Raw genomic sequence first — 230686 nt, 5'->3', positions numbered from 1 at the left:
TTCTTGTAAACGATTAATAGTTGCAATAGTTGCTTGTTGCTGAACATCAAAGGCAAATACATGTCCTTTATCGCCAACAAGATTGGCTAAAAAAAGAGTATCATGGCCGTTTCCTGCTGTTGCGTCAATTACAGTATCTCCATTTGTAACTGTTATTGCTAATAAGTTTTGTGCATATTGTATTACTCGTTGAAGTTTCATTATTTAGGCACTTCCGCTTTGTATTTTTTCCCTTGCCAACTTCCTCGACGCTCAAGCTCTGCATCAATTCCGTTTAAAACTTCCCATTTATTCACGCTCCACATTGGCCCAATCATTAAATCAATCGGTCCATCTCCGGTAATTCGATGAACAATCATTTCAGGTGGAATTACTTCTAATTGATCAGCCACTAGTTTAATATATTGGTCTTTCTCAAGGAATTCTAACATCCCTTTTTCATACTGTTTTACAAGGGGAGTCCCTTTTAGTAAATGAAGTAGATGAATTTTAATACCTTGTACATCTAATTTTGCTACTTCTCGTGCCGTATCCATCATCATGTCGTAGTCTTCAAGTGGTAGACCATTAATTATGTGTGTACAAACTCGAATGTTATGTCTACGTAGTTTTTCAACACCTTCTACGTATGTAGCGTAATCATGGGCGCGGTTAATTAGTTTTGCTGTTTTTTCATGAACTGTTTGGAGTCCAAGCTCAACCCAAAGATATGTTCTAGAATTTAAATCTGCTAAATATTCCACTACATCATCTGGTAAACAATCTGGTCGAGTAGCAATACTTAACCCCATTACCCCTTCACATGCAAGAGCAGCTTCAAATTTTTCCTTTAGAACTTCAAGTGGTGCATGGGTATTTGTGTAGGCTTGGAAATAAGCCATTGTTAAGCCGTTTTTCCATTTATGTTGCATTTTTTCCTTAATCTTTTCAAATTGAACAGGAATTGGGTCAACGCGGTCACCAGCAAAGTCGCCACTTCCGGCAGCACTACAAAATGTACATCCACCAAAAGCCACTGTACCGTCTCGGTTCGGACAATCAAAACCTGCATCTAGGGCAACTTTAAATACTTTTTGACCAAACTCATCTCGTAAATATCGATTCCATGTATAGTAACGTTTCCCATCAGATGGGAAAGGAAATTGTTGTTCAGACATATTATTTCACTCCTCTAACTGATTTTAACATGTGTTTTTGTAGAATGCATTTTAATATGTATGGTCAAATTCTCTTTTTCCACTAGATTGTTTCTCTTGAATTACATCATAAAGAAGAATAATATAATTCTTTGTTGCATCAATATGATGGAGGAATTGAGTATGCCAAGAAGTGTATGGCTATTAGTGCTCGGAACGTTTATTAATATAACAGGAAGTTCATTAATTTGGCCTTTAAATACAATTTACATGCATGAGCATTTAGAGCAATCGTTATCTGTAGCTGGATTTGTCCTCATGATCAATGCAGGCGCTACAATGTTCGGTAACTTAGTGGGTGGTTATTTTTTTGATAAATTCGGTGGTTATAAATCAATCATGTTTGGAATCTTTATTACCGTTATCTCGTTAATAGGAATAACAATTTGGCATGGTTGGCCACATTATGTTTGGTTTTTAACAATCATGGGATTTGGTAGTGGTATTGTTATTCCCGTTATGTTTGCTTTAGTTGGTTCAGTATGGCCAGAAGGTGGTAGGAAGGGTTTTAATGCAATTTACCTTGCTCAAAACTTAGGTGTTGCAGTTGGCCCAGCAGTAGGGGGCATTATTGCAGATACAAGTTTTGATTACTTATTTGTTTCAAACCTTGTTTTGTATATAGGCTTTTTTCTTTTAGCCAGTATTTCGTATCGTAATATGGTACCAAAAATGGAGAAAAATAAGGAAAAAGGTGTTGTTGTTGACCAAACATCGAATCGTGCAAGTATGTATTCTTTATTGATAATTAGTGGTGGCTTCTTATTAACATGGGTTGCTTATTCTCAATGGGCGTCCACCTTGTCAACTTATATCCAGCAGCAAGGGATTAGCTTAAAAGAGTATAGTTTACTTTGGACGATTAATGGACTATTAATTATCTTACTTCAACCAATTATTAGCCCAATTGTCCAAAAATACGAAAAACAAATAAAAGTTCAATTAATAATGGGAATTAGCATTATGATGATGTCATTTATCGTCATCATTTTTGCAGATAGTTTTAAAATTTTTGCAATTTCTATGATTATTTTAACCATTGGAGAAATATTCGTTTGGCCTGCCGTACCTACCATTGCCAATATGTTAGCTCCAGAAGGTAAGGGTGGTTCGTATCAAGGAATTGTTAATAGTATTGGTTCTATTGGTAGAATGATTGGTCCACTATTCGGTGGATTAATAGTCGATCTTTACAGTATGAACATATTAATCTTAATTTTGTGTATTATGTTTCTCATTGCTATTGTGCCGTGTATATTTTATGATAGCCCACTAAAAAGAGTTAGAAACTAAATGCGATTATTATAATCGTATGGAACTACTCAAGCCTTTTACTGTAGAATGGTATAGGTATATTTTAATGTAGGACTTGTATATTTTGAATATTTCCATTAAAATGAATGCATTAATGAATATGGACGACTATGAGAAGGAATAGTAGGTTTTGATGCTTTTTAGAGAGCTAGCGTTTGGTGCAAGCTAGTAAGTAGATAAATCGAACTCGCCTTGGAGTCAGTTTTAGTTCAATGCAACTAAAACCGTGAGCCGCGTTAAGGTTTGAGCTGAGTGATGTGTCACTAATTTGGGTGGTACCGCGGGAGTTTACAAATATCTCTCGTCCCTTCTATAGGAATGGGGCGAGTTTTTTTATTTTTTAAATATTTTGTTAATTTTTCCGGATATAGGATATTCTACTTAATAGAAAGCTTACCTAAAAAAGACAAAGCGGATGTCGCAGATTACATAGAAAATTAATAATAGTTTTATGAAAGAAATCTGGGCAAAAAATCAGCAAAGTGCGAAGTAAGTTCCTTCATGTCGCTTCACTACACGGACTTACCATATAAAGGAGGAAATACCATGAGTTTTAATCATCAACAAATCGAAAAGAAATGGCAACAATATTGGGCCGACCATAAATCATTTAAAACATTAAATGATACTTCAAAGCCAAAATTTTATGCATTGGACATGTTCCCTTATCCATCTGGTGCTGGTTTACATGTTGGACATCCTGAAGGTTATACAGCGACAGACATTTTATCACGCTTCAAACGTATGCAAGGTTATGATGTACTTCATCCAATGGGTTGGGATGCATTTGGTTTACCTGCTGAACAATACGCATTAGATACTGGAAATGACCCGGCAGAATTTACTGCAAAAAACATTGCCACATTTAAACGCCAAATTCAAGAATTAGGCTTTTCTTATGATTGGGATCGTGAAATTAATACAACAGATCCGGAATACTACAAATGGACACAATGGATTTTCATTCAATTATATAAAAAAGGCTTAGCTTATATCGACGAAGTAGCAGTAAACTGGTGTCCAGCACTTGGAACTGTACTAGCTAATGAAGAAGTAATCGACGGGAAATCAGAGCGTGGAGGCCACCCTGTAGAGCGCCGACCAATGAAACAATGGATGTTAAAAATTACGGCTTATGCAGATCGTTTAATTGATGACTTAGAAGAAGTAGATTGGCCAGAATCAATTAAAGAAATGCAGCGCAACTGGATTGGTCGTTCTGAAGGTGCTGAAGTGACATTTAAAGTAGATGGAACGGATGAATCTTTCAAAGTGTTTACAACTCGTCCAGATACATTATTTGGTGCAACATACTGTGTTCTTGCACCAGAACATAAATTAGTAACATCTATTACTACAGCTGAACAACAAACGGCAGTAGAAGCATATCTTGAAAAAGTGAAATTAAAATCAGACTTAGAACGTACGGATTTAGCTAAAGAAAAAACAGGTGTCTTTACAGGTGCTTATGCAATCAATCCAATTAACGGTGAAAAAATTCCTGTATGGATTGCGGACTATGTACTTGCAACTTACGGAACTGGTGCAATTATGGCAGTTCCAGCTCACGATGAACGTGACTATGAATTTGCCAAAGAATTTGGTTTAGAAATTAAACCAGTTCTTGAAGGTGGAGACATTGATAATGAAGCATTTACTGGTGATGGTCCTCATATTAATTCAGATTTCTTAAACGGTTTAGGAAAAGCGGAAGCTATCTCGAAAGCCATTGAATGGTTAGAGGAAAATGGTGTTGGCGAGAAGAAAATTTCTTATCGTTTACGTGATTGGTTATTCTCACGTCAACGTTATTGGGGCGAGCCTATCCCTGTGATTCATTGGGAAGATGGCACAATGACGACAGTTCCTGAAGAAGAACTTCCATTAGTGTTGCCAAAAACCTCAAATATTCGTCCTTCTGGTACGGGTGAATCCCCACTTGCGAATATTGAAGAATGGGTAAATGTAGTAGATCCAGTTACAGGTAAAAAAGGTCGCCGTGAAACAAATACAATGCCACAATGGGCTGGATCAAGCTGGTATTTCTTACGTTATATTGATCCTAATAATAGTGAAGCTCTAGCAGATCCCGAATTATTAAAACACTGGTTACCAGTGGATATTTATATTGGTGGGGCAGAGCATGCTGTACTGCACTTACTATACGCACGCTTCTGGCACAAAGTACTTTATGATCTAGGTGTTGTTCATACAAAAGAACCGTTCCAAAAATTATTCAACCAAGGAATGATTTTAGGTGAAGGTAATGAAAAAATGTCTAAATCAAAAGGAAATGTTGTAAACCCTGACGATATCGTAAGAAGTCACGGTGCTGATACATTACGACTTTACGAAATGTTTATGGGTCCACTAGATGCTTCTGTTGCATGGTCAACAAATGGTCTTGATGGGGCTCGCCGTTTCTTAGACCGTATTTGGCGCTTATTTACAACAGATGAAGGTACGTTAGCGGCGAAAGTACAAGACAGTTCTGATACAACACTTGAAAAGTCTTACCACCAAACAGTAAAAAAAGTAACAGAAGATTATGAACATCTTCGCTTTAATACTGCAATTTCACAGATGATGGTATTCATTAACGATTGTTATAAAGCGGAAGTGGTGCCAACTGAGTATGCTAAGGGCTTTGTAAAATTACTCGCTCCAATTGCTCCTCACGTTTCAGAAGAACTATGGGAAGTTTTAGGTAATAACGAAACTCTTTCCTATGAAGCTTGGCCAACATATGATGAATCAAAATTAGTGGATGACGAAATTGAAGTAATTGTCCAAGTAAACGGTAAATTGCGTTCTAAAGTAAGAATCGCTAAAGATGCTTCAAAAGAACAACTAGAACAACTCGCACAAGAAGATGAAAAAGTAAAGGAATTTACTGAAGGTAAACAGATTGTAAAAATTATCGCAGTTCCAGGAAAATTAGTGAATATTGTAGTAAAATAGTAAAATCTTTTGCTGCCTTAAAAGTGTGTAAAGCATCTTTTGAGGCAGTTTTTATTTTCAAATATTGCGAATGCTAAAGAAAAATCGGGTGAAAATAACTTATGTTATCTCACCCGATTTTTCTTATAATGATGGTAAAAAGTTTTGAGAAATCTTGTACTTCTCTAAACTTTGTTCTAGTGTCAATGTAGTATCTCCAGATAAGCTGAAAATAAATTGTTCTAATTGGTTGAATGTGAGATAGTAGATGCCAAGGTCTTGGTTGTTTGAAAGCACTGGCTCGTATTGATCACGTATGATATATACGGAATATGCATTGCAACAATTTAAAATGTTCGTAACTTCTGTTTCACTTGTACTTGCATCAACAATAAAAGGATAAAATTTTTCTGTTAAAAAGAACCCTTGAAGAAACTTTAAATAGTAGTGATGTTGGTACTTATAATCAATTAAGAACAAAATTGATTTTGTTGGTTGATGTTGTTCTTGTAGACTTAATAATTTTGCATCTAATAATGTGGTGATTTCTTTTGTAATTTTTTTATAGCGCGTTTCGGACATCTTTTGTTCTTTTAATAAAACATTTAATATTTGAAACGTCGGGATAAATAGTTTTGTAAACTGTTCATTTTCAGTAATAGCGTCAGATATTTTTAGGTAGGTTTTTTTCATACCCTCTATATTTTCATTAATAATTTCTTCATAGAACCGATTAAACAGTGAACTAATTGTATCTTTGTTATATTTAATCATTTTTTCAATTGTTAGTTGATAATTTATAGGTAATTCGATTAATTGATTGTTATCCAATCTTTTTACAAGTGGCAGTAATGGATATTGTTCATTTACTTCCTTTATAATTGCATAAGACTTATCTGAAAGCCGAACGATTGAATTTTCAGGATATATGCCTATAAACTCAACAAAACGTGACAGTAATTGTGGGTTGAATTTTTCCTCGTCCCTGAAAATGAAAGTGAGTGCATCTGCTGCACCGATTGCTTCTCTATAATATTTTTTCATTGTAATAGCGGAATAAACATCTATTAAATGAAGAACCTCAAGTTCTCGAGTCATTTCAGTACCAGTTAACCCATCAGGATAGCCTGAGCCATTATGATTTTCATGGTGGGATTTCGCTAAATAAGCAAGGTCGTATAAACCTAAACTCTCAAAAATATGAAATCCCTCAATTGTATGTTTTTTTATTATTCGATACTCATCGTGCGTAATTTTTGCATTTTTTTGCAAGATTGAAAGGGGAATATATAGATTTCCTATATCATGAAGCAAAAATCCGATTGCTTTATGGTTTAAACTTGGTATGCCTTCTTGTTTGGCAAAAAGAGTGGATAAAACAAAAACATCGATGGAGTGATAGTAAGTATAGGAATCCCACTTTTTTAAGTCGTTTAGTATGGATCTATATTTTTCATTTTGCATAATTTTTATAAATAGAGTTTTAATATATTCAATATCATCTGCGTTTTTTAATACATGACCGTATCTTTTTTCAATACTTAATTCTGCTAATACTGAAAAAAATTGTTCAGTAACATTTTCCGTAGATAGTTCAATAAGTTCAGTTTTATTTTGTTGTTGAAGTGAATTTTTTATATAAACATGTTCTACGTTGCGATTTTTTAATAAATTGATTACGCGGGAAGTAAGAAAATTGCCCTCTTTCATTAATAAGCGACCTTCCACAAAAAGATCTCTAGCTAAAACAACTCCTTCTGTTAATTCAAGTACATTTGCTTTTATCTCGATATCCTTCAATATTCACACCTCTTACCATAATTGCTAATTGAATGATAAATGATGAAGGTTAAGTTAAGATTAAATAATTAGAATTTTTTTACTCTTAAAAATAAAATGAGTATTATAAATTGCCGATGTATAGTAGAAATATGGCATTTCAAGAAAAATAATAATTATTATTGTCCTAACAATTTTTATCGGCAGTAGGAGTATTGGGTAAGAATTATCGATGGTTTTCTTCAAACCAGGAGAAAGTGGGGAAAAGGCTTATCTCTTCTTTAGGATGAGATAAGGAACAACAGTTTTACTTCCTATATTATTATATAAATATTATGAAAACTATTGACTTATAATGCTATAAACATTATTATGTATAGCAGATTACTAAGAATTAACAAAGCTGACTAGAAAACTAGAGGCCTCAATAAACTCCAGCAGATTACGTGCGCAAATTTAGTGAAAAAGCACGTGTCAGTGAAGATGAGTTTATTGAGGTTTTTTTAATAAAATACATATGTTTGTTGTTTATACAACTGAAGTCGTAAATGAAATTTAATAATTAGAACTGACGTTTGATTGAATATATAGTGAGTATTATTTTTCGAAAATTAGTAAAATAATTTTAAATACATAGTTGACCAATAAGAATTGTAAAGTTTATTATAGAACTAATATTTAGGTCGGTAAAAAATTGAACGCTAGATCTTGGGGGGACATCATGGGAAAAGTATATATTGTTGGCGCAGGCCCGGGAGACGTTGATTTAATAACAGTTAAAGGATTAAAGTGCATTCAACAGGCTGATGTTATTTTATATGACCGACTTGTTAATAAGGAATTGCTGGAATATGCAAAACCAAACGCTGAATTAATTTTTGTTGGAAAATTGCCAAAACTGCACGGAGTTATACAGGAGAGAATTCATCATTTACTCGTTCATTATGCAAACAATGGTAAGATTGTCACTCGACTTAAGGGAGGAGACCCTTTCGTATTTGGTCGAGGTGGAGAAGAAGCGGAAGTGCTTGCTAATGCAAATATTCCTTTTGAAGTTGTTCCTGGAATCTCATCAGGTATAGCTGCACCAGCATATGCAGGCATACCGGTTACACATCGGGATTTAGGTTCAAGTTTCGCCATTGTAACAGGACATATGAGAGAAGGGAAAGATGACTCCATTAACTGGAAAGGGTTAGCAGAATCCGTTGACACTCTTGCTATTTACATGGGTGTCGGAAACTTACAATATGTAACTGAACAACTAATAAAATATAAACGTAAACCGCAAACACCTATTGCACTTATCCATTGGGGGACGACAGCTCAACAAAAAACGATTGTTGGGACTTTGGAAACAATCGTGGAAATTGCAACAAAAGAAGAAATTAAAAATCCAAGTATGATTATTGTTGGGGAAGTCGTAAAAATGCGTGAGAAAATAGCTTGGTTTGAACAAACAGATGTTCAACAAAGCTTACTTCGGGAAGTCCCCGTTTGAAAAGGTAGGTAAAAAAATGAAAGCTGTATTATTTGTTGCCCATGGTACTCGTGTGAAGGCTGGTATTGATGAAGCGATTCAATTTATTGAAACAGTTAAGCCATTCATCAATGTGGATATTCAAGAATTATGCTTCCTTGAACTAGCTGAACCATTGATTAAGGATGGAATTGCTACATGTGTTGCAAAAGGCGCAACGAACATTTCAGTTATCCCCATTTTATTACTATCTGCTAATCATGCGAAAAAAGATATACCGCTTGAAATCCGTAATGCACAAAAGCTTTATCCATCTGTTTCAATTTCGTTAGGTAAACCATTCGGCATACATGAAAAACTAGTAAATAGTTTACATGAAAGAGTGATAGCCAAAAACACATTACGAGATAAAGATGTTGATATTTTGTTAATCGGTCGAGGAAGCAGTGACATACAAGTTCAAAATGATCTTCAAAGTATTGCAAAACTACTAAAACAAAAGTTTCAATATTCCAATGTTGATACATGTTTCTTATATGGTAATGGGCCATCTTTTGAGGAAGCATTACAACAAATTAATAATCGTAATAAGAAAGTATTTATTATTCCTTATATTTTATTTACGGGTTTATTAAAAATTGGAGTTCAAAAGAAAATTGCAAAGCTTGGGTTTTCAGAAGATCAGGTTGTTTTATGTGAGTGTTTAGGCTATGACAACAACGTGCGTGAAGTGTTAGTTGAAAGAGTAAAAGAAGCATTAGTTTCATAAAGGAGTGTTTAAATATGGATAAAGATAAGAAACAAGAAAATTTTGAGCAAGCGATTGAAAGCTTAAAGCAAATGATTAGTACGATGAATTATGGGTCAATTACGCTCATTGTCCAAGATAATCGCATCGTTCAAATCGAAAAAAATGAAAAAATTCGCTTAAAATAATTTACCAAAGAGGTGTACCAAGTGAAGTTAGAAGTCAATAATAGCCCTTTTAATGAAGAACAAGTAACAAAACTAAATGAAGTATTAGTAAGTCTAACATCCCAGCAAAAAATTTGGTTAACTGGTTACTTAAGTGCAACTTCAACATTTGAAGCAATTCAAGTGCCAGTAGAAACTGGGCAAAATGTAAGTTCTGCAATAGCTGTTCTACCTAAACAAGAAGCAACAAAACCAAAGAACATTACCATTTTATTTGCTTCACAAACAGGAACGGCACAAGGGCTAGCTAAAAAATATGGCGAGCAGTTAAAAGAACTAGGTTTCGATGTGAATGTCTCTTCAATGAGTGATTTTAAAACGAATAATTTAAAAAAGCTTGACCATCTTCTAGTTATTGCTAGTACGCATGGTGAAGGTGAGCCACCTGATAATGCAATTAGTTTCCACAGTTTTTTACAAGGAAAGCGTGCTCCAAAATTAGATCATGTTAAATTTGCAGTGTTGTCTTTAGGGGATAGCTCTTACGAATTCTTCTGCCAAACAGGTAAAGATTTTGATGCTCAATTAGAAAAACTTGGGGCAGAGCGTATCGTGGACCGTGTAGATTGTGATCTTGACTTCGATGAGCCGGCATCAAAATGGTTTGATTCAGTGAAAGCAAAATTACAGGAAGATGCAGTTGTTCAATCATTATCTGAAAAAGAGGCTGCGTCGACTGTATTAACAGTTCCAACAACTGAATATTCTCGCAAAAATCCTTTCCAAGCTGAAATTTTAGAGAAAATTAACCTAAATGGGGAAGGTTCAAATAAAGAAACAATCCATTTAGAAATTTCTTTAGAAGAGTCTGGCTTAACATATGAACCTGGAGATAGTTTAGCAATTATCCCAACAAATAATGAAAAGCTTGTTTCTGCTTTAATTTCATCATTAGGTTTCGATGCACAAAAACAAGTTACAGTTGGAGAAGAAACAATTTCGCTTGAGTCTGCATTAATTAATTTGCTTGAAATTACTGTACTATCAAAACCAGTAATGGAAAAAATTGCACAATATACTACAAATGATGAATTCCAACAGTTATTAAACAATAGAGATAACTTTAAACAATATATTTATGGCCGTGATTTACTAGATGTTGTCGAAACATTCGGTCCATTCAGTTGTGATGCACAACAATTCGTAGATACTTTACGAAAAATCCCAGCTCGTCAATATTCAATCTCAAGTAGTCAAACTGCTTATCCAGAAGAAGTGCATGTAACAATTGGTGCGGTACGTTATGAAGTGGATGGTCGCGAGCGTTTAGGCGTATGTTCTACTCAAGTAGCCGATCAATTAGAAGTTGGTGACAAAGTTCGAGTTTATGTCCAACATAGCCCGAATTTCAAATTACCATCTGATGAAACACCAATTATTATGGTTGGACCTGGTACAGGAGTTGCACCATTCCGTTCATTTATCCAAGAGCGTGAAGAGCGTGGGGCTGAAGGTAAATCATGGTTATTCTTTGGAGACCAACACTTTGTAACAGATTTCCTTTACCAAACTGAATGGCAAAGATGGGTAAAAGATGGCGTATTAACAAAACTAAATGTTGCGTTCTCTAGAGATCAAGAAGAAAAAGTATACGTTCAACACAAAATGCTTGCAAATGCTAAAGAACTTTACAATTGGTTACAAGAAGGAGCAGTAGTATACGTATGTGGCGATAAAAATCACATGGCTAAAGACGTACATGAGACTTTAATCAATATTATTGCTGAGCAGGGTAATCAATCGAAAGAACAAGCTGAAGAGTATTTAGCAACTTTACAAAAAGAGAAACGTTATCAACGAGACGTATACTAAGGGGGAAGTAAACATGGTAGAAAAAATTGTATTACCACCTCAAGATGGTAAACCTAGTGATGTGGAAGATATAAAAGCGGCGAGTAATTATTTGCGCGGTACATTAGTAGAATCAATGCAAGATGAATTAAGTGCTGGAATTTCAGATTGGGATAATCGTTTAATGAAGTTCCACGGTAGTTATTTACAAGATGACCGTGACCAACGTTTAGAGCGCGAACGTAAAAAATTAGAACCAGCTTATCAATTCATGGTACGTGTTCGTATGCCTGGTGGAGTTGCAACATCAAAACAATGGTTGAAACTTGATGAATTATCCGATAAGTATGGTAACGGTACTTTCAAAATTACGACACGTCAAACAATTCAGTTCCATGGAATTTTAAAATGGAATATGAAAAAACATATGCAAGAACTAAATAGTGTTTTATTTGATACAATTGCGGCATGTGGGGACGTAAACCGTAATGTAATGTGTAACGCAAATCCATTACAATCAAATTTACACAAAGAAGTTTTTGAGTTATCATCTAAAATCAGTGAACATTTATTACCACGTACAAATGCATACTATGAAATTTGGTTAGATAAAGAAAAAGTGGTGGATACACAAGAAGAGCAAGAGCCAATTTACGGTTCATTATACTTGCCACGTAAATTTAAAATCGGTATTGCAATTCCACCAGCAAACGATGTGGATGTGTTCTCGCAAGATATCGGTTTAATAGCTGTTTTAGAAAATGATGAATTAATTGGATTTAACGTGGCAATTGGCGGCGGTATGGGAATGACTCATGGCGATACTGCAACTTACCCACAATTAGCTCGTATCATTGGGTATACTCCTAAAGAAAAAGTAATCGATGTATGTGAGAAAATTATGACAGTACAACGCGACTATGGTAACCGTTCTGTTCGTAAAAATGCTCGTTTTAAATATACAGTTGATCGTTTAGGATTAGACAATGTAAAACAAGAAATTGAAAAGCGTTTAGGCTATGAATTTGAAGAAGCTAAGCCTTACCAATTCAATCACACAGGAGATCGTTATGGCTGGATCAAGGGTGAAGATGGAAAATACCATTTCACATTATTTATCCAAAATGGTCGTGTAGCAGATTTTGAAAACTATCCACTAAAAACGGCATTACGTGAAATTGCACAAGTTCATAAAGGTGAATTCCGTTTTACAGGAAACCAAAATGTTGTTATTGCAAACGTAGGGGCACGTGCTAAAAAAGCAATCGATGAAATTATCGAAAAGTATGATTTAACAAACAGTGTGAATTACTCTGCATTGCGTCGTAATTCAATCGCTTGTGTTGCCCTACCAACTTGTGGGTTAGCAATGGCTGAATCAGAAAGATATTTACCGTCTTTAATCGAAAAAATCGAAACATTATTAGATGAAAACGGCTTACGTGATCAAGACATTACGATTCGTATGTCAGGATGTCCAAATGGATGTTCCCGTGCAGCTATGGGTGAAATTGGCTTCATCGGTAAAGGTCCTGGTAAATACAATATGTATTTAGGTGCTAGTCACGCAGGCTATCGTTTAAATAAAATCTATAAAGAAAATATTGGTGAAGAAGAAATTTTAGCTTCTTTAAAACCAATTATTGAACATTACGCAAAAGAACGTTTTGTAGATGAATATTTCGGTGATTTTGTTATCCGTGCTGGTTACGTAGAAGCTGTAACAGACGGTCGTGAGTATCATAACAAAGTAACTGTATAATAAGTAAAAGAGGTTGCATGATTGCAACCTCTTTTCACGTAAAGTTAGGGTGATGATGATGTATCCTGTTATGTTGAATTTAGAAAATAAACGAATTGTAGTAGTAGGTGGTGGTCGAATTGCTACTAAGAAAATACTAAATTTGGTTGAACAGAAAGCAAAAATCATCGTTGTGAGTCCAACATTAACGGAAGAATTACAATCATTTGCGCAACAAAAGAAAATAGAATGGTATCCAAGGTATTTTGTAATTGAGGATGTTAAAGGGGCATTTTTAGTGTTTGCTGCAACAGATAATAGAGAGGTAAATGAACAAGTAAAAATAAGCTGTGCAAAAGATCAACTTGTGAACGTAATTGATGAACCGAGTGATAGTACTTTTTATAATATGGCTGTTTTTGAGCGTGGACTATTGAAAATTGCAATTTCAACAGAAGGAGCTAGTCCTTTTTTGGCGAAGCAAATTAAAGCAGAGTTGAAGGGTTTTTTTGATGATGGGTATGAAGAATATTTGAATTTTCTATTAGAAGCTAGAATAAAGATAAAAGAGTTGGTTCTGGATGAAGAAACTAAGAGGGCCTTGCTACTTGAATTGGTGAATGAGAAATACCGCAACAATGTAGAAGACCGTGAACAATTTTTTAAAGGATTTCGATGAATTTTCTAAATTTATGAGACGAAAAGCTAATGATAGATAATTTCAAGTCGAATAAAAATAACCGGGCATAACATTTACGCCCGGTTCACCTTATAAAGAGCCTGCACTCATACCAGCAATGCGTCCAGTAACAAGAGCACTTGTAATGTTATAGCCGCCAGTGTAACCGTGAATATCGAGAATTTCACCACAGAAGTATAATCCAGTTTTCATTTTTGAGGCCATTGTTTTTGGTTCGATTTCTTTTACAGATACACCGCCGCCAGTTACAAACGCCTTTTCTAAAGGAAGTGTTCCGTGTACATCCATCTCAAAACTTACTAATTCGCGAGCAAATGAACGGATTTTTTCTTGAGAAATTTCAGCAGCTACTTGTGAAGGATTAATATGTGCGCGCTCCATTAAAAATAATAGCCAACGTTCTGGGGCAATGCCTTTCCAACTATTTTTCAAAGCTTTTTTCGGGTCTTCTTTAATTAGTTTGTTTAAATATTGAAGACACGTTTCTTCATTAAATTCCGTCAAAGTGTGTATACGAATTCGAACAGGTGCCCCATTATTTTTTTTTCGTTCTTTTACGATAAATTGACTACAGCGCAAAATTGCAGGGCCACTTAAGCCGAAATGTGTAAAAAGCATGTCCATTTTATGAGTGACAATCGCTTTTCCTTTTTTATTTAAAACAGATACAGCGACATCACGTAAAGCTAATCCTTGCAACTCACGGGATTCAATAAATGATTCTTTTGATTTTACAGGGACTTCGGTTGGGTAAAGCTCCGTAACGGTATGACCAGCACGTTCTGCCCAAGGATACCCATCCCCAGTTGAACCTGTTTGAGGAACAGCTTTACCGCCAACAGCCACAACAACAGCTTTAGCTAGTAATTCGGTGCCGTCTTCTAGGCGAACACCTAATATCTTTTCATCATCCATTAATAACTTTGCGACAGATGTTTGTAAACGAATATCAACTTGGAGTCTTTTTAATTCTTTAACCAAGGCATCAACAACATCTTGAGCACGGTTTGACACAGGGAACATCCGGCCATGGTCTTCTTCTTTTAGTTTGACACCTAGTCCTTCAAAAAACTCAATGATATTTTCATTGTTATAAACAGTGAAAGGACTATATAAAAAACGACCATTTCCTGGAATATGCTTAATAATTTCGTCTACAGATAAGCGATTTGTGACGTTGCAGCGTCCGCCACCAGAAATTGCTAATTTTTTACCCAATTTATTGCTTTTTTCAATTAATAAAACTTTTTTCTTTTGTTCAGCAGCAGCAATCGCCGCCATTAAACCGGATGGACCTCCACCTATAACGATAACGTCTAACATATTTAATCTCACTTTCTAAATAATCATTTTCATAAAATGTTTCTATGTACACCATATTATACATAAATATGAAGAAACTATTTGAGTAAATTGTCTTTCAGATGTAAACTAACATGTAGATTCTTTTTCGAAACTCGAAGTCTTTAATTTTCGTCGACTATACTAAGTCGGCAATTATTTTTCTTATAAAACAAAAATACATAATTATCTCTACATTTTCATAAAGATTGGAATGTTTTTATGTCTTCATTGATGAAAGGAACTGCGATATTAACAATCGGATTGTTTCTCTCTAAAGTATTAGGTTTAATTTATCTGTTCCCATTCTATTCAATTGTTGGGAAAGAGAATATTGGATTATACCAATATGCCTATATTCCTTATAATATTATGCTCTCTGTGGCGATTTCAGGGCTGCCATTAGCGGTATCGAAATTTGTATCAAAATATAATTCCCTCGGTGATTATGAAGCTGGGAGGCGATTATTTAAATCTGGTGTATTAGTCATGGTTGTCACAGGTTTAATCTCCTTTATTATTTTAAATTTAATGGCAACTCCAATTGCAAGTGTTGTAATTAATGATAAAGAACAAATTTATAATGTAGAGCAAATTGCATCTGTTATACGTTGGGTAAGTTTTGCATTATTAGTTGTTCCTTTTATGAGTTTAGTAAGAGGATATTTCCAAGGGCATGATCATTACATGCCGACATCTGTATCCCAGTTAGTGGAACAAATTGTTCGGATTATTGTATTGCTAGGTGGCTCTTTTATTGTTGTGGTGCTTTTAAAGGGTACGCCAGAAACGGCAATTAAGTTTGCGGTATTTGCAGCATTTGTAGGAGCACTTGGTGGATTAGTTGTTCTTTATTATTATTGGAGAAAGTTAAAACCAGAATTTAATCATTTATTAGTTACTTCAGTGCCGACTGGAGATTTATCAACTAAAAATATTTACAAAGAAATTTTACAATATTCAATTCCAATTGTTTTTGTGGGACTTTCAAATCCACTATTTCAATTAGTGGATATGCTTACTTTCAATAGTGCGATGAATGAAATTGGGTTAGCGAAAGTAACAGATACGTATTTATCAATGTTAAATTTGTTAACCCATAAGATTGTCATCATCCCAGTTATGTTAGCAACAGGATTTTCAATGGCATTAATACCGACCATTACAAAATATTATACGCTTGGTGACTTTAATGGTCTTAAAGTTGCAATGAATAAAACGTATCAAGTTTTGTTGTTTATTACGATTCCGGCAAGTATTGGCATTATGATTTTAGCGCCTGATGTATACCATGTCCTATATGAACAAGATGAAATGGGTGCACTTGTATTAGCTCATTATGCGCCAGCTGCAATACTTTTTGCTTTGTTTTCTGTAACAGCTGCGATTTTACAGGGAATTGATTATCAAAAGTGGATTATTTTCAGTTTACTAACAGGATTATTAATAAAGCTTGTATTAAACGAACCACTTATCAAATTATTAGAAGTAGATGGAGCAATTTTAGCAACGGTGATTGGCTATATTGTTACAATTGTGATTAATATTCTTGTTATTCATAGAGTGCTTCAATATCGTTCGAAGTTAGTGTTTAGAAGAGTACTTTTAATTTGTATCTTAACCATTGTAATGGCGATTTCAGTTTTACTTGTGAATAAAGGATTATACCTCATTGCAGAGCCAACAAATAAAATGATTGCACTTGTTTATTTATTCATCTGTATCGTGGTAGGAGCAGCTGTTTATGGTTATGCTTCTTTCCGATTAGGTTTAGCACAAAAACTGTTAGGCGAAAGAATTTCTAAAATTGCCGGTAAGTTTGGGTTTAAGTAGGAGGTTTAAAGTTGCGGTTAGATAAATTATTAGCAAATATGGGGTTTGGATCTCGTAAAGAAGTAAAACAATTATTAAAGCAAAAAGCAGTAACGATTGATGGAGAAATAGTAAAAGATGCAAGCATTCATGTAAATACGGAAGTACAACAGGTGAGTGTATTTGGTGAAATTGTTCAATATACTGAATTTATTTATTTAATGATGAATAAACCTCCTGGAGTGATCTCAGCTACAGAAGACAGTTACGACCAGACAGTCATCGATTTACTAGATCCGCTTGCACAACACTTTAAACCTTTTCCTGTTGGACGTTTAGATAAAGATACAGAAGGATTATTACTAATTACAAATGACGGCCAGCTAGCGCATAATTTGCTTTCGCCTAAAAAGCATGTTCCAAAGACCTATTATGCTTTAATTGATGGGGAAGTAACAGAAGAGGACGTAGAAGCGTTTAAAATAGGTGTAGAATTAGATGATGGCTATGTAACGAAACCAGGAAAACTTGTTATATTAAAATCCGATAAAGAATCTGAAATTGAACTTACAATACAAGAAGGTAAATTTCATCAAGTTAAGCGGATGTTTGAATCTGTAGGAAAGAAAGTGACTTACTTGAAGAGATTGTCGATGGGGAGCTTAAAACTTGATGAAAGATTAGCTCTTGGTGAGTATCGTGAGTTAACGGAAGAAGAACTGGATCTTTTACAAGAAAACAATAAGAAAAAAGAATGACCCCGACGAAAGGTCATTCTTTTTTTATATGCGAATAAAGAAATTTGAAAAATCTAAGATGTCAATTTAACTTTTTTCTTCGTCGTTGTCCATTTACCTCGACTTGGACTAACTACCAAGTCGTTAAAGGCTAACACATTCAAATCTCTTTGAATGGTGCGAGGAGTGATGTTGAACTCTTCGACTAAATCCTGTGTAGACACTGTTCCCTTATCCAGGATAAACATGTACACGTCTTTAATACGATTAAGCATTCTGTCAGTAGTTGGTTTCATAAATGAACCACTCCTTCGATCTTAATTCTCATGGCAAAGACTAGCGGACGACTACATATAGAGGTGCTCTCAAAAGCTAATTAAATTGTTGCCTTGGACATCCCCTTTTTTTATAAAGTTTGTTGTCAATGTGTTACCTTGACAACGCAATTATATCAGTAAACTATTAATTTTTCCATAATTCTCAGTCAATTAATATAACTTTTACATAGAATTTTTTTAGTGGATGAAGTTATAGAAAATTCTGAACATTTTATAAGTAGTCGGGCCATCTTTATAGAGCATATGACATATCACCTCAAAATATGACTAAATTGCTTGTACTTTCTTTGAGAAAGAGTAAAATATTCGGTATTAATTAGTGAGGTGGTAGTTAATGGATTGGTTGAAGTTAGCACAATCTAGAGAAGAAGAGTTAATTCTTGAATTACAACAATTAATACAAATTGAGAGTGTACTAGATGAAGCAAATGCTACTAAAGATGCCCCATTTGGTCCAGGTCCATTAAAAGCTTTACAATATATGCTACAAAAAGGCGAAGAACTAGGATTTACAACAAAAAATGTAGATGAAGTTGCAGGACATATAGAGATGGGGCAAGGCGATGAATTGGTTGGTATACTATGTCATGTAGATGTAGTCCCAGCAGGAGATTCGTGGGTCTATCCGCCATTTAAAGGTGAAATAGTGGATGGTAAGCTATATGGTCGAGGGGCAATTGATGACAAAGGTCCGACAATTGCAGCATGGCTTGCAATGAAAATGATAAAAGATGAGCAAATTCCATTAAACAAACGAGTTCGTATGATTATTGGAACAGATGAAGAGAGTGGATTCCGTTGTGTGAATCATTACTTTAAAAATGAGGAAATGCCAAGTAACGGCTTTGCTCCTGATGCTGATTTTCCCCTTATCAATGCCGAAAAAGGGATTGCATTACTAGATTTTGAATTGAAGGAAAAGTTTAGCGAAAATGAACAATTAGTTGCTTTTCAATCAGGGCAACGTTCGAATATGGTACCTGATTTTGCAAAAGCAATTATTCAAAACGTCCAAGATGGGGTTGTGGATGATTTTGAGCAATTCCTAGAAAAAAATCTTATCCAAGGAACAATAAATAAAGAAGAGAATAAATATATTGTAACTGTTAAAGGGAAATCTGCTCATGCAATGGAGCCGGAAAAAGGAATTAATGCTGGGGTGCTCTTAGCAAAATTTTTAACACCTTATTTAAACACAACTGCTAGTAAACAGTTTGTTACGTTTATTGTAGAAGTGTTCGATGGCGATCACTATGGAACAACATTAAATTTAAATCACTTTGATGAAATGTCTGGTCAAACAACATTAAATCCGGGAGTTATTTTATTCCATCGTGAAAAGGGTGCTCGTATTCAAGTAAGTATGCGTTACTCGGTTACATATTCATTTGAAGAGAAGATTACAAAAGCTTCTCAACTTACTGCCGCTTTTGGATTTAGTCTTGATGTTGTTTCAAATTCAGCACCACATTATATTCCAGAAGAAGATTCACTTATCCAAACATTATTGTCTGTTTATCGAAAATATACAAATGACCATTCAAACCCATTATCAACTGGTGGTGGAACGTATGCGCGGGTAATGAAAAAAGGGGTTGCCTTTGGAATGCTCTTCCCGGGAGAACCTGATGTAGCGCATCAAGCAGACGAATATGTTGTCGTTGAGAACTTGATTAAGGCTGCAGCGATTTATGCCGAGGCAATCGTTGAGTTGGCAAAGTAACTAGAGTGGGAGTGAGTAACAATGGGATATTCTTTATGGAATGATAAAATTGTAAAAGATGATGAAATAGTAATTGATAAGGAAGACCGAGGTTATCAATTTGGGGATGGAGTTTACGAGGTAATTAAAGTTTATAATGGCGAAATGTTTACGGCAAAGGAACATATTGATCGCTTTTATGAAAGTGCAGAAAAGATCCATTTGACGATTCCGTATACAAAAGACAAATTACACATGTTATTACATGAATTAGTAGAAGCAAATGAGCTAAATACAGGTAATCTTTATTTTCAAATAACAAGAGGGACAGCTTCTCGAATCCACCATTTTCCTGGCGATACAGTTTTACCTGTTCTAACGGGCAATGTGAAAGAATCGCCTCGTCCCTTAGAAAATAAAGAAAAAGGTGTAAAAGCAACCTTTGTTGAAGATATTCGATGGTTACGCTGTGACATAAAATCGCTGAATCTATTAGGGGCTGTTTTAGCAAAACAACAGGCTCAAGAAAAAGGGTGTTATGAAGCCATTTTGCATCGTGGGGAAATCATTACAGAAGGTTCTTCTACAAATGTATTTGGTATTAAAGACGGTATATTATATACACACCCAATCGACAACTTCATTCTTAATGGCATTACACGTCGAGTAATCTTAACTTGTGCGAAGGAGATTCATTTACCAGTAAAAGAAGAGACATTCACAAAAGCTGAAATTTTACAAATGGATGAAGTTTTTGTATCTTCTACAACATCTGAGATTACACCTGTAATTGACATTGATGGTGTAAAAATTAATCATGCTGTCATTGGTGAATGGACACGTAAATTACAAACACAATTTGAAACAAAAATTCCAAATGATTTTCAAGTACTAGATATAATATAATTAAAATAGGTGGATTGTCGAAAACGGCTATCCACTATTTTTTTTTTACTTCCTCATGTAAAATTAAACTAACTGTAGTAGATAGGATAGGAGTGTTTTATTTGGCTCAATTAGTAAAACTTCAAGATTACATTTCAAGATATGAAACAGCATTAACAAGATATCCAACACAATTTGTTCGATTGAAACAAATTCAGTGGGAAAGAGTTAAAACTCAATGGATATCAGGAGAAGAACTTCCTGATTGGGAACATATAGAAACAGAAGCGGAAATTGAAGAGCCAAAAGAGCGTTTTACATTTTTGAAAAAATTAATGTTTAAAAGATCTGAAGCTGAGGAAGAAAATATTGAGGAAGTTGATGTGGAAAATGAGTTAATCGATAAAGATGAGGTCATCCCTGAAGATGAAACAACCACTTTATTTTTTGAGCCAAAAATCGTGTATCATCCTCAAACGTTAGAAGAATTAAAAGTGATGTTTTTAGATCAATTTTTCCATTTTCAAATTAAATGGGCAAGTTCAACTTTGCGGGAGAAATCTTATGTAGATCCAAAATTTTTACGAGATACATTGCTAAGAAATATACTTCAACAATTACCAGATAGTTATCTAATCTTTTATTATCCGATTATCAAAGTAAAAAAAGCACCTGTTGAATTAGATGTTGTCATTTTAACACCAACTGAATGTATTTGTATTACAGTGGTAGAACACGATAATATGGCTGTATATGTTGGAAACAGTGAACGCTTTTGGACAAAAAAAGTAGGAAAGATTGATAAAAAAATGCTTAATCCGCTAATTCAATTAAATCGAATGGAAGCTGTGGTTTCCCAAATTTTCACAGCTCATGAAGTGGACTTACCAATAAGAAAAGTATTACTTTCAAGAAATGGTTATTTTGATTATCCAGGTTCAATATATAATGTTCAGTTTATCGATAAAAGAGAATTTCCAAAATGGTTAATGCACCTGAAACGATCATCTTCTCCTATGAAGCGAATGCAAATGCATGCAGCTCAGGCAATTTTACACCAAGTTCAAACAACCTCATTTAACCGTGATATTTGGAATGTTGAAAATATAGAGGAGTAGTGGTGCGTGGAGTTACATTTTATCATCAATGAATTTGCCGGCAATGGAAAAGGGAAAATAGTTTGGCAAAAGTTAAGAAAGGAACTTAAATGTACCTATTCCTTCCATATTACAAAGTATAATGAACACGCAAAGGAAATCGCTCAACAGCTAAGTGAAGAAGCATCAGCAAATGGAGAAAATATTCTCATTATTGTTGTAGGTGGAGATGGTACCATTCATGGAGTGCTAAATGGAGTAATGGGTTTTCAAGATGTTTTCGTTGGTAATGTTGCGGCTGGTTCGGGCAATGATTTTTCCAGAGGTTATTTTTCATTTCAAACTGCCAAGCAAATTGAACAATTTATTTTGCAAAACGATTGTACATATAAAGAAATGGATAGTGGTGTTTTTAAAATAAATACTATCCAAAAATGTTTTATTAATAATGCTGGTATTGGTTTCGATGCCTTTGTAGCGAATCTTGCAAATCAATCCAAACTAAAAAAAGGATTGAATTCAGTAGGATTAGGAAAATTGAGTTATGTTTATTTTTTACTACATGGATTATTTAAGTTTAAGTTATTTGATTTAACCGTTTGTATAGAAGGTGTAGAAAAATCGTATAAAAATGTATGGTTTGTTACAATTTGCAACCAACCCTATTTTGGGGGAGGAATGAAAATTTCACCAAAATCAAAACCGGATGATGGATTGTTAGAAGTGATTCTTGTTCATAACTTATCTAGAATAAAGTTATTACTGTTATTTGTAACGGTATTTTTCGGAGCACATACCCGCTTAAAGGCAGTGGTTCAAACCAGTGCTGTAAATGTGAAGATAAGTGTTAAAGAACAAATTCTCTGCCATACTGACGGGGAAATAATCGATACTTCAACAAAAAACTCTTTAATAGAATTTGAGGTACAGCCAAAAAGTTGGAATTTAGCGAAAGAAAAGTAGCGATATTATGGAATTAGTAGATAATTAAGTTATAATATAAGAAATTTAATGGGCATGAACGTTTATCTACATCAGTTCAACCATCTTCAAATAAAATGAACAGCAAAGAAAAGAGGAACATGTAAGTGAGATTACGAAATAAACCTTGGGCAGAAGAATTTATCAATAGCCATCCAGAAATTATTATTCCAACCCCCGAAAACTATAAAGGCAAGTGGAATGAAGCTTTTGGAAATAATAACCCATTACATATTGAAGTAGGAACAGGGAAAGGTCAATTTGTTACTGGAATGGCACAAGCAAACCCTGAAATTAATTATATTGGAATTGAATTATATGATAGTGTCATCGTTAGTGCACTAGAAAAGGTAATAGCAGCTAACACACCGCCAAATCTACGTTTACTAAAAGTGAATGGAGCAGATTTGGCTAAGTACTTCACAAAAAATGATGTTAGTCGTGTTTATTTGAATTTCTCCGATCCTTGGCCAAAAACGCGCCATGCTAAACGTCGCTTGACTCATGAGGGATTTTTGAAATTGTATGAATCGATTTTAATTGATAATGGGGAAATTCACTTTAAAACAGATAATCGTGGTTTATTTGAATTCTCTCTAATAAGTATGTCTGAATATGGGATGCTGTTAAAATTTGTATCACTCAATTTACATGCAGATGAGCCTAAGGACAATATCATGACCGAATATGAAGAGAAGTTTTCCGCAAAAGGTCAACCGATATATAGGTTAGAATCTCAATTTATTTCAAAAGCATGACCAATTGTGTACTGTGCGATAATTTTATAAAAAGTCGCTAACATACAAAGTTTTAGGGAAAAGGGGAGAAATGAATGGATCAACTTCAATTTCACAATATGCAGTTAACATGGCTCAATGGGGGAGTCACTTCTTTAGATGGCGGAGCAATGTTTGGCGTAGTACCAAAACCACTTTGGTCAAGAAAATATCCCGTAAATGAAAAAAATCAAGTTGAATTAGCATGTGAACCAATTCTTATACAGTTTGAGGGAAAAAACTACTTAATCGATAGTGGAGTTGGGTTTAATAAGTTAACAGAAAAACAGCTTCGTAACTATGGAGTAACAGAAGAATCAACCGTTTTAGAGAGCTTACAAGAACTAGGGTTAAAAGCAGCGGATATTGATGTTGTTTTAATGACGCATATGCATTTTGATCATGCTAGTGGGTTAACTCATTGGGAAGGGGAAACACTTGTATCAACTTTCCCAAATGCGAAAATTTATACAACTGAAGTAGAGTGGAATGAAATGCGTAATCCGAATATCCGTTCGAAAAATACGTATTGGAAAGAAAATTGGGAACCAATCCAACATCAAGTCGAAACTTTTTCAGGTTCAATTACAATCACATCAGGAATTGAATTGATTCATACAGGTGGACATAGTGATGGACATGCAATTATTAAGTTAACTCAAAATGGGGAAACAATGCTTCATATGGCAGATATTATGGCTACCCATGCTCATCAAAATCCATTGTGGGTAATGGCGTATGATGATTATCCTATGACAAGTGTCTTTGCAAAAGAAAAAATTATGAAAGAAGCATTGGCAAATAGTTATAAATTTATTTTTTATCATGATGCATATTATCGTATGATTCAATGGACACCGGATGGAAAAGAAGTGCTTTCATCGTTAAAACGAACAAAAGAGACTAAAATTCCATATGAAGTGAAAGCATAAAAAAAGCGGGGTAAAGTTACTACTAACTTTATCCCGTTTTAAGTTTCCTAAATTTTATAAAGGACTATACAGATTACAATTTGTCCAGCTTTAAAGTAATTGTATTTTAAAAGATTCCCTTAAGATTTTACTAACTCCACAATTACACCAGACCTTGCGTCTGCAGCGAATTCAAAAGTCTCCAACTCTCCATCAATCACTCTCGAAATTCCGCCCCGATAAACCGGAATGGTCGAAATGCCATTATTAAAATCTTCAGGTTTCATAAAAATCCAAGAACCATCAATTGGAGTTTCTTTTTTAAATTCAAATTTTACATTGTTTAATACTTGATTAGCAGGTAAAAATGGTGAAATTCTTTCGGATGCTTCTTTAATAATGACTGCTGCAGCTAAACCTGTTGCTACACCAATTAAAAAATCTCGTAATTTCATATGCCATCCTCCTTTAAACTATCCCTTATTTTAACATCAAATATAGAAGAAGTCTTGTTATTCGTTACAACAACTAATTGGACTTAAGGTGGTTTTTTTAAGTTTTATATTACTAGTTTATAAAATTTAATAATTTAAAATTAGTGGATTTTTATATATAATAGAAATATGGTAAAAATACTCAATGGTAGCAAATTTTTGTAAAATAATATTACCTTGGATGATTTTTAGTTCAATCTTTCGACTACGGAAAAAGGGAGGGAGAACATTTGAATTATATAAAAGTTGTAATTGTTGAAGATGACCCTAAAATAGTAGAGATATTAACAGTATATTTGGAAAAAGAACAATATCGTGTATATACTGCCCTAAATGCTGTTGATGGAATTAATTTAATATCGAATATTCAGCCTGATGTATTATTACTTGATGTAAATTTACCTGATCAAAATGGCTTTGAACTTGCGAAAAAATACCGACTACAATCAGATGATGGTATTTTATTTTTTATTACAGGCGAAAAAGCGAAGGAGAAATTAATAAAAGGTTTTGAAGTCGGTTGTGATGATTATATTACTAAACCATTTGATCCAACAGAAGTGGTTGTTAGATTAAAAGCAAACTTAAGAAGATTAGAAAAAAATGACCCGAACATTATTAGAATCGGCAGTTTAGTAGTTAATTTTAAAGATGCAACGGTAACGAAAGATGGAAGTTTTCTTGCCCTATCAATAAAGGAAAAAATGCTGTTATTCTATATGATGAAAAATCCGAATCAAGTTCTAACAACTGAATTGTTGTACGACACAATCTGGGGTTATGACTCTATTTCAGACTTAAAAACGGTTACAGTTCATATTAGTACATTACGGAAAAAAATAGAAGAAAATCCGAATAAACCTCAATATATTAAAACTGTCCGTGGATTTGGGTACAAATTTGTCTATTAAATTTACTAGGTGGTGCATATGAAAAGAAATACCTTTGTTGCTTTTAGCTGTTTTCTCGGTTTATTATTTTTTTGTTTTCTACCAAATACGAATGTGTATGGAGCTACAATAAAAGCTACAAATGGAGTTTTAGATTTAAGTAATAGTAAAATTTCTAAGCATAAATTGTCTGGGCAATGGGAATTTTATTGGAATGAATTAATACCCCCTAAAGCCCTAAAAAAAAGGGTAAGTCCAAAGATTTATACACCAATTCCACACCAATGGAAAGATGTCATACATAACGGACAAAAACTATCTAGCTTTGGATATGCCACTTATCGACTACAAATTATTTTACCTGATAACGAAGTAGGAACTGTAAAGGCAATTTCTTTACCGAATATCGCCTCTAACTATAAAGTGTGGGTAAATGGAGAATTAATGGCTGAGGCAGGACAAGTTGGTGTAACTGAAAAAACTTCCATTCCAGCAAACTCTTCCATATTATTTTCATTTGTTCCTCATGAGAAAACAATAGAGCTCGTCTTACATGTTTCAAATTTTTCCCAAAGAAAAAGCGGGATATGGTCATATATAGAATTTGGTAATCAACAAGAAATTATAAATAAATCATTAAATTATTCTATAATCAATGGTTTTCTTGTAGGAAGTTTACTAATCATTGGTGTTTACCATTTCGTAATGTATTTGTTTAGAACGAAAGAAATACTCAATTTATTTTTTAGTATGACCTGTATTGCATTAGTATTTCGCATTCTCTTTTTAGAAGGAAATATGTCGAGTCTTGTTTTTCCAAACGCACCGTGGGAAATCAAACAAAAAGTTGAATATATAAGTTCATTTATTTCCATGACGTTTTTCAATTATTATTTGCATTATTTTTTAGGTTTCAAATTGCGGACCATTTATTTAAAAGGTGTTTGTATCTTCCACATTTTACTGAGTCTTTTTGTATTGTTAACACCAGGAAAGATTAGTACCTTAATATTACCTTACTATTCAGTTGTTCTGATTATTATTTTTTTCAATTTAGTATTGCTCTCTAGTTACGTATTGCGTACTAAAGATAGAACATATCAATTTAACTTTATTGCAATTTCAATATTTTTTATTTTTATTGTGAATGATGTTTTATATTATTTAAACTTTATTCAAAGTGTTGACTTAGTACCAATAGGATTATTACTATATATCTTTTTACAAGCGATTTTATTATCTATAAGAATTTCAAAATCGTTTAATCATGAAGAGCAATTAAAAGAAGAGTTAACGAAAATTAATAGTAACCTGGAAACAGAAGTGGAAAATCGTACAAAAGAAATTGTTCAAATAAATAATCAATTACAGCATGCTCTCAATGCCCGGCTCGATTTAATTAGTAGCATTTCACATGAAATGAGAAGTCCATTAACAACAATAAAAAGTTATACTAAAGGAATCATCGATGGAATTATTAATGACGAATATAAAAAACATTCAAAAACCATTTATGAAGAGACAATTTTTATGGAACGTATGCTAGATGATTTATTTGAATTATCTCTATTGGAGCTTGAACAGTATAAATTTTACTTTGAGCTAGTTGAACCAGTTCCCTATTTTAAGAAATTATTTCAGAAGTATCATTATGAAGTTACCCAATCAAAACTGGACTTTAAATTAGAAGTGAGAACGAATAAACAAGTTCAAATAAATATTGACACAATACGTATGGAACAAGTTTTTATTAACTTAATACGTAATGCATTAAAGAATACAAATGAAGGTAGTATTACTGTAGAAATCAATTGTGATTTTGATTTCGTATCTGTCTCTATTATTGATACAGGAGTAGGAATAGACCCACAAATGATTCCGGCGATATTTACAAAATTTATTAAAATGAATAATGAAAAAAATATGAAGAGTTCAGGAATTGGCTTATCTATTTGTAAAGAAATAGTAAAAACACATGGTGGGGAAATGAATGTGACAAGTTCCTTAGGTCATGGAAGTAATTTTACATTTACAATTCCAGCGATTCATACATTATCTTGTGAGGATAAACAAACTATTTTAGAACATGCTTAAAATAAAGTGCAAACAAAAAGATGGAAGAAAAATGTGGTAAAATAAGAGCGATTGAATTTAAAAACAGGGAGTGTTCTTGGTTGAATACTGAAACATTACAATTATTTAAAACTTTAACGGAATTACCCGGTGCTCCTGGTGATGAAACGAGTGTCCGCCAATTTATGCGCAGTGAACTCGAACGATATTCTGATGAAATCATTCAGGATAATTTAGGTGGCATCTTTGGGTTTAGAAAATCCGAAAATGACAATGCTCCCAAAATTTTAGTTGCAGGGCATATGGATGAAGTTTCATTTATGGTATCTAATATTACAGAAAACGGGATGACTAGATTCCAAACTTTAGGTGGTTGGTCAAACCAAGTATTACAAGCCCAAAGAGTGACTATTTATACAAAGTCCCGAGAAATTCCAGGAGTTATTGCATCAATCCCACCCCATTTACTAAGAGGCACAGATAAAAATAAACCTACAGATATAAAAGATATGCTCATTGATGTTGGGGCAGATAATAAACAAGATGCATTAGAGATGGGCATTAGACCTGGGCAATCCATCATTCCAATTTGTCCATTCACAATCATGGCAAATCCTAAAAAAATTATGGCAAAAGCTTGGGATAATCGGTATGGTTGTGGGTTAGCGATTGAACTACTAAAAGAACTGAAAGATGAAAAAGTGGTTAATCATTTATATTCAGGTGCCAATGTAATGGAAGAGGTTGGTTTACGTGGCGCTCAAGTTTCAGCAAATATGATTCAGCCAGATTTATTCTTTGCACTAGATGCCTCGGCAGCAAATGATACAACAGGTGATAAAACACAGTTTGGACAATTAGGAAAGGGTACGCTTTTACGTATTTATGATCCAACAATGGTAACACACAGAGGTTTACGTGAATTCGTCCTAGACACTGCCGAAACAAATAACATTCCATATCAATATTTTGTTTCACAAGGTGGAACAGATGCCGGAAGAGTTCATACGTTACAAAAAGGGATTCCAAGTACAGTTATTGGTATTTGCTCGCGTTATATTCATACAGCTGCTTCTATTATCCATGTAGATGATTATGCTGCTGCGAAAGAACTACTTGTAAAACTCATTAGAACTTTAGACCGAACAACAGTTGAAACCATAATAAACAACGCTTAAAATAAGTAAGTAAAAAGATGCCAAGAATAGATGGCATCTTTTTTCTTGGCAAAAACGTCTAATTAATACGTAAATTTATAATTTCGGAGTTGAAATTCATGAAAATCGCAATTGGAACTAGAAATAAGGCAAAAACAGCTGCTATTGTAAATGTAGTTAAGAAACATTTTGAAGATGTATCTTTTGAACAATTTTCTGTTGGATCAAACGTTTCTGAGCAACCATTTTCTAATGAAGAAACTCGCCAAGGAGCAATTAATCGCGCATTAAATACATTAAAAGTTGCTAATGCTGATTTGAACTTTGGGCTTGAAGGTGGAGTTTATGAAGTAGATGGGTTAATGTATTGTTGTAATTGGGGAGCAGTTGCCTTGCAAGATGGAACAGTTTTATCTTGCGCAGGCGCACAATTTGTATTGCCTGAAGAAATTGCTATTGAATTACGAGCAGGTAAAGAATTAGGTCCGGTAATGGATGAATATACAAAAGAAAAAGAGACACGTCATCATTCTGGGGCAATTGGTGTATTTACAGCTGGGTTAATAAATCGTACAGAAATGTTTGAACATATCGTCAAACTTCTTATCGGTCAATATCTGTGTTACAAAGAAAATATTTTATAGCCATATCTTAAAATTACGAGAAAGAGAGGATACATATGAAATTGAAATGGGTTCATGTAGCTATATTGATAATCGTTACATTGGTTTTAACTGGGTGCGGTAAAACTGTAGATGAACAAGTTGAACTGGGGATAACAAGTGCAGAAACTGTATTCAAAGATAATTCAAACAAACCAAATAAAACTATTGGAGAGATTCAGTTGTTTGTACCATCTGGCTATAGTGCGAAAGAGAGTGAAGATCTTAATAATTTAATACTAACAAAAGGAAAAGACCAGTATTTACTTTTCGTCAATGAATATGAAAAACAAGATAGCAAGTTACATTATGAACTATTGAAAAAAGATTCTTCTAAAAAAGTGATTAAAGAAGAAACAATAGAGTCAGATGGCGCTTTTGGCTTTGCTGCAGTTATTGAAGTTGATGAAGACCATTATGAGTTAATTACAAGCAGTGGCGGGGCTAAAATATCAACAATTTCTGAAGACAAAAAAATCGATGAAAAATTAGCAAATATGATGGCTATTACTCGTTCTGTTGAATTAATCGATTAATAAACATTCACTTAGGACAAACTAATCGACTAGTAAATCAAACTTTTGTACAATACATTAGGATAAATACTTTAATGATTACGGTTCACATATTGGTGAGCCGTTTATTTTTAAAATGGGGCTTCAATTCCTATAAAAGTGTAAAAGAGGAGTTAACAAATGAAATCAAAGCAACTAGTTGAACAGTTAAAATTGCGTCTTGGTACTGAACATTTTGAATATATATTTGATCAAGAAAAAGAGACTTTGCGTTTAAATCATAAGTTTTTAAATAGAGGAATGGAACTTGCATTATCGGATGTTTTAGCTAAATATCATACAATAAAAGAAAAGGCCATTGATGAAGTGGTTTATACGATTGGGCAAACTTTTGAAGCGATGGAGAAAGAACATAAAGAAGGATTTCATGATTTATCTCTCGTATATCCTGTTGTAAGATCCACTTCTTTTCCTTTAAAATCAAATGATGGACATCCTTTCATTACAACAAATCACACTGCTGAAACTCGTATTTTTTACGCCCTTGATTTAGGGACAACCTATCGCTTAATTGATGAATCGATGTTGGAAAAATTACAAGTTTCATCTAATCAAATTCGAGAAGCTGCCCGTTTTTCAGTTAGAAAATTACCAACTGACACGAAAAAAGATGAAGTAGCAGGAAATGTTTTTTATTTTATCAATCATAATGATGGATATGATGCTAGCCGAATATTAAATGAAACATTTCTAAAAGAGATGGAACAACAAATTGAAGGGGATATGACATTATCTGTTCCTCATCAAGATGTGTTAATTATTGGTGATATTCGAAATGAAGTAGGGTATGATGTATTAGCACAAATGACGATGCATTTCTTTACAGTAGGTACAGTGCCAATCACTTCATTATCTTTTGTATATGAAAAAGGCGAATTAGAGCCGATATTTATATTGGCCAAAAATAAAGTGAAAAAGGAGCAAGATGAAAAATGATTATAAGTTATAACAAACCACATGTTGGAGACGTATTACTAGTGCAACTAGCGTCAGAAAGTATTGTAAACACAGAAGTAGAAAAAGTTGGAGATGTTGCAATTTTAAAAGAAAAAGCAACAGGTGAAATCAAAGCGTTTAATTTGTTTAATGCAAGTAAGTATTTACAATTAGAGGTGCAAGGAAATGTTGAAGTAAGCCCTGAACTAGTTGAAAAATTAGAGGCGGCCATCAAAGAAAACGGCGCAACTATTTCACTAGATGTAGATTTCACACCGAAATTTGTTGTAGGCTATGTAGAAGAAAAAGAGAAACATCCAAATGCAGATAAACTTAGCATTTGTAAAGTCAATGTGGGAGATGAAGTTCTTCAAATCGTATGTGGCGCACCAAATGTTGAAGCTGGCCAGAAAGTAGTGGTTGCAAAAATTGGTGCTGTAATGCCTTCAGGGTTAGTTATTAAACATTCAGAATTACGAGGTGTTGCTTCAAGTGGAATGCTTTGCTCTGCAAAAGAGTTAGCGATTCCAAATGCGCCTTCTGCAAAAGGTATTTTAGTACTAAATTATGATGCAGAGGTTGGAGCACCATTTGAAATTCCTTCCACTCTTTAATTCGAAAATCTAGAGTGTCCTTGAAGTGTAGGACAACCTTTGTGGAACGAATAAAAATTAATACAAACTGTATACTTAAGTTTAAGGACGTCTAAAATTATTACTTTTAGACGTCCTTTATTCTTTTAACTAAATGTTGCACCATTGTTATAATATTGCAATGAATATGTGGTATGATTTTGATATACATTGAAATCTGTATAATTATGTATGGGTATTTTTATATTAATCTAAATATATTCACATAGAAAAAAATCTATTATATATCTCTTTATGGTTAAATTATCCTGACCTTATACATATAATAACTTTAGAATAAAAATGCTATGTTTGTAGAAGAGAGTGATATAAATTGAATTGGTTTAAAAAACAACTAAATAAACTATTTTTAAATGATAGAGAAGATGACGAAGAGTATTACGAAGATGAAATACATGAAGACACAGACCATTCGATTAAAACGAATGAAAAGATAGAGCATACCGAATCAAAACGTTCAAGTTTCCGTTTTCCTTTAATAGAAGATTATGAATTAGATGAGACTCCATTACAGAATGATTTTGGTCAAGAAGTAAATGAACCTCGAAATAATAAAAACATTACAGATTACTATTATCAAAAAAATGCTATATCCAAAGTCTATGATGTGGAAGTTTCAGGAATACGTGAATTACTAGAAAATCGCCAACGAAATAGTAATAAAGGAAAATCAACTCCAATTAACTATAATTCTACTATTCGAAGGGTTGAGAAAAAAGAGGAACCAATTAAGAGCGTGACAAAAAGGGTAAGTCCAGCATCTGAAATGAAAAAGGATAGTATTACTCCTTCTGTAAATAAAAGAAGATTTGTCCCAACCAATGTTCCATCACCAGTTCACGGGTTTAGAAAACCAAGTAATATTAATGAATTGTTAACAAAAAAACAAGAATCTGAACAAAAGCCAGCTGAATCAAATGATGAGGAAACAAAAAGTATTTCAGCTAATAATCAACAGCAACAAACAAATAATAAAATTCTTAAAGAAGTTCTTCAATCATCACAGGAAGTTGCAAGTACCGTGCAGATTGAATCTCAGACAGAAGGGCAAAAAACAGAACATGTTCAAACAAATGTAGTACTTCTTGAAGAACAACCAAAGCACCATACCATTATAGAGATTGTACAAGAACATGAAGAGCAAACTATTGAAAGTGTAGTAAAGCAACAAAGTGCACGGGAAATTTTAGAGGAACTTAAAGTGCAGAATAATCAACATATTGTTGGAAAAATTGAGCAAGTAAAGAGCGATGAAGAACACAAATATCAATCCGAACTTCCCGAGATGACTAAGGTTCAAATTGAGAAAAATGATCAACAAGCTGATCAACAGGAACAAATCGAAGTTGAACGGCAAGAAGTTACTGAGGAAATCCAAGTTCATCCTGAAATTACAGTTTCGGACAGGGTTGCAGAACTGCAAGCCCCAGCTAGTGAAATTTTCAAAAAGCCTATTTCAATTGAGATTGAAGATGTAGTCGACTCTAAGGAAAATGAAATCGAAATAATAGAGGAGTTTTACGAACAGGTTGAAGATTTCCCAATATTAGTTGAAGAAATTGAAACTAGTACTGAAAATGAGCAAAACGAAAATACGGCAAGCGATGATACCCATAAAAGTCATTCTACCGAAGATGGAGATAACAATAATTCTCAAAAAGAAATTACTGTTGAGCAAGATAAAGAGAAAAAGCGTGGTGCATTGCCGTTTAATGTCTTAATGTTGAAGTCTGACAAAGAAAAATACGCAGCAAAATTAGCACAAAAACAACCCATTCAACATAATGATGTAATTAAGGAATTATCTAGGCATTCAAATTCAATGAAAACTAATACAATTGAACAAATTAACCTACCGAACTCACATGTTATCTCAAGTTTACCAACTTCAGAGGTGAAAACAGAGCAGAACGAAGAAATCCAATCAGATTTACAATTAGCTATTAATAATGAAGAACAAAAAGATCGAAACGATGAAAATCAAAATGAACTCCCAGAACCTATTGAAGAGGTTGAGGAGAAAAAGCCAATAAAAATTTATGTGAAACCATCATTTGAATTTTTATCACCACCAGAGGAAAAAACAGAAGATCGGGATTGGATGGAATCTCAGGCAGATGTTTTAGTTGAAGCTTTATCCCATTTCCAAGTAACAGCACAAGTCGAATCGATTATGCAAGGCCCTGCTGTTACCCAATTTGAAATTACAGTTGGTCATGGAACTAAGGTTAGTAAAATACGGAATTTAGCAGATGATTTAAAACTAGCGTTGGCGGCAAAAGATATTCGAATTCAAGCGCCAATACCGGGGAAAAGTTCAATTGGTATTGAGATTCCAAATCGTATTTCACGAGCTGTCCGATTATCAGAAGTAACGAATAGTGAATCTTTTACCGAATCGGAATCGCCATTAGAAGCAGCATTAGGGCTTGATTTAACAGGTAAACCAGTAACCATTGATTTAAGAAAAATGCCTCATGGTCTAATCGCGGGTGCCACAGGTTCGGGTAAATCAGTATGTATTAATTCCATTTTAGTGAGTTTATTATATAAAGCGGCGCCTCACGAGTTAAAACTAATGTTAATTGACCCGAAAATGGTTGAACTTGCACCATTTAATCACATTCCACATTTAGTTAGTCCTGTTATAACAGATGTGAAAGCTGCAACTGCTGCATTAAAATGGGCCGTTGAAGAAATGGAAAGAAGATATCAATTATTTGCCCATGCTGGTGTTCGTGACCTTCCGCGATTTAATAAATTAGCAGAATCAAATGGTGATTATGGCCATAAGTTGCCTTATATTTTAATTGTGATAGATGAACTAGCTGATTTAATGATGATGTCCCCAGCAGATGTAGAAGAAGCAATATGCCGAATTGCGCAAAAGGCACGGGCTTGTGGGATTCATCTAATTGTTGCAACACAAAGACCATCTGTAGACGTTATAACGGGATTAATCAAATCAAATATTCCGACACGTATCGCCTTTGCGGTATCTTCACAAGTGGATTCACGTACGATACTAGATAATCAGGGTGCAGAACGTCTCCTTGGTAGAGGGGATATGTTGTATTTAGGTAACGGAATGAGTGCCCCAATTCGCTTGCAAGGGACTTTTGTTACGGATGACGAAATCGAAGAAATTATTGAACATGTACGTGCTCAAGGTGAACCAGATTATGTCTTTGAGCAGGATGAATTATTGAAAAAAACAGAAATGATTGAAGAACAAGATGAATTGTTTGAAGAGGTTTGCCGTTTTGTTTACGAACAGGGCACTGCATCTACTTCCTCGATTCAAAGAAAATATCATATTGGTTATAACCGAGCAGCTAGATTAATCGATTTGTTAGAAAGCCAGGGTTTTATATCTGAGCAAAGAGGAAGTAAACCGAGAGAAGTTTATATAACAGATACGGATTTATCAAATATGTTTGATTAATTTTCTTTCAAGTAAAAAGCATTATCATGAGGGGGAATTCCCTCTCATTTTTTTTCAGAAAATATTTAAATATTTTCGTGTATACCTACATTTAAAGTTTAATAAAAATAGTGCTATAATGGGGTAAGTTTTTATTAAATGGCACAAACTAACTATAATTACAATTAAAATTTTTTCATTGTGTAGTCTTACTTTATTCATTGGGACCTAAGTATCCCGGGAGGTTTTTTAATATGACATTTTATCATTTTACAGGTATAAAAGGTTCTGGTATGAGCTCACTTGCTCAAATTTTATTTGACTCAGGAGAGCAAGTTCAAGGGTCGGATGTAGAAACTTATTATTTCACAGAACAGCCCCTACGAGATCGAAACATAACAATCCTACCTTTTGATGCAAATAATATTCAAAATGGAATGACTGTAATTGCTGGTAACGCATTTGCAGACGAGCATCCTGAAATTGTACGTGCTAAAGAAATAGGTGCAGAAGTAATCCGTTATCATAAGTTTTTAGGGGACTATATTAAAAATTATACGTCTATCGCAATTACTGGTGCACATGGTAAAACTTCAACAACAGGTTTAATGAGTCATGTAATTGGAGGTTTTATGCCCACATCCTTCCTTATAGGAGATGGCACTGGTTCTGGTGAGGAAAATGCTTCTTACTTTGTCATGGAAGCATGTGAATATCGTCGTCACTTTTTAGCATACCATCCAGATTATGCAGTAATGACAAATATTGATTTTGACCATCCAGATTATTTTAAAGATGTAAATGATGTTTATTCTGCGTTTCAACAACTAGCTTTACAAGTGAAGAAAGCAATTATTGCATGTGGTGATGATGAACATTTACAAAAAATACAAGCAAATGTACCAGTTGTTTATTACGGGTTAGGTGTAAATAATGACTTTGCTGCTAGAAATGTTGAAAAGTCTACGGATGGTACAACATTTGAAGTGTATGTACGCAACGAATATTATGATAAATTTAAGATTCCACTTTATGGAGATCATGCTATTCTTAATTCTTTAGCAGTTATTTCTTTATGTCATTATGAAGGAATACCAGCAGATGTCATCCAAGAGCGTCTAAATACTTATACGGGTGTAAAAAGACGTTTTACAGAGACGAAAATTGGTAATAATGTTCTTGTTGATGATTATGCGCATCATCCGACAGAAATAAATGCAACAATTCAATCCGCACGCCAAAAATATCCTGATCGACAAATCGTGGCAATCTTCCAACCACATACATTTAGTCGTACCCAAGCTTTCATGCAACAATTTGCGGATAGTTTAAAAAAGGCAGATGCTATTTATTTATGCGAAATTTTTAGTTCGGCTCGGGAAAAACAGGGAGAATTAACAATCTCAGATTTGGCTAATCTAATTGAAGGTAGTAATGTTCTTCATGTAGAAAATATTGAAATGTTAAAAAAGCATAATAATGCTGTTTTCTTGTTTATGGGTGCAGGTGATGTTCATAAGTATCAAGAAGCATTTGAAGATATTTTGAAAAGTGGTGAAGAAACAGCTTAAACATTTCGTTTAGGCTGTTTTTTGTAAAATCCATTTTAACTTGTTGTTTTTCTTGTATATAACCGTAGTTTTCTTTGTAAAAAAGGATTTATTATTTTTTTGTCGAATAATACACTAAACGAGTCTCAGGAGGTTTACATCATGGAAATCATTTTATATGTTGCAGTATTAATAGCAGCAATCGGCTTTTTAGTCCTATGTATTAGTGTGGGAATGACTCTATTCTCCTTAAAAAATACGTTAAATAGTATTGCTGGGACAGTGGCAGGAATCGAAGGACAAATGGAAGGAATTACTCGTGAGACAACCTCTCTTCTTGCTAAAACCAATACATTGGCAGAAGATATTACTCAAAAATCAGAAAAACTAAATTCTGTTGTTGATGCAGTAAAAAATATCGGCACTTCAGTTACAGGTTTAAACAATTCAATTAATCAAATTACAACTTCTATTACAAAAGAAGTTAGTAAAAATGAAGAAAAGATAGCACAAGTAGTACAATGGAGTAATGTAGCTATAGAAATTGCCGAAAAGTGGAAGCAGCGAAAAGTAATAGATCAAGATGATGTGGATGAAGCAACAGAAAAAATAGTGAAAAACTCTTCAAAACGCAGTAAGTAAGAACGAATGGGGGATGGACAAATGAGCGGGGAAAAACCAAATTATAATGAAGTGAAAAATGAAGTTGTAACAAATTTACCTCAAGTGTATACAGGAAATAATGTTGATATTTATGAGGAGGAAACTTTGAATATGAAAGACTTTGTAATCGGTGCATTAGTTGGGGGGATTGTTGGGGCAGCAGCCGGCATGTTACTAGCACCAAAAACAGGTAGAGACTTACGAAATGATGTTGCAAGCCAAGCTGTCCAATTAAAAGATAAAAGTGTTGTCATTTCTTCTACAGCAAAAGAAAAAACAGTTCAGCTTTCAAATCAAATAAAAGAACAATCTACTCAATTAGTGGATAAAGTAAAAGCGAAATCTACAAAAGTACCTCCTGTATTTGATGATGGTACGGTTTCATACGAAGGGGAAGAGCCTTTGGAAAATGAAACTTATGAAGGTGTAGATATGGCAGAAATTGCACGACCTTCTTCAATTTAAAAAAAACGCAAGAATGTTGGTAGTACACCATCATCCTTGCGTTTTTGTTTTTTGGTTTACATTGAAGTCACTGGATACTCGGATAAGATGATTTCAAGCTTGTCTCCTCCAAATATTTCCTCATCAAAGGATGAAGCATTGCCATTTTTTAAAATAGTAAAATGCCCTTTAAAGTTTGTTGGCAGTTGCCAATTGGAATAGCGAAAAACATCTTGGAAAATCCAAGGTTGTGTATCTTTTTCAATAATTTGAATCGTAGTACCATTTTGAATGGTTGTTGTCGGCTGTACAACTGCTCCATTTACTAATACTTCTCTACAAACTTTCTTTAATTCTAAATGTTCATTTTGGAAAGTTACCATTATTTTTTCTTCTAGCAGCACATCCAATTTATTTGCAACTGCTTGAACAGTAGGGAGAGGTGAATCTTCAATCGTTAATGTATCCCCACTATGAATTGGATATTGTAATTTGCTTGGTTTTCCATTAATAAATAACTTTGCGCTAAATTCAGGTAAAAACATTGGTTGTCCATTAATATGAATGAAAAATGATTGTAATTTATGGAGTATGTCCAGTCGATTAATTGCTTTTAATAGTTCATCGATTGTTTCGACTGTTTCAATTTCAACATGATCTCGATCTTTTAGTTCTAAATCAAGTGGCGCATTTTCACCATTTACTTTCACTTTTGGTTCAACAATATACATTGTTCCTTGAATAGTCACAGTTTTTACAGAAGCACTATCTACAATATCGCGGACAGTTGCTTTTGCATCAACCCCATCAATGCCCTCAATTAGTGAAATATTGTCACCATGATGTATAAGGGTTTTCGTCGAAGCAGTCTCACCGTTAACAAGAATGGTCGCTGGCTGTCCATGTTCGCCAGGGATAAAAATATCTTGTCCGTTTACTGAAATTGAAATACCTTGTCCAGGTTTTCCGTAAAGTTGTTTTGCACGAATGTTCGCAGCTAAAAAAGCATCTGCAACTGTCATTTCTTTCATTTCAAAAAGACGAACAATTTGCTCGTTTACAATAACGGTCATATATTGAACGGGCGCTTTTTTAGCAGCAATTGCAATTCCAATTGGTGTAACAAGTTCTGGTGTTGCCGGAATGGATTCCTCTTTTGTTAAATTTTGAATTGCATCAATTCCTCGAACTGCTACACGATTAGAAGGTAGTGCTAATATGTCACAAAGTTCCGTTGTTAAATTCGGTGTTAAACTTCCTCCCCCAACTAACATAATGGCTTTAGGAGCTTCTTGATTATTTAATCTTAATATTTCATTGCCAATTGCTTCAGCTAAATTTCGAATAGCAGGTTTGATAGATTCTAATACTTCTTCTTTTGGGATAACTTGGTCAAATCCTAGAATGTCTTTAATACAAATCGTTTCATCCGTTGTAATTTGGCGCTTTGCTTTTTCTGCAATAGGGAAGTCTAATAAATAATGGTCACTTAACGCTTCTGTAATCTCATCACCAGCTGTAGGAACCATTCCATATGCAACAATCGTTCCTTGATCTGTGATGGCGATATCAGATGTTCCTGCACCAATATCAACTAAAGCAACATTTAACCTTCTCATTGTAGGAGGAATTAACACATTGATAGCTGCTATCGGTTCGAGTGTTAAAGCTTCCATTTCTAAATCTGCTCGTTTCAACGCGGCAAGTAAAGACTCCACAACCACTCGAGGTAAAAATGTCGCAATTACTTCGACGGTCGCCTCGTCACCTTGTTGATCTAGTAGATTTCCAATTTCTTCTCCATCTAATTTGTAATAAAGAACAGAATAACCAACACAATAATAATGACTCATTTTTGCGTCTTCTTTATTTTGAAGTAGTTTAGCTTGTGCTTGTTGAACTGCTTGTAATTCCAATCGACTAATATCTTCTTCTGTAAATATTGGACGATTTCGTATTTTAATTGTTACGCTAGCTTGTTCTGTTTTTAATGCTCTACCTGCTGCTGCGACACTTACTTTTGTTAATGGTCCGTGCTTTTCTTCAAGTTCAGATTTAATTTCTTTTATTAGTTCTGCAACATACAGAACATTATGTATTTGACCATCAACCATTGCACGTTCTTTATGTTCTTTCACAATAATGTCTGACACATGAAAATGGTCGTTTTGCTCTTCTATAATAATACCTACGACGGAACGAGTACCTATATCTAAAGCAAATAATTTCGAACACATTGTAACCGCTTCCTTTCAGAAAATAATAAAAATACTTTAGCGAGTTGAAGCGCTAAATTAAAAAAACGTGACATTCTGAAGTTTGTTGATTATAATAAAGTTATTATCTTAAAATGTATCACACATTTCAGCGTTCTGAAAGAGTCGGTACGAAGGAGAGGAGAAAAGGGAATGAGTGAGCAAAACTTAGAAGCGTTACGTAGTCAAATCGACGCATTAAACCTAGAAATTTTACGTTTAATTAATGAACGTGCAGAGGTAGTAAATGAAATCGGTAAAATCAAAGAAAAGCAAGGTGTTAACCGATATGATCCTCTTCGCGAACGCCATATGTTAAATTTATTGAGAGAGAATAACAAAGGTCCGTTAAATCAAATGACGGTTGATTATATTTTTAAACAAATCTTTAAAACAGCTTTAAAACAATTAGAAGCTGAGAAGAAAAAAGAACTTCTTGTATCACGTAAGAAAAAGTCAGAAGATACTGTAATTAATATAAATGGAGAACAAATTGGTGCAGGGACTCCTACATTTGTATTTGGTCCATGTTCAGTTGAATCTTATGAACAAGTTGCAGCTGTTGCCGCTTCTATTAAAGAAAAAGGTCAAAAATTAATTCGTGGTGGAGCATACAAACCACGTACATCTCCTTATGATTTCCAAGGGTTAGGTTTAGATGGACTTAAAATTTTAAAACAAATTTCTCAAGAATATGGTTTAGCAGTAGTTACTGAAATTGTTACACCTGCACATATCGAAGAAGCACTTGATTATGTTGATGTAATTCAAATTGGTGCACGTAATATGCAAAACTTCGAGTTACTAAAAGCTGTAGGTGAAACAAATAAACCAGTTTTATTAAAACGTGGTTTAGCAGCTACAATTGATGAGTTCATCCATGCAGCTGAATACATCATGTCAAAAGGTAATGAAAATATTATGCTATGTGAACGTGGTATTCGTACTTACGAAAAAGCAACACGTAATACATTAGACATTTCTGCTGTACCAATTTTAAAACAAGAAACGCATTTACCAGTATTTGTTGACGTAACTCACTCTACTGGACGTCGTGATTTATTATTGCCTTGTGCAAAAGCTGCAATTGCAATTGGTGCAGATGGTGTAATGGCAGAAGTACACCCAGATCCATCAGTAGCACTATCTGATTCACAACAACAAATGGATATTCCACAATTCAATGCTTTCTATGATGAAATTCAAAAATTCATGAAGCAATACGAGTTAAAAGCTTAATTTAAAAATCTTTACCGTGAACGCAAAGGTGTTGTATGATTCAACATCTTTGCGTTTTAATATTCGAGAGAATGAGAATCCTCTGAAATGGATGGTAATGATAAAAAGTCGAAAAATGTCGTTTTATTACTTGGTATTTAAATAAGACTTTATATTGAAAAAGAAACGAGAATTGTCGTATGATGAGTTTACAATATAAAAACAAGGAGGCGTATCCTTTGACTGTAACAATATATGATGTTGCACGCGAAGCAAACGTTTCAATGGCGACCGTATCACGTGTAGTAAATGGAAACCAAAACGTTAAACCTGCTACTAGAAAAAAAGTATTAGAAGTAATAGAACGTTTAGAATATCGACCAAACGCCGTTGCACGAGGTCTTGCAAGTAAAAAAACAACAACAGTCGGAGTAATTATTCCAGATATTTCGAATAATATTTATGCTGAAGCGGCACGTGGTATAGAGGATATCGCCACAATGTATCGATATAATATTATTTTAGCAAATTCTGACCAAAATGAAGAAAAAGAACTTACTCTCCTTGATACTATGTACGGAAAACAAGTAGATGGAATTGTCATGATGAGTGATGCTGTGACCCCAAAATTGCATCAATCAATGGATCATTCTCCGGTCCCAATTGTTCTAGCTGGTACAGTTGATGAATCCAATCAATTTGCCTCTGTAAATATTGATTATTTCCAAGCATCTTATGAAGCTGTACAAATGTTAATTGCTAATGGACATAAACGCATTGCATTTGTATCGGGTCCTCTCCATAACACCATCAATTCTAAATTTAAGTTAGAAGCTTATAAAAAAGCATTATCCGATGCAAGGTTAGAAATAGATGAGCAGTTAATTCTGCCAGAAGAGGGTTCATATGATAGTGGAATTGAAGCTTGGGAGACTGTCATGACTTTAGAGCAACCTCCGACAGCTTTTTTTGCCGGTAGTGATGAGTTAGCGATTGGTATTGTTCATGGGGCCCAAGATAACGGATATAAAGTACCTGAGGATATTGAGGTCATTAGTTTTGAAAACTCAAAATTAGCGAGAATGGTACGTCCACAGCTTACAAGTGTTGTGTTACCACTTTATGATATCGGTGCTGTAGCAATGCGATTGTTAACAAAAATTATGAACAAGGAAGAAATTGAAGACCAAGAAGTAATTATTCCTCATCGTATCGAAGTTAGAAAGTCAGTAAAAAAAAATGACTAAAATAAAAACTAGTGAAGAGATGCATTCTTCACTAGTTTATTTCGTTTATAGCACAATTCGAGCCTGAGCAAGCCGCCATTACTTTTCTAGTTGATAGCGTTTGAGCAAGTCTCGTCGCGCGTCTCTTATTTTCTTTCATTGCGAATAATATGTAATGCTTTTGTTAGCATTTGTGCATTTTTTTCTTCTATTTCTGCCTTTCTAGGGATGGGCTCGTATAATGGATTTGGGTCTTCCCATGTAGGGATAAAAGGTACTGGAGCTTCTTTCTGCCATTTTTCGAGCCAACTTTTTGGAAGCTCTCCAGTTGGATAAGGCAAATCATTCATTTCTGTCCAAATAAAGGACCAAGCACGAGGAACGACTCTCCAAATGTCATAACCCCCGCCTCCTACAGCGATCCATCTTCCATCACAATATTCGTGTGCAAGTTTATGCGCAAGTTTCGGAATTTCTCGGTAAATATTCATCGTTCCATATAAATGCGTTAACGGGTCGAAATAGTGGGCATCCGCACCATTTTGTGTAAATACAACATCAGGCTTAAAGAACTCAAAAACTTCCCGCATGGCTGTTTCATATACTTCCAAAAAGCTTTCATCCTCGGTAAATGCATCGAGTGGGAAATTAAAAGAAGTTCCGTATCCTTGACCATTTCCTCTTTCAGTAACATTTCCCGTGCCAGGAAATAAATATCGGCCTGTTTCGTGGATAGATAAAGTACAAACATCTGGATCATCATAGAAAGACCATTGAACACCGTCGCCATGATGTGCATCGGTATCTACATATAAAACACGAGCATTATACTTTTCTTGCATATATTTGATAGCTACACTGCTATCGTTGTAAATACAAAAACCTGAAGCTCTTCCGTGAAAACCGTGATGTAATCCACCACCTAAATTTAGAGCATGTCTGCTTTTTCCTTGCATTACATAATCAACTGCTTGTAAAGTACCGCCCACTAGCAGACTACTAGCTTCATGCATGTTTGGAAAAATCGGAGTATCTTCAGTACCTATTCCGTAATTTTCGCACTGTTGTGGAGTTAATAACCCGTGTCCTGCATTTTTTACAATCTCTATATATTTTTTATCATGGGCAAGGGCGATTTCTTCATCGGTTGCTATTCTTGCGGGAACAATATCGTCATCCGAAAGTGCATCGATTTTCTTAAGTAAATCCATTGTTAAAAGTAACCGTTTATGATTGAAAGGGTGTGAATCTGAGAATTTATAGCCGAGTTGTTCTGGTGAATAAATAAAAACTGCATTTTTACTCATTGTGTACTCCTGGAACATTTGGCCAAAGTACATCAAAACCTTGATTACGTAATTCGCCAATAATAGCAAGAGGATTTAATATTTGAACTCGGACTGATAAAATACGGCTATTTTCGTTTTTAGAATCAGGAAATATGAGAACGCTAAGCACATTTGCTTTATGTTCTTTGAAAATTTGTGTAATGTCTGATAACGTACCTGGTTTATCGGATACTCGAATGTCTATTTTAGATGAAGGTTTATGTGCTCCCGTTAATTCAATATAGGTATAAAGTAAATCGGTTGTTGTAATGATACCAATTAGTTCTCCTCCCGAAACGATAGGTAAACAGCTGATTTTCGTTTCATAAAAGGTAACGGCCACTTCTTCTACAAAATCTAATGGGTGACCGATAATTGGATTTTTGGTCATAATTTCTTCAATTGGTGTTTGGTGAATAGTTGAATTTGGTTCTTCCTTTAAACAAGAAGGAAGAGCATTTTTTACATCATGTTCTGTAATAATTCCAACAACAGTACCTTGTCCATCAACAATTGGAAGATGGCGAATTTTTTTCTCTCTCATTAATCGAACAGCATCGTTTACTGTGTTTGTTGGTGATAGTGAATAAACATGTCTATTCATAATTTCTTCAACGATCATTTCTATTTCCCCCTTAATTGAATAATTAGTACATGAAACGGTTTCTAAAACGCAAACGATCGAACCGTTCAATTGTATCATTATTCACTCGTTTACCGATACGTGCCATGAGACAGTTGGCAGGATGGGAGGTAATTTCAGGGTCATCTGTTGCGTAATACTCAAAACCTACAACTTGCATCATGCGCTCCATCATTTTTCGGTAGTCCCATACATTTAAACCTGTTCCTTTTAAATCCCAGTGCCAATAATATTCAGTTGTAATGACAAGATAATCTTCCATCTCGTCTCCCATAAAAGATACTTGTAACAGTTTTTTACCTACACCACTACCACGATAAGCAGGTATAACCTCAATTGCACCGAGTTCAATCATATTATCTATTCTATCTTCTGCCCATCGTTCAAGAGGATCGGGATATAAATATGTAACATAACCAACGATAGTTTGGTCGTTGCGAATAATTACAATCCGACCTTCTTCTAGTTTTGCAATCTCAATTAAAGCTTGTTTTTGTTGCACTGGTGGCCTAAATGCTACTAAATCATTGTGAAACTCATATTTTTCTAGTTGTTCAGGTGGTACTGGTCCTTCTACTTTTACTAACCCATGCCTCGTATCCATCTCTATACTATAAAAATTTTTAATATGTTTCATTCTCATTCGCTCCAAATGAATTTTATATAGTTTCATTATATTATATTTTATGTAAAAAAAAGCTACTTTTTACGAAAATTCCTTTAATTATTAAAAAATTAAAAATATTTTGCGTAAATTGTTTCTAATATTGTAAAATACAATTATGTTTAATTATTAACTGTTGTATAATAGTTAATGATTAATGTCTCGGGAACGTTTAGATAATAGAATGTACTTTTATACAACAGTTTAAAATCTATGCGGAATTGCCGAGTCGTATTTGATTTGAAGGGGGTAATTTTTATGGGGATGAAAATTACAGAGAGATTAGCGGTTGTTAACGGGGATCATCATTTAAAAAACTATGATGAAACAGCTGCAACATTCGACTGGAAAGAAACAGAAAAAGCATTTAGTTGGCATACTACGGGGAAGCTAAATGCAGCGTATGAAGCGATTGACCGTCATGCGGAATCACATCGTCAAGATCAAGTAGCTCTTTATTTTGATGATGGTAATCGAAAAGAGTCCTACACATTTGGACAAATGAAGGACTTTACTAATAAGGCAGCAAATGTTTTTAAACAGTATTCAACTTTAACAAAGGGAGATCGTTTATTTATATTTATGCCACGATCACCGGAACTTTATTTTTCACTATTAGGTGCTATCAAAATGGGCGTAATTGTTGGTCCATTATTTGAAGCATTTATGGAAGGTGCTGTATATGATCGACTTTCAGATAGTGAAGCAAAAGCAATTGTTACAACTCCAAGCTTGCTTAGCCGAGTTCCAGTTGAAAAGTTGCCGAAGTTAGAGAAAGTCTTCTTGGTAGGTGAAGGTATTGAAGAAAGCGATCAAATCATTGACTTCAATAACAAGTTAATAGAAGCTTCTACACAATTTGAGATTGAGTGGGTAGATCGTGAAGATGGAATGCTACTTCACTATACATCAGGTTCAACTGGTGCACCAAAAGGAGTTTTGCATGTTCATAATGCAATGATTCAACAATACCAAACTGCTAGATGGGTTCTGGATTTACAAGAAAATGATATTTACTGGTGTACAGCTGACCCAGGTTGGGTAACAGGTACAGCTTATGGTGTATTCGGACCATGGTTAAATGGTGTTACAAATCTTATTATCGGTGGGCGCTTTAGTCCACAAGCTTGGTATGGGGCGATTCAAGAATATGGTGTAACTATTTGGTATAGTGCTCCTACTGCTTTCCGTATGTTAATGGGAGCAGGAACAAGTTTCTTAGAGCAATTTGATTTATCTTCACTTCGCCATGTATTATCTGTTGGGGAACCATTAAACCCAGAAGTAATCCGTTGGGGAATGGATGAACTTGGACATCGTATTCATGACACATGGTGGATGACTGAAACTGGTGGACATATGATTTGTAACTATCCAACAATGGAAATTAAGCCAGGATCAATGGGGAAACCAGTTCCAGGTGTTTATGCGACAATTGTTGATGACGAAGGAAATGAAGTACCACCGTTTACAATGGGTAACTTAGCTATTCGAAAAGGTTGGCCAGCAATGATGCGCCAAATTTGGGGCAATCCTGCTCGTTACGAGTCTTACTTCTTAAAAGGTGAATGGTATGTTTCAGGTGACTCTGCATACATGGATGATGATGGCTACTTCTGGTTCCAAGGTCGTGTTGACGATGTTATTATGACTGCTGGAGAACGTGTAGGTCCATTTGAAGTAGAAAGTAAACTTCTTGAGCACCCAGATGTAATTGAAGCAGGGGTAATTGGGAAACCAGACCCTGTACGTGGTGAAATTATTAAAGCCTTTATTGCATTACGAGAAGGTGTTGAACCGACTGATGCATTAGCTGAAGAAATACGTAATTTTGTAAAAACAGGCTTAGCTGCACATGCTGCACCACGTGAAATTGAATTTAAAGAAAAACTTCCAAAAACGCGTAGTGGAAAAATTATGCGCCGAGTATTAAAAGCTTGGGAGTTAAACTTACCAACTGGTGACTTATCTACTATGGAAGATTAATAAATTACATCATAAATACTAATAATTTATTAATTACTATTAAAATATAAATAAATGGCTGTTAAAAAATTAATATTTATTCACTTGTCATAAAAGGACATTTATTTGCATATGTAAATAAGTGTCCTTTTTTAATTGTATTCCTCCAAAAACGCGGAGTATATAAAAATACAGTTGACTAAATATTTATACAGACTTATACTATCTTTATCTAAAATTAGGGGTGAGAGGATTGAAGGTTGGAATTATAGGAGCAACTGGATATGGCGGATTAGAACTAATTCGTTTTTTGCATAATCATCCAGAAGTTGAAAAAATTGAATTGTTTACATCGTCGGAGGAAGGGACTATCTTTTCGTCAAAGTTTGGCCATTTGTTGACAATTCATGACCAAGCTTTAAGGAAAATTGAAGCGGAAACATTATCGACTTTCGATGTTGTTTTCACGAGTACTCCTTCAGGGGTAACAAGTACATTACTCCCACCACTCGTAGGTGTAGGACCGAAATTAATTGATTTATCAGGCGATTATCGTATAAAAGATTTAAATGAATACGAAAAATGGTATAAAAACCCACCAGCTCCCCAAGAAATTGTAAACTTAAGTGTTTATGGTTTAACTGAATGGAATGCTGGGAATATAAAAACTGCGAATTTAATTGCAAATCCAGGTTGTTATCCGACAGCAGTCCTACTTTCGATTTTACCTTTAATAAAAGAACGGTTAATCGATCCACAACATTTAATTATTGATGCGAAAAGTGGAGTTTCTGGAGCAGGAAATAAACCTTCTCAATTAACACACTATAGTGAAATGAATGAGAATTTTGCAATTTATAAAGTAAACGAACATCAACATATTCCTGAAATAGAACAAGCAATCGAAATGTTTGCAGATGCTAGAACAACGATTAGCTTTAATACACATTTAGTACCGATGACCCGTGGAATTTTAGCCACAACTTATGCACCAGTTTTACCGGGTGTTACGAATCAACAACTAAATGATTGTTTACTAGAAACATATAAAAATCACCCATTTGTTCGTGTTGTCAGTGACGTTTCTTCACTTGGCACGAATCGAGTAAAAGGCTCTAATTACTGTGATATATTCGTAAAACTAGATGAGCGAACAAATCGAGCAACGATTGTAGGAGTTATTGATAATTTAGTAAAAGGTGCAGCAGGACAAGCAATCCAAAATATGAACGTACAATTCGATTTACCAGAAAAAACAGGTTTAGATGTAATTCCGTTATTTATATAAGGAGGAGAATATATGACAAATTTAATATATGAAGTTAGAAAACTTTCTAGTAAAAACATCGTATCACCAAAAGGATTTTCAGCTGCTGGTATTCACTGTGGCATCAAACATAAAAAGAAAGATTTAGCAATTTTAAAAAGTGATGTACCTGCGAGTGTTGCTGGTGTATTTACTACAAACGCAGTGCAAGCAGCTCCATTAAAAGTATCGAGAGAAGTAGTTTACAATACAGGGAAAATGCAAGCAATTATCGTGAATTCTGGTAATGCCAATGCTTGTACAGGTAAGCAAGGAATTGCAGATGCTTATGAAATGCAAAGATTAGCTGCAGAAAAATTAGGAATTGACCCTTCTTTAGTGGGTGTTGCATCGACAGGAGTAATTGGCGAAATTTTAAATATGGAACCAATTCGTAATGGAGTAGGACAGTTGAATTTAGGAAATAACCTAGAGGATGGGATTGATTTTGCACAAGCAATTTTAACAACTGATACGGTTATGAAAAATACAACTTACAGCACGATTATTGATGGGAAAGAAGTTGTTATCTCCGGAACGGCAAAAGGTTCTGGCATGATCGAACCAAACATGGCAACAATGCTTGGTTTTATTACAACAGATGCGAATATTGAATCTAGTGAACTACAAAAAGCATTATCTGAAATTACTGATTTAACATTCAATTCTATTACTGTTGATGGTGATACTTCTACTAATGATACAGTTCTTGTAATGGCAAATGGTCTTGCAGGAAATGAACCATTATCTCCAGCACATCCTGAATGGTCTAATTTCTATGGTACGTTAAAAGCAGTTGCAGAAGATTTAGCAAAGGCAATTGCAAGAGATGGAGAAGGTGCAACAAAATTAATCGAAGTAGAAGTAGAAGGTGCGGTTTCTGACGAAGAAGCTCGTAAAATTGCAAAAACTGTAGTAGGTTCACCTTTAGTGAAAACTGCTGTCTTTGGTTGTGATGCAAACTGGGGTCGTATTATTGCTGCAGTAGGGTATAGTGGTGCAACTGTAGATCCTGAAAAAATTACAATTAAAATCGGAAATGCTTTAATGGTTGAAAATGGTGAACCAGTTAAGTTTTCTGAAGATGAACTGATTAAAATATTAAAAGCCAATGAAGTTAAAATTCATGTGTCATTAGGTCAAGGCGATGGACACGGATTAGCATGGGGGTGTGATTTAACATATGACTACGTTCAAATCAACGCATCCTACCGCTCTTAAGAGAATTGTAATAAAACTTGGCGGTAGTACATTAGAAGGCTTAAATGAGGCCTTCTTTTCCAATTTTAAAAAATTGCAAGAACAAGGATATGAAATATTAATTACCCATGGTGGCGGCCCTGCCATTAACCGTGAATTAGAAAAGCAAAATGTCACATCTACCGCGATTAATGGAATTCGTGTAACAAGTGAAGATGCGATAGGGATTGTGCAATCAACATTAGTTGGAAAAGTGAATCCAGCACTTGTCCATGAATTAAATAAGGCGGGTATTAAAGCAATTGGTTTAAATGGTTTTGATGGGAACTTACTAGAAAGTGAATTTTTAGACAAAGAGACATATGGCTTTGTTGGGAAAATTAAAAAAGTAAATACAGATTTACTGAATGGTTTAATTGAACAAAAGATTGTCCCTGTTATTTCATGTATTGGTGCAACTGTAGATGGGCGGGCACTAAATATTAATGGAGATACAGTGGCTAGTGAAGTAGCATTAGCCATAAATGCTGAAAGTCTACTTCTTGTGACAGATGTTGCAGGAATTCGAATTGAAGGGGAATACCAACAAGAGGCATCAGAGGAGTTAATTAATCAATGGATTAACGACGGCCATATATATGGTGGTATGATTCCAAAAGTACAAGGAGCGCTACAAGTATTAAATGCTGGAATCCCTTCAGTGCAAATTGTAAATGATAGTTTAACAGGAACAACAATTCTATCGAAGGAGCTAGTCAAATGAGTGCACTTTTTAATAACTATGCAAGAAGACCAATTAGCATTGTTGAAGGAAATGGAACAGTTGTAAAAGATAGCAATGGCAAAAGCTACTTAGATTTCACAAGTGGAATTGCTGTATGCTGTTTAGGGCATAGTCATCCAGCCCTTGTAAATACAATCAAAGAACAAAGTGAAAAAATTTGGCACACAAGTAACCTTTTCGAAAGTCCAGGTCAAGAAGCTTTAGCAGCAAGTTTAGTGAAGGATAACCATTTATCATATGCCTTATTCTGTAACAGTGGTGCAGAGGCGAATGAAGCTGCAATAAAGTTAGCACGTAAACATACAGGTAAAAACCATATTATTACGTTTGTGAATTCATTCCACGGTCGTACTTTTGGCGCAATGAGTGCAACAGGTCAAGAAAAGATCCATAAAGGATTTGGACCATTAGTTGATAAATTTACGTACTTACCATTTAATGATGTTGAAGCGTTAAATAATGCAATTGACGATTCAGTTGCGGCAATTATGCTTGAAATTATTCAAGGTGAAGGTGGAGTAAATTCGGTAACGAGTGAATTTGCAGATGCAATTAATAAAATTTGTGAAGAACGTAACATTTTATTAATTGTGGATGAAGTACAAACAGGAATTGGACGTACTGGTACAAGATTTGCCTTTGAACAAACTTCTCTTAAACCAAATATTATTTCAATGGCAAAAGGACTTGGTGGGGGATTCCCGTTTGCAGGAATTTTAGCTACTGAAGAACTTTTTGAAACGTTTGGCCCTGGCTCTCATGGAACGACATTTGGAGGGAATCCACTCGGTGTGGCTGTTGCGCAAGCAGTAGTGGATATTGTATTCCAACAATCATTTCTAGATGAGGTTGTTGAAAAATCAACGTACTTAGTTGAGAGGTTAGAAAAAGCATTGCCAAGTGATCAATTTACGATTCGAGGAAAAGGCTTAATGCTCGGAATTGATTGTGGGCAGGATGTTTCACCATTTGTAGTGAAGGCGGAAGAAAAAGGATTATTGTTAGTTGCAGCTGGTCCACAAGTTCTTCGTTTATTGCCACCATTAAATGTAACAATAGAGGAAATTGACCAAGCTGTTGAAATTTTAGAAGAAGTGTTATTGTCCAAAGTGTTCGCGTAGATTAAAAAAACGCAGGAATGTTTGTTAATACAACATTCTTGCGTTTCTTTTTGTCACGATTACTCAGTTGGTTGTTCAGGATTAGGTGTTGGTTGATTCCCATCTGAACTATCATTTTCTTCGGGTTGTTCACCTTCATCATTTGGTATTTCAGGCGTTGTTGGTGTAGCGGTATTAGTAGAAATCGTATTAGAGTTAGCTGACTCTAATCCAGTAATATCAACTGCAACTATTGTAAAAGTACCATTGCTTGGAACCGTAATTTTACGTCCATCACCATCACGTAATGTATTAACTAATGTACGGCCATTTGTCACATCATATACCCGGTAACCAATGACATCATTAGAAGGAGATTTTGTCCAAGTAAGTGCGCTGCCTTGTAATGTTGCCGTTACTGCTTGGGGTGCACTACTATCTGCATTAAAGGTAGCAGTTGAAATCACCTTGCTAGATGGAACTAATTTTGAAGGGTCTCCACCTAATCGACCAAGTATTCTTTTCGCAAAGTCAGGATTAATGCCAACGCCGCCACCAGATATTACAAACTCTCTCGGTGTAGAGCTTAATGGTTGATAAGCTTTTCCGTTCACCATTACACTTTCTCCAGATGAAGATATTAAACTATCATCTGGTTGAGAAGGGACAAATACATTGCGATTGAATAAATCGGAACGGACAAATCCGGCATTGGAACAAGCAGTTGAAGGCGCTAGTCCAGAAATGCCACAGAATGATGCATTCACAACATTTTCAGGTTGTTTAAATCTTTCTTTTGTTCCAACTAGTTCTGGGTTCACATCATAAATTGAATTCATTAAGTTTGCCCAAAGCATATTGACACGGGTACTTGGTTGATAGTAAGTATTGTTAAATTGGTAAAGTGTTCTTGGCTGATCATAACCCATCCAAAGTCCTAGAGTTACGTTCGGGTTATATCCAACTAGCCAAACGTCTTTATATTCTTGCGTAGTTCCCGTTTTAGCAGCAAAATCAGAACCGAATTTTAACATACTTCTTGCTTTTGCCCCAGTACCATAGTCTAATACATCTCGAAGCATATCCGTTACGATATAAGACGTTTCTTTTGAAAATACTTGAACAGGCTCTGCTTTATGTTCATATACGATATTTCCATCTAAATCGACAATCTTTTCAATCATGTATGCATCGATAAATTGACCACTGTTTGCAAATGTTGCAAAGGCATTTGTATTTTCTTCAACAGTAGTACCATTTGTTAAACCACCAATAGCAGTAGCTAAATTTACATAATCACCTTCGCTTAATTTAGAGAATCCCATTTTTTCTAAGTAAGTAGCAGGTTGACGATCTAATATTGCATCATAGAGACGTAATGCTGTTAAGTTTTGAGAATATGCTAACGCTTCACGTGCTGGCATTAATCCTCTTTCTTCACTTTCAATATAGTTAGTAGGACTATAGCCATCATAACTACGTGTGAATTTTACATCGACAACAGGACTACCTGCACCAATTAAGCCATATTCAATTGCAGGGCCGTAAGCTAGTAGTGGTTTCATTGTGGAACCATTAGGTCGATATGCTTGTGTGGCATGATTCAGCTGTTCGATTTCAAAATCACGGCCACCTACAAAGCTTAAAATTTTCCCTGTTTTATTTTCAATGACGATACTTCCTACTTGCACTGGCATTTCGAGTGTTTTCTCTTCTTTTGTTTCAGGGTCTGTTATAGTCGTTGTGAATGTATGACCATAGTATTGAAAGTTTTCTGCTGCTTTTTGCATAGCATCATACATCTCTTTATCGATAGTCGAATAAATTCGATAACCACCTGAACGAACGTTACGATCTGCCAAAATTAAATACTTCTCTTTTAAGTTTTCTTCTTCTAAAAGACGCTTAGGATCAATTCCATCTTTTTCAGCTAAAATACCCGCAATTATTTCTTTTGCGCGACTTTCTAGCTCATAAGTAAGCCAAGGATAATTATCAGTAGCCTGTGACTCTGGTTCACGGAAATCCTGTGTAATATCATAATTTGAAGCTTCTTTATATTCTGCTTCTGTTATGTAACCAACTTCATACATTCTACTTAGAACGGTTTTCATTCGGTCAATACCTGGCTGTAACCCTTCCTTATCTTTTAAGACTCCCTTGTTTGTAAAAGGTGTATGGGCAAAAGGAGCTTGGGGAATACCAGCTATATAAGCAGCTTGTGGTAAAGTTAAATCTGCTGCTGAAACACCGAAGATACCTTGTGCAGCTGTTTCAACTCCAGCTATATTTTTCCCAGACGCATTACGACCATAAGGAATAATATTTAAGTAAGCTTCTAATATTTCTTCTTTTGTCATGAATTTTTCAAGACGGAATGCAAGCAATATTTCTCTAGCTTTACGCTCATACGAAACTTCATTTGTTAATATTTGGTTTTTAATTAATTGCTGTGTTAATGTTGATCCACCAGTTTGGGTTGATGAATTTGTAAAATCTTGTAAAAGACCGCGTAAAACAGCTTTTGGAACAATCCCGTTATGCTCCTCGAAATATTCATCCTCAGTTGCTAATACTGCATTTAATAACATTGGAGAAACCGCATCTAGTGTTGTTTCCCGACGTTCTAAATCTGTTCGAAGTTTCCCAATATATATTTCATTAGCAAAATAGATTTCACTTGTTTCTTCATAGCTGTATATCTGCTCTCTCATTTTATCGCCGGAGTAGAGAGGATCGTCTTTTACAAGTGAGGCAAAATAACCGGCACCAACTGCTCCTACGAATACTATTCCTATTAATAAACTAATTACAAAAATGAGTGTTAAGTTCCATAATACACTCCCAGTAATTCGTACTGTTCTTAAACGTTGTGAAGATTCTATTGTTTCAATTTTTTCATTGATTCGTTCGATGCGTTGTTTGAAAAGTTGTAACCACTCTTTCACTAAATCGACCTCCCTAAAATCTTGTTTATTATAACATAATTCGCTATTGTTCGAACATAGCTGTTGACAATGAAAAAGGAACAGGTAAAATATTCATTATAGTTTTTCAAGTGCTGAAAAGTTTGAAGTAGTGTTTTCATTTCCTGTATAGAGAGCTAGCGGTTGGTGGAAGCTAGACATAGTGTAAACATGAATTACGTTCTTGGAGCTTGAACGTTCTCGTCACGATAGGCGATTTCGAGTGGGAAAGTGAATTGCTTTCCAAGCTGGGTGGTACCGCGTTAACGTATATTTAACGTCCCTGCATGCAATAAAAATTGCGTGTAGGGGCTTTTTTTATTGCAACAGTGTATATGTATAAATTATTGATTTGTAAACCAAAGATAATGAAGGTAGGAGGAAATATCATGACAAACCAATTAATTGAAGATCTACAGTGGCGTGGATTGTTATATCAACAAACAGACGCTGAAGGAATGGAAAAGTTATTAAACGAGGAAAGCGTATCCCTTTATGTTGGAGTGGATCCAACAGCTGATTCAATGCATATTGGTCATATTGTCCCTTTATTAACATTACGTCGTTTCCAACAAGCAGGGCACCGTCCAGTACTTTTAGTGGGTGGAGCAACAGGCATGATTGGAGACCCTTCTGGAAGGTCTTCAGAACGTAATTTATTAACTACAGCACAAATTGAAAAAAATGTTGAAGGCTTAAAAGCGCAAATGGAACGTATTTTTGACTTTAGTGAAGGTGAAAATGGCGCGATATTAGTAAACAACTATGATTGGGTTGGAGAAATGAGCGTAATCGATTTTTTACGTGATTACGGTAAACTTGTAAACGTAAATTACTTACTTGCAAAGGATACAATTGCTTCTCGTCTAGAAACAGGTATTTCATTTACAGAATTTACTTATACAATTTTACAAGGTCTGGATTTTAACCACTTATATGACAACCACAATGTTCGTATTCAAGTTGGAGGTTCCGATCAATGGGGGAACATTACAACTGGTCTTGAAGTTATTCGTAAAACCCATGACGAAGAAGCAAAAGCTTTCGGCATTACGATTCCATTAGTAACAAAAGCAGATGGTACAAAATTTGGTAAAACTGCAGGTGGCGCGGTTTGGTTAGATGCAGAGAAAACATCGCCTTACGAGTTCTACCAATTCTGGATTAACACAGCTGACGCGGATGTAGTAAAATATTTAAAAATCTTTACTTTCTTATCTAGAGCAGAAATTGAAGAATTAGAAGTTGCTGTACAAGAAGAACCTCATTTACGTAAGGCACAAAAAACTTTAGCTTCAGAAATGACAAAGCTTATTCATGGTGAAGAGGGCTTACAACAAGCAGAACGTATTACAGCAGCGTTATTCTCAGGTGACTTAAAAGCACTTTCTGTCGATGAAATGAAAGTAGCTTTTGCTGGTGTGCCTTCTGTTGAAATTGGAAAAGAAGATAAAAACATTGTCGATTTAATTGTTGATGCAGGGATATCATCATCAAAACGTCAAGCACGTGAAGATGTAACAAATGGTGCCATTTCTATTAATGGTGAAAAAATTACAGATCTTGAATATACTGTAGATGCAAAAGATCGATTAGAGGATGCATTTGCAATCATCCGCCGTGGTAAGAAAAAATATCATATGGTGAAATTTATTTAATAGATATAGTTGGCTAATCCAAAATTTGGGTTAGCCTTTTGTCATTTTGAAATATAGTTACCACACCTCAAAAGTCCTTGATTTTTTTTATTTTTCCAAACAAAAGTATGACTTCATGACAATTTTTAGTAAAATATTAATATATAGAAATATTAATGAGGTGGAACTATGTCTTTTATTAACTGGGAATTAAAAGTTGCTGATAAAGAGATTTGGTGGAATACACTAAAAAATCAAGATGGATGGAAATTACAACAACATCAACTTACTTCACATTATCGAATCATTAGTCCGGAGAAAAAACGAAAAGCGTGGGGCCCAGATTATGATGACTTGCACGCTCAATTTATTCGCTTTTCATCTACTAGTGAAAGTGGAACGGCAGCTTCAGATTCACTGTCAATAACTGAAACAAAACAAGAAATATATGATGAATTAGAGCGTATTGCAGACTTAGCTGAAAGAGGCGCCATAACCCGTGATGAGCATCAACAATTGAAAGAAGGATTGTTAGTAAAGTTAAAAAGTTTAGGAGGTTGATTGGATGTCGTATAAATAAAATTCAGAGCTAAATGCAATGCTGCAAATACACCGTGGAGTTGGGGAAGGGTTAAATAGCGGTTTAGTTAATTACAGAACAAAAACAGATATTTATAGTGAATTAAATAGAATCGTTGAATTATTAGATTCTGGTGTTATAACTTCTCAGATGGCAGAAGAATTAATTGACATTCCAACAAAACAATTGGAAAAGCTTATTCAATCTAGTAATGAAAAAGAAGAATTATATAATGATTTTAAAGAGCTAGGTCAATTAGTAGAGGTAGGTATATTGCCTAAAGACGTCCACCAACGATTGACTCAACTAATTAAAGAACAGCTAATTATAATGCAAAAAAAAGATACGGAACCAAAAATGTTCGTAGTTGGAAGAACAAAATTTTTAGGACTCTTTTAATGAGGTGAGATATGAAAATAGGGTTAGTTTTCAACGGTGGAGGAGGAAAGGGTGCTTATCAAGTTGGTGTGATGAAAGCACTTTATGAGTTAAATATACATCATTATGTACAAGCAATTGCAGGCACTTCTGTTGGTGCTTTGAACGCAGCACTATTTTTAAATAATAGTATCGAAACGGCAGAAAAAGTATGGCAAACAATCAGCCCGGATAAAATACTCACTCTAAAAGGAACTGAACAAGCGAAAAAGCTCATGAATTTAGGTGTGAATTCTTCCTCGCCATTAATTGCAAGGTTATTAAAAGCAGAGGGATATGGTGTTTTTTCCCGTTCAGGTTTATTGGAAATTATCTATGAAAATATTAACCTACAAAAAATAAGTGATAAAAAAATTCCTTTCTATGCGACTTGTGTGAAATGGCCGACAATGGAGAAAACCTACTTTAAAGTGAATGGCTTAGCACCATTGAAAATTGAAAAGATTTTGCTTGCCACTTCTGCTATACCAGGTGTATTTCCATCTGTTGAAATTGATGGTGTACAATACGTAGATGGAGGTTTAAGCGATAATAGTCCGATTCAGCCTGTGTATGACGAAGGTTGTGATTTTATTTTTGTCATTTCTTTAAACCGCGATGATACGATTGAACAACAATTTCCAAATGCAAAAGTTATACAATTGGTACCAAAAGAAGCGCAAGGAGGATTTGTTTCAGGCACATTAGATTTTAAGGCGACAACAGCACAACGAAGAATGGTTGAAGGATACAATGATACGATGGAAATCATTGCTCCAACAATTCGAACAATGAAACGAGAAGCTAACCTGTTTAATTTGATGGAGAAATTTTCAGAAGAAGAGAAAATGTTTCAATTAAATCAAAAACAACAAACGGATCAATTTAACAAGGACATGTCTGATTTATTTGCACAATTAGAGAAGGGAAAATAATATGGATTTAACTATTGAACAACTAATTGAAAAGCAGACAAATAACTTAACAACACAAGGTGAACTGGCACTAAATACGTTTGAGGCTATGCATGCGATCTCTACAAGTGAAGCACGTTGGAGAGAATTAAAGGAACAAGGAAAGTTAAAAAGGGTATTCCGTTCGCTAACAGGAAAAAATCGCAAAATTGAGCAAGCGATGACTAGGGACTTTATTACGTTTCAACAGTGCGCACAACAATCTATTGAAAATTTAGCAGAACGACAATCTCTTACAATTGACTTGTTGTTGATGATAAAACATAGCCAAAATTTAATACAAACCGAAAATAATCGCAAGTTCAATGAGATTAACAAATTCTTAAAGGCATTTCTGTCAGATTCGCAAAGGAAAATGAATCAACTTTCAGAACGTATCGATTCATTGGAAGTGAACGTTCAAATGCTTACATGGAAAGCAACCCTTGAACGAATGACCTTTCGAAATAAATCTGTTTTTAATTTATCTAAGGTTGAACAAGGTATTTATCTATCAACTAGCTTTTATCGTATAAGTAAAGGGAAATGGAAAAATGAAGATATTTTATTGCTTGAAATGATTATGGATCATTTAGATGTGCGTGGTGAAGTGGAGTTTAGAGGTTGGGTTTCTAGCTTTCTAGGAGAACATTCTTTAATTAAGCATTATTTAGATTTTGTTCCTTCATATAACGTTGAAGGTCATCCCTATATAGAAGGTAATTTAATTTTTGCCTTGGTGAAGTATAACCAAGGTTTAATCAATAAAAGACAAGTATTAGAAACAGTACCGAGAAGTAAAGTGGAGATTAGGGATATTGTCTTTTATCTTATTAACGGACTAGCTGCATTGGAAACTGCATGTAAAAAAGAAGACATAGCACAACAAATCGGTTATGAAATGCTATTAGAGTCTGTGCATCCGGATGAACGAATTTATGTGCATAGTGTGTTAAGAAAGTATTTGAAACTTTCCATTGAACAATGTCGGGAATTGACAAAACAAGTACCCATATCATTAGGTATATTTGAAGACGAGCAACAACTTCTTCAGATGAAAGATGAACTAGAAAAACTAGATTGCGTTGTCGTAATTAATTAGGATACAGAAATAAAAAAAGCCTTGAAACCTTGAATTAACAAGATTTCTAAGGCTTTTATCATTTGAAAGAAGCAAATATTAACGAGAGTAGAACTCAACGATTAATGATTCGTTAATTTCAGCTGATAATTCAGAACGCTCTGGAAGACGTACAAATGTACCTTCTTTTTTGTCAGCGTCAAATGATAAATATTCTGGTACGAAGTTGTTTACTTCGATTGCTTCTGTTACTACAGCAAGGTTTTGTGATCTTTCACGAAGAGAGATTGTTTGACCTGGTTTTACGCTGTAAGAAGGAATGTCAACGCGTTTACCATCAACTAAAACGTGACCGTGGTTAACTAATTGACGAGCTCCACGACGAGTGCGAGCTAAACCTAAGCGGTAAACTAAGTTGTCAAGGCGAGTTTCAAGAAGGATCATGAAGTTTTCACCTAGTACCCCTCTCATTTTACCAGCTTTAACGAATACGTTTTTGAATTGACGTTCGCTCATACCATACATATGACGAAGTTTTTGTTTTTCTTGTAATTGTAAACCGTACTCAGATAATTTTTTGCGTTGGTTTGGACCGTGTTGACCTGGTGCATAAGGGCGTTTTTCTAATTCTTTACCTGTGCCGCTTAATGAAATACCAAGACGACGTGACACTTTCCAAGATGGACCTGTATAACGAGACATAGTTGTGTCTCCTCCTTTAAATTTGGTTTTTTTTGTTGTAAAACAAAAACCAGTTATACCCGAACTTGAATGCATTTTATTTTCATGTACCTTCGCCCTAGCAGCCGATAGGGTTACACAATACACCATCTAGTTTGATAGCATAAATGCTTGTCTTCTTTAGAGGAATAAAATACAAAGCAAGCATATATAACTGCTGCGTTCATTTTACACAAAAGTCATTGTATAATATTTCTCTATAAGGCGTCAAGAAATAATATCTTAAAGTAGTTGGAAAATGAAGTATAAAAATACTTTCTGCTATTAATATTACATAGACTTTATGCTATAGTAAAATGGATGATTTATTGACTTGTATTTAACCTACAATTTTATAGTCAATAAGGCATAAAAGGTGTATAATTTATTATAAGCTAATAGTAATTGATTTCGTAAGGAAAAGAAAAGGTGATTTCATGATTGAGCATCGGCAGACATTAATTAATATCAAGTCTGATTTGTTAAGTATATGTATCAGTTCTGTTGAAAAACAAGACAGTTATAATGAATATTCCACACTGTTACATAATTGCTTAAATGAACACTTTGATATTGATCAATGTTTTTTTCTTTTGTATGAAGGGGAAACATTAAAACCTTTTAACATAAATTCATCTGATCTGTTAAATGAAATTCCTTGGGATAACTTTGAATCATGGTTTGGACAGCAAAAATTAGTGGAAGTACCAGATGATTTACTTAAAACAAGTGAGTTTGAACAGCTTACCCATATGATGTTGTTAAAAGTTGGTCATTTTGATGTACATGGTGTCTTATTAGTTAAATCAACTCCTAGATGGTCTGCCTTTACACAATCTAAATATTTTGAAGATTTTGTCGATATTGTTTCGAAAGTGCTTCTAATGATTAGTAAGAATGTAGAAGTTCGCCACAATGAAAACCAATATCGTAAATTGTATAATATGACCGATTTATTTCATTCAACGATGGATATTGATTTAATTTTAGAGAATGTACTAATCACCATCCAGGAAAATTTCCGGAACTTTAATGTAGAGTTAATTTTATCAAATGACCAAGATCGCCACACGAGGATTCCAATTAAACCTTTTGACTATTTATCAGAAAGACCTTCAGCGATAGAAGCGTTCGTATCTGGCAAGATAACAACAGAACAAGCAGATGATTTAAATTGTAGTCTTTTGAACGCACCAATTAAGGGTAGACAGGCTATTTATGGGATACTACAAGTTAGTGCCCCCTATTCATATAGATTCACTTCAACGCAAAAAGAATTTATTAGAATGCTTGCCCACGCATCTGGTAATGCATTAGAAAATGCAAAGCTATATCATCAATCGCATCGGTTAATAAGCGATTTGCAACTAATTAATGAAACTTCTCATCGATTGAATATGAGGTTAGATATAAATGAAATGTTTATGTTTTTGCAAAAACAACTAATGAAATCGTTTCAGCCAATGGAGTTATGTTTTGTCCTAAAAGATAATGGTGATTACAAACTAACAGAAGCTTCAACGGACCTATTCAGATTAGATGAGGGAGCAATCTACATTGATCACGTGGGCAAGCATTTTGAAAAGAGTCAAGATCCTTTGTTTATCGCGGATTTTAGTCGTCTTATTTCAAAAGAAGTTCCATATAAATCTGTTATGGCAATTCCAATGATTGTCGAGCAACGGATTAACGGTTTCAGTATCGTGTTACATCGCGATTCTTATTTCTTCTCCTTTGATAGCTTTAAATTGATGCAATCTTTAATTCATCATTCATCATTAGCCATTGCCAATTCAATTTTAAGAAATCAATTGCAAGAAATGGTAGATCACGATCATTTAACAAAGTTGTATGCAAGAAACTACTTAGATAAATTTGTCGAGCATTCGTTGCAAAATGACGAATCAGGAATGTTTTTACTTATAGATATAGACAATTTTAAACGAATTAATGATACGTATGGTCATCAAACTGGAGATTTAATTCTAGTTCAGATTGGTGAACAATTGATAAAAACCCTTGATAATCGTGGAATTAGCGCGAGATGGGGCGGCGAAGAAATGGCTGTTTATGTAACGAATATCCATGATGATGAAGCGCTCCAATTATCTGAACAAATTGTGAAATCGATACCAGAAGCCACGAACCCTTCAGTAACCATTTCTGCAGGACTTGTAACATGGAATAAGAAAGCGAATGTTGAGTTTCAAAAAATCTTTTTACAAGCAGATACGGCACTGTATAACGCAAAAAATAACGGGAAAAATCAAGTTTGTCTTTTTGATGATTCAATGTTGTTCCAATCATAATAAACTTACTATGATATATGAGGAAATCCTCTTTATGCATAGTAAGTTTTTATTCTGTTAATTACAGAAAAAAGGCTTATCGTAAATAACGATAAGCCATACTGCTATAAATGGTTCATTAAAGTGGTAACGAAGAGCTCGAGTCCTTGACGATCTTCATCGCTGAAGCGACCTTTTATGGGGCTATCAATATCTAATACACCAATGACTTCGTTATTTTTAAAAATGGGTATAACTATTTCTGAATTAGATGCAGCATCACAAGCAATATGTCCGGGGAAAGCATGGACATCTTGAACGACAATTGTTTCTTCTTTAGAAACAGCTGTGCCGCAAACACCACGACCGATTGCGATTCTTACACAGGCTGGTAGACCTTGGAATGGCCCTAATACAAGTTCGCCTTCTTTCATTAAATAAAAACCAACCCAATTAATATTATCTAAAAATTGATTTAACAAGGCGGATGCATTACTTAAATTTGCGATTATATCTTTTTCTCCCTCTAGCAGTGCATTTAACTGTTGGGAAAGTGTTTTATACTGTGTTGAAACTGAACCATCATAATTTATTTTTGAAAACATAGTGACCTCCAAGTGTTACTTAAAAATTACGTTATAGTGCTGATGTAAATCATTTGCACAATGAGCATCTGAACCGAAAACAAGTGGTAATTCAATCGAACGAGCATAGTCAATTATATGCATTGGTGGATACGGTTCTTTACAAAAGGCTTTGCTCAAGCCAGCACTGTTTACATCGAGCTCATAATTTTTTTCTCCCATCATGTGTAAAATTTCTTTAATACGATTATCGTCCTCTATTTTTTCACCGTGAGCAAGTTGGAATTTATGTATTAGCGTTGGATGACCAATTCTTCTTGGTTTAAAGGGACCTAAGTTTGCTTCAATGGATTTAAGTACAGTATTATAATATAGGTTGTACATTGCATTGATACCACCAACTTTTTGAGCGAAGTCTAAATAAACTTCTTCGGAAAAATCGATACAAGTATATGAATCGTTAAATTTTAAGAAATGTACTGATAAAATCGCATCATCAAGCAAAGGGCCAACAATATCTAAAAGTGCACGGGTTTCTGTTTCGAAACTTTCGATATAGTCAATTTCTAAACCAATATTTATTGTAATATCCTTTGCATACAGTTCCTTTAAAATTTTCAGCTTTTCGATATATGTTGTTAAATCTTTTGGTTTCATGCCGCTATCCTTATCAGGAGTTGGGTCTATGAAATTTGTAGGAAGTGGTGCATGCTCAGTAAAAGTAATGTGTGTAAATTGATTTTTAATTGCTTTTTCGATATATAGTTCAAATGCATCACTCGTCCCATGGGGGCAAAAAGGTGAATGGATGTGACCATCTTTTTTCATATTTGGAACCTCCACATCATTAATAAAGTTTACTTTAACAAAAACCTTTATTTTTTTAAACAAAACCGTAAAAACATGGTATATTATAGTTACAAAATAGCAGGTGTAGTGATTTTGGAATAGGGGGCTTACGATGAAGTATATCATCATTGTCGTCATCGTACTATTAGCATTATTTATCGTAGGGTTATTAATCAGACGTAAACATAATGTTGTTATACAGCGACTTGAAAAAGAAAAAATGCAAATTCAGCATTATCCGATATTTGAGGAGCTAACAAAAGTAAAAGCATTAAACATGAATGGCCAAACTGAAGAAATGTTTGAACATTGGCGTAACATGTGGACAGAAGTAATCGATGTTCATGTAATTAAAATTGATTCTATGCTTTTTGATGCTGAAGAATACATAGATCGGTTCAAATTTAAAAAAGCTTCCATTATAGAACGTGAAATTGAAGAATTTATCGCAAAATGCGAAGAAAATAAAACAAAAATATTAAACGAATTAGATGAATTAATTGGAAGTGAAGAAAAAAATAGAATTGAAGTTGAACAATTAAAAGAACAATACCGTTCAGCACGTAAAACATTGCTAGCTCACCAACATTCTTTCGGACCAGCATTAACTGCTCTTGAAAAAAGAGTAGAGTTATTTACACCGAAATTTGAAGAGTATGATGCGCTAACAGTAGAGGGTAATTACTTACAAGCAAGAGAAATTGTATTAGCTTTATCAAATGAAGCGCAGGAATTGTTCCATTTATTAACTGAAGTTCCTAGCTTACTTTCTGAAATTCAAACTAAAATTCCAACCGCTATTCATGAACTTAAGAATGGTCAACGAGAAATGGAAGACCAAGCCTATTATCTTAGGCATTTAGAGTTAACGGAGTATTTAGAAAGCGTTGAAGCCGAACTAGTTACTTTGAAAGAAAAACTTGCAAACTTAGAAATTGATATCGTTGGTCCGCGCATCGAAGAAATTAACGATACAATTGATAATTACTATGACTTACTTGAAAAAGAAGTGATAGCCAAAAATTATGTGGACCGAAACTGTGAAAACACATTTAACATCTTAAGTGAAGTGGTACATGTAACGAGAGAAGTAGGGAATGAAGCTGTCTATGTACAAAATAGTTATCATTTATCAGACAAGGAAGCAGAAATTCCTAAAATTGGCTTAAAACAACTTGAAGTGATTCAAAAACGTTATGAATTACTTGTTACCCGAGTTCAGGAAGAAAAATCCGCATACTCTAGTTTGCAGCAGGAGCTAATCGATATTAGTAACGAAATTGAACGAATCAAAGAAGAACAAGAGCAGTTTTCAAATCGTTTGAAAAACTTACGCATTGATGAAAATAAAGCCCGAGCGCAACTTGAATCATTAAAACGACTATTGCAAGATACAGATCGACAATTGAATAAAGCAAATATCCCTGGTATTCCAGAAGAAATGGATGCACGACTTGAGGAAGCTGAGGAGCAATTATTTATCGTTATGCAAAGTCTTCAAGAAGTACCATTAAATATGCAGTTGGTTCATAGCAATTTACAAAATGCGAAACATTGTATACAAGAAGCAAATCGCCATGCCAATGAAATGATTGAAAATGTTATGCTTATTGAGCGTATGATTCAGTACGGTAATCGTTACCGGGCAACGAATCCAAAAGTACATCAATTATTACTAGAAGCTGAAGAAGCGTTCAATCAATACCGGTACATAAAAGCGTTAGAAGATGCAGCTGCTGCTGTTGAACTAGCAGAGCCTGGTGCAATTAAACGAATTGAAGAGCTTGTCCAAGAAGAAATATATGCAAAAAACTAGGGCAGGTAGTCGGGGATTGACATAAGCGTTATAATAAAATAAAGAAATAAGCCACCACACAAAAGTGTAGGTGGCTTTCTTATGGAAATGACATTATTATAATTTTTAGAATTTAATAGTGTTTGCTCAATCGAATCCATAGCATTTTCTAAAAGCATTTATAAGAAGGTAGGATAAAATGATATATTTAGATAATAGTGCAACAACTAAACCTTACAAAGAGGTATTAAATACATTTATACAAGTAAACGAATCTTTTTATGCAAATCCTGCTTCAATTCATGAGGCGGGTGTAGAGTCCAATACTTTGCTTGATCGAGCAAGAGCTCAAATAGCGAAAATTTTACGTACTGATGACCAACAAGTTCTTTTTACAGCAGGCGGAACAGAGTCGAATAACTTTGCCATATTTGGTATTTCAAAAGCAAATACCCACAAAGGAAAACATATTATTACAACTGAAATCGAACATGCTTCTGTTCTAGAATCCATTCGTGCTTTACAAGCAGATGGATATGAAGTTGACTACTTATCAGTCGATTCTGAAGGGATTATTTCGCTTCAAGAACTAAACGAAAAACTTCGAAAAGATACTGTTTTAGTAAGTATCATGCATGTGAATAATGAAATGGGAGCCATCCAACCAATTGAAGATGCAGCTAAAATTATCCATGCAAATAGTCGTGCAGCCTTTCATGTAGATGCTGTCCAAAGTTTTGGTAAGATGCCAGTGTTCTTTCAAGATAATGCTGGACCAGATATTATCTCCATCTCTGGACATAAAATTCATGGTTTAAAGGGATCTGGAGTTATCGCTTTTCGTAAAAAAATGAATATTGCGCCTCTTCTGTTAGGAGGAGGACAAGAATATGGCTTGCGCAGTGGTACGGTAGCTGTACCACAAGCAGTTGCCCTTGCAAAAGCAGCAAGAATGGCGGTAGAAAACTTAGGGCAATCAATGGAAAATTATAAAAAATGGAAAAGCGAACTATTTGATTTTTTATTGAGCTTTGGTAATTCCATACATCTACTTTCAACGTTAAATGGTGCTGCCCATATTTTGTCCTTTAGTGTTAAAGATTTAAAAGGAGAGATTTTAATTAACGCACTCCAAAAAAGAGGAATCATTGTCTCAACATCTAGTGCTTGCTCTTCTAAACAGAAAAAAACAAGCCATGTTGTACTTGCTTTAAACACACCACCAAATTTTGTGAATGGTGTTATCCGTTTAAGTTTTGGAGCGTTAACTACTGACAAAGATATTCAACAATTTAAAATAGCTTTCACCGAAGTGATGAAAGAACTAAAAGGAGAATAAGGAATGATTTGGAAGGAAATATTAATTCGTTATGGAGAACTTTCTACAAAAGGGCGCAATAAAAAGGATTTCATTAGCCGCTTACGTACGAATATCCGAAACACATTTAATGATATCGCTCCATTAAAAATTCAATCAGAGCGCGATCGTATGCACATTGAAATCGAAACTGAAGAACAATTTGAAATTTTAATGGAAAGAATGCCAACGATTTTTGGTATTCAATCTTTTAGTCCAGTTGCTTTTTGTGAAAAAGATATAGAATCAATGAAAAACCTCTCTTTATTAATTATGGACCAATTTAAAGAACAACAACTTACATTTAAAGTAGAAGTTCGACGCTCTGATAAATCATTCCCATTTGAATCCCATGAAATTCAACGTGAAATTGGTGGACATGTATTAAGAAATAATCCGAATATTTCTGTCCAAGTAAAAAAACCTGATGTAGAACTGCGCATTGAAGTAAGAAAAGATGCAATTTATATGATGGCACAAATTATTCAGGGTGCTGGGGGAATGCCAGTAGGATCAAACGGTAAATCTTTATTAATGCTTTCTGGAGGAATTGATAGTCCTGTAGCAGGATACTTATTAATGAAGCGTGGAGTTCGGTTAGAAGCAATCCATTTCTTTAGTCCACCGTATACAAGCGATCATTCATTACAAAAAGTAAAAGATTTAGCGAATGAGCTAACGAAATTTGGTGCAAATATTCGTCTTCATGTTATTCCTTTTACAGAAATTCAAACATTAATTCGTGACCGTGTACCTAGCAATACAATGATGACTTCTACACGTAGATTAATGATGCGCATTGCAGATAAAGTTCGAGAAGAAGTAGGGGCACTTGGAATCGTTACTGGGGAAAGCTTAGGACAAGTTGCTAGTCAAACGTTAGAAAGTTTAACAGCTATTAATGATGTTACAAATACACCGATTTTAAGACCGTTAATTGCCTTTGATAAATTAGAGATTATTCAAATCGCTGAACAAATCGGTACTTACGAAACGTCAATACAACCGTATGAGGATTGCTGTACAATCTTTACACCTGCAAATCCAAAGACGAAGCCAAAAGTTGAAAAAGTGAACTATTATGAAAGTTTCACGGAGTTTGACGAACTAATTGAACGTGCAGTGAAAAATCGAGAAATTTACCGATTCCCTGAGAAGAACGAAACGAAAGATAAGTTTGCTGATTTATTATAGTTAAAAAAGCCGGAAATACTTACCTCTAAATTTTTGTGTATTAAATAATCGATAGCGCACATTCTATATGCACAAGGAGGTGAGAGACATGGCAAACAACAACAGCGGTAACCGTAACAAGCTTGTAGTACCTGGTGCAGAACAAGCTTTAGACCAAATGAAATACGAAATCGCTCAAGAGTTTGGTGTTCAACTCGGACCTGAAGCGTCTTCTCGTGCAAACGGATCAGTCGGAGGAGAAATTACTAAACGCCTTGTGCAAATGGCTGAATCACAATTACGTGGTACAAATAGCCAACAATAATTTGTAAATAAAGGGCTGGTAGCTAAATGCTACTGGCCTTTTTCTTTTGTAGTTATCTTATCCCTTTTTTATTAGTTTTAACGGAAAATTATTATTCTTTTTTAAACAATTAATGAACTAATTTACCTAAAAAAGTCATTTTAGAGGAATATTTTGAAATTTTTAATCAGTATTATTATAATTAGTATAATGTATCATTTGATACAAAAAAGGGGGATACGAATGAAAAGAGAAGATTTATTAGCTCCTGAAGATTACAACATTGTAGATGAAATTGAAAAATATGCACAAAATGCAAAAAAGACAGCATTGATCGTTCATCATGTAAACGGGGAATTAGAAAAAGTCTCTTACACACAATTATTAAAAAAAGCAAATAAGATTGCGAATTTATTTGCGAATAACGGGCTCGGCAAAGGTGATGTCGTACTCATTATGGTCCCTCGCTCAGAAGAAGCATATGTTACATACATCGGAGCATTGAAAGCAGGATTAACGATTATTCCAAGTTCTGAGATGTTACGTGCAAAAGATATTGATTACCGCATTACTCATTCTCAAGCCAAAGCTATTATTGCTTTTGAAAATGAAATTAGTCAATTTGAAGATGTGAAACATTTAGATGGATTAAAGCTTTTTGTATTTGGTAAAGCAACTGAATCCTGGATATCTATTGATGAAAATTTAGATGGATTACCTGATACCTTTGATGATATCCAAACAAAAGAATCTGACATCGCCTTTCTATCGTACACAAGTGGTACAACAGGTAACCCAAAAGGTGTCGTTCATTCCCATGGTTGGGGTTATGCACACTTACGCACAACAGCACAGTACTGGCTTGGTGTAGGTGAGGATGATATAGTTTGGGCTACTGCTGCTCCTGGATGGCAAAAATGGATTTGGAGTCCGTTTTTAGCAGTATTAGGTAGCGGGGCAACTGCATTCGTTCATAAAGGGCAGTTCGATCCAAAAGTTTATTTACAATTACTTCAAGACAATAAGATAAATGTTTTATGTTGTACACCAACTGAATATCGCCTAATGGCAAAAGTGGATCAACTAGAACAGTATGATTTATCAAGTGTGAAAAGTGCAGTGTCAGCAGGAGAGCCGTTAAATAGTGAAGTGATTAACAAGTTTTTAGAAGTATTTTCATTGCAAGTTCGTGATGGTTATGGACAAACTGAAAACACTTTATTAGTTGGAACACTATTAGGTATGCAACCAAAACCAGGATCAATGGGTAAGCCAACTCCAGGAAATGTTGTCGACGTGATTAATGACCTTGGTGAACCTACAAAACCTGGTGAAGTAGGGGATATTGCTGTTCACTCTTCTACACCGGCGTTATTTAAAGGGTATTTAAAAGAGCCGGAAAGAACACAAATGCAATACCGTGGTGAGTGGTTCTTAACTGGTGACCGTGCATATAAAGATGAAGATGGTTATTTTTGGTTTGAAGGTCGAGGAGATGACATTATTGTTTCTTCAGGATATACGATTGGACCATTTGAAGTAGAAGATGCATTAGTCAAACACCCGGCAGTCAAAGAGTGTGCTGTTGTTGCAAGTCCTGATGAAATCCGAGGTAACATAGTAAAAGCTTTCGTTGTTTTACGTGATCCAGAATCATTAACAAATCCAAACCTTATTAAAGAACTTCAAGATCATGTAAAGAACATTACTGCTCCATATAAATATCCACGAGCAATTGAATTTATTGACGAACTTCCAAAAACATCTTCAGGGAAAATTCGTCGTATAGAATTACGCCAAAAAGAACTTAGTAAACAAACAGTGAATTAAGTATTTTAGTCATTATTTCCTAGGGAATAATGTCGTTTTTTGGAGAAGCGAAATGTAATTATTTCGTTTCTCCAATTTTTTTGTAAAACTTTAAGAAGAATTAAAATTTTTTTGAAACAATTGTACAACTTAAACGTATGTATGGATTGAGGAGGAATCAATGAGATGAACATGAAAAGATGGCTCGCTTTAGGGGCTGCTGTAGTATTATTAGTTTTTTCTATCGGATTAAATGCAGTGATGGCTATGTTTACAACAAATTTCTTTAGTGATTTTGATAGTCTTATGAGCACTGAACAGGAAGTTTCTGAAAATGTATTAGAACAAGGGGATTTTAATCAACGGATTGCATTACTATCGGTCGATGGGACGATACAAGACGTGGGCTCAAGTTCTGCATGGACTACAGTCGAATATGATCACCAAAACTTTTTAGCACAATTAGAAACGATTTTAAATGATGAAAGCGTACAAGCTATTGTTTTAGCTGTAGATTCACCTGGTGGTGGTGTAATTGAATCAGCTGAAATACATGAAAAACTTCTAGAAATAAAAGAAAAGAGAGAAATACCGATTTATGTATCTATGGGCTCAATGGCTGCTTCAGGAGGATATTATATATCTGCACCAGCAGATAAAATCTTTGCACACCGTGAAACATTAACGGGTTCAATTGGTGTAATTATGCAAAGTTATAATTTCTCAGAACTTGCTGATAAAGTTGGTATTAAATTTGAAACAATTAAGTCGGGTGCACATAAAGATATGTTTGGAGGCACAAGACCAACGACAGAAGAAGAAAAAGCAATGTTACAAGAAATGATAAATGATTCATATGAGGTATTCGTTGATGTGATTGAAGAAGGGCGAGGAATGTCAGAAGCACAAGTGAAAAAAGTTGCGGATGGGCGTGTTCTAGGTGGTACACAAGCAGTAAAGGCGGGGCTTGTTGACGAAATTGGTGGATTAGAAGACACAATCGCATCACTTCGGGCAGATTACGCATTAGAGGATGCAGAACTTTTTGAATATCAAACAAGTTTTGGTGATTTTACGTCATTACTTGGCATGAAGATTAGTTCATTGTTTGGTCCTTCTGCAGAAGAAAGAATGTTAACAAAACTAATGTCTAGTCATGATGCACCACGTATGATGTATTTATATGGTGAATTTTAAGGAGGGGAATTAGATGTCAGAATTTGAGAATCAAGAATTGTCTAACACAAATAATGAGATCGTTCCTGCTCCTTATAGGTATTCAACGGAAGAAATTGAACAGTATGAAGAAAAAACTGCTGGATTTTGGGTGAGATTTTGGGCATTTGCCATTGATTCATTAGTAGTAAGTGCAATCGTGGGTATATTGGTCAATCCAATTTTCCGATTATTTGGATGGAGTTTATCTGACTCAAATTGGTATGCACCAATAACAATTGTATCTGCAATCTTGTATTACGCTTACTTTGTATTAACGACAAAGTTCTGGAATCAAACCGTTGGAAAAATGATCTTTGGCTTAAAAGTAATAAGGGTCAATGGAGAAAAGCTTGACTGGATGACAGTATTGTTCCGGGAGATTGTAGGCCGTTTTATTAATAATACTATTAAAATTTTATATATCATCGTTGCTTTTATGCCAAAAAATAAAGGGCTAAATGATGTTATTGCCGATACCGTTGTTGTCCATGAAAGAGTCTATACAAAAAATAGAGTAATCGTTCAAACAAAAGTCGATTACGAAACAGAACAATCAATTTCAACAACATAATAAATTAACCATCTGTAAGTAGTTTTACAGGTGGTTTTTATTTTTCTATATTGATGTCTGACTTTTTGCTAAAAATAATGCATCGCTTTTCATTTCAAGCTTAGTTATTTGCAAATTTTGCAATACCTTTAGTAAGATTAGTTCAGAAAAGGAGGATGAGTTATGGTTCAAGTAACATTTATTAACAAACCTGTAACATTAATTGGAAATGAAGTTAAAGTGGGGGATCAAGCACCTGACTTTACAGTGTTAGCGAATGATATGTCACCAGTAACATTAAAAGATTCTGCTGGAAAAGTACGTTTAATTGCATCTGTACCGTCACTAGACACTGGAGTTTGTGATGCGGAAACTCGTCGATTCAATGAAGAGGTAGTTTCTTTAGGTGGCGAGGTAGCATTTTATACAGTTTCAGTAGATTTACCATTTGCACAAAAACGTTGGTGTGCAGCAGCGGGCATTGATGGTGTTCACACAGTTTCAGATTATCGTGATTTGTCATTTGGAGAAAGTTATGGCGTCCATATGAAAGAAAATCGTCTCCTTGCTCGTGCAGTATTCGTAATTGATAAAGAAGATACGATCACTTATGTTGAATATGTTTCTGAAGGTACAAGCCATCCAGATTATGAGGCTGCTATTAATGCTGTTAAAGAAGCATTAGCAAAATAATTTATTTTCGTTCCTTGTTTACTTGTTGTAATATAGAGTAATCAAGCATGAATAATATAGTTAAAATGTTCGCCCACTCTTATTTTGAGTGGGTTGTTCATTTCAAAAGGAGTCTATAATGGAAAAGTTTGAACAAATATTTTCGTATATTAATGAAAAAGCCGAAGAACATGAGAAAACAGAAAATATTAGTTTTTTAGATGGCGTATTGCAAGCTCTTGAGGATATTTTAGATGAAAAAGATTCTTGGATGGGTAATAACGCAACAAAAGAAGAAATACGTAAAGCCATTCAAATCGCGATATTAAAAGGTATGAGAAAAACTTCCCAACCAAATCATCAAATGACACCAGATACACTTGGTCTACTCGTTGGTTATTTTGTAGAGCAGTTTTTCGAAGAGCAATTAAAAACCAAACAAATCTCACTTTTAGACCCAGCAGTTGGAACAGGGAATTTAATGCTGACAGTAATGAATTTATTAAACGGAAAAGTTTCTGCTACGGGAATTGAGGTAGATGAGTTGTTAATTCGATTAGCAGCAGATACAGCCGAGCTTATTGAACAACCTGTAATGCTTTATCATCAAGATGCTTTGCAGAAAATGCTTGTTGATCCAGTAGATGCAGTAGTTTGTGATTTACCAGTTGGCTATTATCCTAATGAAGAGGTAGCGCTTGATTATGAATTATGTGCGCATGAAGGGCTAAGTTATGCTCACCATTTATTCATTGAGCAATCAGTAAACCATACAAAAGAAGGCGGGTATTTATTTTTCCTAATTCCTGCAAATCTTTTTGAGTCAGAGCAAGCGAAAGAACTACATAAATATTTAAAGAAACATACTTGGATTCAAGCTGTTATTCAACTTCCTGACAACCTGTTTGCATCAAAAGCCCATGAAAAAAGCATTTTAATATTACAGAAAAAAAGTGATGAACAAAGAGCTCCTCGTGAAGTTCTGTTGGCGAAAGTACCAAACATGTCTAACAAACAGGCACTTTCCATGTTTTTTGAAAAAGTACAAGTTTGGAAAAAGAATAAATAAATGAAAAAGCTAGTCGATTTGACTAGCTTTTTTCTTTGACGGCATGGTACAAATCCGATCAACAAGTGTGACGATTGGTTTTCGAGATAAAACAAATAAAATGCATGCAGCAAGAATAAATATTATCCAGTACTGTTTCGTTTCGTCGATATAGACTTTAATTGGCGAATCGTAAAAAATTCGTACTACAACCATATGTAACAGATAAATCGATATAGTTACGGCACCAATCGATGTATAAAATCTTCGTTTATTTGGAACGAGTGTTAAAAACATATAAGTTGTAATCGCCATTGCAATGTATGCAATAAATCGACCAAGCCAAGCCCATTCTAAAGGAACTGTAGTCATTTCAGCATATGGACGTTTCCCTAATAACCATACATGTTGTTCGATTGGAATAAAGTAATAGATTATAATAAAACCAAACATCGCTAGTAGGGTTCCAACAATTACATGAGTGCGTGTTTTTAATTTTAATAATTGTTCGGTCTTTAAATAGTAACCTACTAGGAAAAATGGAAAGAAGAAAAATGTTCGAGATAAACTTAAAATTTCACTAACAGATTCGTCATAACCGATAAGGATTGAAATAATTAAGGCAATAGGCAAACCAAACTTCATTTTCCCAAAAAAGAATAATAGAATATTCCATAAAATTAAGCTTAGTAAAAACCATAATGCCCACCTTGGAATAAATAAGCTAAATTCTATTGAATCATGGAAAATATAATAATAGTAAAAACTATAGAAAATTTGTAATAGTATATATGGTAATAATAATTTTTTAACAACCTTTAATAGGTAACCTGATTCGTATATTTTTTTCGCAAAGAATCCGGAAATTAAAGTGAATGCTGGCATATGAAAAGTATATATAAACATATAAATGCTACCCATTAAATGGTTATCATCTATAAACTTTGATAGAATATGCCCGACAATGACTAAGTAGATTAAAATTGCCCTAGCATTATCAAAATATGAAATTCTATTCATTGTATTGTTCCTTTTCTAACGCACATTATTAACTAAAACATAATTTTTGAGAAATCTCCATACAAAATAATTATCATGATTACATAATTCTTACATAAAAATAAAAAAACCAAAGAGAGTTCTTTGGTTTTTATTTTTAATTATAGTGTATCAGGTGTTCTAACAACTAGAACGTCACATTTTGAAGAACGTACAATTGCTTCTGAAACAGAACCGATTAGGAAACGTTCAACAGCGTTTAAACCAGTAGCTCCGCAGACAATAAGATCTGCATCTACAAGTTTAGAAAGTTCTTTTGTAATGATTGTTTTAGGAGAACCGTATTCGATAATTACGTTTACATCTTTTACGCCAGCTTCTTCAGCTTGTTTTTTATAGCCTGCTAATAATTCTTCAGAGAAACTTTGAGCGCGTTCTGCGATAGAACGATCGTAAGCTTCAATAGCAGCGAATGATCTAGTATCGATTACGTTAACTAAGTTTAGCTTTGCATCTTGGTTTCTTTTTGCTACTTCGATTGATTTTTTAAAAGCGAATTCTGCTTCTTTAGAACCGTCTACTGCTACTACGATACTTTTATAATGTGTCATCTAATATTCCCCCTTTGAAATATATCTCCATTATAGCAAATCATAAAATAAAGGAAATACTAATTAACAAAAATACGTAATGTTCACAAAAATTCCTTACAAAAGTGAGTAAAAAAGTAGAATGTAGTCTATTTCCAAAGAAACATTCATATATAGATTAATATATTTTTAGTTTTCGTAAATATTGCATTCCATTCTTTTCATTAATTGGTATAATAGTATAAAATTTGGTAATAAAACTACTAACAGCAAAGGAAAGTGATCAACGTTGAAAATTGGAGTACCAAAGGAAATAAAAAATAATGAATACCGAGTAGCAATGACGCCGGCTGGAGTTGTAACTTTAACAAGTGCTGGACATGAAGTTTTTATTGAAACTGGCGCGGGATTAGGCTCTTCTTTTACTGATGAGGATTATTTAAATGCTGGTGCGAAAATTGTTGAAACAGCAAGAGAAGCATGGAATCAGGATATGGTCATGAAAGTGAAGGAGCCAATTCAAAGCGAATACGAATATTTTAAAGAAGGTTTAATTTTATTCACATACTTGCATCTAGCTCCAGAATTTGAGTTGACACAAGCGTTACTTGATAATAAAGTAGTAGGAATTGCCTATGAAACTGTTCAATTACCTAACCGCTCATTACCTCTTCTAACACCAATGAGTGAAGTAGCAGGAAAAATGTCCGTACAAATTGGTGCACAATATTTAGAAAAGATGAATGGCGGTACGGGTATCCTTTTAGGTGGCGTGTCGGGTGTACAACGTGGAAAAGTAACGGTCATTGGTGGTGGTATGGCAGGGACAAACGCAGCTCGTGTTGCAATAGGCATGGGTGCGGATGTAACGATTTTAGATGTAAGTCCAGAACGTCTCCGTCAAATTGATGACATTTTTGGTCGTTCTGTTCAAACGTTAATGTCGAACCCGTATAATATTGCACAATCCGTCAAAGATTCTGATTTAGTGATTGGGTCGGTTTTAATTCCTGGTGCAAAGGCGCCTAAGTTAGTTACCGAGGAAATGGTAAAATCGATGCGACCTGGATCCGTCATCGTTGATATTGCAATTGACCAAGGTGGTAGTTTTGAAACAACAGACCGGGTTACAACCCATGACGATCCAATCTATATTAAACATGGCGTTGTTCACTACGCTGTTGCAAATATGCCGGGTGCGGTGCCGCGTACTTCTACAATTGCATTAACGAACAATACAGTACCTTATGCTTTACAAATTGCTTCTAAAGGATACAAAAAGGCTTGTATAGAAAATGAAGCTTTGAAAAAAGGTATCAATACTTTAGATGGGCATGTAGTTTACAAGGCAGTTGCCGAAGATCAGGGCCGCGAATATGTTCCTGTAGATACGTTATTATTATAGTAAAAAGCTGCTATGGATTGTTTCCATTAGCAGCTTCTATTTTATAAAATCATTAGTTCTTTCGGGAATTTTGTAAGAACTTCAACACCGTTCTCTGTTACAACGACATCATCTTCAATACGAACCCCTGTTACACCCTCTTTATAAATACCAGGTTCAATTGTAAAGACCATACCAGGTAATAATTGCATTTCATTTGATCCCGTGATAGAAGGGAACTCATGAACAGAAATTCCTAAACCATGTCCAAGGCGGTGGGTAAAGAACTCTCCATAACCAGCCTGTTCAATTGTGTCTCTTGCAATTTTATCTAAATCCATTGCACGAACTCCGGATTTAACAGCTTTAATTGCATTTTCATTAGCTGCAAGAACTGTATTGTAAACTAACTTTTGCTCCTCAGTTGGTTCCCCAAAAGCGACAGTTCGCGTAATGTCTGAACAATACCCTTCATAAATAACACCTAAATCAAAAAGTATCATATCTCCTTTTTGGATTTTGCGATTACCAGGTATTCCATGAGGTGAAGCCGTTTTTGGACCAGAAAGCACCATCGTTTCAAAAGACATATTGTAGCCTTTTTCTTTAACTGCATTTTCGATAGCAGTTAAGATTTCCATTTCCGTTTTACCTTCTGCGATTTCTTTACATCCTATTTCAACAGCGTAATCCGCTAGTTTTGCAGCATGTCGCATTTTTTCTAATTCAACTTCATCTTTTATTACGCGCATTTTGTTTATTCGATCATCACAACGGACAAAATTTGCCTGTGGATAAAATTGTTGCAATGCTTCAAGTCTCTCAACAGTTAAGTGAGCTTTTTCTATGGCAAAAGTAGAAATAGTTACTCCGCGCATCTTTATAGCATTCGATAAGATTTCCCAAGCATTATCTGTATCTAAGTGCCCGATTGTTTCAAAATTCCAACCTGAAGCTTTTGCATCGGGTACTTCCATTTTGGGACAAATTAATAATGGGTCCTGGTCCTTAAATACGACAACACCGAGCAGGCGTTCATGGGGATTACTTTTAAAATTTGAAAAATAGAAAACATTGTCAGGAGTTGTAATAAAAGCTACATCCATTTCATTTGCTTGTAAATAACTTTGTAATTTTTTTATTGCTGTCATATGGGTATCCTCCTAAAAAGTACAAAATAATGTTGATACTAGTAATAGTATAGCAAAAAGAAGGAAAAACACGTTATGTAAGAGAAGTTATTAAACATTACACGGCTATAGGAGGATTATTAATGGAAATATCATATCATGGACATTCAGTTGTAAAAATTAAAACAAATGGAAAGACCATACTCATTGATCCTTTTATCACTGGTAACCCTGCTACGGACCTAAAGGCAGAAGAAGAAAAGCCAGATGTCATTTTATTGACGCACGGACATAACGACCATGTTGGGGATACAATTGATTTAGCAAAAAAGCATAATTCATTTGTAGTTGCGCTGAATGAATTTGCTGTTTATTTACAAAAAATCGGTGTCAATGCTCATCCTATGGGTGTTGGGGGAGCATATGAATTCCCATTTGGAAAGGTGAAATATACTTTAGCTTTCCACGGTTCAACGTATGAAACTGGTGATGAAGTAATAAATGCGGGCAATCCGGGTGGCATTTTGTTCTACGCAGAAGGGTTAACAATTTACCATGCTGGAGATACTGCCTTATTTGGTGATATGAAGCTAATTGGAGACAGAAATAATATTGATGTTGCTTTCTTACCGATTGGTGATAATTTCACAATGGGTCCAGAAGATGCGGCATATGCAGTATCTTTATTAAAACCAAAAATTGTTGTTCCAATTCACTACAATACTTTCCCAATTATTAAGCAAGATCCTACTGTTTTCGCCCAATTAGTAGAGAAAAGTGATGTGCAAATATTAGAAGCTGGTGGGAAAGTTCAATTGTAAACTTAATTATAAGAGAAAGTTGCCATTAAAATAGGCTGCTTTCTCATTTTTTCTCTTTTTGCAAATATGCATATTATCTATACATAATTGAAATATGTTACACTAATGGCAAGGAAAGATAGATGGGATTAGGTGATAGCCATGTCAACAAAGCACGAGAAAATATTACAATATATCGAATCATTACCTGTTGGCGATAAAATTTCAGTTCGACAAATTGCAAAAGAAATGCAAGTTAGTGAAGGTACCGCATATCGTGCAATTAAAGAAGCTGAAAATCGCAGACTAGTAAGTTCCATCGAACGAGTTGGGACGATTCGTATTGAAAAAAAGAAAAAAGAAAATATTGAACGATTAACATTTGCTGAGATTGTAAACATTGTCGATGGACAAGTTCTCGGCGGTAAAGCAGGGTTACATAAAACATTAACTAAATTTGTTATTGGGGCAATGCAGCTTGATGATATGATGCGTTATACTGACGCAGGAAGTTTACTGATTGTCGGAAACCGTATAAAAGCACATCAGAACGCCTTAACAGCAGGGGCTGCAGTCTTAATTACAGGCGGATTTGATACGACAGAAGAAAATAAGCAGCTTGCTGATGAATTAGAACTACCAATTATTTCTTCTAGCTACGATACTTTTACCGTAGCAACAATGATTAATCGTGCAATTTATGACCAGTTAATTAAAAAGGATATTTTATTAATTGAGGATATTTATATTCCAATTGAAGAAACGGCGACATTAAGAAATACAGATACGACTGGTGAATTCCGAAACTTAAACATGCGAACTTCACATGGCGCTTTTCCGGTTGTCACGAATACAAATAAACTAGTAGGGATGATCACAGTAAAGGACGTCATTGGTAAAGAAGAGAATGAACCAATTGATAAAGTAATGACGAAAAATCCGATTTCGGCAACAATGAAAACGAGTGTTGCTTCTGCTGGGCACCGTATGATTTGGGAAGGAATAGATTTGCTTCCTGTTGTGGATGATGACGGAATACTTAAAGGCGTTATTAGCCGTCAAGATGTATTAAAAGCCTTACAACATGCCCAAAGACAGCCACAACACGGTGAAACAATTGATGACTTAGTTAAAAGTGAAATGAAAGTAATGGGCGAAGAAGATGTCGTCGTCGAATTTAAAGTAACACCTCAGATGACGAATCATTATGGTGCAATTTCTTACGGAGCTTTTACAACATTACTAGCAGAGGTTGGGGCATTTGCATTGAAACGAAAAAAACGTGGGGACGCTGTTGCTGAAAACATGACCATTTACTTTATTAAACCAATCCAAATGGAAAGTGTCTTAACGGTTATTCCACACATATTAGATATGAGTCGTAAATTTGTAAAAATGGACTTTGATATTTACAACGGTTCAACCCTTGTAGGTAAAGCGATGATGATGTTCCAGCTGTTGGAAAGATAATAATTAAAAGGGCTAATCCATATTCATTTGGACTAGCCTCATAATGATTATTTATTCAATTCAAACTCTTCTTTAACGAATCGACCTTCGTGGCGAACACGTTTATATTGAGCGTTTGCATACATCAAGCCGACTACCACGAAGACAGCACCTATTAAATATCCTACTAGGGTTGGGTAGATGATGCATGTATTAATCCCAAAGGCAATAATAAAACAGCCTAATGCAACACCAGCCTGCGCTTTATACCATTTTTTTCGAATTGGCAATACAGCACGGAATTGTCTTGTTTTGAAATAAAAATATGCTGCGAAAGCTACGATAATTAAGACGACGAAAATTATATTTAACATTATATTCAGACCTCCCAAAAAGCACTGATAATATTGTAACGATTTTTAAATAAAAATGCTAACAGATGAAATAAAAAATAGATTCCACAGGAGGAAAACTAGTTGAAACGACATATCATCGACACAATTGAACAGTATGACACAATAATTATCCATCGCCATGTTCGGCCAGATCCGGATGCATATGGGTCGCAATTTGGTTTAAAAAAATTATTGGAGGCGAATTACCCAAATAAGTCAATATACGCAGTTGGGGAACATGATCATTCTCTTACATTCATAGCGACTCCCGATTCCATAAATGATGAAATTTACCAAAATGCTTTAGTAATTGTAACAGATACTGCAAATACGGAACGAATTGATGATTCTAGATACAAGAATGGTGCATTTCTTATAAAAATAGACCATCATCCGAATGATGATCAATATGGAGATGCATTATGGGTAGATACGAATGCAAGTTCTTGCAGTGAAATGATTTATGAATTGTATGCTGAAGGGAAAGACTATAAAAATTGGATTTTACCTGATCTTGCTGCTCGTGCATTGTTTACAGGGATCGTAGGGGATACTGGGCGATTTTTATACCCAAGTGCTACAGTAAAAACTTTTGAAATTGCCGGTCAATTAATTCGTTACAATTTTGATCGAAATGAAGTTTTTAATAGTATGTATGAAAAAGAGGCAAATCTTTTACATTTACAAGGCTATATGTATGAAAACTTCCAAATGGATGAAAATGGGGCAGTTTACATAAAATTAACGAAAGAAATTTTAAATAAATTCCAAGTAACTTCGTCGGATACATCTTTGTTAGTTGGTTCATTTAGTAATATTAAAGGGGTTACTGCGTGGTTAATCTTTGTTGAGGAAGAAAACCAAATTCGTGTAAGATTGCGCTCAAAAGGTCCAATTATTAATCAACTTGCTAAAAAGTATAATGGAGGCGGACATCCACTTGCTTCAGGAGCAACCGTTTATTCATGGGAAGAAGCAGATCGTGCAATAGAAGATTTAAAGGAACTTTGTCGAGAATATAAATAAGATTGGGGATGAAGTTTTGTCAGTTGTATACCCACAAATACGAACAAGTGCTGACCTTTTAAAAAGTACCATTCGTATAGAAGAGCTCATTCCGTTTCTAAAAAATCAAGAGGCAAAAAGCTGTGCAATGGTTAATTCTACATTGTATGGGCTTTTGCCTTTTTGGCATAGCGTAAAACAAGCAGGGATTCATCCGGTAATAGGATTAAACATAAGAGTCCAGTTTACTAGTGAAACGAACTTGCCGATGGTTATTTATGCTAAAAATAATGAAGGTTATAAAAATTTATTGAAAATTAGTAGTAGTATTTCAATACGAGATGATCTATCTATCCCTTGGCGATGGCTTATGGCATATTCTAAAGGATGCATCGCAGTTGTTCCGATGATTTCTGAAAATGGAATATGGGTGCAAGAGTCAAACATATCGCTTCTTACTCAAGTAAAAAACGTTTTTAAAACGGATGTTTATTTCGGGATTTCTCGTAGTGGGGGGATAATCTCAACGAACGAAAACAAGGCAATTTACTTAAGTGAACATTTTAAAATCAATTGTATGGCAATACAAGAGTGCTTATTTTTACAACCAGAAGAGTATTTTCCATATCAAGTAGCTCAAGCGATTGAAACAGGGGTCAAACTGAGTGAATCAATACATAATGATGAAAAAAATCAATTTACCCCGACAAAATACAATTGGGAAGCATGGTTTCATGACAAAATGAATTGGCTTGAGCAAAGTGAAAAGGTATTGCTAAGCTGCCAGGTTGAGCTTATAAATCAAGGCCATTACATGCCGAAATATCCTCTTCCAGAAGGCAAAAATGCAGAAACTGAGTTAATGAAACTTGCTTACAAAGGATTACAAGAACGACTAAAAACAGATGCCCCAAGTGAAATTTATATGAATAGATTGAAATATGAGCTAAACATTATCCAAACGATGGGTTATGCTGACTATTTTCTAATTGTAGCTGATTTTATGAATTACGCTAGATCAGCAAACATTTTAACAGGGCCTGGACGTGGATCTTCCGCTAGTTCGCTTGTTGCTTTTTGTCTATACATTACACAAGTTGACCCAATACACTATGGTTTACTGTTTGAACGGTTCTTAAATCCAGAACGTATAACACTGCCGGATATCGATATTGATTTTGTTGATACAAAACGACAAGAGGTTATTCAATATGTAGCTGAAAAGTATGGCAAACAACATGTCGCACAAATTATTACCTTTGGGTCGTTATCAGCTAAAGCAGTTGCTCGTGATGTTGCTCGCATGTTTAACTTCGAAAGTGAAACGTTATCAATGATTTCTAGGTTAATTCCAAACAAAATCGGAATTACGTTGCAAGAAGCCTATAATACTTCGGAGCCATTTAGGAAATGGATTGAGTCTGAGGATATCCGCAAACGATGGTTTCTGGCGGCGAAAAAACTAGAAGGATTGCCAAGAAACGCTTCTACTCATGCTGCAGGCGTTGTATTAAGTCCCATTCCGCTAGTTGAAGTAGTACCAATTGAAAAGGGCCATGATGGAATATATTTAACTCAATGGCCTATGCAAGAAGTAGAACAAGTCGGATTGTTGAAAATGGACTTTTTAGGTCTACGGAATTTAACCATATTAGAAAATATTCGAAAATCTATTTATTACACGACTCGGAAATTAATTGATTTTAATAATATCCCGCTAGATGATGAAAAAACTTTTGAACTTCTTAAACGAGGAGACACTACTGGTATTTTCCAATTAGAATCAGATGGAATGAAAAATGCGTTAAGAGAAATCTCACCAACTCACTTTTTAGATATTGTGGCAGTAAATGCCCTTTACCGTCCTGGCCCAATGGAGTTTATTCCTGTTTATGCAAGAAGAAAAGCGAATAAAGAACCAGTTGTCATGCCACATCCTGTTCTTGAACCCATTTTAAATGAAACATATGGCGTGATTGTGTATCAAGAACAAATTATGCAAATTGCAAATGTGATGGCTGGATTTACAATAGGACAAGCAGATTTGTTAAGAAGAGCTGTCAGTAAAAAGAAACGAGAAGTGTTAGAAGAACAACAGTTAGCATTTGTTAATGGTTCTGTTGCAAAGGGATTCCCTGAACAAGTTGCAAAGGAAGTGTACGCGCTAATTGTACGATTTGCAGATTATGGTTTTCCAAAAAGTCATGCCGTTGCTTATAGTCTCATTTCCTATCAAATGGCTTATTTAAAAGCAAATTATCCTGCAAACTTTTATGCGGCATTAATGATCAATGCTACAGGGAATCAGGAAAAACTGTTCCAACTCATTTTAGAAGCGCGCGATAAAGGAATTGAAGTGTTAAGACCTTCTATAAGTAAGAGTAGCCGAATTTTTACTGTTGAAAAAGATTGTATACGATTTAGTCTCTCGGCGATTAAAGGACTCCCACACCCTTTCTTACAAAAGATATTAGAAATTCGTAAATCAAAATCAAAACCTTTTGAAGATCTGTTTGATTTAGCGGTAAGTTTAAGTGCCATCCATTTTAATCGGAAAGTAATGGAACCATTAATTAAATCTGGCGCATTGGATGATTTTCAGAAAGATCGTGCAACGTTATTAACCACTTTGGAAGCTGCAGAAAAACATGCAGAAATTGTAAGACCAACTGAAGAGAATGATTTGTTCACATCAGATAGTTTTGTATTTGGCAAACCAAAATATGTTGAAGCTTCGCCAATGCCAGAGAAAATAAAGCTGCAGTTTGAAAAAGAAGTGTTAGGTTTCTACTTATCTGAACATCCTGTTTCTTTGGAACGAAAAAAATGGAGTGATATGAATGAAACAATCAAATCAATAAAAAGTAGCACTCCTAATACGTATGTAAAGTTTGTTGCAATGGTTGAAGATATTCGCCAAATACGGACGAAAAAAGGAGAATTAATGGCGTTTATCCAAGTTCAAGATGAGTATGGTTCTATATCTACTACGCTGTTTCCTAAACAATATAATGAAGTAATAGGATGGATTCAAGTGGATCGAATTGTTTATATCGAAGGGGTATTTGAGGTAAGAAACGGAAACCCTCAACTAATAGTAAAAATAATGAAAAACCATCAATGAGCGAGAGAAGTTAATAAATAAACGTAAAAAACTGTGCATTTGTGCACAGTTTTTTCTTTACAAAGAGAATGTCATTATGTATGCTTATAAAAGTGGTCAGACCACTTTTTATTTAGTTGGAGTTTGAACGAAACATATTCAATAATTGATAAAAAACGTGAGTATCTTTTAGAAGTGAAATATCTACATTCTTACAACCAAGAAATGAAGGATTAACTAATTGGATGAAGAAATTATTATTAAGTGTATCTATCTGATTTGAGGGGGGCTTATGGATAAAAAACAGGAGAATAAAAAAATATTTTTAGAGATTGTACAGCAATTAAGAGAGTTAATTAAGCTTGAAAATATTCAACCTGGAGATAAGCTACCATCAGAAAGAGTTTTATCTGAAAGGCTTAATGTAGGTCGCTCGTCTGTTCGTGAAGCATTGCGTAGTTTAGAACTATTAGGGCTTATCGAAACAAGACACGGTGGAGGGACCTTTTTATCATCCTTTCAATCTCATCAATTAGTTGAAATCGTAGCCTCGTTTATTTTACAAGAAAATAAATCAATAGAAGATGTTCATACGACAAGAAAGATGCATGAAAAAGAAGCAATTCGAGTAATTTGTTCTAATGAGATATTAAGACAACTCCCAGTTTGGGAAAGCTTAATTTTTAGATTAGAAAATGATGAAGATGCTGTTCGTGACCATATTTTAAGAGAATTACTTATCGCTTCAGGCAATAGACTTGCATTAAAAATTTGGCTACAATTAGCCGCCTACAGTTCAAAACCGTTAAAAAAGTTAACGACCGAAGACGAGAAACCAATACTACAAAATCTATTAAAATCGTTACAAATAGGCAATGAAAAAGACACAATTGAAGCCTATGAACAATGGATGTTGTATTTAAAAAACACAGATTTTTGACCAATTTTAAAGGGGGAAAAGCAGTGGCAATAAGAAATCTATTATCGATTAACAAGAAGAAAAATAAAGGTGTCATTGTAGATCGTAATAAAGAGAACTCCTTTCCAGCTGATTTAATGACGAAGTGTCCTGAATGTAAAAAAATATATTTAACAAAAGAATTAGAAAGTAATTTAAAAGTATGTCCGAAATGCGACCACCATTATAAAATGACTGCTTGGGAACGAGTAGAAATTTTCTTAGATGAGGGTACATTCGAATCTTTTGACGAAAATCTACGAACATCAAATCCATTAAAATTTCCATCTTACCTAGATAAAATTGAAGTAGATTCTCAAAAGACAGGATTAAACGAAGCAGTACTGACAGGCATGGGAAGCTTAAAAGGGGAGCAAGTAGTCGTTGCCATTATGGACTCACACTTCCGTATGGGTTCGATGGGCTCTGTCGTAGGTGAAAAGATTACTAGAGCGATTGAAAAAGCGACAGAATACGAACTACCATTTATTATTTTTACAGCTAGTGGCGGCGCACGAATGCAGGAAGGTGTTATTTCTTTAATGCAGATGGCAAAAACAAGTGTTGCTCTTAAGCGTCATAGTGATCATAGTTTACTTTTCATTTCCATCATGACTCATCCAACTACGGGCGGTGTTTCTGCGAGCTTTGCATCCCTAGGAGATATTAATATTGCTGAACCACAAAGCTTAATCGGATTTGCGGGTCGTCGAGTGATTGAGCAAACTGTGCGTGAAAAGTTACCGGATGATTTCCAAACAGCAGAATTTTTACTTGCACATGGTCAATTAGATGCCATCTTCCACCGAAAAGATATGCGAGATAAAATCGCATCCATTGTAAAAATCCACCGTAAAGGAGGAATCGTACATGTCTAAAACTCTTGGATTTGAAGAACCCGTTGTAAAATTACGCGAAAAAATAGATGAGCTAAAAGAGATTGCAAACAATGCAGACGTTGATATGTCCGATGAAATTGAAACGTTAGAATCGAGACTACAACAGCTTGAGTCGAAAATCTATTCAAATATGGAGCCTTGGGATCGGGTGCAAGTAGCAAGACATCCAAGTAGACCGACTACATTAGATTATGTACAAGAACTGTTTACGGATTTTATCGAACTACATGGGGATCGTTATTATGGTGATGACGAAGCGATTGTAGGGGGAATCGCCTTTTTTGAAGGACAGCCAATTACAATCATTGGACATCAACGAGGAAAAACTACGAAAGAAAATATTCGACGTAATTTCGGAATGCCCCATCCAGAAGGCTACCGTAAAGCGTTACGTTTAATGAAACAAGCAGAAAAATTTAATCGACCAATTATTTGTTTTATTGATACAAAGGGAGCTTACCCAGGTAAAGCAGCAGAAGAGCGCGGACAAAGTGAAGCAATAGCAAAAAATTTGTTTGAAATGGCGGGTTTAAAAGTACCAGTAATTAGCGTTGTTATTGGTGAAGGAGGAAGCGGGGGAGCTTTGGCATTAGGTGTTGCCAATAAACTTTACATGCTAGAAAATTCTACTTACTCTGTTATATCTCCAGAAGGCGCAGCATCTATTTTATGGAAAGATGCATCTCTAGCAAAACAAGCAGCAGAGGCAATGAAAATTACAGCAGGTGACTTAAAACTAATGGACATTATTGATGACATCATTCCGGAAGTTGCAGGTGGTGCACATCGCGATGTTTTGGCACAATCAAAATCATTAAAAAAATTCCTTGGTTTAGCCCTTGATGAACTATCAACACTTTCTGAACGAGAATTAATTGAAAACCGTTATGATAAATTTAGAAAAATTGGGGAATATATAGAATTAGAAGATTAATAAATAACATGTAAGACACACCTCGGCTTTCTTAAAAGGCCGGGGTGAAGTTTATTTAAAATGCTTATTTTTTCTTAGAGTGAAGGAAAGTAATAATTTTGCCGTAAAAAACTGATTTCTAGGTAGTTTGCTAGCGGTTTTTGTAATTTTTATTTTCCTATATTCTAAAAAGTTCTTTGTCGTTTTTTTCTAATAAAGGTAAAATAATATCGGAATTATTTATTTTTTATTAGAATGGATATTATATTGTTGATAATTTGTAAAAGAACTATTGATTATTGAGTGGATTCATAACAATGTTTGGTTTTTATGTTAATGTTTATATATGGGTAGTTTAGGAGGTATGGACGATGAAGAAAATAGCTGTATTAACAAGTGGGGGAGATTCACCTGGAATGAATGCTGCTATTCGAGCAGTTGTTCGTAAAGCGAATTTTCATGGTGTTGAAGTGATGGGGATCAATCACGGATATGAGGGCTTTATTGAAGGGAGAATGGACTTATTAGATTTAGGCTCTGTTGGGGGAATTATTCAACGAGGGGGTACTAAATTATTTTCTTCACGTTGTCCACAATTTAAAGAAGATCAATTTCAATATCAAGGTATTGAAAAAATGAAAGAAGCTGGGGTAGAAGGACTTGTCGTTATTGGCGGTGATGGATCGTACCGTGGCGCAATGGAATTAACGAAAAAAGGATTTCCGTGTGTCGGCGTACCGGGAACAATTGATAATGATATCCCGGGTACTGAATATACAATTGGATTTGATACAGCTTTAAATACAGTGATAGAATCGATTGATAAAATCCGTGATACTGCAACAAGCCATGAAAACTCATTTATTGTTGAAGTAATGGGACGGGATGCAGGAGATATCGCATTATGGGCAGGACTTGCAGCTGGTGCTGAATCGATTTTAATACCAGAAGAAGCTTACGACATTGATGAAATCATTACGCGCATTAAACGTGGTGAAGCTCGTGGGAAGAAACATAGTATCATCATTGTTGCTGAAGGGGTTATGTCGGGTAGTGACTTAGCAAAGTTGCTAAAAGAAAAAGCGAACATTACTACAAGAGTATCTGTACTAGGACATATTCAGCGAGGTGGCTCACCATCTGCACGTGACCGAGTGTTAGGTGGGCGATTAGGTGCAAAAGCAGTTGAGGTTCTACTAGAAGGTCGCGGTGGACGTGCAGTAGGTATAAAAAATCACCAAGTTATTGATTATGATTTAGAAGAAGCATTTACTAAAAAACATAAAGCAGATTTAAGCTTATACACATTATCAAAAGAACTTTCAATTTAACTTTAGTTACGGAGAGAAAAATATGAGAAAAACAAAAATCGTATGTACAATAGGCCCAGCAAGTGAATCGCCAGAAATGTTAGAAAAGTTAATAAATGCGGGAATGAATGTTGCACGACTAAACTTTTCCCACGGAACACATGAAGAGCATGCAGTTCGAATTGCAACGATTCGTGATGTAGCCGAAAAATTAAACAAGACAATTGGTATTTTATTAGATACGAAAGGTCCAGAAATCCGTACACATACAATGGAAAACGGAGAATTACATCTTTCAGTAGGACAAGTAATCGATATATCTATGACAGAAGTGGTTGGGAATGAAAGTTGTTTTTCAGTGACGTATGATCAACTAATTGATGATGTAGAACAAAATGACAAAATTCTACTTGATGATGGGTTAATTGAACTTCGTGTTTTAGCAAAAGACACAGAAAAGGGATTAATTACTACGATTGTAGAGAATGCTGGTATATTAAAAAATAAAAAGGGTGTTAACGTACCAGGAGTATCTGTAAAATTACCAGGAATCACAGAAAAAGATGCTCAAGACATTTTATTTGGCATTGACCAAGGGGTAGACTTTATTGCAGCCTCCTTTGTACGTACAGCAAAAGATGTTTTAGAAATTCGCGAACTGTTAGAACAAAATGGCGGTGGCCATATTCAGATTATCCCAAAAATTGAAAACCAAGAAGGCGTAGATAATATTGATGAAATTATTCAAGTATCAGATGGCCTAATGGTTGCACGTGGTGATTTAGGGGTTGAAATTCCTGCAGAAGAAGTACCACTTGTACAAAAAACATTGATTAAAAAATGTAACCAAGTAGGTAAGCCAGTTATCACTGCAACACAAATGTTAGATTCTATGCAACGTAATCCTCGACCAACTCGTGCAGAAGCATCAGACGTTGCCAATGCAATTATCGACGGTACGGATGCAATTATGCTTTCTGGTGAAACTGCTGCAGGAAATTATCCTGAAGAATCTGTTCTCACGATGAACAAAATTGCAGTGCATACGGAAAATTCATTAGATTATCGTTCAATTGTCTCAACTCGTAGCCGAGAAAAAGGTACGACAATGACAGAAGCCCTTTCACAAGCAGTAGCATATACTTCTATTAATTTAGGTGTAAAAGCCGTTCTTGCACCAACTGCAAGTGGAACAACTGCAAAAATGATTGCTAAATATCGTCCGGGTGTTTCAATTATGGCTATTACCAACCTCCAAACTACAGCACAAAAATTAACGCTTGTTTGGGGAGTAATACCAATTGTTACACCAAAAGTTACGACAACAGATGAAATTTTAGAATTATCTGTTGATGAAGCATTAAAACATCAATATGTTGACCATGGTGATGTAGTAATTATCACAGCAGGTGTACCTGTTGGTGAGGCTGGTACAACGAATCTGATGAAGGTTCATGTTATAGGGGATTTACTAGCAAAAGGACAAGGGGTTGGAAAACTTTCTGTCGTTGGAAGAGCAGTGGTTGCCAAAAATGCTGAGGAAGCATCTGCCTATGATACAGATGGTTGTATTTTAGTTACAGTAAGTACTGATCGTGAAATGATGCCGATTATTGAGAATTGTACTGGAATTATTACCGAAGAAGGTGGACTAACAAGCCATGCAGCAGTTGTTGGTCTAAGCTTAGGAATTCCAGTTATTGTTGGAGTAAATGAAGCGACAACATTAATTCGACACGGTCAAGAAATTACGATGGACGCAGAAACAGGTGTTATTTATAAAGGACATGCTAGTGTTCTTTAATATAGAACTTTAAATAAAAATGGGAACGTCTCACAAAAAAATGTTTGGGATGTTCTCATTTTTTTAATAGAAAAATGAAACTTTTATCTTAAAAAACCGTATTTAATTATGAGAAATTAAGGGGGAGATTTTACTGCGGAAAATTCTAATTGGGCTGATATTAACAGGTTTACTAGAAATTACAATTTTTATATTAGCCGGTAAAACTATTGGTATCTTAAATACTTTATTTTTAATTGTCTTAACAAGCATAATCGGAATTGTTGTTGCAAAAAAACAAGGGATTGATTCAGTTCAAAATATGCGAATTAGCCTTTCAGATGGTACCCCACCAGGTGCTGCCATGATTGATACTTTTTTGATTTTTTTAGGCGGTACCTTGTTAGCGGTGCCAGGTTTTTTAACTGATATATTAGGATTTATGATGGTTTTCCCGTTTACAAGAAAATTGTTTAAACCTGCAATTTATAACTGGTTAAGAAAAAAATTAAAAAGCGGTCAAGTGTATATCTACAGGCAGTAGTAATGAACTACTATACCTGTAGATATTTTTTTTTAATTATTATAAAGCGAATTTTGTTTTAATTTTACGGCGATTAATAATAGAAAGGGGCTTAATAAAATCCCGTAAACACCAAATAATAAAATAGAGGCTGCACTAATAAAAAATGTATGAACTGTTCGTAAATGGAATGTTGAAGCCCATAAAAAACTTTCAGCAATTTGCCTTGTTATCTGGATAAATATATATAAAAGGATAACAGCAAAGGATAAAAACTTTTCACCAATAGCAAAGAAATAAATGGCTAATGGAATTAGAAAAAGGCCAATTCCGAAAAACGGGAGTGCATCTGCTAAGGAAATTAAAAATGATTTGTTGATTGGGTGTTCAAACCCTAATAAAGCAAGTCCACAACTTAACAAAAAGAAAGTGATAATAAATAATTGAAATTCCACATAAAGAAAATAACCAAAAAGACTCGTTGCTTTCGTAAAATAATGTTTCCATTCATCACGATATTGCTTCGGAACGTAGATAAAGAACCAATATCGATTTCTTCTCGATTCGAAAATTGAGAAAAAGAATGCGACGATGAAAATGAACACTTCAATAACATATGCTAGAAGATCTTGAAGAAAAGTTGCAATTCCCATTATGGCAGTGTCGATGAAAGATAATGATTTATTAAAGATAGTTTCTAATAATATGTGTTCTCCAGAATTTAGTATATTTAATTTTTCGACTTGAAGTTTAACTTCTGGATAAATAGATATAATACTTTGTATGGTTATATAGAATAAGGAATAGGTAGCTAAAAATATAAAAATTGATACAAGAATAGAACTTATGACATACGGTATTTTTAATTTGGTATGGCAAAAGTTAATTACAGGATAAAGAAAATAAGCTGCAAATAAAGCAAGAGAAACAGGTAAAATCAGCCACAAAATTATAAAATATACCATTAAAATTAGGAATTTCAGAGCTTTTTTAGAAGGGAAATTACTCATTTTGTTTGATTGCAAAATTGTCACCTCTGTTTTATGTAATTCAAATCTCGTTCGTATCTAATTATTCTCTTTTAAACTCTTTTTTTATTATCTATACAATTTTTTCTTCATTTCTATTAAATTCATTCACAAAGACGTCAAAATTTATTATAATAACCTATGTAAGCGATTTACTTATAGGTTCATATGAGCAGAACACTTTTTTGTGCGTCTTTCGTAAAAGAAAGAAAGCACTTACAATCTAAATCAATTTATGAGGGAGCGATTTTTTATGACAGCAACACGCGGTTTAGAAGGTATCGTAGCAGCAGAGTCAAAAATCAGTTCAATTATCGACGACACACTTACATATGTAGGTTACAACATTGATGATCTAACTGATAACGCTACATTCGAAGAGGTAGTTTACTTACTTTGGCATACACGTCTACCGAAAGAAGATGAACTAGCAGAGTTAACTAAACAATTAGCAGAAAATGCTGATGTACCTCAAGCGATTTTTGACCAATTTAAAACATACCCGTTAGACACAGTTCACCCAATGGCAGCTCTTCGTTCAGCTGTATCTTTATTAGGTGTATTTGACGAAGAAGCTGACGATATGTCTCCAGAAGCAAACTACCGTAAAGCAATTCGTCTACAAGCTAAAATTGCTACTGTAGTTACTGGTTTCTCTCGTATCCGTAGAGGTTTAGAACCAATTGCACCAAAACCTGAATTAGGATATGCAGCAAACTTCTTATATATGTTACACGGCAAAGAGCCAGAAGCAATTGAAATCGAAGCATTCAACAAAGCATTAGTTTTACATGCTGACCATGAATTAAACGCTTCTACTTTCACTGCTCGCGTATGTGTAGCAACACTTTCTGATGTTTATTCAGGTGTTACTGCAGCAATCGGAGCTCTTAAAGGACCACTTCACGGTGGAGCTAACGAGCAAGTAATGAAAATGTTATCTGAAATTGGTTCAATTGATAATGTTGAATCTTATATTCAAGGTAAATTAGATAACAAAGAAAAAATCATGGGCTTCGGTCACCGTGTATACCGTAAAGGCGACCCACGTGCTAAACATTTACGTGTAATGAGTGAGAAATTAACTAAATTAACTGGTAAACCAGAACTTTATGATATGTCAGTGAAAATCCACGACATGATCGTTGGCCAAAAAGGTCTTCCAGCAAACGTTGACTTCTTCTCAGCGTCTGTTTATGATTCATTAGGCATCGAACATGATTTATTTACTCCAATTTTTGCTGTATCTCGTACATCAGGTTGGGTAGCACACATCCTAGAACAATATGCTAATAATCGTTTAATTCGTCCTCGTGCAGAATATGTTGGACCTGGAATGCAAAAATATGTTCCAATTAATGAGCGATAATTTTTAAAAAATATGTTAGAATTGTCAAGGACTGTGTTTAATTAATAGCACAGTCCTAGACTTATGACTTTAGGAGGCAACTTAAATGACTAAAATTGTAGTAGAAAATGGCGTACTTCAAGTACCTAACAATCCAACAATTCCATTTATCGAAGGTGACGGAATTGGTCCAGATATTTGGGCTGCAGCATCTCGCGTAATTGATGCAGCTGTTGAAAAAGCTTACAACGGTGAAAAGAAAATTGAATGGTTAGAAGTACTTGCTGGTGAAAAAGCATTCAACCAAACTGGTGAATGGTTACCACAAGAAACTTTAGATAAAATCAACGAATATTTAATCGCAATCAAAGGTCCTCTTACTACTCCAATCGGTGGCGGTATCCGTTCCCTAAACGTTGCATTACGTCAAGAGCTTGACTTATATGTATGCTTACGTCCAGTTCGTCACTTCGATGGTGTTCCATCTCCAGTAAAACGTCCAGAAGATGTAGATATGGTAATCTTCCGTGAAAACACTGAAGATATTTATGCAGGTATCGAGTATGCTCAAGGTACTGATGAAGTTAAAAAATTAATTAACTTCTTAAAAGAAGAAATGGGCGTTAACAAAATTCGCTTCCCAGAAACTTCAGGTATCGGTATTAAACCAGTATCTGTAGAAGGTACTGAACGTTTAGTACGTTCTGCTATCGAATACGCTATTAAACATAACCGTCCATCAGTATCATTAGTTCACAAAGGTAACATTATGAAATTTACTGAAGGTGGATTCAAAAACTGGGGTTATGCATTAGCTGAACGTGAATACGGAGATAAAGTATTCACTTGGGATCAATATGACAGAATTAAAGAAGAACAAGGCGTTGAAGCTGCTAACAAAGCACAAGCTGATGCTGAAGCTGCTGGTAAAATCATCGTTAAAGATGTAATCGCTGATATCTTCTTACAACAAATTTTAACTCGTCCAAAAGAGTTCGATGTAGTAGCAACTATGAACTTAAATGGTGACTACATTTCTGATGCATTAGCTGCACAAGTTGGTGGTATTGGTATCGCTCCAGGAGCTAACATCAACTATGTAACTGGTCATGCTATTTTCGAAGCAACTCACGGTACTGCTCCAAAATATGCTGGACAAGATAAAGTTAACCCATCTTCAGTATTACTTTCAGGTGTGTTAATGCTTGAACATTTAGGTTGGCAAGAAGCTGCAGATTTAATTACTAAATCTGTAGAAAATACAATCTCATCTAAAGTTGTAACTTATGACTTCGCTCGTTTAATGGAAGGTGCAACTGAAGTTAAATGTTCTGAGTTCGCTAACGAGTTAATTAAAAACCTTTAATATTATAAATATTAAAATTTAATTAATTTTTATAAAAAATTTTGATTTACCACATATTAGTTGACTATCGTCAGTGAATAGGACAAAATAATATTGTCAAAAAAAGGAGAGGATTTTTGAATTCTCTCCTTTTTAGTTAAAAAAATTGATGATAGAAGGAGCTATTTATATGACATTGAAACGAAAAAAAATTTCAGTTATTGGTGCCGGCTTTACTGGTGCAACTGCAGCCTTTTTAGCAGCTCAAAAAGAACTTGGTGATGTTGTACTAGTCGACATTCCAGAAGCGGAAAATCCAACAAAAGGAAAAGCTCTAGATATGTGGGAAGCTGCTCCTGTTCAAGGTTTTGATTCGTATGTAAAAGGTACTTCAAATTATGAAGATACTGCTAATTCAGATGTAGTCATTATTACAGCTGGTGTTGCACGTAAACCTGGTATGAGCCGTGATGATTTAGTTCAAATCAACCAAAAAGTTATGAAATCTGTTTCTAGTCAAATAGCGAAATACTCTCCAAACTCTACGATTATTGTTTTAACAAATCCGGTAGATGCGATGACATACACGGTTTATAAAGAAACTGGTTTCCCAAAAAATCGTGTCATTGGTCAATCGGGGGTATTAGATACTGCTCGCTTCTGTGCATTTGTTGCAGAAGAATTAAATATTTCTGTGAAAGATATTAGAGGTTTTGTACTAGGTGGCCATGGTGATACAATGGTTCCTCTTACACGTTATTCATATGCAGGCGGAATTCCGCTTGAAAAATTAATTGCTCCAGAACGTTTAGAAGAAATTGTACAACGAACTCGTGTTGGTGGCGGTGAAATCGTAAACTTATTAGGAAATGGTTCTGCTTATTATGCTCCAGCAGCAGCTATTATCGAAATGGCCGAAGCAATTATCAAGGATCAAAAACGAGTATTACCTTCTATTGCTTATTTAGAAGGTGAATATGGCTACGACGGAATTTACCTAGGTGTTCCAACGCTACTTGGTGCTGATGGCGTTGAAAAAATCTTTGAGCTAGATTTAACAGAAAATGAAAAAGCAGCATTAGACGTTTCTGCACAAGCAGTACGTGATGTAATGACTGTTTTAGAATAGATGATAACAAAAATCGAGTGGGACTTAAACCTACTCGATTTTTTACTTTACTACTTTAACAATGAGGTCCTCAATGTCTAAGATTATTGTTATTTTCTGAAAAAATTGATACTATGAAAGTAATCTCAAAAATAAAGGGGTTGCAAAGTTGCTGCTTAGAAAGGGTATGAAAATTGGTAAGAAGATAAATGATATTGTAGTTGGCGAAAGGTTACAAATAACAGAAAAAATTGAAGATAAAGATCTATTATTATATTTAGGTTTAACAAACGATAGTAATCCACTTTACGTCCAGCACGATTATGCTGCTGAAACATCTTATAAAAAACCAATTGTCCCTACGATTATGTTAAATGGGATTATTACTTCTGCTATTTCCAAACATATGCCTGGACCTGGTTCTCATATTCGTGAACAACATTTAATCTACCTTGAACCAGTTTATCATTATGAAACAATTGAAATACTGTTCGAAGTACAACAAATAGATATGCATTTAAACATTGTTGAAATCTTAGTAAATGCTTATAAAAATAAAAATATCCCAGTAATTCAAGGAATCATTAAAGTTTTACCTCCCAACTAGGAAGTGGCAAACTGATTTGAAATGGGGGTTTCAAATCATCATTGGAGGTTTATTTATGTCAAAAACAATTTTAGTTGTGGAAGATGAAGTTTCAATCGCAACATTATTAAAATACAATCTAGAACGAGTAGGTTATGAAGTATTACTAGCCCATGATGGAAAACTTGGACTCGAAACTGCTATTGAACATACACCAGATTTAATTCTACTGGATTTAATGCTACCAACAATGGATGGTATGGAAGTTTGTAAGGAATTACGTAGTCAAAAATATAATATTCCAATTATTATGTTAACAGCTCGAGATGATGAGTTCGATAAAGTTCTTGGACTAGAACTGGGTGCCGATGACTATATGACAAAGCCGTTTAGTCCACGTGAAGTAATTGCAAGGGTTAAAGCAGTATTACGCCGATTCACATCCACTCCACCTATTGAAGCGGAACAAGATAAAACAGTTTATCAATATGGGAACTTACAAGTTTATCCGGAACGTTTTGAAGCTTTTTTAGATCAAGAACCATTGGAATTTACACCTAAAGAATTCGAATTGCTTGTTTATTTATTAGAGAACAAAAACCGCGTATTAACACGCGACCAGTTGTTAAGTGCAGTGTGGAACTATGACTTTGCTGGCGATACGCGAATTGTCGATGTTCATATAAGTCACTTAAGGGATAAAATTGAAGAGAATAGCCGCAAACCGAAATATATTAAAACGATTAGGGGAATCGGGTATAAATTCGAGGAGCCGAAAACGGTATGAAAGCATATAGTAACAGACTCTTTTTATTCTACATTATATTAACCGGCTCTATTTTAGCTGTCCTTGGCTTCGTCTTAGGCCAGCTTTTTCCTTTCTATATTGAAAATTACTTTTTAGAGAACAACATAAAAATAGATGAAGAACAATTAAACTTTTTCAAAAAACAATTTGCATTCATAATTAATTTACTACTGATTGTTGCATTTATTTTTATTTGTTTGATTACAAGTAGGTTAATAAAAAATTTATTGGACCCAATTGAAAATATTACGCAAACAGCACGGGAATTAACAAGGGGAAATTATCGTACTAGAGCTTATGCTGTAGGACCTGCAAGTATAGTTGACTTAAGAAACTCCATCAATTTGTTGGCAAGGAACTTACAGGAAATAGAAAAAATGCGAGAAATTGAAGATGAACGATTAAAAACTTTAATTGAGAATATGGGAAGCGCCCTTATAATGATTGACCGTGAAGCTACCGTATCAATTGTAAATCGTCAATTTTTAGAAGGATTTGAATTGCATTTAGATGAGGTACGAGGTAAAAATTTCTTAACCTTGGGATTGCCGGAAAAATTAGAGAAATTTATTGATCATGTTTTTTTAACAGAGCTACCTTATCGAAAACAAATTGAAATCATTGTGAATCACGAAATTCAATACAAACAAGTCTATGGTGCCCCTGTTGTTGGAGAGCATGGACGTTGGTTAGGTGTTGTGATTGTAATGCATGATATATCGGAATTAATCCGTCTAGAACAAATACGAAAAGACTTTGTTGCAAACGTATCCCATGAATTAAGAACACCAATTACATCAATTAAAGGATTTTCTGAGACTTTATTAGATGGTGCATTTAAAGACGAACAAATGCTTATTTCATTTTTAGATATTATTTATCTAGAAAGTAATCGACTTCAAATGTTGATTGAAGATTTACTTGAACTTTCCAGAATTGAACAACATGGTTTTTCGGTAAAAATTATGCCAACAAGTTTACAAGAAGTTTTAAATCGTGCAGTAGAGTTAACAATCCCTCGTTTAGCTGAGAAAAATATGCAGTTTCATGTAGATGTTGAACGTGATGTAATCGTTGCTGGTGACTTTAATCGCCTTATTCAAATATTTACAAATTTAATTACGAATGCAATTACGTATTCTCCTGAAAATACGACGATTACGTTACGAATACAAAAAAATGATCAATATGGCATTGTAGAAGTAGAAGATCAAGGAATCGGCATAGAAAAAAATGAAATTGCCCGGGTTTTTGAGCGTTTTTATCGTGTGGATAAAGCAAGAAGTCGTAATTCAGGTGGAACAGGTTTGGGTCTTGCGATCGTAAAGCATATTGTTGAAGCGCATCACGGTAAAATTCAAGTAGAAAGTACAGTGGGGATAGGGACTTGTATGAAAGTGTTAATTCCTCTACGGAAAAACGTGAATTAACAATTTCTTTACAATGTTGTTATGTAAACTTCATATTCTTCGATTAATCTTAAATCTAGAAACCCCCTGTTTCAGATTTAGTAATTTGCAAAAGAATGAGAATGTCTCACAATGAGTGAGGCATTTTCTTTTTACATAGGTTATGTTGTTAAGATAATAATATTTTTGTATTAAATGAAACTTTTTATTAATTTTTACGTAAATAAATTAATTAACAAGTCGAGGGGGATGAAGATGAGTGTAAAAAAGACATTGCTAATCGCAGGGATGTCGATTGTGGCTATATTTGCGTTAATAGCTGTTTTCACATCTTGGTACACTGTTGATGAATCGGAACAAGCAGTTGTGATTACATTTGGAAATGCAGATGAAACAATTACAGATTCAGGGTTACACTTTAAGTTACCATGGCCAATACAAAAAGTGGAAGTTCTATCAAAAGAGACGTACAGTTTACAATTTGGTTATGAACAAACTGAAGAAGGAGTCATAGAAACTTTTGATAATGAAACAAAGATGATTACAGGTGATGAAAATATTGTATTAACTGATCTTATAGTACAATGGAAAATAACAGACCCTGAAAAATATTTATTTAATGCAGAAAATCCTAAAGAGATTTTACATAACGCCACATCAAGTGCGATTCGTTCTATCATTGGTAGCTCAACCATTGATGAAGCTTTAACAGACGGAAAAGCTGAAATTGAAGCAAGTACTCGTGATTTACTTGTCAATTTAATTGAGAAATATGATATTGGAATAAGTATTTTAGGGGTTAAATTACAAGATGTTGAATTACCGAATGCTGAAGTTCGTGCAGCATTTACAGCAGTAACTGATGCTCGAGAAACGAAAAATACGAAAACGAATGAAGCGAGAAAATATGAAAACCAAAAATTAAGTGAAGCTCAAGGTGAAAAGGATGCAATTATTTCCCGTGCAGAGGGTGAAAAAGTAGCTCGTATTCAACAAGCAGAAGGGGAAGTTGCGGTATTTAAAAAGTTATATGAGCAATATGAGGGCAATAAAGAAATTACCCGCCAACGTTTAATTATTGAAACGTTAGAAACAGTTCTTCCAAATGCACAAATTTACATTATGAATGATGAAGGGGAAACGTTAAAATACTTACCTCTTCAACCGACAGCTAGTTCTTCTCCAAAACAAACTGAAGAATCTACTGAAGGGGGCAACAAACAATGAGTAACAATAACAATAACAATCAATTCGATGGTGATTTAGAGAAATTCATTAAAGCGCTTTTCGGGAACAAAAATAAAAAGGATAAAAATGTTGTTGATATTAAAGATGCAAAAGTTATAAAAGAAAAAAGTAAAAAGCCGATTAATGGTCGACAATTCGCGAAGTCTGCCATAATCTTTACTGCTATCTTTGCAGTGATTGTTATTCTTCTTGCAAATATTTATATTGTAAAAGAAAACGAATATCGTGTGGTACGTCAATTTGGGGAAGTGGTCAAATACGAAAATGAACCAGGGATTAACTTCAAAGTACCATTTATTCAAAGTGTTACAACATTACCGAAAAATTTGATGACGTATGATATGACTGAAGAAGAAATCAATACATTAGATAAAAAAAGAATCATTATTGATAATTATGCAGTTTGGCGTGTAACAGATCCAAAGGCACTAATTTCGAATGCTGGTACATTAGTTAATGCAGAGTCACGAATGGAAGAGTTTATTTATTCTGTAATCCGAACTGAGTTAGGTCAATTAAACTATGACGATATTATTAATGACGAAAATTCTTCACGTGGTAGTATTAATGACAAAGTAACCGAAAGAGTAAATGAATTATTAGGAGATGGGAATTTTGGTATCGAAGTAGTGGATGTGCGTATTCGTCGTACAGACTTACCAGAAGAAAATGAACAATCCGTATATACACGAATGATTTCTGAACGCGAATCGATTGCACAGAAATATTTATCTGAAGGGGATGCCGAGAAAAATCGTATCGAGGCACAAACCGATCGTAAAGTACAAGAATTAATTGCAACAGCTGAAAAAGAAGCTGCACTTATTCGAGCTGACGGGGAATCAGAAGCTGCGAAAATTTACAATCGAGAATTTTCCAAAGATCCAGAGTTTTATTCTTTATACCGTACTTTAGAATCTTATAAAAAGACAATTGGTGATGATACGATGATTATCCTTCCTTCTGATTCACCATACGCAAAAATATTATCAGGTTATCTTGAATAGCAATTTCATGACCATCTATCAGAGCGTTTTTAGTTCTGGTAGGTGGTTTTTATATAAGATAGAATTATGACATACAAGCTGCAAATCGAGGTTGCAGTTGTCTTTATTAGTGTGTGGCTTATAGTGGTAGTGTGCGATAACTCTACAAAATTGAATTTCACATAATTTACTACTTTCTATTATTATAATACTTGCTATAATAATATAGTAATTTTCTAATAGAAAAGAGGTAAAGCGATTGAATAACTTAAATAAATGGATTCAAAATGGACTTCTCGCTTTTATTATGACTTGTTCAATTACAGCTTTATTTACTCCAACTCCTTATACATGGACGAAATTTGAAATTTTTTATATACCAATCACATTTATTCCTTTATTCTTTTTAACACTTTTTGTCGCTGAAGAAGTACGCAATAGTTTTAAAAAAGTTTTTAAGTTTGATAAAAGGAAAGATCAACGCCCGATTTGGCAAGTCGGTGTAGGGATGATTTTTTATTTTGCACAAGTTGGATTTGTTGAAGTATTTGCACGTTCATTTATGACATATAATTTAGGTGGCATGCCATTATATTTAGTCATTTCCTTTTTAAATGCTTTTTTAATTACCGTTATTTATGAAGAAATATTTTATCCGAAAGAAAAACGTATTATAAAAAGGTAATAATATTGAATGAAAAACACGTATTGATCGTTTAACGATGGATACGTGTTTTATAATGGAAAAAAGTCGGTAATAAAGATAAAGTAAAATAGAGATTATTCGTTAAGTTTACGATTTACATAATAAAGGAGAATTTCAATGGCAAAAGAGAAATTATTATTATTAGATGGCAATAGTTTGGCCTATCGAGCATTTTTTGCATTGCCGCTACTGGCAAATGAGAGTGGCATTCATACAAATGCAGTATATGGGTTTACAACGATGCTTCAAAAAATATTAGAAGAAGAAAAACCGACAAAAATGCTCGTCGCGTTTGATGCGGGAAAAACAACATTCCGTCATGATACGTTTGATGAATACAAAGGTGGACGCCAAAAAACACCACCAGAATTGTCAGAGCAGTTCCCTTATTTGCGTAAATTAATTGATGCGTATCAAATTAAGCGATATGAAAAAGAACTTTACGAAGCAGACGATATTATTGGAACGTTAGCAAAACAAGCCCAAAGTCAACATATGGATGTTATTATCGTTTCAGGAGATAAAGACTTAACCCAATTAGCAACAGACCAAGTAAGTGTTTATATTACTAGAAAAGGTATGACAGATATCGAAAAATATACGCCTAGTCATATTGAAGAAAAGTATGGTTTAACACCAAATCAAATTATCGATATGAAAGGACTAATGGGCGATCCTTCTGATAATATTCCTGGCGTTCCGGGTGTAGGTGAAAAAACAGCGATTAAGCTACTTAAAGAATATGGCTCTGTAGAAGCGTTGTACGAACAAATTGATAGCATGAAGCAATCGAAAATGAAAGAGAAGCTTGTGGCGAATGAAGAACAAGCGAAAATGTCAAAAAAATTAGCAACAATTTTCACAGAAGCACCGATTGACATTACTTTGGAAGACTTAAATTATCCAGGGCCAAATGAAGATAACGTATTACAAGTGTGGCAGGAGCTTTCATTTAAATCATTAATTGAAAAAAGTGATTTCCAAGTAGAAGAGAAAGTTACGGCTGAATTAGCGTTTGAAATTGTACGTGACGTTACACCAGATATGTTAAAAGATGTAATGGCCATTCATGTTGAACTAGAAAACGAACATTATCATACTTGTCAAATTTTGGGCGTTGGATTTTCAGATGGTGAAACAAACTTTTATGTTTCCTTCGAAATATTTAGTAACAATGAAGTCATAAAAAACTGGCTTGAAGATGAAACGAAGAAAAAGTATATGTCTGATAGTAAAGCTGCACAAGCCATATTAAAACGTCTTGGAATTAATTTACGCGGAGTAGAGTTTGACATGTTGTTGGCATCATATATTGTAAACCCAGCTATTTCAGGAGATGATATTGCAACACTTGCAAGAGAATTTGGGTATGGTGATGTACAAGCAAATGAAACCATTTACGGAAAAGGTGCAAAGTGGACAGTTCCTGCAGAAAATGTATTAGCAGAACATGTAGCGAGAAAGGCATTTTCAATATGGTCGCTGCAACCAGTAGTAGAGGAAAAATTAAAAACAAATGAACAATTTGACCTTTATTATGATCTTGAACTTCCTCTTGCTGCGATTCTTGGCAGGATGGAAAGCGAAGGGATCAAAGTTAATATTGAAACTTTAGAAAAAATGGGTGAAGAGCTAGAGCAGAAAATCACTTCCTTAGAGAAAGAGATTTACGAATTAGCTGGCGAAAAGTTTAATATAAACTCACCAAAACAGCTCGGTGTCATTCTTTTTGAAAAATTAGGGTTGCCTACGATTAAGAAAACAAAAACAGGTTATTCCACTGCAGCTGATGTGCTAGAAAGACTACAATCCGAACATACCATCGTGAAGTATATTTTAGATTACCGTCAGTTGGCAAAGTTGAAGTCTACCTATATTGAAGGGTTAATCAAGGAAGTACATCGAGGTGATAGTAAAGTGCATACCCGCTTCCAACAAGCATTAACTGCAACGGGGCGTTTAAGTTCAACTGATCCTAACCTGCAAAACATTCCAATCCGATTGGAAGAAGGACGAAAAATACGTCAAGCTTTTGTACCATCGAATGAAGATTGGGTTTTATTTGCAGCAGACTATTCTCAAATTGAATTACGTGTTCTAGCCCATATGTCGAATGACGATAATTTAGTTGATGCATTTAAAAAAGGGATGGATATTCATACACGTACTGCAATGGATGTGTTCCATGTATCAGAAGATGAGGTAACGAGCAATATGCGTCGTGCTGCAAAAGCGGTAAACTTCGGAATTGTGTACGGTATAAGTGATTATGGATTATCTCAAAACTTAGATATTACTCGTAAAGAAGCGGGCGAGTTTATTGATAAATATTTACAAAGCTTCCCAGGTGTAAAAGACTATATGGATAATATTGTGCAGGAAGCGAAATTAAAAGGGTACGTAACAACTTTATTAAATCGTCGCAGATACTTACCTGATATCACAAGTAGAAACTTTAATCTACGTAGTTTTGCAGAACGTACTGCGATGAATACGCCTATTCAAGGAAGTGCTGCAGATATCATTAAACAAGCAATGATAAATATGGATGCTCGACTAAAAGAAGAAGGGCTCAAAACAAAATTATTATTACAAGTACACGATGAATTAATTTTTGAAGCACCACGAGATGAAATAGAAATTTTAGAACGAATTGTACCGGAAGTAATGGAAAACGCAATTAGCTTAAATGTTCCTTTAAAAGTGGATTTCTCATATGGTAGTACATGGTACGATGCAAAGTAAGGAAGTGGAGACATGCCTGAATTACCAGAAGTAGAAGGTGTTGTTCGGGCGTTAGTGCCTAAAGTAGAGGGAAAGACAATTGAAAAAGTTGAACTTTCCCAAACAATATATCATTCATGGGCTGAAGGAAAACAATGTATTGTTAAAACGATTGAACCGAATCTTTTTGAACAAGCCTTGCAAGGAATGACAATTTCTAAAATCACTCGCAGGTCCAAATACATTTATTTTCACCTTGAAAAAGATGATAATCAATATTTGTTTGTTAATCATTTAGGGATGACTGGTGCTTGGTTTGTTGTTCAAGACTTAAGTGAGATAACAGAAGAGAAATTCAGAAAGCATACCCATGGCGTGTTTTACTTAACATCTGGGGAACTGCTTGTTTATAGTGATATTCGTCGATTTGGAGAAATGCGGTTTATTGTGAAGGAAGAAGAACATCCACCGCTTATGCAAATGGCACCGGAACCTTTTGAACCGAATGCATGTTATTTTTTCCTCGAAAAGTGTGAACTTCCGAAATATCAAAACAAACCGATAAAAGAAGTGATTATGGACGGACAAGTCATTTCTGGCTGTGGAAACATTTACGCAACAGAATCTTTATTTAAAATGGGGATACATCCGGGGCGTAAAACAAATCGAATTAGTAAACAGAGAAAAATTGAATTGTTTGAAGTTATCCGCAATATTTTACAAGAAAGTATTGAGATGGGTGGGTCAACAATATCAGACTATCGGAACATTAACGGTGAAGCTGGTGGGATGCAGCACCGTCTAAAAATGTACGGAAAGAAAATTTGTCCTCAATGTGGAAATGATACAAAATCGATGGTCATTGGTGGACGTACTTCAGTGTATTGCCCTCAATGTCAACATTAAAAGGTGTGGGATTTTGGAATGATAATTGGATTAACTGGTAGTATCGCAAGTGGGAAGAGTACTGTAGCAAACATGTTAAAAGAATATGGTTTACCTATTGTTGATGCAGATTTAGTTGCCAGACAAGTAGTGGAACCAGGTACAGAAACATTACAAAAAATTGCGGATGCATTTGGTCAAGATGTTTTAACAGCTGACGGAGCAATGGATCGAGCAAAAGTTGGCTCCATCATTTTTCATGACGAATCTAAGCGAAAAGTGTTAAATGACATTATCCATCCAGCAATTAGATCCGAAATGTTGCGTCAACGTGATGAACATGTTGCAAACGGGGAAAAAACGGTCATTATGGATATCCCGTTGTTATTCGAAAGTAAACTACAGCATTACGTTGAAAAAATTCTTGTAGTGTCGGTTAGTGAAGAAACTCAATTGAAACGATTGATTGAACGAAATCAACTAAGTGATGAAGAAGCAAAAGCTCGAATAAGTTCGCAATTACCTCTATCAATAAAGGAACAAGGTGCAGATGCGGTAATTAATAATAATGGTTCCATAGAAGAAACTAAACAACAGCTTGATGACATCCTAAAAAATTGGAATGTACTATAACATTCCCCTTGAAATTACAAGGCATAACAAAAGTAATTTACCTCTACATTAAGCGTAGAGGTTTTTTCTTGTTGGAAAAATATAAAAATTCGTTTTTTAGATTACGCTTTTCACAGTACTGATGTATATTAGTATTTGTTGAATCGGAGCTTATCTAAGGTGTATTGCTCCTGACAGTAAAGATTATTTTCAGAAAATAAGAATTTTTATTTTGTCGAAAGAATATGTTCACCTTTTTCGTAAATGTGCTATACTATTTGGAGAGAACAGATAACATAATTAAAAGCATATACAGGAGGCTTTATAAATAATGACAGTTTCTATTGCAATAAATGGTTTTGGCCGAATTGGTCGCATGGTTTTCCGCCAAGCAATTGTTCAAGAGGATTTAAATATTGTAGCTATTAATGCAAGCTATCCAGCAGAAACTTTAGCTCATTTAATTAAGTATGACACAAATCACGGGAAATTTGATGGCACAGTTGAAACTACCGAAAACGCTTTAATTGTAAACGGTAAACGTGTCGAATTAATTAGCGAACGTGATCCACTTCAATTACCGTGGAAAGCATTAGGTGTAGACATCGTTATTGAAGCAACAGGTAAATTTAATGAACGTAGTAAGGCGGCAATGCACTTAGAAGCTGGTGCCAAAAAAGTAATTTTAACTGCCCCTGGTAAAAATGAAGATGTTACAGTTGTTATGGGTGTAAATGATGATTTACTAGATATTTCTAAGCACGAGGTTATTTCTAACGCATCTTGTACAACGAACTGTCTAGCTCCTGTAGCAAAAGTATTAAATGATTCATTTGGTATCGAAAATGGTTTAATGACAACAGTTCATGCCTATACAAATGACCAAAAAAATATTGATAACCCACATAAAGATTTACGCCGTGCTCGTGCATGTGCAGAGAGTATCATCCCAACATCAACTGGAGCTGCTAAAGCGTTATCATTAGTACTTCCAGAATTAAAAGGAAAACTACATGGTATGGCTTTACGTGTTCCAACTTCAAACGTATCTTTAGTTGACCTTGTAGTTGACTTACAAAAAGATGTGACTGTTGAGGAAGTAAATAATGCATTTAAAGCAGCGGCAGAAGGTCCTTTAAAAGGTATTTTAAACTTCTCAGTAGAACCATTAGTATCAACTGACTATAATACAACAACATATTCATCAACTATTGATGGATTACTAACAATGGTAATGGGTACAAGAAAAGTAAAAGTTTTAGCTTGGTATGACAATGAATGGGGTTACTCTGCACGCGTTGTAGATTTAACGAAGAAAATTGTTAAAGCTCTAGAAACTGTTACTGCATAACATTGTGAAATAGATATCAATTGTGTAAAAGGTAGGAGTAATTCCTGCCTTTTTTCTTATGGTTTTGAAGACCAGTGCAATCTGTAAGACCTATACTCTTTTCTTGTTTTGTAAATTGTATTAGAATGTTATTTTGCATAAAAAATAAGTGCCATTTTTATCGGGCAAATAGATTTGGTATAATGTGATTACGAAATTATGTTGAACGGAGAATATGTTATGAGATGTCCAGCTTGTCAATATAACGGTACACGTGTAGTTGACTCAAGACCAGTTGACGATAATAAAGAAATAAGAAGAAGAAGAGAATGTGAATCTTGCGCGTATCGTTTTACCACTTTCGAAAGAATTGAAGAAACCCCATTAATCGTCGTCAAAAAAGATGGCTCTAGAGAAGAGTTTAGCCGGGAGAAAGTGTTACGTGGGTTAATTCGTGCATGTGAGAAAAGACCTGTTCCATTGGAGACATTAGAAGCAATCGTACTTTCTATTGAAAAAAACTTAAGAAGAATCGGAAATTCAGAGGTACGTTCAGAAGACATCGGAGAAATGGTAATGGACTTGCTTGCAAAAGAGGATGAAGTAGCCTATGTTCGATTTGCTTCTGTTTACCGACAGTTTAAAGATATAAATGTCTTTATAGCTGAATTAAAAGAATTATTGCATCGTCAATCAGAAATAAAAAAATAATTTTTAGGAGGGGAAAAAATGGTTCATCTATATAAGGAATTACAGCCTGCGGATCATTTTGAAATAAGTCTCCCTCAATCACTTTCAACGCAGGAACGACAGCTTTTAACGCTGTTTTATCAACCTTTAACAGGACCTGAACCGATAAGTCTTTATTTAACTTTATGGGCAGAGGCTGAGGATGCTACGTCTAGCAGCATGAGTCATTATTATTTAATGAGTGTCTTAAATATGCCAATTGGCAAAATTTTTGAAGCTCGAATTGCACTTGAAGCAATCGGATTACTTCGAACTTTTCGCAAACAGGAAGAGGAGAACCGCTCATTTATTTATGAATTGATTCGACCACTGGATGCTTATACGTTTTTTCAAGATCCTTTATTATCAATGTTTTTATTTTCTAAAATTGGCGAACAAGCCTACCGTAAATTGCGTAAACGTTTTGTAAAATCAGTAACTACGAATGGATTTAAGGATGTGTCACGAACTTTTACCGATGTTTACAAGCCAGTTCATAGTAAAATAAACATGGAACAGATGGACAACCAGCCAACTTCGACGATTCCGTATCCATTTTATATGGAAGAATTTGATTTCAATCTATTGAAAAGTGGATTAAGCGAACAATTGGTGCCGTCCAAAACTTTAACTTTAGAAATACGTGAAGTAATAGCGAAGTTAGCATATCTTTATCGTTTTAACCCATTAGATATGCAACAGGTTGTCATTTTAGCGTTAGATGATGAAATGAATTTATCGAGAGAGCGACTAAAAAAAGCAGCAGCCGATGTTTATAAATTAACGATTTCGAATGAGCCGCCTCAATTGCAAAAATTCTTTTCTACTGAAATTGATGAAAACCGAATCGTTGAAAAAACAGTTAAATCTAAAGAAGAAGAAATGATCGAGTATTTCGAATCAACAAACCCAATTGAACATTTGCGTAATTTAAACAATGGTAAAGAACCAACAGATTATACAAAAGAACTTGTATCAAATCTGTTTATAAACCATGGAATGAATATCGGCGTTGTCAACGTGTTAATCGAATATGTTATGCTACAAACGGATAAAAAGCTGCCGAAAAATTTTGTGGAAACAATTGCTGATCACTGGAACCGTAAAAATATTAAAACTGCCAAGGAAGCAATGGCAATCGCGCGCTCAGAACACGATAAATTTAAGAAAATAAAGAATAAAGAATATATCCCTAAAGTTAGTGAAGTTGAACTAGAAAAACAAAATGTATCTAATACAAATACACGTACTGCAAAATATGAACGAACAATACCATATGAATTTTTAAAACAATTAAATAATGGTAGAGAACCTTTCCCTTATACTATCGAGTTAGCAGAAAGCCTAGTAAACAATTATTCAATGCCGATTGGGGTCGTAAATGTTTTAATGGAATATGCATTTGAGCAAACAGATGGGAAAGTGACACGAAGATTTGTTGAGACAATTGCTAGTAACTGGATGAAAATAGGGATTGATACAGCAGAAGACGCGTTAAATCAAATTGATAAAACAATTAAAAATAAAGAATTCTTACGGACGACAGGTTTTATCCCAACGATTACAAGGGAAACCATTAAAAAAGATATAACTGAAGTGGATGGAATTTATTATTTTTATGAAACGACACCACCATATGAATTTATGAAAGATTTGAATAATGGGAGCGAACCTTTTCCAACGAATGTTAAAATCGCAGAAGATCTCATCAATAAATTCGATTTGCCTCTAGGGGTTGTCAATGTGTTGAGTGAGTATGTGCTATCTAGACAAGGTGGAAAGTTTTCGAAACGCTATGTTGAAACGATTGCGAACACTTTGAGACAAGCAGGCATACAAACAGCAAAAGAAGCATTTGACTATTTATCAAAAACAAAAGAAGAACTAGAAATGAAGAGCAAGCTTGGATATGTTCCGCAAATAACACAGGAACAGATCCAATCTGCTGATAATGATGGAGAACATTATTATAGTGCTAAAACGCCTTATGAGTTTTTAAAACAGTTATCGAATGGTACCGAACCAAATGCCTCGAATGTGAAATTAGCAGAAAGCCTTGTGTTAAATAATGGCTTATCCATTGGGGTGGCAAACGTTTTAATTGAATATGTTTACAATATTAAATCAGGTCAATTGCCTAAAAAATATGTTGAAACGATTGCAAGTAACTGGATTCATCAAAATATCCGTACAGTACAACAAGCAAAAGCAGTTCTTCACAATAAAGAAGCGGCGAATGAAATGTTACGCAATGTTGGTTATGTTCCTACCATTACCGAAACTGAACTACAACAAATGATCGGTAATCGTGACATTGAAGAACAATTTAAGGAATACGAAATGACAACACCATACGAATTTTTGAAAAAGCTAAACCATGGTGTTGAACCATATGCGAACAATATTCAACTTGCAGAAAAGCTTGTACATCGTTATAAGCTTCCAGTTGGGGTTACCAATGTGTTGATAGAATATGTGTTAGAAATAAAAGATGGAAAATTACCAAGAGCATATGTTGAAACCATTGCTGATAGTTGGAGTCGTAAAAATTTCGTTACAGCAAAGGATGCTGCAGAACACGTGGCAATGGAAAAAGAAAACTATGCGAAACGTCAAGAGGAACAAGAAAACCGTCCTCGCAGTAAGTGGGGAAGGGTTGAACAAATACCAGATTGGTTTAAAGAACGAAATGAACAAATTCCATCTAATGATAGTAGCCAACAACCTGATTCCATTGATTTTGAAAAAGAACGGTTAAGAATCCTTGAAAAGCTTGGTAGAAAAGAATAGTAGGTGAGTACAATAGAACCAATAAAAAATGCATTAAATAAAGTGATCAATGTTCCTTCATTTCAACAACGTTATGAAGAAGTGAAAAAAAATATTTTATCTAATTCTGAAGTTCAAGATTTTCTGAAAGATCATCAAAACATCTTAACGGACGATGTAATCGAACGAAGTCTACCAGCATTGCAAGAATTCACAAGCCAAGCTCATCAATGTTGCGGTAGTGGTGGAACGGGTAGTTGCACAAACTATGTTAATGGATTTGTTCCTAAGTTACGTTTAGGAAACCAAATTATTGTCGTGGATTATGTACCATGCTCCCAAAGAGTAATCGAGGAAGAACAACGAGAAATTGAAAAAATGATCTCAAGCTTCCATATGCCAAAAGATGCGCTCACTGCAAGCATTTCTACTATGGATATTAATACACCTGGTCGAATCAAAATAGCCGATTTTGTAGCTGATTTTATTAACGAAATTAAGGAACAACAATCGGTCCCATCAAAAGGGTTATATATTCATGGGGGGTTTGGTGTAGGGAAATCTTTTATTCTGGGTGCAATTGCAAATGAATTAGCTTTAATGAAGGTACAAACAGTATTAATGTATGTTCCTGAATTTTTAAGAGAGCTAAAAGAATCGATTGATGACTCGACTATCAAACAGAAAATTGAGTATATTAAAAAAGCACCCGTACTAATGCTTGATGATTTTGGCGCAGAATCCATGACAAGCTGGGCACGTGATGAAATTTTCAGCACTATACTAAATTATCGAATGTCAGAAAAAAAGCCAATTTTCATTTCGTCTAACTTTAATTATGATCAATTGGAATATCATCTTGCTAATTCTCAGAAAGGTGATAATGAACCAATCAAAGCTGCGCGGATGATGGAACGCATAAAAAGTCTGACAATCCCTGTTCCCCTAGACGGTACAAATCGTCGTGGATAAATTTTTGTGTTCTTAGTTGCATTTAAAATCATTCGAGCGTATACTATCGTTATAATTTAAATACCATTGCTTTGATGAGGACAACAAGTTTGTGAAAACGACTTAAAGAGAAGGAAACCTTGGCTGGAAGTTTCCTAGTACGCACACAATCTTTACTACCTCGGAGCTTTAGCGGGGATAATCCGCTAACGTTAATCGGTACGTTAACCGACCTAGAGCTTCGTCTGAAAACTAGTGTTTCGGAAGGAAGAAGGGTGGAACCACGAGCATACGCGTCGTCCCTTTCATAGGGATGGCGCTTTTTATTTTGCTGTGATGCGAAATTTGACAATTTATGTGCGATTTTCGTGAGTTTATGTGCGGATTTCTGGAAGTTATGTGCGGTTTTCGCGAGTTTATGTGCGAATTTCGAGAAATTATGTGCGTTTCCATCTTCAAACCAAAGAAAAAGGAGAAATCATCATGTCAGAAGTAATTAAACTTTCATTTCCAGATGGCGCTGTAAAGGAGTTTCCACGTGGTACATCAACAGAAGATGTGGCAGCCTCCATTAGCCCAGGATTAAAAAAACAAGCTTTAGCTGGTAAATTAAACGGCGTACAAATTGACCTAAAAACACCAATCGAAGAAGACGGTGCGATCGAAATCATCACACCAAAATCTGATGAAGCATTAGAAATTTTACGTCACTCTACAGCTCACTTAACTGCTCAAGCTGTAAAACGTTTATTCCCAGATGTTAAATTAGGAATTGGTCCAGTAATCGAAGGCGGTTTCTACTACGATATCGATTCTCCAACACCAATTTCAGCAGATGACCTACCAAAGATTGAAAAAGAAATGAAAAAAATCATTTCTGAAAACATCGAAATTGAACGTAAAAATGTAAGCCGTCACGAAGCTCAAAAAATTTACGAGGAAATCGGTGACGAATATAAATTAGAATTACTTGAAGCAATTCCTGCTGATGAACAAGTGTCTATTTACTATCAAGGTGAATTTTTCGACCTTTGCCGTGGAATTCATGTACCATCTACAGGAAAACTAAAAGAATTCAAACTTTTATCGTTAGCAGGAGCATATTGGAGAGGAAACTCAGATAACAAAATGCTTCAACGTATTTACGGTACGGCTTTCTTCAATAAAGAAGAATTAAAACATCACCTTCAAATGTTAGAAGAAGCAAAAGAACGTGATCACCGTAAAATTGGGAAAGAGTTAGAGCTATTCACTTTATCTCAAACGGTTGGTCAAGGGTTACCACTTTGGTTACCAAATGGGGCAACAATTCGTCGTATTATTGAGCGCTACATTGTTGATAAAGAAGTGCGTCTTGGTTATAACCATGTGTATACTCCAGTGTTAGGTTCGAAAAAATTATACGAAACTTCTGGTCACTGGGATCACTACCAAGAAGATATGTTCCCACCAATGGAAATGGATAACGAAACATTAGTGCTTCGTCCAATGAACTGTCCACACCATATGATGGTTTATAAATCATCTATGCACTCTTATCGTCAATTACCAATCCGTATCGGTGAGTTAGGAACAATGCACCGTTATGAAAGTTCTGGTGGTTTATCTGGTTTACAACGTGTGCGCGGCATGACATTAAATGATGCTCACATTTTTGTTCGTCCAGATCAAATTAAAGATGAATTCAAACGTGTTGTTGAATTAATCCTTGATGTATATAAAGATTTCGACTTAAATGATTATAAATTCCGTTTATCCTATCGTGACCCACAAGATACAGAGAAATACTTTGATGATGATGCAATGTGGGAACGTGCACAAAGCATGTTAAAAGAAGCGATGGATGATTTAGGTTTAGACTACTATGAGGCTGAAGGTGAAGCTGCATTCTACGGTCCAAAACTTGACGTTCAAGTAAAAACAGCAATCGGTAAAGACGAGACATTATCAACTGTTCAACTTGACTTCTTATTACCAGAACGTTTTGACTTATCTTATGTAGGGGAAGACGGAAAACAACACCGACCAGTAGTTATTCACCGTGGTGTCGTATCTACAATGGAACGTTTCGTGGCGTTCTTAACTGAAGAATATAAAGGCGCCTTCCCAACTTGGTTAGCTCCAGTTCAAGTGGAAGTAATTCCTGTTTCAAATGAAGTTCATTACGAATACGCTCAAAAAGTGGTTGCTGAGCTTCGTGCTGCTGGCATTCGTGTTGAAATGGATGACCGTGAAGAAAAACTAGGTTACAAAATCCGTGAAGCACAAATGAAGAAAATTCCTTATATGCTTGTATTAGGTGATAAAGAATTAGAAGCTGAAGGTGTAAATGTACGCCGCTATGGATCTAAAGATTCAGAAACAGTTTCCCTTGCTGAATTTGTAGAAAAAATTACTGCTGAAGTTAGGAAATAAGTTGAAAAGCAAATAACTTTTCTACTTTGGCAAATAAGTTATAATATAAAGCAAATAGCATATACCCAAAGGCAAATAACTAACTCATAAGTGCAAATAAACAAAAAGTTAAAATGTTAGTTGACATTCATATTTTGTGGTGTTATGATTATTTAGGTTATGAATACAGTTTGTGGTTGAAGTAGAGGCTGCCCGCTTCTCACCTGAATTACGCATTTTGCAGTTAACAGGTATGACACGTTGAATTGACTACGCTGATTAGACGCGTATGTATATATAGCGGGCGGACATCTTCTGAATAATGTCCGTCCTTTTTTTATGGACATACTTAGAAAGTGTACCGTTCAACCGGGCTAGCTAAGCCTTAATCGTGTATTCGCGACAAATCTTGGAGGTGGATTCGTATTAGCAAAGACATGTATGTAAACGAAGGCATTCGCGCACGTGAACTTCGTGTAATCGACCATAATGGTGATCAGCTAGGAGTTAAATCTCGTAATGAAGCGTTAGAACTTGCCGCTCGTGCAAACTTGGATCTTGTCCTTGTGGCCCCTCAAGCTAAGCCACCAGTCGCTCGTGTTATGGACTATGGTAAGTTTAAGTTTGAACAGCAAAAGAAAGATCGTGAAATTCGCAAAAATCAAAAAGTCATCAACATGAAGGAAGTTCGTCTAAGTCCTACAATTGATGAACATGATTTCCAAACGAAATTACGTAATGCAATTAAATTCCTTGAAAAAGGCGATAAAGTTAAATGTTCTTTACGTTTTAAAGGACGTGCCATTACACATAAAGAAATTGGACAGCGCGTATTAGATCGTTTTGCTGAAGCTTGTGCTGAAGTATCTACGGTTGAACAAAAGCCAAAGATGGAAGGCAGAAGTATGTTCTTAGTTCTTCAACCAAAGAACGAGAAAAAGTAATATTGACGAATATTTAGGAGGAAATTCGAAATGCCAAAAATGAAAACTCACCGTGGCGCTGCGAAGCGTTTCAAAAAAACGGGCAAAGGAAAATTAAAATTTGACCGTGCTTACGGTAGCCACTTATTCGCTAACAAATCTACTAAACAAAAACGTCACTTACGTAAAGCAAAAGTTGCTACTTCAGGTGACTTCAAACGCATCAGATCTTTACTTACTTACATGAAATAATATTTTTTGTGTAATAGATGAACGTGATTAAATTAAACATTCGAAAGAATTGCAGGAGGTAATTGTTATGCCACGCGTAAAAGGCGGAACAGTAACGCGCAAGCGTCGTAAAAAAGTATTAAAATTAGCAAAAGGTTATTTTGGTTCAAAACATACATTATACAAAGTTGCTAACCAAGCAGTAATGAAATCAGGTCAATATGCATACCGTGACCGTCGTCAAAAGAAACGTGATTTCCGTAAATTATGGATCACTCGTATCAACGCTGCTGCTCGCATCAACGGTCTTTCTTACAGCCGTTTAATGCACGGTTTAAAAGTTGCTGGTATCGAAGTTAACCGTAAAATGTTAGCTGACTTAGCTGTAACTGACGCTCAAGCATTTGCTCAATTAGCAGATGCAGCAAAAAAAGCTGTCGCTAAATAATTAGTATACTTATACAAAGCTGGTAGGAGAACCTATCAGCTTTTTTGTCTATTATAGAGATATCATTTAGGGGGTTACTATGGATTTAGCTTTATTAGCCTATATTGCCGTAATGTCAATGATCTTATGTATATTCATGTACGTTGATAAATCACGAGCTAAAAATCATGAGTGGCGAATATCGGAAAAATCATTATTTACGTTAGCCATATTAGGTGGAGCTTGTGGTGGTGTTTTAGGAATGTACTTATTCCGTCACAAAACAAAACACAATTCATTTGCCTTTGGATTTCCGTTACTGGCTGCAATTCATATTTTTTTCATAGTGAGAATGTTATCGCAGTATTAACATGAAAAATGCGTGCTTTATAGGCACGCATCATGTTCCAATTATTAGGAATGTTTGTAAGTTGCTAAATTGTAATTAAGCTAAATGTTTTTTACCAGCCTCTATGGTTCCCACAACGCGAGCACTTACGTCTGTTCCCATTAAATCTGTCAGGACTAACAATTTCGATAGTACATTTGTGGCATCTACCACGTCTGTCATCTCTAGTGTCTCTTACACGATCGTGATCACGGTTTCTTCCTCTATCGAAATCACCCATTGCACGATTATTGTTGCATGAACGATGTCTTCTGTCGAAATCACCCATTACGCGATCATTGTCACGGCGATGTCCTCTGTCGAAATCACCCATTACGCGGTCATTGTCACGGCGATGTCCTCTGTCGAAATCACCCATTACGCGGTCATTGTCACGGCGATGTCTTCTGTCGAAATCACCCATCACGCGGTTATTGTCGCAACGTGAATCTCTTCTACAACCCATATTTCCCACCTCCTTTCTTTACTATTTATATGAACTCGATTCTTTGTTACTTGTACAAATAACCATTTTAATAAGAAAAACTATAAATTTTTCTATTAAGATTGCTAATAAAATAAAAAGGATTGTCTACAATGCATAGATCATGCAATGTTCGACAATCCTTAACTTGTTATTTCTCGTTTTTCATTAATTGTTCTATTGGATTTTTCCAGTTAATTTTAGCTGTTGGATAGTTCAATTGAATTTCCTTTTCTAAATATAAAAAGTCTTCTTTTGTAAGGCCGTGAAGCTTCATTGTATCGTGTACCCAAACAAAAATTGAAACTACTTCAAAAGCGTTTTCTGTTGTTCCTAAATATTTTTCGCCTTCAAATAGGGCACCTTTGTAAGAAATATAAAAGTTTTTTCGTACGTTTTTTACATCATCGTAAAAATAATATTCTCCTTTCTCATATGCTTCATCTAATTTTCGTTTAGGATCGGTTAAAAAACGTACACCTTTATAAAATAAATAAATGATAAGGGCAATGATAAGAAAGCGGATGATTAGAAGAGCCATAAAAGTCCCCCTTGTAAAGACATAGTACTTTCATTTACGATTAACTAGTAGATGAAGTTTCATTTTTTATGAAGAAATTGAGGGATTTACGATGGAATTTAAAGAACTTTTTGAAATGCAACGCCAACTCGATTCTTTTATCGAACAAACACAAAAGATTGATCGAGATGTGTTTAAAGAAAAAGGTCTGGCGTTAATGATTGAACTTGCGGAACTTGCTAATGAAACGAGATGTTTTAAATTTTGGAGCACGAAAGGCCCTTCTGAAAGGGAAGTTATTTTAGAAGAATTTGTTGATTCAATTCACTTTTTACTTTCTTTAGGAAATGAAAAAAGTTTATTTTTAGAATCTTGGCCTGAGATTAAAACAAAAGAAGATTTAACAAGTTGGTTTTTACAAACACAGGAAGTTATTATACAATTTATCCAACATCCAACAGAGGATACTTACCGTGGAGTTTGGAAATGTTATGGAGTGTTAGCTTACAACTTAGGTTTCACATTAGATGACATAATGGAAGCATATATTTCTAAGAACGAAAAAAACTATGAGCGTCAACGTTCTGGATATTAGGATTTGGGAGGGCAAGTAAATGGCTCAATTAGATGACACTTTAAAAATGTTAAAAGAATTAACAGATGCAAATGGTATTGCGGGAAATGAACGTGCACCTAGACAAGTCATGAAAAAATACATTGAACCTTTAGCAGACGAAATTGAGTACGATAACCTTGGTAGCTTAATTGCTAAAAAAGTTGGGGATGCAAACGGTCCAAAAATTATGATTGCAGGCCACCTTGATGAAATTGGGTTTATGGTCTCTCAAATCGATGAAAAAGGGTTTATTAAATTTCAAACAGTTGGTGGATGGTGGAGTCACGTTATGCTATCCCAACGCGTTACGATTACAACCCGTAAAGGTGAAGAAATTATTGGGGTAATCGGCTCTAAACCTCCTCACATATTGCCAGCAGAAGCTCGGAAAAAAGTTGTGGATATGAAGGAATTATTCATTGATATAGGAGCAACCTCAAAAGAAGAAGCAGCAGAATGGGGAATTCGCCCAGGGGATATGATTACACCGTATTTCGAATTTAATGTGATGAAAAATGAAAAACTGTTATTGGCGAAAGCATGGGATAACCGTATTGGGTGTGCAATTGCAATTGACGTGTTTAAAGAGTTAAAAAATAGCAAGCATCCAAATATTGTGTACGGCGTAGGAAATGTGCAGGAAGAAGTAGGCTTACGTGGTGCTAAAACGTCTACCTTTAAAATTCAACCAGATATCGGTTTTGCCCTAGATGTTGGAGTTGCAGGTGATACTCCAGGAATTACCCCAAAAGAATCCACATCAAAACTTGGAGACGGACCACAAATAATTATTTATGATGCGTCAATGGTTGGTCATAAAGGACTTCGAGACTTTGTTGTAGATATTGCAGAAGAACATAATATTCCATATCAATTCGATTCAACACCAGGTGGGGGAACTGACGCAGGTTCAATCCATTTAACAGCAAATGGAGTTCCCGCAATGGCAATTGGTCTAGCAACCCGTTATATCCATTCACATGCAGCCATCCTACATCGTGATGATTACGAAAATACAGTAAAGCTAATTGTAGAAGTCATCAAAAAGTTAGATCGCGAAACAGTAAATAAAATTGTGTTTGATTAATAATAGGATAAGGAAACATAAAAATTAACTAAAACATAATCAAGAATGCTGTTCGTTGCAACTATTCACATTTTCATCAGACGTGAACCTTTATAATCAGTGGGGGTTGAAGGCTTTCGTTGGATTAGTTCGTTAAGTATTCACCCCCACAATATATTTGTAGAGGTGTATAAATTGAAGAAAAAATATATAGGTGCCCTAGCAATAATGGTGGGGGTAGCAGGCTTTGTACAACCTATCCAAACTGAAGCGAATACAAGCAATAATATAAGCTTAACAAATAATAATAAGAAAGCTGACACAAAAGTAGTATCATCGGCATATACGGAAGCTGAACAAAGTGTCATAAATTTAAAAAACTTTCAATCTACATATTATGATGGATGGGTTTACTATTCAGCATATGAACCTGTAGCAGGTACGTTTAAACAAAGATTAGATGGATCTGAGAAAAAGAGATTATTTACTGCAACGGATTTTGTCATACATGATGGATGGATTTACTTCATACAAAAAACAAATTCAGGTAAAAGTTTAAATAGGATGAAGCTAGATGGAAAAGATATTGAACTTCTTGACTCTGGTAATGCTAGTAATTTAGTCTTAGATACTAAAGGAAATCTATTGTATTACAGTAATAAAGAGTCTAGTGGAGTAACTGTCAAAAAGTTAGATTTAAAGAATTTAAAAAAGAGCTATATCAATAAAAATATGTCAATTAATATCTATTCGATTCAATTAGTTGGAGATATATTATATTTTACAGATAATGCTGGATATGCTTATAAACTAAAGACGGACGGATCCGGATACGAGAAGCTTGTATTACCGGATGGAATAGTAGTTAAAAATGGTGGATTTTCAATGACTAAGGGAAGGACTTATAGATACCTTGCTGTCTATAATGGCTATATGTATTACTGTGGTGACGGAAATCTATATAAATATAATTATAGTACTAGAGAATTAAAACAAATATATATATCACCGACGAAAACTTATATTAATAAAAATGAGACTACTAGTGAAAAATTTTTAACAGATTTTATACTTAAAGGTGAAAAAATATATGCTGTCGTAGATTCCACTCATGTGAAAAATAACATCATTCAAAATAAGAATAAAGAAGTAATAGAAATGGATTTGAACGGAGAAAATCAAAAAATTATTAGTAAAGAAAAATATAAAGTTACATCAATGGTTAGTAGACATGGAATCACAATTTTGAATAATAGGTTATATTATAAGTTTGATGATAAGTTTTATGAACTTAAACGTTTTTAATTCGGAATGTATATATATGAAACTTTTGGGGAGAAAAAATTTTCTTCCTTTTTTTGTGTCTAAAACAGTCGAACGTGCATATAAGTAATAGTGGTGTATTTATCGATGCTCATTTTTAATCTTAATAACGAATATTTATAAGTATTTTTCATATTTTTCTCGATATTTAATGAATATTGTCTGTTTAGAAAAAGTTTAAATAAATCATAAAAATACACTTGATTTAATAAATATACATATGTATAATAAATTACATCATCAACGAAATAAGGGGCGTTAGTTAATGAAATTATTAGAAGAGGTTCAGTTAAAGCTAGTGTCAAGTTTGAAAGGAAAAGATCTACTGACACTGCTTGATTATACAAGTGAGGAAGTACAAGATTTAATTAAATTAGCAACACAATTAAAAACCATTACTAAAGCAGGTAGATGTCCTAGATTACTAGAAGGCAAAACTCTAGGAATGATCTTCGAAAAACATTCAACGCGTACACGTATTTCATTTGAAGTTGGAATGAATCAACTTGGTGGTAAAGCGATGTTTATGCATTCCCGAGATATGCAAATTGGCCGTGGTGAACCAATCTCAGATACAGGTCACGTTTTATCAGGATACTTAGATGCCATTATGATTCGTGCTAACTCTCATGAAATGGTTAAAGAATTAGCTGAACATGCTTCTATCCCAGTTATTAATGGTTTAACAGATATTTATCATCCGTGCCAAGCATTAGCTGACTTAGAAACTATCGCAGAAAATAAAGGCGAATTCAAAGGATTAAAAGTGGCTTACGTTGGTGATGGCAATAATGTGGCTCATTCATTAGTGGTAGCTTCTGCCCATGTTGGAATGGACATTGCAGTTGCAACTCCTGTAGGTTATGAAGCAAATCCAGAAATTATTGCGAAAGCCCAAGAAATCGCTAAAGCTAACGGAAGTATCGTGACAGTAACAACAGATCCAGTTGCAGCTGTGAAAAATGCCGATGTTGTTTATGCAGATGTCTGGACTAGTATGGGCCAAGAAGAAGAGTCTGCGAAGCGTTTAGAAGATTTCAAAGGTTATCAAATTAATGATGCTCTAGTAGCACATGCGAAATCTGACTACATGTTCTTACACTGTTTACCAGCTCACCGTGAAGAAGAAGTGGCAACATCAGTAATCGATGGACCAAATTCTTATATCTTCGAGCAGGCAGAGAACAGACTTCATGCACAAAAAGCGGTACTAATTTCTTTGCTTGCATAATTTAAGAAGAAAAATTTTTACCTCTGCACCGAAAGCTTCAGCGACAGGTGAAATTGAAATTTTTTATAAATGCACAAATAACTTCAGGGGAAGTAGATGTGTATTGCCGTGGAAAAGTATGCGGGTGGTGTACTTTTCCACTGGGATATAGATAGATCATGAACGGGGGACTCGCTGGGATTGATCTTGCGCGATGACAATTTCAAGATGGAAAGACTCATCGCTACATAGGAAAAGCAACCTGGGAGACGCTAGGTTGCTTTTTTAATGTTCATTATTAAGTTGTTTGTTTATCGCATATTTGTAAAAGTTTCTCAACTTTTTCTTCGATGATTTCTGGGGTTGTCTCTAATGAAAGGGCTAAATCTGCAAATAAAACTTTTTGAGTTGATAATAACAATTTACGATCGTACTCAGGAAATTTCTTTCCTTCTTGTTCAAGTTCGTATTTTTTTGTCATCAACGTATTAATAATTTTGGAAATTTCTTTACGGTTACCCTTTTTAATGATGCTTGAATAAATTTGTGTCCGTTGATTGTTTTTTTCAATCCATTCAATGCCAGGTAAAGTAAATAAGGTAAAGATTTCATTTGCTTGTTCCTTTGTCATCACTTCTAGCATTGAAATCGTTTTATTATCAATAGGGGCATTTATTTGTAGTTGAATATTATCGACAGGATGTAGGACATAATACGTTTTTGTCACACCAGAGAATGTCTTTTCTGTTATATCATCAATCTGGCATAAACCATGAGAAGAATAGATAATCGTATCACCAATCTTGAACATTTATTGTGCCTCCCAAACTGTATTTGTCAACTTAGTTGACTATTTTAATAGTACTCTATTTTCTGAAAAATGTCAACTTAGTTGACGTTATAATGCAATTTTTGTATACTAATTGACACATTTAAAACTTGGAGTGAAATTGATGAATTCACAATATGAATCTTTGGATTTATTTGATGTAATTAGCGAAAGACATAACATGATTCGAAAAGTTCTTGAGGAAAAGTGGAGTGAAATGAGCGACGTCTCCATATCGAATTCAGAATGGTATATTATGGCGAAGATTTATAAAAAACAACCAACCATTTCATCTATTACAAAAACTGTGCAAATTACACGTCAAGCTACTCATAAATTTATCAAAAAGCTTGAAGAAAAAGGATTAGTCAATGTTTTGAATGCAAATAACAAAAGAGATAAATGTATTGAGTTAACAGAACTTGGGGAAAGATGTGTAGAAAAATATAATTCAATCAAAAATGAATTATTAACTAAAATATCAAATCATATTGGAGAAAACGAGATCTCTATTCTGAAAGATTTAATGGCAAAAGATTGGGGATTGTAAAATGGCTGGCAATATGAATCGCATATTGCCAGTGTAAAGTTTTAGTTCATAAAGGTTTTAGATAGTTTTTCAGTAAAGGCTTGTTGTTCTTCGTCTGAAGATGCTTTCCACCATGCTTCTAAAAATACGCCTAATCCTGGGAGTAAATGTTCATCTCCACGGGAAATTGCGTCTTGCACAGTGTCGCGGAATTCTGTAGCACTATCACCCTGTACATTTTGTTTTATTGCGTCTCTAATTTGAAAGTTCATAAACAATCTCCTCCTCATTAAGTAGTTTGCCTGTACAAATGAAAACTATACGTAGTAAATAAATGAATAAAAAAAGGAGGGAACGTTCCCTCCAAACCAAATTATAATGACAGCATTCTATCTAAAGATAAAACTGCTTCTTTTGTAATTGCCTCATCTACTTTAATGACATTGCCTTCTTCACCATTTTCGATGATTTCTAATGCCCATAGAAGATGTGGGAGGTCGATTCGATTCATTGTTAAACAAGGACACATATTTTCATTTAATGAAATAATTGTTTTATCTGGATGTTCAGCAATGATTCGTTTCACTAAGTTCATCTCCGTACCGATTGCCCAGCTTGACCCAGCAGGAGCAGCATTAATCGTATCCACAATAAATTTTGTGGATCCATTCATATCTGATACTTCTACTACTTCGCGACAACATTCTGGGTGAACAATGATTGTCATCTCAGGATACTTTTCACGCACTTCACGCACATTTTCTACTGTAAAACCTTGGTGAACGGAGCAATGTCCTTTCCAAAGAATCACTTTAATATCTTCCACATTACCTTCAAACTCTAGCTTGCCAGTAATCGGGTTCCACACGGCCATTTGTTCTAGTGGAATACCTAACTCAAAAGCTGTATTACGTCCTAAATGTTGGTCGGGTAAGAAGAATAAACGTTCTTTTTGAGTAAATGCCCATTTCACCATTTTCTTTGCATTGGAAGATGTTACACAGGCACCACCATTACGCCCTGTGAAAGCTTTAATCGCTGCAGTTGAGTTTACATAAGTGAGTGGAATGATTGTATCGCCAAAGATTTCCTGTAGCTGAACCCAAGCTTCTTCCGTTTGATAAATGTCTGCCATGTCTGCCATTGAACAGCCTGCACGCATATCCGGTAAATATACGGTTTGTTTATCAGTTGTTAACATATCCGCAGTTTCGGCCATAAAATGAACGCCACAAAAAACGATATGTTCAGCTTTATTGTTTGCTGCAGCAACTTGTGCTAGTTGAAGAGAGTCCCCAATACTATCTGCAAACTGAACAACCTCATCTTTTTGATAATGATGACAAGGAATAAATAATTTTTCGCCTAATTTTCCTTTAATATCACGAATGCGGCTTTCCATTTCAGCAAGTTCCATTGTGCGGTATTTTTCTGGTAACATAACCTTATTATTTAATAGATTTGCAATCGCCACTTTACATTGCCCCCTTTAGTTTTACTAATGCACTAATATCCAAAGCTTTAACAGAGTGGGTAAGGGCCCCTAAAGAAATCCATTCAATACCAGTCTCTGCATAACTGCGTAAGTTTTCTAACGTGATTCCACCAGATGCTTCGGTTGTGATATGGGGTGGAACGAGTGATAACCATTCGGCAATTTCTAAAGGTGAGCGATTATCGAACATAATAATGTCTGCTCCAGCTTCTATTGCCATCAAAAGTTGTTGTTTCGTTTCAATTTCAACTTCTATTTTCACGGTATGACCAACTCTTGCTTTAGCAGTTTTTACTGCATTGGTAATACTACCGGCAAAGGAAATATGGTTATCTTTTAACATGATGCAATCATAAAGGCCGCTGCGATGGTTGAAAGCACCACCAGATCGAACGGCATATTTATCTAGCATTCGAAGACCTGGAATTGTTTTTCGAGTGTCACAAATCTTAGCGTTTGTTCCTTCTGTTAATTGGACGGCTCTAGAAGCATTTGTTGCAATTCCACTCATTCGTTGGATTAAATTTAAAACAACCCGTTCGCCAGTTAGTAAACTACGTAAATTTCCTTCGATAATTGCAATTTCATCACCTTTATTTAGTTTCTCGCCATCTTGTTTTAGAATCGTAGTTTTTAAAGATGAATCTAATAAAGAAAAACCAGTTTCAATAATTTCGGCTCCACAAAAAATTCCTTCTTCTTTTGCATAAAATGTGAAGGACCCCTGTTCAGTAGGTGAAAATAGCAATTCACTTGAAAGATCACCATCACCAATATCTTCATTAAAAAACTGCTTTAACATTGTTTGTAATTTGATTTTGTTCATAAAGCTCATCCTTCACATTTAATTTTCCTTTTTCAAATACTACCCATTTCTTTTTCCAATAGTCATCTTTCAGCGGGTAATCTTTGCGAATGTGGGCACCTCGAGATTCCTTTCGTGTTAGGGCAGAAGTCGCCACTAATGTTGAACTAATATGCATAAAGATTAGTTCAATTTTTTTTCGGGTTAACTTACTCAAATCAATGGTAAAGTACTGCTCATGAGTTGGTAATATCTTAACTAATCTATTTAAACCTTCACGATCTCTTAAGATTCCTGCATGCGCTAACATTTCATTTTGAACTGTATGAGCTGGTAGAAGTTCTAGAGAGTTTGTTCGTCTATTTGTTTGAATTTGTTGGAAGTTTTTTTGTTTCGTACCGTATTTTAAAAGGTTTTCGGCCATTAATCTTCCGAAAGTGATTCCTTCTAACAATGAGTTGCTTGCTAATCGGTTTGCTCCATGAACTCCGGTGCACGCTACTTCTCCAACTGCTAAAAGTCTTGGAATGCTTGTATGCCCGAAGCAATCTGCCACAACACCACCCATTAAAAAGTGGCTGCCAGGTGCGATGGGAATACGTTTATGACTAATTGAAATTCCATTTTCTTCACATAATTTTGTAATGGTCGGGAACTTTTTTTCAAAATCGACAATTTGTGAGATGTCGATGTATACTTCATTACCTTTTTCACGTTCTTTATACATTTCATAAGCTGTAATATGCCTTGGTGCTAAATCACCTAAAGGATGAACACCTTCCATAACTTTTCGGCCACTTTCATCAACAAAATAACCACCAGCTCCGCGCACTGCCTCCGAAACAAGACCCTTTGATTTGCCATCAATGTAAAGTAAACTAGGGTGGAACTGAACAAATTCCATATCGGCAATCTTTGCACCCGCTAAAAAGGCTAGAGCAATACCATCTCCATAACTATCTGAACAATTAGATGTACATGAATAGATAGCACCTGCACCACCAGTAGCTAAAATGACATACGAGGCAAAGTAGATTTTCTCATCTGCGTTAGCTTTTGTTTTAACGCCAATACATTCGCCTGAAGTGTTTAGTAACAGTTCGTAAGCAAGCTCATATTCATGAACAATAACATTTTGAGGTAGTTTTTCGATTAAATGATCGACTAACGCTTTTCCAGTTGCATCGCCGCCTGAGTGAATGATTCGTGGTTTACTATGTGCACCTTCAAGACCTAATGAAATACCGCCATCTTCTTTACGGTCAACAGAAAATTGATCATTGATAAGTTGTGTAATTGCATCTTTTCCTTTTTCAACTAACGCTTCTACATTTTCGGTTGAATGATGATGTTCTCCAGCATCTAATGTATCTTGTATGTGCAACGAGGTAAAGTCATCAGAACTTGTAACAGCTGCGATACCACCTTGCGCTTTGTAAGAACTACCATTTGTAATGTTTGCCTTTGTGACGATATGAACGTCAAATTTTTGTGATAAAACACGAGCTGCTTGAAGTGCGGCAATACCACTTCCAATAATGACGACATCAGTATCGATTTTCATAGAGTTCCCTTCTTTACAGTTGTCTTGACACTTATATTTACATAAAATGAAGTAGAAAACAAGCATTGATTTTACTACTATTCTTTTAAAAATTGCAGACTTTTCCTGCGATTTTTTATCGAAAATGAGGGATTATCACAATGATTTATTTAGATTATGCGGCAACAAGTCCAATGACAGAAGCTGCGATAGATGTCTATAGTCAAATGGCAAAAAAAGTGTATGGTAATACGTCTAGTTTGCACGATGCAGGAGGGAAAGCACATGTATTGTTAGAAGAAGCAAGGGCAATCGTTGCGGATAAAATGGGGGTAAATCGTGACGGGGTTGTTTTTACTGGCAGTGGAACAGAAGGCAACATATTAGCAATCCTTTCTCTTGCAAGGGGAGGAAAAGGAAAACATATTATCACTTCCGCTGCAGAACATACGAGTGTTCATGCTGCGATGAATACTTTGGAACGTGAAGGATTTGAAATTACAAAGCTATCATTTACTAGAGATGGTGTCATAGATTTAGCTGAATTGAGTCGCGCCATTCGTAAAGATACCGTGCTAATCTCGATTCAACATGTAAACTCAGAAATTGGATCGATTCAACCGGTTAAAGACATTGCAAATATCGCTAATGAACAAGGAATTCCATATCATGTAGATTGTGTTCAATCATTTTGTAAGCTTGATATTTCGCAGTTTTCACATAAAGTGGATAGTATTACAGTGTCTGCTCATAAAATTGGTGGACCAAAAGGATGCGGTGCTATTTATATAAATCCCCATAGAAGAATTGTACCTGTTTTTCCTGGGGTCACTCATGAAAAGGGAATTCGTGGTGGCACGGTGGATACCCCTGCAATCGTCGCGATGGCTACAGCTGTTGAACAGTACGCATATCATTTAGATAAGCATTGGAGATTACGTAAACAATTGAAGGAAGTAATTCGCGATTCGTCAGTTGAGTGGATTGAATCACATGATGCTCAGCAATTTCCTAGCATTTGTGGACTTTGCATCCCAAGAGTTGAAGGTCAATACGTCATGTTAAGTTTGAACGAAGAAAATATTTGCATTTCAACAGGGAGTGCATGTGACATCAATAGTGCATCAGGGACAAAAGCGATATTAGCGATGGGTAATAGTATATCGAAGGCACGTCAATTTTTCCGTATTTCTTTTGGAGAGGGAACTACTGAACAACATATTGAAAGGGTAGCAGTTCACCTTAAAAAATTAGCTTTGATATAAAATTTTTACATGGTTCCACTTTTCATGTAAAATTAGGCAAGAATGAAGTGAAAAGGCGGTAAACAAAGTTCATATGAAACGTATCGAATCAACTCAAAATTCATTAGTAAAGCATTGGAAAAAACTTGTTACAACTCGAAAAGAACGCGAAAAAACAGGAGAATTTCTTGTTGAAGGATTTCATTTAGTGGAAGAAGCGTTAAAAAATAAAGATCAAATTGTACAAATCATCGTACGTGAAGGTGTCGATTTACCATTATTATGGGATATCGACAATGTTATGATGGTGGAAGTAACGCAAACTGTTGCAAAGGAAATTGCTGAAACAGAAAACTCTCAAGGTGTATTTGCTCATTGTAAACAGCTAGAGATTTCTCATGAAGATCAGTTAAAATGGCGCAAATTATTACTTGTTGATGCAGTGCAAGACCCAGGTAATATTGGGACGATGATTCGTACAGCAGATGCTGCAGGTATTGATGCAGTGATTCTTGGAAAAGGCTGTGCAGACGCTTATAATCCAAAAACGTTACGCTCAAGTCAAGGCTCTCATTTCCACATTCCTGTTGTGCGCGGTGAGTTAGCAGATTGGATTGAAGACTTGCAGGATAATGGAGTGAAAGTTTATGGTACAGCACTTCAGGACGCAATTGAATATACTGAAATTGAGAAAACAGATAGCTTTGCATTAATCGTTGGCAATGAAGGTAGCGGAATTCATCCACAGTTACTAAGCCAAACAAATCAAAATGTTATCATTCCAATTCTAGGGCAAGCAGAGTCATTAAATGTTGCTGTTGCTACTGGAATACTTTTATACCAGCTAGTCCGTTCTTAAATTAGTTGAAAAAATTTGAGAGTTGACGTAAAATAATGAAGGATTTAGAAATTCATAATAAAAATGCGTTATGAGCGGGAAGAGTAGATTTTGTATAAGTGCATTTAGGGAGCATAAGCCATAGACTGCAAGCTTATGTATGTTACTTTAAATCGAAGTTCACCCCGCGAGCAGCTTCCGGGATCAGTTGTGAAAGGAAGGCCGGCTAAATTAGTCGTTATATTAATGAAGTGATTGCTTTTTGCAATAACTAGGGTGGTACCGCGATATATCCTCGTCCCTTTTTTAGGGGCGGGGTTTTTTGTTGTTTTATAAGATGAAGAGCAAATAACTTACTGCGAAAAGCAAATAGCCCCCGCTCAAAAGCAAATATCACACCTCGAAAAGCAAATATCTCTCTAAGGAGGAATAAAAGTGGAACAACAACTTAAGCAATTAGAACAAGAAGCATTAGCGAAAATTGAAGCTGCTTCCAATTTAAAAGAATTAAATGACGTTCGTGTTGCGTACTTAGGAAAAAAAGGTCCAATTACTGATTTATTAAAAGGCATGGGGAAATTATCTCCTGAAGAACGCCCTAAAATGGGGGCTTTAGTAAACACAGTTCGTGAAAACGTAACGAACCAACTTGAAGCGCGTATCACAATTTTGGAAGAACAAGCCATTCAAGAGCAACTTGAGAAAGAATCAATTGACGTAACATTGCCTGGTCGAAAAATTCGCACAGGAAACCGTCACCCATTAACTCGTGTTATTGAGGAAATTGAAGATTTATTCCTTTCGATGGGGTATGAAATCGCAGAAGGTCCTGAAGTAGAAAAAGACTATTATAACTTTGAAGCATTAAACCTTCCAAAGGGTCACCCTGCTCGTGATATGCAAGATACATTCTACATTACAGAAGAAACGCTTTTACGTACGCACACGTCACCAGTTCAAGCTCGTACAATGGAAGCAAAAAAAGGTGAACCAATTCGCATTATTTGTCCAGGGAAAGTATTCCGCCGTGACAATGATGATGCCACTCACTCACATCAATTTATGCAAATTGAAGGACTAGTAATTGGTGAAAACATTCGCATGAGTGATTTAAAAGGTACTCTTGATGCGTTAGCGAAAAGAATGTTTGGAGAAGAGCGTGAAATTCGTCTTCGCCCAAGTTTCTTCCCGTTTACAGAACCATCTGTAGAAGTGGACGTTTCTTGTCATAAATGTGGTGGTACAGGCTGTAACGTGTGTAAACAAACTGGCTGGATTGAAATTTTAGGAGCTGGTATGGTTCATCCAAACGTGCTTGAAATGGCTGGCTACGATTCGAAAAAACTATCTGGCTTTGCGTTTGGTATTGGTGCAGAACGTATTGCAATGTTGAAATATGGGGTGGATGATATTCGTCATTTCTATACAAATGACATTCGTTTCTTATCACAATTCCACCGAACAGAAGAGTAGGAGGGCCCAAAAATGTTAGTATCTTTAAATTGGTTAAAACAATATGTTGATATACATGGTTTCACAGCAGAAGAATTAGCTGAAAAAATTACACGCTCTGGGATTGAAGTGGATGCAGTAATTGACCGTTCTCAAGGCATGACAAATGTTGTGGTTGGTTACGTTGTTTCCAAAGAAAAACACCCAGATGCAGACAAATTAAACGTATGCCAGGTAGAAGTTGGTGAAGGGGATGTACGACAAATTATTTGTGGTGCCCCAAATGTTGATGCAGGACAAAAAGTAATCGTGGCTTTACCGGGTGCTCGTCTTCCAGGTGGCATTAAAATAAAAAAAGCGAAAATGCGTGGCCAAGAATCTAACGGGATGATTTGTTCGTTACAAGAATTAGGTGTTGAAGGTCGTGTAGTTCCAAAAGCATATGCAGATGGAATTTACGTGTTACCTGAAGATGCTGTTCCTGGTAGTGATGCACTAGAGCTTGTTGGCCTTCGTGATACAGTATTAGAACTTGGGTTAACGCCAAATCGTTCGGATGCATTATCGATGTTAGGTGTGGCATATGAAGTAGCTGCCATTTTATCTCGTGAAGTGAAGTTACCTGAAGTAAAATATGAAACAACTTATGAAAAAGCAGAAGATGTTTTAAACTTACGTGTAGAAGCGAAAGAAAATCCATTGTATGCTGCAAAAGTTGTGAAAAACGTGAAAATCGCACAATCACCACTTTGGTTACAACATTATTTAATGGCTGCAGGTGTTCGTCCACACAACAATGTAATCGATATTACAAACTATATTTTAATGGAATATGGTCAACCACTACATGCCTTTGATTATGACGCATTAAAAACGAAAGAAATTGTCGTTCGTCTAGCACATGAAGGAGAAAAAATTGTTACATTAGATGACCAAGAACGCAACTTAAAAGCACATAACCTTGTGATTACAAATGGCATAGAACCTGTTGCGATTGCCGGTGTAATGGGTGGTGCAAATTCAGAAGTAACGGAAAATACGACAACAGTTGTAATTGAATCTGCTTACTTCGAAGGATTGTCCGTTCGTCGTACATCAAAAGAGATTGGTTTACGTTCTGATGCATCTGCTCGTTTTGAAAAAGGAGTAGACCCGAACAGAGTCATTCCTGCTGCTGAACGTGCAGCTCAATTACTTGCAGAACTTGCAGGTGGCGAAGTATTAGAAGGAACAGTGTTAGTTGATGAGTTAGATAAAACTCCAGCACGTGTAGTGGTTTCACCAGATTTCATTAATGCACGACTTGGAATGAAAATTTCTTTAGAAGATATGTTATCGATTTTAAATCGTTTACAGTTTGATGTGGAAGCAGCAAATGGATTATTAATTATTGATGCGCCAACTCGTCGTCAAGATATTAAAATTGAAGAAGATATCGTTGAAGAAATTGCACGACTTTACGGATATGATGAAATTCCAATGACTTTACCAGAAGGAAATGATCAAGTTGGAGGATTAACACCTTACCAAGCGAAACGTCGAGTTGCACGTAACTTCTTAGAAGGTGCTGGTCTTTACCAAGCAGTTACTTACTCTTTAACATCAGAAGAGTTATCTCAAAAATATGCATTAAAAGCAGAGGAAACAACAAAATTACTAATGCCGATGAGTGAAGAACGTTCGACTTTACGTCAAAGCTTAGTTCCTCACTTATTAGAATCAGCAAGCTATAATGTAGCTCGTAATGCTGAATCTGTAGCACTTTACGAAATTGGCTCAGTATTTTTAGGCAAAACTGCTGAAGATCTTCCTTATGAAGAAGAACATGTTGCTGTTGTTGTTACTGGAAAATGGGTAGACAACGCATGGCTTGGTGAAAAAGTAAATGCTGATTTCTTCATTGTAAAAGGAATTTTAGAAGGCTTATTTGAAAAATTGGGATTACAAAATCGTATTTCTTATGCAAAGTCAACAGTTGATGGCTTACATCCTGGTCAAACAGCAGACATTTTCTTAGATGGAGAAAAGGTCGGTATTATTGGTGGGTTACATCCTGTGGAACGTAAAAATTTAGACTTGAAAGATACGTTTATTGCTGAATTAAACTTAAAAGCAATCTTAACTGCAACGGGTGAAGAGCTTGTTTACACTCCAGTTCCACGTTTCCCTGCTATGACTCGTGATATTGCATTAGAACTAGACCGCGCAGTACCAGCAGGAGAGATTATTGACATCATTCGTAAAGCTGGCACGAAACTGTTAAAAGGTGTAAATGTATTTGATGTATATGAAGGAGAGAAAATGGCTCCAGGTAAAAAATCTGTTGCCTTCTCATTAACATACTTTGATCCTGAACGTACATTAACAGATGAAGAAGTTGTAAATGCTCATGAAAAAGTGTTAAAAGCTCTAGTTGAAACTGGCGCAGAAGTACGATAATACAGTATCCACGTTCCTAAATTAGGGGCGTGGATTTTTTTGTCGTCTATTTCGGTAACATTTAGTTTAATATGAAACTATTTCCATATATAATCGTATAAGAAATAGAAAAGGAGGAATAGTATGAAGAAAAAAGTGTTATCTTCAGTTTTAGTAGCTTCACTCTTTGCGCTACCTTTATCCGCAGTTGCCAACACTTCTGCTAACTCGATAGATAAAGAGATTGCTACCGCGTCAACAAATCAAAGCTCTTGGGTTTCAACAAAGGCATTTCTTGAACAAGCTGTCACAAAACTAACATATCAGCACGGTTCAGATTTTATGCGAAAAGAAGTTCTTCGTAATTTAACTACAGGTATAGAGCTGCAAAATATTGATGGTGTTATTACGCAAGAACAAATTGCAGCGGTATTATTGAATAAATTAGGCAAGAAAAAAGAAGGCCAAAGTTTTAGAGCAACGGCTAATAAGTTAGGTCTTTTTGAAGGTGTACCAAATAATCGCATTACGGTGACGGAAAGTGAATTAGAGACGATTTTTAGTAATTACAGCAAGGTAGAAAATAAAAATGTAGATAATACAGGGGTGCAACAAATCTCTGTAGAAGACTTCATGAAAAATCCTGGTAACTTAGGCTATCAGTTATCTCCGGATGGAAACTATATTTCTTACGCTGCGGCCTGGGAAAATCGTTTAAATATTTTTGTAAAAGAAATGAATAGTGATTCAGAACCAGTACGTGTGACGAATTTAACAGATCGCGATATTGCTGGATTCATTTGGAAAGACGATACGATTTTATATTTAAAAGATAATGGTGGCGACGAAAACTACCATATCTATACAACAACGTTTAATGGTGGAGAAGAGAAAGACTTAACGCCTTATGAAAATGTTGTCGCTTATCCATTAGATATGTTAAAAGATGCAAAAGATGAAATTTTAATTATGATGAACAAAGAAGACGCTACAGTGTTCGATGTTTATAAATTAAATGTCAAAACTGGGGAAACAAAACTAGTTGCGAAAAATCCAGGGAATATTCAATCATGGTTATCTGATAGCAATGGACAAGTTCGTATGGCTGTTGCATCGGACGGTGTAGCAGGTGCTGTTCTATACCGCGATTCAGAAAAAGATGAGTTTAAACCATTCATCACAATTGAATCAGGTGATACGGTTACACCTATTGCTTTCTCTCAAGACAATCAATCTATTTATATGCTATCCAATAAAGGTCGCGACAAAATTGAGTTAGTTCAATACGATTTACAAGGTAAAGAGAAAGTCATTTTATCAAATCCAAATGTGGACATCAGTAACGCAATTTATAGCTCAGCAAAAGACAAAATTCTATTTGCGGTTTATTTAACGGATAAAGGTCATTACGAGTTTTTAGATAGCGATTTTGAAAAAGTATTTAAGAAAATTCAAAACAAACTCGGTGTAAGTGAAAGTGAATTCGGAATTGGTGACTACAACAAAGATATGACAAAATTCATCGTAAACGTAACGAGTGACAAAGTTTACGGTAAATATTATTACTATGACTCTACAACTGATAACTTAACGGAATTAGCAACATTAAGTTCTTGGTTAGATCCTAATGTCATGGCTGATATGCACTCTATTTCATATAAAGCTCGTGATGGACTAACAATTCATGGATATTTAACATTACCAAAAAATAAAGTGGCGGAGAATCTTCCATTAATCGTTATTCCTCATGGTGGACCATGGGCTAGGGATGCTTGGGGCTTTAACCCAGAAGTTCAGTTGCTAGCAAACCGTGGCTATGCTGTGTTACAAGTTAACTTCCGCTCATCTACAGGTTATGGACGAGCATTTTTAGAGGCTGGGAATAAACAATGGGGCTTAGCAATCCAAGACGATATTACAGATGGCGTACAATGGGCAATTGACCAAGGCATTGCAGATCCTGAGAAAATCGGTATTTATGGAGCATCATTTGGTGGTTATGCAACATTAGCTGGTATCACATTTACGCCAGATCTTTATGCTGCTGCAGTAGACTATGTTGGAGTTTCAAACATCTTTACATTACTTGATACAATTCCTCCTTACTGGGAAACAATGCGCCAACAGTTATATGAGCGCGTAGGACACCCAGAAGAAGATAAAGAATTATTAACAAAAGTATCACCAGTATTCCATGCAGATAAAATTAAAACACCATTGTTTGTTGCTCAAGGTGCAAATGACCCTCGTGTAAATAAACAAGAGTCAGACCAAATTGTAGAAGCATTACGTGCACGCGGTGTAGACGTTGAATATATGGTAAAAGACAATGAAGGTCACGGCTTCATGAACGAAGAAAACCGTATTGAATTTTACAATGCAATGGTTAACTTCTTTGATAAACATTTAAAATGATGACTAAACGCTAGGGATGTCCATTAAGGGCGTCCCTTTTTTCATTGATGAAAAACTAACAATCTTCGGAATATTCGTGATAACATAGTTATAAGAAGTTTAGGAGGTTATCATTATGAATATATTAGTTCAAGGTGCCGGTGCGCTAGGTGTATATTTTGGTGGTAGAATATTAGAAGCTGGAAATAATGTTTCCTACTTTGTGAGAGAACGACGCGCGGCTCAATTAGAAAAAGAGGGCATTGTCATTAAGAGTCCTGAGGGGGATTTTACGAGTAAGGATTTTCATATTTATACTTCTCCTGAAAGTGTCGAAAATATTGATTTAATTATTTTGGCAATAAAAGGCTATCATTTACAACAAGCAATCCCACAAATTCAAACGATTGTAGAAAAAACAGGCGCTTTCGTATTACCATTGCTAAACGGTGTTGAACAACTAGATTTACTACAAAACGCGGTTGGAAAAGAAAAAGTTATCGGCGGTTTTGCAGGGATTATTGCAACATTAAATGAACAAGGACATGTTATTCACTCCAATAATAGTAGTGCCGTTCGATTCGGAGCACTTCATGAAGCGCAACAAGACATTTGTGAAAAGCTAGAAGAAATCGGCCGTGCTGTCAAAACAAAAATTTTACGGGAACAAGACATTTTAAAGCATATGTGGAAAAAGTACATATTTATTACGTCTTTCTCCGGTATTACTTCAGCGACCCAACTTCCATCTGGCTATATTGCAGAAAATGTAGCGACATTAGCAGTTGCACAGAACATTGTTTATGAAATGAGTATGCTTGCTAAAAAAGAAGGGATTTCATTGGCAGATGAGGAAATTGAAACGATGGCAAATAATATCAAGATTTTGCATCCAGAAGCTACCTCGTCTATGCACCAAGATATGCGAAAAGGGTTGCCACTTGAAGTAGAGCATTTACAAGGTGGGGCGTTGAGATTTGCAGCCAAACATGGGGTGGAGGTACCTGTTATTCAAACAATCTATGGTATTTTAAAGCCTTATGAAAATGGTAAATTAAAATAAAGGAAAAAGAATGTATGACTAGCTTTAAGTCGTATGTTCTTTTTCTTTTTCAACTGAAATGAATCCCAATAATCCACCAAACCATCCTGCGCTAGTGTGAAGGAGTGCGAAGGTATAAAAATTTATATAAATGCTATAGGTTTGATTATTTATCTTAGGAAAATTCGTTGTGGGATTTAAATTATTTTTATAATCAACAAAATAATAGGCTAGAATTCCAATGAATAGAACACCACCAACTAAACTAAGTATTTTCGACAGCACTTTTGCTTTTCTAGACAATTCAAGGAAATAGCGGAATGTGATAAACATGCTGAGTAAGAGAAATGGAATGACAAATATAACACCTATAAACCCGAAATTTCCATCTGATTTTGCACTAAATAAATTACCTGTTATCAAAAATCCGAGTAACGATATTCCTAAACTTATGAGCCAACTAAGTCGTAGCATATGGATCTTCCTTTCACTTCAAACAATCGAACTCTACTAACTTTATTACAATTTTTCTATACAGTAAAATCTTTTATTTAATATAATAAGTGAATTTCTATATAATTTAAGGGTAAGTATTTCATAACAAAGGGGAAATGACGATGTTACAAAAAGAAGAAACAGTACTTGTCTTAATTGATATTCAGGGAAAGCTAGCTCAAATTGTCGACAATAGTGAAGCTGTTATTAGTAATATTGCAAAAATGACAGAAGGCGTCAAATTATTGGGATTACCGGTACTTTGGTTAGAGCAATATCCTAAAGGTCTTGGCCCAACTGTTGAACAAATTTCACAGCACTTAACAGATCAACAGCCAATCGAGAAAATTACTTTTAGTGCGTATGACACAGAGGAATTTGTGCAGCAATTAGAAGCAACGGGACGTAAAAAAGTATTGCTAGCAGGTATTGAAACCCATATTTGTGTATATCAAACGGCAGCACACTTACTTGCTAATGGCTATGAAGTTGAAGTATTAGCGGATTGTGTTTCTTCACGAACAGCAGAAAATTCTGCAATTGGTTTACAAAAAATGGTGCAACTTGGTGCGAAAGTGACAAATGTCGAAATGGCTCTATTTGAAATGCTTCAAATCGCAAAAGGGGATACATTTAAGGCGATTAGTAAACTTGTAAAATAAAATAATAGAATAGTAAAACCGTATTATCACTAGTTTCTGAGCCGATAGTACGGTTTTTTTATGTTTATATATTATGTTACTAATGCATAGACATAGATTACCAATAAAAAAGGGGGAATGAAATGTTAGCTACTTGGACCTGGGTGATTACGATTTTTCTAAGTCTTTTCTTTATTGGTATGTCATTGCGATTCCGCAAAAAGTCGAGTGAAAGTTTTTTACAGTTCGCCATTGCTGGGGGAACCTTGCCATTTTTCTTAATATTATTCACTGATATTGCAACAATTATGGGAGTAGGGAACTTCGTAGGACATTCATCAAAGGGATTCGAAGCAGGTGTTGCCAATATCCCATTTATTATTGGTGAGCAAGGGTCAAAAATATTATTTGCCCTTCTTTTTGCAGGATTTGCAGCAAGATTCACTTATAAAAGTATTGCAGAACTATTAAATGATCTTATTCTAAGGGATAAAGTTTCTCGAGCAATTGTAGGTATATTGACATCTGCCATTATGATTGCATGGATTGGTGGGCAAGCAAAGGGAATGGGAGCATTATTTTCCGTTTTTACTGGAGCCGACCCATTACCACTCATTTTCTTCTTCTCTACTGTATTTATTATTTATACAACGGTTGGTGGAATGTTATCAGTTGTATGGACCGATTTTGTTCAAGGGGTATTATTATTAGCGTTAGCCGTTTGGTTTTATATTAAGGTGTATGCAAAAGTCGATTTTAGCTATTCAAAGTTACAAACGATGTTAGCTGATGTGGGTGCAAGTCATTTGACGGAGCTAAGTATTTCAGGGTGGGAAGTATTAAATTTATTCATTACAGGATGTTTTGGTATTTTAGCAGCTCAAGTTTATTGGCAAAGAAGTTTTGCCGCAGAGAATCCAAAAGCAGCAAGCAGAGCAATGCTTTACAGTGGATTTGTAGCCATCATCTTTACAATTTTAGCCTCTGTTTCAGGAATGATTGTAAAAGCAATTAATCCAGATGTAGAAGCAGGAAACGCAATTTCTTGGCTCATCTTAAACGAAATGACACAGTTAGTTGCTCTATTATTCTTCATATTAATCTTCTTAGCAGCAATCTCAAGTGCCTCCTCTCAATTACATTCAGCAGCGATTGTTATTGTGAACGACCTCATCATTCCATTTTCTAAAGAGATAAAAGATCAAAAATTAATTGTCATTTCAAAATGGTTAGTCGTTTTAGTGGGGATTTTCTCCATTTTAGCTGCAATTTACTCTGAATCAATTATCAGCTTATTCTCCTTTGCATATACGATGACAGGTGGAGGGGTTGTACCTGTATTAATTATCGGGCTTTTATGGAAAAAACGAAAAACAGAAAAATTTGAAATGGGCTCGCAAAACAGTAAAGTCTCTGTTTGGGGAGGACGTATCGGACTTTTATCTGGTGCTATAGTTTCGGTAGTATTTGGGATTCTATGGGGTGTATTCGTCTCTGCCATATTAACAATCATTGTGTCTTTACTACTTCCAAATAGAACGAATCGTATTGAACATGCATAAGATAGGCTAAAACCCTGGTTTTGAATTTGGAGGTATTGGCGTTGAAGCAAAAGGTCATCGTCATTGGAGCAGGAATTATTGGAACTTCAGTCGCTTATTATTTATCCCAAAAAGATGTAAATGTGGTTCTTATCGATGCAAATGATATTGCTGCTGGTACGTCTGGAGCATGTGATAAAGCGATAATGCTTCAATCGAAAAAATCCGGACCAAATTTACAATTCGCGATGAAAAGTGCGGAAATGTACAAGGATTTAGAAGAAGAGTTGGAGCAAGATTTAGAGTATGAAAACGGTGGCGGAATGATATTAATCAATAACGAAGTGGAACTAAATGTACTTCGTGAACGTGTTGAAAATCAAAGAGAAGCTGGTTTGAACGTGACAATCATTTGTGGTGATGAGGCGAGGAAAATAAATCCTCAACTGTCGCCCAAAATAATAGCTGCTACATGGTGTGAACAAGATGCAGAAATCAATCCATTAAAAACATCCTTTGCATTTGCAAAAGCTGCTTCTAATAGAAGTATGACTATGCATTTGAATTGTAGGGTACTGAATTTGATTGAAGACAATGGTCGTGTTATTGGAGTAAAAACTACGAACGGCGACATTTATGCAGATAACGTTGTACTTTGTTGCGGTGTTTGGGTGAATAATTTGCTAAAGTCACTTCAATTAGAAGTACCAATTATACCGCGAAAAGGAGTTATTTTAGTTACCGAGAAAATACCAAAATTATTAAATTGTAATATTTTAGGTGGTTCATATATCGTATCTAAACTTCAAGAAGCAAGCGTTGAAAAAAACCCTTTTGGAATAGGTCTATCAATGGGTCAAACGAAAAGTGGAAATCTATTAATAGGTGGATCGAGAGAGTTTGCTAGTTTTGACACTTCCATTAGTAGCTTCGTTCTTACAGCAGTTGCTAATAAAGCAACCGAAGCTTTTCCATGTTTAAAAAATACGAATTTAATCCGTTCCTTTGTTGGATTCAGACCGTTTACTCCTGATAATTTACCAATTCTAGGTGAAGTTCCTACTGTTCGTGGGTTATATATTGCTGCGGGCCATGAAGGAGATGGCGTTGCACTAGCTCCTATCACTGGTCATATAATTGCTGAAGTAGTGACCGGCCAAACAGTGGATATGGACTTAACACCATTTCACATGAATCGTTTTTTACAGAGTTTTACCTATTAGGTTAAATTCAAAATTGTGAGGGGTCACGATGGTTAAAAACGTGAAGCAGAAAGAAATCCGGTTTAATTTTAATGGAAAAGAAATAAAGGGGCATGAAGGTCAGCCAATTGCAGCAGCATTATTTGATAATGGCATTCGGGCAATCCGGTATTGTGATGTTACAGGTGAACTAAGAGGAATCTATTGCGGAATTGGTCATTGTTTTGAATGTAGGGCAACGGTAAATGGCATTTCGGGTATACGCACATGTTTAACCCCTATAGAGGAAAATATGAATGTTGCAAGTAATCTTACAGGTGTGCAGTATGATGAAGAGTGATGTTGTTATCGTAGGTGCAGGACCCGCAGGATTAGTTGCCTCCATTGAACTTGCTTCAAAAGGTTTACAAGTAGTAGTCGTGGATGAGTATTATCGATCTGGTGGCCGATTGTTAGGTCAATTATATAAAGATAGAAGAAAAAAACAAGTTTGGGCTGGAAAAATTATTGCTAACGATCTAGTTGAAAAAGCAAAGTCATTGGGTGTGAAATTTCTATTTGAAACAGCAGTATGGAAGATTGAAAATAAAACGGTCTTTATTTCAAATGAAAAGATAAAACAGATTCATACAAAAACAATCCTACTTGCGACAGGAGCAATCGAAAAAGCATTGCCATTACCAGGGTGGCAAAAAGTGGGAGTGGTCACTGCAGGAGCTGCGCAAACCTTTACGAATCTACACAATGTGAAAATTGGTAAAAATGTAATTTTCGTTGGAATTGACCCACTCTCTATTTCGGTTGCGATTGAAATGAAACATGCAGGGGTAAATGTGCTAGGTTTATTTCTGCCAGCCCCTTCGATGTTAAATCAAAAAAGTAATCCAAAAGAGGTGCTAGAATCTATTGCATCAGCATCAGGGATGGCAACAAATCCAATTTACCGTTTTGGTGGAAAACTTGTTCATGGACTTTATACAAAACTATTACTAAAATTTTTGAAATTTAATCTATTAAAAATAAATGGGATACCAATCTATATTAGAAAAGCAGTAACGGAAATAAACGGCCGCGCTGAGGTTGAAAGTGTTAATGTAAAGAATATTTCCATTGATGGAGAACTAATCGGTGATGGAAAAAACTTACTAGTAGATACAGTTTGCCTTTCAGGAGGATTGTTACCACTTATTGATTTATCGCAATTAGCAAGTTGTGTCATTGTAGATATTCCTGAATTAGGTGGTTTTGTTCCATTGCATAGTCCATACTTGAAAACTACAGTAGAAGGAATTTATGTAGCAGGAAATATCACTGGAATTGAAGGGGCTCAAGTATCGATGGCTCAAGGAAAACTTGCTGCATGGAGTATTTTGAAAGAATTTAAACTTGTGAGCGAAAAAGATTTGTTACAAGCTATAAAGGATGTAGAACAAGCGAGAAGCCTTTCACCGATTACATTTCTTCCAAATATTCATAGAGGAAGACAAATTATGAATGAAAAGTGGGCGGATTATAAAAATACAATAGGTGAAAGTTTCGATGGATAACACATTAATTTGCCGTTGTGAAGGGGTATGTCTAGGTGCAATTCTAAAGGCGATAGATGAGTGTAGCACGAGTGTTCAAGGAATTAAAAAAAGGACCCGCGTAGGAATGGGTTATTGTCAAGGAAGAACATGCCAACCTATTTTGAGGGACATATTACGAGAATTAATTGGTCAAAGTGAGTTAGCGCAAACGCAAAAATCACAAGCCCCTGTACGACCGATACCATTGGGGAAACTATAGAAAAAGAGAATGGCGATTTTTCTGCTATTCTCTTTTTTCGTTGTTATTTTCTTTTTTTCTCAAGTAACTTGCGTGCTTTTTCAGTATTTGCGAAATGCCATTTTGTCATAGAACGTAGCGTATCTTCTCCGTGTTTTAACCAGATGTTAGCCGCCATTTCATCTACTTTTCCACTTGCGCCTTTTTGTAAATCAATCCCAACAATTTTCCCTAGTTGATTCATTTCTCTTAAAAAGGCATAACGAGCTAAAATGGAGGCAGCTGCAACTGCTGTATGTAGTTGTTCAGCCTTTGTTGAAAATAAAACATTTTCACGAACAATTTCTTTTTCATTTTTTATATGGTTATAGTAAATATTTCGTTCAGCAAATTGGTCGATTAATATATAGTCTGGCTTGTCAGGAGCAATTTTCGTTAACACATTCTTTAACGCCTGATTATGCAGCATTGCTTTTATTTTGCCTTGGGAATAACCTTTAGCTTGTAGTTGATTATATTTATCGTTACGTAATGTTAAAATGCTGTGGGTACAAACCGCCATAATATCCGGGGCCATTCTTGTCATAAGGGCATCATTTAACATTTTTGAATCTTTTACACCTAATTCATAAATTAATTCAATTTTATCTTTTGGTACATAAACTGCAGCAACAGTTACCGGACCAAAGTAATCCCCAGTACCAGTTTCATCCGATCCGATTACAGACATCGCTGCAAAGTTTTCTGGAAGTTTGTCTCCTTTTGCATTAATTCCATTTGGAGTGGTGTTTTGCACAGGATCTTTTGCTTTTACCTCACCCCATCGACTTGCTTCTCTTTTTGCCCCAATTCCTTGGAACATCACTTTACCCGATTTGTACATTGTAATTGCAGTATCTGGAAGTTTGGCTGCAAAAATTACCCCCGGTGCATTTCGTTCTACAATAGAGGTTGCGTAGTAAGCTTTTATTTCGTTTTGAATTTCTGGTGAAAGTTGTAACACAATATTCGACATAAGTTCGTCCCTTTCTACGTTGGATGTTCACATCAAAATAAGTTTCATGGTATGATATGTATTATAAATTTTCCAAATATATTCTAATTTGATAGAAATAATGTAAGATAACGATATAAAAAGTTTGTAAGCTCTATAAACTTGCTTTTAAAATAAGGAAGTTATACTTGTTACATACGTTTTCGGGAGGTATTATTTTGGTTGATCAGGAACAAGTGAAAAATCGAATAACCGTGGAAATTTACGGTCATTCTTATAAAATGGTAGGAACTGAATCGACTGGCCATATGAGATTAGTTGCATCCATAGTGGACGATAAAATGAAAGAAATACATATACATAATCCTTCTTTAGATAGTTCCAAGTTAGCAGTACTTACAGCTGTTAATACAGTTCACGAACTATTAAAATTAAAAGAGCAGGTTGAACAGCTTGAAGAACAATTGAAAAAATTAAAGGGTTGAAATCAATGTTAGATATTATCTTAATTATTATATTTGTTGCTAGTTTACTTGTTGGATTGAAACGCGGCTTTATTGTGCAGGCAATTCACTTATCAAGTTTTTTTATCGCGCTTCTAGTTGCCTATATCTATTATAAACCATTAGCAGAAAAATTTGTTTTATGGGTTCCTTACCCGGGATTTACAGAAGATCCTTCCATGACGTTAATTTTAGATACGTTAGATGTTGATCAAACGTTTTACCGTATTATTGCTTTTGCAGTAATTTTCTTTGTTGTAAAACTTGCCCTTCAAATTTTAGCTTCTGTTTTTGATTTTTTAAAGTATTTTCCTATACTAAACTCAGTGAATCGAGTTTTAGGTGCGGCCCTTTGCTTTGTAGAGTTTTATTTTATTTTGTTTATTGCCATGTATGTGTTAGCATTAATTCCAATTACATCTGTTCAAAATTTAATGGGCAGCTCAATCATTGCAAATCTGATGTTAGAACATACACCGATTCTAACTAAAATGGTACAAAATTGGTGGTATATCTATAAACAGTAGAGGTTAGGAAATGTCCCAAAAAGACTTTTGGGGCATTTCCTTTTTCGCGAATGGAAATGGAACGGAGGATTGTTATGAATAAAAAAATTGTTATAAAAACATTAGAAAAAATTGCACTTCTATTAGAACTTCAAGGTGAAAACCCGTTTAAAATATCAGCTTTTCGAAAAGCAGCCAATGCTCTTGAACTCGATGAACGAAGCTTAGCTGAAATTGAAGATATTACAGCGATTAAAGGTATTGGAAAAGGTACGGCTGCAGTGATTCATGAGCTAATTGAAAAAGGAGAATCCTCACAGTTACGTGAACTTGAAGAGGCAGTGCCTAAGGGGTTAATTCCTCTATTGAAGTTGCCTGGACTAGGTGGGAAGAAACTTGCCAAACTTTATAGCGAACTTGGCATTGATAGTGCTGAAAAATTGAAAGAAGCTTGTGAAACCCACGCTATTCAAAAACTTGCGGGGTTTGGTCCGAAATCGGAAGAAAAAATCCTAAAAGAACTAGAGCATTTCGGCGAACGCAAAGAACGTCTACCGATTTGGTATTTGCAAACGGTTGTCGTTGATATCCATAATACATTGTTAGAAATTACAGAAATTCAAAAATTTTCAGTAGCCGGTAGTTTCCGTCGAGTAAGTGAAATGAGTAAAGATATTGACTTTATTGTAGCCACTGCACAGCCTGATAAAGTGAAAGAACAATTACTTGAGAAGTTAACGATTAAAGAAGTAATTGCAGCAGGGGATACAAAAGTGTCTGTCATTATAGACGGGGAAGACCAGGTAAGTGTAGATTTCCGATTAGTTGCGGAAAAAGAATTTGCAACAGCTCTTCATCATTTCACGGGTTCAAAGGATCACAACGTTCGAATGCGTCAATTAGCAAAAGAACAAGGAAAGAAAATTAGTGAATACGGTGTTGAACAACCTGATGGAACAATTTTAACTTTTGATTCAGAGGAACAGTTCTTTGCTCACTTTGATTTGCCATTCATCCCGCCAACAGTAAGGGAATCCGGTAAAGAACTCGAAAGATTAAATGAACTAGATGATCTTGTTACTTTAGAATCAATTATCTCTGATTTACACATGCATACAACATGGTCTGATGGTGCCCATACTGTTCGTGAAATGGGTGAAGCTTTAATAAGTCGTGGTTACACACATGGCGTGATTACGGACCATTCTCAATATTTAAAAGTGGCAAATGGATTAACTCCTGAAAGATTGAGAAAACAGCGTCTAGAAATTTTCGAGTTTAATGAAACACACCCAAACTTTACCCTTTATGCAGGTACAGAAATGGACATTTTACCAGATGCAACGCTAGATTATGATGATGATGTGATGAAAGAACTGGATTTTGTTATAGCATCAATCCATTCAAGTTTCTCTCAACCACAAGAAAAGATTATGGAAAGATTGTATAATGCAATTCAAAATCCGTATGTGCACATGATTGCTCATCCAACAGGGCGCATTATTGGGCAACGTGAAGGTTATAATCCTGATATACCGCAATTAATCAAGTGGGCAAGTGAGTACGGAAAAATTTTAGAACTCAATGCGAACCCTTTCCGTTTAGATTTATGTATCGAACATCTTGTGATGGCAATGGAGCTAAATGTGCCAATTGCGATAAATACAGATGCTCATGCCATTGAACAACTTTTATTTATGGGCATTGGTACGAAATATGCACAAAAAGCATGGCTGTTGAAAGATTTAGTTGTAAATACATGGTCAAAAGAACAATTTGAAACTTTTATACGAAAAAACAAGTAAAGAATGATGTAAAGAAGAATGAGGAGGTGTTCGGGAGTGATCGCAGAACGAGCATTGAAAACATTAGAATATGATAAAGTACGGGAACAAGTAGCGGGTTTCTGTACATCTTCATTAGGTAAAAGTGCAATAGAACAATTAATTCCCGAAACAGAATTTGCAAAAGTTGTGGAGCTTTTAGAAGAAATGGATGAAGGACTTTCCATTTTACGCGTTAAAGGCAATGTACCAATGGGTGGGATTTTTGATGTACGTCCACATGCAAAACGTGCCCAAATTGGTGGGATGTTGAGTCCTATTGAATTAATGGAGATTGCAAGTACCATTCGTGCAAGCCGTATCCTACGCAATTTTATTGAAGATATTCAAGAAGAAGGGGACATTCAAATCCCTCATTTTATTGAAAGAAAAGAACAGTTACCAGTACTAACCGCATTGCAGCATGAAATAAACGATTGTATCGATGACAATGGGACAGTTTTAGATTCGGCTAGTACAACATTACGGTCCATTCGCCAATCATTACGTTCAGAAGAATCAAAGGTACGTCAAAAGTTAGAAAGTTTAACGCGCGGTTCCAATGCATCAAAAATGCTTTCGGATGCCATCGTTACGATTCGTAATGATCGTTTTGTAATTCCAGTAAAACAGGAATACCGCGCTCATTACGGTGGGATTGTCCATGATCAATCTTCTTCCGGACAGACCCTTTTTATTGAACCAGAATCTGTTGTGCAAGCAAATAATGAAATTGGCCGATTAAAAATTAAAGAAAAAGTTGAAATTGAACGAATCTTAACGGCACTATCTATAAAGGTGCAAGAGGTAAGTCACGATTTATTTATACTTGTACAAATTTTAGGTGATATTGATGTCATTTTAGCTAAAGGCAAATATGGGCAAGCAAATAAATGTACAAAACCTAATATAAATGAAAAAGGATATATAAGACTTGTTCGAGCAAGACATCCACTTATTTCAATTGAGGAAGCAGTTCCAAATACAATTGAATTCGGTAGGGATATTACTGCAATTGTTATTACTGGTCCAAATACTGGGGGTAAAACGGTTACATTAAAAACAGTGGGACTTTGTACATTAATGGCGCAGGCTGGTTTACCTGTTCCTGCACTAGATGGTTCAGAATTAGCTGTATTTGACCAATTATTTGCAGATATTGGAGACGAGCAATCGATTGAACAATCATTATCAACATTCTCGTCACATATGGTAAACATTGTTGATATTTTAAGTAAATTTGATTCCAAATCTCTTGTATTATTTGATGAGCTTGGAGCTGGTACCGATCCACAAGAAGGTGCAGCTTTAGCAATTTCAATTTTAGATGAAGTAGTAGGTCGTGGCGCTAGAGTGATGGCAACTACCCATTATCCTGAATTAAAAGCATATGGATATAATCGTCCTGGAGTTGTGAATGCCAGCGTAGAATTTGATGTGGAGACGTTAAGTCCAACTTACCGTTTACTAATAGGTGTTCCTGGTCGATCCAATGCATTTGAAATTTCAAAGCGCTTGGGATTAAAAGAATCGATTATTAATCAAGCAAAATCGTTCACTGGTTCTGACCGACATGAAGTTGAAGCAATGATTGCCTCCCTTGAAGAAAGTAGACGTCGTTCTGAACGAGAGGCAGAAGAAGCGCACCTATTACTTGAAGAAGCGCGTGATTTACATGAAGAACTGGCTGAACGACTAAAAACGTTTGATGATAAGAAAGAGAGTCTAGAGAAAAAAGCAAAAGACAAAGCTCGTAAGTTAGTGGATCAAGCAAAAGAAGAGGCAGCAAAGATTATTGCAGAACTACGCGAAATGCGTGAAAATGCAAACAAAGCCGTGAAAGAACATGAATTAATTGATGCGAAAAAACGACTTGAAGAAGCTGCACCAATCGAAAACCCAGTATTGAAAAAACAAGCCCAAATTAGAGAACGTGAGCAAAATTTAAAAGTTGGCGATGAAGTAAAAGTCATTAGCTATGGTCAAAAAGGTACGTTACTTGAGAAAGTATCAGATAAAGAATGGGTCGTACAGATCGGTATTTTAAAAATGAAATTAGAAGAATCAGATTTACAATACGTTAAACCTGAAAAAGAAAAACAAACTGTTGCTATGACAAATGTGAAAAATCGTAATTCTTATGTAAAATTAGAATTAGATTTACGTGGGGAACGCTATGAAGACGCCATCCTGCGAACAGAAAAATATATAGATGATGCACTACTTGCGAACTATCCTCGCGTTTCCATCATTCACGGAAAAGGAACAGGTGCATTAAGACAAGGCATTCAAAGCTACCTAAAAGGACATAAACGTGTGAAGTCATTCCGCTATGGTGAAGCCGGTGAAGGTGGATTTGGCGTCACTGTAGTTGATTTGAAATAAAGAACAACTTTAGGTGGAGGAAACCAACCTCCATCTAAAACTTAAAATTAGGGGATGACAATATGCTAGGTACGAGTTTTTGGCACCACCCTTTAGTAGAAACTGCCGGGTACTTTAGTGTTGTAGTACTATGTTTAGTTGTTTCAATGGTTTTATTTGAAATCGTTACAAAATATAAAAACTGGGATGAAATCAAAAAAGGAAACATTGCCGTGGCTCTTGCTACTGGAGGTAAAATACTAGGAATTTGTAATATATTTAGATATTCCATTGAACGTCATTCGAGCTTACTTGAAATGGTGGGTTGGGGATTCTTTGGATTTGTTTTACTAATCTTTGCGTATCTTTTATTTGAGTTTTTAACACCACGCTTCAACGTAGATGAGGAAATAGCAAAAGATAATCGCTCAGTTGGCTTTATTTCGTTTACTATTTCGCTCGGATTATCATTTGTCATTGGAGCTAGCATTTTGTAGGAGGACAAATGGAGAAATTAGCAAAAATATTAATAGTTGTCTGTATTTTATTTTTAATTGTAGGTATTTATTATTTGTTTACTATATAAATTGGTTGAGACTAGTAGATTCAAACGAAGGATCTACTAGTTTTTTTGTTGTGCAGAAAGTTAAGTTATTATCTTATTATAATATTTTTCGAAAAACTGCCCATGGAATTATTATTTTCAACTCTACAATAATACTATTAAAATGAGAAGATTGTTGCACTTTCTAGCAAATTATTGAATGTTTTATAAAAATAGTTTGAAAGAATTTTCTTTTTCAATTATAATAATTGTAAGAAAATTAAAAAATTTGAATAAAGAGGAGGATTTTCATGACTGATAAAGTGTGGCTTTCACAATATCCAGAAGAAATTCCTCATAGTTTAACCTATGAGGATATCCCGGTTCAGAGCTTATTGACAAGGGGATATGAGAAATACCCGAATAAAATTTCTGTTCATTTTATGGGGAGAGATTTAACTTTTAAGGAAGTGTATGAATCCTCATTAAAATTTGCAAATTATTTGAGGCGACTTGGCGTAGAAAAAGGTGATCGTGTTGCCATCATGTTACCGAACTGTCCGCAAGCAGTGATCGCATATTACGGTGTTTTATACGCTGGTGGCATTGTTGTTCAAACTAACCCACTTTATACGGAGCGAGAATTACAATATCAGATGGAAGATTCCGGTGCAAAGGTGATTTTAGCTTTAGATATTCTATATCCGAGAATAACAAAAGTGTTAAAAAGAACAAAAATTGAAAACGTTATCATTACGGCTGTTAAAGATTATTTACCTTTCCCTAAAAATTTAATTTATCCATTCATTCAAAAAAGGCAATATGGTTTTAGTGTAAAAGTAGAACATAAAGGTATAACGCATTTATTTACTGAAATAATGCGTACTCAAGAGGCAACACCAATTAACGTGCCTTTTAACTCCGAAGAAGATATCGCCTTGCTTCAATATACAGGAGGAACGACAGGATCGCCTAAAGGGGTTATGTTAACTCATAGAAATTTAGTTGCCAATACAAAAATGTGTGATGCATGGATGTATAAATGTAAAGATGGAGAAGAAGTCTTTTTAGGAGTGTTACCATTCTTCCATGTATATGGTATGACGACTGTTCTAATTTTATCTGTCATGAAATATGGCAAGATGGTGCTTTTACCAAAGTTCGATATTGAACAAACGTTAAAAACAATTGATAAACACAAACCAACATTATTCCCTGGTGCGCCGACAATGTACATTGGATTATTGAATCATCCGGACATTGGAAAGTATGACTTATCATCCATTAAAGCGTGTTTAAGTGGGTCTGCTCCATTACCAGTTGAAGTACAAGAAAAATTTGAGGCCATTACTGGCGGAAAGTTAGTTGAAGGTTATGGATTAACGGAAACTTCACCAGTAACACATGTTAACTTTATTTGGGGTAATCGCGTGAAAGGGTCAATTGGTGTACCTTGGCCAGATACTGATGCAGTTATTCTTCGTTCGAGTGATGGAACAATTTTACCTCCAGGGGAAATTGGGGAAATTGCAATTAAAGGTCCCCAAGTGATGAAAGGGTATTGGAATCGACCAGAAGATACAGCAATGACTTTTGTTGATGGTTGGTTCTTAACTGGCGATTTAGGTTATATGGATGACGATGGCTATTTCTATGTAGTAGATCGTAAAAAAGACATGATTATTGCTGGTGGTTTTAATATTTATCCGCGTGAAGTGGAAGAAGTATTATATGAACATGATGCAATACAAGAATGTGTTGTAGCAGGTATTCCCGATCCATATCGTGGGGAGACTGTAAAAGCTTATATTGTCTTAAAAGAAGGAAAATCAGTAACGGAAGCAGAATTAAATAAATATTGCCGTCAAAATTTAGCTGCCTTTAAGGTACCAAGATATTATGAATTCCGAAAAGAGTTACCAAAGACAGCTGTCGGAAAAATTTTAAGACGAACATTAGTTGAAGAAGAAAAACAAAAAAACTTAGAATTACAAGCGAAATAGGTTATGGAAATATTGACAGAAAGTTGAATAAATTATAATATGAAAACATGAATGAATCGTCATTCATGTTTTCATATTTTTTTGGTGGTGAGCAACATGAAGCGTGATAAACCGAAGTACAAACAAATTATTGATGCCGCCGTTATTGCGATTGCAGAAAATGGCTACCATCAAGCACAAGTTTCAAAAATAGCAAAACAAGCGGGAATCGCAGACGGTACAATCTATTTATATTTCAAAAATAAGGAAGATATATTAATCTCGGTTTTTGAAGAAAAAATGGGTGTATTTATTGAGAATTTACAAGAAATTATTAAAAATGGTGAATCCTCAACTGAAAAACTCTCACGTATGATTGAGAATCATTTTACAGTATTAGCAAATGACCGCCACCTTGCAACAGTTACACAATTAGAATTAAGACAATCAAGCAAAGAATTACGTTTAAAGATTAACTCCGTATTAAAAGAGTATTTAAAATTACTAGATGAAATATTAATTGAAGGCATGGTAAATGGGGAGTTCAATCCAAACATGGATGTCAGAATTGCTCGACAAATGGTATTCGGAACAATTGATGAAACCATTACTACTTGGGTAATGAATGAATATCGCTACGATCTAATTACCACTGCTCCAAAAGTAACGCAGTTGTTATTAAATGGAATAAAAAACTAAAGGGTGTGGGAGAATGGAATTTCTACGTTGGAAGGTGGAAGATGCAGTTGCAATTGCTACAATACAACGACCACCTGCAAATGCACTATCAAGGGGATTAATACTAGAAGTAAATGAATTGTTAAAGACGATAGAACACGACAATTCAGTTCGTGTTATTGTTCTACATGGTGAAGGGCGCTTCTTTTCTGCAGGAGCAGACATTAAAGAATTTACAGAAGTTGCTTCAGGAGTAGAATTTTCTAAACTAGCGAGCAGTGGACAACAGGTTTTTGAGCGATTAGAAACCTTTTCAAAGCCAGTTATCGCAGCAATCCATGGTGCCGCATTAGGCGGTGGATTGGAACTTGCGATGGGTTGTCATATGCGCTTTGTTGCAGAAGATGCAAAACTTGGTCTGCCTGAATTGCAGCTCGGTATCATACCTGGTTTTGCTGGAACACAACGTTTACCACGCTATGTTGGAATTGCAAAAGCTGCAGAAATGCTTTTCACAAGTGAACCAATTACTGGTATTGAAGCCGTACAATGGGGGTTAGCAAATAAAGCTTACCCTGTAGACGAATTGCTTCCAAAAACGATAGAGATTGCTAAAAAAATTGCTCTAAAGAGTCCAATTGCATTAAAAACGGCAATTCAAATGTTGCAATATAGTAAATCTGAATCGTTCCATGAAGGTGTAAAGGCTGAGGCACAAAGTTTTGGTACTGTGTTTGAGTCTGAAGATGCCAAAGAAGGAATTCAAGCATTTATTGAAAAAAGACAACCATCCTTTAAAGGGAATTAATTTGATAATTGGAGGTCAGTGATTATGAACATTTTTGTATTAGTGAAACGTACATTCGACACAGAAGAAAAAATCGTCATTCAAAATGGCAAAATTCAAGAAGATGGTGCTGAATTCATTATTAACCCATACGATGAGTATGCGATTGAAGAAGCTATTCAAGTACGCGATGCAAAGGGTGGCAAAGTAGTTGTTGTCACAATTGGCGGAGAAGATGCAGAGAAACAATTAAGAACTGCATTGGCAATGGGTGCTGACGAAGCAGTGCTAATTAATACAGAAGATGATTTAGACGAACTAGACCAAGGTGCAGCAGCTTACATTCTAGCAGAATATTTAAAAGATAAAGATGCTGATTTGATTTTAGCAGGAAACGTAGCAATAGATGGTGGAACAGGTCAAGTTGGCCCACGAGTTGCAGATCTACTAGGCATCAACTATGTTACAACAATCACAAAATTAGAAATCGATGGAACGAACGTGAAGATTGTCCGTGATATCGAAGGCGATTCAGAAATTATTGAAACGTCTCTACCATTACTAGTAACAGCTCAACAAGGATTAAATGAGCCACGTTACCCATCCTTACCAGGGATTATGAAGGCAAAGAAAAAGCCTTTAGCAGAGCTTGAACTAGACGATCTTGATATCGATGAAGATGATGTGGAGTTAAAAATCGAAACAGTAGAGATTTTCCTACCACCACAAAAGTCTGCTGGGCGTATTTTAGAAGGAGAATTATCTGCGCAAGTAAAAGAGCTTGTTAACTTACTTCATTCCGAAGCAAAAGTAGTCTAATAGGATAACGATTAAGGGTAACGGAGGGATTTATATATGGCAAAGAAAGTTTTAGTGTTAGGCGAAGTACGTGATGGGGCTTTACGAAATGTTTCTTTTGAAGCAATTGCAGCAGCAAAGAAAATTGCAGATGGCGGCGAAGTTGTAGGCGCTCTAATTGGCGATCAAGTCGCTCAACTTGCTGGGAACTTAATAGAATATGGGGCAGACCGTGTTGTCGTAGTACAACATCCTCATTTAAAATCATATACGTCTGATGGTTATAGCCAAGCAGTACTTGCAATTAATGATCAAGTGAAACCAGACGCGATTGTTCTTGGTCATACTTCTTTAGGAAAAGATTTATCACCAAAAATTGCTTCAAGACTACAAAGCGGATTAATTTCCGATGTAACAGAAATTGAATGTACTGGTGATGATGCATTATTCATCCGCCCAATCTATTCTGGTAAAGCATTTGAAAAAGTAAAAATTAAAGATGGAGTCGTTTTTGTAACGATTCGCCCAAATAACATCGCACCGATTGAACAAGATTCAAACCGTGCTGGTGAAGTTGTAGAATTATCAGTCGACATTCAAAATTTACGTACAATCATTAAAGAAGTAGTACGTAAAGCATCAACAGGTGTGGACTTATCAGAAGCAAAAGTAATTGTTGCAGGTGGACGTGGTGTGAAATCTGAAGACGGTTTTGAACCATTAAAAGAACTTGCAAACTTACTTGGTGGAGCAGTTGGTGCTTCACGTGGAGCTTGTGATGCAGAATACTGTGACTACTCACTTCAAATTGGTCAAACTGGGAAAGTAGTAACGCCTGACCTTTATATTGCAGCGGGGATTTCTGGAGCAATCCAACATTTAGCTGGTATGTCCAACTCAAAAGTAATCGTTGCAATTAATAAAGACCCAGAAGCAAATATTTTCAAAGTGGCTGACTATGGAATTGTTGGAGACTTATTCGAAGTTATACCATTATTGATTGAAGAATTTAAAGCTTTAAAAATAAATTCATAATGTATAAGAATCTGCAATTTTTTTAAGAATTGCAGATTTTTTCTATGGTTGTTATAAGTAATAAAGAATCCTAAAATCGCCATAATACATACAGTAAGCAAAATATTATTTCTTCTTTGGAAAATCATGCTATACTACATTTGATGTTAGATTAAGGAGGCTATTTATATGGCAATTACACACGCAACAGATCAAGATTTCGCTCAACAAATCGAAAAAGGTTTAGTTTTAGTAGACTTCTGGGCTACATGGTGTGGACCTTGTAAAATGATTGCACCAGTTTTAGAAGAACTTGATAGTGAAATGGGAGATCAAGTAAAAATCGTCAAATTAGACGTTGATAATAACCAAGCAACAGCTGCAGAATATCAAGTAATGTCAATTCCAACTTTATTATTATTTAAAGATGGTCAACAAGTTGGAAAAACTGTTGGATTCCAACCAAAAGAAGCATTAGCTGAGTTCATTAACAACTATAAATAATTCGACTTTTCAAACTGAGTACATATTGTGCTCAGTTTTTTTATTATTTGCTTTTGCGCTGGATTTATTTGCTTATAAGCGAAAGATATTTGCTTTTTACGCCAATTTATTTGCTTTATCTTTTATAATAAAGATATCGAAAAGTTAAAGGTGATATGTATGAATGAAAACATTCAAAATAAATTAGCAATATTACCAGATGAGCCTGGTTGTTATTTAATGAAAGATCGTCAAGGAACGATTATTTATGTTGGGAAGGCCAAAATATTAAAAAACCGTGTTCGTTCTTACTTTACCGGTACTCATGATGGCAAGACCCAACGATTAGTTAGTGAAATTGAGGACTTTGAATATATCGTCACTTCAAGTAATTTAGAGGCGTTAATTTTAGAATTAAACTTAATCAAACTGCATGACCCCAAATACAATATCATGCTTAAGGATGATAAAACGTATCCTTATATCAAAATAACAAATGAAAAGTATCCGCGCATCTTAACAACTCGGAAAGTGAAAAAGGATAAGGCGAAATATTTTGGTCCGTATCCAAATGCGTTTGCTGCTAATGAAACGAGAAAATTGTTAGATCGAATCTATCCTCTTCGTAAATGTGCAAAACTCCCTGACCGAGTATGTTTGTATTACCATCTCGGACAATGTTTAGCTCCTTGTGTAAAGGAAATAGAGCCAAAAGTTTATGATGAGATGATTGAAGAAATTTCTAAATTTTTAAGTGGCGGCTATGAAGAAGTTAAAGAAAATTTAGAAAAGAAAATGTTAGAAGCTGCTGAAAGTCTGGAATTTGAACGGGCAAAAGAATATCGTGATCAAATCGCTCATATCGAAACAATTATGCAAAAACAAAAAATCGTTTCAAAGGATTTATCAAACCGGGATGTGTTTGGTTTTGCTGTAGAAAAAGGCTGGATGTGTGTTCAAGTCTTCTTTGTCCGACAAGGGAAACTAATCGAAAGAGATGTTTCGATTTTCCCGATACACCAAGATCCAGATGAAGAGTTTTTAACTTTTATTGGACGTTTTTACGATATACCTGAACATATCAAACCTAAAGAAATGTTTATTCCAAATAATATTGACGAAACCATTTTAGAAAAATTGTTGGACATTAAAGTGGTCATTCCTAAACGTGGGCAGAAAAAGGATTTAGTTGATTTAGCTATGAAAAATGCACAAATTGCTCTACATGAAAAATTCCAACTAATTGAACGTCAAGAAGAGCGTACTGTCGGAGCATGTGAGGAACTGGGTGAGGCCATGAATATTGCATCACCACTTCGAATTGAAGCCTTTGATAATAGCCACATGCATGGAGCCGATGCAGTATCAGCCATGGTTGTATTTATTGACGGGAAACCTGCTAAAAAGGAATATAGAAAATATAAACTTCGAGAAGCGGCAAAACATGATGATTATGGTGCCATGCAGGAAGTGATTCGACGTAGATACACAAGAGTTCTAAAAGAAAATTTACCTTTACCTGATTTAATTATCATTGACGGTGGTAAAGGACAAATGGAAGTGGCTCGGGAGGTAGTAGAAGATGAACTCGGACTCTACATACCAATTGCTGGATTAGCGAAAGATGAAAAACATAATACATCCCAGTTATTATTCGGCGATCCACCTGTTCCGATTGAAATGAAACGAACTAGTGACGGCTTTTATTTACTACAAAGAATTCAGGATGAAGTGCATCGTTTTGCCATTACGTTTTTGCGTCAACAACATCAAACGAATGCAATTCAATCGGTCCTTGATCAAATAGAGGGTATTGGTCCAAAAAGAAAGCAACAATTATTAAAGCATTTTGGTTCAATTAAAAAAATAAAAGAATCCACGGTTGAAGAATTAATGGAAGCACAAATTCCGAGTAATACAGCGCAAGCAATCTACCAGTATTTCCATAAAGATACATTGCCAAAGGAATAATTGTATGATATTGTAAGCACATGAAAATTTAATAGAATGGTAGAGGTGCAAGGTTCAATAGTAACTTGTTGAAGGAAGAACAATTCCAATGAAGACTTGCGAAAGGGTAACTTGCCGAAGCGGTGAACAAATTGTTCGGTTTACTTGCTGGTTTTGCATTGAATAAATGTAAGATTGTCAGAATCAAACGTGATTCTGGAGGGCTATCTCAGTTCATATACTTTCTTGCATGATGTATGGTGGGGCAGCTTTTCACGATTCGTGAGAGGTTGCCCTTTTTTATAGATAACCTGGTAAAAAGGAGAGGGTAGAAATGGTCAGCATCGTAATAAAAATTGATAGCTCCTCACTATCATCAACTGAAAAAATTGAACAAATTGCAAAACGCATTATTGATGAAAAGAAAAGAGGGCGCAATGTTATCGTTGTCGTTCCAAATAGGGAGTTATTAGAAGATAAAAATCTTCAAATCGCAAGTCTCCTTTCAGACAAACCATCAAAACGAGAGTTGCATGTGATTGAATCGACTAACGCCCAAATTGCTAGTAGCCTTTTAGCCATCGCGATACAGAAAAAAGGATTTAAAGCCATTTCATTAACAGGTTGGCAGGCTGGTATTGAAACTATTGAAAACAATGAAAGCGTTCTTATAAACAATATCAATAAAGAACGAATCATTGATCGACTTAAAAAAGGAGAAATCGTCATTGTTGCTGGGTCACAAGGCGTTGATGAAAAGAATAATATTTTAACTCTTGGTGATGGCGGGGCTGATACAACTGCAGTAGCAATTGGAGTTGCCTTAAATGCCGAGCACATTGAAATTTTTACAGTACAAAACGGAATTTATACAGCGGATCCAACAGTAGTTGAAGGTGCAAGGAGACTAAAACAAATTACCTATGATGAGATGTTAGAATTAGCTCATTTAGGTTCACAGACTGTACATCCAAGAGCAGTTGAACTTGCAAAAATTTATGAATTACCATTAGTCGTTCGTTCAAGTACAGAAACTCAAGGTACATTGATAAAAGGAGAGGTTGACATGGAAAAAAACCTAGTTGTTCGTGGAGTTGCATATGAAGCAGAAATTATTCGTTTAACAGTGGGATACGATTCATATGAACATTCTTCTTTAGCGAGTATTTTTTCAACTCTTGCCAATAACAATATCGATGTCGACATTATTGTACAAGCAGTAATTGACGGTGTAAAACCAACTGTGTCCTTCTCTATCGATAAAGAAGATTTTGCAGAGGCAATTAAAGTACTTGAGAAAAATAAAGCAAATTTAGGATTTAGCTTTGCAGATTTTGAAGTAGGGCTATCAAAGGTATCCATTGTTGGGGCTGGTATGGTTTCGAATCCTGGAGTTGCCGCTCGCATGTTTGATCGCTTACGTAAGGAAAACATCTTAGTTAAAATGGTGAGCACTTCAGAGATTAAAGTATCTGTTGTAGTGCCACAGGATGATATGGTTAAAGCAGCAAATGCCTTACACGATGAGTTTAATTTAGTTGAGGAAATTGTAAAATAATGAACTTAAAAAAAGGTGTTTCCGATTTTGGAAACACCTTTTCTATATATAATGGAAGAAATTAATTATTGCCCTAGTTTTTCCTTATGGTCCCATTTTACAGTAAACATAATTTGGTGTTGTTTTTCTCTTTTTTCATCATAGCATTCTGTAATACAGCCTTGGATTGTTTGGATTTGTTCAGCTATAAATCCAGCTTCTAGACGAAATGTCCGATTTTCAATATTTAATAAATGTGCTTCGTTTGTTAAAGTAAGAATGTACCCATCTTTTTCTTCTTTCTCAACCATGAGAGTACCCCAACCAGCATCTTGAAAGAACGAAATAATGAGTTGAAGATCCGTACATGGAAACTTTCTAGCTAAATCTTTTCCAGCCCAGTAGAGGACATCTTTTTCATGTTTTCCCAAGATAGTAGGAAGTATGTAGTCTCTTATTAGTTCATATCCGAATGCAGGAACAGTTTTGTCGTGAAGTGATGTCATCTAAAATTCCTTCTTTCATGAATTTAATTATTTTTCTATGTGATATAGAAAATAAAGGTATTTTTCAGAAAATTAAGCTCCGTAATAGCAAATTTCTTCTTTTTTAGGTAGATTAAAAAATTCCAAGTAACCTTGACGGTGTTGGTTTCTGAGAGTACAATGGACATGTCATAATATTGTACCATGATGAAATACGCAGTCAATGTAAGAACGTTTACAAAATCGTGACTTTATTGGCTACAGTATTTAAAGTACTAAGGGGGGTAACAGTCTTGTCGAAAAATCGAGAGTTTTACTGGCGACGCTTACATTCTCTACTAGGTATTATTCCTGTAGGTCTGTTCTTAGTGTTCCACTTATCGCTGAACTTCACTGCTACTGCTGGTGAAGAATCTTACAACAATGCAACAGGAATGATGGAATTAGTTCCACATTGGCTATTGTTAATTGTTGAATGGGTAGTAATCTACATACCAATCTTATTCCATGGTCTGTATGGTATTTTTATCGCCTTTACTGCCACACATAACGTGAAACGCTTTGGTACATTCCGTAACTGGATGTTTGCAATTCAACGTTTCACAGGAGTATTCCTTGTAATTTTCATCGCTTGGCACATCTTCCAAACTCGTATTCAAAAAGCGCTTGGTGCTGAAGTTGAATTCAGTATGATGGAAGAAATCGTTGCTAATCCATGGATGTTAGCATTCTACATCGTGGGTATTTTATCAGCTACTTTCCACTTATCAAATGGTATTTGGTCATTCCTAGTAAGCTGGGGTATTACTCAATCATCAAAATCACAAAAAATCGCTTCATATGTTACAATGGTATTCTTCGTACTATTAAGTATCGTTGGAGTTGCTGCAATTCTAGCATTCGTGTAATTACAAAATAGAACATCAGATAGTTCTTAGCAAAAATGAGGAGTGAGGAATAATCATGGCGAAAAGCAAAATCATCGTCGTAGGTGGCGGTTTAGCCGGCTTAATGGCTACGATGAAAGCTGCTGAAGAAGGCACTGAAGTTGAATTATTCTCATTAGTACCCGTTAAACGTTCACACTCTGTATGTGCGCAAGGCGGTATTAATGGTGCTGTAAATACAAAAGGTGAAGGGGATTCTCCATGGATCCACTTTGATGATACTGTTTATGGTGGGGACTTCTTAGCGAACCAACCACCAGTAAAAGCAATGTGTGATGCCGCTCCTGGTATCATCCATTTATTTGACCGTATGGGAGTTATGTTCAACCGTACTCCAGAAGGTTTAATTGACTTCCGTCGTTTCGGTGGTACATTAATGCACCGTACAGCATTCTCTGGTGCAACAACTGGTCAACAATTACTATACGCACTTGATGAGCAAGTTCGTCGTTATGAAGTTGATGGTTTAGTAACGAAATACGAACACTGGGAGTTCCTTGGCGTTGTTTTAGACGACGAAGGTCACTGCCGTGGTATCGTAGCTCAAGATATGCAAACTGAAGAAATCCAATCTTTCCGTTCTGATGCTGTAATTATGGCAACAGGTGGTCCTGGTATTATCTTTGGTAAATCTACAAACTCAATTATTAACACTGGTTCTGCAGCATCTATTGTTTACCAACAAGGTGCTACATATTCAAACGGTGAAATGATTCAAATTCACCCAACAGCGATTCCTGGAGACGACAAAAACCGTCTAATGTCAGAATCTGCTCGTGGTGAAGGTGGACGAGTTTGGACTTATAAAGACGGTAAGCCATGGTACTTCTTAGAAGAAAAATACCCAGCTTACGGAAACTTAGTACCTCGTGACATCGCAACACGTGAAATTTTTGACGTTTGTGTAAATCAAAAATTAGGTGTTAACGGTGAGAACGTAGTATACCTTGACCTTTCTCATAAAGATCCACATGAATTAGATATTAAATTAGGTGGTATCATCGAAATCTATGAAAAATTCGTAGGTGATGACCCACGTAAATTACCAATGAAAATCTTCCCAGCAGTTCACTACTCAATGGGGGGATTATGGGTAGATTATGACCAAATGACAGAAATTCCTGGTCTATTTGCAGCTGGTGAATGTGATTACTCACAACATGGTGCAAACCGTCTTGGAGCTAACTCATTATTATCTGCAATCTACGGTGGTAGCGTAGCAGGTCCAAACGCAGTGAAATATGTAAAAGGCTTAAAGAAACGTGCTGAAGATCTTCCACAATCTCTATTCGATGCTCGCGTTAAAGAAGAGCAAGAAAAATGGGATGCAATTCTTAAAATGGATGGAACTGAAAACGCATACTTACTGCACAAAGAACTTGGTGAATTGATGACTGATAACGTAACAGTTGTACGTTACAACGATCGTCTTGAAGCTACTTATAACAAACTAACTGAAATGTTACAACGTTGGGAAAACATCAATATCAACGACACGCAAAAATGGAGTAACCAAGGTGCTCACTTTACTCGTCAGTTGAAAAATATGTTATACCTTGCACGTGTTATTACTAAGGGTGCACTTTTACGTAACGAATCTCGTGGAGCTCACTACAAACCGGATTTCCCTGAGCGTGACGATGAAAACTTCTTAAAAACAACAATGGCTAAATTCAACCCTGTAACAGGCGAACCTGAAATTAGCTACCAAGAAGTAGACGTTTCACTTATTCCTCCACGTAAACGTGACTACTCTTCAAATTAATAAGGAGGTCATTAATCATGACAACAGCCGTAGAAACTACTGGCAGAACGGTTAAACTCGAAATTCAACGTCAAGACAATGCAAACGGTTCTACACGTTGGGAAAAATTCGAAGTACCGTACCGTCCTGGTATGAACGTTATCTCAGCATTAATGTTTATTCAACAAAACCCTGTCACAGCTGAAGGTCAAAAAACTTCACCTGTAACTTGGGATATGAACTGTCTTGAAGAAGTATGTGGAGCTTGTTCAATGGTTATTAATGGTCGTCCACGTCAATCATGTTCTACATTAATCGATCAATTAGAACAACCAATTCGTCTTGAGCCAATGAGAACTTTCCCAGTGGTACGTGACTTACAAGTTGACCGTAGCCGTATGTTCAACGCACTTAAAAAAGTAAAAGCATGGGTTCCAATCGACGGAAGTTACGATTTAGGCGAAGGTCCACGTTTACCAGAGCGCAAACGTCAATGGGCTTACGAATTATCTAAATGTATGACTTGTGGTGTATGTATGGAAGCGTGTCCAAACGTGTCTGAAAAATCTTCATTCATCGGACCAGCACCATTATCACAAGTACGTCTATTCAACACACATCCAACAGGTGCTATGAATAAGGACGAGCGTTTAGAAGCAATTATGGGCGATGGTGGCCTTGCAAACTGTGGTAACTCTCAAAACTGTGTTGCTGCATGTCCAAAAGGTATTCCATTAACTACTTCAATTGCATCACTTAACCGTTCAACTACTGTACAAATGTTCCGTAACTTCTTCGGTTCAGATCATATGGTTGACTAATATATTGATATAATTTTAGTTCTTCAATATTTTAGGGTATCTAAGTCATTTAATAAGACTTTTAGATACCCTTTTTTTATTGTTTGCATAATATAGATAGAAGTCACAAAGGGATTATTACCAATCGAATTGATTATGTCCAAAAAGATGGGTCACATTGTCTTTGCTTTCGAAAACTATAACACTTCTGATATAATACAATGAACCATTATTCATTTTTAATGGGCTAAGGAGATTATTGGGAGGGGTTATTGAATGAGAGCAAATTATATTCAAGATTTGAAAACATGGGTAGAAGAATTTGAATTTTTTACTGAAGTAAAGGTTAGATTTTCTGAAACAGATATGTTTGGACATTTGAACAATACGGTACCATTTGCTTATTTTGAATTTGCCCGTATTGAATATTTAAAACATCTCGGTTTCATGACGAATTGGACGACAGAAGAAATAACGAAAATTCCAGTTGTGGCTAATTTACAATGTGATTATTTAAAACAAGTGTACTTCGATGAAACTCTTCGAATCTATGTAAAGGCGGCTCATATTGGAACTACCTCAATCGATCTTCACTATTTAGCAAAAAATGAAAATGACGAAATCTGTTTTACTGGTAGGGGAACAGTTGTTCAGATTGATAAACTTACTGGTAAAGCAACACCTTGGAATGAAAAAGAAAAACAGATATTGCATGGGAAATAGTGAAAATGCCCTCACAGCCTTTCATCTCTTGACATACTTTACATAGAAGAGGAGATAGGAGGGTGTTGCCTTATGAATAGCCCGCAGCATCGTTCACTTTTGACGAAAAGAGAACGGGAAATATTCCAGTTATTAATACTTGATTATTCCACGAAAGATATTTCGCAAAAGTTGGGCATAAGCGAAAAAACGGTGCGTAATCATATTTCAAACACGATTCAAAAACTGGGCGTATCCAGCAGATCACAAGCATTAATCGAATTATTAAGGCTAGATGAATTATCGCTACATTGAATGGATGCTTGCTATTTCATAAAAAACACTTCAAAATAGAATTAACACCAAAAAGCAGAAGTCTGTTATAATATATAATTCGGATTATGCTATACAAGGATTGATTCTTGAGGAGTGAATGCACTAAATGAGTGATATTGAAAAGCATAGCAATGAAACAGTAGCTTTTTTAGAAAAAGAACTTCGTTATACATCACATTTGATAAAACAAAAAGGACGAGAAATTTTAAGTGATTTTACGATTACACCTCCACAATTTATCGCGCTACAATGGTTACACGAATCGGGCGATATGACAATTGGGGAATTATCGAATAAAATGTATTTAGCTTTCAGTACGACAACAGATTTAGTTGATCGTATGGAAAAAAATGAATTAGTTGTGCGTATTCGGGATGAACAAGACCGTCGTGTGGTACACATTCATTTGTTAAAAGAAGGCGAACGAATAATTGAGGAAGTAATTAAAAAACGACAAAATTACCTCCACGAATTATTAGTGGATTTTGATAAAGAAGAAGTTGAAACATTATCAAAATTATTACACAAACTACATTTACAAATGGAAGAGGATTGAGGCGGTTTTAGTGAATGCCCCGATAGGCGTTATTGATTCAGGTGTTGGCGGATTAACAGTCGCTAAACAAATAATAAAAGTTTTACCAAAGGAAACTATTTATTATATTGGTGATACTGCAAGGTGTCCTTATGGGCCAAGAAATCGACAGGAAGTATTAAAATTTACATGGCAAATGGCGAACGCATTAGTGAAAATGAACATTAAAATGTTAGTCATCGCATGTAATACAGCAACGGCAGTAGCATTAGAAAGTTTACAAAAACACTTGTCGATTCCTGTTATCGGTGTAATCAATGCTGGTGCACGTGCTGCAGAGAAAAAAACAAAGAAAAACGAAATTGTTGTTCTTGCAACAGAAGGAACAATTAAAAGTGGAGCATATGAAAGTGCACTGCTTTCTTTAAGTACGAAGGCGAAAATAATTCCTCTTGCATGTCCAACATTCGTTCCATTAGTAGAGAGTGGAGAATATGAGGGACAATTTGCATTCGACCTTGTAGCAAAAGGATTAAAACCGCTCAAAGATAAAAAGTTTGATACAGTGATTTTAGGTTGTACACATTATCCAATCATCCAACATCATATTGAGAAGGTAGTAGGACCAGATGTTTTTGTCCTCTCTTCAGCTGAAGAAACAGCAAAAGAAGTGAAAGAGCTACTAGCCTATGAGCAAAAATTAAACACGAGTATGGATGAACCGCATCACATTTTCTATGCAACTGGTTCTGTTCCGATATTCCGAACAATTGCAAAAAACTGGCTATCAAAAAATGATTTGGATATTCGACGTATAAAACTATAATGTGCAGGTATTCAAACAAGAAAATCGTTTGAATACCTGTTTTTACATTTAAACTATTATGTGAATGCTAGAATCATGTAGTAAGTGACTTCAAAGCTGCTTTTCGAATGAACGTGGTACGAAAAAATTTTTTATGATAAGATTGACGCGAGTAACAAGGAGGACTTTTATGACAAGACATGATGGACGAGCGATCGAACAATTAAGACCAATACAACTGGAAACAAATTATTTAATGCATCCTGAAGGCTCTGTATTAATTGAAGTAGGGAATACAAAAGTAATTTGTACAGCAACAATCGAAGACAGAGTACCTGGCTTTTTAAGAGGGCAGGGAAAAGGATGGATTACAGCAGAGTATTCAATGCTACCTAGAGCAACGGCAGAACGTACTCAACGCGATGCATCACGTGGTAAAATTAACGGCCGTACAATGGAAATTCAGCGTTTAATTGGACGAGCTTTACGTGCAATAGTTGATTTAGAAGCATTAGGTGAAAAAACAGTTTGGATTGATTGTGACGTTATCCAAGCTGACGGTGGAACACGCACAGCATCAATTACAGGTGCCTTTGTTGCGTTAACACAAGCCTTAGCAAAATACAATGAAGTAAAACCTTTTGCAAAGTTCCCAATTGTAGACTTTTTAGCCGCAACGAGTGTTGGCATTCTCGAAGAAATTGGCGCAGTTGTCGATTTAAACTATGTAGAAGATGTGGCAGCGGCAGTTGATATGAACCTTGTCATGACAGGTGAGGGGCGTTTTGTAGAAATTCAAGGCACTGGGGAAGAAGCAACATTTTCACGTGATGAGTTAAACACATTGCTATCTTTAGGAGAGAACGGCATTCAGGAGCTTATTGCAATCCAAAAGGAAGTGCTTGGAGAAGCAGCAAATCTTGTCCGTTCTATGAAGGAGGAAGCTTAAATGAAACAAGTAGTAATTGCAACAAAAAACAAAGGAAAAGCAAAAGATTTTGAAGCATTATTTACTCCTCTAGGTTATGAAGTAGTAACAATGTTTGACGTTGCACCAGACATGGAAATTGAAGAAACAGGAACAACTTTTGAAGAAAATGCTGAATTAAAGGCAGAAACGTTAGCAAATGCACTTGGTACACTTGTTATTGCCGATGATAGTGGACTAGCGATTGATGCATTAGGAGGTAAACCTGGCGTTTATTCAGCCCGTTATGCAGGAGACCATGACGATGAAGCGAATATTGTAAAGGTACTCGAAAACATGCAAGATGTACCGGATGAAAAGCGTACAGCCCGTTTTTGTTGTGCTCTAGCCATTGCAGGACCAAATATGAAAACATATACTGTATTTGGAACATGTGAAGGCGTAATCCTACATGAGAAAAGAGGAACAAACGGATTTGGTTACGATCCAATTTTCTTCGTACCAGAGCTAGGTCGATCAATGGCAGAGTTATCTCCAGAAGAAAAAGGAGCGATTTCACACCGAGGCAATGCAATTCGTAAGTTAGCCGATCAGTTGCCAACTTTATTGAAATAATCACTTTTTGTAAATGTTTAAAAGGGGGGGATGGGTGTTGAAACTTTTAGTCATGAGTGATACCCATGGAGATGCAGAAGTAATCAAACGTGTGCGTGATCAGCATATGAATGTGGATGCAATCATACACTGTGGCGACAGTGAATTACCTTTTGATCATCCGTATTTAGCCGAAGTAAAAAAAGTACGCGGCAATTGCGATCGTGATTCAAGATTCCCAGAAGAAGAACTGTTTGAAATCAATGGATTAAACATTTTTGTAGCTCACGGGCATTTGCTAAACGTAAAATCAACAACAATGAATTTATTATATCGCTCAAAAGAACTCGGAGCAGATGCAGCCTTTTTCGGTCATTCACATGTCTTAGGTGCTGAGCTTGTCGATAATATTTTATTTGTGAATCCAGGTAGCCTACTGAAGCCCCGAGGAATTAGCGATAAAAGTTATGTGGTAGTAGGTTTTGAATCAGGAAAGTGGACCGTAACTGGGTATACAGATAGTGGTAATGAGTTATTTACAAAAGTGTTCGAACTTGAAGAATAAAAGCCTAAAAAACATAAGAAAATTTTTCTTAAAATGTTATTTAAGTTGTTGACATTTCATTTAGGTTTGATATAATTAATATTGTCCTTAAGGAAATCACTCCTTAAGTGATAATGTCTCAGTAGCTCAGCTGGATAGAGCATACGCCTTCTAAGCGTACGGTCGGGGGTTCGAATCCCTCCTGGGACGTAAATAAGGGAACTAATTTCCCGCGATTTTTCAACCTTTTATATCATAAAGTGAAACGGTCAGTATAACGGTCATGTAAGAAATTACACTGTTTTTTGACTTTAATCACTTATGGTATAGGAGGTTTTAGTCGTGACTAAAAGAAAAGGTGTTTTAGATATTGGTGTTGATGTAAGGAAAATGATTGAAGAACTTCCTTCCGCGCATTCTGTTTCCACTAAAGAGGAGATATTGCATTCGGAGGTAGTTTCTACTTCTCCTCTAATCTTAAATGCTTTAGACGTGATTACAAGGCAAATGAGGGTAAGTGGGTATAGAGAAAGAACTATCAATGACTATATGCACCATGTTCAACATTTTCAAAGTGTAACAGGTGTCCAGTTTGTTTCTGATATTACAACTAATACTATATACAAGTGGTTAGATGGTATGAATGTGAGTAATCAAACTAAACTTACACGCTTAAAATGTTTGAAGGCTTTTCTATCTCGTTGTTTCGATAATCGTTGGGTTGAAATAAAGTTTTGGAAAACAATAAATATTAAGGTAGATCAAATGGTAAAAGAAGGAGCAACAGAAAGGGAAATTAATACTCTGTTATCTGTGTTAGACTTAACTAATTTTGTTCAGTTAAGGGACGCTACAGCCATGCTTATGATGTTTAAAACTGGTATTAGGATTAATACACTGGTTCAGCTTGAAGAACGTCATATCGACTTTAAAAACAATGTTTTAAATCTTGAAGGTAGTCTAATGAAAAATCATCAGCAGATTAAATTACCTTTTGATGAAATGTTAAAGAAACTGTTAGAAGTACTAATTCAACAAAATGCAGTTATTCGTAGAGAGTATGGAAAAGAGAATAGTTTATTATTCATTACTAAATTCGGTGACATTATAGCAACTTCACAAACACATAACAACATTCAAAAACGCTTAAATATGTATTCCAAGATGTACGGTTTAAAAAATATAAATCCCCATGCACTAAGAAGAGGATTTGCTAAATCATTATTAGATAAAGGAGCAAATGTTGCGGTAATATCTAAAGCGTTGGGACATAGTGATATTTCAGTAACTACTAAGTACCTTCATTTAGACGTTGAAGAAGTTGCTAATAGTTTACGGTCTTTCTTATAACTAATAACTACGGAAAATTTTTAATCAGTTTTAGTCTTTGATTTATGGTTTGACTATAACTATCTTATACTTATTATTTTTATATTTACTTATGCGTAAATTTTACACTAGGGGTAGGGAATTTTTTTCTCTAGGTGTAGAGAATAATTTACCCTACTTCTCACTATTTGAAAAGTAGGGTACACTTTTATTAATTAACAGTTTTACCACCTAAACGGATTTTGGGTTTAGATTTAGAGGATGGAGCGCCATTCCATTCTCTATTACGTTTAAAGGTAACTGTATTTCTTTTATTTTCCGCTAATTTAGCGGATTTTTTCTTTTTGGGAATAAATCCTACTTCTATACCTAAAGTCTTTTCAAAGTGTATTGAAACCTCATTATAAGCTACGTGAAATGCTTTGGTTGAATCTTTACTTGCTTCATCTTTAATACATTCAATTAGAATTGAAGAAGTGTTTTCTTTGTTTAACGGTTTTACTAGCAACTCTACTGCTTTATCCGTTTTCACATTTTTTATACTGTTTTCAACCGTATATATTGCTTCACTTAGAATGAGAAAAGGATTTTTAGTTAAATCATTGAGAATATAAGTATTAAAGTCTTTTTCATTTCCTCGGATATTTACTTTTTTACGTATAAAACCTTTGACTACCAATTCATTGATAGCCTTATCGACAGTTTTTGTTGTAACTCTAGATTGTTTAGCTAAAACTGACCTTGAAACATCCCATTTCCCATTATCGCCAAACCATGTAAGTAAAATAGTGAAAACTGCATATACATTATTATTACTAAAGAATAGACAACGTGAAATCGGTTGAGGAATTGTTAGGAAGTAATGATTGTTTATAGAATTACAATTTTCGAAAAGTGCTCTAACTGGTTCAATGAATTTTTCATTGAACTGCTTTTTATTTACTTCTCTTTTTATCATCATAAAAGTTCCTTTCATTTTAGTATTTCCCTATATGAAAGGCTCTAAACTCTGCTATAATACAACTGCTTTATGTTCAGTAATAGGGAATATAAAACCGCTCATGCTGAGGTAAAGTGCTAATTTATGGAGCGGTGTATAGTAGTGATGCCGTACCTAAGAAAAAGTACCATACCGTTTTAAATGTGTAGGTAGGCTATGCTGATATTTTGGGGTGACTTAAAGAATTTAGCGTTATTGATCTATCTTTCCGTATATACACTTTAACTTTAGTACATATTGTTCTAATGCTTTCCGCACTAGTTCTCCCCTTGTAGTATCTAGTTCTTCCGCTACATAATCCAAGTAGTTGATGTCGTTTTGTGATAAGTATACGGAAAACTTCCGCTTATTGAACTGTTTCAAAGAAAAAGCCTTCCATATTGCCTACTAAATTAGTAAACTCTTTCACTACTCGAACAAGTTCTGTACTATCGTTATAATCCCTAGCTTGTTCTACCGCTAAAGCATAATCCTTTTTTATTTCCTTCTGCTCTAATTGTGAGAAGTGCTGAAACTCTTTTTCCGCTAATTTACTACCCCAGTTGTTTAAATTAGTGATTAAGACTTGTGTATTCATAATTCATTTCCTCCTTGTTTTTAGACTTTGTAAAAGTAACTATTTTCCGCGCGGTCATTTCTTTAGAGAGTTTTTCTCGAATTGCTAGTTCGACAAATTTACTCATTGACATTTTATGTTTTTCAGCAAATGCTCTTACTTCTTCTTTTGAACTTTTAGGGATACTAGAAGTAATTCTTGCGCGGTTTTTTGCATTTTTCATGTTAAGCACTTCCTTTCTTTTTATTAATTCTTTTACCTATTAACTTCGGTTTTGAAGGTGTACCATTTTCCGTTAAATAGTCTGTAATTAATAATCTAATAACGGCAGACATTGAAGCACCTTTTTTTTGCAACATTTGGTTAAAATCATCTTTTAGTTGTTTTGGTAGATTTATATACATACCTACCGTTTGCTCTTTATGCACCATATTTCACCCCTTTCTAATATAGAATTTAATATACTTATATATCGAAGTATTGCACATTCTTAAAAGGAAAACAAGGAATATAATGTTTGGGAAACCTTGATACAGCGCGGTTTTAGTTGGTAAAACGAGATGCTATAAGGGCAAATTTTTATACCATAAAACCTAAAAATTTTTCACGTAGAAAATAGCTAGGAAACAGGTATTTGAAGATTAAAAGGGGTTTAACGGTGGGGTAGGGAAATACAAAAGAGGATAGTAAACACTATCCCCTAAAATAATTATAAATCAAATACTTCTTGTTTATATCTCTTTCCATCCTTATAAATAATAATATCAAACGTATTTTCTTTTTCTAGAATCGCTTGTCCGCGTCCTTTTTGAGTGTATGCAATATGTGCTTCTGCAATTGTATTTTCTGATGTATAGGAATCAACATTCGGTAAGTAGAAATCTATAAATAGAGAATCATATTTATTATTTTCTAAATTTTCAAGTGTATGAAGTTCTTTAACAATATTCTTTAATGTTGACATATCTAAAAATTTCTCATCAATTTTAATTTTATATAAAATAGAATTATCATATATTGGTTCAGTGGTAATTACATCATAACGAATTAAATCCGCAATTAATTGTTCGTTTTTAATAGCTTTTTTACTTTCATAAGCTGTCCTATATTCTTCTGCTAATTTCTCTGCATTTTTAGGCATTTCTTCAACCCTACCATTTTTCAAGCTCCAGTAATCTCCTATTGAATTATAATCGTGTAAGAGTGCAGATACTGTAATTAAATCTCCCTTAGTATAACCGTTTTCCTCTAGGTAATCGGCAATATCAAATTCAAAATCTATAACTAATTCCGGTAGACCTTCTTCTTTTAATTTTAATTCATTAAATAAGCTATTAATAAGTGAGATTTCACCCGTCCATTTTATGTATTGACCTTTATGCTCTTCTAAAATTTTTTCATATTTAGAATCAAACTCTTCATCGTTTAATTCTAAGATAGACATATCAGTGTATGTAGTATCAATAAAATTTCTTTCTTCCTCTATTACTTTTTCTAAATCGGATTTACAACCGCTTAAAATAATTAAACAAATGGCTATTAAAGCGAGTAGAAAAGTTTTTTTCTTCATAAACATAACCCCTCATTCTGAAATGATATATATGTATATAAATTTTACCATAATTGGTGTGTAATTGTATTCTTTGTTTTAGTTGGTAAAAGCAATTAGATTTTGCTTTTTCTTTTAACTAATATCATATATAATTGTAAATAGCAGAAAACGGTCTAAGTTCTAAAAGTGACCGTTGTACTTATCGTAGACTAAACATTGATACGGTAGGGAAATGCGCGGTATATAAAGTATTAGTTCTAAGCGTACGGTCGGGGGTTCGAATCCCTCCTGGGACGTAATTAGGTTCAGATAGTACAAGTTTGAACCAGCTTAAAATCGCTTCAAACCCTTTAAAGTTAAGGGTTTGAAGCGATTTTCCTTTTTTTGAGAATTGTTAGAAAACGAAAAGTTTCTACACAAATTCTACACATACCATACATTGTAAATGCTGTGCGTGGCTTGAAAAAGCTGATTATGCCTGAGTTATGCATGCTTTTACACTTTTACTCTATTAGGGTATGACTTTGGAATAATTATTTTAATATTTGTTGAAACGCATAAGCAGACGGTCTAGAAGTGAAGTAATACAACTTTAATTGGCCATCTGCTTTTACTTTATCGTATGGATGAAACGAGCTAAAATCAATGGTGTAATTTTAGTTATCGCTTCATTATATTAAATTTTTTAAAAAAATTTTTTTAAATCCATTTCCTTTGGACGGAAGTTATCAGAGCAAGCAATATTCCATATTTATTTTGTTAACCACTAACGATTCCTCGCAACTACTGGAGGGCTCCCATGTTATTTTCAATGGATCATATAAAAATAGAATATTATTTGTGTGCCGACCTTCGTTTAAGATTAGTCCATAAAAGCGAACAATTACGCAAGCTCATCACGTATATCGAGCCCTGTAAATTGCTGAGTCTGAAGTGCAACCATTTGTAGCACCAATTATTCTATTATTCCATTACTGGCAACACTTGTAATAAGAAAAGGCGTTACATATATTGTAGGAACTTCAGCAGGGCGTGTAGTTAAAATAGCTTCTCATGCTGCAGACCAAGCTGTAGATCGTAAAATTACTGGAAAAATGATAGTTGACGCTTTGACTAAAGGTACGAAATATGTAGATGGGTGGAGTCGTGAACGTATTGCTTGGGATCAGAACGCTACAGTAGGTCAAAAAACTGCTGTATTATTGAGACCAAATACAGATTTAATCGATACAGTATACCCTGAAACCCATCAGAAAACTAAATGGATTAAAAGTACTTGGCAGTATGTTGGAGATATTGATTGATCATAAAAGTTCTTTTCGGGGAAATGTTTAATTAATATAGTCATTTTCCTGAAAATTCATAAAGTAATACAGCAATCCATGGTATTATTACTGTGGATTGTTGTATTTTATCTACTTACTCATAAAAAAGGGTGATTTATTAATGGCTAAATTAAAAGAGTACAGTTATCAACCTAATTGTGAAGTTGAAATAAATTTAAAATTAGTTAATGATCAGAGTGTAAAATTTCAAATTCATCTCCGATATGGTAAATCTTTCCCTGTTATTCATTCGGAAATAGCTTGTTTAAAAAGAGATTTTTTAAAATTATTAGATGATTTAAAACACATTGATAGTAATCATCTAAGTATGCTAGAGTTTCATGATCCGGGGTTGTATATTTATCATGTTCCACAATATGGCCCTTATTATTACCCTGGTTTCGGTTTTCTTCATATACCCGAAGAGGAAAGAGAGGAAAGAGATTCTTTTTTTAGATTAATTTTTGTGTTAGATGCAAGTTTGGTAAATGATAACAGTGCATCAGAATGCGGTCCTGCGTTATGCCTAAGAGTAAAAATGGAACAAATTAATGAATTTGTAGAAAGCTTAAAATTGGAGTTAAATAGTTTTTGAACTTATAAAGAATCACCCTTATTATTAAACACTCATGCAACTTTTTGGAAAAGATTAGTCTATCTTAATTACTTGTATATCAAGGGTTCTCTTTTTATTTTATCTAGAGCTAAGCTAAGATTAGTGATTGGGTCTTGTTTTTTCTTGGTTAAAAGAATCAAAGCCGGTGGAATTTTACAACGAGTAAAATATCACCGGCTTTTCATTTTCAGTGCTGAGTTTTGTTTTAGCTTCTTTAATTCTTGTGTACCATTGTATCAACAAGAGGAATTATTACCACCACAGCTACAACAGCTACAACTGTAAGGGCTTGTAAAATACCCACCGCAACTTGATCAAACATCATATCTCTCCTATTCTCTCTCTAATTTAATATTCCTTACATTCTATTAATTATCCATCATCCTATGGAAAAGTCAAATAGAAATAGTACAAATCAATCATTTTTGCACTTTCTTTTTGGTAAGGATAGCAAGAAATATATTTGAGATAGAAATGATGTGTGTTTATACAACTATAGTAAGACTTCTCTCATTTGTTATCATCCCGATTTGTTAAAATTCGGCTCCATTTCCCGTCCCTCTAAAAGCTATTTTCCTCTAGTATCAATTTTTCTATAGAACGTAATTCTCTTAATGTCCAATGGGCCAATGTTATTCGCTTTGATTTGTTTTAACCTTATACCTATAAAGTTGGGATCTTACATCAGGCCTTCATCTTTCAAAGTGTGCATTTTAATATAGTAAATAATTTTATAATTTTCATATAACCATGCCTCTTTTTGATAATCTTTAACCTGTATAAATTAACAATTATTTAATTAGGAAGTATTCAAAAATCACGCCATTATTACTTGAGAATTGATCTACTTTTCATATTGGAAGTATTAAGAAAAGGTTTGTTGATTCAGGATTTTTTTAATTCCAAAAAATTCATTCAAAAGTATGAATTTATTTCCAAATAATTTCAGTATAATGAAATCGTGACAAAATTAGATAAGGATGTGTTATGTGAGGAATGGACTTTATTTAGCATATATAGGTGCTATTACAAATGCATTAATTGTTGGCTTATCTTTTTTATTTACAAAAACAGCTGTGACTGAATCGAGCCCACTAGATACATTAGCGTTCCGTTTCACCATTGCTTTTTTGACAGTTTCTTTATTAATTTTACTAAAAGTTGTAAAAGTAGATATAAGGATAAAAGAGTATTATAAATTACTACCGTTAACCATCCTTTATCCGACGTTCTTTTTCAGTTTTCAAGCATTTGGATTACAATCTGTCCCTTCTTCAGAGGCGGGGATCCTTTTTGCAACGATACCGATTATTACGACCATTATGGCATCCGTTTTTTTAAAAGAGCGTACATCAATAGGACAGAAAATTTCTATTTTCATATCCGTTTTTGGTGTTATTTACATCTATATGATGAAAGGTAGTTCTGTTTCCTTTTCCAGTTGGTCAGGTATCTTATTACTATTGATTTCGTGTTTGTCATTGTCCGGGTATACAGTTCTAACACGGTCTTTAATAAAGTCGTTTAAGCCTTTAGAAATTACCTTTTTTATGCTAGGAATTGGGTTCATCTTTTTTAATGTTGCTTCACTAGTAACCCATATTTCAAATCAAACTTTACAATCTATGTTTACTCCTTGGACAAACTTAAATTTCGTATTTTCGATTTTATTTCTTGGAATTCTCGCTTCTTTTGTCACGTCATTGTTATCAAACTTTATATTATCGAAAATTTCAGCTTCACAAATGAGTGTGTTTTCCAATATGTCTACGGTAGTCTCGATTATTGCGGGGGCAATCATATTAAATGAGGAGATATTTATTTACCATATAATCGGATCTGCTCTTATTATTGCCGGGGTCATTGGAACGAACTTTTTAAAGGATGTCCGTTTTTTCCAAAAAGGGACTTCTGTAGATAAAAAACCTTTATGAAAAGTTTAAAAACAATTTTTGATGCTAAGGGAGAATAGTTTATGGTTCATTATATTTGTGAGACGTGTGGGGTACAGTATGAGCGTACAAATGAGGTACCTAGTTACTGTGTTATTTGTACAGAAGAAAGACAATATGTAAGTTCAATGGGTCAAAGTTGGACTACCTTAAGTCAAATGGTGGAATCAGGTATCTATAAAAATAGTATTAACTTAGAAGAAGAGGGGTTGCATAGTATTAATACGACCCCGAGTTTTGGTATTGGCCAGACAGCGTATCTTGTACAAGACAAAGGTTATAATGTGTTGTGGGATTGTATAACATTCCTAGACCCACATACGATTGAAAAAATCAAAGAATTAGGTGGAATCGATGCCATTGCGTTATCACATCCACATTATTATTCTAGTCAAGTTGAATGGGCAGAAGCTTTCAATGCGCCAATTTATATTCATGAAGATGATAAAGAATGGGTAACGAGACAAAGTGATAACATCATTTTCTGGTCTGGTGAGTCATTAGAATTACAAGAAGGTATCGTTCTTCATCGCTTGGGAGGCCATTATAAAGGCGCTACAATTTTAGAGTGGCAAAATGGTCATGCACAAAAAGGGATTTTACTTACTGGAGATATTGTTCGGGTTGTGGCAGATCGTCAATGGGTATCTTTTATGTATAGTTATGCTAATTTTATCCCTTTACCAAGTTCAACTGTCGAAAGAATCTTAAATGATATAAGGAATATTGAGTTTAGTCGATTGTATGATGCTTTTCATCGCATAATCAAAGAAGAGGCAAAACAAAGAGTCATAGAATCAGGAGAAAGATATATAAAAGCTCTTGATGGGACCTTATTTAATACGTAATAAATTAAATGGAGGCTTCAAATTTCTAGTTATTAGGATTTGAAGCTTTTTATTTTATGAAGGGAATTCTCCTAGTTTTATCAAATAATTAATTATCGCCACATAAAAAGGAGATATACGATGGAACCAATCTTGAATTATAAAGTACGTGAACTACATATTGATTTATTGTTTTTGGAAGAGTTTTACTCATCAGAAGTTTTTTATAAATGGTTTTTAACTAAAACTATAGGATTAAATCATTGTATTGGGAAAGTAGTACGCACAGACCATTCCGTATTTGAACTTGAGCGGGAATCGGATTTAGAAATCGCTTTTGAAGGTGAAAAGGGAGAAATGTTATTTTTAATTGAAAATAAAATAAATGCAAACTTCCAAAAAAAACAGGCAGAAGACTATACAAAACGTGCTGCAGAGTATGTTCGACGTGGAAAATGCGCGGAATGTTACACGGTTTTGTTTGCTCCTCAGGAATACATTGAGCGTTATCAGGCTATACATAAATTTCACTATTACATAACGTTTGAACAAGTAATCGAATTTTATAGCCAGCAAAGTGATTTAGGTCAACGTGCAGCTTATAAAATAAATGTGCTCCGTAAAGGTATAGAAAAATACAAATCCAGTGGTGTAAGAAGCGGTAATGGGGGAGAATATGTCCCAACAGAAGTCAATCAGGGAATTACGAACTTTTGGTTAAATTATTGGAAAGATGTGACGAGCCGGTACCCTGAGTTAACAATGCCGAAGCCAGGAGAAAAAGGGCCTGCCGCGACATTTATCGGCTTAGGAAAAAGTGCATTACCTAAAGACGTATTTATCTATCACAAGTTTGTTCATGGAGCGGTTGACATACAAGTTGAAAAGTTAAAGGAAAAAGCGGAAGACTTTATTTTAGCATTCAAAGATTATGTTGAGGAGGATATGGTCATTCAACGGGCAGGTAAAGCGGCTGTAGTCATTAGAATGCCAATTACTCCGATAAATCCGCATCTATTTTATGATGAAGTTCAACCAACTGTATTTGAGGCCCAAGACAAAGCAAAGAAATTGTTCGATTGGTTTCAAAAGCATCGAGTGATTTGGAATCAGTTTCAAAACCGCATGAATAGATGATTATTAATTGCACTCTCAACTGAGGGTGCTTTTTCAATTGCACTCATTAATGACATAAACGTTTTAGAAAATAATATTACCTAAACAAAAAACTCTTTTACAATAATTCTTAAGTTTGATAAACTATTCCCAACCATAATTGTATAAATTAGGTAAAAATAATACAAGGAGGATTATTAATTTGAAATTTAGTAAAGAAAAATCAAGTTTGTTCCTTTTCTTATCTCTCATTTTTATTTTTTTACTTACTCAGGAAAGTTTTTCAAAAAAAGTTTATGCAAGTGATTATATTGAAGCTACATTAATAGAAGATGTAAATGTATATGTAGATTTAAATACAAATAGTGAAGTAATAAAAACTTTGCCTAAGGGAATGAAGGTTCAAACGTGGGGATCTGGTAGTGAATGGACAAGAGTTAAACTTGACGATGTACCTCACTTTGCTTTTGGAAATGTGGAGACAAAATTTTTAAAGTTTCCTGTCACAACACCAGTAGAACAAACTCATACGAATGATTGGATAATGGATGAGGAGCAGGAAATAACTGGAAATGAAGAAGTCATTCAACCTGTACCACAAAAAGAACCAGCCAAAAAGTATCCAACCAAGTCTTCATATCGTATTGAATATACAACGAATGATTATACGGACACGTATGCCGAAGCCTATACAGCTAAAGTAGATACTAAAGTATATTCTGCACTCGATACGAAAAGCAAAGTAGTAGGGACCTTTAAAAAAGGGGAAACGCTGCATGCTGGTAGGGAGAATGATGATTTTGTGTATCATAAGGTCATTGCCTTCCAAAAGGATCCAAAGTTTATCCATTTAAGAAATGAAGATTGGGATGTTTACGGTTTTGTTCTTCGTAAAGATATAGCAACTCATTACGTTTTCAAAACGCCAAAAGGGAAAAATTACAACTACAACTATTCTCAAGCTTTTGCAAATTATAGAACGATTTATCCTCGATACCGTTCAGCAGATGCAAGTGGTGGTCTATTACATGATCCAATTTATGATTTACTCCCTGTCGGAACAAAAGTACTACCTTCTCCAGTAACGGCAGGTTCAATAGTGAAGCCGAAATATGGGTTAGGGGCAAGTACTATCAAACATATCCCATCGAAAGGCTCTGCAAAAGCGGATGGATGGGTTGGAGCGACCGTGAAAAGTAAATACAACTTAGATTGGAAGAAAACTGTAAATATTTTAACAAGAGAAGTAGGTTTTAGTGTAGATGATTATGATTGGCAAGTTTCGTACCCTGTTGCATCAAATCTAGGCATTCATTTTGTGGATCATGGTTCTAGCGGGCCTGAATACAAACATGGTCAAGAGTATCGAGCGCGTATTGGTTTGACGGCATATAGGACTAATTTAAAAGAAGAATATCGAAAAATACATAAGTTAAGGGAAATGTTGAAATATTTTGTTGGTTCTTACAAAGAAGCAGATAAAATCATAAATGTGTATAAGAAAAATGGTGAAAAAGAAAATTATGATGTAACAATTAAGGCAAATGGATATAAAGTATCGATTGGTTCAGATAGATTTATTAATTGGATAAAAATTTACCACAAATAAAAAACTGTATGGATAATTTTTATCAGTTAATAATAAACGGATAAATTCATTAAAGGAGTATTATCCATGTCCTTTTACCAATCCTTTGCATCCTACTATGATCGGATTTTTCCGTTAAATCCAGTTGCTTTGAACTTTGTTGCAAATCATTTTCAAAAAGGGGAATCAATCCTAGATATTGGGGCAGGAACAGGGAATATGGCCATCGCATTAGCAAACGAGGGGTATAATGTATCAGCATCCGAGCCAGATCAAGAAATGGTAGAATGGATTCGTTCAAAAGCAAAAGAGAGCCGTTTAGCTATCTACACTCAAACCATGCTAGAAATAAATCTAATCAACGGTTCTTTTGATGGCATCCTTTGTATTGGCAACACGTTACCTCATTTGCAAAATTTAAAGGAAATTGAAGACTTTTTAGAGAAGTGTATTAATAAACTAAATCCCGGTGGAAAATTGATTCTTCAACTTGTTAATTATGACCAAGTTTTATCAAATGATAACTTTTCGTTTCCTGTCATTGAAAAAGAAGATTTCACATTCACACGCAATTATATGAAAAAAGAGGATCATATTCTTTTTACTACAAAGTTAAAGGGTGAGGATTTGGAAACTGAAAATACGATTGCTCTATTTCCAGTTACATCAAAACAATTAATTACGATTATTAATAAACTACACTTTGAAAATGTAGAGATAATGGGAAGTTTTAAAGGTGAACAATATTCTGTGGATTCAAAGGCAATGATTATTGTAGCTAGGAAAGGTCAATAACGATTTAAGCTCAGAATTACTCTGAGCTTATTTTTATAATAATACCAAAAAGCACATCGGACTTAATTGTAAATAAGTGCGAATTATAGGTATTTTCACGGAAGTTTTCACATAATTTTGGTTAAGTCGTATATCGAGAGCGCAAATTTTAATGTTCTAACCTTTGTTCAAGTAGTTGTATACGCTTTTCGAGTTCTTCCATTTTTTCTTGTAAGAGTTTGTTTTGATTAATCAATAAATCGTAAGTAGTGTTGGAAGTTGAAACTGACTCTGTTTTACTTTTTCTCTCCGCATTCGCATTATCTCTATTCGTGATGATGATTTCAAATGGTTTACTGAAGATTTCTTCTGTAACATTACCAATCATTTCTTCATAATGTGTTTCTAACCAATCTCTCGCAAAAGAATTAGGGGCATAAATAGTCAAAGTATTAGAGTTGAGTTCAGCTACTGTAGGTTTGAACCATGTTTCGAAACTTGGCTTTGAAATTTTTTCGCTTATCTTTTGTAAGACGATCTCCCAAGAAAATTCCATCATAAAGCAACTCCTTAAATGTTATCCAACTCATTTTACAACATATCCATATTCATATTGCAACCAATCTAAATTCAAATATTTGTACCTCTATAAGGTTTTCTGTAAAATTAAACGAATTCCACTATTTGTAATGTTAACACTATCGTTAAATGGCTAATGATAGTTTAAGGAATTGTTTACGGGTATTCAAAATATCTTCGAGTAAAGGATGATACGATGAAATGGGATACTCCAGAAAAATTAAAATCATTACTATACGAGCTTGTACGTTGGGAAAGTCAAACATTAACAAAAGGTGAACAGGAATTTTCACAAAAGCTGTATGCAAAATTTCAATTATTGCCTTATTTCAATTCCAATCCTCACTATTTACAAACCGTTGATGTTGAAGGTGGAAGACAGGTACTTTCTGCCATGTATAAGCATCCGAACGCCAAAAAGACAGTTGTACTTATTAGCCATTTCGACACGGTCCAAATTGAAGAATATGGTGCTCTTATGCCGCTTGCGACGGAGCCTGAAATGATTACACAAGCATTTCAAGAAGCGAAATGGATGCTAAATGAGCAGGCACAAAACGATCTGAAAACGGGTGATTACTTGTTCGGTCGTGGAGTAATGGATATGAAAATTGGTCTTGCCCTTCATATGCAAGTTTTAGAACGAGCAATAGAAGAAGAGTGGGCGTTAAATTTACTGTTAGTTACCGTACCGGACGAAGAAGTAAGTTCAGCTGGTATGCGTGTTGCAGTAAAACATATTGGGGAAGTTGCAGAACAACACGATTTAGATATTTGTCTATTTTTGAATAGTGAACCATCCTTTTCTCAAGGGCCCTATGATACAAAGGAATATATTTATACAGGTTCAATAGGTAAGGTAATGCCGGCAGCGTTATTTTATGGAAAGGAAACCCATGTTGGTGAACCGTTAAAGGGCATCAGTGCACCCTTTATGAGCGCCTATTTGGAAATAGAAATGGAATGGAACGATACTTTCTGTGAAACAGTTTATGGTGAAACGACTCCGCTTCCTGTCGCTTTAAAATTACAGGATTTAAAAGATCAATATTCTACACAAACGCCATATCGAGCAGTAGCGATGTACAATGTCTTCTTAATGAAAAGAAGTGCATCTGAAATATTCAATATGTTTGAAAATGTAACGAAAAAGGCCATGGAGAAGTGCCAAGCGCGGTATGATGAAGTTTGTGCAAAAATGAAAATTAGTCCAATCGGTGAGATACGAACGATTCGATATAGTGAACTTCTAGAGTATGCGACAAAAAAATTAGGCAAATCCCACGTGGAGCAGCTAATTGAAGGAGTAATAGCTCTTCCAAATTTAGATGAGCGTGACCAATCGTTCTATATTGCAGATAAATTGATGATTCAATGTCAGGAGTTAGCTCCAGCAGTCGTGGTGTTATTTGTACCACCATTTTATCCAGCTGTGAATTCAAGTGATCATCCGCTAGCGAAAAAAGCGATTGAAGTAGTTTTAAAGGCTTCACAACAGTATGATATTCCATTACAACAAGTACATTATTTTAATGGAATATGTGATTTGAGTTATTGTCAGCTAATGGATAATAATGGTTGGAAAGCGTATGAAGAAAATACACCAGTATGGAACCGAACTTACGATATACCTTTTGAGCATATTGCAAAATTTAATGCACCCGTAATGAACTTAGGGCCATATGGTAAAGACGCACATCAAGTATCAGAGCGTTTGCATATAAAAAGCGGCTTTTATGAAATGCCAGATTTAATACATCAGTTACTACGTTTTGTTGAAATTGAATAAATTGGAAAAAGTATGAACCCTTTCCTCTTCTTATTCGTTTAATAGAGGTAAGAGGTGAGTATATGAAATTTTGGTTTGGCGGGGGAATCGTATTCCTTTTAATATTAGGAAGCGGATATTCTTGGCTCGGTGAAAAAATTGAGAATGGCAAAACACCAGTTGCAGATGGTTCTAATGATTATTTAATTATTTTAGGTGCTAAAATTAAGCCAAACGGAAATCCTTCACTTTCGTTACAAAACCGATTAGATGTTGCGGTGGAATATTTGCAAACTCATAAGCATGTTCAAGTTATTGTTTCAGGAGGACAGGGAATCGATGAACCAGCAACAGAAGCATCCGTTATGGCACAATATTTAATTGATGCGGGGATTGACCCATTAAGAATACAATTGGAAGAAAAATCAACTTCTACTTATGAGAATTTACTATTTTCAAAAGACTATTTACCAGAAGGAGTTAATCACATTACGATTGTTTCCAATGACTACCATTTAGCAAGGGCGAAATTTCTAGCCGATGTTGTTGGTTTAAAAGCAGATGTGTTAGCAGCAAAAACGCCTCGAAGCGTGGCTGCAAAATCCCATATCCGGGAACGTTTAGCTTTATTAAAAACTTATATTGTAGGCAAATAAAAAATCTTCCTTTTTCTTTATATAAGAATTAGGAAGATTTTATTCATTTATTTAGAAATTACATTCTTAACATCTTCAATTAGTTCAATGCAAGCCTCTTTTGTTGTTGCCCATGAAGTAACAAAACGGATGGCAATTTTATCTTCTACTTCTCCCCAAATTTCAAAATCATACAGTTCTTTTAATTCTTCAATTTCTTCTTTACTTAAAATAGGGAAGATTTGATTCGTTGGAGATTCGCTTAATAAAGGAACGCCTAATGATTTTAGTTCATGACTTAGAAAATGAGCTAGTTCGTTTTCATGTTTTCCCATCTCAAAATAAAGATTATCTTGAAACGCTCGTTCAAACTGTATTCCGATTGCAAAGCCTTTCGCAAGCATTGCTGTTCTATTTTTAATATGATAACGGAAATATGGTTTTAATTGCTCGTTAAACAGCACAATGGCTTCACCGCTCATCATTCCGATTTTCGTTCCACCGACATACATCACATCGCAAAGATCTTTTAACATATGGAACTCGACATCACTTGCGGCTAGTCCACTTGATAGACGCGCACCATCAATAAATAAGTAAAGGTTGTTTTCCTTACAGCATTCATATAAAGCTTTTAGTTCAGCAACACTATATACTGTTCCAACTTCAGTTGATTGGGATACATAAACGACTCCGATTTTCACCATATGCTCATCGGTGTGATATGTAAGTGCATTGATGATATCAGTAGGTGATAATTTTCCATCTTGCCCAGCAACCGTATATACTTTGTGTCCTGTTCCTTCGATAGCACCTGTTTCATGAACATTAATATGTCCAGATTCACAACTTAATACCGCTTCATAAGGACGTAAAATATGCGAGATGATTGTAGCATTTGCTTGCGTTCCACCTGTTACAAAGTGAATATCACAATTGTTGCTTTGTAACTTTTCTTGTATAAGTCGTTTCGCATTTTCAGTATGTATATCTAGACCGTACCCAATATTTTGTTCGTTTTGAGCAGCTATAAGGGCGGATAAAATTTCAGGATGGCATAACTCACTATAATCATTTCGAAAACTATATTTCATAATTTTTACCTCATTTTCTCTATATATGTATTTCATAGTATATCACCATAATTTTTAACTGAATACTCTTATGACCGTTTGATTTTAAAGAAACATAAATTTTTCTAAAGTAACCAAACTAACAGCAAAGAGGGAGGAATCCGCATTGGCACAAGCAAAATTAAATAGTAAAGTGATGTCTATTTTGGAAGAAAAAATTAAGCTGATTCACACAGAAGAAGGTGCCATCTATTTAGTAGGGCCGGTACAATTACCAGTTAATTTATACGGTGAAACAGTTACGTTTCATTGGTATTGTTGGTTAAATTGTGAAGAAGTAACGGAGGATTTTGAAAGGATTATTGATAAGCTATCATCAGTAAATTTAGCAGAAATGCAGCAATCGAGCGTACTTGCTTACGGCGACTTTGAAAATGGTGATGATGCAATTATTCGTATGCATTCTATTTGCCATACAGGTGATATTTTTGGTAGTAAACGTTGTGATTGTGGTTACCAATTAAAAGAATCGATGAAAATGATTGTAGAACATGGCACAGGTGCATTGTTCTATTTAGCAAATCATGAGGGAAGAGGGATTGGATTATTCAGTAAAGCATTGGCTTATATTTTGCAAGAAAACGGCTACGATACCGTAGATGCAAACCATATGCTTGGATTCGTCAACGATTCCAGAAATTATGATGATGCGATTCGTGTATTACATGCATTAAGAGAGAAACCAGTGACATTAATTACAAACAACCCAAAAAAGATAGAAGCATTGCAAGCATCCGGTTTACCTGTAGCTGGGAGAAAGCAGTTATGGGGAGATGTTTCTGAATACAATAAAAATTACTTGGAAACAAAAATTAACCGTTCAGGACATTTAAATGAAGATGGAACATGTTGTAATGATTAATTGAAAAAGCCCTTTCCAAATAAGAGAGGGCTTTATAAAGAGAATTATTAAAAAAAGAAATTCTTTAAATGAATGGCTCTCGAGAACACTCTTGCATCTCTCCCCATTTTGCTATAGGGGTTGATATATGGATATAAGCAATATTGAAAAAGTTCATCGCAATATTTTTTATCTCCATAGTATAAGTAACATTCATCATGGTACATGCAACAAGTATCTACTGGGTTCGTTGGTGCTCCAGGTCCACTGCAACCAGGCCCACAATAACGGTAACCAGGATAACAAAAACCTAACTTCAATCGGGCCATCTTAACACCTCTATTTACCGTAATTATTATTATAAAATATGTAAAAATAGAGAGAGGAAAAGGGCAAATAGATTAGTTGAAAGTTGAAAGTAGGATCTATTTATTTGATAGAATCGTAATGATTAGTCACATCCCCCTCCACCATCGCTTCCTCCACTGTCCGAACTGCTAGTGTCAAAAGACCAAAACGAATCGGATGAACCAGAATCAGCACTACTTTTTCTTCTCTTCTTACGTCTCCATTCTTTTTCACGTTCACGAGGTGTCATCTTCATCCATTTGAAAAAATAAATTACGTTACTAATGAAACGAACGATTAGTAAGATGACGAAGTAACTCATTAATATGAAAAATATAACTGCTATGAAGTTCCCGATTAGTTCACCCATACGTTCACCTCGATTTTTATTCTATTGTAACAATTTTCAATATATGGTTTCTAATGTTGAAGGAACTAAAAGAGTAAGAGGGAGAAAATGACTACTTTGGGGCAAAAAAAGAAGAGCACGAAAATGTGCTCTTCTAAACTAACGACGATGCTCGACAAGGTCAATTGCACCTAACACAATATGTGCTAAGCCGAATCCGAAAATGGTGTTTGCTAACATTTTGTTAGATCCACTTTTTTGTTTCATTGCGTATCCAGCGGCGGTAACAGCTGACCCTAATACAGTAGGGATTAAGCCTTCACGAAAATTATTCATTACAAATCCCTCCACATCGTTGTTATAGTGTTTTTAACACCGCTCTTATTATTTGTAAGAATGCTTTTAATATACAATGATAGTCTTTATAAAGGATTTGTTGTCTAATGCTTAAAAATCGAATATGATTTGTTTAATAAGAGGAGGATGATTATGGTAAATAATTATAAAAATATCGTCGTTGCGATTGATTTTTCGGAACAATCAATCAAGGCATTTGAACGTGCTGTTGAAATCGCTAAAAATAATGGGGCAACATTACAATTAGTAAATGTAATTGATACAAAATCATTTGGTTCCATTGCTGCCTATGATTTAAAATACGCGGATCAATTAAAAAGAGATAGAACTGAAAAGATTGAAGAATTAAAAAAGAAAGCACAATCTTTAGGTGTTGAAAATGTAGAAACAAAAGTAGAGTCAGGTTCACCAAAAGAAATTTTAACTCAATTACTAGATACTCAACTAATCATTTGTGGTGCTACGGGTGTGAACCAAGTTGAAAAGATGATTATTGGTTCAGTTGCGGAAAGAATTGTTCGTTTAGCGAAATGTGATGTATTAATTGTTCGATAAAAGTAAATTATCACCTTTTAATGTAGAGTTTGTTCTATCATTAGAAGGTGTTTTTATTTTGCAAAAAAGTATAATAATTATAATGATTGTAACGAAAAAGGGTAAGAAAGCAACTTTTTCAATATATTAATGAGTAGTAATTAATTGGTAATTAAATATAATTTTAAAACATTAATTTTATAATAAATATAAACATTAACTTTATTGTTTAATAATAAAGTAACTAAAAAATGTGCGTAATTTTCTTTGTTATGTAATTTTTTTCTCGTCAAATATCATTGTAGATAAAGTGTTGTTAATGTTTGTATAAGCTTAGAAATGTGAAATGATTTTATGATTATATTATTTTATAATAGTCGATTTTAATTTTCAGAATAATGAGTTTGAGATTGGTTTTTCCCTTTTAGATAATTATTTTCTGTTTCTTGTAGAAAAAATCTGCTTTATAAAAATAACTTTTTTCGTAAAAACTATTGATTTTCATATTTTCCAAATGTTATCTTAATAAAGTAGTTGTCACAACTTATTCACAGTTAGAAAGAAAGAGGGTAAAAGAGAAATTATGAAAAAAAATCGATGGTTAATTGCACTTTCGGCGATTGCAATCCACCTGTCGATTGGCGGGGCTTACGCTTATAGTGTATATAAACTGCCAATTGTTACTGAGATGGGTTGGAGTGAAACAAATGTAACTGTGGCATTCACGATTATGATGGGGCTAGCTGGTTTTGCAGCAGCGCTTTTTGGTAGTTTAGTAGAAAAATTAGGACCTAGAAAATCAGCAATGGTTGCAGCTGTTCTATTTGGAGCAGGACAAGCAGGTGCTGGAGTAGCAATTTTAATGGATTCTGTTGTACTTTATTGGTTAACATATGGACTTCTTAGTGGTTTAGGTATGGGTATCGGTTATATCGCACCTGTATCAACATTAGTTAAGTGGTTCCCGGATCGTCGTGGTTTAGCAACAGGTATGGCTGTTTTAGGATTTGGATCTGGAGCATTAATCACTGCACCAGTCGCAGCGAACTTAATGGAAGGTGTAGGAATTTCGACTACATACTTTATTTTAGGAGCTTCATACTTTGTTTTAATGATTTTAGGGGCATCATATATTGCGCCTCCTGTACAAGGTTATATGCCAGAAGGAATGAAAAATGCAGCTACAGCTGGTAAAACAAAAGTGAAACAAGATTTAGCGCAAATGACAGCTCGAGAAGCAGTGAAAACTAAGTACTTCTGGATGCTTTGGTCAATGCATTTAGTGAATGTTACAGCTGGTATTATGATGATTTCTGTTGCTTCACCAATGGCACAGGAAATTGTAGGATTATCGGTTGCAGGTGCTGCTGCGATGGTTGGATTAATGGGAATGTTTAATGGTGGGGGACGCCTTATTTGGGCAGCAGTTTCTGACTATATTGGTCGTCCAAATATTTTCGTTATCTTTTTCGTTATTCAAGTTATTACATTTGCAGTATTACCATTCACAACAAACGTATTATTATTCCAAGTTTTCATCTTCCTAGTAGTTAGTTGTTATGGTGGTGGTTTCTCGAATTTACCAGCCTATGCGAGTGATTTATTCGGTACGAAACAGCTTGGTGTAATTCATGGTTATTTATTAACAACATGGTCACTAGGTGGAATTTTTGGCCCAATCTTAGTAAACACAGTAAAAAATATGACAAATAGCTATATCCCTGTATTCTATATTTTTACAGGTCTAATTGCAGTATCTCTTTTAATTTCACTATTGCTTCGATCTGAAGTGAATAAAAAGAAAAAACAAATCGAAAAAGACAAAAAAGAAAAAGTTGGAGATCTCTCAACTACATATTAATAAGACAAAAAAGGACCGAATAGTAGTCATTGGCAGATGGCTATTATTCGGTTTTATAATGTTAAGAAAGAAATTAGTGTGGCTCATTGTTATATAACAATGGAATCGATTCTATTTAAATGTAATACAGATGTGATTGTTCGTCAACTTGAATGTATCAATTTTGCAAAAATTCATGTTAAAACAGAATTTTTGTGTATTAGAAAAAGTAAAAGAGAGTAAAAATCTATTCCTCATATATCATCTTCTTCGTCATACCACCATCTATAGTAAGATTAATCCCTGTTACGAAATCATTTCGTTCATCAGTTAAATAAAAGCATGCTTTCGCAATATCTATAGGCTTGCCTACTCGATTAGAAAAGTGTTGTTCATGATCGATGGGACGCAGATCTTCGTAATTCCCTGTTTCAATCCACCCCGGAGAAATACAATTAACTCGAATATGATCTTGGGAGAATGAGCTAGCTAAAGCGTGAGTAAGGGAAATGATACCTCCTTTAGTGGCAGCATATGTTTCTGTATTTGGTTCCGACATAAAAGCTCTCGTGGAAGCCATCGATACAATCGCCCCACCATTCTCATTTAACCGCATAAATTTAGCCGCTTCCCGTGAACATAAAAAAACACTTCGTAAATTCGTATTAATGACATCATCCCAGATAGTAATATCAAGATCATAAGGCGAGATAGGTGTAAAGACGCCAGCATTATTAATTAAAATATCTATTGTATTATAGTGCTCCACGGTTGTTTTCATAAGATTGTTAATGTCAGCTTCTTTACGAACATCCGTTTTTATAAAAGTAGTTGTGAATCCTTGTTCAACTAAATTAGCATTAACAACTTCTCCTAATTGTTCATTTAAGTCCGCTAATACAACTTTCGCCCCCGCTTTTGCATATTGGGTAGCCACCTCTTTTCCAATTCCTTGTGCTGCACCAGTGACAATGACCACTTTATTTTGAAACATATTTGACCTCCTAAGTTCATGCTTGGTAATAATTTATATAAAACTTTGTGAATTTACAAATTTAAGCATTTGTAATAAAAAGTACACATAAATTTTACATCTACTGTAAATTACTTCAATAAATTACCTTTATAATGATAAGTAAGTAATCCTAAAGGGGGTAATTAATTGAGAAATAAAGTGATTTTCTTTGAAGTGCAAGGTGGAAATGATAAAGGTGAAGACGGTTATCGCAAAGATACAATGCCAATGGTGAACGCACTAAAAGAACGGGGCGTGGAGGCAGAAGTAATATTTTATAACAAAGCTCGTGAAGAAGAGATTTATAACTATGTTTCAACGAATGGTATTGCCTATGTATCTCGTATTAATCCTGGTAACTTAAAAGAAGAAGAATGTTACTTTAATATGCTACGACGTCTTTGTGATGAAGGTGTTATCGGAATGCCTCACCCTGATGCAATGATTGGGTACGGGTCAAAGGATGTTCTTGTCAAATTGACATCAACAACATTAGTACCAGATGATACATATGCTTATTACAATATGAATGAGTTTAAACATCAATTTCCAAAATCTTTAGCATATGGAGAACGGGTATTAAAACAAAATCGTGGGTCAACAGGGGAAGGAATATGGCGTGTTCAGTTAGTGGATTCGTTAAATGGGGAAGAAGAAGCGCCATTAGATGCACATATTAAATGTACGGAAGCTAAAGACAACCATGTTGAGTTTTGGAGACTTGGTGAGTTCATCAATTATTGTGAACAATATATTGTCGGCGATAACGGTATGATTGTGGACATGCGATTCTTACCTCGAATTAAAGAGGGGGAAATACGTTTATTTATGCTACGAGATAAACCATTTTATGTTGTTCACAAAAAACCTGCTGAAACGGAAGATGCCTTTAGTGCGACACTTTTTTCAGGGGCAGAGTACCGTTACGATACGCCTGAGCAATGGTCAAATCTTGTTCAAAGTTTTTTAAATCAACTGCCAGAAGTGCGTACTTTACTAGGAAATTATGATCTTCCACTCATTTGGACGGCAGACTTTATACTAGATACAAATGAAGCTGGAGAAGATGAATATATTTTAGGTGAAATGAACTGTTCGTGTGTAGGGTTTACTTCTCAATTAGAACTTGCTCATGATGTTGCAGAAGAAATAATTGCAGCAATTAAAGAAAAAACACTTACGGTATCATAATAATCATTTTAGGGGAGGAAGTTTTAACTAAACTTTTTCCTTTTTTTATGATGACATTCTTTATAATATAGTAATATTGGTTTATTTCACAAATAGAGGTGTTTCATGAAGAATGGGAAAAGTGTACGACATTATGATTTCGATTGGATTAAAGTAATCGCAACGTTGGGGGTATTTTTGTATCACTGTTCTATGTTTTTTAATCCGTTTCCTTGGCATGTCAAAAATAATGTTATAGAAACAAGTGGAATATTCGTATTTTCATTGTTTTTAGGTGTATGGCTTATGCCTTTATTTTTTACTATCTCAGGGATTAGTACGACATATTCATTAAACAATCGAAGTACATCAAATTTTATAAAAGAGCGGCTTGTTCGATTAGGGATACCTTTGATTTTCGGGGTATTTATTTTATCTCCACCTCAAGTTTATATTGAACGTATTACAAATCATCAATTTACTGGGTCATTATTGGATTTTCTTCCCCATTACTTTGAAGGGTTGTATTTAGACATTGGTGGTAGTGGAAATTTTGCTTTTTCTGGTCTGCATCTTTGGTATTTACTTGTGTTGCTTGTTTTTTCATTTATTTCAATGCCGTTGTTTAAAGTATTTTCACGGGGACACAAGTTTAGAAAGTGTTATTTTTTTATACTTCCATCACTTCTATTTTTCTCAGGTGTTATTAACACGATGGGGCTAGGTGGCTGGGATATTGTATTTTATTTCATAATTTTCATATATGGATATTACTTTTTCTCGAGTTCAGAATTTAAACCTGCATTAAAGTCTGCGTATAAGTTATTTTTGCCATTAGCTATCATAACTTCAATTATTTATATTGTCTGGTTTATGATGGTTCTACCTAAACCAAATTCAATACAAGATATCATTTTTTATGGTGTGAAAACGATTAATTGTTGGAGCTGGTTATTAGTAATCTTTTATTTGGCAAATAAGTATCTATCATTTTCAAATAACTTTTTGAAGTATACAAGTGAAGCATCAATGCCTTTTTATGTTCTACACCAACCGATTATTGTTGCTATCGGTTATTTTATTTATGATCTGTCTTGGCCTATTGCGCTAAAAGCATTTGTTTTAATTACGACTTCTTTTGCAATGATTATGTTTATGTACCATTTTGTTATTAAAAATATTAAGATACTACGGATTTTATTTGGAATAAAGGGATAGAAAAAAGGATAGAAGACTTAAACCTGTCTCCTATCCTTTTGATTATCTTTCGTCTTGTGGACTTACATGTAATGGAGGAGGAACTAACCAACCTCTTGCTTTATTTAATCTTAATAACTTTGCACCAAGTTGAGCTTTTGCCATATGGAATTGACCATACATGTAGGCAATATCTTCTCGAGTTGACATCCCCATCGCAGTGCTACATGCAACTAGGCCAGCTGCTACATCTGCTGATAGTTTTGCACTAATTTCTGGGTCCATAAACTTTGCTCCAACTGGAATGTCGTCACGTCTTGCATTTGGGCGTTCAGGTGGTGCAGGAGGTAGGCCAACTCCATTCACTTTTAATATATCCTTCAATTTTTTATTTTCTTCTTCAATACCCGCCAAAGCCTCTTCTATTATTTTTGATAACTCCTGATCCCCAGTATGGTTATAAAGTGTCTGATAGGCAGCAATCATACCGTTGTTTGATAACACATGTGACCAAATTGCAAACACTTCGCCATAATGCATTGGCTCTTCTTTTGGATTTCTACTCAAAATACCCATCTAAATCACTCCTCGTTTTGTTTTAAATCACAAAACTAGCCTAGACAAGTTTTAAATTATTATACATTAGGTAGTAGTGACAATTCTTTGAAGGGAAATGAAGAGAAATAGAGAAAATATATATCATTGTCATAAATTTGGGAGGCTGTTATGAAAAAAATATTAGTGTTAGGTGGAACACGTTTTTTTGGTAAAAGGCTTGTCGAAGTTTTAATAGAAGAAGGATTTAATATTACCATTGCAACGCGCGGAATTACTCCGCATCTATTTGGTGACAGAGTGCAACAAATCATTGTAGATCGTACTGATACAGAAACATTTAAAGAGATATTTGAAAATACTTCTTGGGATATTGTCTTTGATAATATTTGTTATTCCCCAAATGAAGCGTTAGCTGCTTGTGAAGTTTTTAAAGGGAAAACAAAGAAGTACATATTCACTTCTACATTGAGTGTCTATGATGAAATATTAGGGAAAGAGCTAACAGAAGAAGATTTTAATCCTTATACCTATAATATTCGCTATGGTAATAGTCAAGATTTTTCATACGGCGAAGGAAAGAGGTTAGCTGAGGCAGTATTTTTCCAACAAGCATCTTTTCCTGTTGTAGCTGTTCGTTTTCCAATTGTTTTAGGATTGGATGATTATACAAGACGTTTACATGATCATATTGAACGTGTGATCAAAGGAGAGCCAATTCATTTTATAAGTATGAATGCACGAATGTCCTTTATTTCATCCGAGGATGCGGCGAAATTTTTAAAATTTGCCCTTCTTTCAGATATTGAAGGTCCATTTAATGTTACTTCATCGGGTACTGTATCGATGCAAGAGTTAATGGGACTAATCGAAAAGGCAGTTGGAAAACAAGCAAAAATAGTAGTGGGTAAGGATAATGAAAGAACTTCGCCATTCTCGTTACCGGATGATTGGTATATGTCGCAAGAGAAGTCGATTAAAGCAGGATTTACATGCGAACCATTAAACGATTGGTTGCCAACATTAATTAATGAGATTACTAAACAGTGTAAATAATTTACAAGGCTTGAAGACAAAAAATTCTTCAAGCCTTTTGTGTTTGAAATGATGTAACTTATTCTTCAGTATTTTAAAAAACCCCGATTAAAAATGCATTTTGAAGGAAAATACTTGGATATCTTAGTACATTATTGCAAGGGAAAGGCAAAAGTTTTAACATAAAGTGCTTAATGATTACCCAACTTTCGAAACAATAGTATTGTTCAGTTGTTCGATAACAGGTAAAATAAATAATACTATGGAAATATTTTGTAGACATCCGGGAGTGAGAAGTTTTGAAAAGAAAACTAAAAAAATATACAACATTCGATAATGTCGTAATATTTCCTGGGACGGTTGAAAGATTAATCAAAAAAGCACATGAATATGTTGAAAGTTATCAATATCATTTAGCGAATAATAGCTTTGAGGAAGCTTTAAAGTATAGTGAAGGGGACGAATTTACTTTAAGCGTATATGCATATTCATTATATGAAACAAAATCTTTTGAAAAAGCAAAGGAAATCTGTGAACGACTATTAAGTATAGGTCCTACAATGTATTTAGAAATAATGGAATTATATTTAACCGTTTGTATGCAGCTAAAACAATATAAACAAGTAGAACAAATTATATCTTCTCTTTTGGAAGAAGGCGCAATACCAAAGGCGCAAATTGAAAAATTCCAACGATTAAAAGACTTAAATGCAAATATCGCTGGAAATAAAGAAAAGCAAGATGACATTTCTACTGATGGGCAAAATGAAATAGATTCTGATGCATTTTCAATAGATAACTTTATGTCACTATTACCGAGTGAACAGCTAAATAAAGTGCATGAATTAACTACAACAAATATCCGTCCAATTGTATCGTATTTAAAATCGATTATTGAACATGAAAAAACCCATCCGTTTATTAAAAGTATCATCTTAATCTTACTAGTTGAACAAGAAGTAAATATAGAGCTAAATATAAGTAAGTTCAATTTAAAAAGAGTTGTAAATCCAAGTACATTAGAATTACCGACCAAATTACCACAATTTATCAATGTATCTAAAATGATTGGTGACAAATTGCAAAAGGAGCCGTCTACCCTTGAAATGGTGGAATATTTAATTGCGAAACATGCAATTGTAACCTACCCATTTGAATGGTTGGAGTATGAAGATGAAGATGTAGCACTGGCATATATAGACTTTGTGCGGACAATGTTTGGAAGTGTTCAAGAGATGGATTACGATCTTGTCGAATTTTTGCAAATGCTCGAAAAGCTTACAGAACTACAAGAAGTATGAAAAAAGTTGAAACTATTGGAGACTATGTTATACTAAAATGGTTGTCAAAATCGTATAAACGAGTAGTTTGTCTAACAATTGTAAACTATTTTTGGAGGTATTATAAATGTCAGCAAAATGGGAAAAACAAGAAGGTAACATTGGTACTTTAACAATTGAAGTACCAGCTGAAGAAGTAAATAAAGCATTAGATAAAGCTTTTGCTAAAGTTGTAAAAACAATTAACGTACCAGGTTTCCGTAAAGGGAAAATGCCTCGTCCATTATTTGAAAAACGTTTTGGCGTTGAAGCACTTTACCAAGATGCATTAGAAATTTTAGTTCCAGATGCGTACTCAAACGCAATCGACGAAGCTGGTATCACTCCAGTAGATTACCCAGAAATCGATGGAACTGAAAACTTTGCTAAAGGTCAAAACTTCACTTTTACTGCAAAAGTAACTGTTAAACCTGAACCGAAACTTGGTGAGTATAAAGGTTTAGAAGTGAAAAAAGCATCTGTTGAAGTAACTGATGAAGAAGTAGAAGCTCAAATTCAAGAGCAATTAGCTCGTAAAGCAGAATTAGAAATTAAAGAAGATGAAGCAATTGTTGAAGGCGACACTGCTGTAATCGACTTTGAAGGCTTCCAAGATGGAGTAGCATTTGAAGGTGGTAAGGGCGAAGATTATCCACTTGAAATAGGTTCAGGTTCATTTATCCCTGGATTTGAAGAGCAATTAGTAGGTGTTAAAGCTGGAGAATCTAAAGATGTAGTTGTAACATTCCCAGAAGAATACCATGCAGCAGAATTAGCGGGTAAAGAAGCTACTTTCAAAGTAACTGTTAAAGAAGTTAAAACAAAAGTATTACCAGAATTAAACGATGAATTCGCTAAAGAAATCGACCCAGAAGTTGAATCGTTAGAAGCATTACGTACAAAACTTAAAGAGCAAGCTGCAGAACAAAAGAAAGCTGATGCAGAGGCAGCATTACGTGATGAGTTAGTGGAAAAAGCTTCTGAAAATGCAGAAATTGATATTCCAGAATCAATGATCCATAACGAAATTCACCGTATGATCGATGAGTTTGCTCAACGTTTACAAATGCAAGGTATGTCTTTAGATCTTTACTACCAATTCTCTGGCCAAAATGAAGATGCTCTTCATGAACAAATGCGTCCAGAAGCTGAAAACCGCGTACGTGTTTCTTTAACTTTAGAAGCAATCGGTAAAGCAGAAAACATTGAAGTAACAGAAGAAGACGTAAATGCTGAACTAGAAAAAATGGCTGGTCAATTCGGTATGAATAAAGATCAAATCATTACAGCTCTAGGCGGAAACACTGAAATTCTTGAAAATGATATTCGTACACAAAAAACAGTAGAATTTTTAGTTGAAAACGCTAAAATTACTGAATAATCTCTAGTACAATAAAAATACTAGTAGAATTTTGAAATAATGTTACAATAATTTCATGTAAAACAAGGTACGGCGTTTTACCGTGCCTTGTTTTAACATACTAATACATAAAGATAAATTGCTTATAATAATTATATTATGAGCAAACTCGAAACAATCTATTTGATTAAGGCTTAAGAATCTTGTAAGATTGTTGCTTGAATAGGGGTGAAGCAAATTGTTCAAATTTAATGATGAAAAAGGCAATTTAAAGTGCTCTTTCTGTGGAAAACCGCAAGAACAAGTACGTAAATTAGTAGCTGGACCAGGTGTTTACATTTGTGACGAATGTATCGAGCTTTGTTCTGAAATCGTAGTTGAAGAACTTGGAGTTGAAGAAGAAATCGATTTCCAAGATATTCCGAAACCAAAAGAAATATTATCAATTTTAGATGAGTATGTTATTGGACAAGAGCGCGCCAAAAAAGCTTTAGCCGTTGCTGTGTACAATCACTATAAGCGTATTAATTCGAACAGTAAAATAGATGATGTAGAGTTAGCTAAATCAAATATCGTTTTAATTGGGCCAACAGGTAGTGGTAAAACATTACTAGCCCAAACATTAGCACGTATTTTGAATGTGCCATTTGCAATTGCCGATGCGACATCTCTAACAGAAGCTGGTTATGTTGGTGAAGATGTAGAGAACATCTTATTAAAACTAATTCAAGCAGCAGATTATGATATCGAACGTGCTGAAAAAGGGATTATCTACATTGATGAGATTGACAAAGTAGCACGTAAATCAGAAAATCCTTCAATCACTCGTGATGTATCAGGCGAAGGTGTACAACAAGCATTACTTAAAATTCTTGAAGGTACAGTAGCAAGCGTACCTCCACAAGGTGGCCGTAAGCACCCGCACCAAGAATTTTTACAAATCGATACAACGAATATCTTATTTATTGTTGGTGGAGCATTTGATGGCATTGAACAAATTATTAAACGTCGTCAAGGCCGAAAAGTAATCGGTTTCGGTTCAAACCCAGCAAAACAAGAAGATGACAATGTATCATTATTATCTCAATTAATACCTGAAGATTTACTAAAATTCGGTTTAATCCCAGAATTTATTGGCCGTTTACCAGTTTTAGCATCTTTAGAGCAATTAAATGAAGATGCATTAGTTCGAATTTTAACGGAACCTAAAAATGCTTTAGTAAAACAATACCAAAAAATGCTAGAGCTTGATAAAGTGGAGTTAGAATTTGAAGAAGATGCATTAAAAGCGATTGCAAAAGAAGCCATCGAACGAAAAACAGGTGCACGTGGTTTACGTTCAATCATTGAGTCTACGATGTTAGATATGATGTATGAACTACCTTCTCGCGACGATATTGTGAAATGTGTTGTAACAGAAGAAACAATCACTGAAAAAGCGACACCTAAATTAATTCTTTCAGATGGTACTGAATTGAATAAAAAAGGCAAAAAAACTTCAGCATAAATAGCTTAAGTTCAGCGTTGAATAAAACAGTAATGAGCTGACTTCGAACATGCGTTAATCCGCTAGGTCGTAAGTCAGTTTTTTTTCAAATTTCGTCATTACCAAGATTTACATACAAATATTATTTTTTTCTTTACATAATAAATAGTAGTACCATTATTTTTAATTCAATAATATTTACAAAATGAAATTTGCAAAAATTACTATGATTATGTAAGTGAAATGTTTTGTTTTTATCACATACTATAGACGCGGGTTAATACGGAAAATCTGGATGGAGGTGAACGCCCGCATGAGCAATACGAAAACAAATATCCCTTTGTTACCTTTACGTGGCTTATTAGTATACCCTTCAATGGTTTTACATATTGATGTTGGTAGAGCTCGATCTGTCGCTGCATTAGAGCACGCAATGATGAACGAAAATTTAATTTTTTTAGCAACACAAAAGGACTTACGTGTAGAACAACCTAAAAAAGATGAACTATATTCAATCGGTACGTTAGTGAATGTAAAACAAATGCTAAAATTACCGAATGGCACTTTACGAATTTTAGTTGAAGGTATTAGCCGAGCAAAAATTACGAAATATACGGAAGAAAAAGATTTCACAGTAGTAGATTTGGAACTACATGAAGATGAAACAGATAAAGATGTTGAAATTGAAGCTTTAATGCGTACACTAATAAGTTATTTTGAGAAGTATGCAAAGTCTTCAAATAAAATTACAACAGAAACAATTGATTCTGTTGTGGACATTGATGAACCAGGACGTTTAGCCGATATTATCGCTTCCCATTTACCTTTTAAAGTTGCTGAGAAACAAGAAGTATTAAGTATATTTAATATTAAAAAACGTTTAGATCATTTAATTATTCGACTTCATGATGAACAAGAAGTACTAAATCTTGAAAAGAAAATTAACTCCAAAGTGAAGCAAGCAATGGAGCGTACTCAAAAAGAGTATTATTTGCGTGAACAAATGAAAGCGATTCAAGCTGAGCTAGGGGATAGAGAAGGTAAAACTGGCGAAGTTGCTGATTTGCGTAAACGTATTGATGAAGCAGGAATGCCTGAATCAGTTCAAAAGGCAGCGTTGAAAGAGTTAGATCGCTATGAAAAGTTACCAGCAGCAAGTGCTGAAAGTGGTGTAATTCGAAATTATATAGAATGGCTGATTACCATTCCGTGGACAAAATCTACAACAGACCGACTTGATATTCACCATGCGGAGGAAATCTTAAATCGAGATCATGATGGTCTTGAAAAAGTGAAAGAACGTATTTTAGAATATCTATCTGTTCGTCAACTAATGAACTCAGTGCGCGGTCCAATTCTTTGCCTTGTTGGTCCTCCAGGTGTTGGTAAAACTTCATTAGCACGTTCAGTTGCTGAAAGTTTAGATCGTAACTTTGTTCGTGTTTCATTAGGTGGGGTTCGAGATGAATCCGAAATACGTGGTCACCGTCGTACGTATGTAGGAGCTATGCCTGGTCGTATTATTCAAGGAATGAAAAAGGCAGGCACAATTAATCCAGTATTCCTGTTAGATGAGATTGATAAAATGTCGAATGATTTCCGTGGGGATCCATCTGCTGCAATGTTAGAAGTATTAGACCCTGAACAAAACAATTCATTTAGTGATCACTATATCGAAGAACCTTACGACTTATCACAAGTGATGTTTTTAGCAACAGCTAATGATTTAAGCACTATTCCAGGACCGTTACTTGACCGTATGGAAGTTATCACAATTCCGGGTTATACAGAAATTGAAAAAACTTTAATTACAAAAAATCATTTAATTCCTAAGCAGATTGAAGAAAATGGATTAAAGAAATCTCAACTTGTCATTAAAGACGAAGCAATTATCGATTTAATTCGTTATTATACACGTGAAGCTGGGGTACGTAACTTACAACGTCAAATTGCTGCTTTATGTCGTAAAGCTGCAAAAATCATTGTTTCCGGTGAGAAAAAACGAGTTACGGTGAATACAAAAGTATTAGAAGAAATGCTTGGAAAACACCGTTACCATTACGGTCAAGCGGAAACAGAAAACCAAGTGGGTGTTGCAACTGGTTTAGCGTACACGACTGTAGGTGGAGATACATTACAAATTGAAGTGTCATTAACACCAGGTAAAGGAAAACTAATGCTTACAGGTAAACTTGGAGATGTTATGAAAGAATCTGCTCAAACTGCATTGTCATATGTACGTTCACTATCAGACAAATTAGCAATTGATTCTGATTTCTTTGAGCAAAACGATATTCATATTCACGTTCCAGAAGGTGCTGTACCGAAAGATGGTCCTTCAGCAGGGATTACGATGATGACAGCATTAGTGTCAGCAATTTCGAATAAACCAATTAAACGTGAAATTGGTATGACGGGTGAAATTACATTACGCGGAAGAGTGTTACCAATCGGTGGCTTAAAAGAAAAATCTTTAGGAGCTCACCGTGCAGGATTAACAACCATTATTATTCCGAAAGATAATGAAAAGGATATAGATGACATTCCAGAAAGTATTCGCGATCAGCTTACTTTCAAACCGGTGTCATCGGCAGAAGAAGTGCTAAAACTAGCACTTGTTGGAGGTTTTGAATAATGAAAGTCCACAACGTAGAAATGGTCATCAGTGCTGTCAGACCGGAACAATACCCAGAAGATGGGCTGCCTGAGTTTGCTTTAGCGGGAAGATCGAATGTAGGGAAATCATCATTTATTAATAAAATGATTGGTCGGAAATCGATGGCTAGAATTTCATCTAAACCAGGAAAAACACAAACATTGAATTTTTATAAAATTGAAGAACAATTATTTTTTGTGGACGTTCCGGGATATGGCTATGCAAAAGTGTCAAAAAGTGAACGCGAAGCTTGGGGTAAGATGATTGAAAAATATATAACAGCGCGTAAAGAGTTACGTGCTGTTATCCTTATTGTTGATTTGCGACACTCACCAACAAATGATGATATCATGATGTACGATTTCTTAAAGTACTATAATATCCCTAGTATTGTGATTGCAACGAAGGCAGATAAAATTCCAAAAGGTAAACTAGACAAGCATAAAAAAATTGTAAAAGAAACATTACAAATGGATAAAAATGACCCACTTGTTGTCTTTTCATCTGAAACGGGTCATGGCTTTGAGCAGGCTTGGGCTGAAATTGAAAAACGCATGTGATACATTTCTACATAATAAGTTCAAGAAAAGATGGTTTATTAATTCTTGCTTTTTTAGGCAGTTTTAATAAATCATCTTTTTTTGTTATACTTTAAGGGGTGGAAATTTTGGGTGAAATGTGGATTATGGTTAATTTCTTCCGATAATTACTTTAGGTGGATAATCTCTCATTAAATCTACCAAATATAATAGGAGGTTTATCATTTGGCAAAAAAGTCATTATACATACTAGTTGTACTCTTTAGTTTTATAATTGCTTCTTTACCTTATGCACAAAAGGCAGAGGCAGCGACTACATTCAAAGGAACGTTTGTGAATGTAACATATGATGAAACTGAGCTAAAAGACGGAACAGTTGAAAAGAAACTAAGTAAAATTACATTAAAAAATAGTGCAGGAAAAACGACAACTTTAAATATAGACGATCATACCTATTTATACATTAATAACACCGTTACAAAAATTGAAGGCTTCAAGAGAGGTATGAAGGTAGAGGCAAAAGTAAATTTAAGAAAAGTAACAGAACTACGCGGAACTTCAGAAGTTGAAGAGGGAGAAATTGTTCCTAAAAGTAAACAAAAATCAGGAATTGTAACGAAAATTGACCCAAATGGAATGTTCATTGTTGTAAAACTAGACCAAGGCAATGAAACAACTTTTACCGTAAATCGAAATACAGATTTTCGTAAAGGGAAAGATACTGTAGATTTGAGTACGCTTTATGAAGGGGATCGTGTTCACCTAAAATTTTCAACGGCAACAACATCAGTTTTAGCAGAAGTGGAAATCGTCGCAACGGGCATTATTATCGAAAATTTATATAAAGCAGAATTTCAAACTGTGAATGCTTCTGCAAATAAAATGACAGTTAAAAATGCACAACCTTTTGTAAACTGGTTATTTGGCACACGAAATAGTACAAGTCTTAGTACTTTTGAATTTGCTAAAAATGCACCAATTTATGCTGGCAATAAAAAAATAACAAAAAATGAGTTGAAAAACTATCGTACAAGCGATGTGTACTTTGTAACAGTTGAGAAGTTTGGAAAAGAAATTGTACAAAAAATTATGGTATTAGAAAACTATGAACGCACTTATTATGAACCGATGACAGCAGTGAATACAACATCGAAGTTTATACGCTTAAAAGATGCTGGGAAAATTAATTTCCATGAAGGGACAATTCTTGTACGCCACGGCCGTTTAGTAGAACCATCTACTTTAGTAGCATACGGCACTGCCTTTGTCGTAACAGATGGATTGACGAAAACGAACTTTGCTCAAGTTATCAATATTACAAATGATAGCTTCATGGCACCAAATTTAAATACACAGAACTTATATTTTGGACAATTATGGGATGTTGACGGGTACAATTTAGAATTAAGGAATTTGTATAATTTGAAAAACCATATTTGGACTGAAATAAAATCAACAGAATTCGCCTTTAGTAATAGTACACACGCGGAAGAAAACTATGGTGGTTCTACATTAAGAGTTATTCCAAATATGGATCTAGAATGGAAAATTCCAGACTACGGATATTTCTATGTAAAAGACGGTCATATTCAAGCAATTCACTTTATTACTTCAAAAGAGTGGGTTGGAGAAGTGGTTTCTACAGGACGAGTACAAAGTGTAGATACAACCACTGATAATGAGAAAGTCACATTGAAAAATGTTAGTCGCTGGATGAATAAAGCTTGGTCTGAAATGGGCTCGATGCCGAATGTAAGTATTAACAAAGCATTAATTATCCGGGATGGGAAAGTCATTGAACCAAAAGATATTAAAGCAAACGACAGAGCTGTATTGATTACAACAAACACTATCAATGGCCATGTTCTTTTACTGAACGAAGAATAATTTTGAGGGGCATGTGGAGAACAAGACAACCTTCACATGCTCTTTCCATAATGAAGGGAAGTTACAAATGCAAAAAAAAATAACGTTTATGACATTAATCACAATACTGATGCTTTCTATGATAAGTGTTCCTAATTTTGCACAAGCAAAGGCATTAGATGTAAACGGTGGTATACAAAACGAGTATACATATGAAGAACTTGTATTTATTACAGGAAAACCAATAAAATTTTCAGGTAATAGTAAAAACATAAAAATCGACGAAAAAGTTAATGAAAAAAAAGGCGAGCTAACAGAAAGCTATAAATTAACGTTAACAGGTCAAAATGGTGAGAAATTAACACGTAGTTACACGTATGTTTCAAAAGTAACGAATTATGATCAAATCGGGCAAAGTACAGCGAATGGTGAAGTAATTTCCAAAAGTGCAAAGGAAACAATCCAAGTTGGAGATGTAAAGTACGAATTATCAGACTACCAATTTACGAAAGGTACAGTAACTGATAAACGTCCAGCATCTGATTATTACTCAGGAAATGCATTAGCTCGAAAAACATATACAACAAAAGCTGATCCTAAAAAGGGAATAAAAGCCCAAACAATTACGGTTGAAGTGAATAATCAAAACGTTGGTTATGAAAACTTCTGGGGTGGAACAGATACACAAATTACGGAATACCAAATTACATATGATAATGGTTCTGTTGGCTATGTGAAAAATCGATTATCTTCAACAAAATCCCGTGTATTAAATTATGAAGAAAATCCAGCATCTTTAGGTAGCTTTTACGGTGGCTATTCTGTAATTAGCAATGCCAATTCTGTTTCTGAATATACTTACGATCTTCCAAGCTACGGAAAAGGAAAGATGAATCTAAACGCTGAACATACGCCAAGAATTGAAAGATTGATTGTACCAAAATTCCGAGATCTTTCTTCACACTGGGCAAAGGATGAAATCGAAAAGTTATATTCTTTAGGAATTTTAGATGAACAATCGAATTTCTTCTCACCGAATGCGAAAATGCAACGTTATGATTTTGCCATTGCGATTGGAAAAGCAGTAGATTTACGTGTATTAGAAGATAATAAAAGAAATAAAAAGACCCAAACAGCAAGTATCTTTAAAGACGTGAAACGAACTGCCAAAAACTATAATTATCTTGTTTCAGCGGTAGAAAAGGGCATTATTACAGGTACAACAAAAACAACTTTTGATCCAGAAGGGTATTTAACTCGCCAACAAGCAGCAGCAATTCTTATTCGTGCTCTTGGATTAGAAACGAAAGCACCAGACCCAAGTTATAAAACTAGTTATAGAGACGATGCGCAAATTTATGATTATGCTCGAGATGCTGTCTATGTAGTGACGGAATTAGGCTTAATGACAGGGGACACAACAACAGGAAGATTTAATCCGAAAAATCACTTAACTCGTGCTCAAGCAGCAGCGATTATTGTAAGATTCCTAGAATATTTAGAAAACGACCTGCAACAAAATTATCGTGATGACATACTCTTCTTCGACTAAGGGGTGATGGGTAAATGAAAAAACTTTTCGTCTTATTACTATGTGTTGTTCTATCGTGTTCAAGTCTTTTTCCAAGTGTTACAGAAGCAGCACAGGTGAGTGACGTGAAAACAACCGATTCAAAATATAAGGCTATTAAATGGGCAGTAGATAACAAGATTATTTCAACAAACGCGGGGAACAAGTTTTCTCCAAATGCCAATGTTACGGAATACCAATTATTACGTGCCATCGCAAAGCTAGATCCGAACTATTATTCTAGTTCATATTCAGAAGATGAGGTTTACTCCTACTATAGCGATCTAAATGTGCCTTTAAAATGGAATGGTAATGTTACACGCGGCCAATTTGCTAAATTGGTTGCAGCTTTAAATGGGATGGATTTATCAACGGTTGAGGCCGTTCAATATTTATATATGAACGAAATTACAAATGGTACGTCGGGAAAGAAAACATACGATGACTATAAACCGTACAATGACCTTACGCGCGGAGAACTAGCGGTATTTTTACATCGCATAGACAGTAATAACATACTATCTTATGAGGGTTTACAAAAAAGTGCAACAGGGCGAGACGATGACAAAGTAACACTACCACCGAATTTTGCTAGTAGTGGTACGGTGACACTTAAACCGCCATCAAATACAGGTGGAACAGCAACACAACCGCCTAGTAGCGGTAATCCATATACAAACACAGTATCTCAAAGTGAAGCTGTAACGATAAAAAGTGATTCAGTAATTATTGCAAATGGCTATGACTCTTCATTAATTACTATTGAATTGAAGGACAAATACGGAAATGAGATTCCTTATGAAGAAACATTGACGTATAAAGTGACTTCTAAACAGAATACAGATTTAGGAAAAAGTCCGATTAACCAACAAACTGGTTCAACATTCATAGTATCTGATGGTGGAGAACTTAATTTCTATGTTGAAGGGAAAAAAAGTACAACAACTTTAACTGATAAGATTACTTTAGAATTACAGAATAATAGCAATTCCAAATTTGATCATATTAGAAAAATTGAAATCCCAATTACGTATGAACCGAGACCTGAAGTTCGTATTGAATACGAATATTTCGATCCGAATCAAAAGGATTGGGATTGGGGGGATGCGGAAAAAGGACCTGAGCCTATTCAAGTAACACCGCCTAGTGAAAACCTATTTGGAGATTATAAAGTCGTTGGTATAGATAAAAATAAAAAAATATTTATCGGTCGTAACATAAGAACTTTTGAGTTAAAAGAAATTAGCTATAATATAGAAAATAATTTTCAATTAAATACATTTGTACATGTAAATATTAGTGATATATTTCCCCCATACTTAGAAATCCCAGGTTATTTTGAAACTGGTCATACTATAACAATGGAATTGTTTGAAAATACAATAGAGGGATATATTTATTCTGATTTTAATAGTTTGTACGTAAATTACTCGATATTAAGTAATAATAAACCAAATTTTATAGTTTCCCAACAATCTAATTACCTTACCGTTAGGATGGAGAATGTTCTTAAATTAATAGATGTGCTTCCTAATAATATAACAATTAATTCTTATGACAGTGTTAAAGTTGTTAAAGGTATTTATGATAATTTACCAAATTATGAAAAGCTTTTATTAATGAGTGATAAAACATATGCAGATAGAATGCAGAAATTAATTGATGCTAATTTCTTAGTAGATCAATTAAAACAAGAGCAAGAAAAAAATCCTCCTGTAGATCCTAATGCTAAACACTACTCAAAGATTACAATCTCGATGATTGAAAAAGGTGGGAGTACCGCCACATCTTTCTCAGGTGAAGCAGTTGTAGAATTTAATGGAGAAACGCGTACGGTTAAATTTACAAATGGGATAGCCACATTAGAATCAGATTCTAATCTCGCTTATGGGGAATCAGAAGTATCAATTCAGATTTTAAGTTCATCTGTTACTAATAGTAGCGATAAGAATACTTTTGCTAATCTTTTAGATAAACCAATTACTAAAACCGTTTTTACAAATCCTGTTTTTTCTGATAACCGATGTGAACGTGATGTAGAAGTTGGGTTTGTAGTGGATCAATCTGGTTCGATGTTAAAAGTTGATCCTGAAAACTATGTTGGTGCTAAAACGAAACAGCTAATCAAACAATTAAATGAGAACTCAAATGTTGCAGTACGTTTTAATACTTCAGGTACATTAGAAGATAGAGGCGATGCACCAACAGTAACTGATGAAAAACCACCAATATATCAAGATAAAACAATCCAAGGTGGAACAAGCATTGCAAAAGGTTTAGAAAAAACTTATATAAATTTCTCAGGGGATAATCTCCCAAGATATGTAGTATTATTATCGGATGGGAAATCTTCACAAAATCAAATTAACCAAATTATTAAAGATGCAAAAGATAAAAATGTTACTATTCATACTGTGTTAGTAGGAAAACAAAGTAAAAGTAGTATTACATTAATGCAACAAATTTCGGATGGTACTGGTGGACAATTCTTCTATATTGAAGACGTTTTAGACCTACATGGTATTTATCAAAAAATCATTGACGCTATTCTTTGTGGAACGACAGTATCTACAGATGTTTGTCCAATTGATAATGCCTTTGATGAAGCAGTTGTGAAAATACGTTATCCGGATTTGATGATGCATGCAACAACTAACCCGGTTTGTAGAAACGTTGATAAGGTTTCTGTTCGTTTCTCATCTAAGCATGGCCAGTATCAATATGATTTAATTGATCGAGGACAAGGTGTGTTCAGAGCGAATCATCCTGCACAAATGCACCAAACCTATGATTTAATTTTAGATGTTGAATTTTTGGCTTATGATGTAAATGGCAACTTAGTTGGTAAGAAAACTGTACAAGCTGATTACTTAAAGTAAAATCAGAAGGTGACTCAATAAGTCGTTAGAAAAGACTTATATCGAGACACCTTCTTTATTTTTGTATTCTTTAATGAAAGCTAAAATATTTCGAATTATAATGTCACTTTATAGTAAAAATAAATATTAATAGGTAGTTTATTTATGTCGCATCATGTATTACAATATAAATATGTATATGAAATACTACTTTAAATTCGACAACTAAGTGAATTCCATTGAAACTGATTTAAATATTTGTTAGACTTACTTTAGAATAATTCTAATTTAGAAATTCGTTATAACATATTCATATTTAAAGTTTGGTTTATGCATTCTTTGTGTTAGAATAGAATTTATGAAATAGAACGTGTGAGGTGTAAAGTTCATGCATACACTTGTAGTAGGCTTGAATTATAAAACTGCGCCAGTCGAAATTCGAGAAAAATTATCGTTTATTGAGAACGAACTACCGAATGCCATGGCGGCGTTGAAAAAAGAAAAAAGCATATTAGAGGATGTCATTGTATCAACATGTAATCGAACTGAAATATATGCTGTTGTAGATCAATTAAATACAGGTCGTTATTATATTAAGCAATTTTTATCTAAATGGTTTAATATTCCAGTCGATCAATTTGATACACATCTTTATATCCGTGAAGATGACGATTCTCTACATCATTTATTCCGTGTTACAGCGGGTATCGATTCGATGGTATTAGGTGAAACTCAAATACTTGGACAAGTAAAGAAAAGCTTTTTAGAAGCCCAAGAAGTTGGGACAACAGGTACAATTTATAACCAATTATTTAAACAAGCCGTTACTTTTGCAAAACGGGCACATAGTGAAACAACAATCAATGAAAACGCAGTATCCGTTTCCTATGCAGCAGTAGAATTAGCGAAAAAGATCTTTGGTTCTTTAAAACATAAACATGTTGCAATATTGGGCGCTGGAAAAATGGGAGAGCTTGCAATTCAAAACCTATACGGCAGTGGCGTAGGAAAAGTAACTGTTGTGAACCGTACTTTTGAAAAAGCAAAACATCTTGCATCGAAATTTAAAGGTGATGCAAAATCTATGCAGGAATTACAATGCGTATTACTTGAAGCAGATATTCTCATTAGTTCAACAGGTTCAACAGATTACGTAATTGACTTTGAGCTAATGCAATTTGTTGAACGTTTACGCAAAGGAAAACCATTATTTATGGTTGATATTGCCGTTCCACGTGACTTAGATCCACGCATTGGTGATTTACCGAATGTTTTCTTATATGACATTGATGATTTGCAAGGAATTGTAGAAGCAAATTTAGCTGAGCGTGAACAAGCTGCAAGACAAATTACCGATATGATTGGACAAGAAGTAATTCAATTTAAAGATTGGTTTGCTACATTAGGCGTTGTTCCGGTTATTTCTGCATTGCGCAAAAAAGCAAACAAAATTCAGCAAGAAACAATGACTAGTATTGAAAACAAAATGCCAAATTTAACTGAACGTGAACGTAAAATTTTAAACAAACATACGAAATCGATTATTAACCAATTATTAAAGGAACCGATTTTACAAGCTAAGGAATTGGCAAACTCACCAAAAGCAAGCCAACAGCTCCAATTGTTCCAACAAATATTTGGAATTGAAGAAGATGTACAAGTTGAGGTTCAACAACAAAACCAAGATATTGTACAAGCAGTAAGTTCCCAAAATGGGGCAATTTTAAATACAAAATTGTCATATTAGAAGAAAGAATGTGAGGCGTTTTCGTATCTGTATGGTAAACTATAGATACGTAAAACGCTTATTATTTTGGGATTTTACATAATTTTTACTAGTATTTTTAATATTTGGTATTACAGTAGTAAAAGTTGTTAAAGATAAAGAAGGGTTGCTACATGACACAAATAGTGATGGCTAGACTTTATGAAATAATGGTTGTCCTATATGCAATCGGGATTGTTTGTTATTTTGTCGATTTTTTCTATAAACAAGTCAAAGTACGTCGAATAGCCTTTTGGTTTATTTCCGTCGTTTGGATATTACAAACTTCTTTCTTCTTGTTAAACATTTTGGTAACAAGGCGATTTCCAATTCTTTCATTATCTGAGGGAATTTATTTTTATGCGTGGTTATTAGTAACGATTTCCATTATCTTACACTGTATTGTTCGAGTAGATTTACCTGTGTTTTTCATTAATGTTTTAGGGTTTATCTTTGTAACAATTCATTTATTTGCCCCAGATCGGGTAAGACATCCTTTAGTGGAATCGTTAGAATCAGAAATGCTCTTTATTCACATTTCTTTTGCTATTTTATCTTATGCAGCTTTCACCCTGTCCTTTGTTTTTTCTATATTGTATTTAATTTTGTACAATATTTTAAAAAAGAAAAAGTTTTCAAAAATGTGGTCACGATTACCAAACTTACATCAAATGAGTCAATGGATGACGTATTCTATATTAATTGGGATACCCATTATTTTTATCAGCTTACTGTTAGGGTTAGAGTGGGCTTTTTTAAAACTAGAAGGTCTATCCATATTTGATATGAAAATAGTAGGTTCTTTTGTCATTATGATTATTTACTTAATCGTTTTAGTACTACATCGAAGTGGCAAATTAACGGGATTGAATTTTGCATGGGCTCAAATATATACATTTTTACTCGTTGTTATTAATTTCTTCTTAGGAAGCAAACTTTCCAACTTCCACATTTGGTATTAGCAGAAAGGTAGGATTTACATTGCGTAAAATCATCGTAGGATCAAGAAAAAGTAAATTAGCATTAACACAAACAAATTGGTTTATTAACGAACTAAAAAATGCTGGTGCTCCTTTTGAATTTGAAGTAAAAGAGATTGTCACAAAAGGGGACCGTATTTTAGACGTTCAATTATCTAAAGTTGGTGGAAAAGGGTTATTCGTAAAAGAAATCGAACAAGCTCTTTACGATAAAGAAATCGACTTTGCTGTTCACTCTATGAAGGACATGCCTGCAGTACTTCCAGAAGGTTTAGTAATCGGTTGTATTCCACCACGTGAAGATGCTCGCGATGCATTTATCTCGAAAAATCATGTGAAGTTTGTAGACCTACCTAAAGGTGCAATTGTAGGGACAAGCTCTTTAAGACGTAGTGCGCAACTTTTACAAGCAAGACCTGATCTTGAAATTAAATGGATTCGTGGAAACGTTGATACACGTTTAGCAAAATTACAAGATGAAGATTTTGATGCGATTATTTTAGCGGCAGCAGGCTTAAAACGACTTGGTTGGAATGATGATGTTGTGACAGAATATTTAGATGTTGACCTTTGTTTACCAGCTGTAGCTCAAGGGACTTTAGGAATTGAATGCCGTGCTGATGATGAAGAATTATTAGCAGAGCTTGCAAAAATTACAGATCAAACAACTTGGAATGAAGCCCATGCAGAACGTGCATTTTTAGCTGCTATGGATGGAGGATGCCAAGTTCCGATTGCTGGGTACGCTACGACAAATGGGGAAGAACTCACATTAACAGGATTAGTAGCTGCACCTGATGCAACTGTTATTTATAAAGAAACAATTAAAGGAACAAACCCACAAGAAGTAGGGAAAGAGTTAGCGAAGATTTTAACAGAGCAAGGAGCCTTTGATTTAATTCAAAAAGTGAAGGCTGAGGAAAATGCGTAATCTCCCTTTAAGAGGAATTACGGTTGTTGTAACAGGTACTAAAATAACAACAACGATCCTTTCAAAAGTACAATCATTAGGTGGAGAGGCGCATGCTTGTCCACTTATTGATACGAAAGAAATTATTGAACCATATGATTATATTCAACTTCAAATGGCCAGAAACCTTGATTGGCTTATTTTTACTAGTCAAAATGCTGTGAAAGCTTTTTTGAATAAAACAAAGCAAAATAAGATGGAACCAATTGAGTTTAAAGGGAAGATTGCTGCTGTTGGTAAAAAAACCACACAATTACTTGAGCAAAATGGTTTTAATGTAGATTTCATGCCTTCTATATATAGTGCAGATGTTTTTGTAAAAGAATTCCCCGTTATATCAGGTGAGAACCCGCGATGTATGTTCATAAGGGGAAAAAAGGCAAAGGATACACTTAAAAAAGGATTACCTTTTCGTATTAAAGAATGGAATGTGTATGAGACAGTTGAAAACATTGCCATGGTGGAACCACTCATCCATCTAATTCAAACAGTTGAAAAGCCTATCGTTATTTTTGCAAGTCCATCCGCAGTAGATGTTTATGCAAAACACGTTGCACCGATTATCGAGTCGTCGAAAGTAGACCTTGCAGCAATTGGCCATATTACGGAGTCTGCGATACATCACTATGGAATGGACGTTACATATAAACCAAAAACTTATACAATGGAATCTGTTATTGAAGAAATAGTAAAGAAAGAGGATGCGAATTTATGACACAATTAAACTTTAAAAGACATCGCCGTTTACGCTCATCAGCAACAATGCGATCAATGGTAAAAGAAACTTACCTGCACAAAGAAGACTTAATTTACCCTATTTTCGTTATGGATGGGGAAAATATTAAAAACCCTGTAAAATCAATGCCAGGTGTATTCCAATTCTCTTTAGACAAATTAGGTGAAGAAATTGATGAAGTTGTTTCTTTAGGAATTCCTTCCGTTATCTTATTTGGTATTCCTGCCGAAAAAGATGCTGTTGGAACAGGTGCTTTCCACGATCACGGTATTGTACAAGAAGCAACACGATTCATTAAAGAACGTCACCCTGAGTTACTTGTGATTGCTGACACTTGTCTTTGCGAATTTACAGATCATGGCCATTGTGGTGTAGTTGAAGGAGAGAAAATTTTAAACGATCCTTCATTAGATGTTTTAGCGCGTACTGCAGTTTCTCAAGCAAAAGCTGGTGCTGATATTATCGCTCCATCAAATATGATGGATGGTTTCGTTGCAGCAATTCGTGTTGCACTAGATGAAGCAGGCTTTGAAGATGTTCCAATTATGTCATATGCAGTAAAATACGCTTCTGGCTACTATGGACCATTCCGTGAAGCTGCTGAAGGCGCTCCTAAGTTTGGTGACAGAAAAACATACCAAATGGATCCTGCTAACCGTCTAGAGGCATTCCGTGAAGCTGAGTCAGACATTGAAGAAGGAGCAGATTTCTTAATCGTGAAACCAGCTTTATCTTATTTAGATATCATCCGTGATGTTCGTAACAACTATCATTTACCTATCGTTGCTTATAACGTATCTGGTGAGTATGCGATGATTAAAGCTGCTGCACAAAATGGTTGGATTGAAGAAAAACCGGTTGTACTAGAAACTTTACTTGGTATGAAACGTGCAGGTGCAGATTTAATATTAACTTACCATGCAAAAGACGTTGCTCGTTGGTTGGAGGAAAAATAATATGAATCGTTATGACAAGTCCATTCAAGCATTTTCAGAAAGCATTCACTTAATGCCTGGTGGGGTGAATAGCCCTGTTCGTGCATTTAAATCTGTAAACGCAGACCCAATTTTTATGGAATCCGGTTCTGGTGCAATTATTAAAGATATTGACGGAAACGAATACATCGATTATGTATTAAGCTGGGGACCACTTATTTTAGGTCATTCTCATCCCGAAGTTGTAAAAGCCATTCAAGAACAAGTAGCAAAAGGCTCTTCATTTGGTGCACCAACTTTACTGGAAACGAAACTGGCACAAATCATTATTGATCGTGTCCCATCTATTGAAATGGTTCGTTTTGTTTCATCTGGTACAGAAGCAACGATGGCAGCGTTACGACTAGCACGCGGGGTTACTGGTCGAGATATTATTTTAAAATTTGAAGGTTCCTACCATGGTCATGGGGATTCTTTATTAATAAAAGCAGGTTCTGGTGTAGCCACACTTGGTTTACCTGATAGCCCAGGGGTTCCAGCAGATATAGCGAAAAATACAATGACCGTTGCATATAACGATTTAGAAGCTGTTCAAACGGTATTTGAGACATTTGGCGACAAAATCGCGGGTGTTATTGTTGAACCTGTTGCCGGAAATATGGGAGTTGTCCCACCAAAGCCAGGTTTCTTAGAAGGGTTACGTGCAGTTACAGAACAATATGGAGCGTTACTAATCTTTGATGAAGTAATGACAGGTTTCCGTGTTGATTATACTTGTGCTCAAGGATACTTCGGAATCAATCCAGACTTAACTTGCTTAGGTAAAGTTGTAGGTGGAGGCCTTCCTGTAGGTGCTTTTGCTGGTAAACGTGAAATTATGGAACATATCGCACCAGCTGGACCAGTGTATCAAGCAGGAACATTATCAGGAAACCCTCTTGCTATGACAGCTGGTATTGAAACTTTATCTCGTTTAACACCTGAAAGCTATGAATATTTCAAAAAGCTTGGGGATCAATTAGAAGCAGGTATTCGTGAAGCAGCAACGAAGTATAATATTCCTCATACTGTAAATCGTGCAGGTTCAATGATTGGTTTATTCTTAACGAATGAAGAGGTTGTTGATTTTGAAACTGCTAAAACATCAGATTTAACGCTTTTTGCGGAGTACTTTAAATTAATGGCAGAAGAAGGAGTATACTTACCACCATCTCAATTTGAAGGTTTATTCATTTCTACTGCTCATACAGAAGAGCATATTGCAAAAACAGTGGATGCTTTCCATAAAGTATTTGCGAAATTAGCTCGATAATTTAATATGTTAAGGGATCAACTAAAACAGTTGGTCCCTTTTTATTTTACTAAGCAGAACCGGGCGCCTCGTGCTTTTCTTGGTATACTTCAAAGTTTCGCGCATATGGTAGATACGGGAGGGATATCATATGCAAAATATTAATTGGGATATGATGACACAATTTGTTTTTCCAGAACAACTAGGCTTAGTTGAAGAAGTGATTTCGTGCAATATCATACCTCGTTGGCAGCAAATCGAAACAGAAGATTCTATTCAACTACATGGAATCTATCATATTACGGCAGTTGCTCGGTTTAACCCTAATGAAATACCACAATATAGTGAAGGTACGTTAATAGAAGAGTTAGAGTTTGACGGAAATAATGGGTATTTTGAATATGCACTGCCTTTAAATGTGGATTTACCCCGGGAGAAAGTTGCTCCAACTAACAAACCGGAATTAGAAATCGATAATATTCAATTTTTAGTTTATGATGGTTGCAGCTGTACTTTTAAGTGGGAGGTTAATTGCTCTTTTGAAGAACCAGTACAAGGGGCTTTATTTAATTATGAGCCGACAGAAGAGCCTCCAATTATTAATTATCGAACTGAGGAACCACAACAAGAAATAAAGGAAATCCGTTTTGGTCATGATGCCATTTTCCCTGAGGAGCCAAACTTTGGTGATTTCCCCGTACTTAATGTAACAGAGACGAATGAAGATGGACAGACTATAGAAGAAGTAGCTCCAGCAAGAAATGAAGAGTACGCTACACCACAGGAAGTAGTACCAGAAGAAACTTTAGCTCCAGAACAAAATATGGTGCCGCTTGAAGATATAGCTCCCGCACAACAAGTTGAACCAATAGAAGAAATTCCAGTACAACAAGTAACCCCAATACAAAATGTAGCCCCGGCAAGTCAAGAAGTTCCAGTGGATGAAGTGATACCAATACAACCTGTTGACATGCAGGATGATACACCAACCCTTGATAACAAAACTAGTAATACAGCTATCCGAGAAGTCCATTTGGAAACGTGGAATGATAGTAGTAGCAGTGGTTTAGATCTAGCAACAGATGTTGTAGTCAATCAAGGCACAATTATTCAAGATATTGATGAAAAGCAAAGTAATTCACAAATTGAAGAACCACAAAAGAAAGAGAAAATTATTCACTCCAATCAATATTTCCCTACAGATGCAGACGACTTTTATAATGAGCTCAAGGAATCTTACACAATCTTAAATATTTCAAATAAAATCCGTCACGAATAGATAACAAAGACCAGCAAGGATTAATAAAAAAATAATGTCACCTGTCGTTGGGATAATGATCGTTCGTAATGCTTGGAATACAGTAATCGGAATAATGATTTGCTTACAAAAAAATCTAGTTTTCCTTAGCCATGGAGGCAATAAATAGGGGTTATAGCTTCTACCTTTGAAGCTCTTTTTTTTCAATTTGTTCACACACCTTTCGTGATATTCGTTGTAACTTGAAAACAGTTGTTGTAATATTATACAATGTATACAGTACCGATTTGGTTCCCTATTCTATGTGTAGGGAAAGGCAATAAGGTTGAATCCTGTTACCAAGATAGCTTTTTCAAGTGCAATTGAATAGTTGATGCTATGAATAGGAAGAGTAAAATGAATTTTACATGCAATAGAGAGGAAACGGTAGCTGAAAAGTTTCTGCATGTAAACATTTGAAGGTAGCCTAGGAGCAGCTTTTGTGAACGATAGTAGCAAAATGCCGGTATAACCGTTACCCTAATAAGTGCCAAGTTCTCTTAAATAGTTCTTGTTTTATTTAAGTTAATTTGGAATAAAGGTGGTACCGCGAATTTAATACAAACTCCTTCGTCCTTTTTTGACGAAAGGAGTTTTTTTGTTTTTAAAATTGGAGAATATTCTCTGGAGTTAGAACAGTGTCTAGCTCCAGCGCCCAAACCCCTCGTGTCGCTTCAATCCCTTCCTACGTGTGCTAGCACACTTGTCAGGGCTTTCCAGCGCACTTCGGGGCTAAATGAGGGCGCTTTCGCTTTCAATTATAAGGAGGAAAACAATCATGTCAGAACAACAAAACATTTCGATGCCAACGAAATACGATCCACAAAATATTGAAGCTGGTCGTTATGAATGGTGGCTACAAGGCAAGTATTTTGAAGCACAACCTGAAAGTGGAAAACAACCATATTCCATCGTCATTCCACCGCCAAACGTTACAGGAAAATTACACCTAGGTCATGCTTGGGATACAACACTACAAGATATTCTTGTTCGTATGAAACGTATGCAAGGTTATGACGCACTCTGGCTACCTGGTATGGACCACGCTGGTATTGCAACACAAGCAAAAGTTGAAGCAAAACTTCGTGAAGAAGGTGTAACTCGTTATGACCTTGGCCGTGAAAAATTCCTAGAAAAAACTTGGGAATGGAAAGATGAATATGCAGGTCATATTCGTGAACAATGGGCTAAGTTAGGTTTAGGGCTAGACTATACTCGTGAGCGTTTCACTCTTGATGAAGGTTTATCTGACGCAGTAAAAGAAGTTTTCGTAAAATTATACGAAAAAGGTTTAATCTATCGTGGAGAACGTATTATTAACTGGGACCCTGCTGCAAAAACGGCTTTATCTGATATCGAAGTCATCCATAAAGAAGTAGAAGGTGCGTTCTACCATATGGAATATCCATTAGCTGATGGCTCTGGAAAATTACGTGTTGCCACGACACGTCCTGAAACAATGTTAGGTGACTCTGGGGTAGCAGTACACCCTGAAGATGAACGTTATAAACATTTGATTGGAAAAACAGTAATCCTGCCAATCGTAGGTCGCGAAATCCCAATCGTAGCAGATGATTATGTAGATATGGAATTCGGTACAGGTGTGGTAAAAATGACGCCAGCACATGACCCGAACGACTTTGAAGTTGGTAATCGTCACAACTTAGAACGCATCTTAGTTATGAACGAAGATGGGACGATGAATGACTTAGCAGGTAAATATGCTGGAATGGATCGTTTTGAATGCCGTAAACAAATTGTAAAAGACTTACAAGATGCTGGTGTTCTTGTTGAAATTGAACCACATACACATCAAGTAGGACATTCAGAGCGTTCTGGTGCAGTGGTAGAGCCTTATCTTTCAGCACAATGGTTCGTTAAAATGGGACCTTTAGCTGAAGCAGCATTAGATATACAAAAAAATGAAGACGAAAAAGTAAACTTTGTACCAAATCGTTTTGAAAACACGTACAAACGTTGGATGGAAAATATCCATGATTGGTGTATTTCTCGTCAATTATGGTGGGGTCATCAAATTCCGGCTTGGTACCATAACGAAACTGGCGAAATTTATGTTGGTAAAAATGCTCCAGAAGATAGCGAAAACTGGACACAAGATGAAGACGTTCTTGATACTTGGTTCTCATCTGCATTATGGCCATTTTCTACGATGGGCTGGCCTGACACTGCAAACGAAGAATTTAAACGTTACTACCCAACGAACACATTAGTAACAGGTTATGACATCATCTTCTTCTGGGTAAGCCGAATGATTTTCCAAGGTAAAGAATTCACAGGCGTACGTCCATTTAAAGATGTTTTAATCCACGGTTTAGTTCGTGACGGTGAAGGTCGTAAAATGAGTAAATCCCTTGGTAATGGGGTAGACCCAATGGAAGTTATTGCGCAATACGGAGCTGACTCTCTGCGCTACTTCTTAGCAACGGGTTCATCACCAGGGCAAGATTTACGTTATACAACAGAAAAAGTAGAAGCCGTTTGGAACTTTGCCAATAAAATTTGGAATGCATCCCGCTTTGCATTAATGAATATGGAAGGTTTAACATTTGATGAAATCGATTTAACAGGCAATTTAAATGTTGCGGATAAATGGATATTAACTCGTTTAAATGAAACAATCGCACGTGTAACAGACCTTGCAGAACGTTACGAATTTGGTGAAGTTGGTCGTGAATTATATAACTTCATCTGGGACGATTTCTGTTCATGGTACATTGAAATGGCGAAACTTCCTCTATATGGTGAAGATGATCGTGCAAAGAAAACGACGCGTTCAATATTAGCATATGTATTAGATCAAACAATGCGCCTATTACATCCATTCATGCCATTCATTACTGAAGAAATTTGGCAACACCTGCCACACGAAGGCGAGTCGATCACAGTTGCAGCATGGCCAACAGTGAAAGAAGAATTTAATTTTGCCGAGGAAGCTACAAGCATGAAACTACTCATGGACATTATACGTTCAGTGCGTAACATTCGTGCAGAAGTAAATACGCCAATGAGTAAAAAAGTTCCATTATTTATTGCAGCAAAGGACGCAGAAACAGCGAACATTTTAGAAGTGAACCGTGCGTACATTGAAAAATTCTGTAATCCAGAAAATTTAAGTATTGGAGTAAACTTAGAAGCTCCAAGCCAATCAATGTCAGCGGTAGTAACAGGAGCTGAGTTATTTTTACCATTAGCTGGATTAATCAACTTAGATGAAGAGATTGCTCGTCTTGAAAAAGAATTAGAAAAATGGGCAAAAGAAGTGAAGTTAGTATCTGGTAAGCTTTCAAATGAAAGATTCGTTTCAAAAGCACCAGAAGAACTTGTAGCTAAAGAGCGTGAAAAATTAGCGGACTATCAAGAAAAACATGAAGCAGTTGAAAAACGTTTAGCAGAGTTACGAAATATGTAATAAAATTTGAGGAGAAGTAATTAGAAACTCTAATTACTTTTCCTTATTTTCGTATTGGGAGGTGAATCGTTTGATTAAAAGGACAACGATAGAAAATGAAATGAATCAATTATTTGTCTATGAACAAAAGCAAAATTCTTTTACCTTTTCAAAAAGTTCTTATAAAGGTATAAAGGAAATTTTAATCATAGTTAAAGATACCCAAAATAAAGCAAGAGCAAAGTTTTGGGCGAAAAAGCTACATAAAATTTATAATGTGCATGTTTTAGCAGTTACCGTATTTCATTCTCAAAAAATTGAGTCTTATATTAAGAAAAACAACATTTCTTCCGTTATTGTAGTGGATATAGAAGCAATCAATAATGGGATTGTCATTTCTACAGAGAGTGATAGTTTGTTTTCTTTTTTATCACAATCGCTTTCAATCAATAATCAACAGCAATTTAGGTTAAATAAGGAAGATGTAAAAAAATATAGGACAAGCCGTTTCACATCCTTATTTAAAATTGGCGAAATAAAAAGTTTTCATCGTTTTTTTACCTTTTTCACTTCATATATTTACTTTCACTCTAAATTATCCTTAGATTACAAGGAAAGTAAGATATATAGTGTTAGTGAGAAAAGTGTAGGACAGAATATTCCTTATAATCGGGTTGAGCTGCATTCTTCGGTATTAGAACAATTGAATTTACAAGAGAATGATTATGTGATTATCAATAATCCATTGAATAGTAAATTTGCAATTGGGTGTGTTAAAAGCTCAATGAAACCAAAGCATGATGAAATTATTTTGAGTCTATCGATTAAGAATAAATTAGAATTATCTTTACCATCAACAATCGTTTTTCATCCATTAAAGAAAATTGTTAGTTCGAAAATTCAAATTCAAGCGGTAAAAATGATTGCGGATGGAAGTATTACCGTTTCTGATGATATTTTTCAATTGGTAAACGAAATGGGCACATCTCATTTTGAAATTGTGAACCGAGCAACTTCTGCATCAATCGATTTGGAGCGCTCCAAAATTATATTAGATAGTACTTTAGCTGATGGTACAATTAGAATGAGTTACTTGCAGCGGGAATTTTTAAATTTTGAACATCCACCTGATACGTTGCCAACTTATTATTACCAATCATTTCGCAGTACTCCTGGTTTAGAAAAGGAGCAATTGGAGTTTTTAGAAGAGCATTATAAAGATAATAAAGTGCACAAAATTGATACATATGAAGAGAAATTAAAAGTAAAAAACATTCTTCAAAAAGTGGGATACAATCGTGCGGTAATTTATCCACTGCCGGAGAAACGAAGAAAGAAGAAATTAAATCTTATTCAAAAAACGTTTCAGCTCTTCTTAAAGTGGGCAATTCGACCGTCAACGCTAAAATTAAAAGTCATCCGTCCTTACAGTACAGACGAATCGAGTAATATTGTTCGCGTGTCAAAAAGTGTTATGAGTGTATTGGGGATTGCTGAAAATGATTTAATAACATTACATTATCGAGGGCGTTCTATTACGGTCCCCGTCCTTGAGCTCGCTTCAACCCAATTAATTAAAGAAACAAATATCATTACAAATGAGAGTAGCATTAACATTTCCATTGGTATTCCCGCACATTTAAGAGATAAGTTAGGAATTAAACAAATTGGTAAGATTTGTGATGTTGAGAGGGATCTCTTCTTTTTATTTAGAAAAAGTTTACATACTCAATTTTTACCGATACTTGCAACGATTTTCGCAATTACCCAGCTTAAGATTGACTATTGGTGGATTAAAATTGCCATGATGCTAATTATTGTCCCTTTATCTAGTTATCTTACGTTATCAGCAGTGCGTGAAAAAATACCGAAACTTTAGGAGAGAACTATGGATCTCATTGAACAACTAAAACATATGGAAAAAGCATATAAAGAGGAAAATTTCCCAGAATCTTCTACATTTGAACTTATTAAAGGGGAGCTACCGGTTATTTTGTCTAGTCCTCACAGTGTCACACATTTTCGAGAGGGCAAGCTAAAACAAGGAGAATTTATGACGGGTGCCATCGTAAAAGTTTTACAAAAAAAGTTAAATTGTTTTGCGATTACGAAAACGAAAAATGATTTCTCTGATCCGAATTACGATGATATTCACCCTTATAAAGAAGCTGTTAAAGAAATCGTAACTGAACATCATCTACGGTTCTTGATGGATTTGCATATTATGTCTAGCAAACGACCGAACGCCATTGAAATCGGAACAGGTGTAGGTAAAAATGTTTTTCATAATACAAAATACGAGGGTATCATTAAAGAATCCTTTGAAAGCAAAAGTATCGCACCAGTGATTATAGACGAGCTCTTTACTGGTGGATTTAAAAATACAGTTTGTTCTGATGTCTCTAAATCTGTTGGGATACCTTGCATTCAAATAGAGATAAATTGGAGATTACTGGATTTAGCAACGGAGAATCATCAAGTTCAAAAAGTTTTAGATTCTCTTACAACTAGTATTATGAAAATCTTAAAAGAACAGTGAAATTAGAAGCTCATCAAAACCTAAAAATGGATTTGATGAGCTTTTACAATTTTTAAGTTCGCGTATTATTAATATACGAAATTAATAAATGGGGTAAATTCACATCATATAAATGATAAAACGACCTAGCGCCAACAGGGTCTTCCATTTCATTTAGATAGAAAACATTGTTGCTTTTAATAAAATCAATTCCAATATAGTCGCTTTTAAGTTCGTGGACAATTTTCTTAAGATAACATTTTAATTCTTCTGGTATATGAAAATGTTCAATGGTTCCCCCTAAAGTGTAATTGGATTTGAAACTTTCTTTACCAGTTCTTAAAACAGAGCCGAGAATTTGTTCACCCAGCATCCAAATTCGAATATCCTGATTATTTGAAGGCATAAAGGGTTGAATGATAGATGAATTTTTCCCAAATAAATTTATGTAATGGTTTACCTCTTGTAAGGAATGACAAAGAGCAACCTCTTGCCCACCATGCCCTTCTACGGATTTTACGACAACAGGAAAAGTTAAGGAATCAGGTAGTGTGTCCCAAGTTGGAATACATGGGATGTTCAACTTTTTCGCAAATTGATAAGTGAGCCATTTATTATTTGCTAATTTATTTACGTAGTGGTTATTAAAAACTTTAATGTTTTGTTGTTCAAAATAAAGGGCGAGTTCATCATTTCGTGTACGGTTCCAAACAAAATCTACATTGGTAAGGTCTTGTATATTAAACTCATGTTCAAATTTTAACGTTAAGTCAATACGTTGTGCACGAGCTTCATGGATTAGTTCATTGATAAATGTAAGATTTTTATTTGCATCTTCTTCGGTGTAAAACAGCCATCCAACCGTCATAGTGCAAGTTTCCTTAAAATATATTGTGTTAATTTCTCGCCAACATTTACACCCGTAACATTATAAATATTTCGAATATGAGCTGCTGCATTTACTTCACAAACAATTGGTTGTTCATTTTCGCCAAATAGTAAGTCTACACCGGCATATTCTGCTCCTAAGACCAAAGCAGCTTGTTTAGCAATTTTTATTTGTTCTTCCGTAAGTTCGATACGCTCTGCTTTACCGCCATTTGTTATATTTGCGCGGAAATCAGTTTCAGAGTGTCGATACATAGCAGCGACTACTTCATCCCCAACAATGTTTACCCGTATGTCACGTCCTGTGCTCGATGCGATAAATTCTTGGAACACAAAATCTACACCGCTTAGTTCTTTTACTTTCTCATAAAATTGTTGTTCTGTTTCAATTAAATAAACTTTCATTCCAAATGAGCCGTGTGCTTCTTTAATGATCATCGGCAATTTTAATTGCTCGATTACTTTCTCAAAATAACCTGTTTGTGTTATAGAGAAATTTCTATAAACTTTCGGTGCAATAATTGTTTTTGGGATTGGTATGTTTCCTTGAGATAATTTTAAATATTGCTTTGCCTTATTATCACAAATTTCGATAATGTCCGGGTCATTAAAAACAGGTATGCCTTGTTGTTTTAAAAATTGGCCTAATAAAATGTCTTTATCTAAAAAAATCACAAAATCAGGTCGGTTTACTAATTCTGTTTGCAAATCCATTAGAACATCACAATTTTTTAAAACAATCGGTTCCACATCATATTTTTTTACGGCTTCAGCCATTAAATTTGCTTGGTCAACAAATTTTTCTGATATAAGACTTCCATTATAAATAATCCAACAGTTTGTCATAAGAACCTCCTCGTGTTTAGTTTAACACTCTAATAAAGTATTTGATAATGTTATAATTGAACGAATCTTAATAAAAATTTAAAGGGTGTATTATGTTGATCGTTGGATTGGAAAAGTATAAAAATATATGGAATTTAAGTAGTAGTGATCAAATAAAACCTGGATTAGACGCTATTAAAGATGCATTAAAATTGTTAGGTAACCCACAAGATAAACTTTCTGTCGTACATATTGCAGGGACGAATGGAAAGGGCTCTACCTTAACTTTTATTGAACAAATCGCACGCTGCCATGGATTAACTGTTGGGAAGTTTATGTCACCTTGTATTGTTGACGTACATGACCAAATTCAAGCGAATGGTGAACAAATTATAGAGAGCGAATTAGATCAACTCTTTGAACAAATGAAGGGTGCTGGATTAAGTGGCAAACTAACAGATTTTGAGCTCTTAACATGCGCGGCTTTTCTTTATTTTGCTTATAAAAAAGTGGACCTAGTATTACTTGAAACGGGGATGGGTGGGCGAGATGATTGTACGAATGTCGTGACTCCAATCGTCTCTGTAATTACAAGTATTGCATTGGAGCATACCAAATTTTTAGGACCCGATATCTCGAGTATCGCTAGTCACAAGGCAGGTATTATTAAAGAACGAAAGCCAGTAGTGGTGGGCCCATTACCTGCTGAAGCTATGATAGTTATTGAAAAGGAAGCTAGTGATAAAAATGCTCGACTTGTTGTTTTAGGAGATCAAATTCACATAATTCCTTCAACTACAGGAGATTTCTATAAAAATGAAATGAATGGTCTTGAAATTTCTCACTTAGTTCGAACTCTACCGGGCAACCATCAAGCAGAAAACTTGGCTTTAGCAATAACAGCTTTCTTAGAAGTGGCAAAACATTTTGCGATTTCTATTGATGTTGAAAAAGTTAAGGAAGGCGTGCTTCATTCTACATTGCAGGGAAGGTTTGAGCAGGTTTTCCCAAATGTTTATTTTGATGGAGCTCATAATCCTGCCAGTGCCCAAATGTTAGTTAATACAATTAAACAGCAATTTCCAGATGAACAAATTCGTTTTGTTATTGGGATGTTAGCCGATAAAGACGTACGTACCGTATTAACCATTTTAGAGACAGTAAGTGATGAATTTTATTTTGTTGATTTTTCAAACTCCCGAGCAATGAATGCCGAGGAAATGATGAACCTATCAAAGGCTGCGTTGAAAACTGAGGTAAAAGATAGCAAATCATTTCTAAATCATTGTATTAATTTACCGGGTAAAACGATTGTTACAGGTTCCCTTTATTTATTAACGGATTTACGGCAGAGATTTTAGAAAATGAATGATTGAAAACAATTAAATATGCAAATAGTGATAAGGAATAATGTTGGAAAATATCGTTTATTAGAACTATTTGCGAAATATTTTTTAAGCGAGACGACATTAGTTTCGCTTTTTTTTGTTCTTTTTTTGATACGGTTAAAATGAGGTGAAGCGAATGAAATTTCCAAATGTTATAGGAAAAAGAGATCTAATTCATGCAGCAATTATCGGGTCGGTTTCAGGCTTAGCAGGTGTTTTGTTTTTTATATTATTGCTTAGTTCCATGGATCCTAAAGAACAACAACAAGTATCAAATCAACCTGAGGAAGAAGTAATACCTGTACAATCAACAGAAGAACCAATTGTAGACAAAACGGCAGTGGAATTTTTCGCAAACCAACATGGTGTATTCTCAAGTCATAAATCAGCTTTGGATTTTATCGCTGGTTACGCCTCATTAAATACGAGTGCTATCGTTGAAATAGATGGTAATTTTTATGTTTGGTCCACTGTTACGCCAGTAAAAGAGGAGCTCGTAATAACAGATGATCCGACATCATTTGCTAAATCTTTTACTTTATCTGCTTCAACATGTTCAAACCCAGCCCTACAATCGTTACCAACGCATTTACAAAGTAATAATCCTTCAAAATTTTATTTTGAAGATACGAAAAATTTAGATAACAAACCAACTGATTGGGATTCTATAACTTCAGCTCTATCAAGCATTTCAGGAGATTTAAGCGTGGTAAGATTGCACCTAATTGCCCATTATTTTAATGAAAACGACTGTATGAAAATTAAATTATGATAGGACAGTTTTGAGGCAAAATGAAATTTTTTGAGATTTACCGGAATTTTTCAAAATCCTTGTCCTCGGCTATTATATAGTTAGGAGGAATGGAAATGAAATTTACTACAGATGAACAATTTATTTTAGCTTCTGCATCCCCAAGAAGAAAAGAACTTTTTGAAAAACTCGGTATTCCTTTTGAGATTATGACAAGTGATGTTATTGAAACAACTGTTTCCGCTAGTACAATGGTCGATTATGTGCGGAAAGTAGCATTGCTAAAAACTCGAGATGTGGCAAAAAAAGTAGTAGGGAAAACGTTGATAGGGGCAGATACTATTGTTGTCTTCGAAGACACACTACTACATAAACCAAAAACGCGACAAGAGGCTGTTACGCACTTACAAAAGCTTTCAAACAACCGTCACCAAGTCATGACAGGTGTAGCTATTATACAAGCAGATGGTACAGAAACTACTTTTGTAGAAGTAACAGAGGTGTATTTTAAAAATCTTTCACAAAATTTAATTGAAGCTTATGTAGAAACTGGTGATCCCTTTGACAAAGCAGGGGGATATGGAATTCAAACAGATGGCGTCTTATTTGTCGACCGAATTGAAGGAGATTATAACAACGTCGTAGGACTCCCTTTAGCAAGTCTATTTGAAAAATTAGTGGCCCTAAATTTAATAAAAATATAAGGGAAGTGAAGATTAAATGACGGTTCCATTTCCGGAGTTGATGATTCGTGATGTACATGTAGACGATCGACCGAGGGAAAGGTTAATCAATCAAGGTGCTCAAAGTTTATCTAATCAAGAACTGATAGCTATTTTATTACGCACGGGGACAAAGCAAGAATCTGTATTAACTCTTGCCAATCGTGTTTTAAATTATTTTGAAAAATTGCACGGATTAAAACATGCAACGTTAGAGGAGATTGTCTCAATTAAAGGTATTGGTGAAGCAAAAGCAGTACAACTTTTAGCCGCCATTGAACTTGGCAGGAGACTCGCACAAAAACAAGTTGATTCGCGCTTCACCATCCGCTCTCCACAGGATGCTGCAACATTTTTAATGCCTGAAATGTCCTCTCTTCACCAAGAACATTTTGTAGTTCTTTTCTTAAACGTCAAAAATCAAGTTTTGCACAAACAAACTATATTTATTGGAAGTCTAAATTCAAGTATTGTTCACCCGCGCGAAATTTACCGTGAAGCAGTTAAACGTTCTGCTGCATCGATAATTTGTGCACATAACCACCCAAGCGGAGTGCGCCTGTAATGTATGTGAATTCAGTGTTTTTGCAAAAAACTAGAACTTCTCACAATGTTCTATGGTCAGCGTCTTACCTTGCAAGGGAAACTAGGCAAGGGAACATAGCATGACGTGAAAAGGAGAAAAGACAACGTAGCTATCAACGTTGATTCAGTTCTTCAGACCAAGTGATGTATGGTAAAAGCTAAACTGCCTGAATCCTAGACAAATGAGTGTTGGGTGCACCATTACCTACGATAGCTAATAGGTAATGAGGATAAAATGGATTGTTGGAAATTCCGCTTTCCTGTCCATAGTGAGATTTATCCTTCAATCCTTTGTATAAGGAAAATGTCGAAAGGGATACCTAACCATCACGCATCTGAATTTATATGTAATGCAGGGATTGCCTAAGTGTGAGTGCCGAAATTGGCTATAACAAATAGTTGTTTGAAAATCACATATGGCAACGGAGTCTCCATAGTACTCAACGTTTGCTTGTAATGAGTTTAGCATGGGAAAGGGAGACAGGTTGTTTTAACGTTTGCGGTGAAAGGAGTCATGAATATGGCATCAAATCCATTTCAACAGTTAAGCGTTTATCGGAATATTTCTCGTAAAAATCAAAAGATAAAAGATTGTTATCGTTTACTTTATCATAAGGATCTTTGGTTAAAAGCATATACCAATCTATGCTCAGATACTATGAATGTAACAAATGGGACAAGTTTTAAAATGATTGACGAGATGATTGAGCAGCTACAACAAAATACATTTCGTTTCTCACCTATGCACCGAAAACCGGATTCAAGTCAGATAGTTTTTAATTTTAAAGATAAGTTAGTGCTTGAGGTAATGAGTATTATTCTTAGCCATATATATGAACCGATTTTCAGTAAACATTCACATGGTTTTATAGGAAATCGTTCTTACCAATCGGCACTTTTGGAAATTAAAAATAGTTGGAATGGGGTAACGTGGTGTATCCAAGGCGTACTGGATGGGGAAAGCAACCGTGAACATCAAAAAAACTTATTGAAATGGATTAGCAAAAAAATAGATGACAGACGTTTTTTACTACTTATTCACAATGCCTTAAGTTGTGGTGTAATGACTAAATGGCATTTAGAAAAAACAGATGACGGTGCACAACAGCCACGCCAGTTCTCTATGCTACTTCTTAATATATATCTTCATGAATTAGATACCTTTATAGAACATGTGATAAAACAGAAATCCAATTACTGTAAAATGAAATACGTTCGTTTTGCTCATGTGTTTATTATTGGGGTTTCTAGTCCAAAAGAAGATGCACAGAAGCTAAAATCACTAATAGAATGCTTTATTAATAATAATTTACAGTTAAGAATTGCGAGGGGAACAACAAACATTCGGCATATCGGAAAAGGCATACCATTTTTAGGCTATCAAATATCTAAATGTAAAAGAAATTATATTCAATTAAATATCCCAGCAAGAGCTTTACACTCATTCGCGTTAAAGAACGGTTATGGTAATTTAGATGATTTAACGATTAAACATAGAAAGAAACTAGTTAATCTTTGTGAACTAGAAATACTTTCAATATATAATTTAGAACTAAAAAAGTTTGGGAATTATTACAAATTAGCCGATAACTTTCATCTATTAAATAAATTACTTTATATAGCAGAACACAGTTTCATTAAAACCATTGCTATAAAAAGAAGAAGCTCGTCAAAAAAGGTTGCTATCAGCATGCGAAAACATCGACAAGGTCATTTAAGCTTAGTTCAGCAAAATAAAACTGGAGAACAAATCATACATACGTTTCTAAAACTTAAAGATTTTCATAATTACTCTTATAAGTAACGATAACAAATTTTCGGATTTTCTGAATAAACAACCGGCGAGCCGTATACATTGAAAGGTGTATGTACGGTTCTGAGTGGGGAATTGTGAAACCGATTATGGTAACATAGCACGGCGCATAATTTCTACACTACAATGCTACACCAAGTCCAGAAGACATTGATGTAACAAAACGTTTACAAGAAGCGGGGTATATTATAGGGATTGATTTAATTGATCATGTTATTATCGGTGATCATCAATTTATTAGCCTAAAGGAAAAAGGATATATGTGATTTAGTTTTATTATATTTGGCTAATCACTCGTAAATTTTGGTGTTTATACGTATACTTATATCATCATAAGTTTTTGTTTAAACAAAAAATGGACGCCTCAAAACTTTGAGACGTCCATTTTTGATGGAAATTACCTAACCTTTTAACGTTACGGATTTTCCCCTTAAATTTGGGCAAATTAAAGTAAAATTAACGTAACAAATAGATGTCAATTAAATTACTAACATTTTGTTTAAAGAGTTAAACTATGATTTAAGGCTTTATTATTATTACATGATTATTTCATCGAACCATTTCGAATAAATTTCGTCATTTAAATGGTGTAGTTGTTACACGATTGTAAAATCTTACATAATTATTTTATTTGTTTCAAGGGAACAATCGAAATACAATGAAAAATGTCGATTAAAATTGATTGTCAACAGACAAATATGGTAGAACAGTACATGTGATACTATAATTTTTCGAGCTTTTCAGCTATAATAAATTTTATGATTTTAGGCATTGATACGAGAATGGCTTAAAGAGAAAGGGAGTACAAAATTGTTTGGATTAGGAAATAAAGATGTCGGGATCGATCTTGGCACCGCAAATACACTAGTATTTATTAAAGGAAAAGGTATTGTGTTACGCGAGCCTTCTGTTGTGGCGAAAAATACAAAAACTGGTGACATCGTTGCAGTTGGTAATGATGCGAAAAATATGATCGGACGTACACCAGGTTCTATTGTAGCGATTCGCCCAATGAAGGATGGTGTAATTGCAGATTTCGATATTACAACTGCGATGATTCAATACTACTTAAAACAAGCATTAAAAAATTCAGGTTCTAATTGGAAAAAACCAAATGTCATGATTTGTGTACCTTATGGCATTACATCTGTGGAACAGCGAGCAGTAATTGATGCTTCAAGACAAGCTGGAGCAAAAGAGGCATTTACAATTGAAGAGCCTTTTGCAGCAGCAATTGGAGCGGACTTACCTGTTTGGGATCCTACAGGTTCGATGGTTGTTGATATCGGTGGAGGAACAACTGAAGTTGCCGTCATTTCACTTGGTGGTATCGTTACAAGTGAATCAGTCCGTATTGGTGGCGATGCTATGGATCAATCAATCATTAGCTATATCAGAAAAACTTATAACTTAACAATTGGTGAACGTACAGCCGAAAAGGTTAAGATTGAAATCGGTACAGCAAGAGTTGATGATAGTAACGAAAAAATGGAAATCCGCGGACGTGACTTACTAACAGGACTACCTAAAACAATTGAGATCACAGCAGAAGAAATTTCTGAATCTCTTCGTGAAGCAATCGCAGCCATTATCGATGGAGTGAAAAAGACTTTGGAGCAAACACCTCCTGAGCTTTCTGCTGACGTTATGGAAAGAGGAATTGTCTTAACTGGTGGTGGAGCTCTGTTACGTAATCTTGACAAAGTAATAAGTGACGAAACAAATATGCCTGTATTTATCGCAGAAAATCCGTTAGATTGTGTTGCGATTGGAACAGGTAAAGCTTTAGAACATATTGATTTAGTTCGTTCACAGCAGATGAAAAAATAGGGGGGATAGCAATGCCACAGTTTTTTTCAAACAAGAAATTAATACTGCTACTAGTTAGTATAATTTTCCTTGTGGCATTGATTAGCTTCTCATTACGTGATCGACAAAATGCTAATCTTCCCGAACAATTTATTAAAGACACTGTTGGCTTTGCACAATCCCTTGTTGCTAAGCCAGCTAATTACATAACTGGTATTTTTAATAATATTAATTCTTTATTAAATACGTACGAAGAAAATAAACGTTTGAAAATGCGTTTGGAAGATTTTGCCGTGCTTCAAGCAGAAGTTAATACATTGCAATCTGAAAATGAATCTTTAAAAGAGCTAGTGAAAAAAGAAAGTAGTTTAAAAGATTTTAATCCACTTAAGGCAACTGTAATTGCGAGAAACCCGGACCAATGGGAAGAAAAAATTATCCTCAACAAAGGGTCATCACATGGTGTTAAGTTAAACATGGCTGTTATGACAGCTAAAGGGCTAATAGGTAAAATTAGTCTTGTTACCCCATTTACTTCTGAAGTGGAGTTATTACAAACGAACAATCCTAATTTCCGTGTATCTGCAATTGTTCAAGGAAAGAAAAAGGATATTTTTGGTTTGTTAGAAGGATATGACGCTGAACGTAATGAATTAATATTAAAACGTATTGATTCTAGCTTAGATGTAAATGTAGGTGAGCAAGTTGTTTCCTCAGGATTAGGGGGGATTTTCCCGAAAGGTATTCTAATTGGAGAGGTAACAGAAGTAACGACAGATGATTTTGGATTAACAAAAATGGCCTATATTAAACCTGCAGCAGACTTTTCAATGCTGGAGGATGTTATTATTGCTAAAAGAAATGCAAATGAAGTGGACGGATCTGATGGAAACGGAACGAATGCGGACTTAACAAATGAAGTTGAAGAGTCTACTGGTGAAGGGGAAGAATAAAATGATTCGTTTTTTAATTCCTTTTGTAGCCGTTGTTCTATTTTTATTGGAACCAGAGTTTGCGCTGTTTTCTCCAATACAATGGGGAGAAGAAATATTATATTTAGTCCCTCGTTTTGTCATTTTGTATTTAATTTTTATATCGATCTACTATAGTCGCAAACGAGCATGTTTGTACGGTTTGTTTTTTGGACTCTTGTATGATGTGTTTTACATTGATATTATTGGATTATATTCCTTTTTATATCCACTTGTTTGCTTCGTTGCTGGGTCTTCGATTCGATTTATTCATCAACATTTAAGTGTAACAACAATATTATCTATATTTCTAGTCGGACTTATGGAAATCGTTTTATATTATTTTTTCTCATTTATTAATTTAACGACGATTCCTTTAGCAAGTTTTTTAAGTAATCGTTTACTTCCAACAATTATTGCAAACTTATTGTTTTTAAGTATGCTTGGGTGGGCTTTTAAATATTTAATCAATGCTCGTGTTTTACAGCATACCCGAGATGCTTCTTAATTTGATGGCGTGAGGTGTCGCTTTTTATGAAAAAACAGCTTGTCCATATTAAAGGGACAAAAGAAGGTTTAGTACTTCGGCTTGATGATCAGTGCGCCTACGCAGAATTAGTAGAGGAACTTAGTCGTAAAGTTTCAGAAGGTAGTATTGATGGGATAGTAGATGTACAACTTCATTTAGGGAATCGATATCTCTCTAATGAACAGCAAGACGAACTAGTTAATATTGTACAAAAATCTGGTAATATGCATGTTGCTAAAATGCAGAGTGATGTTATACCTATACGAGAGAGTAATGAAAAACTAATAACAGAACAATACGAAACATATGTAGGGATTGTTCGCTCAGGCCAAGTGTTAAAATCAACAGGCGATATTATTGTTATTGGCGATGTTAATCCAAATGGTCAAGTTGAAGCAGTCGGAAATATTTATGTGTTAGGAAATTTAAGAGGAATTGTACACGCAGGAATAGAAGGAAACCGTGATGCAATTGTTGCTGCATCACATTTTAAACCTACCCACGTTTTAATTGCCGATTCTATTGAAATTATGTCAAATGAAAGTCCAGCTGTGCAAAATAGCTCGGAACAATTGTTTGCGTATCTTAATAGGGACGGCATCATCTCATATGAACGTTTACAAGAAGTAAGAAAAATACGTCCATTTTTAAATAAGGTCAAAGGAGGAAGCTAATGTGGGTGAAGCAATCGTAATAACTTCAGGTAAAGGCGGGGTAGGTAAAACAACAACTACTGCCAATCTGGGAACTGCATTGGCTCTTCAGGGGAAGAAAGTATGTTTAGTTGATACTGATATCGGCTTAAGGAACTTAGACTTAATATTAGGATTAGATAATCGAATTATCTATGATTTAGTTGACGTTATAAATGGCCGCTGTAAAGTACATCAAGCGCTCGTTCGGGACAAGCGTGTAGATGAAAAACTATTTTTATTACCGGCTGCTCAAACAACGGATAAAAACGCTGTAACGCCAGAGCAAATGAAGAGTTTAATAGATGAATTGAAACGTGAATATGATTATGTGTTAATCGATTGTCCTGCAGGGATAGAACAAGGGTATAAAAATGCAGTAGCTGGTGCAGATCGCGCTATCGTTGTAACAACTCCAGAAATCTCTGCTGTTCGAGATGCTGATCG

General features: G+C 35.0%; 209 protein-coding genes, 1 tRNA gene, 2 pseudogenes, 1 riboswitch and 4 other annotated features (2 of these 217 only partly in view). Of the genes and pseudogenes, 168 read left to right on the top strand and 44 right to left on the bottom strand.

All coding sequences use genetic code 11. The annotated features are described in order from the left end of the window. On the bottom strand, nt 1–201 hold the 5' portion of the coding sequence (mnmM, locus tag CRO00_RS06920) for a tRNA 5-(aminomethyl)-2-thiouridylate-methyltransferase MnmM (protein WP_097072949.1). The gene continues 369 nt to the left of window position 1, outside the view; 201 of the gene's 570 nt are visible here — the first part of the coding sequence; it begins with the start codon at nt 199–201; its stop codon lies off the left edge, out of view. Further along, nucleotides 201–1157, bottom strand: a complete 957-nt coding sequence (gene mnmL / locus CRO00_RS06915) for a tRNA modification radical SAM protein MnmL/YtqA (RefSeq protein WP_097072948.1) — start codon at nt 1155–1157, stop codon at nt 201–203. Before mnmL ends, mnmM begins: the two co-directional genes overlap by 1 nt. A gap of 162 nt (nt 1158–1319) precedes the next feature. Here mnmL and CRO00_RS06910 point away from each other — a divergent pair, with 162 nt between their 5' ends. Next, nucleotides 1320–2489 carry an MDR family MFS transporter gene (locus CRO00_RS06910; protein WP_097072947.1) on the top strand — a complete coding sequence of 390 codons (1170 nt, stop codon included), beginning with the start codon at nt 1320–1322 and terminating at the stop codon, nt 2487–2489. Between the two features lie 122 nt (nt 2490–2611). Further along, nucleotides 2612–2822 (top strand) — a binding site (T-box leader). A 234-nt stretch (nt 2823–3056) separates the two neighbouring features. Continuing rightward, the gene (gene leuS / locus CRO00_RS06905) at nt 3057–5471 is read left to right on the top strand and encodes a leucine--tRNA ligase (protein ID WP_097072946.1); all 2415 of its coding nucleotides are present in this window, start codon (nt 3057–3059) and stop codon (nt 5469–5471) included. Between the two features lie 123 nt (nt 5472–5594). Here leuS and CRO00_RS06900 read toward each other — a convergent pair whose 3' ends face one another. After that, entirely contained in the window at nt 5595–7250 is a 1656-nt protein-coding gene (locus CRO00_RS06900; protein WP_097072945.1) for an HD-GYP domain-containing protein, read from the bottom strand. 700 nt (nt 7251–7950) lie between these two features. Between CRO00_RS06900 and cobA the strand changes: the two genes are divergently transcribed. From cobA to CRO00_RS06870, 6 genes are read left to right on the top strand one after another with little or no spacing between them, the layout of a single operon-like run. Beyond that, nucleotides 7951–8730 carry a uroporphyrinogen-III C-methyltransferase gene (cobA, locus tag CRO00_RS06895; RefSeq protein ID WP_097072944.1) on the top strand — a complete coding sequence of 260 codons (780 nt, stop codon included), beginning with the start codon at nt 7951–7953 and terminating at the stop codon, nt 8728–8730. A 16-nt stretch (nt 8731–8746) separates the two neighbouring features. Continuing rightward, nucleotides 8747–9478, top strand: a complete 732-nt coding sequence (locus CRO00_RS06890) for a sirohydrochlorin chelatase (RefSeq protein ID WP_097072943.1) — start codon at nt 8747–8749, stop codon at nt 9476–9478. Between the two features lie 14 nt (nt 9479–9492). Further along, nucleotides 9493–9645, top strand: a complete 153-nt coding sequence (locus CRO00_RS06885) for a YezD family protein (protein ID WP_097072942.1) — start codon at nt 9493–9495, stop codon at nt 9643–9645. 21 nt (nt 9646–9666) lie between these two features. Next, nucleotides 9667–11496, top strand: coding sequence for an assimilatory sulfite reductase (NADPH) flavoprotein subunit (locus CRO00_RS06880; protein WP_097072941.1), 1830 nt, complete (start codon nt 9667–9669; stop codon nt 11494–11496). A gap of 13 nt (nt 11497–11509) precedes the next feature. Next, complete coding sequence (cysI, locus tag CRO00_RS06875) at nt 11510–13237, top strand: assimilatory sulfite reductase (NADPH) hemoprotein subunit (RefSeq protein ID WP_097072940.1); 1728 nt, start codon at nt 11510–11512, stop codon at nt 13235–13237. Nucleotides 13238–13295: 58 nt separating this feature from the next. Then, nucleotides 13296–13895 carry an NAD(P)-binding protein gene (locus CRO00_RS06870; RefSeq protein ID WP_161946626.1) on the top strand — a complete coding sequence of 200 codons (600 nt, stop codon included), beginning with the start codon at nt 13296–13298 and terminating at the stop codon, nt 13893–13895. Between the two features lie 90 nt (nt 13896–13985). Here the strand turns inward: CRO00_RS06870 and CRO00_RS06865 are convergent, their stop codons facing one another. Further along, complete coding sequence (locus CRO00_RS06865) at nt 13986–15239, bottom strand: BaiN/RdsA family NAD(P)/FAD-dependent oxidoreductase (RefSeq protein WP_097072938.1); 1254 nt, start codon at nt 15237–15239, stop codon at nt 13986–13988. Nucleotides 15240–15479: 240 nt separating this feature from the next. Here CRO00_RS06865 and CRO00_RS06860 point away from each other — a divergent pair, with 240 nt between their 5' ends. Next, the gene (locus CRO00_RS06860) at nt 15480–17090 is read left to right on the top strand and encodes a putative polysaccharide biosynthesis protein (RefSeq protein ID WP_097072937.1); all 1611 of its coding nucleotides are present in this window, start codon (nt 15480–15482) and stop codon (nt 17088–17090) included. An 11-nt stretch (nt 17091–17101) separates the two neighbouring features. Next, complete coding sequence (locus tag CRO00_RS06855; protein ID WP_097072936.1) at nt 17102–17827, top strand: pseudouridine synthase; 726 nt, start codon at nt 17102–17104, stop codon at nt 17825–17827. A gap of 53 nt (nt 17828–17880) precedes the next feature. Here CRO00_RS06855 and CRO00_RS06850 read toward each other — a convergent pair whose 3' ends face one another. Next, nucleotides 17881–18102: a DeoR family transcriptional regulator gene (locus tag CRO00_RS06850; protein ID WP_097072935.1), complete on the bottom strand. Its 222-nt coding sequence runs from the start codon at nt 18100–18102 to the stop codon at nt 17881–17883. Nucleotides 18103–18478: 376 nt separating this feature from the next. On the opposite strand from CRO00_RS06850, the gene pepV reads away from it, so the two are divergent. The 6 genes from pepV (at nt 18479) to CRO00_RS06820 (ending at nt 24517) form a co-directional block, all read left to right on the top strand. After that, nucleotides 18479–19867 (top strand): dipeptidase PepV, encoded by a 1389-nt coding sequence (pepV, locus tag CRO00_RS06845; protein ID WP_097072934.1) that lies wholly within the window; start codon nt 18479–18481, stop codon nt 19865–19867. Between the two features lie 21 nt (nt 19868–19888). Next, on the top strand, nt 19889–20752 hold the full coding sequence (dat, locus tag CRO00_RS06840) for a D-amino-acid transaminase (protein ID WP_097072933.1): 864 nt from the start codon (nt 19889–19891) through the stop codon (nt 20750–20752). 101 nt (nt 20753–20853) lie between these two features. After that, nucleotides 20854–21849 carry a nuclease-related domain-containing protein gene (locus CRO00_RS06835; protein WP_097072932.1) on the top strand — a complete coding sequence of 332 codons (996 nt, stop codon included), beginning with the start codon at nt 20854–20856 and terminating at the stop codon, nt 21847–21849. A 6-nt stretch (nt 21850–21855) separates the two neighbouring features. Continuing rightward, nucleotides 21856–22791 (top strand): diacylglycerol/lipid kinase family protein, encoded by a 936-nt coding sequence (locus tag CRO00_RS06830; RefSeq protein WP_097072931.1) that lies wholly within the window; start codon nt 21856–21858, stop codon nt 22789–22791. A 125-nt stretch (nt 22792–22916) separates the two neighbouring features. Next, the gene (trmB, locus tag CRO00_RS06825; RefSeq protein WP_097072930.1) at nt 22917–23567 is read left to right on the top strand and encodes a tRNA (guanosine(46)-N7)-methyltransferase TrmB; all 651 of its coding nucleotides are present in this window, start codon (nt 22917–22919) and stop codon (nt 23565–23567) included. A gap of 74 nt (nt 23568–23641) precedes the next feature. Next, nucleotides 23642–24517 (top strand): YtnP family quorum-quenching lactonase, encoded by an 876-nt coding sequence (locus CRO00_RS06820; RefSeq protein WP_097072929.1) that lies wholly within the window; start codon nt 23642–23644, stop codon nt 24515–24517. Between the two features lie 119 nt (nt 24518–24636). Here CRO00_RS06820 and CRO00_RS06815 read toward each other — a convergent pair whose 3' ends face one another. Next, nucleotides 24637–24951, bottom strand: a complete 315-nt coding sequence (locus tag CRO00_RS06815) for a hypothetical protein (RefSeq protein WP_097072928.1) — start codon at nt 24949–24951, stop codon at nt 24637–24639. A 269-nt stretch (nt 24952–25220) separates the two neighbouring features. Between CRO00_RS06815 and CRO00_RS06810 the strand changes: the two genes are divergently transcribed. The 11 genes from CRO00_RS06810 to CRO00_RS06760 all read left to right on the top strand — a co-directional run bounded on the left by CRO00_RS06810 (nt 25221) and on the right by CRO00_RS06760 (nt 38038). Next, nucleotides 25221–25901: a response regulator transcription factor gene (locus CRO00_RS06810; protein ID WP_097072927.1), complete on the top strand. Its 681-nt coding sequence runs from the start codon at nt 25221–25223 to the stop codon at nt 25899–25901. 18 nt (nt 25902–25919) lie between these two features. Next, nucleotides 25920–27974 (top strand): sensor histidine kinase, encoded by a 2055-nt coding sequence (locus tag CRO00_RS06805; RefSeq protein ID WP_097072926.1) that lies wholly within the window; start codon nt 25920–25922, stop codon nt 27972–27974. Between the two features lie 80 nt (nt 27975–28054). Next, nucleotides 28055–29131 carry a M42 family metallopeptidase gene (locus CRO00_RS06800; RefSeq protein WP_097072925.1) on the top strand — a complete coding sequence of 359 codons (1077 nt, stop codon included), beginning with the start codon at nt 28055–28057 and terminating at the stop codon, nt 29129–29131. A 98-nt stretch (nt 29132–29229) separates the two neighbouring features. Further along, nucleotides 29230–29754 (top strand): DUF84 family protein, encoded by a 525-nt coding sequence (locus CRO00_RS06795; protein ID WP_097072924.1) that lies wholly within the window; start codon nt 29230–29232, stop codon nt 29752–29754. 35 nt (nt 29755–29789) lie between these two features. Then, nucleotides 29790–30308, top strand: a complete 519-nt coding sequence (locus CRO00_RS06790; protein ID WP_097072923.1) for a hypothetical protein — start codon at nt 29790–29792, stop codon at nt 30306–30308. Between the two features lie 159 nt (nt 30309–30467). Continuing rightward, nucleotides 30468–31283 (top strand): DUF1444 domain-containing protein, encoded by an 816-nt coding sequence (locus CRO00_RS06785; protein WP_097072922.1) that lies wholly within the window; start codon nt 30468–30470, stop codon nt 31281–31283. After that, nucleotides 31280–31897 (top strand): YtpR family tRNA-binding protein, encoded by a 618-nt coding sequence (ytpR, locus tag CRO00_RS06780; RefSeq protein WP_097072921.1) that lies wholly within the window; start codon nt 31280–31282, stop codon nt 31895–31897. Before CRO00_RS06785 ends, ytpR begins: the two co-directional genes overlap by 4 nt. A 352-nt stretch (nt 31898–32249) precedes the next feature. Then, a complete protein-coding gene (locus CRO00_RS06775; RefSeq protein ID WP_097072920.1) occupies nt 32250–35381 on the top strand; it encodes a DNA translocase FtsK in 3132 nt (1043 codons plus the stop codon). 233 nt (nt 35382–35614) lie between these two features. Beyond that, nucleotides 35615–36931, top strand: coding sequence for a UDP-N-acetylmuramate--L-alanine ligase (gene murC, locus CRO00_RS06770; RefSeq protein WP_097072919.1), 1317 nt, complete (start codon nt 35615–35617; stop codon nt 36929–36931). Nucleotides 36932–37072: 141 nt separating this feature from the next. Beyond that, nucleotides 37073–37552, top strand: a complete 480-nt coding sequence (locus tag CRO00_RS06765; protein WP_097072918.1) for a DUF948 domain-containing protein — start codon at nt 37073–37075, stop codon at nt 37550–37552. A 21-nt stretch (nt 37553–37573) separates the two neighbouring features. Further along, a complete protein-coding gene (locus CRO00_RS06760; protein ID WP_097072917.1) occupies nt 37574–38038 on the top strand; it encodes a YtxH domain-containing protein in 465 nt (154 codons plus the stop codon). A 56-nt stretch (nt 38039–38094) separates the two neighbouring features. Here CRO00_RS06760 and CRO00_RS06755 read toward each other — a convergent pair whose 3' ends face one another. Next, nucleotides 38095–40254 (bottom strand): cell division protein FtsA, encoded by a 2160-nt coding sequence (locus tag CRO00_RS06755; protein WP_097072916.1) that lies wholly within the window; start codon nt 40252–40254, stop codon nt 38095–38097. 171 nt (nt 40255–40425) lie between these two features. Between CRO00_RS06755 and CRO00_RS06750 the strand changes: the two genes are divergently transcribed. Beyond that, nucleotides 40426–41511, top strand: coding sequence for a bifunctional 3-deoxy-7-phosphoheptulonate synthase/chorismate mutase (locus CRO00_RS06750; RefSeq protein WP_097072915.1), 1086 nt, complete (start codon nt 40426–40428; stop codon nt 41509–41511). A gap of 218 nt (nt 41512–41729) precedes the next feature. Beyond that, a complete protein-coding gene (gene ccpA, locus CRO00_RS06745) occupies nt 41730–42737 on the top strand; it encodes a catabolite control protein A (protein ID WP_097072914.1) in 1008 nt (335 codons plus the stop codon). A 125-nt stretch (nt 42738–42862) separates the two neighbouring features. On the opposite strand, the gene CRO00_RS06740 is transcribed toward ccpA, so the two are convergent. The 3 genes from CRO00_RS06740 to CRO00_RS06730 are packed head-to-tail and all read right to left on the bottom strand — an operon-like array spanning nt 42863 to nt 45324. Then, entirely contained in the window at nt 42863–44023 is a 1161-nt protein-coding gene (locus CRO00_RS06740; RefSeq protein ID WP_097072913.1) for an acetoin utilization protein AcuC, read from the bottom strand. Next, a complete protein-coding gene (locus CRO00_RS06735) occupies nt 44016–44666 on the bottom strand; it encodes an acetoin utilization AcuB family protein (protein ID WP_097072912.1) in 651 nt (216 codons plus the stop codon). Before CRO00_RS06735 ends, CRO00_RS06740 begins: the two co-directional genes overlap by 8 nt. Nucleotides 44667–44691: 25 nt before the next feature. Continuing rightward, nucleotides 44692–45324 carry a GNAT family N-acetyltransferase gene (locus tag CRO00_RS06730; protein ID WP_097072911.1) on the bottom strand — a complete coding sequence of 211 codons (633 nt, stop codon included), beginning with the start codon at nt 45322–45324 and terminating at the stop codon, nt 44692–44694. 285 nt (nt 45325–45609) lie between these two features. Here CRO00_RS06730 and acsA point away from each other — a divergent pair, with 285 nt between their 5' ends. The 5 genes from acsA (at nt 45610) to CRO00_RS06705 (ending at nt 51727) form a co-directional block, all read left to right on the top strand. Next, nucleotides 45610–47337: an acetate--CoA ligase gene (gene acsA, locus CRO00_RS06725; protein ID WP_419865864.1), complete on the top strand. Its 1728-nt coding sequence runs from the start codon at nt 45610–45612 to the stop codon at nt 47335–47337. Between the two features lie 232 nt (nt 47338–47569). Beyond that, nucleotides 47570–48604, top strand: a complete 1035-nt coding sequence (argC, locus tag CRO00_RS06720; protein WP_202615633.1) for an N-acetyl-gamma-glutamyl-phosphate reductase — start codon at nt 47570–47572, stop codon at nt 48602–48604. Between the two features lie 12 nt (nt 48605–48616). Further along, nucleotides 48617–49843 carry a bifunctional ornithine acetyltransferase/N-acetylglutamate synthase gene (argJ, locus tag CRO00_RS06715; RefSeq protein ID WP_097072909.1) on the top strand — a complete coding sequence of 409 codons (1227 nt, stop codon included), beginning with the start codon at nt 48617–48619 and terminating at the stop codon, nt 49841–49843. Beyond that, the gene (gene argB / locus CRO00_RS06710) at nt 49806–50585 is read left to right on the top strand and encodes an acetylglutamate kinase (protein WP_097072908.1); all 780 of its coding nucleotides are present in this window, start codon (nt 49806–49808) and stop codon (nt 50583–50585) included. Before argJ ends, argB begins: the two co-directional genes overlap by 38 nt. Then, the gene (locus tag CRO00_RS06705; RefSeq protein ID WP_097072907.1) at nt 50582–51727 is read left to right on the top strand and encodes an acetylornithine transaminase; all 1146 of its coding nucleotides are present in this window, start codon (nt 50582–50584) and stop codon (nt 51725–51727) included. The genes argB and CRO00_RS06705 overlap by 4 nt, the downstream gene beginning before the upstream one ends. A gap of 59 nt (nt 51728–51786) precedes the next feature. Here the strand turns inward: CRO00_RS06705 and CRO00_RS06700 are convergent, their stop codons facing one another. Then, nucleotides 51787–54654 (bottom strand): transglycosylase domain-containing protein, encoded by a 2868-nt coding sequence (locus tag CRO00_RS06700; protein WP_097072906.1) that lies wholly within the window; start codon nt 54652–54654, stop codon nt 51787–51789. A gap of 104 nt (nt 54655–54758) precedes the next feature. Then, nucleotides 54759–54960: a binding site (T-box leader), on the top strand. Nucleotides 54961–55061: 101 nt separating this feature from the next. On the opposite strand from CRO00_RS06700, the gene tyrS reads away from it, so the two are divergent. The 5 genes from tyrS (at nt 55062) to CRO00_RS06675 (ending at nt 59361) form a co-directional block, all read left to right on the top strand. Next, a complete protein-coding gene (gene tyrS, locus CRO00_RS06695) occupies nt 55062–56330 on the top strand; it encodes a tyrosine--tRNA ligase (protein ID WP_097072905.1) in 1269 nt (422 codons plus the stop codon). 168 nt (nt 56331–56498) lie between these two features. Then, nucleotides 56499–56870 (top strand): hypothetical protein, encoded by a 372-nt coding sequence (locus tag CRO00_RS06690; RefSeq protein ID WP_097072904.1) that lies wholly within the window; start codon nt 56499–56501, stop codon nt 56868–56870. A gap of 37 nt (nt 56871–56907) precedes the next feature. Continuing rightward, a complete protein-coding gene (locus CRO00_RS06685; protein ID WP_097072903.1) occupies nt 56908–57288 on the top strand; it encodes a hypothetical protein in 381 nt (126 codons plus the stop codon). 11 nt (nt 57289–57299) lie between these two features. Beyond that, entirely contained in the window at nt 57300–58241 is a 942-nt protein-coding gene (locus CRO00_RS06680; protein WP_097072902.1) for a patatin-like phospholipase family protein, read from the top strand. Nucleotide 58242: 1 nt separating this feature from the next. After that, nucleotides 58243–59361 carry a hypothetical protein gene (locus CRO00_RS06675; protein WP_097072901.1) on the top strand — a complete coding sequence of 373 codons (1119 nt, stop codon included), beginning with the start codon at nt 58243–58245 and terminating at the stop codon, nt 59359–59361. A 78-nt stretch (nt 59362–59439) separates the two neighbouring features. Here CRO00_RS06675 and rpsD read toward each other — a convergent pair whose 3' ends face one another. Next, complete coding sequence (rpsD, locus tag CRO00_RS06670) at nt 59440–60042, bottom strand: 30S ribosomal protein S4 (RefSeq protein WP_097072900.1); 603 nt, start codon at nt 60040–60042, stop codon at nt 59440–59442. Nucleotides 60043–60497: 455 nt separating this feature from the next. Between rpsD and CRO00_RS06665 the strand changes: the two genes are divergently transcribed. Continuing rightward, the gene (locus CRO00_RS06665) at nt 60498–62369 is read left to right on the top strand and encodes a sensor domain-containing diguanylate cyclase (RefSeq protein WP_097072899.1); all 1872 of its coding nucleotides are present in this window, start codon (nt 60498–60500) and stop codon (nt 62367–62369) included. 104 nt (nt 62370–62473) lie between these two features. Here CRO00_RS06665 and CRO00_RS06660 read toward each other — a convergent pair whose 3' ends face one another. Then, nucleotides 62474–62953 carry a GAF domain-containing protein gene (locus CRO00_RS06660; protein ID WP_097072898.1) on the bottom strand — a complete coding sequence of 160 codons (480 nt, stop codon included), beginning with the start codon at nt 62951–62953 and terminating at the stop codon, nt 62474–62476. Nucleotides 62954–62968: 15 nt separating this feature from the next. Next, the gene (hisJ, locus tag CRO00_RS06655; RefSeq protein WP_097072897.1) at nt 62969–63760 is read right to left on the bottom strand and encodes a histidinol-phosphatase HisJ; all 792 of its coding nucleotides are present in this window, start codon (nt 63758–63760) and stop codon (nt 62969–62971) included. A gap of 133 nt (nt 63761–63893) precedes the next feature. On the opposite strand from hisJ, the gene ezrA reads away from it, so the two are divergent. The 9 genes from ezrA (at nt 63894) to CRO00_RS06610 (ending at nt 73728) form a co-directional block, all read left to right on the top strand. After that, nucleotides 63894–65597, top strand: coding sequence for a septation ring formation regulator EzrA (gene ezrA / locus CRO00_RS06650; protein ID WP_097072896.1), 1704 nt, complete (start codon nt 63894–63896; stop codon nt 65595–65597). 178 nt (nt 65598–65775) lie between these two features. Continuing rightward, a complete protein-coding gene (locus CRO00_RS06645) occupies nt 65776–66915 on the top strand; it encodes a cysteine desulfurase family protein (RefSeq protein ID WP_097072895.1) in 1140 nt (379 codons plus the stop codon). 3 nt (nt 66916–66918) lie between these two features. Further along, complete coding sequence (gene thiI, locus CRO00_RS06640) at nt 66919–68127, top strand: tRNA uracil 4-sulfurtransferase ThiI (RefSeq protein ID WP_097072894.1); 1209 nt, start codon at nt 66919–66921, stop codon at nt 68125–68127. 88 nt (nt 68128–68215) lie between these two features. Continuing rightward, complete coding sequence (locus CRO00_RS06635; RefSeq protein WP_097072893.1) at nt 68216–68431, top strand: alpha/beta-type small acid-soluble spore protein; 216 nt, start codon at nt 68216–68218, stop codon at nt 68429–68431. Between the two features lie 222 nt (nt 68432–68653). Further along, nucleotides 68654–70240 carry an acyl-CoA synthetase MbcS gene (mbcS, locus tag CRO00_RS06630; protein ID WP_097072892.1) on the top strand — a complete coding sequence of 529 codons (1587 nt, stop codon included), beginning with the start codon at nt 68654–68656 and terminating at the stop codon, nt 70238–70240. A 165-nt stretch (nt 70241–70405) separates the two neighbouring features. Beyond that, complete coding sequence (gene sppA / locus CRO00_RS06625; RefSeq protein WP_097072891.1) at nt 70406–71416, top strand: signal peptide peptidase SppA; 1011 nt, start codon at nt 70406–70408, stop codon at nt 71414–71416. 13 nt (nt 71417–71429) lie between these two features. Next, nucleotides 71430–72008: an RDD family protein gene (locus tag CRO00_RS06620; RefSeq protein WP_097072890.1), complete on the top strand. Its 579-nt coding sequence runs from the start codon at nt 71430–71432 to the stop codon at nt 72006–72008. Nucleotides 72009–72170: 162 nt separating this feature from the next. Then, nucleotides 72171–72680 carry a thiol peroxidase gene (tpx, locus tag CRO00_RS06615; protein WP_097072889.1) on the top strand — a complete coding sequence of 170 codons (510 nt, stop codon included), beginning with the start codon at nt 72171–72173 and terminating at the stop codon, nt 72678–72680. Between the two features lie 118 nt (nt 72681–72798). Then, nucleotides 72799–73728: a class I SAM-dependent methyltransferase gene (locus CRO00_RS06610; protein WP_097072888.1), complete on the top strand. Its 930-nt coding sequence runs from the start codon at nt 72799–72801 to the stop codon at nt 73726–73728. Nucleotides 73729–73737: 9 nt separating this feature from the next. On the opposite strand, the gene CRO00_RS06605 is transcribed toward CRO00_RS06610, so the two are convergent. Then, on the bottom strand, nt 73738–74727 hold the full coding sequence (locus tag CRO00_RS06605; RefSeq protein ID WP_097072887.1) for an acyltransferase family protein: 990 nt from the start codon (nt 74725–74727) through the stop codon (nt 73738–73740). Between the two features lie 140 nt (nt 74728–74867). Then, nucleotides 74868–75317: a universal stress protein gene (locus CRO00_RS06600; RefSeq protein ID WP_097072886.1), complete on the bottom strand. Its 450-nt coding sequence runs from the start codon at nt 75315–75317 to the stop codon at nt 74868–74870. Nucleotides 75318–75585: 268 nt separating this feature from the next. On the opposite strand from CRO00_RS06600, the gene ald reads away from it, so the two are divergent. Further along, complete coding sequence (gene ald / locus CRO00_RS06595) at nt 75586–76701, top strand: alanine dehydrogenase (RefSeq protein ID WP_097072885.1); 1116 nt, start codon at nt 75586–75588, stop codon at nt 76699–76701. Nucleotides 76702–76742: 41 nt separating this feature from the next. On the opposite strand, the gene CRO00_RS06590 is transcribed toward ald, so the two are convergent. Then, nucleotides 76743–77831 carry a M24 family metallopeptidase gene (locus tag CRO00_RS06590; protein ID WP_097072884.1) on the bottom strand — a complete coding sequence of 363 codons (1089 nt, stop codon included), beginning with the start codon at nt 77829–77831 and terminating at the stop codon, nt 76743–76745. Nucleotides 77832–77953: 122 nt separating this feature from the next. On the opposite strand from CRO00_RS06590, the gene CRO00_RS06585 reads away from it, so the two are divergent. Both CRO00_RS06585 and CRO00_RS06580 read left to right on the top strand, forming a co-directional pair. Next, nucleotides 77954–78631, top strand: coding sequence for a metal-dependent hydrolase (locus tag CRO00_RS06585; protein WP_097072883.1), 678 nt, complete (start codon nt 77954–77956; stop codon nt 78629–78631). Between the two features lie 141 nt (nt 78632–78772). Beyond that, entirely contained in the window at nt 78773–80080 is a 1308-nt protein-coding gene (locus CRO00_RS06580; protein ID WP_097072882.1) for a DRTGG domain-containing protein, read from the top strand. A 47-nt stretch (nt 80081–80127) separates the two neighbouring features. On the opposite strand, the gene CRO00_RS06575 is transcribed toward CRO00_RS06580, so the two are convergent. Next, complete coding sequence (locus tag CRO00_RS06575) at nt 80128–80433, bottom strand: YtpI family protein (protein ID WP_097072881.1); 306 nt, start codon at nt 80431–80433, stop codon at nt 80128–80130. Between the two features lie 102 nt (nt 80434–80535). On the opposite strand from CRO00_RS06575, the gene CRO00_RS06570 reads away from it, so the two are divergent. The 8 genes from CRO00_RS06570 to CRO00_RS06535 all read left to right on the top strand — a co-directional run bounded on the left by CRO00_RS06570 (nt 80536) and on the right by CRO00_RS06535 (nt 90969). After that, nucleotides 80536–81480, top strand: a complete 945-nt coding sequence (locus CRO00_RS06570) for a DHH family phosphoesterase (RefSeq protein WP_097072880.1) — start codon at nt 80536–80538, stop codon at nt 81478–81480. A 16-nt stretch (nt 81481–81496) separates the two neighbouring features. Further along, nucleotides 81497–84583, top strand: coding sequence for a DNA polymerase III subunit alpha (gene dnaE, locus CRO00_RS06565; protein ID WP_097072879.1), 3087 nt, complete (start codon nt 81497–81499; stop codon nt 84581–84583). A 271-nt stretch (nt 84584–84854) separates the two neighbouring features. Beyond that, nucleotides 84855–85502 (top strand): FadR/GntR family transcriptional regulator, encoded by a 648-nt coding sequence (locus CRO00_RS06560; RefSeq protein WP_097072878.1) that lies wholly within the window; start codon nt 84855–84857, stop codon nt 85500–85502. Between the two features lie 23 nt (nt 85503–85525). Next, a complete protein-coding gene (gene accD / locus CRO00_RS06555; RefSeq protein ID WP_097072877.1) occupies nt 85526–86398 on the top strand; it encodes an acetyl-CoA carboxylase, carboxyltransferase subunit beta in 873 nt (290 codons plus the stop codon). Next, entirely contained in the window at nt 86391–87353 is a 963-nt protein-coding gene (accA, locus tag CRO00_RS06550) for an acetyl-CoA carboxylase carboxyl transferase subunit alpha (protein WP_097072876.1), read from the top strand. Before accD ends, accA begins: the two co-directional genes overlap by 8 nt. A 350-nt stretch (nt 87354–87703) precedes the next feature. Further along, the gene (gene pfkA, locus CRO00_RS06545) at nt 87704–88663 is read left to right on the top strand and encodes a 6-phosphofructokinase (RefSeq protein WP_097072875.1); all 960 of its coding nucleotides are present in this window, start codon (nt 87704–87706) and stop codon (nt 88661–88663) included. A 22-nt stretch (nt 88664–88685) separates the two neighbouring features. Further along, nucleotides 88686–90446 carry a pyruvate kinase gene (pyk, locus tag CRO00_RS06540; RefSeq protein WP_097072874.1) on the top strand — a complete coding sequence of 587 codons (1761 nt, stop codon included), beginning with the start codon at nt 88686–88688 and terminating at the stop codon, nt 90444–90446. A gap of 115 nt (nt 90447–90561) precedes the next feature. Then, nucleotides 90562–90969, top strand: coding sequence for an FxsA family protein (locus CRO00_RS06535; RefSeq protein ID WP_337189408.1), 408 nt, complete (start codon nt 90562–90564; stop codon nt 90967–90969). Between the two features lie 32 nt (nt 90970–91001). Here the strand turns inward: CRO00_RS06535 and CRO00_RS06530 are convergent, their stop codons facing one another. After that, entirely contained in the window at nt 91002–91913 is a 912-nt protein-coding gene (locus tag CRO00_RS06530) for an AI-2E family transporter (protein WP_097072975.1), read from the bottom strand. A 316-nt stretch (nt 91914–92229) separates the two neighbouring features. Here CRO00_RS06530 and citZ point away from each other — a divergent pair, with 316 nt between their 5' ends. The 21 genes from citZ (at nt 92230) to CRO00_RS06425 (ending at nt 115865) form a co-directional block, all read left to right on the top strand. Further along, nucleotides 92230–93345 (top strand): citrate synthase, encoded by a 1116-nt coding sequence (gene citZ, locus CRO00_RS06525; protein WP_097072872.1) that lies wholly within the window; start codon nt 92230–92232, stop codon nt 93343–93345. Nucleotides 93346–93430: 85 nt separating this feature from the next. Next, nucleotides 93431–94690, top strand: a complete 1260-nt coding sequence (gene icd / locus CRO00_RS06520; RefSeq protein WP_097072871.1) for an NADP-dependent isocitrate dehydrogenase — start codon at nt 93431–93433, stop codon at nt 94688–94690. 169 nt (nt 94691–94859) lie between these two features. Beyond that, nucleotides 94860–95798: a malate dehydrogenase gene (mdh, locus tag CRO00_RS06515; RefSeq protein ID WP_097072870.1), complete on the top strand. Its 939-nt coding sequence runs from the start codon at nt 94860–94862 to the stop codon at nt 95796–95798. Nucleotides 95799–95946: 148 nt separating this feature from the next. Next, complete coding sequence (locus CRO00_RS06510) at nt 95947–96384, top strand: MaoC/PaaZ C-terminal domain-containing protein (protein WP_097072869.1); 438 nt, start codon at nt 95947–95949, stop codon at nt 96382–96384. A gap of 55 nt (nt 96385–96439) precedes the next feature. After that, nucleotides 96440–97150 carry a response regulator transcription factor gene (locus CRO00_RS06505; protein ID WP_097072868.1) on the top strand — a complete coding sequence of 237 codons (711 nt, stop codon included), beginning with the start codon at nt 96440–96442 and terminating at the stop codon, nt 97148–97150. Further along, nucleotides 97147–98601 (top strand): two-component system histidine kinase PnpS, encoded by a 1455-nt coding sequence (gene pnpS, locus CRO00_RS06500; RefSeq protein ID WP_097072867.1) that lies wholly within the window; start codon nt 97147–97149, stop codon nt 98599–98601. Before CRO00_RS06505 ends, pnpS begins: the two co-directional genes overlap by 4 nt. Before the next feature lie 234 nt (nt 98602–98835). Continuing rightward, nucleotides 98836–99807, top strand: coding sequence for an FtsH protease activity modulator HflK (gene hflK, locus CRO00_RS06495; protein ID WP_097072866.1), 972 nt, complete (start codon nt 98836–98838; stop codon nt 99805–99807). Continuing rightward, entirely contained in the window at nt 99804–100835 is a 1032-nt protein-coding gene (gene hflC, locus CRO00_RS06490; protein ID WP_097072865.1) for a protease modulator HflC, read from the top strand. Before hflK ends, hflC begins: the two co-directional genes overlap by 4 nt. Nucleotides 100836–101073: 238 nt before the next feature. Further along, nucleotides 101074–101499 (top strand): DNA polymerase I, encoded by a 426-nt coding sequence (locus CRO00_RS06485; RefSeq protein WP_237658342.1) that lies wholly within the window; start codon nt 101074–101076, stop codon nt 101497–101499. Between the two features lie 138 nt (nt 101500–101637). Continuing rightward, on the top strand, nt 101638–104265 hold the full coding sequence (gene polA, locus CRO00_RS06480; RefSeq protein ID WP_097072864.1) for a DNA polymerase I: 2628 nt from the start codon (nt 101638–101640) through the stop codon (nt 104263–104265). 12 nt (nt 104266–104277) lie between these two features. Beyond that, on the top strand, nt 104278–105150 hold the full coding sequence (gene mutM, locus CRO00_RS06475) for a bifunctional DNA-formamidopyrimidine glycosylase/DNA-(apurinic or apyrimidinic site) lyase (RefSeq protein WP_097072863.1): 873 nt from the start codon (nt 104278–104280) through the stop codon (nt 105148–105150). Between the two features lie 18 nt (nt 105151–105168). Next, nucleotides 105169–105762: a dephospho-CoA kinase gene (coaE, locus tag CRO00_RS06470; protein WP_097072862.1), complete on the top strand. Its 594-nt coding sequence runs from the start codon at nt 105169–105171 to the stop codon at nt 105760–105762. A 310-nt stretch (nt 105763–106072) separates the two neighbouring features. Beyond that, nucleotides 106073–107092, top strand: coding sequence for a glyceraldehyde-3-phosphate dehydrogenase (locus tag CRO00_RS06465; RefSeq protein WP_097072861.1), 1020 nt, complete (start codon nt 106073–106075; stop codon nt 107090–107092). A gap of 219 nt (nt 107093–107311) precedes the next feature. Further along, nucleotides 107312–107782 carry a transcriptional regulator NrdR gene (gene nrdR / locus CRO00_RS06460; protein WP_097072860.1) on the top strand — a complete coding sequence of 157 codons (471 nt, stop codon included), beginning with the start codon at nt 107312–107314 and terminating at the stop codon, nt 107780–107782. Between the two features lie 18 nt (nt 107783–107800). Then, nucleotides 107801–110590: a DnaD domain protein gene (locus CRO00_RS06455; RefSeq protein WP_097072859.1), complete on the top strand. Its 2790-nt coding sequence runs from the start codon at nt 107801–107803 to the stop codon at nt 110588–110590. 3 nt (nt 110591–110593) lie between these two features. Continuing rightward, nucleotides 110594–111541: a primosomal protein DnaI gene (gene dnaI, locus CRO00_RS06450; RefSeq protein WP_237658341.1), complete on the top strand. Its 948-nt coding sequence runs from the start codon at nt 110594–110596 to the stop codon at nt 111539–111541. A gap of 462 nt (nt 111542–112003) precedes the next feature. Continuing rightward, entirely contained in the window at nt 112004–113935 is a 1932-nt protein-coding gene (gene thrS / locus CRO00_RS06445; RefSeq protein ID WP_097072858.1) for a threonine--tRNA ligase, read from the top strand. A 416-nt stretch (nt 113936–114351) separates the two neighbouring features. Further along, nucleotides 114352–114858 (top strand): translation initiation factor IF-3, encoded by a 507-nt coding sequence (gene infC, locus CRO00_RS06440; protein ID WP_121212725.1) that lies wholly within the window; start codon nt 114352–114354, stop codon nt 114856–114858. Between the two features lie 30 nt (nt 114859–114888). Beyond that, nucleotides 114889–115089: a 50S ribosomal protein L35 gene (gene rpmI / locus CRO00_RS06435; RefSeq protein ID WP_097072856.1), complete on the top strand. Its 201-nt coding sequence runs from the start codon at nt 114889–114891 to the stop codon at nt 115087–115089. A 67-nt stretch (nt 115090–115156) separates the two neighbouring features. Beyond that, entirely contained in the window at nt 115157–115516 is a 360-nt protein-coding gene (rplT, locus tag CRO00_RS06430) for a 50S ribosomal protein L20 (protein ID WP_097072855.1), read from the top strand. A gap of 79 nt (nt 115517–115595) precedes the next feature. Further along, nucleotides 115596–115865 (top strand): DUF1294 domain-containing protein, encoded by a 270-nt coding sequence (locus CRO00_RS06425; RefSeq protein ID WP_097072854.1) that lies wholly within the window; start codon nt 115596–115598, stop codon nt 115863–115865. Between the two features lie 75 nt (nt 115866–115940). On the opposite strand, the gene CRO00_RS20530 is transcribed toward CRO00_RS06425, so the two are convergent. Beyond that, complete coding sequence (locus tag CRO00_RS20530) at nt 115941–116066, bottom strand: hypothetical protein (protein WP_272914311.1); 126 nt, start codon at nt 116064–116066, stop codon at nt 115941–115943. Between the two features lie 82 nt (nt 116067–116148). On the opposite strand from CRO00_RS20530, the gene CRO00_RS19985 reads away from it, so the two are divergent. Then, nucleotides 116149–116331, top strand: a complete 183-nt coding sequence (locus CRO00_RS19985) for a hypothetical protein (RefSeq protein WP_141396945.1) — start codon at nt 116149–116151, stop codon at nt 116329–116331. A gap of 187 nt (nt 116332–116518) precedes the next feature. Here the strand turns inward: CRO00_RS19985 and CRO00_RS06415 are convergent, their stop codons facing one another. Continuing rightward, a complete protein-coding gene (locus tag CRO00_RS06415; protein ID WP_097072852.1) occupies nt 116519–116908 on the bottom strand; it encodes a sigma-w pathway protein ysdB in 390 nt (129 codons plus the stop codon). Between the two features lie 91 nt (nt 116909–116999). Between CRO00_RS06415 and CRO00_RS06410 the strand changes: the two genes are divergently transcribed. From CRO00_RS06410 to argF, 4 genes are all read left to right on the top strand, one after another. Then, complete coding sequence (locus CRO00_RS06410) at nt 117000–117482, top strand: dUTP diphosphatase (RefSeq protein WP_097072851.1); 483 nt, start codon at nt 117000–117002, stop codon at nt 117480–117482. A 19-nt stretch (nt 117483–117501) separates the two neighbouring features. Beyond that, nucleotides 117502–118590, top strand: a complete 1089-nt coding sequence (locus CRO00_RS06405) for a M42 family metallopeptidase (RefSeq protein ID WP_097072850.1) — start codon at nt 117502–117504, stop codon at nt 118588–118590. A gap of 174 nt (nt 118591–118764) precedes the next feature. Beyond that, nucleotides 118765–119874: a DUF5050 domain-containing protein gene (locus CRO00_RS06400; RefSeq protein WP_097072849.1), complete on the top strand. Its 1110-nt coding sequence runs from the start codon at nt 118765–118767 to the stop codon at nt 119872–119874. A 283-nt stretch (nt 119875–120157) separates the two neighbouring features. Further along, complete coding sequence (argF, locus tag CRO00_RS06395) at nt 120158–121123, top strand: ornithine carbamoyltransferase (RefSeq protein WP_097072848.1); 966 nt, start codon at nt 120158–120160, stop codon at nt 121121–121123. Between the two features lie 277 nt (nt 121124–121400). Here the strand turns inward: argF and CRO00_RS06390 are convergent, their stop codons facing one another. Further along, nucleotides 121401–121913, bottom strand: coding sequence for a CarD family transcriptional regulator (locus CRO00_RS06390; protein WP_097072847.1), 513 nt, complete (start codon nt 121911–121913; stop codon nt 121401–121403). 142 nt (nt 121914–122055) lie between these two features. Here CRO00_RS06390 and CRO00_RS06385 point away from each other — a divergent pair, with 142 nt between their 5' ends. Next, entirely contained in the window at nt 122056–122481 is a 426-nt protein-coding gene (locus CRO00_RS06385; protein ID WP_097072846.1) for a MarR family winged helix-turn-helix transcriptional regulator, read from the top strand. Between the two features lie 41 nt (nt 122482–122522). Here CRO00_RS06385 and sspI read toward each other — a convergent pair whose 3' ends face one another. From sspI to nadB, 4 genes are all read right to left on the bottom strand, one after another. After that, on the bottom strand, nt 122523–122732 hold the full coding sequence (gene sspI / locus CRO00_RS06380) for a small acid-soluble spore protein SspI (protein ID WP_097072845.1): 210 nt from the start codon (nt 122730–122732) through the stop codon (nt 122523–122525). Between the two features lie 101 nt (nt 122733–122833). Then, on the bottom strand, nt 122834–123934 hold the full coding sequence (gene nadA, locus CRO00_RS06375; protein ID WP_097072844.1) for a quinolinate synthase NadA: 1101 nt from the start codon (nt 123932–123934) through the stop codon (nt 122834–122836). Nucleotide 123935: 1 nt separating this feature from the next. Continuing rightward, nucleotides 123936–124781, bottom strand: coding sequence for a carboxylating nicotinate-nucleotide diphosphorylase (gene nadC, locus CRO00_RS06370; RefSeq protein ID WP_097072843.1), 846 nt, complete (start codon nt 124779–124781; stop codon nt 123936–123938). Beyond that, a complete protein-coding gene (gene nadB, locus CRO00_RS06365) occupies nt 124738–126324 on the bottom strand; it encodes an L-aspartate oxidase (protein ID WP_097072842.1) in 1587 nt (528 codons plus the stop codon). The genes nadC and nadB overlap by 44 nt, the downstream gene beginning before the upstream one ends. A gap of 140 nt (nt 126325–126464) precedes the next feature. Between nadB and CRO00_RS06360 the strand changes: the two genes are divergently transcribed. The 6 genes from CRO00_RS06360 to CRO00_RS06335 all read left to right on the top strand — a co-directional run bounded on the left by CRO00_RS06360 (nt 126465) and on the right by CRO00_RS06335 (nt 135712). Next, a complete protein-coding gene (locus tag CRO00_RS06360) occupies nt 126465–127568 on the top strand; it encodes a cysteine desulfurase family protein (RefSeq protein WP_097072841.1) in 1104 nt (367 codons plus the stop codon). 73 nt (nt 127569–127641) lie between these two features. Further along, nucleotides 127642–128406 (top strand): TrmH family RNA methyltransferase, encoded by a 765-nt coding sequence (locus CRO00_RS06355; protein ID WP_097072840.1) that lies wholly within the window; start codon nt 127642–127644, stop codon nt 128404–128406. 59 nt (nt 128407–128465) lie between these two features. Then, nucleotides 128466–128691, top strand: a binding site (T-box leader). A 129-nt stretch (nt 128692–128820) separates the two neighbouring features. Further along, entirely contained in the window at nt 128821–129858 is a 1038-nt protein-coding gene (pheS, locus tag CRO00_RS06350; RefSeq protein WP_097072839.1) for a phenylalanine--tRNA ligase subunit alpha, read from the top strand. A 12-nt stretch (nt 129859–129870) separates the two neighbouring features. After that, on the top strand, nt 129871–132276 hold the full coding sequence (gene pheT / locus CRO00_RS06345) for a phenylalanine--tRNA ligase subunit beta (RefSeq protein WP_097072838.1): 2406 nt from the start codon (nt 129871–129873) through the stop codon (nt 132274–132276). A 123-nt stretch (nt 132277–132399) separates the two neighbouring features. Further along, the gene (locus tag CRO00_RS06340) at nt 132400–134670 is read left to right on the top strand and encodes a S9 family peptidase (protein ID WP_097072837.1); all 2271 of its coding nucleotides are present in this window, start codon (nt 132400–132402) and stop codon (nt 134668–134670) included. A 115-nt stretch (nt 134671–134785) separates the two neighbouring features. Continuing rightward, a complete protein-coding gene (locus CRO00_RS06335; RefSeq protein WP_097072836.1) occupies nt 134786–135712 on the top strand; it encodes a ketopantoate reductase family protein in 927 nt (308 codons plus the stop codon). Between the two features lie 24 nt (nt 135713–135736). Here CRO00_RS06335 and CRO00_RS06330 read toward each other — a convergent pair whose 3' ends face one another. Then, nucleotides 135737–136165, bottom strand: coding sequence for a hypothetical protein (locus CRO00_RS06330; RefSeq protein WP_097072835.1), 429 nt, complete (start codon nt 136163–136165; stop codon nt 135737–135739). A gap of 143 nt (nt 136166–136308) precedes the next feature. Here CRO00_RS06330 and CRO00_RS06325 point away from each other — a divergent pair, with 143 nt between their 5' ends. The 6 genes from CRO00_RS06325 (at nt 136309) to CRO00_RS06300 (ending at nt 141358) form a co-directional block, all read left to right on the top strand. After that, nucleotides 136309–136848 carry a hydrolase gene (locus CRO00_RS06325; protein ID WP_097072834.1) on the top strand — a complete coding sequence of 180 codons (540 nt, stop codon included), beginning with the start codon at nt 136309–136311 and terminating at the stop codon, nt 136846–136848. A 122-nt stretch (nt 136849–136970) separates the two neighbouring features. Next, on the top strand, nt 136971–138389 hold the full coding sequence (locus CRO00_RS06320) for a sodium:solute symporter family protein (RefSeq protein ID WP_097072833.1): 1419 nt from the start codon (nt 136971–136973) through the stop codon (nt 138387–138389). 41 nt (nt 138390–138430) lie between these two features. Continuing rightward, on the top strand, nt 138431–139591 hold the full coding sequence (locus CRO00_RS06315; protein ID WP_161946625.1) for an NAD(P)/FAD-dependent oxidoreductase: 1161 nt from the start codon (nt 138431–138433) through the stop codon (nt 139589–139591). A gap of 28 nt (nt 139592–139619) precedes the next feature. Further along, nucleotides 139620–139910 (top strand): (2Fe-2S)-binding protein, encoded by a 291-nt coding sequence (locus CRO00_RS06310; protein WP_097072831.1) that lies wholly within the window; start codon nt 139620–139622, stop codon nt 139908–139910. Continuing rightward, on the top strand, nt 139897–141117 hold the full coding sequence (locus CRO00_RS06305) for an NAD(P)/FAD-dependent oxidoreductase (protein ID WP_161946624.1): 1221 nt from the start codon (nt 139897–139899) through the stop codon (nt 141115–141117). Before CRO00_RS06310 ends, CRO00_RS06305 begins: the two co-directional genes overlap by 14 nt. Further along, on the top strand, nt 141110–141358 hold the full coding sequence (locus tag CRO00_RS06300; RefSeq protein ID WP_097072829.1) for a (2Fe-2S)-binding protein: 249 nt from the start codon (nt 141110–141112) through the stop codon (nt 141356–141358). Before CRO00_RS06305 ends, CRO00_RS06300 begins: the two co-directional genes overlap by 8 nt. 43 nt (nt 141359–141401) lie before the next feature. Here CRO00_RS06300 and rnhC read toward each other — a convergent pair whose 3' ends face one another. Beyond that, on the bottom strand, nt 141402–142352 hold the full coding sequence (gene rnhC, locus CRO00_RS06295; RefSeq protein ID WP_097072828.1) for a ribonuclease HIII: 951 nt from the start codon (nt 142350–142352) through the stop codon (nt 141402–141404). A gap of 197 nt (nt 142353–142549) precedes the next feature. On the opposite strand from rnhC, the gene zapA reads away from it, so the two are divergent. From zapA to CRO00_RS06230, 13 genes are all read left to right on the top strand, one after another. Then, the gene (zapA, locus tag CRO00_RS06290; protein ID WP_097072827.1) at nt 142550–142816 is read left to right on the top strand and encodes a cell division protein ZapA; all 267 of its coding nucleotides are present in this window, start codon (nt 142550–142552) and stop codon (nt 142814–142816) included. A 5-nt stretch (nt 142817–142821) separates the two neighbouring features. Further along, entirely contained in the window at nt 142822–143361 is a 540-nt protein-coding gene (locus CRO00_RS06285) for a CvpA family protein (RefSeq protein ID WP_097072826.1), read from the top strand. 74 nt (nt 143362–143435) lie between these two features. Then, a complete protein-coding gene (gene polX / locus CRO00_RS06280; RefSeq protein ID WP_097072825.1) occupies nt 143436–145145 on the top strand; it encodes a DNA polymerase/3'-5' exonuclease PolX in 1710 nt (569 codons plus the stop codon). A gap of 36 nt (nt 145146–145181) precedes the next feature. Continuing rightward, nucleotides 145182–147548 carry an endonuclease MutS2 gene (locus CRO00_RS06275; protein ID WP_097072824.1) on the top strand — a complete coding sequence of 789 codons (2367 nt, stop codon included), beginning with the start codon at nt 145182–145184 and terminating at the stop codon, nt 147546–147548. A 62-nt stretch (nt 147549–147610) separates the two neighbouring features. Continuing rightward, nucleotides 147611–148024 carry a DUF350 domain-containing protein gene (locus CRO00_RS06270; RefSeq protein WP_097072823.1) on the top strand — a complete coding sequence of 138 codons (414 nt, stop codon included), beginning with the start codon at nt 147611–147613 and terminating at the stop codon, nt 148022–148024. A gap of 358 nt (nt 148025–148382) precedes the next feature. Then, nucleotides 148383–150074: a long-chain-fatty-acid--CoA ligase gene (locus tag CRO00_RS06265; RefSeq protein WP_097072822.1), complete on the top strand. Its 1692-nt coding sequence runs from the start codon at nt 148383–148385 to the stop codon at nt 150072–150074. A gap of 96 nt (nt 150075–150170) precedes the next feature. Continuing rightward, entirely contained in the window at nt 150171–150752 is a 582-nt protein-coding gene (locus CRO00_RS06260) for a TetR/AcrR family transcriptional regulator (protein WP_097072821.1), read from the top strand. 13 nt (nt 150753–150765) lie between these two features. Next, nucleotides 150766–151539: an enoyl-CoA hydratase gene (locus CRO00_RS06255; protein ID WP_097072820.1), complete on the top strand. Its 774-nt coding sequence runs from the start codon at nt 150766–150768 to the stop codon at nt 151537–151539. A gap of 24 nt (nt 151540–151563) precedes the next feature. After that, nucleotides 151564–152337 (top strand): electron transfer flavoprotein subunit beta/FixA family protein, encoded by a 774-nt coding sequence (locus CRO00_RS06250; protein ID WP_097072819.1) that lies wholly within the window; start codon nt 151564–151566, stop codon nt 152335–152337. A 36-nt stretch (nt 152338–152373) separates the two neighbouring features. Continuing rightward, entirely contained in the window at nt 152374–153351 is a 978-nt protein-coding gene (locus CRO00_RS06245; RefSeq protein WP_097072818.1) for an electron transfer flavoprotein subunit alpha/FixB family protein, read from the top strand. 168 nt (nt 153352–153519) lie between these two features. After that, nucleotides 153520–153834, top strand: coding sequence for a thioredoxin (gene trxA, locus CRO00_RS06240; RefSeq protein ID WP_097072817.1), 315 nt, complete (start codon nt 153520–153522; stop codon nt 153832–153834). A gap of 159 nt (nt 153835–153993) precedes the next feature. Continuing rightward, nucleotides 153994–155784 (top strand): excinuclease ABC subunit UvrC, encoded by a 1791-nt coding sequence (gene uvrC, locus CRO00_RS06235; protein WP_097072816.1) that lies wholly within the window; start codon nt 153994–153996, stop codon nt 155782–155784. Nucleotides 155785–155816: 32 nt separating this feature from the next. Then, nucleotides 155817–155998, top strand: a riboswitch (Lysine riboswitch). A 99-nt stretch (nt 155999–156097) separates the two neighbouring features. Next, nucleotides 156098–157321 carry an aspartate kinase gene (locus CRO00_RS06230; protein ID WP_097072815.1) on the top strand — a complete coding sequence of 408 codons (1224 nt, stop codon included), beginning with the start codon at nt 156098–156100 and terminating at the stop codon, nt 157319–157321. Nucleotides 157322–157386: 65 nt separating this feature from the next. Here the strand turns inward: CRO00_RS06230 and CRO00_RS06225 are convergent, their stop codons facing one another. Continuing rightward, nucleotides 157387–157806: a YslB family protein gene (locus CRO00_RS06225; protein ID WP_097072814.1), complete on the bottom strand. Its 420-nt coding sequence runs from the start codon at nt 157804–157806 to the stop codon at nt 157387–157389. Between the two features lie 272 nt (nt 157807–158078). Here CRO00_RS06225 and CRO00_RS06220 point away from each other — a divergent pair, with 272 nt between their 5' ends. From CRO00_RS06220 to CRO00_RS06165, 12 genes are all read left to right on the top strand, one after another. Beyond that, entirely contained in the window at nt 158079–158693 is a 615-nt protein-coding gene (locus tag CRO00_RS06220; RefSeq protein WP_097072813.1) for a succinate dehydrogenase cytochrome b558 subunit, read from the top strand. A 55-nt stretch (nt 158694–158748) separates the two neighbouring features. Further along, nucleotides 158749–160497 (top strand): succinate dehydrogenase flavoprotein subunit, encoded by a 1749-nt coding sequence (sdhA, locus tag CRO00_RS06215; RefSeq protein WP_097072812.1) that lies wholly within the window; start codon nt 158749–158751, stop codon nt 160495–160497. A gap of 17 nt (nt 160498–160514) precedes the next feature. Then, nucleotides 160515–161297, top strand: coding sequence for a succinate dehydrogenase iron-sulfur subunit (gene sdhB / locus CRO00_RS06210; protein ID WP_097072811.1), 783 nt, complete (start codon nt 160515–160517; stop codon nt 161295–161297). 255 nt (nt 161298–161552) lie between these two features. Further along, on the top strand, nt 161553–161999 hold the full coding sequence (locus tag CRO00_RS06205; protein ID WP_097072810.1) for an acyl-CoA thioesterase: 447 nt from the start codon (nt 161553–161555) through the stop codon (nt 161997–161999). Nucleotides 162000–162071: 72 nt separating this feature from the next. Then, entirely contained in the window at nt 162072–162293 is a 222-nt protein-coding gene (locus CRO00_RS06200; RefSeq protein ID WP_097072809.1) for a helix-turn-helix domain-containing protein, read from the top strand. Nucleotides 162294–162420: 127 nt separating this feature from the next. Next, nucleotides 162421–162870: a MarR family winged helix-turn-helix transcriptional regulator gene (locus CRO00_RS06195; protein ID WP_097072808.1), complete on the top strand. Its 450-nt coding sequence runs from the start codon at nt 162421–162423 to the stop codon at nt 162868–162870. 10 nt (nt 162871–162880) lie between these two features. Then, entirely contained in the window at nt 162881–163675 is a 795-nt protein-coding gene (gene racE / locus CRO00_RS06190; protein WP_097072807.1) for a glutamate racemase, read from the top strand. A gap of 169 nt (nt 163676–163844) precedes the next feature. Beyond that, entirely contained in the window at nt 163845–164603 is a 759-nt protein-coding gene (gene rph, locus CRO00_RS06185) for a ribonuclease PH (protein WP_097072806.1), read from the top strand. Beyond that, complete coding sequence (locus CRO00_RS06180) at nt 164604–165197, top strand: XTP/dITP diphosphatase (protein ID WP_097072805.1); 594 nt, start codon at nt 164604–164606, stop codon at nt 165195–165197. 34 nt (nt 165198–165231) lie between these two features. Continuing rightward, nucleotides 165232–165741 carry a metallophosphoesterase gene (locus CRO00_RS06175; RefSeq protein WP_337189407.1) on the top strand — a complete coding sequence of 170 codons (510 nt, stop codon included), beginning with the start codon at nt 165232–165234 and terminating at the stop codon, nt 165739–165741. 115 nt (nt 165742–165856) lie between these two features. Next, nucleotides 165857–165930 (top strand) — tRNA-Arg (locus CRO00_RS06170). A 132-nt stretch (nt 165931–166062) separates the two neighbouring features. Continuing rightward, on the top strand, nt 166063–167070 hold the full coding sequence (locus CRO00_RS06165) for a tyrosine-type recombinase/integrase (protein WP_237658340.1): 1008 nt from the start codon (nt 166063–166065) through the stop codon (nt 167068–167070). Nucleotides 167071–167260: 190 nt separating this feature from the next. Here CRO00_RS06165 and CRO00_RS06160 read toward each other — a convergent pair whose 3' ends face one another. The 5 genes from CRO00_RS06160 to CRO00_RS06140 all read right to left on the bottom strand — a co-directional run bounded on the left by CRO00_RS06160 (nt 167261) and on the right by CRO00_RS06140 (nt 170175). After that, nucleotides 167261–168025 (bottom strand): hypothetical protein, encoded by a 765-nt coding sequence (locus CRO00_RS06160; protein WP_097072803.1) that lies wholly within the window; start codon nt 168023–168025, stop codon nt 167261–167263. Between the two features lie 370 nt (nt 168026–168395). Continuing rightward, nucleotides 168396–168626 carry a hypothetical protein gene (locus tag CRO00_RS06155; RefSeq protein ID WP_097072802.1) on the bottom strand — a complete coding sequence of 77 codons (231 nt, stop codon included), beginning with the start codon at nt 168624–168626 and terminating at the stop codon, nt 168396–168398. Further along, nucleotides 168601–168828, bottom strand: a complete 228-nt coding sequence (locus tag CRO00_RS06150; protein ID WP_097072801.1) for a hypothetical protein — start codon at nt 168826–168828, stop codon at nt 168601–168603. Before CRO00_RS06150 ends, CRO00_RS06155 begins: the two co-directional genes overlap by 26 nt. 1 nt (nt 168829) lies before the next feature. Then, nucleotides 168830–169036, bottom strand: coding sequence for a ribbon-helix-helix domain-containing protein (locus CRO00_RS06145; RefSeq protein WP_097072800.1), 207 nt, complete (start codon nt 169034–169036; stop codon nt 168830–168832). 278 nt (nt 169037–169314) lie between these two features. Further along, a complete protein-coding gene (locus CRO00_RS06140) occupies nt 169315–170175 on the bottom strand; it encodes a hypothetical protein (RefSeq protein WP_097072799.1) in 861 nt (286 codons plus the stop codon). Nucleotides 170176–171266: 1091 nt separating this feature from the next. On the opposite strand from CRO00_RS06140, the gene CRO00_RS06135 reads away from it, so the two are divergent. From CRO00_RS06135 to CRO00_RS06105, 7 genes are all read left to right on the top strand, one after another. Further along, nucleotides 171267–171461: a hypothetical protein gene (locus CRO00_RS06135; RefSeq protein WP_141396944.1), complete on the top strand. Its 195-nt coding sequence runs from the start codon at nt 171267–171269 to the stop codon at nt 171459–171461. Between the two features lie 142 nt (nt 171462–171603). Beyond that, nucleotides 171604–172077 carry a hypothetical protein gene (locus CRO00_RS06130; protein WP_097072797.1) on the top strand — a complete coding sequence of 158 codons (474 nt, stop codon included), beginning with the start codon at nt 171604–171606 and terminating at the stop codon, nt 172075–172077. A gap of 1010 nt (nt 172078–173087) precedes the next feature. Continuing rightward, nucleotides 173088–174032: a DMT family transporter gene (locus CRO00_RS06125; RefSeq protein WP_237658339.1), complete on the top strand. Its 945-nt coding sequence runs from the start codon at nt 173088–173090 to the stop codon at nt 174030–174032. 41 nt (nt 174033–174073) lie between these two features. Next, nucleotides 174074–174898, top strand: a complete 825-nt coding sequence (locus CRO00_RS06120) for an MBL fold metallo-hydrolase (protein ID WP_097072795.1) — start codon at nt 174074–174076, stop codon at nt 174896–174898. Between the two features lie 120 nt (nt 174899–175018). After that, nucleotides 175019–176014 carry a PD-(D/E)XK nuclease family protein gene (locus tag CRO00_RS06115; protein WP_097072794.1) on the top strand — a complete coding sequence of 332 codons (996 nt, stop codon included), beginning with the start codon at nt 175019–175021 and terminating at the stop codon, nt 176012–176014. A 181-nt stretch (nt 176015–176195) separates the two neighbouring features. Beyond that, nucleotides 176196–177602 carry a hypothetical protein gene (locus tag CRO00_RS06110; RefSeq protein WP_097072793.1) on the top strand — a complete coding sequence of 469 codons (1407 nt, stop codon included), beginning with the start codon at nt 176196–176198 and terminating at the stop codon, nt 177600–177602. A 66-nt stretch (nt 177603–177668) separates the two neighbouring features. After that, nucleotides 177669–178376 (top strand): class I SAM-dependent methyltransferase, encoded by a 708-nt coding sequence (locus tag CRO00_RS06105; RefSeq protein ID WP_097072792.1) that lies wholly within the window; start codon nt 177669–177671, stop codon nt 178374–178376. A 148-nt stretch (nt 178377–178524) separates the two neighbouring features. Here the strand turns inward: CRO00_RS06105 and CRO00_RS06100 are convergent, their stop codons facing one another. Beyond that, nucleotides 178525–178911 carry a DnaA N-terminal domain-containing protein gene (locus CRO00_RS06100; RefSeq protein WP_161946622.1) on the bottom strand — a complete coding sequence of 129 codons (387 nt, stop codon included), beginning with the start codon at nt 178909–178911 and terminating at the stop codon, nt 178525–178527. Nucleotides 178912–179130: 219 nt separating this feature from the next. On the opposite strand from CRO00_RS06100, the gene CRO00_RS06095 reads away from it, so the two are divergent. After that, on the top strand, nt 179131–180723 hold the full coding sequence (locus tag CRO00_RS06095) for a M20/M25/M40 family metallo-hydrolase (protein ID WP_097072790.1): 1593 nt from the start codon (nt 179131–179133) through the stop codon (nt 180721–180723). A 62-nt stretch (nt 180724–180785) separates the two neighbouring features. Beyond that, on the top strand, nt 180786–181358 hold the full coding sequence (locus CRO00_RS06090; RefSeq protein WP_097072789.1) for a YdcF family protein: 573 nt from the start codon (nt 180786–180788) through the stop codon (nt 181356–181358). Nucleotides 181359–181405: 47 nt separating this feature from the next. Here the strand turns inward: CRO00_RS06090 and CRO00_RS06085 are convergent, their stop codons facing one another. Next, nucleotides 181406–182431, bottom strand: coding sequence for a threonine aldolase family protein (locus tag CRO00_RS06085; RefSeq protein ID WP_097072788.1), 1026 nt, complete (start codon nt 182429–182431; stop codon nt 181406–181408). A 145-nt stretch (nt 182432–182576) separates the two neighbouring features. Between CRO00_RS06085 and CRO00_RS06080 the strand changes: the two genes are divergently transcribed. Continuing rightward, complete coding sequence (locus CRO00_RS06080) at nt 182577–183332, top strand: GTP cyclohydrolase II (RefSeq protein ID WP_097072787.1); 756 nt, start codon at nt 182577–182579, stop codon at nt 183330–183332. 47 nt (nt 183333–183379) lie between these two features. Here the strand turns inward: CRO00_RS06080 and CRO00_RS20430 are convergent, their stop codons facing one another. The 3 genes from CRO00_RS20430 to CRO00_RS06065 form a co-directional block, all read right to left on the bottom strand. Then, nucleotides 183380–183640 (bottom strand): Parvovirus coat protein VP1-like protein, encoded by a 261-nt coding sequence (locus CRO00_RS20430; RefSeq protein ID WP_097072786.1) that lies wholly within the window; start codon nt 183638–183640, stop codon nt 183380–183382. A gap of 122 nt (nt 183641–183762) precedes the next feature. After that, nucleotides 183763–184029, bottom strand: a complete 267-nt coding sequence (locus CRO00_RS06070; RefSeq protein ID WP_097072785.1) for a hypothetical protein — start codon at nt 184027–184029, stop codon at nt 183763–183765. A gap of 138 nt (nt 184030–184167) precedes the next feature. Then, on the bottom strand, nt 184168–184344 hold the full coding sequence (locus CRO00_RS06065; RefSeq protein WP_097072784.1) for an asparagine synthase: 177 nt from the start codon (nt 184342–184344) through the stop codon (nt 184168–184170). A gap of 153 nt (nt 184345–184497) precedes the next feature. Between CRO00_RS06065 and CRO00_RS06060 the strand changes: the two genes are divergently transcribed. Continuing rightward, a complete protein-coding gene (locus tag CRO00_RS06060) occupies nt 184498–184920 on the top strand; it encodes a universal stress protein (protein WP_097072783.1) in 423 nt (140 codons plus the stop codon). A 562-nt stretch (nt 184921–185482) separates the two neighbouring features. Further along, the gene (locus CRO00_RS06055; RefSeq protein WP_097072782.1) at nt 185483–186760 is read left to right on the top strand and encodes an L-lactate MFS transporter; all 1278 of its coding nucleotides are present in this window, start codon (nt 185483–185485) and stop codon (nt 186758–186760) included. 226 nt (nt 186761–186986) lie between these two features. Here CRO00_RS06055 and CRO00_RS06050 read toward each other — a convergent pair whose 3' ends face one another. Further along, nucleotides 186987–187733, bottom strand: a complete 747-nt coding sequence (locus CRO00_RS06050) for a glucose 1-dehydrogenase (RefSeq protein ID WP_097072781.1) — start codon at nt 187731–187733, stop codon at nt 186987–186989. Nucleotides 187734–187901: 168 nt separating this feature from the next. Between CRO00_RS06050 and CRO00_RS06045 the strand changes: the two genes are divergently transcribed. Both CRO00_RS06045 and CRO00_RS06040 read left to right on the top strand, forming a co-directional pair. Next, entirely contained in the window at nt 187902–188945 is a 1044-nt protein-coding gene (locus tag CRO00_RS06045) for a Cj0069 family protein (RefSeq protein ID WP_097072780.1), read from the top strand. 105 nt (nt 188946–189050) lie between these two features. After that, complete coding sequence (locus CRO00_RS06040) at nt 189051–190142, top strand: acyltransferase family protein (protein ID WP_097072779.1); 1092 nt, start codon at nt 189051–189053, stop codon at nt 190140–190142. A 42-nt stretch (nt 190143–190184) separates the two neighbouring features. Here the strand turns inward: CRO00_RS06040 and CRO00_RS06035 are convergent, their stop codons facing one another. Then, nucleotides 190185–190697, bottom strand: a complete 513-nt coding sequence (locus CRO00_RS06035; protein WP_097072778.1) for a DUF3231 family protein — start codon at nt 190695–190697, stop codon at nt 190185–190187. Between the two features lie 150 nt (nt 190698–190847). Here CRO00_RS06035 and CRO00_RS06030 point away from each other — a divergent pair, with 150 nt between their 5' ends. From CRO00_RS06030 to CRO00_RS05955, 16 genes are all read left to right on the top strand, one after another. Continuing rightward, the gene (locus CRO00_RS06030) at nt 190848–191732 is read left to right on the top strand and encodes an NAD-dependent epimerase/dehydratase family protein (RefSeq protein ID WP_097072777.1); all 885 of its coding nucleotides are present in this window, start codon (nt 190848–190850) and stop codon (nt 191730–191732) included. Nucleotides 191733–192010: 278 nt separating this feature from the next. Continuing rightward, entirely contained in the window at nt 192011–193012 is a 1002-nt protein-coding gene (locus CRO00_RS06025; RefSeq protein ID WP_097072776.1) for a tetratricopeptide repeat protein, read from the top strand. 106 nt (nt 193013–193118) lie between these two features. Next, entirely contained in the window at nt 193119–194411 is a 1293-nt protein-coding gene (tig, locus tag CRO00_RS06020) for a trigger factor (protein ID WP_097072775.1), read from the top strand. 217 nt (nt 194412–194628) lie between these two features. After that, nucleotides 194629–195897, top strand: coding sequence for an ATP-dependent protease ATP-binding subunit ClpX (gene clpX / locus CRO00_RS06015; RefSeq protein WP_097072774.1), 1269 nt, complete (start codon nt 194629–194631; stop codon nt 195895–195897). Nucleotides 195898–196189: 292 nt separating this feature from the next. After that, complete coding sequence (gene lon / locus CRO00_RS06010; RefSeq protein ID WP_097072773.1) at nt 196190–198511, top strand: endopeptidase La; 2322 nt, start codon at nt 196190–196192, stop codon at nt 198509–198511. Next, on the top strand, nt 198511–199092 hold the full coding sequence (gene yihA / locus CRO00_RS06005; protein ID WP_097072772.1) for a ribosome biogenesis GTP-binding protein YihA/YsxC: 582 nt from the start codon (nt 198511–198513) through the stop codon (nt 199090–199092). The genes lon and yihA overlap by 1 nt, the downstream gene beginning before the upstream one ends. Nucleotides 199093–199296: 204 nt before the next feature. Continuing rightward, nucleotides 199297–200958: a hypothetical protein gene (locus CRO00_RS06000; RefSeq protein WP_097072771.1), complete on the top strand. Its 1662-nt coding sequence runs from the start codon at nt 199297–199299 to the stop codon at nt 200956–200958. Nucleotides 200959–201025: 67 nt separating this feature from the next. Beyond that, nucleotides 201026–202489, top strand: coding sequence for an S-layer homology domain-containing protein (locus tag CRO00_RS05995; RefSeq protein WP_097072770.1), 1464 nt, complete (start codon nt 201026–201028; stop codon nt 202487–202489). Between the two features lie 14 nt (nt 202490–202503). After that, nucleotides 202504–205386, top strand: coding sequence for an S-layer homology domain-containing protein (locus CRO00_RS05990; protein WP_097072769.1), 2883 nt, complete (start codon nt 202504–202506; stop codon nt 205384–205386). 367 nt (nt 205387–205753) lie between these two features. Beyond that, nucleotides 205754–207112: a glutamyl-tRNA reductase gene (gene hemA, locus CRO00_RS05985; RefSeq protein WP_097072768.1), complete on the top strand. Its 1359-nt coding sequence runs from the start codon at nt 205754–205756 to the stop codon at nt 207110–207112. A 152-nt stretch (nt 207113–207264) separates the two neighbouring features. Beyond that, nucleotides 207265–208092 (top strand): cytochrome c biogenesis protein CcsA, encoded by an 828-nt coding sequence (gene ccsA / locus CRO00_RS05980; protein ID WP_097072767.1) that lies wholly within the window; start codon nt 207265–207267, stop codon nt 208090–208092. 19 nt (nt 208093–208111) lie between these two features. Continuing rightward, nucleotides 208112–209041 carry a hydroxymethylbilane synthase gene (hemC, locus tag CRO00_RS05975; RefSeq protein WP_097072766.1) on the top strand — a complete coding sequence of 310 codons (930 nt, stop codon included), beginning with the start codon at nt 208112–208114 and terminating at the stop codon, nt 209039–209041. Further along, complete coding sequence (locus CRO00_RS05970) at nt 209034–209795, top strand: uroporphyrinogen-III synthase (RefSeq protein ID WP_097072765.1); 762 nt, start codon at nt 209034–209036, stop codon at nt 209793–209795. The genes hemC and CRO00_RS05970 overlap by 8 nt, the downstream gene beginning before the upstream one ends. After that, on the top strand, nt 209792–210772 hold the full coding sequence (gene hemB, locus CRO00_RS05965) for a porphobilinogen synthase (RefSeq protein WP_097072764.1): 981 nt from the start codon (nt 209792–209794) through the stop codon (nt 210770–210772). Before CRO00_RS05970 ends, hemB begins: the two co-directional genes overlap by 4 nt. Nucleotide 210773: 1 nt before the next feature. Continuing rightward, a complete protein-coding gene (gene hemL / locus CRO00_RS05960) occupies nt 210774–212063 on the top strand; it encodes a glutamate-1-semialdehyde 2,1-aminomutase (protein ID WP_097072763.1) in 1290 nt (429 codons plus the stop codon). Between the two features lie 130 nt (nt 212064–212193). After that, nucleotides 212194–213321 (top strand): hypothetical protein, encoded by a 1128-nt coding sequence (locus tag CRO00_RS05955; RefSeq protein ID WP_097072762.1) that lies wholly within the window; start codon nt 212194–212196, stop codon nt 213319–213321. Here the strand turns inward: CRO00_RS05955 and CRO00_RS05950 are convergent. Beyond that, the gene (locus tag CRO00_RS05950; protein ID WP_097072761.1) at nt 213298–213507 is read right to left on the bottom strand and encodes a hypothetical protein; all 210 of its coding nucleotides are present in this window, start codon (nt 213505–213507) and stop codon (nt 213298–213300) included. The two genes, CRO00_RS05955 and CRO00_RS05950, sit on opposite strands and share 24 nt — an antisense overlap. Before the next feature lie 162 nt (nt 213508–213669). Further along, nucleotides 213670–213920, top strand: a binding site (T-box leader). Nucleotides 213921–214117: 197 nt separating this feature from the next. Here CRO00_RS05950 and CRO00_RS05945 point away from each other — a divergent pair. The 3 genes from CRO00_RS05945 (at nt 214118) to CRO00_RS05935 (ending at nt 219287) form a co-directional block, all read left to right on the top strand. After that, nucleotides 214118–216769, top strand: a complete 2652-nt coding sequence (locus CRO00_RS05945; protein ID WP_097072760.1) for a valine--tRNA ligase — start codon at nt 214118–214120, stop codon at nt 216767–216769. A 70-nt stretch (nt 216770–216839) separates the two neighbouring features. Further along, complete coding sequence (locus CRO00_RS05940; protein ID WP_097072759.1) at nt 216840–218627, top strand: hypothetical protein; 1788 nt, start codon at nt 216840–216842, stop codon at nt 218625–218627. A 9-nt stretch (nt 218628–218636) separates the two neighbouring features. Beyond that, nucleotides 218637–219287 carry a hypothetical protein gene (locus tag CRO00_RS05935; RefSeq protein ID WP_097072758.1) on the top strand — a complete coding sequence of 217 codons (651 nt, stop codon included), beginning with the start codon at nt 218637–218639 and terminating at the stop codon, nt 219285–219287. Between the two features lie 52 nt (nt 219288–219339). Here the strand turns inward: CRO00_RS05935 and CRO00_RS05930 are convergent, their stop codons facing one another. Further along, nucleotides 219340–220134 carry an ATP-grasp domain-containing protein gene (locus CRO00_RS05930; protein ID WP_097072757.1) on the bottom strand — a complete coding sequence of 265 codons (795 nt, stop codon included), beginning with the start codon at nt 220132–220134 and terminating at the stop codon, nt 219340–219342. Continuing rightward, entirely contained in the window at nt 220131–221000 is an 870-nt protein-coding gene (locus CRO00_RS05925; RefSeq protein WP_097072756.1) for an ATP-grasp domain-containing protein, read from the bottom strand. The genes CRO00_RS05930 and CRO00_RS05925 overlap by 4 nt, the downstream gene beginning before the upstream one ends. 95 nt (nt 221001–221095) lie before the next feature. Between CRO00_RS05925 and CRO00_RS05920 the strand changes: the two genes are divergently transcribed. The 11 genes and pseudogenes from CRO00_RS05920 to minD form a co-directional block, all read left to right on the top strand. Next, nucleotides 221096–222340 carry a bifunctional folylpolyglutamate synthase/dihydrofolate synthase gene (locus CRO00_RS05920; protein WP_202615632.1) on the top strand — a complete coding sequence of 415 codons (1245 nt, stop codon included), beginning with the start codon at nt 221096–221098 and terminating at the stop codon, nt 222338–222340. A gap of 163 nt (nt 222341–222503) precedes the next feature. Then, nucleotides 222504–223139: a hypothetical protein gene (locus tag CRO00_RS05915; protein WP_097072754.1), complete on the top strand. Its 636-nt coding sequence runs from the start codon at nt 222504–222506 to the stop codon at nt 223137–223139. Between the two features lie 95 nt (nt 223140–223234). Beyond that, on the top strand, nt 223235–223822 hold the full coding sequence (locus CRO00_RS05910) for a Maf family protein (protein ID WP_097072753.1): 588 nt from the start codon (nt 223235–223237) through the stop codon (nt 223820–223822). A 16-nt stretch (nt 223823–223838) separates the two neighbouring features. Beyond that, nucleotides 223839–224393: pseudogene (gene radC, locus CRO00_RS05905) on the top strand (RadC family protein); the annotation flags it as partial. 552 nt (nt 224394–224945) lie between these two features. Next, nucleotides 224946–226229 carry a reverse transcriptase/maturase family protein gene (locus tag CRO00_RS05900; RefSeq protein WP_161946621.1) on the top strand — a complete coding sequence of 428 codons (1284 nt, stop codon included), beginning with the start codon at nt 224946–224948 and terminating at the stop codon, nt 226227–226229. A gap of 140 nt (nt 226230–226369) precedes the next feature. After that, a pseudogene (locus tag CRO00_RS05895) lies at nt 226370–226504 on the top strand (JAB domain-containing protein); the annotation flags it as partial. 544 nt (nt 226505–227048) lie between these two features. Continuing rightward, complete coding sequence (locus CRO00_RS05890) at nt 227049–228068, top strand: rod shape-determining protein (RefSeq protein ID WP_097072750.1); 1020 nt, start codon at nt 227049–227051, stop codon at nt 228066–228068. Between the two features lie 11 nt (nt 228069–228079). Then, nucleotides 228080–229000, top strand: coding sequence for a rod shape-determining protein MreC (gene mreC, locus CRO00_RS05885; protein WP_097072749.1), 921 nt, complete (start codon nt 228080–228082; stop codon nt 228998–229000). Nucleotide 229001: 1 nt separating this feature from the next. Then, the gene (gene mreD, locus CRO00_RS05880; protein WP_097072748.1) at nt 229002–229526 is read left to right on the top strand and encodes a rod shape-determining protein MreD; all 525 of its coding nucleotides are present in this window, start codon (nt 229002–229004) and stop codon (nt 229524–229526) included. 26 nt (nt 229527–229552) lie between these two features. Further along, entirely contained in the window at nt 229553–230221 is a 669-nt protein-coding gene (locus CRO00_RS05875; protein WP_097072747.1) for a septum site-determining protein MinC, read from the top strand. A gap of 1 nt (nt 230222) precedes the next feature. Then, nucleotides 230223–230686: the 5' portion of a septum site-determining protein MinD gene (minD, locus tag CRO00_RS05870; RefSeq protein ID WP_097072746.1), read on the top strand. It continues 334 nt past the right edge of the window; 464 of the gene's 798 nt are visible here — the first part of the coding sequence; the start codon lies at nt 230223–230225; the stop codon falls past the right edge of the window.

The sequence above is a fragment of the Ureibacillus xyleni genome, assembly GCF_900217795.1.
In the GTDB taxonomy this organism is placed as follows: Bacteria; Bacillota; Bacilli; order Bacillales_A; family Planococcaceae; genus Ureibacillus; species Ureibacillus xyleni.
Note: the sequence above shows the minus strand (reverse complement) of the source record. Positions and strands in the feature narration are given on the sequence as shown.

Excerpts from the sequence above, each read along its gene's own strand:
- leuS (WP_097072946.1), top strand. The coding sequence starts at position 3,057 with ATGAGTTTTAATCATCAACAAATCGAAAAGAAATGGCAACAATATTGG.
- CRO00_RS06465 (WP_097072861.1), top strand. The coding sequence starts at position 106,073 with ATGACAGTTTCTATTGCAATAAATGGTTTTGGCCGAATTGGTCGCATG.
- ytpR (WP_097072921.1), top strand. The coding sequence starts at position 31,280 with ATGATTATAAGTTATAACAAACCACATGTTGGAGACGTATTACTAGTG.
- mreD (WP_097072748.1), top strand. The coding sequence starts at position 229,002 with ATGATTCGTTTTTTAATTCCTTTTGTAGCCGTTGTTCTATTTTTATTG.
- CRO00_RS06505 (WP_097072868.1), top strand. The coding sequence starts at position 96,440 with ATGTCAAAAACAATTTTAGTTGTGGAAGATGAAGTTTCAATCGCAACA.
- CRO00_RS06340 (WP_097072837.1), top strand. The coding sequence starts at position 132,400 with ATGAAGAAAAAAGTGTTATCTTCAGTTTTAGTAGCTTCACTCTTTGCG.
- CRO00_RS06225 (WP_097072814.1), bottom strand. The coding sequence starts at position 157,806 with ATGACATCACTTCACGACAAAACTGTTCCTGCATTCGGATATGAACTA.
- CRO00_RS06755 (WP_097072916.1), bottom strand. The coding sequence starts at position 40,254 with ATGTGTTCGAAATTATTTGCTTTAGATATAGGTACTCGTTCCGTCGTA.
- rpmI (WP_097072856.1), top strand. The coding sequence starts at position 114,889 with ATGCCAAAAATGAAAACTCACCGTGGCGCTGCGAAGCGTTTCAAAAAA.
- CRO00_RS06130 (WP_097072797.1), top strand. The coding sequence starts at position 171,604 with ATGGCTAAATTAAAAGAGTACAGTTATCAACCTAATTGTGAAGTTGAA.
- citZ (WP_097072872.1), top strand. The coding sequence starts at position 92,230 with ATGACAGCAACACGCGGTTTAGAAGGTATCGTAGCAGCAGAGTCAAAA.
- CRO00_RS06050 (WP_097072781.1), bottom strand. The coding sequence starts at position 187,733 with ATGTTTCAAAATAAAGTGGTCATTGTCACTGGTGCAGCACAAGGAATT.
- CRO00_RS06250 (WP_097072819.1), top strand. The coding sequence starts at position 151,564 with ATGAACATTTTTGTATTAGTGAAACGTACATTCGACACAGAAGAAAAA.
- sspI (WP_097072845.1), bottom strand. The coding sequence starts at position 122,732 with ATGAACTTTCAAATTAGAGACGCAATAAAACAAAATGTACAGGGTGAT.
- CRO00_RS06870 (WP_161946626.1), top strand. The coding sequence starts at position 13,296 with ATGTATCCTGTTATGTTGAATTTAGAAAATAAACGAATTGTAGTAGTA.
- CRO00_RS06890 (WP_097072943.1), top strand. The coding sequence starts at position 8,747 with ATGAAAGCTGTATTATTTGTTGCCCATGGTACTCGTGTGAAGGCTGGT.
- CRO00_RS06705 (WP_097072907.1), top strand. The coding sequence starts at position 50,582 with ATGAGTGCACTTTTTAATAACTATGCAAGAAGACCAATTAGCATTGTT.
- CRO00_RS06635 (WP_097072893.1), top strand. The coding sequence starts at position 68,216 with ATGGCAAACAACAACAGCGGTAACCGTAACAAGCTTGTAGTACCTGGT.
- CRO00_RS06120 (WP_097072795.1), top strand. The coding sequence starts at position 174,074 with ATGGTTCATTATATTTGTGAGACGTGTGGGGTACAGTATGAGCGTACA.
- CRO00_RS06425 (WP_097072854.1), top strand. The coding sequence starts at position 115,596 with ATGGATTTAGCTTTATTAGCCTATATTGCCGTAATGTCAATGATCTTA.
- CRO00_RS06325 (WP_097072834.1), top strand. The coding sequence starts at position 136,309 with ATGTTACAAAAAGAAGAAACAGTACTTGTCTTAATTGATATTCAGGGA.
- hisJ (WP_097072897.1), bottom strand. The coding sequence starts at position 63,760 with ATGAAAAAAGATGGTCACATCCATTCACCTTTTTGCCCCCATGGGACG.
- CRO00_RS06065 (WP_097072784.1), bottom strand. The coding sequence starts at position 184,344 with ATGAATAATTTTCGTGAAGGCTTAATCCCTACTGTATTAGGGTCAGCT.
- mdh (WP_097072870.1), top strand. The coding sequence starts at position 94,860 with ATGACATTGAAACGAAAAAAAATTTCAGTTATTGGTGCCGGCTTTACT.
- CRO00_RS06530 (WP_097072975.1), bottom strand. The coding sequence starts at position 91,913 with ATGGTATATTTTATAATTTTGTGGCTGATTTTACCTGTTTCTCTTGCT.
- hemL (WP_097072763.1), top strand. The coding sequence starts at position 210,774 with ATGAATCGTTATGACAAGTCCATTCAAGCATTTTCAGAAAGCATTCAC.
- icd (WP_097072871.1), top strand. The coding sequence starts at position 93,431 with ATGACTAAAATTGTAGTAGAAAATGGCGTACTTCAAGTACCTAACAAT.
- CRO00_RS06095 (WP_097072790.1), top strand. The coding sequence starts at position 179,131 with ATGAAATGGGATACTCCAGAAAAATTAAAATCATTACTATACGAGCTT.
- CRO00_RS06085 (WP_097072788.1), bottom strand. The coding sequence starts at position 182,431 with ATGAAATATAGTTTTCGAAATGATTATAGTGAGTTATGCCATCCTGAA.
- CRO00_RS06675 (WP_097072901.1), top strand. The coding sequence starts at position 58,243 with ATGGATTTAACTATTGAACAACTAATTGAAAAGCAGACAAATAACTTA.
- hflK (WP_097072866.1), top strand. The coding sequence starts at position 98,836 with ATGAGTGTAAAAAAGACATTGCTAATCGCAGGGATGTCGATTGTGGCT.
- tig (WP_097072775.1), top strand. The coding sequence starts at position 193,119 with ATGTCAGCAAAATGGGAAAAACAAGAAGGTAACATTGGTACTTTAACA.
- CRO00_RS06255 (WP_097072820.1), top strand. The coding sequence starts at position 150,766 with ATGGAATTTCTACGTTGGAAGGTGGAAGATGCAGTTGCAATTGCTACA.
- infC (WP_121212725.1), top strand. The coding sequence starts at position 114,352 with ATGTATGTAAACGAAGGCATTCGCGCACGTGAACTTCGTGTAATCGAC.
- CRO00_RS06055 (WP_097072782.1), top strand. The coding sequence starts at position 185,483 with ATGAAAAAAAATCGATGGTTAATTGCACTTTCGGCGATTGCAATCCAC.
- CRO00_RS06665 (WP_097072899.1), top strand. The coding sequence starts at position 60,498 with ATGATTGAGCATCGGCAGACATTAATTAATATCAAGTCTGATTTGTTA.
- CRO00_RS06305 (WP_161946624.1), top strand. The coding sequence starts at position 139,897 with ATGATGAAGAGTGATGTTGTTATCGTAGGTGCAGGACCCGCAGGATTA.
- CRO00_RS06685 (WP_097072903.1), top strand. The coding sequence starts at position 56,908 with ATGCTGCAAATACACCGTGGAGTTGGGGAAGGGTTAAATAGCGGTTTA.
- rph (WP_097072806.1), top strand. The coding sequence starts at position 163,845 with ATGACAAGACATGATGGACGAGCGATCGAACAATTAAGACCAATACAA.
- CRO00_RS06820 (WP_097072929.1), top strand. The coding sequence starts at position 23,642 with ATGGATCAACTTCAATTTCACAATATGCAGTTAACATGGCTCAATGGG.
- CRO00_RS06160 (WP_097072803.1), bottom strand. The coding sequence starts at position 168,025 with ATGAAAGGAACTTTTATGATGATAAAAAGAGAAGTAAATAAAAAGCAG.
- CRO00_RS06415 (WP_097072852.1), bottom strand. The coding sequence starts at position 116,908 with ATGGCTCTTCTAATCATCCGCTTTCTTATCATTGCCCTTATCATTTAT.
- CRO00_RS06355 (WP_097072840.1), top strand. The coding sequence starts at position 127,642 with ATGAAACGTATCGAATCAACTCAAAATTCATTAGTAAAGCATTGGAAA.
- pheT (WP_097072838.1), top strand. The coding sequence starts at position 129,871 with ATGTTAGTATCTTTAAATTGGTTAAAACAATATGTTGATATACATGGT.
- CRO00_RS06575 (WP_097072881.1), bottom strand. The coding sequence starts at position 80,433 with ATGTTAAATATAATTTTCGTCGTCTTAATTATCGTAGCTTTCGCAGCA.
- CRO00_RS05930 (WP_097072757.1), bottom strand. The coding sequence starts at position 220,134 with ATGACGGTTGGATGGCTGTTTTACACCGAAGAAGATGCAAATAAAAAT.
- CRO00_RS06885 (WP_097072942.1), top strand. The coding sequence starts at position 9,493 with ATGGATAAAGATAAGAAACAAGAAAATTTTGAGCAAGCGATTGAAAGC.
- CRO00_RS06585 (WP_097072883.1), top strand. The coding sequence starts at position 77,954 with ATGGAAATATCATATCATGGACATTCAGTTGTAAAAATTAAAACAAAT.
- cysI (WP_097072940.1), top strand. The coding sequence starts at position 11,510 with ATGGTAGAAAAAATTGTATTACCACCTCAAGATGGTAAACCTAGTGAT.
- ccsA (WP_097072767.1), top strand. The coding sequence starts at position 207,265 with ATGACACAAATAGTGATGGCTAGACTTTATGAAATAATGGTTGTCCTA.
- CRO00_RS06335 (WP_097072836.1), top strand. The coding sequence starts at position 134,786 with ATGAATATATTAGTTCAAGGTGCCGGTGCGCTAGGTGTATATTTTGGT.
- CRO00_RS06860 (WP_097072937.1), top strand. The coding sequence starts at position 15,480 with ATGTCTTCATTGATGAAAGGAACTGCGATATTAACAATCGGATTGTTT.
- CRO00_RS06815 (WP_097072928.1), bottom strand. The coding sequence starts at position 24,951 with ATGAAATTACGAGATTTTTTAATTGGTGTAGCAACAGGTTTAGCTGCA.
- hemA (WP_097072768.1), top strand. The coding sequence starts at position 205,754 with ATGCATACACTTGTAGTAGGCTTGAATTATAAAACTGCGCCAGTCGAA.
- CRO00_RS06610 (WP_097072888.1), top strand. The coding sequence starts at position 72,799 with ATGGAAAAGTTTGAACAAATATTTTCGTATATTAATGAAAAAGCCGAA.
- CRO00_RS06455 (WP_097072859.1), top strand. The coding sequence starts at position 107,801 with ATGGTTCATCTATATAAGGAATTACAGCCTGCGGATCATTTTGAAATA.
- CRO00_RS06910 (WP_097072947.1), top strand. The coding sequence starts at position 1,320 with ATGCCAAGAAGTGTATGGCTATTAGTGCTCGGAACGTTTATTAATATA.
- CRO00_RS06730 (WP_097072911.1), bottom strand. The coding sequence starts at position 45,324 with ATGAAACATATTAAAAATTTTTATAGTATAGAGATGGATACGAGGCAT.
- CRO00_RS20530 (WP_272914311.1), bottom strand. The coding sequence starts at position 116,066 with ATGACAGACGTGGTAGATGCCACAAATGTACTATCGAAATTGTTAGTC.
- CRO00_RS06850 (WP_097072935.1), bottom strand. The coding sequence starts at position 18,102 with ATGAAACCAACTACTGACAGAATGCTTAATCGTATTAAAGACGTGTAC.
- CRO00_RS05955 (WP_097072762.1), top strand. The coding sequence starts at position 212,194 with ATGCAAAATATTAATTGGGATATGATGACACAATTTGTTTTTCCAGAA.
- CRO00_RS06155 (WP_097072802.1), bottom strand. The coding sequence starts at position 168,626 with ATGAATACACAAGTCTTAATCACTAATTTAAACAACTGGGGTAGTAAA.
- CRO00_RS05935 (WP_097072758.1), top strand. The coding sequence starts at position 218,637 with ATGGATCTCATTGAACAACTAAAACATATGGAAAAAGCATATAAAGAG.
- accA (WP_097072876.1), top strand. The coding sequence starts at position 86,391 with ATGTCTAAAACTCTTGGATTTGAAGAACCCGTTGTAAAATTACGCGAA.
- argB (WP_097072908.1), top strand. The coding sequence starts at position 49,806 with ATGACTACGTTCAAATCAACGCATCCTACCGCTCTTAAGAGAATTGTA.
- CRO00_RS06805 (WP_097072926.1), top strand. The coding sequence starts at position 25,920 with ATGAAAAGAAATACCTTTGTTGCTTTTAGCTGTTTTCTCGGTTTATTA.
- argJ (WP_097072909.1), top strand. The coding sequence starts at position 48,617 with ATGACAAATTTAATATATGAAGTTAGAAAACTTTCTAGTAAAAACATC.
- CRO00_RS06195 (WP_097072808.1), top strand. The coding sequence starts at position 162,421 with ATGAGTGATATTGAAAAGCATAGCAATGAAACAGTAGCTTTTTTAGAA.
- CRO00_RS06035 (WP_097072778.1), bottom strand. The coding sequence starts at position 190,697 with ATGGGTATTTTGAGTAGAAATCCAAAAGAAGAGCCAATGCATTATGGC.
- lon (WP_097072773.1), top strand. The coding sequence starts at position 196,190 with ATGAGCAATACGAAAACAAATATCCCTTTGTTACCTTTACGTGGCTTA.
- CRO00_RS06100 (WP_161946622.1), bottom strand. The coding sequence starts at position 178,911 with ATGGAATTTTCTTGGGAGATCGTCTTACAAAAGATAAGCGAAAAAATT.
- tpx (WP_097072889.1), top strand. The coding sequence starts at position 72,171 with ATGGTTCAAGTAACATTTATTAACAAACCTGTAACATTAATTGGAAAT.
- sppA (WP_097072891.1), top strand. The coding sequence starts at position 70,406 with ATGAACATGAAAAGATGGCTCGCTTTAGGGGCTGCTGTAGTATTATTA.
- thrS (WP_097072858.1), top strand. The coding sequence starts at position 112,004 with ATGTCAGAAGTAATTAAACTTTCATTTCCAGATGGCGCTGTAAAGGAG.
- pyk (WP_097072874.1), top strand. The coding sequence starts at position 88,686 with ATGAGAAAAACAAAAATCGTATGTACAATAGGCCCAGCAAGTGAATCG.
- CRO00_RS06040 (WP_097072779.1), top strand. The coding sequence starts at position 189,051 with ATGAAGAATGGGAAAAGTGTACGACATTATGATTTCGATTGGATTAAA.
- mbcS (WP_097072892.1), top strand. The coding sequence starts at position 68,654 with ATGAAAAGAGAAGATTTATTAGCTCCTGAAGATTACAACATTGTAGAT.
- CRO00_RS06200 (WP_097072809.1), top strand. The coding sequence starts at position 162,072 with ATGAATAGCCCGCAGCATCGTTCACTTTTGACGAAAAGAGAACGGGAA.
- CRO00_RS06115 (WP_097072794.1), top strand. The coding sequence starts at position 175,019 with ATGGAACCAATCTTGAATTATAAAGTACGTGAACTACATATTGATTTA.
- CRO00_RS05945 (WP_097072760.1), top strand. The coding sequence starts at position 214,118 with ATGTCAGAACAACAAAACATTTCGATGCCAACGAAATACGATCCACAA.
- CRO00_RS05990 (WP_097072769.1), top strand. The coding sequence starts at position 202,504 with ATGAAAAAACTTTTCGTCTTATTACTATGTGTTGTTCTATCGTGTTCA.
- acsA (WP_419865864.1), top strand. The coding sequence starts at position 45,610 with ATGGGGATGAAAATTACAGAGAGATTAGCGGTTGTTAACGGGGATCAT.
- pepV (WP_097072934.1), top strand. The coding sequence starts at position 18,479 with ATGGATTGGTTGAAGTTAGCACAATCTAGAGAAGAAGAGTTAATTCTT.
- CRO00_RS06300 (WP_097072829.1), top strand. The coding sequence starts at position 141,110 with ATGGATAACACATTAATTTGCCGTTGTGAAGGGGTATGTCTAGGTGCA.
- yihA (WP_097072772.1), top strand. The coding sequence starts at position 198,511 with ATGAAAGTCCACAACGTAGAAATGGTCATCAGTGCTGTCAGACCGGAA.
- CRO00_RS06660 (WP_097072898.1), bottom strand. The coding sequence starts at position 62,953 with ATGTTTTCAAAAATAAATTATGATGGTTCAGTTTCAACACAGTATAAA.
- CRO00_RS05970 (WP_097072765.1), top strand. The coding sequence starts at position 209,034 with ATGCGTAATCTCCCTTTAAGAGGAATTACGGTTGTTGTAACAGGTACT.
- CRO00_RS06385 (WP_097072846.1), top strand. The coding sequence starts at position 122,056 with ATGAATTCACAATATGAATCTTTGGATTTATTTGATGTAATTAGCGAA.
- CRO00_RS06390 (WP_097072847.1), bottom strand. The coding sequence starts at position 121,913 with ATGTTCAAGATTGGTGATACGATTATCTATTCTTCTCATGGTTTATGC.
- CRO00_RS05925 (WP_097072756.1), bottom strand. The coding sequence starts at position 221,000 with ATGACAAACTGTTGGATTATTTATAATGGAAGTCTTATATCAGAAAAA.
- pnpS (WP_097072867.1), top strand. The coding sequence starts at position 97,147 with ATGAAAGCATATAGTAACAGACTCTTTTTATTCTACATTATATTAACC.
- CRO00_RS05995 (WP_097072770.1), top strand. The coding sequence starts at position 201,026 with ATGCAAAAAAAAATAACGTTTATGACATTAATCACAATACTGATGCTT.
- CRO00_RS06560 (WP_097072878.1), top strand. The coding sequence starts at position 84,855 with ATGGATAAAAAACAGGAGAATAAAAAAATATTTTTAGAGATTGTACAG.
- CRO00_RS06795 (WP_097072924.1), top strand. The coding sequence starts at position 29,230 with ATGAAAATCGCAATTGGAACTAGAAATAAGGCAAAAACAGCTGCTATT.
- CRO00_RS06590 (WP_097072884.1), bottom strand. The coding sequence starts at position 77,831 with ATGACAGCAATAAAAAAATTACAAAGTTATTTACAAGCAAATGAAATG.
- hemB (WP_097072764.1), top strand. The coding sequence starts at position 209,792 with ATGACACAATTAAACTTTAAAAGACATCGCCGTTTACGCTCATCAGCA.
- CRO00_RS06205 (WP_097072810.1), top strand. The coding sequence starts at position 161,553 with ATGAGAGCAAATTATATTCAAGATTTGAAAACATGGGTAGAAGAATTT.
- CRO00_RS05910 (WP_097072753.1), top strand. The coding sequence starts at position 223,235 with ATGAAATTTACTACAGATGAACAATTTATTTTAGCTTCTGCATCCCCA.
- CRO00_RS06260 (WP_097072821.1), top strand. The coding sequence starts at position 150,171 with ATGAAGCGTGATAAACCGAAGTACAAACAAATTATTGATGCCGCCGTT.
- thiI (WP_097072894.1), top strand. The coding sequence starts at position 66,919 with ATGATTTGGAAGGAAATATTAATTCGTTATGGAGAACTTTCTACAAAA.
- trxA (WP_097072817.1), top strand. The coding sequence starts at position 153,520 with ATGGCAATTACACACGCAACAGATCAAGATTTCGCTCAACAAATCGAA.
- mreC (WP_097072749.1), top strand. The coding sequence starts at position 228,080 with ATGCCACAGTTTTTTTCAAACAAGAAATTAATACTGCTACTAGTTAGT.
- CRO00_RS06105 (WP_097072792.1), top strand. The coding sequence starts at position 177,669 with ATGTCCTTTTACCAATCCTTTGCATCCTACTATGATCGGATTTTTCCG.
- CRO00_RS06320 (WP_097072833.1), top strand. The coding sequence starts at position 136,971 with ATGTTAGCTACTTGGACCTGGGTGATTACGATTTTTCTAAGTCTTTTC.
- CRO00_RS06090 (WP_097072789.1), top strand. The coding sequence starts at position 180,786 with ATGAAATTTTGGTTTGGCGGGGGAATCGTATTCCTTTTAATATTAGGA.
- CRO00_RS06360 (WP_097072841.1), top strand. The coding sequence starts at position 126,465 with ATGATTTATTTAGATTATGCGGCAACAAGTCCAATGACAGAAGCTGCG.
- hflC (WP_097072865.1), top strand. The coding sequence starts at position 99,804 with ATGAGTAACAATAACAATAACAATCAATTCGATGGTGATTTAGAGAAA.
- CRO00_RS06140 (WP_097072799.1), bottom strand. The coding sequence starts at position 170,175 with ATGAAGAAAAAAACTTTTCTACTCGCTTTAATAGCCATTTGTTTAATT.
- CRO00_RS05875 (WP_097072747.1), top strand. The coding sequence starts at position 229,553 with ATGAAAAAACAGCTTGTCCATATTAAAGGGACAAAAGAAGGTTTAGTA.
- CRO00_RS06600 (WP_097072886.1), bottom strand. The coding sequence starts at position 75,317 with ATGACACATTATAAAAGTATCGTAGTAGCAGTAGACGGTTCTAAAGAA.
- murC (WP_097072919.1), top strand. The coding sequence starts at position 35,615 with ATGACATTTTATCATTTTACAGGTATAAAAGGTTCTGGTATGAGCTCA.
- CRO00_RS05915 (WP_097072754.1), top strand. The coding sequence starts at position 222,504 with ATGAAATTTCCAAATGTTATAGGAAAAAGAGATCTAATTCATGCAGCA.
- ezrA (WP_097072896.1), top strand. The coding sequence starts at position 63,894 with ATGAAGTATATCATCATTGTCGTCATCGTACTATTAGCATTATTTATC.
- CRO00_RS06265 (WP_097072822.1), top strand. The coding sequence starts at position 148,383 with ATGACTGATAAAGTGTGGCTTTCACAATATCCAGAAGAAATTCCTCAT.
- mutM (WP_097072863.1), top strand. The coding sequence starts at position 104,278 with ATGCCTGAATTACCAGAAGTAGAAGGTGTTGTTCGGGCGTTAGTGCCT.
- CRO00_RS06285 (WP_097072826.1), top strand. The coding sequence starts at position 142,822 with ATGTTAGATATTATCTTAATTATTATATTTGTTGCTAGTTTACTTGTT.
- polA (WP_097072864.1), top strand. The coding sequence starts at position 101,638 with ATGGCAAAAGAGAAATTATTATTATTAGATGGCAATAGTTTGGCCTAT.
- rnhC (WP_097072828.1), bottom strand. The coding sequence starts at position 142,352 with ATGTCGAATATTGTGTTACAACTTTCACCAGAAATTCAAAACGAAATA.
- nrdR (WP_097072860.1), top strand. The coding sequence starts at position 107,312 with ATGAGATGTCCAGCTTGTCAATATAACGGTACACGTGTAGTTGACTCA.
- CRO00_RS05900 (WP_161946621.1), top strand. The coding sequence starts at position 224,946 with ATGGCATCAAATCCATTTCAACAGTTAAGCGTTTATCGGAATATTTCT.
- CRO00_RS06785 (WP_097072922.1), top strand. The coding sequence starts at position 30,468 with ATGAAATCAAAGCAACTAGTTGAACAGTTAAAATTGCGTCTTGGTACT.
- CRO00_RS06410 (WP_097072851.1), top strand. The coding sequence starts at position 117,000 with ATGGAATTTAAAGAACTTTTTGAAATGCAACGCCAACTCGATTCTTTT.
- CRO00_RS06735 (WP_097072912.1), bottom strand. The coding sequence starts at position 44,666 with ATGATCGTTGAAGAAATTATGAATAGACATGTTTATTCACTATCACCA.
- CRO00_RS06060 (WP_097072783.1), top strand. The coding sequence starts at position 184,498 with ATGGTAAATAATTATAAAAATATCGTCGTTGCGATTGATTTTTCGGAA.
- pfkA (WP_097072875.1), top strand. The coding sequence starts at position 87,704 with ATGAAGAAAATAGCTGTATTAACAAGTGGGGGAGATTCACCTGGAATG.
- CRO00_RS20430 (WP_097072786.1), bottom strand. The coding sequence starts at position 183,640 with ATGGCCCGATTGAAGTTAGGTTTTTGTTATCCTGGTTACCGTTATTGT.
- rpsD (WP_097072900.1), bottom strand. The coding sequence starts at position 60,042 with ATGTCTCGTTATACAGGTCCATCTTGGAAAGTGTCACGTCGTCTTGGT.
- CRO00_RS06865 (WP_097072938.1), bottom strand. The coding sequence starts at position 15,239 with ATGTTAGACGTTATCGTTATAGGTGGAGGTCCATCCGGTTTAATGGCG.
- argF (WP_097072848.1), top strand. The coding sequence starts at position 120,158 with ATGAAATTATTAGAAGAGGTTCAGTTAAAGCTAGTGTCAAGTTTGAAA.
- CRO00_RS06580 (WP_097072882.1), top strand. The coding sequence starts at position 78,773 with ATGTCAACAAAGCACGAGAAAATATTACAATATATCGAATCATTACCT.
- CRO00_RS06330 (WP_097072835.1), bottom strand. The coding sequence starts at position 136,165 with ATGCTACGACTTAGTTGGCTCATAAGTTTAGGAATATCGTTACTCGGA.
- CRO00_RS06750 (WP_097072915.1), top strand. The coding sequence starts at position 40,426 with ATGAGTGAGCAAAACTTAGAAGCGTTACGTAGTCAAATCGACGCATTA.
- CRO00_RS06680 (WP_097072902.1), top strand. The coding sequence starts at position 57,300 with ATGAAAATAGGGTTAGTTTTCAACGGTGGAGGAGGAAAGGGTGCTTAT.
- CRO00_RS19985 (WP_141396945.1), top strand. The coding sequence starts at position 116,149 with ATGTCTTCTGTCGAAATCACCCATTACGCGATCATTGTCACGGCGATG.
- CRO00_RS06605 (WP_097072887.1), bottom strand. The coding sequence starts at position 74,727 with ATGAATAGAATTTCATATTTTGATAATGCTAGGGCAATTTTAATCTAC.
- polX (WP_097072825.1), top strand. The coding sequence starts at position 143,436 with ATGAATAAAAAAATTGTTATAAAAACATTAGAAAAAATTGCACTTCTA.
- nadC (WP_097072843.1), bottom strand. The coding sequence starts at position 124,781 with ATGAACAAAATCAAATTACAAACAATGTTAAAGCAGTTTTTTAATGAA.
- CRO00_RS06145 (WP_097072800.1), bottom strand. The coding sequence starts at position 169,036 with ATGGTGCATAAAGAGCAAACGGTAGGTATGTATATAAATCTACCAAAA.
- CRO00_RS06765 (WP_097072918.1), top strand. The coding sequence starts at position 37,073 with ATGGAAATCATTTTATATGTTGCAGTATTAATAGCAGCAATCGGCTTT.
- sdhA (WP_097072812.1), top strand. The coding sequence starts at position 158,749 with ATGGCGAAAAGCAAAATCATCGTCGTAGGTGGCGGTTTAGCCGGCTTA.
- CRO00_RS06230 (WP_097072815.1), top strand. The coding sequence starts at position 156,098 with ATGGTCAGCATCGTAATAAAAATTGATAGCTCCTCACTATCATCAACT.
- CRO00_RS06405 (WP_097072850.1), top strand. The coding sequence starts at position 117,502 with ATGGCTCAATTAGATGACACTTTAAAAATGTTAAAAGAATTAACAGAT.
- mnmL (WP_097072948.1), bottom strand. The coding sequence starts at position 1,157 with ATGTCTGAACAACAATTTCCTTTCCCATCTGATGGGAAACGTTACTAT.
- coaE (WP_097072862.1), top strand. The coding sequence starts at position 105,169 with ATGATAATTGGATTAACTGGTAGTATCGCAAGTGGGAAGAGTACTGTA.
- CRO00_RS06645 (WP_097072895.1), top strand. The coding sequence starts at position 65,776 with ATGATATATTTAGATAATAGTGCAACAACTAAACCTTACAAAGAGGTA.
- CRO00_RS06270 (WP_097072823.1), top strand. The coding sequence starts at position 147,611 with ATGCTAGGTACGAGTTTTTGGCACCACCCTTTAGTAGAAACTGCCGGG.
- CRO00_RS06180 (WP_097072805.1), top strand. The coding sequence starts at position 164,604 with ATGAAACAAGTAGTAATTGCAACAAAAAACAAAGGAAAAGCAAAAGAT.
- uvrC (WP_097072816.1), top strand. The coding sequence starts at position 153,994 with ATGAATGAAAACATTCAAAATAAATTAGCAATATTACCAGATGAGCCT.
- CRO00_RS06690 (WP_097072904.1), top strand. The coding sequence starts at position 56,499 with ATGTCTTTTATTAACTGGGAATTAAAAGTTGCTGATAAAGAGATTTGG.
- cobA (WP_097072944.1), top strand. The coding sequence starts at position 7,951 with ATGGGAAAAGTATATATTGTTGGCGCAGGCCCGGGAGACGTTGATTTA.
- tyrS (WP_097072905.1), top strand. The coding sequence starts at position 55,062 with ATGACAAACCAATTAATTGAAGATCTACAGTGGCGTGGATTGTTATAT.
- sdhB (WP_097072811.1), top strand. The coding sequence starts at position 160,515 with ATGACAACAGCCGTAGAAACTACTGGCAGAACGGTTAAACTCGAAATT.
- rplT (WP_097072855.1), top strand. The coding sequence starts at position 115,157 with ATGCCACGCGTAAAAGGCGGAACAGTAACGCGCAAGCGTCGTAAAAAA.
- CRO00_RS06245 (WP_097072818.1), top strand. The coding sequence starts at position 152,374 with ATGGCAAAGAAAGTTTTAGTGTTAGGCGAAGTACGTGATGGGGCTTTA.
- CRO00_RS06760 (WP_097072917.1), top strand. The coding sequence starts at position 37,574 with ATGAGCGGGGAAAAACCAAATTATAATGAAGTGAAAAATGAAGTTGTA.
- dat (WP_097072933.1), top strand. The coding sequence starts at position 19,889 with ATGGGATATTCTTTATGGAATGATAAAATTGTAAAAGATGATGAAATA.
- CRO00_RS06620 (WP_097072890.1), top strand. The coding sequence starts at position 71,430 with ATGTCAGAATTTGAGAATCAAGAATTGTCTAACACAAATAATGAGATC.
- CRO00_RS06740 (WP_097072913.1), bottom strand. The coding sequence starts at position 44,023 with ATGAGTAAAAATGCAGTTTTTATTTATTCACCAGAACAACTCGGCTAT.
- CRO00_RS06030 (WP_097072777.1), top strand. The coding sequence starts at position 190,848 with ATGAAAAAAATATTAGTGTTAGGTGGAACACGTTTTTTTGGTAAAAGG.
- nadB (WP_097072842.1), bottom strand. The coding sequence starts at position 126,324 with ATGAAAATCGATACTGATGTCGTCATTATTGGAAGTGGTATTGCCGCA.
- CRO00_RS06310 (WP_097072831.1), top strand. The coding sequence starts at position 139,620 with ATGGTTAAAAACGTGAAGCAGAAAGAAATCCGGTTTAATTTTAATGGA.
- CRO00_RS06070 (WP_097072785.1), bottom strand. The coding sequence starts at position 184,029 with ATGGGTGAACTAATCGGGAACTTCATAGCAGTTATATTTTTCATATTA.
- CRO00_RS06150 (WP_097072801.1), bottom strand. The coding sequence starts at position 168,828 with ATGAAAAATGCAAAAAACCGCGCAAGAATTACTTCTAGTATCCCTAAA.
- CRO00_RS06790 (WP_097072923.1), top strand. The coding sequence starts at position 29,790 with ATGAAATTGAAATGGGTTCATGTAGCTATATTGATAATCGTTACATTG.